We start from the raw sequence: 202,370 nt of genomic DNA, 5'->3' as shown, positions 1-202,370 counted from the left end.
TGACTGGATACGGCAGCCTTTTCGAACGCCTGGGTGGCGACGCGGACAAACGCGTCGGCTGGAGCCGCGAGGTTTCCGCCATGGCGTCCGTGGCTGCCCATCTGGCCAAGATGCTCAGCACCCGTGCGGGCAGCGTGCAAACGCTGTCCGATTACGGGCTACCCGATCTCAATGACATGCGTCTGAGCCTGCACGACTCCCTGAGTCAGGCCCGTCTGGCCATCGAAAATTTCATCGAAGCCTACGAGCCACGCCTGAGCAATGTGCGTGTCATTTCCCTGCCGCGTGACCACGATCAGCTTCGCCTGTCCTTCAGCATCGAAGGGCTGCTGGAAGTTGATGGTTTCAAGCGTCAGGTCAGTTTCGCCGCGCGCCTGGATGGCAGCGGTCAAGTGAAGGTCAACTAAGGAGATTCGTATGTCCGGCAAACCCGCAGCACGTGTATCCGACCCCACCGCTTGCCCGCTCCCCGGCCACGGCACCAACCCGATCGCCGCCGGTTCCGGCGACGTGTTCTTCGACGGCCTCGCGGCCGCCCGCCAAGGCGATGCCTCGGCGTGTGGTGGTGCGATGTCGGGCGGGTTGGCGACGACGGTTTTGATTAACGGCAAACCGGCTGCGACGGTGGATTCCGTCGGGACTCATGGCAACAAGGTTACGGCCGGGTCCGGGACAGTGATTATCGGGAATTCGCATTCGGCGGTGCCGTTTGTTCCTCCGTTGCCGGTGGAAATTCAGTGGCCGTTTACCGAACACTTCGTTGTGACTGATCCCGAGACAGGCGCGCCGATAGCGGATCGCGGATACACAATCCGCACGGACTCAGGAAAAGAAATAACAGGCGTCACGGATAGTGAAGGAAAAACTTCGGTAATTGGCTCCTCAATTGCTGAAGGGGTTACGTTGCTTTTAGAACCTCAAAACTCTATTGCCATTTGCTGAGGTTTATTCCATGCCCGCGCCGATCAAAGCTCCTCTGACTCCAGCTCAGAATAAAGAAGGTCAAAGCGTTCAAGCTAAGGTTTTTCAGCTTTCTTCAATTCCTAAAGTTATGGATAAATTGGGTTGGACGGTGGCCGCTCGTGTCATGCGGAAGTGGTTCGCTGGTGAGCCCTATGAGTTGCCAAAATCTGTTAAGCAAGGTGACATAGCAGCGAGTACCTTGAGTGCGGATAAGCTTATAACTGATATATCGTTTGAGTGGTTGTTTACTGGGTCGAAGCGTGTAAAGCCAAAAGTTGATGAGTATATTGCTGAGCTATCATCAACATCAGAATTTAACGGAAGTGCCGGTAGAGTAAAAGGTTCGCTCGACGAGCTTTCTAAAGGGCTGATCGTATTGATGACGCGACTCCAGCGACTTGGCTTGCTGGATGCAAAGTCAAAGAAGCTAAAAAGCGCATACCTGGATTACAGTGATAAAACAGCTATTGAGTTGGAGGATATATCCCAATTTAATTTGATTAGGTTCGGGGCTAAAGATTGGGAAAAGGCTACGGATGCGTTGGATGATGTATACGGCGCTTTAGGGACTTTCGTCGTAAAAGTCGCGGCAACTAAATTTCGCACTATTCAAAACGATCATGGCTTTCCGGCAATAGAAATAGAGCAGGTTGGCCTTTACGTTCGGGATACTTACGACTTTCTCAATGCCGGGGACGATCAATTATTGGGCTATTGGGCGCCTGAAGGGGTAACCCGGCCCGGTCCGATTGACTATTTTGCCGAGCCTGCGTTGATTGAAAAAGCCGGAGTCGAATATCACAAAGTGACGAATGGGCACTTTAATAAATATCGGCAAGTGAACGGGAAGGGTGGAGATATGATGATTTATACGACGGTCAAGTTGTATGACGTGTCTTTTATAATTCATCTTGGTCCTATCGATTTTGAAGAGTACCTATCTCGCTCTGGGTCTAAGTGATTATGAAAAAAATGTCGTATTTGTTGGTGCTGATATTGCTTGTAGTAGGCGCGCCTGTTTCCGTTTGGCTATACATTAAGCATGGGGCTGCCGTTACGGCGGAAGTTTATTCCATGACTTGGAATGAAGCTAAAACTTGTTATATTAATTCGTATATACCGAAGTATTCTAATTTTGGCGTCGCTGGGAAATTTGTAAAGCTTTTCACTAGTGAAGCGTTTTTTCGAGTGTATAGCGTTGAAGGTGAGTTGCTGAAGTCGTCTGAGTGGCTGCTTTGGCAGAATGAATTCACGACAGATGAGCGCTCGCAATGGGTTAATGGTCATGCGATTTATCCAACTTCAACCGGGTACGAAGGGTGGAGTATTACAGCGTGCGCGCCGTTAGATGACGGAAAAGAATAAGCAAACTGTCGGATTGGAGGGGAAGTGTATTGAGCATATTTATCAGCAACACCCCACACAAGGTTCTGGAGATCTGATGTCCAGGCTCACTAGGGAGGGGGAGTTGTGCCAGTGCACGGATAAAAAGCGCCTGTCCATTACTTTGCTTATCGCTTTCCTGAGCTCCATTGGGCTGCTGGCGATTTTGGTTTTGTTTGCTGTGCTGTTGCGTATGGAACGGTCCGTCGCCCCGACTTTGATTGCTCATCCCAATGCGCTTTGGGTGGGTGGCGAAGATGGTGGGGTATTTATCGAAGTCTCCAAGGCCGAAGCACCAAATTACTACGTACAGGTTCGTCACGAGAATGGCGATATGTGGTCGCAAGGCTGGGTTCGATACAGCACGAAAGACGGTTTTCCTCTGAGCGCTGCCGGTATTACAGGGTTTGACGGCGAACAACTTTATCTACACACCAGCACGGCGATGACGCCTGAAAAAGCGAGAGACCGGTAATCATGGACGAGCAAAAAGAACAGCAAAAAGAGGTCGGGCCTCATCTCCATTTCTGCGCCCTGCAATCCGTCAAACGTGAACGTGATGGTTATCAGCGCAGCTGGACCCTCGAGGATGGAGCCTTTTGCCCATGATCGACGTATCGGACGAGATGCGCATGTATCTGATGTTCATCGCCGACAGCAATCTGTTCGGCGGCATCGCGATCTTGAGTTTTCTGCTGATTGTCACGGCGATCAGCAAGCGACTGCGTCAGTCATGGCTGCATCGCTCGCTGACGTTCATGGTCCTGATTTCATTGGTGGCCATCGAAATCGTGGGCAGCTGTTACTCCTCGGTGCGTCCCGCATGAACATGCTGGCCCGCATCGTCTGCTGCCTGTTGATCCACGGTGTTTTCTGTGTGGGTTACACGTTTCTGAATAACTTCGCGGCCGACTGGTACATCTCGACCTACGGCGGCTTGACCTCCCGTGGCGTGAACATTCGTCTTACCAGCAAATTCCTCTACGAGTTTTTCCTTGTCTTCAACGCGGTGCTGGCGCTGATTCCTGTGCTACGTGTGAAGTTGATCCTGTGGGCGATCTGGGTAGGACTAATTCTCCTGTGGATGCTGCCGCATCATCCGCTACGGGCGCTGCTCTATGGCATCGGCCAAGGAATATTCACCTTGACGGCGATCCTTCTCAGCACCGGGCTGGATGGCTGGTACAAGCGCAAAGTAGTTGGCGCAAAAGCCTCGAAGCTCGCGTCGGGGGCCGACCATGCTTAGCCGAGCGCAACTGAGTTTCTTCATGGTTGCCTTGTGGTGGCCATTGCTGGCGGTGCTGGCGATTTTTTCCTATGGCCTGTGGATTGGCGAGTACTCCACGTTCGACTCATCCGAGACCCATTGGGTGTACCTGTTGTGGTGGGGCATCCCCGGTCTGTTGATGTTTTCGCTGTGGACTTCTCGATCCGCCAAGAACCGTAGCGAGCAACAAGCGCTGCGGATGGTCTGGTTGGCGCCGTTGAAGTTCATTCCGTTCTACGCCGTGCCATGGATGCTTTATGGCTTGTTCAGTCTGGTCGCCGGGCAGCTCAGTGACTCTTACATGGCCTACGGCTGGATCCTGATCGTGCCGTACCTCCTGATCGCCGGCTACGTCTGTGCGGGTCTGACGGTAGCGCTCTACAGGACGTTTTATTCATGAGATTCAATACCAGGCAGGTACCCCGTGTCCTTTAACCACTACTACCAAAGCGAACTCACCGCACTGCGCCAGTTAGGCCGCCGTTTCGCCGAGCGTAGTCCCGCGTTGGCACCTTTCCTCGGCCAGGCTGGGCGGGATCCGGACGTGGAGCGGTTGCTGGAAGGTTTTGCGTTCCTGACCGGTCGCCTGCGTCAGAAGCTCGACGACGAATTGCCAGAGCTCAGCCATTCGCTGATGCAGCTGCTGTGGCCCAACTACATGCGCCCGCTGCCGGCGTTCAGCATTTTGCAGTTCGACCCGCTCAAGCGCTCCGGGCCTGCGTTGAAAGTCGAGCGCGATACGCCGATTGAAAGCGTGCCCATCGAAGACGTGCGCTGCCGTTTCCGCACGTGCTACCCGACCGAAGTCCAGGCGCTGGATCTGGCCGCGCTGACCTATTCGGTGAAAGGCGACGGTTCGCTGTTGAGCCTGCGTTTGGAGATGAGCGCTGACGGTCACCTCGGTGAATTAGAGCTAAGTCGCCTGCGTTTGCACTTCGCTGGCGAGCGTTACATCAGCCAGATGCTGTACCTCAGCCTGTTGCGCAACCTCGAAGGCATCGAACTGATCCCGCTGGATGGCGCAGGCAAACCCATCAACGGTGTCAGCGGTAAACCGATGGCGTTCAAGCTGCCCGGCGACCGTGTGCAGCCGGTGGGCTTTGCCGAAGAAGAGGCATTGATTCCGTATCCGCTGAACACCTTCCGTGGCTATCGCTACCTGCAAGAGTATTTCGCTTTTCAGGACAAGTTCCTGTTCGTCGACGTCAACGGTCTGGACCTGCTCAAGGCGCTGCCGGAAGACACGCTGAAGCAGATGCGCGGCCTGGAGTTGCGCTTCGATATTCGCAAGAGCGGCATCATGCGCATGCGTCCGACCCTGGACAACGTGAAGCTGTATTGCACGCCCATCGTCAATCTGTTCAAGCACGATGCGTTGCCGATCCGCCTCGACGGTAAGCAGGACGAATACCTGTTGCTACCCGCCGAATACGACCTGGAAAACTGCGGTGTGTTTTCCGTGGAAACCGTCACTGGCTGGAAGCCCGGCGGCCTCGGTTATCAGGAATACGTGCCGTTCGAATCCTTCGAGCACGACCCGAGTTTCGACGTGCCCACCAGCCGTCCGCATTACAGCATTCGTCAGCGTTCGTCCTTGCTGCACGACGGTCTCGACACTTACCTGAGCTTCGGCATCCGCCACACCGAAGCCCATGAAACCCTGTCGATCGAGCTGACGTGCACCAACCAGAACCTGCCGCGCAAGCTCAAGCTCGGCGACATTTGCGTGGCCTGCGAAGAGACGCCGGAGTTCCTGAGTTTCCGCAACATCACCCCGGCCACTTCCAGTTTCGCGCCGCCGCTGAACCGTGACTTCCTGTGGAAGCTGATCAGCAACATGTCGCTTAACTATCTGTCGCTGGCCGACGTCAATGCGTTGAAGGTGATTCTCGAAACCTACGACCTGCCGCGCTACTACGACCAACACGCGGAGAAGGTCAGCAAACGCCTGCTCGGCGGGCTCAAGTCGATCAAGCATCACCACGTCGACCGTTTGCATCGCGGCTTGCCGGTGCGCGGGTTGCGCACCGAGCTGACCATCGACCCGGAAGGCTATATCGGCGAAGGCGACCTGTTCGTGTTCGCTTCTGTTCTTAACGAGTTTTTCGCGCTTTACGCCAGTCTCAATTCGTTCCACGAGCTGCGGGTAAAAAGCACACAGGGAGAGGTGTACCAATGGACACCACGTATGGGCCTGCAGCCCCTGCTTTAAGCGGGCTGACCCGGGTAATACGCGAGTACTCGCTGTTTCAGGCCGTGCTGCTGGTGATCGACCGGCTGCGCGCGGCGCACCCGTACCTGAGCGAAGACGATCTGTACGACCAGCTGGAATTCCAGGCCAATCCGAGCCTGGGTTTCCCTGGCAGTGACGTCGATCGCGTGGAGTTTTTCGAAGAGCACGGGCAGATGCGCGCGCGCCTGCGGTTCAACCTGATCGGCCTGGTCGGTTCCGGTTCGCCGCTGCCGGCGTTCTATGGCGAACAGGCCTTGGGCGACAGCGAAGACGGCAACCCGACGCGCAACTTCCTCGACCTGTTTCACCATCGCCTGCAACGGCTGATGCTGCCGATCTGGCGCAAGTATCGTTACCGCGCGAGCTTCCAGAGCGGCGCGCTCGACCCGTTTTCCTCGCAGCTGTTTGCCTTGATCGGCCTGGGTGGCGAAGAGATCCGCAAGGCCCAGGAACTGAACTGGAAACGCCTGCTGCCGTACCTCGGCTTGCTCAGCTTGCGGGCACACTCGGCGGCGCTGATCGAAGCGGTGTTGCGTTACTACTTCAAGCACGAAGACCTGGTCATCGAGCAGTGCATCGAGCGTCGCGTGGAAATTCTCGACGAGCAGCGCAATCGTTTGGGCCGAGCCAACAGCCTGCTGGGCGAAGACCTGGTGCTGGGCGAGCACGTGCGCGACCGCAGCGGCAAATTCCGTATCCACATCACCCAACTCGACTGGCAGCGATTCCATGAATTCCTGCCGATCGGTTTCGGCTACCAGCCGTTGTGCGCGCTGGTGCGGTTCACCCTGCGTGACCCGCTCGACTACGACATTCGCCTGGTGTTGCGCCAGGAAGAAATCCCCGAACTGCGCATCGGTGAGCAGAACGCCTGTCGCCTGGGATGGACCAGTTGGCTGGGCCGCGAAAAAGCGGACGGCGTGGTGACCCTGGGCAGCAAAATTCATTAAGGACAGATGACCAATGATCAACGTAGACCTGCAACAACTTATCCAGGCGCTGGACGCCGAAACCCGTCGTGATCTGGAAAGTTCGGCCGAGCGTTGCGTCGCTCGTGGCGGCAGCAAAATCCTCGTCGAAGACTTGCTGCTGGGCCTGCTGGAGCGCCCGCAAGGCTTGCTCGCACGCGCGCTGCAAGATGCCGAAGTGGACGCCGGTGAGCTGAACGCCGCGTTGCAGTCGCGGGTCGAGCACAGCGCCTCGCGCAATCCGGTGTTCGCCCCGGAACTGGTGCAGTGGCTGCAAGATGCGTTGCTGGTGGCCAACCTCGAACTGGGCCAGACCCAGGTCGAACAAGCTGCCCTGATTCTCGCGCTGCTGCGCAACCCGATGCGCTACGCCGGCAGCCGCTACCAGCCGTTGCTGGCCAAGCTGAACATTGAGCGTCTGAAAGAATTCGCCCTGTCGCAGAAAGAACAACCGGCCACCGGAAAACCCGCCGTGCCGGGTGAGTCGTTGCTGGAGCGCTTCACCCACAACCTGACTCAACAGGCCCGCGACGGCAAACTCGACCCGGTGCTGTGCCGCGATGGCGCGATCCGCCAGATGGTCGACATCCTCGCCCGCCGGCGCAAGAACAACCCGATTGTGGTCGGTGAGGCTGGTGTGGGTAAAACCGCCATCGTCGAAGGCCTGGCCTCGCGCATCGCCGCCGGTGAAGTACCGCAAGTGCTCAAAGGCGTTGAGTTGCTGTCGCTGGACATGGGCCTGTTGCAGGCGGGCGCCAGCGTCAAAGGTGAATTCGAGCGTCGCCTCAAAGGCGTGATCGACGAAGTCAAAGCCTCGCCGAAACCGATCATCCTGTTCATCGACGAAGCCCACACGCTGATCGGCGCGGGCGGTAATGCCGGCGGTTCCGACGCGGCCAACCTGCTGAAACCGGCGCTGGCTCGTGGCGAACTGCGCACCATCGCCGCCACCACGTGGGCCGAGTACAAAAAATACTTCGAGAAAGACCCGGCGCTGGCCCGTCGTTTCCAACCGGTGCAACTGCACGAACCGACCGTCAGCGAAGCGGTGACCATCCTGCGTGGCCTGGCTCAGGTGTACGAGAAGAGCCACGGCATCTACCTGCGCGATGACGCGGTGGTCTCCGCTGCCGAACTGTCCGCCCGTTACCTGGCGGGTCGTCAACTGCCGGACAAAGCCGTCGACGTACTCGACACCGCCTGCGCCCGCGTTCGCATCAGCCTCGCCGCCGCCCCGGAAAGCCTTGAACGCCTGCGTGGCGAACTGGCCGAAGGCGGCCGTCAGCGTCAGGCCCTGCGCCGTGATGCCGAAGCCGGTTTGCTGATCGATCACGAAGCGCTGGACGCGTTGGAAGATCGCCTCGACGAAGCCGAGAGCGAAATGATCGCGCTGGAAACCCTGTGGACTGAACAGAAAGAATTGGCCGAGCGCCTGCTGGATCTGCGTCAGCAACTGGCCAAGGCCCGTGAAGCCGCCGCCGTCGAGCCGACCGTGACGGTTGAAGAAGACGCCGAAGGCACCGTGATCGAAACCCTGCCGGTGGACGAGGCGCAAAGCGTCGCGTCTCTGGAATCCGCACTCAACGACACGCACAAAGCCCTGACCGAACTGCAAGTCAAAGAACGACTGGTGAGCTTCGAAGTCTGCCCGCGTCTGGTCGCCGAAGTGATCAGTGCCTGGACCGGTGTGCCCTTGGCGCAACTGGCCCGTGAGCACAACGCCAAGGTCGCCAGTTTCGCCACCGACCTGCGCACGCGCATCCGGGGTCAGGAGCAAGCCGTTCACGCACTGGACCGCTCGATGCGCGCCACGGCAGCGGGCCTGAACAAACCGGACGCGCCGGTCGGCGTGTTCCTGCTGGTCGGCCCGAGCGGTGTCGGCAAGACCGAAACCGCATTGGCCCTCGCCGATTTGCTGTACGGCGGTGATCGTTTCATCACCACCATCAACATGTCCGAGTTCCAGGAGAAGCACACCGTCTCGCGCCTGATCGGTGCGCCACCGGGCTACGTCGGTTACGGCGAGGGCGGCATGCTCACCGAAGCCGTGCGTCAGAAGCCGTACTCCGTCGTCTTGCTCGATGAAGTCGAAAAGGCTGACCCGGACGTGCTCAATCTGTTCTATCAAATCTTCGACAAAGGCGTGGCCAACGACGGCGAAGGGCGCGAGATCGATTTCCGCAACACGCTGATCCTGATGACCTCGAACCTGGGCAGCGACCGCATCAGCGAGCTCTGCGAAAACGGCGCGCGGCCGACCGCCGAAGTGCTTGAAGAAACCATTCGCCCGGTCCTCAGCAAACACTTCAAGCCGGCGCTGCTGGCGCGCATGCGTGTGGTGCCTTACTACCCGGTGGGCGGCCCGGTGCTGCGCGAGTTGATCGAAATCAAACTCGGCCGTCTGGGCGAACGCCTGAACCGTCGTCAGCTGGATTTCACGTACTGCCAGAACCTCGTCGATCACCTGGCCGAGCGCTGCACGCAAAGCGACAGTGGCGCACGCCTGATCGACCATTTGCTCGACCTGCACGTGCTGCCGCTGGTGGCCGACCGCTTGCTCGATGCGATGGCCACCGGTGAAAGCCTCAAGCGTGTGCATGCCACGCTCGACGGTGACGCCAGCGTGATCTGCGAGTTCGCCTGAGGTGGGTGTGATGTTCACTCAAGTGCCGCAACCGCTGGTCTATGCCGAAGCCTTGCTGGCGCAGTTCGCCAGCCTGTCGCGGGCGGCGGACGGTGCTGCGCTGCTGGGTGACTTCGTGCGTGGGGTGGCCGAGCTCAGCGGTTGCGAACTGACGCAGCTGTACTTGCTGGACGCGACCCACACCTGCCTGGGGATGAACGCCGAGTGCCTGAACGGCATTCTGCAACCCCGGGAAGCGGCGAGCCTGCCGGCGGATTACAACGGTGAACAACTGCTGCAATTTGCCTTGTGCCAGAACCGCGTGGTGAGCCTCGGCGAGTTGAGTGGCAGCCTGCACGAAACCAGTTTCCTGCCGCCGCAGGCCACGCCTTGGCAGTCGCTGTTGTGCGTGCCACTGGTCAATCAACAGAAAGCGGTTGAAGGCTTGCTGCTGTGCGCCAGTCGCCAGCACATCGACCTGCAAGGGTTCGCCGATTCGCTCGGGCAGTTGGGCTCTTTCGTGCTCGGTCAGTTGCATTTGCTGCAACGCTTGCTTCGTCCAGCGGGTGACTCAAAACCAGCGCCAGTCAGTGTGCCGAGCGCCAGCGGTTACGGCTTGATCGGCAAGAGTTCGGCCATGCGCCAGACCTATTCGCTGATCAGCAAAGTCCTGCACAGCCCTTACACCGTGCTGTTGCGCGGCGAGACCGGCACCGGCAAGGAAGTGGTCGCGCGGGCGATTCACGATTGCGGCCCGCGCCGTTCCCAGGCGTTCATCGTGCAGAACTGCGCGGCGTTCCCCGAGAACCTGTTGGAAAGCGAGCTGTTCGGCTACCGCAAAGGCGCCTTCACCGGCGCTGACCGCGACCGCGCCGGGCTGTTCGACGCAGCCAACGGCGGCACTTTGTTGCTCGATGAAATCGGCGACATGCCGTTGTCGCTGCAAGCCAAGTTGCTGCGCGTGTTGCAGGAAGGCGAGATCCGCCCGCTCGGTTCCAACGACACCCACAAGATCGACGTGCGCATCATTGCCGCGACGCACCGGGATTTGTCGGTGCTGGTGAGCGAAGGCAAATTCCGCGAGGACTTGTACTACCGCCTCGCGCAATTCCCGATCGAGTTGCCGGCCCTGCGCCAGCGTGAAGGCGACATCCTCGACCTGGCCCGGCACTTTGCTGAAAAGGCCTGCTCGTTCTTGCAGCGCGACGCGGTGCGCTGGTCCGATGCCGCGCTGGATCACCTGTCCGGTTATGCCTTCCCCGGCAACGTGCGCGAACTCAAAGGCCTTGTCGAACGTGCGGTGTTGCTGTGCGAGGGCGGCGAGTTGCTGGCCGAGCATTTCTCCCTGCGCATGGAAGCCATGCCGGAGGACAACAGCCTGAACCTGCGCGAACGCCTGGAGCAGGTCGAACGCAGTTTGTTGCTCGATTGCCTGCGCAAAAACGACGGCAACCAGACCCTCGCCGCCCGCGAACTCGGCCTGCCACGCCGCACGCTGCTTTACCGCCTCGGGCGCCTGAATATCAATTTGGGTGACTTCGATGGGTAGGCAAAAGACCTTCGATTCCACCTCATTTGCTTTTAACAGCGCCGCCCAAACGGGTCGGCGCTTTGTGCTTTGTCTACCCCTGGAGACCCTCTGATGCCTGTTCGTCACTGGCAAGCCGTCCTGCTGACCCTCGTCGTTCTATGCGGCCTCGGCGGCTGTAGCGGCAATTACAAATACAACGACAACACCTATCGCCCATTGGGTGATCCGCAGGCGGTCAATCGCGGCAAGTGACCGCAAGGAGTATCACCATGGAACTGGTTTTCGAAATGCTGAACACCAAGCAGTTCGTGCCCACCGATTTATGCCAGAAGACCTTCAAACAGGCCGGTGGCGTGATTGGACGTGGCGAGGATTGCGACTGGATCATCCCGGACCGCAAGCGGCACCTGTCCAATCACCACGTGAACATCAGCTACCGCGAAGGTACGTTTTTCCTCACCGACACCAGCAGCAACGGTGTCCAGGACGGCGAAAGCGGTGCACGCCTGCGCAAAGGCGAAGCGGTGCGCATCGAACACGGCAGTACCTACGTGTTGGGTGACTTCGAGATTCGTGCGCGGCTGGTGCGTGACCCGGCGACGTTCGACGGCGAAGTCGGGCGTCCGCGTGCGGCAGGCAGCATTATTCCGGACGATGCCTTCCTTGATCTGGACCCGCTGAACGCCCTCGAACAGCAGGAGCGTGTGTACTCCGAAATCGAGGAACTGATTTCCCCAAGCACCACGATCGAGGACACCCGTCAGCGCGCCGACTACGCGCGCATCGACATGGAAAGCCTGATGGTCCCGGAGCTGATCAATGCCCCGGCCGAACCCGCGCCGGCCCCTGCGCCGAAACCGGTCGAACGTCAGAGCGAAGGCTTCTGGGAGCATTTCGGTGCTGCGCTGGGCGTGGACCTCAAAGGCCTCGACCACGACGCCCGCGAAGCCTTGGCGCTGAACGCGGCACGTCTGCTCAAGCAAAGCGTCGGCGGTTTGCAGCAGAGCCTGCGCACCCGCAGCGAACTGAAAAACGAACTGCGTCTGGCCCAGACCACCGTGCAAGGCTCTCAAAAGAACCCGCTGAAATTCGCCGTCGATGCCGGGGAAGCACTGGGCATTTTGTTGCAGCCGAACAAGCCGGGCCAATTGCCGGCCGAGCAAGCCATCTCCCGCGCGTTCCGCGATTTGCAGGCCCATCAAGTGGCCTTGCTGACCGCCAGCCGCGCCGCCGTTCGCGGCACGCTGGAGCACTTCTCGCCGCAGCAATTGACCCTGCGTTTCGAGCGCGACAACAAGCCGCTGCTGGCCACGTCCGGCAGTCGCTGGAGAGCCTACGGCCGTTATCACCAGGCCCTGCGTCAGGACGATGACTGGAGCGAACGCCTGCTGGCCCGCGACTTTGCCCAGGCCTACGAAGAACAGATCCGTCTGATTTCCACCCTACACACCGACCACCAAGGATGATGCGCATGTCTCGCTGCTCGACCGCTTTTTTCAAGACGCTGACAACGGTCGTGGCCCTGGTGCTACTGGCCGGTTGCTCGTCGCTGTCGCCGTATTCGAAAGTGACCAAGCTCAACCTGAAACTGACCGCCAGCGATCAGTTGAACCCGGACCTCAACGGTCGTCCGTCGCCGATTGTTGTGCGTCTGTTCGAGCTCAAGCACCCGGTGACCTTCGAAAACGCCGACTTCTTCAGCTTGTATGAACGCGCCAAGGAATCCCTGGCCCCAGACCTGGTGGCCAGCGAAGAACTCGAGCTGCGTCCGGGCGAAACCGTCGAGCTGAAACTCAGCGTGGAGGAGGGCAGCCGCTACGTCGGCGTACTCGCCGCGTACCGCGACCTGCCGGAAACCAAATGGCGCTACACCGTGCAGATCACCCCGGTGGAAGTCACCGACGCTGACCTGACGCTGGACTCGGCCGGTATCCGCAACAGCCACGAAGCGCTCGCCAAGGTAGATGACTGATCATGAATACCCATAAAGTCATTTGGCAGGAAGGCATGCTGCTGCGTCCGCAGCACTTCCAGCACAACGATCGCTACTACGACCACCAGATGAAAACCCGCACCCAATTGCTGGGCGGTTACACCTGGGGCTTCCTCAACCTGGACATCGATTTGCAGTTCCTCAACATGGGCAAACTGGTGATCAGCCAGGCCTCGGGGATTCTGCCGGATGGCAGCCTGTTTGAACTCGGCGGCAACACCGAACCGCTGGCGCTGGACGTGCCGCCCAACACCGGCAACACGCCGATCTACCTGGCGCTGCCGCTGGTCACCGGTAACCACATCGAGTCGCGCCGCCCGGAGCAATCCGACGTGCTGGCGCGCTACACCGCGTACGAAGCCGAAGTCGCCGATTCCAACGCCGGCGACGATTCCGCCAGCCAGGTGCGCTGCGGTCGCCCGGATTTCAAACTGTTGCTCGGCGAGCAGCAGAGCGATCAGGCCTACGTGAAGCTGAAAATCTGCGACGTGCTCGACACCACGCCCGACGGCGTGATCAGCCTCGATCCGGATTTCGTGCCGACCTACATTCAGGCACATTCGTCCGGCTACCTGCTGTCGTGCCTGAAGGAAGTGATCAGCATGCTCGGTCACCGCGGCGACACCATCGCTGACCGGATTCGCTCCAACGGCAAGGTCGGCGGCGCGGAAGTCGGCGACTTCATGATGCTGCAACTGATCAACCGCACCGAACTGCTGCTGCGTCACTACCTGGGACTTGAGCAGGTGCATCCGGAAGAGTTGTACCGCACGCTGCTGACCATGCTCGGCGATTTGGCGACGTTTTCCAGCGAGAGCAAACGCCCGCGCCTGGACAGCCGTTACCAGCACAGCGATCAGGGCGCGAGCTTTCGCAAACTGATGGAAGCGATCCGTCAGGTGCTGTCGATGGTGCTGGAACAGCACGCCATCGAACTGATCCTGCAAGAGCGTCAGTACGGGATCATCGTTTCGCCGTTGCACGACCACAAGTTGCTGGGCTCGGCCTCGTTCGTGCTGGCGGCCAGTGCCAACTGCGACTCCGAAGAACTGCGCCACCGCTTGCCGGCGCACCTCAAGGTCGGCCCGGTGGAGCGCATCCGCCAACTGGTCAACCTGGCCCTGCCGGGTATCAAGGTCAAACCGTTGCCGGTGGCCCCGCGGCAGATCGCGTTCCACTCCAACAAAACCTATTTCATCCTCGAACTCAGTTCCGAAGACCTGGCACAACTGGAGCGCTCCGGCGGCTTCGCGTTCCATGTGTCTGGCGAATTTGCCGAGCTTGAGCTGAAATTCTGGGCCATCAGGAACTGACAGACATGATCAAGGACATGGAACACCATCAGGACGATAAAACCGTCTTGCTCGACCGCCAGGGCCACGGCCCGGCGCAAAGTCCGCTGACCGACTTCGCCGCGCCACCGCGCTTCGAACAACTGGAAGAACGCATGATCTACGCCGCGCGCCTGCGCCCGGCCGAAGCGTTCAACATCAGCCTCAATTCGCTGGTGGCCGCCGCTTCCGAGCTGTTGTCGGAAGTGGTGCGGCTCAAGCACAGCGACACCCGCGAAGACCTGTACGCGCTCAACGAGCGGCTGACCGCCGGGCTCAAGCTGTTTGAAGTGCGCGCACTGCACAACGGCGCCGAAAGCAGTCAGGTAATGGCTGCGCGTTACGTGCTGTGCACCGTGGTCGACGAAGCCGTCGTGACCACGCCGTGGGGCAACGAAAGCGAGTGGTCGCAGATGAGCCTGCTCAGCAGCTTCCACAACGAAACCTTCGGCGGCGAGAAGTTCTTCCAGCTGCTGGATCGCCTGTCGAAAAACCCGGTCAAGCACCTGCCGATGCTGGAACTGATGTACCTGTGCCTGTCCCTCGGTTTCGAAGGCAAGTACCGCGTGCAAGCACGCGGCATGCTCGAACTCGAAGGCATCCGCGACGCCTTGTACCGGCAGATCCGTCAACTGCGTGGCGACGTGCCGCGTGAGCTGTCGCCGCACTGGGAAGGCCTGAACGACCAGCGCCGCAGCCTGGTGCGCATCGTGCCGGCGTGGATGGTGGTGCTGTTCACCTTCGTCTGCCTGGTGGTGATGTATTCCGGTTTCGCCTGGGTACTCGGCGAGCAGCGCGACACCGTTCTGCAACCTTTCCAGCCGCTAGATCCGGCCGCGGTCCAGCCGCAGTCGCAGCCGTAAACAGGGACGTGTCATGAAAAAGTTTTTCAAGAAAGTCGGCGCATTCTTGCGCAAGACCTGGGTCTGGACCTTGCTGGTGGTGCTGTTTGTCGCGCTGCTGGTGTGGTTCGTCGGACCGCTGCTGGCGGTGGATGACTACAAGTTCTGGGAAGGTTCGACCTCGCGCTTGCTGACCATCAGCGTGCTGTTCCTGATCTGGGGCCTGACCATGGTCTTCGTCAGCTGGCGCGCCGGTGTGCGTAAAAAAGCCGTCGAAGACACCGAAGACGGCCAGGATCGCATCCGCCGCGAAGAGCTGATCGACGAAGAAGAGAAGGAGTTGAAGGTGCGTTTCAAGGACGCCCTGAAAACCCTCAAGACGTCGAGCCTGTATCGCGGCCGCAGCGAACGCTGGCGCAGTGATTTGCCGTGGTACTTGCTGATCGGCCCACAGGGCAGCGGCAAGACCAGCCTGCTGGACTTCTCGGGCCTTGAGTTTCCGATCAACAAGATCGACCGCAAACTCACCCGCGACACCCAAGGCACCCGTCATTGCGACTGGTACTTTGCCGACCACGGTGTGCTGATCGACACCGCTGGCCGCTACCTGACCCAGGCGGACGGCGAAGTCGACGGCAGCGCCTGGAGTACCTTGCTCGACCTGCTGCGCAAGCGTCGCCGCAACCGTCCGTTGAACGGTGTGCTGGTGACCATTCCGGTGGAAACCCTGCTGTGCCCGGACGAGAAAGACCTCGAGACCCTGGCCCGCCAGGTGCGTGCGCGCTTGCAGGACGTGCATCAAAAACTCCACGTCGACGTGCCGGTTTACCTGGTACTGAGCAAGGCCGACAAGCTGCTCGGTTTCGACGAGTTCTTCGATCAACTGACCCGCGAAGAAAGCGATCAGGTGCTCGGCACGAGCTTCCGCAAAGAGCAGAGCGGCACCGATGTGACCGTGCTGCGCACCGAGTTCGAAGAGCTGCTGCGTCGCCTCAACAGCCAAGTGATCATGCGCATGCACCAGGAGCGTGACACCCAGCGCCGTGGCCGCATCCTCGATTTCCCGCATCAACTGGGGCAAATCGGCGAGCGCCTGTGCCTGTTCGTCGACATGGCGTTCACCGGCAACCGCTACCAGCGTGTCAGCCAGTTGCGTGGTTTCTACCTGACCAGCGCACCGCACTTGACTCAAGAAATGGACCAGACCACCGCCGGCATCGGCGCGAGCCTGGGCATGAACGCCGGTATGCTGCCGACCTTGCGCAGCGGCCGCTCGCGCTTCATTCACCATTTGCTCAGCCGGGTGATTTTCCCCGAGGCCGACCTGGCCGGGCTGGACAAGCGCGAACGCAGCCGCATCCATTGGGGCCAACGAGCGCTGTATGTGGGCGCGCTGGCGGCCTTGGCGTTGTTCGGCATGCTGTGGGCGGGTGGTTTCTCGGCCAACTACGAGCGCCTGGAAAACCTGCGCAACCTCGCCACTAATTGGACACAACAACGCGCGGCCCTGACCGCGCGCGATGATTCCATGGCGGTGCTCAAGCCGCTCGACACGGCCTACGCGGCGACTCAGGTCTTCCCGAAAAAAGGTGACGTGGGTTACCACGAGCGCGGCGGTCTGTACCAAGGCGAAGACGTCAACCCAGTGGTCAAGAGCGCCTACGAGCGTGAGCTCGAAGCGCAACTGCTGCCGAAAGTCGCGACCCTGCTGGAAGGGCAGATCCGCGCCAACATGCGCGACCGCGAGCGTCTGCTCAACAGCCTGCGCGCGTACCTGATGCTGAACATGAAAGACCGTCGCGACGGTCCGTGGCTCAAGGATTGGGTCGCTACCGAATGGTCCCAGCGTTATGCCGGCAACACCGCCGTGCAGAACGGTCTTAACACGCACTTCGAACGTTTGCTGCAGCAGCCGTTTATCTACCCGTTGAACGATCAACTGGTGGCTCAGGCACGTCAGGTCCTGCGCAGCGAATCGCTGGCCAACGTGGTTTACCGGATGCTGCGCGAGCAGGCCCGCAACCTGCCGGAGTACCGTCTCAGCCAACACCTCGGCCCGCAAGGTTCGCTGTTTGTCGGCACCGATTACGTGATCCCGGGCTTCTACACCCAGCAGGGTTATCAGCAGTATTTCTCGGTCCAGGGTTCTGCGCTGGTCACCGACATCCTGCGTGACAACTGGGTGCTGGGCGAAGGTTCGGGCATCAGCGGCATGGACTTGCGTCGCCTGATGGTCGAACTGGAGCAACTGTACTTCCGCGACTACGCCAATTTCTGGAGTGAAGCGGTGGGCCAGGTGGCACTGCCCGCAATCAGCGACTTCAGTGAAGGCGCCGAGCAACTGGCGGGCCTGACCTCGGCCAACTCGCCGGTGCTGCAACTGCTGGTGGAAGTGCGCGAGAACACCCGTTTTCCAGTGATCGCCGAGAGCGCCGATGACGCTGCTGCGGCGGCCGAAAAACTCGCGGAGAAGGGCGGCAAGCTCGGCAAACTGGCCTCGGCTGCGGCGGACAAAGCCGCGGACATGGCGAAGAACCTGCCGGACACCGCGAAGAAATCCCTGCAACGTCGCTTCGAACCGCTGCACCGTCTGCTGGATGACAACAACGGCCCGGCCGCTGATTTGACCCCTGCATTGGCGGCGCTCAACGACCTGCAACTGCAACTGGCAAGCCTGGCCCGTGCCAGCGCGCCGGAGCAAGCCGCATTCGAAATGGCCAAGACCCGCATGAGCGGCCAGCGCGATGCGTTGAGTGCGTTGCGCAATGCCTCCAACCGCTTGCCGCGTCCGGTCAGCGTGTGGTTCAACGTGCTGGCCGAAGACACCTGGCGCCTGGTGCTCAACGATTCCTACCAGTACCTGAACCAGCGCTATCAGAGCGAGCTGTACAGCTTCTATGGCAAGGCGATCAACAAGCGATATCCGTTCAGCGCCCACAGCACCAGCGACGTGGCGATCAGCGACTTCCGCGAGTTCTTCAAGGCCCAGGGCATCAACGATCGCTTCTTCGAGACGTACATGCGCCCGTTCGTGAGCGGTGATCCGGGCAACTTCCGTCTGCGCGTCATCGACGGTCACAGCCTGCCGATCTCCAAGGTCTACCTCGACCAGATGGCCGCGGCACAAGTGATCCGCCAGAGCTTCTTCTCGATCAACCCGGCCGAGCCGCAAGTGCAGTTCAAACTGGAGCCGTACACCCTCGACCCGGCCGTCAGCCGCTCCGAGTTCAAGTTTGGCGACAAGACCATCGAATACCGCCACGGCCCGATCGTGCCGGTGTCGTTCAAATGGCCGACCGACGCTGAAGACGGTCGCACCAGCCTGGTCCTCGACAAAATGGCTGGCCGCCCGATCGGTATCGAAAAGAACACCGGCCCATGGTCGCTGTTCCGTCTGTTCGACCTGATGCAGACCGAGTACCTGAGTGGTCGCGACGTGCTGGTATTGAAAGCCGACGTGGGTGGCCTGCGCGCCAACTACTTGCTGACCAGCCAACGCACGCCGAACCCGTTCGACATGGGCGTGCTGCGTACTTTCCGTATGCCGGTGCAGCTCTGATGCTGGTGGCCATCCCCTGGCGCAGCGCTGCGCGTACCGACGCCGGCAAGGTTCGGGCGCGCAACGAAGATGCTTTCCTCGACTGTCCACAGCAGGGGCTGTGGGTGGTCGCGGACGGCATGGGCGGTCATCAGGGTGGCGACATCGCCAGCCAGTTGATCGTCGCCAGCCTGGCGGAATTGCCGGTGCAGGATGATTTCGACGAACGCCTCAAAGGCATCCGCCAGTGCCTGCACTGGTTGAACCGCCGCTTGGGTCAGGAGTTGACCGTCACCGCCGGGCGCCACGACAGCATCATGGGCAGCACCGTGGTGGCGCTGCTGGTGGGCGGCAATCGCGCGGCCTGCATCTGGGCCGGCGACAGCCGTTGCTACCTGTGGCGCGGCCAGCGTTTGTATCAACTGTCCAAGGACCACTCGCTGCAACAGCAACTCATCGACGAGCAAAACATGAGCATCGAAGACGCCAAGGCTCACCCTGCCGCCCATGCCCTGACCCGTGCGGTCGGGGCGGCCGAGCAGTTGACCCTGGACGTGCTCGAACTCGAGGTTTATCCCGGCGATGCGTTTCTGTTGTGCAGCGATGGTTTGTACAACGGGCTGAGCAGCGATGCCTTGGGCAACGCCCTGAGCCTGACCGCGCCGCACGTTGCGCTGGAGCGTCTGTTCGATGGCGCTCTGCGTGGCTCGGCGCGGGACAACCTGACTGCCGTGGTGATCCGCCAATGACCCAACTCATGCCGCCGCTCGACGACCTGCTGGTGAGCGACGAAGAAGTCAGCAACCTGACTTATTTCGCGTTCGCCAAGCCGAATAAAGCTGAGCCCGCGCTGGCGCCGACCAAGCCCAGCCTCGGCGAAATGCCGGACGTACTCGCAGGTCGTTACCGCATCGAGCGCCTGCTCGGTGCCGGCGGTATGGGCGCGGTTTACCGCGCACGGGATTTACTGAGCGAACAGTTCGGCGATCCCGACCCTTACATCGCGCTGAAAATCCTCAGCGAAGAATTTGCCGAATCGCCGGACGCCAGCGCCTTGCTCTACAGCGAGTTCGCCCTGACCCGGCGCCTGCGCCACGACAACGTGCTGCGTTTACACAGCTTTGACGTGGACACCGACTGCCAGCGCGCCTTCATCACCATGGAACTCATGCGTGGGCTGACCCTGGACAAATTACTCTGCGAGCGGCCCCTGGGCCTGCCGTGGAAAGAACTGCGCGACATCGCGCTGCCGCTGCTCGACGCGCTGGCCTACGCCCACTCGCGCGGCGTGCTGCACGGCGACATGAAACCGAGCAACGTGATGCTCAGCGAAGAAGGCGTGCGCTTGTTTGACTTCGGCCTCGGCCAAGCCGTGGAAGGCATCCTGCCCGGCCTGCCACACCTGAGTCGTGAGCGCTTCAACGCCTGGACCCCCGGCTACGCCGCCCCGGAACTGCTCGAAGGCCAGCCGCTGAGCTCGAGCGCCGATGTGTACGGCGTCGCCTGCGTGCTCTACGAGCTGGCCGGCGGCAAACACCCGTTCCGCCGCTTGCCCTCGACCGAGGCCCGCGACGGCGAGCTCGAACGCGAGCTGCACCCGCCGCGCAACCTGCCCAAACACTGCTGGCCAGCCCTGCGAACGGCGCTGGCTTTCGATGCGGCCAAGCGCACCATCACCGCAGCCCAATTGCGTGACGCCCTGGGCGCCACTTCGTCTTTGCTGCAACGCCTGCGATTTGGGGCGTAACGGATGACCACCGAACAGGGAGCAAGCAATGTTCAACCCGTCTAACGAAACGCATTTCAGCCTGACCGTTGAAGACTACGTCGGCGCCGTGCATTCGGGCGACCTGCAAGTGCTGTCGTTCACCGGCACCGAAGGCATCAGCCAGCCGTATCGCTTCGACCTCGAACTGGTCAGCGAAAACCCTGATCTGGACCTGGAACAGCTGCTGCACAAGCAGGCTTTTTTGGCGTTCGACCCGCAGGGCTCCGGCATCCACGGCCAGATCTACCGCGTCGCCCAAGGTGATGCCGGCAAACGCCTGACCCGCTACAAAATCTCCCTGGTGCCGCACCTGCAATACCTGCATCACCGCACCAACCAGCGCATCTACCAGCAGATGTCCGCGCCGAAAATCATCGCGCTGATCCTCGAAGAGCACGGCATCAAAGGCAACGCCTACCGCTTCCAGCTCAGCCAACCGTGCCCGGACCGCGACTACTGCGTGCAGTACGACGAAACCGACCTGCACTTCGTCCAGCGCTTGTGCGAAGAGGAAGGCATTCACTACCACTTCCAGCACAGTGCCAAAGGTCATCTGCTGGTATTCGGCGACGACCAGACCGTGTTCCCGAAACTCGGGCAGCCAACGGCTTATGTGCAAGGCAGCGGCATGGTCGCTGACGAACCGGTGATCAAAGGCTTCAAACTGCGCCTGGAAACCCGTACCAGCCGCACCACCCGCCGCGACTACGACTTCGAAAAACCACGCCTGCAACTCGAAGCGGCGTACAAACCCGACGGCGAAAGCACCGAACCGGATCTGGAAGACTACGACTACCCTGGCCGCTTCCTCGACCGCGCGCGCGGCAAATTCCTCAGCCAACGCGCCCTCGAACGCCACCGCGCCGACTACCAGCAAGCCGAAGGCCACGGCGACCAGACCCGGCTCATCAGCGGCCACTTCCTGGAAATGTCCGACCACCCGCGCACCGAGTGGAACGACCTCTGGCTGCTCACGGAAATCGTCCACGAAGGCAAACAACCGCAAGTCCTCGAAGAGTCGGTCACCAGCGACACCACCGACAACAAAGACGACTTTCACCAGGGCTACCGCAACCGCTTCCTCGCCACCCCGTGGAACGTCTTCTACCGCCCCGCGCTGGAACACCCAAAACCCCGCGTACTCGGCAGCCAGACCGCCATGGTCACCGGCCCCAAAGGCGAAGAAATTCACTGCGACCAATACGGCCGCATCAAAGTGCAATTCCACTGGGACCGCGAAGGCCTGGCCGACGACAAAACCAGCTGCTGGATGCGCGTTTCATCGAGCTGGGCCGGCGACCGCTACGGCGCCATCGTCATCCCGCGCATCGGCATGGAAGTCCTGGTGACGTTCCTTGAAGGCGATCCCGACCAACCGTTGGTGACGGGGTGCCTGTACCACAAGGAAAACCAGGTTCCCTACGAGTTGCCGGCCAATAAAACCCGCACCGTGTTCAAAACCCTCAGCTCTCCGGGGGGCGGTGGGTTTAATGAATTGCGGATTGAAGACAAGAAAGGTGCCGAGCAGATCTTCATCCATGCCCAGCGGGATTGGGATGAAAACATTGAGCATGATCAGAAGATTCGCGTCGGCAACGAACGCCACGACACCGTGGTGAAGAACACCTACACCGAGCTGAAGGCGGAAGAGCATCGCACCACGATTGCGGATCGCAAGGTTGAAACGCGGCTGGATGATCACCTGACGATTGGGCAGAACCAGCATGTGAAGTTGGGGACTGCGCAGCTGACCAGCGTGGGGAAAGAGATTCATGTGAAGGCTGGGGCGAAGATTGTTATTGAGGCTGGCAGCGAACTCACCATTTTGGGGGGAGGGAGCTTTATCAAGCTGGATGCCGGTGGGGTGACGGTTGTTGGGCCGGTGGTGAAGATTAATGCGGGTGGTTCGGCCGGGAGCGGGACCGGGATCGGGATTAAACCGCCGGTGCTGCCGGGGGCGGCGGATAAGGATAAGGCGGGGAGTTTGATGGATCAGGCGTTGGGGAATGCGGTGCCTGAGAAGGTTAAGCCGAAGGCTTTTTTTGTGTTTTCTGAGTGATGAGATTCGTGATGACAACAAACAAACACGTAAGGCTGGTGAAGTGGTCTTCCATCGCACTGCTGACCTTAGGTATGCACACCGGTGCCTTTGCCTCGTCGTCCGTTGATGCTCAATGTCCGAGCGACGACTTTGCAGAGTTCGTTAAAGTTTTCGCCTCCCAGCCTGAGATACAGAAGGTCTTTATCGCCTCTCCCGTTCAAGAGATTCGAGTAGTTTTCGATGGTGATAAGCCGAAGGTAGTCAAACGTAAACTCAAAGCGCTGGACGCTGCTGCATTGAGCGTACTTGTGCCAGAAAATGCCGCTGAGTCGAATCTGACCATAAATATCGATTTACCGAACAAAGTGATTGTCCGTGACCAGGTGGGCGGATTTCTGAAAGTTTTCGTCTTCAAACATGACGACTGCTGGGTTCTGAACCGTGTCGAAGATTGGTCGCTTGAAAATGTATTAGATGGTGTGGCTCGAACGGAAAAACTATTGCCCGGTGAGAGAGAGCTGAAAAAAGGTGTGTGGTTTGACCGATTGGCTAATCATGCTTCGCCCGAATCCGGTGTTTATTTGTACGCCGCAGCGCTGGATAGCTATTTAGCCGGAGCGCAACAAGGTTCGCCGCAGGCTGCATTGTCTGCTGCAGGAATTAGTCTTTCTGGACAAGCTCCACGCTTGGATAACGCCAAAATTCTGGATCTTTTGGTTGCTGCTTCAAAAAGCATTCCCAATGCAGGCGTAACACTTGCAAATTTTTACTGCGATGAGGGTGAATACGATGACAAGCACGTCTGTATCAACCCACAACAGTCAATGGATGCGTTGGAAAATGCCGCGAGCCGTGGCTCAGTAGATGCACTGAGCCAACTGGGTGAGGTGTATGAAGCCGGCACCGTTGTCCCTGCTGATCTGCCCCGAGCAATGGCGTGTTACCAGCAGGTTCAGAAAACGGATCCTGAGTCCGGTACGCGAGGTGTTGACCACTTGGCGGCCCAAGGCGTCGTCGCTGATAACTCAATTCAATGTGTTAAAGCAGGGAGCTTCCGATGAGTACCGGACTACTCGAACAGCGGGCTAACTACCCGCATACCCAATATGAATACGGTCCAGCGAAAGGTTACGCCGATGCCGACGGCGACGGTCGAAAGGAAATCGACTGTTCAGGTCTGTTGTACCGGATGCTGAAGGATGCTGGATATTCAATTCCATACCTGACAACGGGACAGCTGAATGTTGACGTAACCCATTTTGACGTCGTTTCGCTCGCGAATGTTCAGCCTGGTGATATTGCCCTGTGGATCAATTTTCATGGGCATACGGGGGTAGTCGAGGACATCAACTCAGTACGTAACGCGGGGAATTTTTTCGGCTCGCAATCTTCTTCTGGGCCGAAATCCGCTAAGTACGGGAACCATAGCGGTTACTGGCCGATGCCAGAAAAGTTTTTGCGTCCGAAAGCTATATACAGAACGGGTGCGCAACCGGCGCCAGCGGCGGCTCCTACCCCAGCAACTGCTCCGGTGGGACCTGCCCCCCTGATGAATTTTCAATACCCCTTCCGAAAGGCTGACGGGAAGCAGTTCACTGACGCAGAGGAAGTTTACAAAGCTCTCGAAAATGAGAATTCAGGTCATTACCTGTTGGGTAGCAACAAATTTTGGCATGGCGGCATCCACATCAGCGATGCAAGTGCTCCGCAATGTGTACTCAATGAGCCGGTTCGCTGTATGGCCGATGGTGAGGTCGTTACTTATCGTCTTAACGAAGATTATCTAGAGTCAACTTTCGGCGACAACGAGAAAAAACTGAAGTACTCCAACTCCTTCTGCCTGGTGCGTCACGAATACAAATCGGCGCCGAACGCGGAAGAAGGACCGAACAAGGGCAAGCAAAACAAGCTGAATTTCTACAGCCTCTACATGCACTTATTGCCTCATGCTCGTTACCCGCTAGCTCCTGAAGAAACGCCCGCCAAGAAAGTCACCATGAGAGTCGGTGACTTCAATGCCTATCCGACGGTGCCCACGCCCGGTGTCGTCTCGCAGGCCGACGGAAAACTGGTTAATGGCACTCAACTGGAAATTCTTGAAACGGCCGACAGCGGCGAGCTGACTTATGCCAAAGGCAAAATTCTTTCCGGAAGCGTGAAAAAAGGCTCGGCAAAAACCCGTGGCGTTGGAGATGCGGTCTGGTTCGCTTACCTGAAAAATGGAGAGCCCTACAAAAACACCGCAAATACTCAAATCTGGAAGGAACAGTTGCTGCCTGAGCGACTTCGGCCGAACTATTGGCAAGGAAAGGTTAAAGCGAAGTTGGTGAAGCGCTTGCCGCTATACGACGCGCCTACAGACCCCACTAATGGACAGCCCGCCGGTAGTCCGAAAGGGACGTTGCAGCTGAACGTTGGCAGCGTCATCGAGTTCGACAGCAAAGCGGTGTTGAACCTTGCCGTCGGCAATCAAACGCTGCGCATGGCCGCTTGCACATTAGTGAGTGGTGCGCTTTGGGGGAATGGTGTTGTGCCGCCGACGTTCTGGGCCTGTGTGGAGAACGTACTGCCGAATAAATACGTGAGTTGGGAGACCGTCACGCCCAGCGAATTCGATAGTGTTGTTGCCACCAGCACCGGCATCAAGGCGGGTGACCCGATCGGCTACTTGGGGCAGACGGAAAATCTCACTAGCGAGCAAGGCGGGTCGGACAGTAAATTTCAGGTTCACGTCGAAATATTCACCGCCGAAGCGGAAGTGAAAGATTTCCTCAAAAACCTCGCTGGCCTTAAAACAGGTAAGCAGTACCTGCAATTGCCGACCGGAACGGAGCTTAAGAAAGTAGCCCCAGCAACCGGCACGACACCACTCAAACTTGACCACGCAGTCGATCTCGGCAAGGCCACGGTGATCAAGGTCGGCACGGAAGACTGGTACAACGTTAGCGTCACCGACGACGGTCAACCGGTCAGCGGACTGGTAAAAAAAGCAGGCGCGAAAATTATCACCCAGCACGACTGGGAAAAACTGGGGTTCCAGATTGTTGAAGAAACAAACGCTACGGCGGATGGTTTCCTTGACCCCGAAGACATGCCGCAGTTCTTCAAAGACTTGTTCTCCAAAATTGATACAGACGACGACGGCCAAGTCGATTCAGCTGAGCTCGCGAATGCGGTAAAAAACGCTGAAACACGTTCACGGTGGTCGAAGCTGATCGCTCATCATCCGACTGAGTGGAAGGACAAAGCGGACTCTGCAAAGTGGAGTAAGTTAGATCAGTTGTTGGAGACCTCCCCGAAGACGTTGAAGCATGAAAAAGAGCGTATTAGCAAATATGTTTTTTGGGATGAACTCGCGGGAAAGGGGGCTATCAGCTCTAGCTTGATTTGGCATTTTCATCCGATAGCGTTGCTTGATAATTTCATGAGTCAGTCCGTATACATAGATGTAGAACGATTCGTTGCTATGTATGCCGAACAGCATGCATCTTTCCAAGCTGAATCTCCCGTACTGTCAGCCAAATCGAAGGAAAACCTCAGAGAGATTGTAAAAAACATAAATATATATGTTGATAAAAATAGAGAAATGCTAACGATATATGAGTTGTCATATATGTTCGCAACGGCTAGGCATGAGGCATATAATTACACTATTGCCGAATATTTTAGTGCTGCCCCGGAGATCGGGTCGGTTAGTTATTTCGACAAGTATGATCCCGTTCTTGCAGCTAGTGCTGCGCATAGAGAGAGAGCGATAGGTAACGGAAACACCGTCCAAGGTGACGGTTTTAAATACCGCGGGCGTGGTTTGGTGCACTTGACATGGAAAAACAACTATCAGAAAGCCAAAGATTATTTCGGGATAGATTTTGTTGGAAGTCCTGAAGAGGCCGCTGGATTTAAAAATTCAGTTCCCATTATGATTTGGGGTATGAAAGAGGGTATTTTTACCAATCAAAAATTGGGCACCTATGTAAATAACACCACCAAGGATTATCAAGGCGCTCGTAAAGTTATCAACGGTTCTGATCAGAAGGTTCTGATCGCGAGTTATGCCACTAAATTTGAAGCTATTTTGAGAGCTACATCCGTAGCACCGGAGACTCGATAAGAATGAAAAAGAAAAATCTGTTTGCGTTGTTGTTCATTGGCCTCTCGTTTACCGTATCTGCTGCTGAAAAAGCAACAGTCTCTGCGGGCGACGTTTATGAAGTAGATGAAGCGACTCAGAGCCTTAAAGTTAGCTGGTCGGGCGGAAGCAAAATTGTTGACGGTGTCATTGGCGATAAAGGAGAAGTTACGAGAGACTTCGTTGACTTCAATGGCACTAAAGCTTTGCACTATGAAAACCTGGCATCGAGCACTCCGTTTGAAGCGTACTTTACGCTGAGTAGGCAAGGAGATAATGTCGTCGTTGATTGCATATATGCAAATATTCGTAATGACAGAAACGGTATTCTCATCAACAAAGCTGTTTGTGATCTTAATAGACCGCTAGCCGAGGATTATGAGGAATCGATCTATGAGTTTTCTGACGAGTGGAAGAACGCTACGGGAAAAGTTTCAATAGAGTCTTTGGGCAAGACTCCAGCGGTAGCTTTGAATGTGGATGAGGCTCAGTACAAGGACATTCATTTGGTGAGAACCTATAAATCTAAGGGCGATTTGGTTTCCAAATCTCCGTCAGTTGCTGTTACGCAAGGCAGCATCCGGCATCAGTTTAGCTCTGGCACGATATTTTCTGTCTATAAGGTTAGTGATTTGAAGTCTCCTCGGTATTTAGAGGTGGCAGCAAAAGGTATTGAGGAATCTTTTACACGCTATGATTATGAAGCTTTAAAAGCGTTGTTAAAGTAACCTTGATATTAGATGGAAAAGGGGACAATACGTCCCCTTTCCTTTGGCGCCTACGGCATGTAATCCAGCGGCGCCTTGCGCCAATCGAATTGTTCGGCATACCAGCGTTGAATCGGGCCTGGCAAACGTCCTTTCCAGCCCTGCACGTTAGTGTAGTAGCGCACACGGTAGTTCTGCTTCTGATCGCTGACCAGCACCGCGACCCAAAGTTGAGCGTCGCGCCCACGCATGAGTAGTGCGGCGTTGGGAGGCGGAAGCCCCAATACTCGAATTTTGGCGACTTGAGCCCCCAGGTTGTCTGCGGCTGACTCGTCTACGTAGTAAAACGAGTCACTGGCATCCAGAATGGTTTGATAGTCATCCTTAAGCAATTGCCGAGCTGCGTCGTCTTCTTCTTGCGTGCGGACTAGCCCTAGGGACAGCAGGTCATAGTTCATATTAAGTGGCTGTTCGGATGCGACATAACGTCCACCGAAGGATGCGTCAGTTCCTCGGCATTCACCCACTTGGATGACGTAAAGGAGGCCGGTGCTTGGTGTCATCAGTAACGTGCAATCTTCGCTGCGATAAATACCTTGGGAGCCTTCCAGGTTGAACGTATCAGTCAACGTTCCTGAGCTCATTTTATTAGCCGCTTTTACTGTGAAATCGAATTGTGGCGCGCGCCCGCTTATCTTCCATTCGGCGCTGTCGAATCGCCCATCAGGGATACGTCGCCAAGTCCCTTTCCAGTTGAAAGGTTTACCTGCGTGTTGGAGCGCTACAATCCGCATCAAATAACTGCGTCGCAAGCAATGAAAGTCGGTAGCGCAGTGGTCGCGGTGTTTAATCCACTCGCGTTGATCAGCCTTCAGTGTCACCGTGTCCTTCACTGTCGCCTTTGCCGTTTTCCATACCTGCCCCAATTTACTATCCAGTCCAAGCGTGTATGGGTCAGTACAGATTGCTTTTTCTGTAGGTGTAGCGGCATTGGCGCAGTCGAAACTGTTGGCGGCAGCAACTGTGGTAAAGGCCATACTGGACAGCATCATGGCGTGGATAAGGGTAGAGCGCGGTAAGGCAAAGGGCATCTGGAGAGTCCATTCTGGAAGTGCGGCACTAGTATGCGTAGATGCATGGTGATTTTAAGTATTTTTTGTACCTTTGGAAGTGATCGGTAGTATCAACACTTCATCTCGGAGTACAAATATTACTGATGCATTTGAATGAAGAAGGGGACGTAAAGTCCCCTTCATATTTTTGCTACACCTTCCCTCGATGCACCGCCGGATTCGACGAATCAATATGATCCAGCGCTCGCTCCACCAACAACCGAACCCCATCCGACATTCTGCTGATCGCCAGTGCTACGGAGCGCAGCGTGCCTTCCACATCGTCGGCCAGGTTGGCGGCGATGGCGCTGATGGATAGCAGGTCTTCCGAGGCGTTGGCCAGGAGGGCTTCGGTGTCGATGTCGGGGGAGACGGTGAAGAGGTTGCCTTTGCGAGGCTTGGGCTTCTCGGGCGGTGGGGCGAAATGGTGGTTGAGGGCGCGTTCGGCGGCTTCGTGGAGTTTCTTCGAATCGAGGGATTCGTAGGGGGATGTGTCTTCGTGTTCTGGTGGATTCGGTGTTGGCTTGATCAAAGGTATAAATCCCGTAATTAAGGAGCCGACACCGTTTCGCTTGCACTTCGAAAGAGGTGGCAGCTGTGCATAGGTGTGCAAGACCGGCGGGATTCCCGGCAGACCCGAAGGTCTCCCATACACAACTGCCATAACGGTTCGCGAGCATAGAAAAATGCTCGATGAATTGCCATAACCATTGTGTATCCCGCCGGACTTGCACGTCCGTATCACCGATTTTGCGGCGACCAACAAAGACTATCGGCCGAGCGCAACGCTGCCTAGTTCACGAACAACCCCACGAGTTGAAGGAAACTTCCGATAGCGTCGAGCGTAGAAACACCAAATCTTCCACGCTTTTAAACACAGACGTTTCGTCAATGACTTGGTAGTCATCGGCGTCAAAAAGCGCGTCATCTTCTTCTAACGCATCGCGATGCTGTCGTTATCGTCCGAAGCCGCTACACTGCGCCGGCCGTTCATTTTTCTCTTGAGGCTGTGCGCATGAAATTTCGTTTTCTTCTGTGGATGCTGGGTTTGTTGATGGGTAAGGCCAGCCGGACTAATCCTGCGTTTCAGCAGCAGTTGGGTGACAAGGAATTGGTGTTCCAGTTGCAGACCCTGGACGGGAAGGTGTCGCGGCATTTCTTTGTGAAGGACCAGCGCATTACCAGCAAGTCGGGCGTGTATGCCGAGCCGGCGTTTGCGATTGCGTTTAAAGATGCGGCGTATGGTTTTGCCACGATGCAGGCTAAGAACAAACAGTTGGCGTTTATGCAGGGGATTCAGGACAAGTCGATTCAGATCAAAGGGAATCCGGCGTTGGTGATGTGGTTTCAGGGGTTGACCAAGTATTTGAAGCCTAGGAAGGCTAAAGCCAAGGCGAAGGCTTGAGTGTTGGGTTGGGGCTGTGACGCAGTGCGTCACGGGATGCGTTACCACGCAGAGCGTGGGAACGATCAAGAGTTGAGTGTTTGACCCTGTGGTGATTCAGTTGGATCGGCGGGGGATTCATCGCGGGCAAGCCCGCTCCCACAGGGATCACCTCAATCCTGTGGGAGCGGGCTTGCCCGCGATGCTTTTAGGCCTGGCTGAATTGCGAAGCCAGTTCGCGCAACAGCACTTCAGCCTCAAGCACTTTAGTGACCACGTCGTTGGCTTTTTCGCGGCTCAGGCCGACGCGTTCGAGCAGGGCGTCGGGGATGTCTTCATCCGGGCCGGAGCCGATGCCGCGGCCGCGTAGCAGGCGCACGGACAGGCAGACGAGGTTCGGGTATTCGGCATAGTCGCCGTCGTAGTGCGGGTCGTGCTGGAAGCGCAGGGCGGCGGCGAGTTCGTCGGGCATGTCCCAGTAGCGCATCAGCCACGCGCCGATCTGTTCACGGCTGATGCCCAGCAGGTGTTGCTCGACGTAGCTGTGGCACAGGTGCTGGTTGACTTCCAGATGGCGGCAGATCAGCGAGAAGTGCGGCGGGAAGACGTGGGCCAGCAGCAGGTAGCCGAAGTTGTGCAGCAGGCCGGCGAGGTAGGTCAGGCCGGCTTCCGGGCGCTGGGCGCGCGGCATGGCGCGGGTCAGGCCTTCGATGACGGCGGCGGTGTAGATCGACTGCTGCCAGTACGGCGTGGCGTGTTGCGGGTGGTCTTTGGGCAGGCTCAGGGTTTTGCCCAGGGCCAGGCCCAGCGCGAGGTTGATCACCAGGTCGAAACCCAGGACCCGCACGATCGCATCTTCCACCGAACGAATCTTGCCCGGCGAGGCGTAGTACGGCGACGCGGCCCAGCTGACGACTTGTGCCGCCAGCGCCGGGTCGGTTTCGACGACGCCGGTGATGTCGTCGATGGTGGCGTTGGGGTCGACGCGCAGTTTGATGATTTTCTGCGCGGTCTCGGCCAGCGGCGGAATTTCGATGGTCTCTTCCAGGCGTTGCTGGATGCGTCGCGCGGTGAACGCCTGGACGGCCTGAGTGATTTCCTCGCGGTCATCGTCGGGGCGGTCGAGGTTCGGGCGGATGCGGGTCAGGTTCTCGCCGAAGTTGGCGGCGCTGGCCTTGGTCAGCATGGTCTTGAAATCTTCGCTGGTGATTTCCAGCAGCAAGCCCGGCTCGCCCGAGTTGATCAGCAACTTCGGTTCGCGCAGCAGGCTTTCTTCGTACAGGCACGGCGAACTGGTCAGCGCCGGCAGACCGGGCAGCAGGCTGAGGCTGTGTTTGCCGAGCATCTTCACCAGGCGTTCGGTGGGCACGGCAGTGAGGCGGCGGCCGGTCAGTTCGGCGAGGCGATTGAGGTCCAGCAATTGGCTTTGCGGGAACAGCACCATCAGCGCGCCAACGGCGTCATCCAGCAACACGGCTTGTACTTTGCGCGAGGCGTTCAGGCCGTGGTGGTCCAGCACTTCTTGGTAGGCAATGCCCAATTTGCCCAGCAGCAACCGAATAACAGACGGAGCGTGCAGGGGTTCTGGGGCGAGGGCAGCTTCAGTCATGGTCTGTATCCGTATTCAAACAATCGCAGGAGTATAACCAGCTTGTTTAAAAGCATCGTCCACAAACTGCGACGGTGCTCACACTTGGCCGTATTGCTGCCCATGGCGCAGCCAGCGGTCGAGCAACGGGCTGACGTGGGTCGGCCAACGCTCCAGCAATGCCTGGGCGGCGTCGCGCACGGCGGGCAACAGATCGGCGTCGCGCATCAGGTCGGCGACCTTGAATTGCAGCAGGCCGGTCTGGCGGGTGCCGAGCATTTCGCCGGGGCCGCGCAGTTCGAGATCTTTTTCGGCGATGACAAAACCGTCGTTGGTTTCACGCATGATACCGAGGCGCTGACGGCCGATCTGTGACAGCGGCGGATGGTAGAGCAGCACGCAATGGCTGGCGGCGCTGCCCCGACCGACACGGCCACGCAACTGGTGCAGTTGCGCGAGGCCAAGGCGCTCGGGGTTTTCAATAATCATCAGGCTGGCGTTGGGCACGTCGACGCCAACTTCAATCACGGTAGTGGCGACCAGCAGTTGCAGGTTGCCGGCCTTGAATTCGGCCATCACGGCGGCTTTTTCCACAGGCTTCATGCGACCGTGGATCAGCCCGACCTTCAACTCGCCGAGGGCGGCGGTGAGGTCTTCGTAAGTGGTTTCGGCGGCCTGACAGGTCAGCTCTTCCGATTCTTCAATCAGCGTGCACACCCAATAGGCCTGGCGCCCTTCCGCGCAGGCGCCGCGTACCCGTTCGATGACTTCGACGCGCCGGGTATCGGTGATCAGCACGGTGTTGACCGGCGTTCGACCGGGCGGCAGTTCGTCGAGGATCGAGGTGTCGAGGTCGGCGTAGGCGCTCATGGCCAGCGTACGGGGGATCGGTGTGGCGGTCATGATCAACTGATGCGGGCACATCCGCCCGCCGACGCCTTTCTGCCGCAACGCCAGGCGCTGCTGCACGCCGAAGCGGTGTTGTTCGTCGATGATCACCAGCGCGAGGTTCTTGAACTGCACTTCGTCCTGGAACAGCGCGTGGGTGCCGACCACCATCGGTGTGCCGCCAGCGATTTGTTCCAGCGCAGCGACGCGGTTCTTGCCCTTGAGCTTGCCGGCCAGCCACGCGACTTCAATGCCCAGCGGTTCGAGCCAGCGCTTGAAGGTGATGAAGTGCTGTTCGGCGAGGATTTCGGTGGGCGCCATCAGCGCCACCTGATAACCGGCCTCCAACGCTTGCAGCGCGGCGAGGGCGGCGACCACGGTTTTACCGGCGCCAACGTCGCCCTGAATCAGGCGCAGCATCGGTTCGTGCTGGCTCAGGTCGTAAGCGATTTCGTTGCCGACTCGTTGCTGTGCGCCGGTGGGTGCGAAGCCGAGATTGGCCAGGTACTTGGCCGGAAGCGTTGTGGCTTTGCGCATGGCCGGTGCGCGCAGGGAGCGCATGCTCTCGCGCAGCCGCTGCTGGGACAGTTGATGGGTCAGCAGTTCTTCGAAGGCCAGGCGGTGCTGCGCCCAGTGATGACCGAGGGCGAGTTCGTCGACGTCGGCATCGGCGGGCGGGTGATGCAGGTAGCGGATTGCGTCGGCCAGCGGCGCGAGTTGATAGTCCCGCGCCAGTTCGGTTGGCAGCCAGTCGGGCAGGCTGGTCGGGCCGAGCATTGTCAGGGTTTGCATGCACAACTGGCGCAAACGCTGTTGGGTCAGGCCTTCGGTGAGCGGGTACACCGGGGTCAGGGTTTCATCCACCGGCGGCGGTTCGTCGCCGGTAATGGCGCGGTATTCCGGGTGGTAGATTTCCAGCCCCGAGGCACCGGGCCGGGCTTCGCCGTAGCAGCGAATCCGCGTGCCGCGTTTGAGGCCTTCTTTCTGTGCGTTGCTGAAATGGTAGAAGCGCAGGCTGAGCCCGCCGGTGCCGTCCTGCAGGCGTACAACGAGACTGCGGCGACGGCCCATGACCACGTCGGCGCCGCTGACGGTGCCTTCGATCACGGCGTCTTGCCCCGGTCGCAAATGGCCGATCGGGACCACACGGGTGCGGTCCTGATAGCGCAGGGGCAGGTGAAACAGCACGTCCTGAAGATTCTCCAGGCCGACCTTGGCCAGCTTCTCGGCCATGGCCTCGCCGACACCCTTGAGTGCCGTCACCGACACTTGCGACAACTCGGTCATGACAGCAACTTACGCCGCCACCACCGGCACGGACGGCTTGGCCACCGAGCACAGGCGAATGGAGTCAGCGAGGATTTCAATCGCCTTCGGGCGCGGGAAGCTGGCGCGCCAGGCGATGGCCACGGTGCGGAACGGCACCGGCGGCGTCAGTGGACGCACTTCGATCACGCCGGGGGCGTAGTGATGGCTATCGACGGCCGACAGCGGCAGGATCGAGATGCCGAGGCCGGACGCGACCATGTGGCGGATGGTTTCCAGGGAGCTGGATTCCACCGTGGTGTGCTTGGCGCCGTCGTTGCCTTTGGTCAGGGTCGGGCAGGCTTCCAGTACCTGATCGCGGAAGCAGTGGCCTTCGCCGAGCAGCAGCAGGCTCTTGTCGTTGAGCAGGCTGGCGTCGATGGAGTCTTTTTGTGTCCACGGGTGCTGGGCCGGCATCAGGACGTAGAACGGTTCGTCGTAGAGCGGCAGGGTCAGCACGTCGGCTTCGTTGAACGGCAGGGCGATGATGATCGCGTCGAGCTCGCCGTTGCGCAGTTTGTCGCGCAGCACGTGGGTGAAGTTTTCTTCGATGTACAACGGCATCTGCGGGGCGACCCGGTGCAGTTGCGGAATCAGGTGCGGGAACAGGTACGGGCCGACGGTGTAGATGGCGCCGACTTTCAGCGGGGCGGTCAGCTGGTTTTTGCCGGCCTGGGCCAGTTCGCGGATGCCTTGGGCTTGTTCCAGGACTTTCTGCGCCTGGGCCACGATGCCTTCGCCGACCGGGGTCAGGCGCACGGCACTCTTGCTGCGCTCGAAAATCAGCACACCGAGTTCGTCTTCAAGCTTTTTCACGCCCACCGACAGGGTCGGCTGGCTGACGTGGCAACGCTCGGCCGCGTGGCCGAAGTGCTGCTCTTGGGCGAGGGTAACGATGTAGCGTAATTCTGTGAGAGTCATAGCAAGCGTCCATGAAGTTGCGCGCCAAGCATAACGGCTGCAATCGATAGACGCACGTTATCAGAGTGAGTGTGTTGAGTGACACCGGGTAATGCAGGTTTGCCGCTGGCAGATACGCAAAAGGCACCTTTCGGGTGCCTTTGCTGGCTGTTGCATAACCGTGTAGGAGCCGAGCTTGCTCGCGATGAGGCGATAACATTCAGCATCATCGTTGACAGCTATACCGCTATCGCGAGCAAGCTCGGCTCCTACAAGGAATTTGCGTTTGGCTTAACGGCGGCGTTTTTCCAGCGAGTACAGGAACGGTGCCGTGATTTCGATGGTGCCGTTGGTGAGCATGTCGGCCGGTGGCTTGGGCAGCGGTTGGGCGCGGCGGATCATTTCCAGGGTCGCCCGGTCCAGATCGGCAGTGCCGGAGCGGCCCACCAGCTCGAACGACAACACGTTGCCTTCACCATCCACGACGAAGCGCAGACGGTTGGTGCCTTCCTTGCCCCGCTGCTGCGCACTGGCCGGGTACTTTTTGTACTTGCCCAGGTGAGCAAGCAAAGTGCCTTCCCAGCTGGCTTTGGCAGCCTGCTGTGCGGGCGATGGACCCGGTGCCGGTTGTGCGGATTTCTCGGTCGGTGCCTGGGTCGGCTGCGCGTCGCTCGGTTTTTCCTCGGACGGTTTTTCCTTCGGCGGCTCCGGCTTTTTCTCCACAGGCTTGGGCGGTTGCGGCTTGGGCTTGGGTTTGACCGGCTTGGGCACGGCAATCTCGGCCTTCGGCGCTTCAGCGAGCTTCGGGATCGGCAGTTCTTCCACCGGGGCCGGTGGCTGTGGCGGTGTGACGACCTTGGGCGGTGCAGGCGGTGGCGGTGCCGGGACCGGTGCCAACTCGACCAGCATTGCCTGCGGTGGCAATTGGATCGGCGGGCGCGACGTCCAGTTCAGCGCCAGCGCGATGGCCAGTGCGTGAACGCCCAGCACCACGGCCAGGCTACCGCTGTAACGCGTCAGCTTATGGCGCGTCGTGGTCATTTCTTGACTGCCGACTCAAGCCCGACCAGACCGACCTTCAGGTAACCGGCTGAACGCAGGTTGTCCATCACGCTCATCAGGTCGCCGTAATCCACGCCTTTATCGGCCTGGAAGAAGATCGTCGTGTCTTTCTTGCCCTTGGTCTTGGCGTCGAGTGTGGCGCCGAGTGCCTCGGCCTTCACTTCGTCTTCGCCGAGGAACAGGCGCTGGTCAGCCTTGACGCTCAGGAATACCGGCTTCTCCGGCCGTGGCGCCGGCTTGGCGGTGGAGGCGGGCAGGTCAACCTTGATGTCCACGGTGGCCAGCGGCGCTGCCACCATGAAGATGATCAACAGCACCAGCATCACGTCGATAAACGGCGTGACGTTGATTTCGTGGTTCTCGGCCAGATCGTCGTCTGCGCCTTCTTTCAAATGCAAGCCCATGGCTGATTACCCTACTTTGACCATGTGCGGTTGCGTGGAACGCTCGGTGGTCGGCAGGTGATCGAGGTCACGGCTGACCAGCAGCAGGACTTCAGCCGAGGCATCGGACACTTGGGCCTTGTAACCGGCGATGGAGCGGGCGAAGACGTTGTAGATGACAACGGCCGGGATCGCGGCAACCAGGCCCAGCGCGGTCGCCAGCAGGGCTTCGGCGATGCCGGGAGCCACAACAGCGAGGTTGGTGGTCTGGGTTTTGGCGATGCCGATGAAGCTGTTCATGATGCCCCATACGGTGCCGAACAGACCCACGAACGGCGCGGTGGAACCGATGGTGGCGAGGACGCCGGTGCCGCTGCTCATGTTGCGACCACAGGCGGCCACCAGGCGCTCAAGACGGAAGGCAACACGTTCCTTGATGCCTTCTTTCTCGCGGCTGTTGACCGACAGGCGCATTTCTTCCAGGGCGTCGTGGACCAGCAGGTTGGCGAGGGTGCCTTCCTTGGTCGCCGAAGCGCTGGCTTCTCTGAGCGTGGTGGCTTTTTTCAGGTGGACGATTTCGGTGCGCAGACGACGCTTGGCGCCTATCAGCTCCAGACCCTTGGCGATCCAGATCGTCCAGGTGATGATCGAGGCAATGGCCAGGCCGATCATCACGATTTTCACGATGATGTCGGCGTTCTGGTACATGCCCCATGGCGACAGGTCGTGGGCCATGCCCAGGGTGTTGTCGGCTTCGAGCACTTCAGGAACGTCTGCAGCGTCAACAGCCTGAACCGGATCGGTCGCGGCAGGAGCGGCGGCCGGGGCTGCGTGATCGGCTGGCGCGGGTGCTACGGCGGCGGCCGGAGTGGCTGGCACTTGTGCATCAGCGAAGGCGGCGGTCGGCGCCAGCATCACGCTCAGCAACAGAGCGGCCACTGCACTCCAGGCGCGAGGGCGTTTGGTTGGCGAAGCGGGGAATTGATTGCGTGTCATGCTGGCCGGACCTGAGAGAATAAAGACGGTGAGTGTTCTTCCAGGCCTCGAGGGGCCGAGAACAAAAGTGGCGTGCATTATTGCAAGTAATTCTTGTTAACAAAAGTAATAGAGTCTCTTTTTTTCCTGCATTGCTAGCCGCTCGTCCTGTACCGGCGGTAGTCTGTGGCTTTCCGATGGGAGTTTTCTGATGTCCGCACCCTCTGTTCTGATCGCCGGTTGCGGTGATGTCGGCAGCCGCTTGGCCACCCAACTGCTGGTTTCGGGGTGGGAGGTTCACGGCTTGCGGCGTGATGTCTCGCGCTTGCCCGAGGGTGTGATTGGCGTGGCCGGCGACTTGTTCAACAAGGATTGCCCCGCGACCTGGCCAATCGGTGCGGTGGATTACCTGGTGTATTGCGCGGCTGCGACCGATCACGATGAAGCCGGTTACCGCGCCGCTTATGTCCAGGGTTTGAAGCATGTTCTGGAGTGGCTGGACGACTATGGGCAGGCACCTAAACGCCTGTTGTTCGTATCCAGCAGCAGTGTGTACGGCCAGCAGCAAGGTGAATGGATCGATGAGACTTCGCCAGCCGCGGCGGTCGGCTATTCCGGGCAGGTGATGCTTGAAGCCGAGCAAGTGGCCCTGAACAGTGGCATCCCGGCCAGTATCGTGCGCTTGACCGGCATCTACGGCCCGGGCCGTGAATGGTTGCTGACTCAGGTTCGCCGCGGTTATCGCGTGGTGACCGAGCCGCCGTTGTACGCCAATCGCATCCATGCCGACGATGCGGCAGGGCTGCTGGCGTGTCTGCTTGAAGCGGACCACCGCGGCGTGGTGCTGGATGACGTGTACATCGGCGTCGACGATGCGCCGGCAGCGCTGGCGGATGTGGTGGGCTGGTTGCGCGAATATCTGGGCGTTACCGAATGGGCAGAAGACGCCAGCGTGCGCCGCACCGGCAGCAAGCGTTGCAGCAACGCCCGGGCGAAGGCGTTGGGCTGGACGCCGAAGTATCCGAGTTATCGCGAGGGTTATGCCGCGATCCTTGAGGGCCAGGGCTAACGCCACATACAACTGTGGGAGCGGGCTTGCCCGCGATGGCGGCGTAACAGTCAACCTGGATGTTGAATGTTATGACCTCATCGCGGGCAAGCCCGCTCCCACAGGGTTATCTTTTGGCTTCAGATCCGGGTTACTGCTTTTCCAGCACCCACTTGCGATCACCCGGCGTGAACGAAGGCATCTCGTCCGCCTGTGCCGCGTTCATCGTCTGGAAAATCTCCAGTTCGTCACCCTTGCGGGCGAAGATCCAGGTATTGCCCTGACCGTTCAGCTGCAACCAGATGTTGTCGTTGCCGCCGCTCATCGACGCGCAATCACCGGCCAGGCACAGGGCATAGCGGTCTGCGCCGGGCAGGCCGGCAACCTGGCCGTCCGCCTGGAATTGCACGGTATTGCCTTCGCCGGGGCCGCTGACGATTTTCCAGCTGCCGCCCATGTAGGCCGAGTACAGCGAACGTTCGAAGCTCGCGCCAATCGGTGCGCCCTCCGGAACCTGAATCTGCGCGCGGTCGAAGACTTGCGCAGGCTCATTGTCACTGGCGATCTGGCTCAGTCGCTTGCCGTCACGCTTCAGCTCGCTGGCGGAGCTGCCATAAAAGTCGACTTTCCAGGCGCCGGACTGTTCGCCCAGCAGCTTGCCTTCGACATTTTCAAATCCGTTGGTGTAGCGGGCCTGTCCGGCCTTGGTGTTGATGTCCCATTCCAGGTTCGGACCATAGGCCTGGAGCGCTTCACGCAGGGGGCCGCCTTTGGCTGCAGCGTCGATCGCCACCTGATTGATCCAGGTGCCGCTGACGTCACGGTCGGCAGGGTTGCTGGCACAACCGCCCAAGAGTAGGGCGACCAGCGAGAGAGCTAGCGCTTGGCGCATGGTGGAATCCTTTCAAAACAAGATCGGCGCAGCCTTTTGGGGCTGCGCCGTGCGTATTACTCGATGACCAGAATGGCGTCCATCTCAACCTGCGAACCCTTTGGCAGGGCAGCTACGCCGATGGCGGCGCGAGCAGGGTAAGGCTGGTCAAAGTACTTGCCCATGATCTCGTTGACCTTGGCGAAGTGGCTCAGGTCGGTGAGGAAGATGTTCAGTTTGACGATGTCCTTGAACGAACCGCCAGCCGCTTCGGCCACGGCCTTGAGGTTCTCGAACACCTGGACGGTCTGGGCTTCGAAGCCTTCAACCAGTTCCATGGTTTTTGGGTCCAGAGGAATTTGACCCGACATGTAAACAGTGTTGCCAGCCTTGATCGCCTGGGAGTATGTACCGATAGCGGCCGGGGCCTTGTCGCTGGTGATAACAGTTTTGGTCATGAATGACTCCTTGTAATAGTGGGCTTTACGCACGCATGCGGGTGATGCGGATCACCCCGGTCAAGGCACGCAGTTTCTTGATCACGCGGGCCAGATGCACGCGGTCGTGCACGCTGACTACCAGTTGGACCACGCTGATACGACCGTCGCGTTCGTCCATGCTGATTTTTTCTATGTTGCCGTCGGCCGCATTGACGCTGCTGGCCAGCAGCGCGATCAGGCCGCGCTGGTGTTCCAGTTCGACGCGCAACTCGACGTTGAATTCGCCGGTGACATCCTTGGCCCACGAGAGCTGGATGCATTTTTCCGGGTTGTGGCGGATTTCGCTGATGTTGCGGCAGTTGTCCAGGTGCACGACCATGCCTTTGCCCGCTGACAGGTGACCGACAATCGGGTCTCCCGGGATCGGTGTGCAGCACTTGGCGTAGCTGAGTACCAGACCTTCGGTGCCGCGAATCGCCAGCGGGCCTTCCGGGCTTGGCAGCTGCTCGCCTTCGCCAAGCAGGCGGCGGGCGACCACATAAGCCATGCGATTGCCCAGGCCGATGTCTTCGAGCAGGTCTTCGATCAGTTCGAGGCGGTACTCGGTGAGCATCGCCTTGACGCGCTCGGCCGCAACTTTTTCCAGCGAGCTGTCGAAGCCGTTCAAGACTTTGTTCAGCAGGCGTTCGCCCAGGCTGATGGATTCGGAGCGGCGTTGCAGTTTCAGCGCATGGCGGATGTGCGTGCGCGCCTTGCCGGTGACTACAAAGTTGAGCCATGCCGGGTTCGGACGTGCGCCGGGGGCGCTGACGATCTCGACCGTGGAGCCGCTTTGCAGCGGTTCGGACAGCGGTGCGAGACGACGATTGATCCGACAGGCGATGCAGCTGTTGCCCACGTCGGTATGCACCGCGTAAGCGAAGTCGACCGCCGTGGAGCCTTTGGGCAGCTCCATGATCCGGCCTTTGGGCGTGAACACGTAGACCTCGTCCGGGAACAGGTCGATCTTCACGCTTTCGATGAATTCCAGCGAGTTGCCGGCGCGTTGCTGCATTTCGAGCACGCCTTTGACCCACTGGCGGGCGCGGGCATGCGTGCCTTTTGGCTGTTCGTCGCCGCTGGATTTGTACAGCCAATGGGCGGCGATGCCGTTGTTGGCCATCTCTTCCATTTCACGGGTGCGGATCTGGATCTCGATCGGTACACCGTGCATGCCGAACAGCGTGGTGTGCAGCGACTGGTAGCCGTTGGCCTTGGGGATTGCGATGTAATCCTTGAAGCGCCCCGGCAACGGTTTGTACAAATTATGCACAGCACCCAACACGCGGTAGCAGGTGTCGACCTTGTCGACGATGATCCGGAACGCGTAGACGTCCATGATCTCGTTGAAGGCCCGACGCTTGCCGCGCATTTTCTTGTAGATGCCGTAGAGGTGTTTCTGGCGACCGCTGACCTCGCCCTGAATGCCGTCGATGGCCAGGCAGTGGCTGAGGGACTCTTCGATCTTGTTGACGATTTCCTTGCGGTTGCCCCGGGCGCGTTTGACCGCCTGGTTGATCCGCGCGGAACGCATCGGGTGCATGGCCTTGAAGCCGAGGTCTTCGAATTCTATGCGGATGGCGTGCATGCCCAGCCGGTTGGCGATGGGCGCATAGATTTCCAGGGTTTCCTTGGCGATCCGTCGGCGTTTTTCGCCGGACAGCACTTCCAGGGTCCGCATGTTGTGCAGGCGGTCGGCCAGTTTGACCAGGATCACGCGAATATCGCGCGCCATGGCCATCGCCATTTTCTGGAAGTTTTCGGCCTGGGCTTCGGCTTTGGTCTCGAAGTTCATCTGGGTCAGTTTGCTGACCCCGTCGACCAGTTCGGCCACGGTTTCGCCGAACTGCGCTTGCAGCGCTTCCTTGGCAATACCGGTGTCTTCGATCACGTCATGCAGCATGGCCGCCATCAAGCTCTGATGGTCCATGTGCATGTCGGCAAGAATATTCGCCACTGCAAGAGGATGCGTGACGTACGCCTCACCGCTACGGCGGCGTTGACCGTCGTGGGCCTGTTCGGCGTAGAAGTACGCTCGGCGGACCAGGTTGACCTGGTCCTTGCCGAGATAGGTCGATAAGCGATCGGCGAGGGCGTCTATGCTCGGCATGATAATTCCTGCCGTTCGCTGTGACCCCGCGCCGTGCTACGTCGACCAGGCATGGCTTAGACGGCCTCGTTGGACTCGTCCTCGAACGCTGCGAACAGCGGTTCGTCTTCGACGATTTCAGCGTTGGCGATGAACTCGTAGCTCATCAGGCCTTCCGCGATTTCGCGCAGGGCTACAACGGTAGGCTTGTCGTTTTCCCACTGAACCAGGGGCTCTTTGCCGCCGGTGGCCAGTTGACGGGCACGCTTGGTAGAGAGCATGACCAGCTCAAAGCGGTTTTCCACGTGTTCTAGGCAGTCTTCAACGGTTACGCGGGCCATGGTATTCCTCGGAGCGAATGCAATATGCGCGCTGCCCGGTTGGGCGAGCGGACTCAACAGTTTAAAAAATCACCAGCGATTAGGGAAGCGCTGATTTTTTGACCAGACCCTTCAACGCGCTGCAAGTGCCAATGTAAAGCCCTTGCAGCGGTTTTGGGAAGAGCTGATTAGCCGAGCAATTCGGCCAAAAGTTTTCCGTTACGCTGCTGCTGACGCTTCTGATGCAGCTGATTGGCACGGAAAATCGCCTTCAGATCATGCAGTGCGTGAGCGAAATCGTCGTTGATGATCAGGTAGTCGTAGTCGACATAGTGGCTCATCTCGCTGACGGCTTCGCGCATCCGGCCGTCGATGATCTCGTCACTGTCCTGGCCACGGTTGGTCAGCCGCTGGTGCAAGGCTTGAAGCGACGGCGGCAGAATGAAGATCGAGCGCGCCTGAGGCATCAGCTTGCGCACCTGCTCGGCACCTTGCCAGTCGATTTCCAGAATCAGGTCGTGGCCTGCGTCCAGGGTCTGTTGCAGGTGGCTTTGCGAGGTGCCATAGAGGTTGCCGAACACTTCGGCGCGCTCCAGGAAGTCCCCGTGCTCGATCATCTTCACGAACTCTTCGCGCGTGACGAAGTTGTAGTTCACGCCATTCACTTCACCGGGACGCATGGCGCGGGTGGTGTGGGAGACCGAGACGCGGATCTCTTGATCATCGTCGGTCAGGGCCTTGACCAGACTGCTCTTGCCCGCGCCCGAAGGCGCGGAAATGATGTACAGGGTGCCGGTGCTGTGGGTCATGTCGGGGTTGCCTTACTCAATATTCTGCACTTGTTCACGCATCTGCTCGATCAACACTTTGAGGTTGACCGCAGCCTGGGTGCTGCGCGGGTCGAAGGCTTTGGAGCCCAGTGTGTTGGCTTCGCGGTTGAGTTCCTGCATCAGGAAGTCCAGGCGCCGTCCAGCAGCGCCACCGGATTTGAGGACCCGGCGAACTTCGATGATGTGAGTGCTCAGGCGATCCAGTTCTTCGGCCACATCGCTCTTTTGCGCGAGCAGGACCATTTCCTGCTCCAGTCGCTGCGGGTCCAGATCGGCCTTCATGTCGGCGAAGCGGTCGAGGACTTTCTGGCGCTGTGTGGCAAGCATCTGCGGGACCAGTTCGCGCAGGGTGACGACGTCTTCTTCAATGGCGGTCAGGCGATCGTTGATCAGCCGTGCCAACTCCGCGCCTTCGCGTTCGCGACCGGCCTTGAGTTCTTTCAGGCCTTCGTTGAACAGCGCCAGCGCTTCGGCATTCAGGGCTTGCGGGTCGGCGGCGTCGCCTACCAGCACGCCTGGCCAGGCCAGCACTTCCAGCGGGTTGAGCGGCGCAGGATTTTTGATCAGGCTGGCAATCGTCTCGGCGGCGGCGACCAGTTGTGCGGCGCGCTCGCGGTCCACTTGCAGGGGTTTGTCGGTGTTTTCTTCGGTGAAGCGCAGGGTGCATTCAAGCTTGCCCCGGGAGATTCCCTGGCGCAGGGCTTCGCGGACCGCACCTTCGAGGTCGCGAAACGATTCCGGCAGGCGCAAGTGCGGCTCCAGGTAGCGGCTGTTGACCGAGCGCAGTTCCCAGCTCAGGGTGCCTTGGGTGCCGGCTTTTTCAACGCGGGCGAAGGCGGTCATGCTGTGCACCATGGAGGTACCTCGCAAGTCGGGTCGATGCATTACCAAAGGTGTCGCAGACCCGATATCTGTGAATTAAAGCCGACAGGCAGCAAAGGCGCAGGATTGTAGCGCAGTGGGGCGGATGCGCCCAAACACACGCTGTGACAAAAGGCGGCAGGCCGTCGGTAAAGCGCTGTTCAGGGCCTTCGGTCGTCGGCCAGATTTTTTAGAAGTGCCCAGTCGTGGCCGACGGCTCTATAATGCTCCGCAGTTTTCCGTCCCCGTACAGGTATTCCCTATGAAACGTCCAAGTGGTCGCGTTGCCGATCAGCTCCGCTCGATCCGCATTACCCGCAACTACACCAAACACGCCGAGGGTTCTGTACTGGTCGAGTTCGGTGACACCAAAGTCATCTGCACCGTCAGCGTCGAAAACGGCGTGCCGCGTTTCCTCAAAGGTCAGGGCCAAGGCTGGTTGACCGCCGAGTACGGCATGCTGCCGCGCGCCACCGGCGAGCGTAACCAGCGTGAAGCGAGCCGTGGCAAGCAAGGCGGCCGTACCCTGGAAATCCAGCGTTTGATCGGTCGTTCCCTGCGCGCGGCGCTGGACATGTCCAAGCTGGGCGACGTGACCCTGTATGTCGACTGCGACGTGATCCAGGCTGACGGCGGCACCCGTACCGCGTCCATCACCGGTGCCATGGTTGCGCTGGTCGATGCCTTGAAAGTGATCAAGAAGCGCGGCGGCCTGAAAGGCGGCGACCCGCTCAAGCAAATGATCGCTGCCGTTTCGGTGGGTATGTATCAGGGCGAACCAGTGCTCGACCTCGACTACCTGGAAGACTCGGCTGCCGAGACCGACCTCAACGTGGTGATGACCAGTACTGGCGGTTTCATCGAAGTTCAGGGCACTGCCGAAGGCGCACCGTTCCAGCCTGAAGAGCTGAACGCTATGCTGGAACTGGCGAAGAAAGGCATGAACGAGATCTTCGAACTGCAGAAGGCTGCACTGGCCGACTGATTGGACCCGCACCAGACAAGGAGGACGGTATGAGTGACGAGCAACAGCTGCTTCCCACGCCGAGCAAAGAAGTTCGGCAGTGGGCAATGTTTTGTCACTTGTCCGCCTTGCTGGGGATCTGGATTCCGTTCGGCACGCTGATCGGCCCGCTGATTCTCTGGCAGATGAAACGTGAGATGGACCCCTTCGTCGATGCGCAGGGCAAGGAGGCGCTGAACTTTCAGATCACCGTCGCCATTGCGTCCACTGTCTGTTTCCTGTTGATGGTGGTGATCGTAGGGTTCTTCCTGTTCGGTCTGGTGGCGATTGGCGCGTTGGTGCTGACGATTATTGCGGGTGTGAAGGCTAACGAAGGGTTTCCCTATCGTTACCCATTTACCTGGCGGTTGATCAAGTAAGCCATCGCACAAATCGTTGCCCACAAAAAAGCCGACAGTGATGTCGGCTTTTTTGCATCTGCGAATCGACGCTTAGATAGTCAGCGTCCAGTCGTAGTCCACGATCAGCGGTGCATGCTGCGAGAACCGTGGCTGACGTGGCAGGCGTGCGCTGCGAACAAAGCGGCGCAGGCCCGGGGTCAGCAACTGGTAGTCGAAACGCCAGCCCAGGTTGAGCATCTCAGCCTGCTCGTTATCTGGCCACCAGCTGTACTGGTCACCTTCACGGCTGACTTCGCGCAGGGCATCGACATAACCCATATTGCCGACAATCTCGTCCATCCAGGCACGCTCAGGTGCCAGGAAGCCCGGGGATTGCTGGCTGTCGCGCCAGTTCTTGATATCCAGCTTTTGTTGCGCCACGTACAGCGAGCCACAGTAAATGTACTCGCGACGTTTGCGTCGCTGTTTATCCAGATAACGGGCGAAATCGTCCATTAGCTTGAACTTCTGGTTCAAGTCTTCATCGCCGTTCTGCCCCGAAGGGAGCAGCAAGGTCGCGATGCTGACCTTGTCGAAATCGGCTTGCAGGTAACGCCCGTAGCGGTCGGCTGTCTCGAAGCCCAGGCCGCTGATGACTGCCTTCGGTTGCAACCGCGAATACAAAGCCACGCCACCTTGGGCGGGGACTTCGGCATCGCAGGCATAAAGGAAGTAGCCATCCAGTTGGAAGGCTGGATCGTCCAGTTCAAAGGCGGAGGCGCGGGTGTCCTGCAGGCAGATGACGTCGGCATTCTGTGCTTGCAGCCAACTGAGCAAACCACGCTCGACTGCAGCCTGAATACCATTGACGTTCACACTGATGATCCGCATAAATGGCCCCAAAAATCGCGTGCGTGTATGATACACGGCGTCAACCTAATTAGCTAAATCCGTGGTATTTGGGGTTTTTTGCATGCAAGCGTATCAGCGCGATTTCATTCGTTTTGCCATCGATCGCGGCGTTTTGCGCTTCGGTGAGTTCACCCTGAAGTCCGGGCGTACCAGTCCTTACTTCTTCAATGCCGGCCTGTTCAACTCGGGTTCGGCACTTGCACAGCTGGGTCGCTTCTACGCGGCAGCCATCGTCGAGAGCGGCATTTCGTTCGACGTGCTGTTTGGCCCTGCCTACAAAGGCATCCCGTTGGCGGCGACCACTGCGGTGGCCCTGGCTGAGCATCATGACCGTGATCTGCCATGGTGCTTCAATCGCAAAGAAGCCAAGGCCCACGGCGAAGGCGGTAGCCTGGTCGGCGCACCGCTGACCGGCGATGTGTTGATCATCGATGACGTGATCACTGCAGGGACCGCGATTCGTGAGGTGATGCAGATCATCGCTTCCCAGGACGGCGCCAAGGCCAAGGGCGTGCTGATCGCCCTGAACCGTCAGGAGCGTGGCAACGGCGAGTTGTCGGCAATCCAGGAAGTCGAGCGTGACTTCGGTATCCCGGTCATCAGCATTGTGTCGCTGAACCAGGTGCTGGAATTCCTGGCAGACGATCCGCAGCTCAAGCAGCACCTGCCAGCCGTAGAAGCCTACCGCGCCCAATTCGGCGTCTGAGACGCCGATCTGTAGGAGCATGGCTTGCCCACGATTGATACGCCGTGGTGTCTCTGATGCACCGCGTTATCGTTCATCGCGGGCAAGCCTTGTTCCTACAGGTATTGGTGGATAAAAAAAGACCCCGCTCAGCCAGGCTGAGCGGGGTCTTTTTGTATTCGCAATCGCTTAAGGGCGCTTGCGATTGCTGATCAAGGTGCCCACGCCGGTATCGGTGAAGATTTCCAGCAGGATCGCGTTAGGCACGCGACCATCGATGATCAGCGAGCTGCCCACGCCGCCTTGTACCGCTTCCAGCGCGCAACGGATTTTCGGCAGCATGCCGCCGTAGATGGTGCCGTCGGCGATCAGATCGTCGACCTGTTGGGTGGTCAGGCCGGTCAGGACCGTCCCGGATTTGTCCATCAGGCCAGCGATGTTGGTCAGCAGCATCAGCTTTTCAGCTTTCAGTGCTTCGGCCACTTTACCGGCCACCAGGTCAGCGTTGATGTTGTACGACTCACCGTTGGCGCCGACGCCAATCGGCGCGATCACCGGGATGAAGTCACCTTTAACCAGCAGGTTCAGCAGGTCAGTGTTGATGCCGACCACTTCGCCGACGTGGCCGATGTCGATGATTTCCGGCTGGGTCATCTCTGGGGTCTGGCGGGTGACGGTGAGCTTCTTCGCACGAATCAGCTCGGCGTCTTTACCGGTCAGGCCGATGGCGCTGCCGCCGTGACGGTTGATCAGGTTGACGATGTCCTTGTTGACCTGGCCGCCCAACACCATTTCCACCACGTCCATGGTCGCGGCGTCGGTGACGCGCATGCCATCGACAAAGTGGCTCTCGATCGACAGGCGCTTGAGCAGGTCGCCGATTTGCGGGCCGCCACCGTGAACCACCACCGGGTTGATACCCACAGCTTTCATCAACACGATGTCGCGGGCGAAGCCGGTTTTCAGCTCCTCGCTTTCCATCGCGTTACCGCCGTATTTGATCACCAGTGTCTTGCCGACATAGCGGCGAATATAAGGCAGCGCTTCGGACAGGACCTTGGCGGTGTTGGCGGCGGCTTCGCGTTCGAGGGTCATTCAGGGCTCCGGGTGAATCAGAACGGTAGTTGGAGATCAGGTGCAACACGCTTCAACTGGACATGGAACACGTCCTTGATGCGCTGCAATTCAGCCTCGTCATCGGCCTCGAAGCGCAGCACCAGCACCGGTGTGGTGTTGGATGCGCGCACCAGGCCCCAGCCTTTGGCGTAGTCGACTCGCACGCCGTCGATGGTGGTCAGGTCAGCGCCTTCGCCCCACGTCGCATCGTGCAATGCATCAATGATGCTGAATTTGCTCTCTTCGGTCACATGGATATTGATTTCCGGCGTAGAAATATCGTTCGGGAAGGTCGCAAACAGCTCTTCGGCCGATGATTTTTCCTTGCTGAGGATCTCCAGCAACCGCGCGGCGCTGTAAATGCCGTCGTCGAAACCGAACCAGCGCTCCTTGAAGAAGATGTGCCCGCTCATTTCGCCGGCCAGCAGTGCGCCGGATTGTTTCATTTTCTTTTTGATCAGCGAGTGACCGGTCTTCCACATTAGCGGCCGACCACCGTATTCCTTGATCAGCGGAACCAGGCGGCGGGTGCATTTGACGTCGAAGATGATTTCCGCATCCGGGTTGCGCGCTACAACGTCGCGGGCGAACAGCATCAGCAGGCGGTCCGGGTAGACGATGCTGCCGGTGTTGGTCACCACGCCAACGCGGTCGCCATCGCCGTCGAAGGCCAGGCCCAGGTCGGCATTGGTTTCCTTGACCTTGGCGATCAGGTCCACGAGGTTTTCAGGCTTGCCCGGGTCCGGGTGGTGGTTGGGGAAGTTGCCGTCGACTTCGCAGAACAGCGGGATGACTTCGCAGTTCAGCGCTTCGATCAGTTGCGGGGCGATCACGCCGGCCGCGCCGTTGCCGCAGTCCACGACGACTTTCAGGCGGCGGGCCAGTTTGATGTCCTGGACGATTTCGGTGTTATAGCGGTCGAGAATGTCGACCTTGGTGACGCTGCCTTTGCCGCTGCTCAGGTTGTTGGTCTTGAGGCGGTCGTGCAGGGCCTGGATCTGTTCGTTGGCCAGCGTATCGCCGGCGATGACGATCTTGAAGCCGTTGTAGTTCGACGGGTTGTGGCTGCCGGTCAACATCACGCCGGACTTGCCCGCCAGCACGTTGGCGGCGTAATACAGCGCCGGCGTTGGTACCAGGCCAACGTCGCTGACCTGGCAGCCGGCGTCGACCAGCCCCTTGATCAGTTGCTCGACCAGTTCCGGGCCAGACAGGCGGCCGTCACGGCCAACCGAAACATTGGGTTCGTCCTGAGCCAGGCTTTGGGCGCCGATGGCACGGCCGAGCCAGTAGGCCGTTTCAGCATTCAGAAATTCCGGGACAGTGCCGCGGATATCGTAGGCGCGGAAAATGCTGTCGGGGAACTTGGGGGCGATGTGGGCTGGGCTGTTCATCTGTGGAAATGCTCCATCTCGAAAGTGGCTGGACAGACCGGCGAATCATTCGTCGGCAGGCTCAAACTGAAGGGTATGACGGTGTTTTCCACAGAGAGTTCGTGGTGCGAAAAGGCCATGCCAGTGACGTCAGCGGTGATTTGGCCGGCCAATGCCTTGATTTTCAGCGGTAAACCTTCCAGATGAATGTTCAACTTTCAGAGCAAATGGGGCGAGGGAGCAAGCCCCTCACCACACTGTTGCCTGTTTTTTGATCAGTGGCTACCGGAGTGACCGAAACCGCCCGTGCCGCGCTGGGTTTCGACGAATTCTTCGACCATCTCGAAATGCGCTTGCACCACAGGCACCAGAACCAGCTGGGCCAGACGCTCGCCAATGACCATGGTGAAATCGGTCTGGCCACGGTTCCAGCAGGACACCATCAATGGGCCCTGGTAATCGGAGTCGATCAAGCCGACCAGGTTACCCAGCACGATCCCGTGCTTATGGCCCAGGCCCGAGCGCGGCAGGATCAGCGCGGCCAGGCCCGGGTCGCCGATGTAAACCGACAGGCCGGTGGGGATCAGCACGGTTTCACCCGGTTTTATCACGATGTCTTTTTCCAGCATGGCGCGCAGGTCGAGGCCAGCGGAGCCGGGCGTGGCGTATTGCGGCAGCGGGAATTCAGTACCGATGCGAGGGTCGAGGATCTTGGCTTGCAAAGCGTGCATGTAAATTAAACCTGGTTCAGACGTTCGGCGATAAAAGTGATCAGCTGGCGAGCAATTTTGCTCTTGCTGGTCTGGGCGAAAAGTGTGGCGTGAAGCTCACGGTCGATCACGCTGCAGGCGTTTTCTTCGCTGTTGAAGCCAATGCTCGGGTTGGCGACGTCGTTGGCGACGATCAAATCGAGGTTTTTGTCTTTCAACTTGCGGGCAGCGTAATCGAGCAGGTGTTCGGTCTCGGCGGCAAAACCGACACTGAACGGGCGGTCGGGGCGTGTGGCGATGGTGGCCAGGATGTCCGGGTTGCGCACCATTTGTAGCAACAAGCCGTCGCCGTTCGTAGGGTCTTTCTTGAGTTTCTGTGGGGCGACCACTTCCGGACGGTAGTCCGCGACCGCTGCCGAGGCGATGAACAGGTCGCAAGGGATCGCGGCTTCGCACGCGGCGAGCATGTCGCGGGCACTGACTACGTCAATACGCGTAACGCGATCCGGCGTTGGCAGGTGCACCGGGCCGGTGATCAAGGTCACGCGGGCGCCGGCTTCCACCGCGGCTTCGGCCAGGGCAAAGCCCATTTTCCCGGAGCTGTGGTTGGTGATGTAGCGCACCGGGTCGATGTTTTCCTGGGTCGGACCGGCGGTGATCAGCACGTGTTTGCCAGTCAGCGCCTGGCGCTGGAAACAGTCCGCCGCGCACTGGGCAAGGTCGGTGGCTTCGAGCATACGGCCCAGGCCAACGTCGCCACAGGCCTGGCTGCCGGAGGCCGGGCCGAAGGTTTTGATGTCGCGGCTTTCGAGGATTTGCAGGTTGGCCTGGGTCGCCGGATCGCGCCACATGGCCTGGTTCATCGCCGGGGCAACGGCGACCACGGCGTCGGTGGCCAGCACCAGCGTGGTCAACAGGTCGTTGGCGATGCCTTGGGCCAGGCGCGCGATCAGGTCGGCGGTCGCCGGGGCGATCAGCACCAGGTCTGCCCATTTGGCCAGCTCGATGTGGCCCATCGCCGCTTCGGCTGCCGGGTCCAGCAGGTCCAGGTGCACAGGGTGCCCGGACAGGGCCTGCATGGTCAGCGGGGTGATGAACTCGGCACCGCCACGGGTCATGACCACGCGCACTTCGGCGCCCTGGTCCATCAGGCGGCGAACCAGGTCGGCGCTCTTGTAGGCAGCGATGCCGCCGCCGACGCCCAGAACGATGCGTTTCCGATACAGCCGCTGCATAGGTCTGCCTTTCATTTCGTTGATGACAGCAGGGCGATACCCCCTCCCCAGGAGTGAAATCGCCCGCAAAAAAGATGGGCTACGATATCACAGCGACCGCAATGGAACAGCGGCGCCCACAGACAGGGAAGGTGCTATGAGTATTCGTGATTGGCCGGCGGCGGAGCGGCCGCGGGAGAGGTTGTTGGAGTTGGGCTCGGCAAGTCTTTCGGACGCAGAGTTGCTGGCGATTTTTTTACGCACTGGCGTTTCAGGTAAAAGCGCGGTGGATCTGGCGCGACACCTGCTGAATCAGTTTGGCAGCCTGCGCTCATTGCTTGAGGCCGATCAGGTCGCCTTCAGCAGGCAATTGGGGCTCGGGCCAGCGAAATTCGCTCAGTTGCAAGCAGCGCAGGAGATGGGCCGGAGGCATTTGGCCGAGCGCGCACGTCAAAAGTCAGCGTTGGAGAACCCGCAGGCCGTTCGGGATTACCTGAAATCGATGCTGCGCCACGAGCCTCATGAGGTATTTGGCTGTCTGTTTCTGGATTCCAAGCATCAAGTGCTGACCTTTGAGGTGCTGTTTCGCGGCTCCATCGACAGCACCAGCGTCTACCCGAGGCAAGTGGTTAAGCGCGCGTTGGCCCACAACGCCGCAGCGTTGATCCTGTGCCACAACCATCCGTCGGGCAATCCTGATCCGAGTCAGGCAGATCGGCTGCTGACCAAACGCCTGCAAGAGGCATTGGATTTGATTGACGTGCGGGTGCTCGACCATTTCATCATCGGTGACGGCGAGCCGCTGTCGATGGCTGAGTACGGGTGGATGTAAGCGAGGGGGTCGAAGTTAAGTGAGTCCCTGTGGGAGCGGGCTTGCCCGCGATGACGTCGGCAAATTCAACATGGTTGTCGCCTGAAAGTCCGCTATCGCGGGCAAGCCCGCTCCCACAGGTTTTGTGTTGTCGCTTATGGTTTGAGGACTACCTTCGAATAATCCTGGCGGCCAAACGGACTAACGGAGTAACCCTCGACATCCTTACGCGTCAGCGCAAACGCCGTCGGGTGTGCCAGCGGCAACCACAGCGCCTGTTGCTGAATCTGAGCCTGCGCCTGTTCGTAGAGCTTGGTGCGCACGCCTTGCTCGCCGGTGGTCTTGCCGGCGCTGATCAGCTTGTCCAGATCCTGATTGCAGTACCGTGCGAAGTTGGTCCCGGACTTGACCGCCGCGCAGGAAAACTGCGGCGTAAGGAAGTTATCCGGGTCGCCGTTGTCGCCAGCCCAGCCCATGAACAGCAGGTCGTGCTCGCCGGCCTTGGCGCGGCGGATCAGTTCGCCCCATTCGATCACGCGGATTTCGGCCTGAATGCCGATTTCCGCCAGATCGGATTGCAGCAATTGCGCGCCGAGGCTGGGATTGGGGTTCAGCAAGCTGCCGGAAGGACGGGTCCAGATGGTGGTCTGGAAGCCGTCCTTGAGCCCGGCCTTGGCCATCAACGCCTTGGCCTTTGCAACGTCGTGCGGGTAACCCGGCAGGCCTTTGGCGTAGCTCCAGGTGTTCGGCGGGTAGGGGCCGTTGGCGGGCTCGGCGGTGTCCTCGAACACGGCTTTGATGTAGTTGGCCTTATCGAAGGCGAGGTTGATCGCCTGGCGCACTTCCGGCTTGTCCAGCGGTGGATGCTGGCTGTTGATGCCAACGAACGCGGTCATGAAGGCGTCAGTCTTTTCGACTTTAAGCGTCGGCTCTTTCAGCGCGGCCTGTACGTCCAGAGGTTTGGGTGACAGGGCGATCTGGCATTCGTTGCGCCGCAATTTCTGCAGGCGCACGTTGGCGTCCGGGGTGATTGCGAAGACCAGAGGGTCCACCGAAGGCTTGCCGCGGAAGTAATCCGGGTTGGCCTTGTAGCGAATCGAGGCGTCTTTCTGGAAACGCGTGAACACGAATGGGCCGGTGCCGATAGGCTGGCTGTTGAGCTTCTCGGCAGCGCCGGCCTTCATCAGCTTGTCGGCATACTCGGCGGAATAGATCGAGGCGAACCCCATGCTCAATGTGGCGAGGAACGTCGAATCCGGGTGGTCGAGGGTGAAACGCACGGTCAGCGGGTCCAGCGCGTCGATTTTCTTGATCAGTGCCGGCAACTGCATCGATTGCGCGTGGGGGAAGCCACTCTGGGCCACTTGGTGCCAAGGGTTGGCCGGGTCGAGCATGCGCTCGAAGCTGAAGATTACGTCTTCAGCGGTCAGTTCGCGCGTCGGGCTGAAGTATTCAGTAGTGTGGAATTTCACGTCCGGACGCAGTTTGAACACATACGTCAGGCCGTCGGGTGTGACCTCCCAGCTGTCCGCCAAGCTGTGGACCACTTTGCCGCTGGCCGTGTCGAAATCCACCAGGCGGTTCATCAGCACGTCGGCCGAGGCGTTGGTGGTGGTCAGCGAGTTGTATTGCACCACGTCGAACCCTTCGGGGCTGGCCTCGGTGCAGACGCTAAGCGCCGCGGCATGGGCCAGTGGGCTCAGCAGGAGAGGGGCGAGCAACAACGGTAGGGCAGCGAGGCGCATGGTCGGATTCCTTTACAGATCGAAGGCCCATCTGCAAGTGCAGTCTGGAAAAGGCTTACCCTAGTGGGCTCTTTTGCAAATGACTATCCCCTTTTTCATTTTAAGGGGAGTATGTGCGATTGATTTCAGTGCGCACCGGCTGAGAAAAATCCTGAATGGGCGGTTTGACCGATTCTCTGCGACGAGCGGTCTTTAGCCACGATAGCCTTTATCCAAGGCGCTCGTGGCCCGAAAAACGGGGTTTTTATCAGGTCTGTGCACACGGAATGTTGTTGCTCTTCAGTCTTTCTGGTATAAAGCAGCGCTCTTTTCTAGGGGCCCGGTTCCTTCACTGTAGGTGTAGCCGGTAAGACCTCTAAAGAAACGCGGCGCCTGGCGCCAAATGACTGAGAGATTAAGCGGCCAACCCATGCCGGGTTGGGCATGTGGTTTTAGAGGGCTGAGGCATGTCGAGAGTATGTCAAGTTACCGGTAAGGGTCCGGTGACTGGGAATAACATTTCCCACGCAAACAACAAAACCCGTCGTCGTTTCCTGCCGAACCTGCAGCATCACCGCTTCTGGGTTGAAGAAGAGAAACGTTTCGTGCGTCTGCGCGTATCTGCCAAAGGCATGCGTATCATCGACAAGCGTGGCATCACTGTCGTGCTGGCCGAAATCCGCAAAGCCGGCAAGATCTAAGGGAGCTAATCATGCGTGAATTGATTCGTTTGATTTCGAGCGCCGGTACTGGTCACTTCTACACTACCGACAAGAACAAGCGTACTACCCCGGACAAAATCGAGATCAAGAAATTTGATCCGGTTGTTCGCAAGCACGTGATCTACAAAGAAGGCAAAATCAAGTAATTGATTTTTCTCTCTTACGAAAAAGGCCCGTATCGCGAGATACGGGCCTTTTTTGTGTCCTGAGTTTTGTGGGGCCTGTCAGGGCCTCATCGCGGGCAAGCCATGCTCCTACAGAAATCTGTGTCGATTACAAAACCTGTGGGACCGAGCCTGCTCGCGAAAGCGTCGGCCCAGACAATCTAAATCCTCAAGCTTTCTGTTCAAACGCCACATAAATCTTGCGGCACGGCTCCAGCACTTCCCAAGTGCCGCGGAACCCGGCAGGAATCACGAAGCGGTCACCCGCGCGCAGGGTTTTGCTGTTGCCATCGTTATCGCGCAGCACCGAAACCCCTTGAACGATTTCGCAGTACTCGTGTTCGGTGAAGTTCACCGTCCATTGCCCGACGTCGCCTTCCCAAACGCCAGCATTCAACTGCCCGCACGGGCTGTTGTAGTGGTTGTACACCGCTTGTTCCGGGTCGCCCTTGAGGATTTTCACCGGGTCCGGTCGATAGCGCTCGGGCGCTGTCGTGGCTTGGCTGAAGTCGACGACATCCTGGATATTCATTGTTGTAATTTCCCGTGATTGCCTGAAAAGCCCAAAGTCTATGTTTATTAAAATGAACATCGCAAGGCCGTTTGACGGCCTTATGTCAAATATATTGAAACTTCACCTGCCGCTGGTTTAGGGTGGGGGTTGCCTTGGGCCGAAAAGCAGGCTGGCCGGGCAGAATTCCTGACAGCGCCCGCGAAGACCGCGCAGCGTTCGTATTCAATAAGAGGAGGACACTCGAATGACCACCCTGACTCGTGCCGATTGGGAACAACGGGCTCGCGATCTGAAGATCGAAGGCCGCGCTTACATCAATGGTGAATACACCGACGCTGTCTCCGCCGAGACCTTCGAGTGCATCAGCCCGGTCGATGGCCGTCTGCTGGGCAAGATTGCCAGCTGTGACGCCGCCGACGCCCAGCGCGCGGTTGAAAACGCCCGCGCCACCTTCAATTCCGGTGTCTGGTCGCGCCTGGCGCCGACCAAACGCAAAGCCACCATGATTCGTTTCGCCGGCCTGTTGAAGCAGAATGCTGAAGAGCTGGCGCTGCTGGAAACCCTGGACATGGGCAAGCCAATCAGCGATTCCCTGTACATCGACGTTCCCGGCGCGGCGCAAGCCCTGAGCTGGAGCGGCGAAGCCATCGACAAGATTTACGACGAAGTCGCCGCCACCCCGCACGATCAGCTCGGCCTGGTGACGCGCGAGCCGGTTGGCGTTGTCGGCGCCATCGTGCCGTGGAACTTCCCGCTGATGATGGCGTGCTGGAAACTCGGCCCGGCGCTGTCGACCGGTAACTCGGTGATCCTAAAACCGTCGGAAAAATCGCCGCTGACCGCCATTCGTATCGCTGCGCTGGCCGTTGAAGCCGGTATCCCGAAAGGCGTGCTGAACGTGCTGCCAGGTTACGGTCACACCGTCGGCAAGGCCCTGGCCCTGCATAACGATGTCGACACACTGGTGTTCACCGGTTCGACCAAAATCGCCAAGCAACTGCTGATCTACTCAGGCGAGTCGAATATGAAGCGCGTCTGGCTCGAAGCCGGCGGCAAGAGCCCGAACATCGTGTTCGCCGATGCACCAAACCTGCAGGAAGCGGCCGAAGCCGCTGCCGGCGCCATCGCCTTCAACCAGGGTGAAGTCTGCACCGCCGGTTCGCGCCTGCTGGTGGAGCGTTCGATCAAGGATAAATTCCTGCCACTGGTGATCGAGGCCCTGAAAACCTGGAAGCCAGGCAACCCGCTGGACCCGGCGACCAACGTCGGCGCGCTGGTCGATACCCAGCAGATGAACACTGTGCTGTCCTATATTGAGTCGGGTCATGCCGACGGCGCCAAACTGGTGGCCGGTGGCAAGCGCACGCTCCAGGAAACCGGTGGCACTTACGTTGAGCCAACGATTTTCGACGGTGTGAGCAACGCGATGAAAATCGCCCAGGAAGAAATCTTTGGCCCGGTGTTGTCGGTCATTGCTTTCGACACTGCCGAAGAAGCCGTTGCGATTGCCAACGACACGCCATACGGCCTCGCCGCTGCGGTGTGGACCAAGGACATCTCCAAGGCTCACCTGACCGCCCGCGCACTGCGCGCCGGCAGTGTTTGGGTTAACCAGTACGACGGCGGCGACATGACCGCTCCGTTCGGTGGCTTCAAGCAGTCGGGTAACGGCCGCGACAAGTCGCTGCACGCGTTCGACAAGTACACCGAGCTGAAGGCGACCTGGATCAAGTTGTAATCAGTAGCGGGCCCCGAGACCGGGGCCCGGCACAACGAAGATCCCCTGTGGGAGCGAGCTTGCTCGCGATAGCGGTCTGACAGTCGACGTCATTGTTGAATGTGAAACCGTTATCGCGAGCAAGCTCGCTCCCACAGTGTTTTGTGTTGTACATGAAAATATCCACAGGAGCGTGGAACATGCGTTGGGCGACTTATTTCGCCGTGTTGGCGTCTGTCTTGAGTGTCGGCCTGGCCTTGGGCGTCAGCATGCCGCTGGTGTCGTTTCGCCTGGAAAGCTGGGGCTACGACTCATTCGCCATCGGCGTGATGGCGGCGATGCCGGCCATTGGCGTGTTGCTGGGGGCGAAAGTCTCCAGTCATCTGGCCGCGCGTCTGGGCACGGCCAATCTGATGCGTCTGTGCCTGTGGGCCGGGGCGTTGTCCATCGGCTTGCTCGCGCTGTTGCCGAGCTATCCGATCTGGCTGGTGTTGCGGCTGATGATCGGAGTCATTCTGACGCTGGTCTTTATTCTCGGTGAAAGCTGGATCAACCAACTCGTGGTGGAAGAGTGGCGCGGGCGGCTGGTTGCGCTGTATGGCTGCAGCTATGCCCTGAGCCAGCTTGCCGGGCCTGTGCTGCTGGGTGTTCTGGGCACTGAACACGATTACGGATTCTGGGTCGGTGTTGGCTTGCTGACGGCGGCACCGTTCCTGTTGTTGGGTCGCAGCGGCGCGCCCAGCAGCGAAGCGAGTGGCGTGACGTTCGGCGACTTGTGGGTTTTCTGTCGTGGCCTGCCGGCGATTGCCTGGGCGGTGTCGTTGTTCGCCGCGTTCGAGGCGATGATCCTGACGTTGTTGCCGGTGTACTGCCTGCGTCAAGGTTTCACCACGGAGATTGCCCTGGCGATGGTCAGTACCGTGGTGGTCGGTGATGCGTTGTTGCAGCTGCCGATTGGTGCGCTGGCGGATCGATTGTCCCGACGCACGCTGTTCACGGGCTGCGCCGTGGTCTTGCTGTTGTCGAGCCTGGCGATTCCATTGCTGATCGACACGCTGCTGATCTGGCCGTTGTGGGTGTTGTTCGGCGCCAGTGCGGGCGGCTTGTTCACCTTGTCACTGATCCTGATCGGCGAGCGTTATCGCGACGATGCGCTGGTGCGCGCCAATGCCCATATCGCGCAGCTGTGGGGGATCGGTTGCCTGGTCGGGCCATTGGCGGCGGGTGCCGGCAGCCAGTGGATCAGTGGGCATGCGTTGCCGTTGCTGATGGCGGCCGGGGCATTCGGCTTGGTGATTCTGCTGATGCGCCAGGGTGCGTTTGGCACGGTTGCCGAACCTGCCTGACTCCTACAGAGATTTTTATCGCCCGCTAGAGCATCCGCTCCAGGCCGACGGTGGTGCTCATCCATGCGTTGAACCGCCGCCACCAGCTCCCCGGTTCTTTGGTCAGGGTGTGCAACTGGCCGTCATCTTCGGTGACCCAGACCACCCGGTCATCCTCCAGTTTCGCCTCATAGCTCAACGGTGGCGCCATGCCCTGCATTGCCAAATCGCGCACATGGGTGGCCAGCTCGGGACTGTCCACCAACACGCCGACTTCGGTGTTCCACAGCACTGAGCGCGGATCGAAATTGAACGAGCCGACGAAGGACTTCTGTTGGTCGAAGACAATGGCCTTGCTGTGCAGGCTGGAGTCGGAGCCCGAGTAAGTCGGGCGTCCGAAAAAGTGTGGCCCACTGCCGCTGCCTCCGCCCGCACCCGGCTGGCGGCGCAGCTCGAACAACTTCACGCCGTGTTCCAGTAATGCCTTGCGATAGGGCGCATACCCGCCATGCACGGCCGGCACGTCCGTGGCTTCCAGTGAGTTGGTCAGCAAGCTCACGGACACACCGGCATCGGCGCGACCGGTCAGGTACACCAGGCCTGGCTGGCCGGGCACGAAGTAAGCCGAGAGCATGACCAGCTCTTTGCTGACGCCCTTCATTTCAGGTGCCAGTTGTGTCGTCAGCAATAGTTGCGGATCTGGCTCTCCATCGGCCAACACCTTGCTCGGTGCGTCCCATAACGCCTGATTCCAGGCCCAGATCAGTTCTCGGCGCCAGATGTCCAGGCGCGGGTGCGTCTTGAAGGTCATCAATTGCTGATACAGCGCATGGTTCTGCTTGCGCGATTCATCCAGCGACTCCTCCAGGCGGGTCCGGGTGTTTTGCAGGTCCTTGGCCGTCGGTTTGCTGGACAGGAATTGCTCGATCGGCTTGCTCAGCGCGCTGTTCCAGTACTGATCGAAACTGTGTCCCAGCTGTTCGGCCACCGGGCCGACGCTGAGCATGTCGATGTCGGTGAAATTCATGTTGGGCTCGGCGTCGAAGTACTCGTCGCCCAGATTGCGCCCACCCACGATCGCCATGCTGTTGTCCGCCAGCCACAGTTTGTTGTGCATGCGCCGATGTTGCAGCGACAGGTTGAACAGGCGGCCCACGGTTCGCGTCACGCCGGAGCTGCGCCCCAAATGCAACGGGTTGAACACGCGGATCTGGATTTTCGGGTGCGCCGCGAGGGTCGCGATGATTTGATCCTGGCCGTCGCTGGTGGTGTCATCGAGCAGAATGCGCACCCGCACGCCACGGTCGGCAGCCTTGAGCAGTTCTTCTACCAGCATCCGCGTGCTGATGCCGTCATGCACGATGTAGTACTGCAAATCGAGGCTGCTTTGTGCGTTGCGGATCAGTTCGGCGCGGGCGGTGAAGGCCTCGGTGCTGTCGGACAGCAGGCGGAAGCCCGAGCGACCCTGATAAGGCGCGGCCTGCGCCTGGACCGAGCGACCGAACGCCGAGTCGCTGGCCGGCAGCGCCTGGCTCGGATGGCGCTGAACGTCAACGCTGGCGCAGCCGCTGAGGAACGAGGCGAATAGCAGAAGAGCGAGCAGGGACTGTCTGACTCTCACGTAGGATCGTTCCGATTGGCGGCAGGTGTCGGCATATGGACGCTGGGTTTCCGAGAAAAGTCAGTCAGAGATGCTGTCAGTTTCCGCTAACAGTGTGATCGCCAGGGCGCCGACCTTGCGCACCGCTTCTTCGATCTGCGGTGTTGGCTTGGCAGCGTAGTTCATGCGCAGACAGTTGCGGTACTTGCCCGACGCGGAAAAGATGCTGCCGACGGCAATCTGTACGCCTTGATCATGCAGGGCGCGATTCAGTTTCAGGGTGTCGAAGCTTTCCGGCAGCTCAACCCACAGCATGAAGCTGCCTTGTGGGCGACTGGCGCGGGTGCCGGCCGGGAAGTAGCGCGTGACCCAGTCGATCATCACGTCGCGATTGCGCTGGTATTGCGTGCGCATCCGCCGCAAATGCGGTTCGAAGTGCCCCGCCTTGAGAAACTCGGCAATCGCAATCTGCGGTTGTGGCGCGGTGGAGCCAGTGCTGATGTATTTCATGTGCAGCACCCGTTCCAGGTAACGGCCGGGGGCTACCCAACCGATGCGCAATCCGGGGGCCAGGGTTTTGGAAAACGAACTGCACAGCAGGACGCGACCGTCCTCGTCGAAGGATTTGATCGTGCGTGGCCGAGGGTAGGTGTAGGCCAGTTCGCCATACACATCGTCCTCGATAATCGCCACATCGAAACGCTGTGCCAGCGTCAACAACGCACGTTTGCGCGACTCCGGCATGATGTAGCCCAGTGGGTTGTTGCAGTTGGGGGTCAACTGTATGACTTTGATCGGCCACTGTTCCAGGGCCAGTTCCAGCGCATCGAGGCTGATGCCGGTGAGTGGGTCGGTGGGAATCTCCAGGGCTTTCATGCCCAGCCCCTTCAGGGTCTGCATGGCGCCGTGAAAGCTCGGCGAGTCCACCGCCACAATGTCCCCCGGCTCGCAGATGGCCCGAATGCTGGTGGAGAGCGCTTCATGGCAGCCTGTCGTGACCACCAGATCGCTGGCGCTCAACTGGCAACCGGAGTCGAGCATCAGGCGTGCAATCTGTTCGCGCAGTTCGAGGGTGCCGTGAATGTTGTCGTAATACAGACCGGGCATGTCTTGTCGGCGGCTGATACGCGCGAGGTTGCGCAGCAGCGGTTTCATGGTCGGGGTGGTGATGTCCGGCATGCCGCGACCCAGTTGCACCACATCTTTGCGTGGCACCGCGCGGATCAGCTCCAGCACCTGGTCCCATTGCGAAATATCCACCGGTCGCTGGGCCGGGCGCCCGATGGCCGGCAGCTCCGGCAGTTCACGACCCACCGGCACGAAGTAGCCCGACTTGGGTTTCGGCGTCGCCAGGCCACTGTCTTCCAGGACGCGATAAGCCTGCTGAACAGTGCTCAGGCTGACGCCATGTTCGACACTCAACGCCCGCACCGAGGGCAGCCGGTCACCGGGGCGATAGAAGCCCTGTTCGATACGCGTGCCGAGCAACTCGGCGAGGTTGACGTAAAGGGTCATGGTGCAGTCTCGGTGTGGGTGATTCGGTTAACCAATACAGATCGGGCAAAAAACTGGGATTCAGACGCTGAATCGTAAAATCTGTATGGAATTAATACTTGTGTGTTGAATCTGTAATGCTTTTCGTCGTCCACGCATCATGAAAGCTCTGGCTACCCAAGTAAACAGGAGCAATCAAAATGAACGGCTTGAGCGATGTGCGGCTGACGTTACACAGTCAGGAACTGGCGAGAGGGCAGGAAAACGGTACACGTGAGGCGCTGATGCGCAATGCGCCGTCCGGCCTGAGTCGCTGGGGTCTGTTCTGGCATCGTCTGCACACGCGCAAGGCGTTGCTGGCGCTGACGCCGGAGCAGCTCAGGGATGTGGGGCTGTCTCCGGAGCAGGCGCGGGAGGAGGGGCTCAAGCCTTTCTGGCGGATCTGATCTGTGGTGTTCTTTCGGGCCTCATCGCGGGCAAGCCCGGCTCCTACAGTTTTGTGTCGTGCGCAGATTAACTAGGAGCCGGGCTTGCCCGCGATGGCGTCTGTGCTGGCACCGAAGACCCCTCAGGCCAACTCTTTAAGCCGATGCCAAAGCATCCCCAACGCCAACAACGGTGAACGCAAATGTTTGCCGCCAGGGAAGGTGATGTGCGGCACCTTGGCAAACAGATCGAACCCGCCGCTGTGCTGGCCACTGATCGCCTCGGCCAGCAACTGGCCGGCCAGATGCGTGGCATTTACCCCATGACCGGAATAGGCCTGGGCGTAATACACGTTGGGCTGGTCTTTAAGTCGGCCGATCTGCGGCAGCCGGTTGGCGCCGATGCCGATCATCCCGCCCCATTGATAGTCGATTTTCACCGCGCCCAGTTGCGGGAAGACGTCCAGCATCTTCGGTCGCATGTACGCCGCGATGTCTTTCGGATCACGGCCTGAATAGTGACAGGCGCCCCCAAACAGCAGGCGCCGGTCTGCCGAGAGGCGATAGTAATCGAGCGCCACCCGCTGATCGCAGACCGCCATGTTCTGCGGCAGCAGGGCGTGCGCCTGTTCTTTGCTCAAGGGTTCGGTGGCAATGATGTAGCTGCCGGCCGGCAGGACCTTGCCGCTGAGTTCAGGGTTGAGTTGGTTGAGGTAGGCGTTGCAGCCCAGTACCAGAGTCTTGGCGCGGACCGAGCCCTGGGCCGTGTGGACTTTGATTTCGGGGCCGTAATCGATGCGGGAGACCGCCGACTGTTCAAACAACAGCGCCCCCAATTGCTGGGCGGCGGCCGCTTCGCCCAGTGCCAGGTTCAGTGGGTGCAAATGCCCTGAGCCCATGTCGATCAGGCCGCCAACGTAACGGTCGGAGCCCACCACCGTGTGCATTTCATTGGCTTGCAGCAGGCGGGTTTCATAGCGGTAACCGAGGCCGCGCAGCTCTTCGGCGTCTTCGGCGAAGCCTTCGAGGTCGCGTGGCTTGTTGGCCAGGTCGCAGTAACCCCAGGTCAGGTCGCAAGGGATCTGAAAGCGTTCGACACGCTGGCGGACGATTTCCACCGCCTCAAGGCCCATGAGTTTCATCTGACGCACGCCGTCCGCACCGATCACGTTGGCGAACTGGTCCAGGCCATGGCCGACACCGCGAATCAACTGCCCGCCATTGCGTCCGCTGGCACCCCAGCCAATCTTGTGGGCTTCAAGCAGGATGACACTCAAGCCACGCTCCGCCAGTTCAAGCGCCGTGTTCAGCCCGGAAAACCCGCCGCCGACCACGCACACATCCGCTACCAGGTCACCGTTGAGCGCCGGATAGTCAGGCTGCGGCAGGCTGCTGGCGGCGTAATAAGAGGCGGTGTGCTGGTGGCCTGGGGCGGATTGCTGAGCACCGGCATTCATGGGCGTATTCCCGATTCTGGCGTTTGGAAAATTTGACGGAGCATAAGCCGGACCTTCGGATGCGGGCAACATTGGTCGGCTGCTGCTGTATGGATCGGCGCCTTTGCTTCAGAATCGCGCTCTATTTCGCTTTTGGTCACCGCTTCAATGAGCTGCAACAGTCAGAAAATACGCACACTGCGCCAGCAGATTCCGTCGTTCGAGTGTGTGCCCGGCTGCCATGACTGCTGTGGGCCGGTGACGACCTCGCCGGAAGAAATGTCCCGCCTGCCGCGCAAGACCCGCGCCGAGCAGGATGCGGCGATGGATGAACTCAATTGCGTTCACCTGGGGCCCAACGGCTGCACGGTCTATGACGAGCGACCGCTGATCTGCCGGTTGTTCGGCACCACCAAGACGCTGCCATGCCCGAATGGGCGGGCGCCAGTGGAACTGATTCATCCACGGGTGGAGAAGCAGATTCATGAGTACATGGCCAGTACCCGCCAAGTTCTCGTTTGATCGTTCCCACGCTCTGCGTGGGAATGCCTCTTCGGACGCTCTGCGTTCGGCTTTGGATGGGACGCAGAGCATCCCGGGCTGCATTCCCACGCGGAGCATGGGAACGATCAGTGGAGGGTCAATCCGGAATCGGCAGGCTCAAGCTCTCTTTCACCTCTTCCATCACGATGTAGCTCTTGGATTCGCGCACATGCGGCAACTTGAGCAGGATATCGCCCAGCAGTTTGCGGTACGAGGCCATCTCGGAAATCCGCGCCTTCACCAGATAGTCGAAATCCCCTGACACCAGGTGGCATTCCAGTACATGGGGCAATTTCAGCACTGCACGTCGGAACTCTTCGAAAGTATCGCCGGATTTGTAGTCGAGACTGATCTCGACGAACACCAGGAGACTACCCTTCAGGTGTTGCGGATTGAGCCGGGCGTTGTAGCCCATGATGATCCCTTCGCGCTCCAGACGCCGGACCCGCTCCGTACAGGGCGTGGTCGAGAGCCCGACCTTTTCCCCCAGTTCCGTGAAGGAGATACGTCCGTCCGCTTGCAGGATCCGCAAGATGTTGCGATCGATCTTGTCCAGCTCCCGTTTGGTCTGGGTGTTGGTACGCATAGGGGATGCGCCTCCGTGAAAAGGGTTTTTGCCGAGAATTGTCGCCAAATATAGCCGCTTATATAGTGAAAATCACTGGCAAATCTTTTTTACACTGCGCTCATCACTGTTTGAATACAACACACGTCAGCGGTCAGCCGCGATGAGGGATATGAAAATGCGCGTTATGGTCTTGGGTAGCGGCGTCATCGGTACCGCCAGTGCTTATTATCTGGCTCGGGCCGGGTTTGAAGTGGTGGTGGTGGACCGTCAGCCGGCCGCTGCCATGGAGACCAGTTTCGCCAACGCCGGCCAGGTTTCGCCGGGTTATGCCTCGCCGTGGGCGGCGCCGGGTGTGCCGCTCAAAGCCATCAAATGGCTGTTGCAGCGCCACGCACCGCTGGCGATCAAGGCCACTGCCGATATCGATCAGTACCTGTGGATGGCGCAGATGCTGCGCAACTGCACCGCCAGCCGTTACGCGGTGAACAAGGAGCGCATGGTCCGCCTGTCCGAGTACAGCCGTGACTGCCTCGACGAACTCCGCGCTGAAACCGGCATTGCCTATGAAGGCCGTAGCCTGGGCACGACGCAACTGTTCCGCACCCAAGCTCAACTGGATGGCGCCGCCAAAGACATCGCGGTGCTGAAAGAGTCCGGCGTACCGTTCGAACTGCTCGACCGCGCCGGCATTGCCCGCGTTGAGCCGGCGCTGGCCAGCGTCACCGACATCCTCGCCGGCGCCCTGCGCCTGCCGAACGACCAGACCGGCGACTGCCAGATCTTCACCACCCGCTTGGCCGAAATGGCGGTGAAACTGGGTGTGGAATTCCGCTTCGGCCAGGACATTCAGAAGCTCGACTACGCCGGTGATCGCATCAACGGCGTGTGGATCGACGGCAAGTTGGAAACCGCTGACCGCTACGTGCTGGCGCTCGGCAGCTACTCGCCGCAATTGCTCAAGCCGCTGGGGATCAAGGCGCCGGTGTACCCGCTCAAGGGTTACTCGCTGACCGTGCCGATCACCAACCCGGCCATGGCCCCGACCTCGACCATTCTCGACGAGACCTACAAGGTCGCGATCACCCGTTTCGACAACCGCATCCGCGTCGGCGGCATGGCGGAGATCGCCGGTTTTGACCTGTCGCTGAACCCGCGTCGGCGCGAAACCCTGGAGATGATCGTCAACGACCTTTATCCTCAGGGCGGCGATCTGGCCCAGGCCAGTTTCTGGACCGGTCTGCGTCCGACCACCCCGGACGGCACGCCGATCGTTGGCGCGACACCGTTCAAGAACCTGTTCCTGAACACCGGTCACGGCACACTCGGCTGGACCATGGCTTGTGGCTCCGGTCGCTTGCTGGCTGACCTGATGGCGAAAAGAACGCCGCAGATCAGCGCCGAAGGCCTCGATATTTCCCGTTATGGCAATAAGACCCAGGAGTCCGCAAAGCATGTCAGTCCAGCGCCAGCTCACCAATGAGCGCATGAGTCAGATCGTCAGCCACAACGGCACCGTGTATCTGGCCGGGCAAGTCGGCGATGACTTGAGCGCCGGGATTGAACAGCAGACCCGTGAGACCCTTGCCAACATCGAGCGTTTGCTCGATCTGGCCGGTACTGACAAGAACCACCTGTTGTCGGTCACGATTTACCTGAAAGACATTGATGCACACTTCGAAGGCATGAACGCGGTATGGGACCAGTGGCTGCCAAAAGGCGTCGCACCCGCGCGTGCCACGGTTGAATCGAAACTGTGTGAACCGGAGATCCTGGTTGAGCTGTCGGTTGTAGCCGCTCTGCCATAATTGATCTGAAACCAGTAGCTCAGAAAGATCCCTCTCCCGGTGCTGTTGGCGGTTGATGCTGTCAGCCAGCGCCGGTTTTTCTTCCCCAATGACCCGACCAGAAGTCTGCCGCCATGCGTCCTGCCCGTGCCCTGATCGACCTTCAAGCCCTGCGTCACAACTACCGAATCGCCCGTGAAATCACCGGGGCCAAGGCCCTCGCGGTGATCAAGGCCGATGCCTACGGCCATGGCGCAGTGCGTTGCGCCCAGGCGCTGGAAGTCGAGGCAGACGGTTTTGCCGTGGCCTGCATCGAGGAAGCGCTGGAGCTGCGTTCCGCGGGCATTCGTGCGCCGGTCCTGCTGCTGGAAGGGTTCTTCGAAGCTGACGAGTTGTCGCTGATTGTCGAGCATGATTTCTGGTGTGTGGTGCATTCGCTCTGGCAGCTTGAAGCCATCGAGAAAGCTTCGCTGAGCAAGCCGATCACCGTCTGGCTGAAGCTGGATTCGGGCATGCATCGGGTGGGCTTGCATCCAAAGGATTATCAGGCGGCCTATCAACGGCTGCTGGCCAGCGGCAAGGTGGCAAAGGTTGTATTGATGAGCCACTTCGCCCGGGCCGATGAACTGCACGAGCAGTCCAGCGCCGAGCAGGTCGCGGTATTTGAAGCCGCGCGCCAGGGTTTGTCGGCAGAGATCAGCCTGCGCAATTCGCCGGCGGTGCTGGGTTGGCCGCAGATTCCGAGCGATTGGGTGCGTCCGGGCATCATGCTGTATGGCGCGACGCCATTTGAAGAAGCCAACGCAGTCGCCTCACGCCTGCAACCGGTGATGACGCTGGAATCGAAAGTGATCAGTGTGCGTGAACTGCCGGCCGGTGAACCGATTGGTTACGGTGCGAAATTCATTACACCCAAGCCGATGCGTGTGGGGGTGGTGGCCATGGGGTATGCCGACGGCTATCCGCGTCAGGCGCCCACCGGTACGCCGGTGCTGGTGGCCGGGCAGCGCAGCCAGTTGATCGGCCGCGTGTCGATGGACATGCTCTGCATCGACCTGACCGATGTACCGCAAGCCGGTCTCGGTTCGACCGTCGAGTTGTGGGGTAAAAACATCCTCGCCAGCGACGTGGCGGCGGCCGCGGACACGATTCCTTATCAGATCTTCTGCAACCTGCGCCGGGTGCCACTGCTCTATTCCGAGGGCTGACACCCAGCGGTCCACACCGGAAGTCGCCTCGTCCCACAGGATTCAGGTCCAAGTGTTGTAAATACTGAACGCTGTCGCCATGATAACGCTCAATATTCCTACAACCTGAATCCCTGGAGGCGCAAGCATTGGACGTCGGTGAACGACTGCAATCCATCCGTAAGCTCAAAGGCCTTTCGCAGCGTGAGCTCGCCAAGCGCGCGGGTGTCACCAACAGCACGATTTCGATGATCGAGAAGAACAGCGTCAGCCCCTCGATCAGTTCGCTGCGCAAAGTACTGGGCGGGATTCCCATGTCCATGGTCGAGTTCTTTTCTGAAGAAATCCTGCAGGAAAAACCGACGCAGATCGTCTACAAAGCCAACGAACTGATCGATATTTCCGATGGCGCAGTGACCATGAAACTGGTCGGCCGTGCTCATCCGAGCCGGGCCATCGCCTTTCTGAATGAAATCTACCCGCCAGGCGCCGATACCGGTGACGAGATGCTCACCCATGAGGGCGAGGAGACCGGCATTTTGGTGGAGGGTCGGCTGGAACTGGTGGTCGGGCTTGAAACTTTTGTGCTCGAAGCCGGCGATAGCTACTACTTTGAGAGTACCAAGCCGCATCGTTTCCGTAATCCGTTCGATGCGCCGGCGCGACTAATCAGCGCAGCGACACCGGCGAATTTCTAAGTAAAGAAGGCGCCCTGCCAGTCAGGCCGAGGCACCCAGGCAGTTTTTCCGCTGCAGCATAAGACCCCTTCGACTTTGGGGTTGTTTCAGTGTGGCGGGCTTACCGCTATACTTGCGCCCGCCTGCGAACCGTGGCCGTAGGCGTGACTAGCCACCATTGAGGGTGAACGCGTGAATCTAATTATGAAAATGCTGGCTGTACCAGCAACCGTATTGGCCCTTTGGGCTGTCAGCGCTCAAGCTGCGACGAACGACGATATTGCCAAACGCCTTGAGCCAGTCGGCCAGGTTTGCGTTCAGGGCAAAGAGTGCAAGGGGATGGAAGTTGCTGCCTCTGCTGGCGGTGGTGGCGGTGCCAAAACCCCTGACGAGGTGATTGCAAAACATTGCAACGCTTGCCACGGCACTGGCCTGTTGGGCGCACCGAAAATCGGTGACGCCGCAGCGTGGGGCGAGCGTGCCAAGAAGGAAGGCGGTGTTGACGGCCTGCTCGCAAAGGCGATCTCCGGCCTCAACGCAATGCCGCCAAAAGGCACCTGCGCCGATTGCGCGGACGCCGAGCTCAAAGGCGCCATCCAGAAGATGTCCGGCCTGAAATAAGCCCACATCTTCAGCAAAAAAACCGCTTTCGAGCGGTTTTTTTGTGCCTGCGATTTGTGCCTGAGACTGTTCATTGCAGCAAAGACCCGGCAAGCTCGGTCCAACCCGAATCACGGAATGTAAGGGAGGATCAGATGGTTCAGCTGTGTTCAATCGAACAGGCCGTGGATGATGTGTTGGCACGGTTGCCGGCGCACATTCACATGGGCTTGCCCCTTGGCCTGGGTAAACCCAACCACTTCGTCAACGCGCTGTACCAGCGCATTGCGCAACTGCCGCAGCGGCGACTGACGATCTACACCGCGCTGTGCCTGGGCCGTCCGGCATTGGGCGATGGTTTGCAGAAGCGCTTCCTCGAACCCTTCATCGAACAGGTATTCGGCGACTATCCGGAGCTGGATTTTCTGCAGGGTCTGCACAAAGACAACCTGCCGCCGAACATCCACATCCAGCAGTTCTTCATGCAGCCCGGCAGCCTGCTGCACAGCGCGTCAGCCCAGCAGGACTACGTCAGCAGCAACTACAGCCACGCCGCACGGGACATCAACGCTGCCGGTTTGAACCTGGTCGCGCAATTGGTGGCGAGCCACAGCGATCATCCCGATCGCCTGAGCCTGAGTTGCAACCCGGACATCACCCTCGACCTGTTGCCCATGATTGCCAAACGCCGGGCGGCGGGGGAGACGATCCTGCTGGTGGGCCAGGTGCACAACGACTTGCCCTATATGCCAGGCGACGCGGAGGTGGGCATCGACACCTTTGATCTGCTGATCGACAAGAAAGACAGCACCACGCTGTTTTCCACGCCGAACATGCCGGTGGGCTTTCAGGATCACTTCATCGGCCTGCACGCCAGCACTCTGGTGCGCGACGGCGGCACGCTGCAGATCGGTATCGGCGCCATGGGCGATGCGCTGACGGCGGCGTTGCTGGCGCGTCAGGCCGACAATGACGGTTACAAGGCTTTGCTGGCAGACGTGAATCTGAGCCAGTGGGCGCAGTTGATCGAGCGCGAAGGCGGCCTCGAACCTTTCGCCAGAGGCCTGTACGGTTGCAGCGAAATGTTCGTCAACGGCTTGCTGGTGCTCGCGGATGCCGGGATTGTGCGGCGCAAGGTCTATCCCGACGTCCTCACCCAGCAGCAGGCGAATGCCGGCACTCTGGACGAGGCCGCGCAAACCGACGGCATTTCGATTCACGGCGGGTTTTTCCTGGGATCACGCAGTTTCTATGAGCGCTTGCGGGAATTGCCGCAGAGCAAGCGCGTTGAATTCAACATGACCCGCATCAGCTACATCAATGAGCTTTACGGTCAGGAAGAACTCAAGCGCCTGCAGCGCCTGGATGCGCGCTTCATCAACACGGTGTTCACCATGACCCTGCTCGGCGCCGGTGTGGCCGATCAGTTGCAAGACGGGCGAGTGCTCAGCGGTGTGGGCGGGCAGTACAACTTCGTCGCCCAGGGGCATGCACTGGAAGGCGCACGTTCGGTGCTGCTGCTGCGCAGTTGGCGTGAGGCGGGCGGTGAGGTCAGTTCGAACATCGTCTGGGAGTACGGCCACTGCACGATCCCCCGGCACCTGCGCGACATCGTGGTCACCGAGTACGGTATCGCCGACTTGCGCGGCAAGACGGATGCGGCCGTGATCGAGTCCTTGCTGAATATCAGCGACTCACGGTTCCAGTCGGGGCTGATCGAGCAGGCGCAGAGCGTTGGCAAGTTGCCCAAGGACTTCCGTCTCGACCCACGTTTCGCCGATAACAGTCCGCAGCGATTACAGACGATTCAGGGGCGGCATCCGAACCTGTTTCCGGAGTATCCGCTGGGCAGTGATTTCACCGCGGTGGAGCGCGACGTGTTGCGGGCCCTGAACTGGCTGAAGAGCAAGTTCAAGCTGACGGAGATTCTGGAATTGGGCAGGGCGGCACTGGATGCGCCAGAGGCTTCGGCGTTTCCAGAGCATCTTGAACGGATGCAACTGACCCACCCGGATGGGCTGAAGGAAGACCTGTTTCAGCGATTGCTGCTGGCCGGTCTGAAAGCCACCGCGCAATAACAACCACCACAAAACCCTGTAGGAGCCGAGCTTGCTCGCGTTGAGGCCATAACATTCAACATCAATGTCGAATGTCCGGCCGCCATCGCGAGCAAGCTCGGCTCCTACAGGTTTTGCAGTGTTGCGGCTTACTCGATGAAGGTCACAACACCACCGGCCAGCGACTGCACGCGGGCCAGCGATTCAACGCGATAACCCTGCGCATCCAGTTCCGCACGGCCACCCTGGAACGACTTCTCGATCACGATGCCCAAACCGGCCACGGTCGCGCCCGCCTGTTTGATGATCGAAATCAGTGCCTGCGATGCCTTACCGTTGGCCAAAAAGTCATCGATGATCAGCACGCGGTCGCTGCTGGTCAGGTGGCGCGGGGAAATCGCCACGGTGCTTTCGGTCTTCTTGGTGAACGAGTAAACGGTCGCCGACAGCAGGTTTTCAGTCAGGGTCAGGGACTGCTGCTTGCGGGCGAAGATCACCGGCACGCCGAGGTTCAAACCGGTCATGATCGCCGGGGCGATGCCCGAGGCTTCGATGGTGACGATCTTGGTGATGCCCGAGTCCTTGAACAGCGCGGCGAATTCGTCGCCGATCAGCTTCATCAGGGCCGGGTCGATCTGGTGGTTCAAAAAGGCGTCTACCTTCAGGACCTGATCGGAAAGCACGATGCCTTGTTCGCGAATTTTCTGGTGCAGTGCTTCCATGAAGCGTTCCTCTACTGGCGCCATGTGCGCCGAGCTTGTCAAAAAGTGTTCGGTTAAAAATGCTTTGATTAAAAAGTGCTCAATTCTAGCGCTTTAACATCGCGCGTATATCCGCCAATGCGGTATTTCCGCGAACGGCTTTGACTTCAACCGGTGTGTCGTCGTTGCCTTCCCACGCCAGATCGTCCGGCGGCAGCTCATCAAGGAAGCGGCTCGGCGCGCAGTCGATGATTTCGCCGTACTGCTTGCGCTTGGCGGCGAAGGTAAAGGCCAGGGTCTGGCGCGCGCGGGTAATCCCGACGTAGGCCAGGCGGCGTTCTTCTTCGATGGTGTCGGCTTCGATGCTGGAGCGGTGCGGGAGGATTTCCTCTTCCATGCCCATGATGAACACGTAAGGGAATTCCAGGCCTTTGGACGCGTGCAAGGTCATCATTTGCACACCTTCGGCGCCGTCTTCCTCTTCCTGCTGGCGTTCGAGCATGTCGCGCAGGACGAGTTTGCCGATGGCGTCTTCGACGGTCATCTCGCCTTCTTCGTCTTTCTCCAAGGTGTTTTTCAACGCCTCGATCAGGAACCAGACGTTGCCCATGCGGTAATCGGCGGCCTTGTCACTGGAGCTGTTGGTGCGCAGCCAGTTCTCGTAGTCGATGTCCATGACCATGCTGCGCAATGCCGAGATCGGGTCTTCGCCGGCGCACTGCTCGCGCACCTTGTCCATGAAGCGCTTGAAGCGCGACAGGCGATCGGTGAAGCGCGTGTCCAGATGCTCACCCAGACCGATCTCATCGGTGGCGGCGTACATCGAGATTTTGCGTTCGGTGGCGTAGTTGCCGAGCTTTTCCAGGGTGGTCGAACCGATCTCCCGGCGTGGGACGTTGATCACCCGCAGGAAGGCGTTGTCGTCGTCCGGGTTCACGATCAGGCGGAAGTAGGCCATCAGGTCTTTCACTTCCTGACGCCCGAAAAAGCTGTTGCCGCCGGAGAGGCGATACGGAATCTGGTGGTGTTGCAGCTTCAGCTCGATCAGCTTGGCCTGGTAGTTGCCGCGATACAGGATCGCGAAATCGCTGTACGGGCGGTCCGTGCGCAAATGCAGCGTCAGCAGTTCCACCGCCACGCGCTCGGCTTCGGCGTCTTCGTTGCGGCAGCGGATCACGCGGATTTCGTCGCCGTGGCCCATCTCGCTCCACAGCTGTTTTTCGAACTCGTGCGGATTGTTCGAGATCAGCACGTTGGCGCAACGCAGGATGCGGCTGGTGGAGCGGTAGTTTTGCTCCAGCATCACCACTTTCAGGGACGGATAGTCGTCCTTGAGCAGCATCAGGTTTTCCGGACGGGCGCCGCGCCAAGCGTAAATCGACTGGTCGTCGTCGCCGACCACGGTGAACTGGTTGCGCGTGCCGATCAGCAATTTCACCAGCAAATACTGGCTGGCGTTGGTGTCCTGGTATTCGTCGACCAGCAGGTAGCGGACTTTGTTCTGCCACTTTTCGAGGATGTCGGCGTGTTCCTGGAACAGCTTTACCGGCAGCAGGATCAGGTCGTCGAAGTCCACCGCGTTGAACGCCTTGAGCGTGCGCTGATAGTGGGTGTAGACGATGGCGGCGGTCTGCTCCTTGGGGTTGCGCGCGTTTTCCAGGGCTTCGGCGGGCAGGATCAGGTCGTTTTTCCACGAGCCGATCATGTTCTTGATCTCGTCGACGCCGTCGTCGCCCGCGTATTCCTTCTGCATGATGTCGGTCATCAAGGCTTTGACGTCAGTTTCGTCAAAGATCGAGAAGCCCGGTTTGTAACCCAGGCGCACGTGTTCCTTGCGGATGATGTTCAGGCCCAGATTGTGGAAGGTGCACACGGTCAGGCCACGGCCTTCGCCACCCTTGAGCAATGTGCCGACCCGTTCCTTCATCTCGCGCGCGGCCTTGTTGGTAAAGGTCATGGCGACGATGTACTGGGCGCGGATGCCGCAGTTCTGGATCAGGTGCGCAATTTTGCGGGTGATCACGCTGGTCTTGCCGGAGCCTGCACCGGCGAGCACCAAAAGAGGGCCGCCGACGTAGCTCACGGCTTCTTGCTGCCGGGGATTGAGTCGGGACATACAGAATTCAGGGAGTCGTTTGTGAAATGGGCCGGCATTTTAACAGGCTCAGCGAATTGTGCTGCTCTGTCCGACTTGTGACGTAACACGCTTTCTCTAATTGCCGGTTTTGTTACTTTCAAGCAGGATGCGCGGTGAATGTGCGGCTAATGTTCTTATTCCGGGCGCAAAACGCGTTTGATAACCGATGTCATTTGGTCATTGGTTACCCGCGCGGCATAATGCCCGCCGCCTACATCTTTGCAGAGTCTAGGGAGCTAGCTTGTCTACGCCTGTCGAACCCTTGCGTTTGCTGTTACTGGCCGAAGAGCCAGCGTGGGCAGCGTTGTTGCGCGAGTGTCTGGCTCCGATGGGGAGCTCGGCCGTGCTCATCAGCGCGCCGAGCTGGGAGTCGGTCAGCAGTTTGTTCGATGACAACCGTAACGCGGTGTTGTTGACTGTTCCTGCACTTCAGCCGCTACCGGGTCGTTGCAGCTTGCCGACGGTGTTGTTGCTCGAGCACGAGCCAGTGACGACGCCCGACAGCGTGAGTGACTGGCTGGTGCGTGACCTGCTCGATGCCGGCATGCTGCGCCGTTGCCTGCGGCATGTGCGCGAGCGTGGCTTGCTGGAAAACACCTTGCAGCGTCTGGCCGAGCAAGACCCGTTGACCGGCATCGCCAATCGCCAGGGTTTTCAGACCCTGCTGGCAGCGCGCCTCGCAGAAAACGACGGCCGGGGCCTGGCCCTCGGTCACCTGGACCTCGACAACTTCCGTCACGCCAACGATGCCCTCGGCCACCAGGCCGGCGACCGATTGATTCTGCAAGTGGTCGCTCGGCTCAAAAGCCAACTTGAGGCCGGCGACCAACTGGCGCGCCTGGGCAGTGACGAATTCGCCCTGCTGATCGACACCCGCCGTGCGCCTCAGCGCGCCGAATGGATGGCCGAGCGCATCACCGAAGCACTGGCAGAACCTTACTGGGTCGACGGCGAAAGCCTGTTGATCGGGTCCAGCCTGGGCATTGCCCACGCCCGGGTCCAGGCCGGCGCCGACCCGCTGATGTGGCACGCGCACATCGCCATGCAGCAAGCCAAGAGCACGCAAGGCTGCACCTTTCACATCTTCAACGAACGCATCAACCGCAACGCCCGCAGCATGGCCGATCTCGAAAGCGAGTTGCGCCGGGCTTTGCGGCGTGACGAACTGGAACTGCACTACCAACCCCGCCTGAACCTGGATGACGGCCAGATCGTCGGCCTTGAAGCCCTGGTGCGCTGGCGGCACGCCGAGCGCGGTTTGTTGCCACCGAGCGAATTCGTACCGCTGGCCGAGCAAAGCGGTTTGATCGTGCCGCTCGGTTACTGGGTGATTTCCCGGGCCCTGCGCGACATGCAGGCCTTGCGTGAGCAGGGGCTGCCGGCGTTGCACATGGCGATCAACCTGTCGTTCCGGCAGTTTCAGGACAGCCAATTGCTGTCCACGTTGAGCCGGTTGATTGCCGAGCGTGGTGTCGAAGCGCAGTGGCTTGAATTCGAACTGACGGAAACCGCGGTGATGCGTCGCAGCGATCTGGTCAAGCAAACCATGGACGCCCTCGGGCGGCTGGGCGTGCGCTTCTCGCTGGATGACTTCGGCACCGGGTTCTCGTCCTTCGTGCACCTCAACAGCCTGCCGATCGCGTTGCTGAAGGTCGACAAGAGCTTTGTCGGCGGCATGGAAGAACGTGAGGAGAATCGCAAACTGGTCCACGCGATGATCAACCTGGCGCACAACCTCAATCTCGAGGTGGTTGCCGAAGGGGTGGAAACACCGGAACAGCTGGATCTGTTGCGCGGTTTTGGCTGCGATCAGGTGCAGGGCTACCTGATCAGCAAGCCGCTGCCGTTGGCGGAGCTGGTTGAGTATTTGACGTCAGCCAGCGATCAGCAGCCAGTGCTGGAAGTCGTGAACTAGCGAGGATCCTGTAGGAGCAAGGCTTGCCCGCGATGCAGGCGACACGGTCTTGCAGGCACACCGCGTTATCGTTCATCGCGGGCAAGCCATGCTCCTACAGGGATCTCAGTCTGGCTGAGGGATTTCGAAACGCTGGTGTGACGACGGCTCCTGCCGAATCATCCGCTTCATCTTCCACTCGAACGCCAGCGTCAGGCTGACCGCCGCAAACGCCAGCCCCAGCGCCAGCCCCCACCAGACGCCCGTCGGCCCCCAGTGCACATGGAAGGCCATCCACCACGCGGCGGGTGCGCCAATCAGCCAGTAACAGCCCAACCCGACCAGGAATGTGGTCTTGGCGTCCTTGAGCCCGCGTATGCAGCCCATGGCGATGGTCTGTGTGCCGTCGAACAGCTCAAACCAGGCCGCCACCGCCAGCAGGCTCACAGCCAGGTTGATAACGTCGCGAAAGGCCGGGTCGTTCTGGTCCAGGAACAGGCCGACCAACTGGTTCGGCAGGAACCAGAAGACCATGGCGAAACCGAGCATCGCAGCCGCGCCGAAAGCAATCCCGACCCGGCCCGCCAGCCGCGCATCCAGTAACTGCCCGGCGCCGTAGTGTTGGCCGATGCGCATGGTGATCGCGTAGGAAATCCCGGCCGGAATCATGAACGCGACCGAAACGATCTGCAGGGCGATCTGGTGCGCCGCCAACTGCGTGCTGCCCATGGTGCCCATGCACAGCGCGGCGAACGCAAACAGCCCGACCTCCACCGCATATGTGCCGCCAATCGGCAGGCCGAGGCGCCACAGCTCCTTCAAATACCGACGGTTAGGTCGCGACAGGCCCTGGCGCAAGGGGTAGGCGTCATACGCCGGGTGCCGGCGGATGTGCACCGCCAGCGCCACGGCCATCAGGTTGGCAACAATCGCTGTCACCAGCCCGATACCCATCAGCCCGAGTTTCGGCAGGCCGAACATGCCGGTGATCAAGGCGTAGTTGAGCAGGAAGTTCGCCACCGTGCCGCCGAGGCTGATCACCATGACCGGCGTCGCCCGGCCAATGGCGCTGGTGAAACCGCGCAGGGCCATGAAGCTCAGGTAACCGGGCAGGGCGAACGGCAGGATCAGCAGAAACTGCCCGGCCGCGTGGACGTTGGACTCGGTCTGGCCAAACAGCAACAGCACAGGTTTGAGATTCCACAGCAGCAGCCCGGCCACCAGTGCCATCAACCACGCCAGCCACATTCCGGCCTGGGTCAGCCGCGCAGCGCCGATGATGTCGCCTGCGCCCTGACGAATCGCCACCAGGGTGCCGACGGCGGCAATCACGCCGATGCAGAAAATCGACACGAACGAATAGCTCGCTGCCCCCAGACTGCCACCGGCCAATGCCTCGGGACTCAGGCGCGCCATCATCAAGGTGTCGGTGAGGACCATCAGCATGTGCGCCAACTGCGAGGCAATCAGCGGCCCCGCCAGCCGCAGGATGGCCCCGAGTTCAATACGCGCTGGATGCTTCATGGTCATCACGCTCGATTATCAAAGTGAACTGGAAAGGGTCGATTCTCGGCGCTTCAAGGGGTTTGCACAAAGGGATAAAAAGGATGGGTAGCATGAGTCAAACTCATGCAATGGAGATTCTGCTAGGGTAAGCGGATTGCGCTATAGGAGCTTTCCGCATGTCTCGTCGTCTTCCTCCCTTATATGCCTTGCGCGCATTTGAAGCGGCGGCTCGGCATAGCTCGTTTACTCGCGCCGCCGAAGAATTGTCGATCACCCAGAGTGCCGTCAGCCGACACATTCGTACACTCGAAGAGCATTTTGCCTGTCGGCTGTTTCACCGTAGTGGACGCAACCTGCAGTTGACCGAGTCGGCGCGCCTGATTTTGCCGGGCATTCGTGACGGTTTCTCCGCCCTGGAACGCGCTTGCAATACCTTGCGCGCCGAAGACGACATCCTGCGCATGAAAGCCCCTTCGACATTGACCATGCGCTGGCTGCTGGCGCGGCTCAGCCGCTTTCGGCACCTGCAGCCGGGCAATGAAGTGCAACTGACCAGTGCCTGGATGGACATCGACTCGGTGGACTTCAATCAGGAACCGTTCGACTGTGCCGTGATCCTCAGCAACGGGCATTTCCCGCCGGACTGGGAAGCGACGCTGCTGTTCCCGGAGGAGCTGATTCCGGTGGGCGCGCCGAATCTTCTGAACGATCAGCCGTGGGACGTTGCACGCCTGGCCAGCACCGAACTGCTGCACCCGACGCCGGATCGTCGCGACTGGCGCAGTTGGCTGGACCGCATGGGCCTGACCGATCAGGTCTCGCTCAAGGGCGGGCAGGTGTTCGACACATTGGAGCTGGGCATGATTGCCGCCGCGCGGGGCTACGGCGTGTCCATGGGGGATTTGCTGATGGTGGCGGAGGATGTCGCGCAGGGGCGTCTGAGTTTGCCGTGGCCGACCGCCGTTGCCAGTGGTGAGAATTATTACCTTGTCTGGCCGAAAACCCGCCCCGGAGGTGATCGTTTGCGCCGGCTCAGCGATTTTCTGTTGGGTGAAGTCCGGGCGATGGAATTACCGGATGTGCAGCGTTTGAGCTGAATCGATAGAGCTGGCGTGATAGAGGCCTTGCGCCATATCCCGGCTATTTACTCAAGTATTCAGAATCGCCGCCGAAATTCTGCAAATGGAACCTTCGTGCAGGTCCAGCGCTGTTCCCATTATTAGAAAAATTTTGCTGAGTGTGCAGCCCGATCAAACACGGGGGCAGGTCGCTCGGCCAGGAGTTGTCATGTCTCAACCCCGTGCCCGGATTGCCTCACAGCTTGGCCTTGCGCTTGCCGTGATACTGGCGATTGTCATCACTGGCAGTACCGTGTTCGCCCTGCGTTCGCTGGACACTGCCAACCTCGCCACCCGCGAAGAGCACCTGGCCAGTGAAGCCCGGTTACTGGCCGATCAGTTGAGTACCTTCCACGGTACTTTGCGCGAAAGCACCCAGCGTCTGAGCGGCCTGTTCGAGAAGCGCTTCAGCTCCGGCCTGAGCCTGCACCCGGATGAGCCGGTGACGGTGGCCGGTGTGCAGACCCCGGGGCTGCACCTGGGCAGCGAAGTGTTGAACAACAACTTCAAGGAAGTCGACGAGTTCAAGCAAATGACCGCCGGTGTGGCCACGTTGTTCGTGCGCAGTGGCGAAGACTTCATTCGGGTCAGCACCTCCCTGACCAAACAGGACGGCAACCGCGCCATCGGCACGCTGCTTGACCACGCCCACCCGGCTTATGCGCGTTTGATGGCGGGGCAGAGCTATGTGGGTCGCGCGCTGCTCTTCGAGCGTTCCTACATGACGCAATACACCCCCGTACGCGACAGCAGCGGCAAGGTGATTGCCGTGCTGTTCGTAGGGTTCGATTACACCGACGCGCAGAACGCCCAGTTCGCCAACCTCAAGCGCTTCCGTATCGGCCAGACCGGTTCGCTGGCGCTGCTGGATGAACAAAACAAATGGCTGGTGCCGCCGGCGGGCGTGCAGGCACCGGATCAAGCCATTACGGCCATCGTCGACCTGGCGAAAACACCGGGCAAGGGTGATTTCTGGAGCGACAAGTCGGAAGACTTCTACAGCGTGGCGGTGCCGTTCGACGGCGGGCCATGGTCGGTGGTGGCGAACATGCCAAAAGCCGAAATCAGTGCGGTGACCTGGAGTGTCGGCATTCAATTGGCCATCGGCAGTCTGCTGTCGATGTTGATCGCGGTCGGTTCAGCCGTCTGGCTGTTACGCAGCAAACTCGCGCCGCTGAGCGATCTGGTGCGCCAGGCCGAAGCCTTGGGCGCCGGTGATTTGAGCGTGCGGCTGAACGTGTCGAGCAACGATGAGATCGGTCAACTGGCCCGCGCGTTCAACCAGATGAGCCAGGCCCTGTCGACCATGGTCGAGCACATCCGCAAAGCCTCGCAGGAGGTCAATAGCCGTGCCCAGGCATTGTCCGGCCTGTCCGGTGGCGCTTATGAAGGGATGGAGCAACAGTCCGGCGAAATCACCAGCATGGCCGGCGCCGTGGAAGAGTTCAGCGCCACGTCCCTGAACATTGCCGACAACATGGGCAACACTCAGCGTCTGGCCCAGGAAAACGCACAACAAACTCAGATCGGTCGGACGTCGATGGACGAAGCGTCCTCGTCGCTGGAGCAAATCGCCAGCGCGCTGAACAGCACCGCGACGGTGATCAACACCCTCGGTCAGCGCTCTCAGGAAATCGGCGGCATCGTCGGGGTGATCACCTCGATTGCCGAACAGACCAACCTGCTGGCACTGAACGCCGCCATCGAAGCGGCCCGCGCCGGTGAACAGGGCCGTGGTTTTGCGGTGGTTGCCGATGAGGTGCGTAACCTGGCGTCGCGCACTCGTCAGGCCACTGACGAAATTTCCGGGATGATCAGCAGCATCCAGCAGGAAACCGGCAACGCCATCAGCACCATGGAGCAGGGCAATGTGTTGATGCAGGAAGGTTTGTCGCGTAACGCCAACGTGGCTTCGGCCTTGGCGCGAATCGACGAGCAGAGCCGTTCGGCCGGTCAGCAGTTTGCGGCGATTACCACCGCGACCCAGGAGCAAAGCAGCACCGCAACGTTGCTCAGCAGCAACCTGCAAAGCATTGCGCTGGCCAACAGTGAGCAGCGCGAAGTGGTGTCCAACCTGGCGGTGACGGCCAAGGAGCTGGAGAAGCTCGCGGCGGACTTGCGCCAAGAGGTTGACCGGTTTCGTTGAGGCGCCTCTGAAATAGCTTTCGCGAGCAGGCTCGCTCCTACAGGGTTATGTGTCGATCACATATCCAGTGTGGGAGCGAGCTTGCTCGCGATGGGGTCACCTCAATTCAGGATCTATCCCCGGCTAGTCGCACTTGGCATTGCTAGATACTTCCTTGCTTGCCTGTTTCAACTGATTGGCCAATTCAGACGCATTGGTGCTGTTGTAAACCCGGCCACCAGTGTTTTCGGCGATGCAGCGCGACGGGCCACCGGCGCCGATTTTCACCACGTTGACCCGCAGTCGCGGTTGTTCCTTGGCGATTCGGCGCGACACGGCGCAGGCGTCTTTCTGGCAGCCGTCTTCACCGTCGACGAACATCACGATCACGGCATCGTTATTGCGCCCGTCAACGGTGCTGGCCGCGTAGGCCAGGCTGTCAGCCAGCGGTGTACCGTCGTTGGGAACCAAGCCTCGAATCCCATTGATCAGCCGCGGGCGATCGCCAAATCTGAACACGCCCTGGTCCGGTGTTCTTTCACAACCGGCGAAGGTGATCAGGCGCGTGTCGATCTTCGGGTCCAGCCCGTTGATCATGCCGGCCAACGAGTCCTTGGCGACGTCCATGCGGCTCGGCTTGGCGAAGATCTGTTGGGTGCGGTTCACGTCCAGGTACTTGTTCAGCTCATTGCCGAAGAACCAGTCTTCGTCGGCTTTCACGGACTTGATGTTCAAATCCATCGAGCCTGAGGTGTCGAGCACCACCACGAATTGCGGGATCTTGGCGTCAGGCGCTTTTTTGCGACAGGCGAAGTTATCCAGCGTCGGGGCCGGAGGTGGCGGCGGTGGTGGCGGCGGCGCGGCCACTACCGGTTTTGGTGGTGGGACCGGCTTGGGTGGTGGCACTGGTTTTGGCGCGGGTTCTGGTTCTGGAGCAGGCTCCGGTTCCACAACAGGCTCGGGAACAGGCTCGACCGGTTTTTCCACCGGCGTTACCACTGGCGCAACAGGCGCTACCGGCGGAGCCACGACGACCGGTTCACGGTGCAGGAACCACCAGAGCCACAGCGCCAGAAGCAGCAACAGCAGCGCGAGCAGGGCTGCCGCAATCCACCAGCCACGCCGTGACGGCGGTACGATCGGCGCCACCGGAACAACCGGCGGTACGATCGGTTTTGGCGGACGCTGGTTCCAGCGCACCACCAACGGCTCACCGTTGAGGCTGTAGAGTTTGTCCAGCTCAGGCGTGCCGAGCAGGCTGCGCAGGTCATCCGCTACCGTGGGCTGACCGCGTTTTTGCAGTTCGTCCGCCAGCTGTCCCAGGGACGTCTGACGCACTTCATAGGTTTCCAGCAAACGTCGTTGCGCGTCCTCGTTGAGGTCGGCGTAGGGCGTGGGTTGCCCACCCAGTTCGGTCCACCATTCCAGCACGTCACCACTGCCCATTCGCGGGATGGCGAAGAGACTGGCGACGGTCGGCGGAAAGTGTTTCTGGATGAGGGCGACTTTGGCTTGCAGCGCACTCATCCCCTCCGGTGTGGCTTGCGCATCCCTGATGACCCGCTGCATGACGACGATTCCTGAAAAAGTGCAGGCATCCAGGAGATGCCTGCGGGGTGAACATTACTCTTCGTAACCGAGGCTGAATTGCAGCTGATTGACCTTCTTCTGCAACGCCTTCAGTTGTTCCTGCTTGGCCGCCAGCGATGCTGGAGTGGCTTTGGTCGTTGGCGCCGCTTGCGAGGCCTTGAGTTGCTGCTCGATGCTGGCAATCTGCTTCTGCACACTGCTTTCGTTGCCACGCCGAGCCTTGAGCGAGCTTAGCAACTGACTCAAAGACTGATTCAACGCTGCCTGGGATTTCTGCTGGCTCGCCAGATCGGCTTTAGTGCTCAGTTGCTGCGCCTGAATGTCCGCGTACACCTGATGGAACATTGCGTTTTGCTGGCGGGACTCGCTCAGGGCCAGTTCCTTCTGCTTGACCTGATCACTGTAACCACCGGAGTAGTCGCAGTTCATCTTGGTCAGCATGCTGCTGTCGCGATTGGTCGAATCGCATTCGCCGGGCTTCGTCGCGCAACCGCTCAGGGCCAGGACGGCGGTAAGGACCGCCAGCTGTCGTAGTGTCATGTGCTTAGCCCAGGGTGATCGCGGAGCGTTGGCTGTACAGACCGTCGACTTCCTTCTGCAGGGCCGTGACTTTCTGGTTCATTTTCGCAATGTTCATGTCCACTTGCTTGATCTCGGCACCTTGTGCGCCTTGTGCGCGTTCGGCATCGGCTACTTTGGTGTACTCGGTGACTTTGGTGCGCATGTTGCCGAGGTCTTTACGCAGGCGGGCGATGTTCGAATCGATTTCGGCGATTTGCGTCTGGGCCTTGGTCTTGTCGACTTTCTTGTTGGCGATGTCTTTTTTGATCTGGGCGATGCGCGCCTCGTCATCGTTGATCACTTGCTGAGCGGTCGCAGTACGGGCGATCACGTTCTGGGTGTCTTGTTCGACGTCGCTGTTCATCTTCGCCAGGCGGGTGGTGGTGTCGGCGTATTCGCTGCGACGCTGATCCAGATAGTAGTTCGCGCCCATGGCCACGCCACACGCGGTAATGCCGGCAGCGATGGCGCACACGGCTTTGTTGCTGCTGTTGGACAGCGCGCAGGTGAGGATGCCGACACCGGCGCCGACGGCGCAGGCCTGGTAACCGGACTTGCTGAAGAACTCTGCATCATTGCCCTGAGTCAGGCGCGGGTCGGTGCCGCCGCCGCTTTCGCCGAGCATGGAGCTGCCGGTGTTGGCGCAACCGGTCAGCAGCAGGCTGCCGGCCAGTACGAAAGCGATCTGTAGCTTGAAGCGAGTCCAAAGGCTGCGCGACATGGTGAAACTCCTAGATGACGGTGTTGACGTGTTGTTATTGAGTGACGGTTTTGCAGCTGGTCAGCCAGGCCTCAGTGTCGATCTTCTGCTTTTGCAGGAACGCCTTCTGATTGGCCCAGTGGGTGCGCAAGTACGGTTTGAGGTCTTGCAGCTGTTTGTTGCGGGTGATGATTTCTTCCATCACCGGAACCTGTTTTTCAAGCAGTGGCTGGCCGTACAAGGTCGCCGATTCCACCAGGCTGCTGGCGTAGTAACGGCTGAGTTTGTGCAGGCGATCCTTCTGCTCCTCGAGCTTGCCTTTGCGCATGTCGCAGCTCGCGTCCTTTTCCGCAGCTTCGCAATTGAGCTTGTAGTTCTTTTGCAGGAAGTCCACGTACTGGCCGTCGTCGAGCATCTTGGTGCACAGGAACGCGCCCAGGTTCAGGCTGGCGCGGATCGCCTGGTCGCGGGTTTCTTCCTGTTGCTGGTTGCTGGCGCGCAACTGGTTTTCCAGGGCCTGGAGCTTTTCCTTGAGGGCTTTGTCTTCGACGCCCGAGGCCAGGCTGTTCAAGGATTGAACGGTGCCTTTGTCGGCAGACTCGGTTTCTTTGCTGCCGGTGCCAAGTTTCTTCCAGCTGTTTTCAATGCTGGCGACGCGCTCGCGGGAGGTCAGGGTCGGCGAGACCAGTACCAGTCGCAGGCCGGTGGTTTTGTTTTTCACCTGGCCATCGGCATTGTAATACGGCTCCTCCTTGCGCAACGCAGTACGCAGGTCGGCTTGCGCGGTCAGGTAGTTGCCGCCACGGACCACGTAGCCGCCTGCCTGACCGTGCTGGCGGTCGAGTTTGTTCAGGCGAAACGGTTCGAACATCATTTCGTCGACGTTGCCGAGCATGTCATGCAGGCCCAGCGGATTGGGCTTTTGCAGGCCAGACAATTGCAGCTTGCCGTTGGACGATTGCGCCCCGGCGAACCACTCGTAGGCGTTGATCCCTTCGGGCATCGGGTAGTGCGTGTCGCGGAATTCAGCGGCGCCGACTTCCAGCCCGCCGCGTGCGGCGAACTCCCACTCGACTTCAGTCGGCAGGCGCAAGAAGCCCAGCGCGCCGTCTTCCTTGGGCAACTTGTCGGCGGCGTTCTTGCGCAGCCACAGGTTGTATTTGTCGGCGGCTTCGATGGCTTGCACCCAGCTCACCGCCACTTGCGGCAAGCGCATCTTGGTCGCAGCCGTCGGGCAGGTTTCTTCGGTCAGTGCGGCGTATTGCAACTGACTCATCTCGTACTTGGCCATCAGGTAGTAGCGGGACTTGTCGTTCTTGGCGCCGGTAAAACTGCCGGCGATGAACGTCGGCCGCGTCTGTTCGACGTAGCCATATTCCGCGCCGTCCTGACCGATGTTGATCGGGTAGTCATCGAGCGGCCCTGCCACCGGAATGAACACCTTGCGAAAGACCATCGAGCCTTCGCAGGGCATCGGCAGCACCACGTCGGCGGCGTCCGGCATCGGGTTGTAATACTTCTCTTCCCAGCCCGCAGCCGAGGCGTCGAGCAGATAGCCAAGGCTCAGGGGCAATAGCAAGCCAAAACGTTTATAGCTCACGCAGACTCTCCGCAGGTTGGATGTTGATGGCTCGCAGGGCGCCGATCACGGCCACCAGCGCAGCGACCAGAAAGGTCAGGAGCAGGGCGCCAAGGCCATGCCAGACCGTAATGTGGCACACGAAAGTGCCGGTGGCCTGGCTGCTGCCGAGCAAATAGTCGAACAAATGACTGCCAACGGCATAGAAGCCCAACCCGCCCACGTAACCGGCCAGGCTCAGCAACAACGCTTGCACGACCACGAAACCACCGACGGCCCTGCGTTTGAAACCCAGCAGGCGCAGCACCGCGAGGCTTTTGCGCTTGCGGTCGATGTTGGCCAGGAACGCGCCGACCATCGACGCCACACAGCCAATCAGCGCCGCCATGGCGATAACCCCGAAAATCAGCCCCAGCACATGGTTGATGGCTTTGACGTTGTCGATGTCGGCCAGTCGGCTCGACGTTTCGATGTGTTGTTCGTTGAGCCAGCGCTCCAGTGGCGCCACTTGATCGATGTCGCGCGCATACACCCGGGCACGGGCATACAGCGGTTGCAGGTTGCCCAGAGGCTTGCCGGTGGCAACGCCGAACGCACTGACCTCATAGCCATCGCGAAAGCGCTCCAGGTTCAACAGCAACGGCGGGGCGACAAACCCGGCGGCGCGACCGAAACGTGCACCGTCGAGCACGGCGAGCACCGTCAGTGTTATCTCGCCGCGTTCATTGACACCTTCCAGGCGGCGCAGCGCCCGCAGTTGCACACTGTCGCCGACCTTGGCCTGCAAGCGTTGCGCGGCGCTGGCGCTGAGGATCACTTGATTGCCGACCGGGTTGAGCGACGCGAGGTTCAGTTGCGGGTCGCCCGGTTCGGTGGCAATGATTTCCGCACCTTCGACAAAGCGTTGCATGCCCATCAGCAAATCAGCCTGGGTATTGAGCGAGCGCGTCTGGCCGAGGGCAAAGCCGGTCTCGGGGAGCTGGCGCAAACGCTCGATCCAGGCGCTGTCGTAGTTGCCGTTGCTGAGCATCTTCACTTCAAGGTTGCGCGGGTCGCGCAGCAGTTCGTCCTGCAACTGGCTGACCACCCCGTGCTTGAGACCAAACAGCAGCAACAGCGGCGCGATCACCGCCACCAGGGAGGCGGCGATGCACAGCGAGACCTTGCGGTCGTGCCAGAGGTCTTGCAGCGCCAATGAGCCCAACAGGCGCACTTGATTAATCCATGGGTTCAAACAGTGTCTCTCCCTGACGGCTGACAGCACCCAGTCGCGGCAAGCCGAAAGACTTCAGCAAGGCCCAATCATGGGACACCACCAGTGCACTCAAGCCCATGTTCGACACCAGGCTCAGCAGCAACTCGAACAAACGCCGGGCGCTGTGGGGGTCGAGCGCGGCGGTCGGTTCGTCGGCCAGCAGCAGCACCGGTTCATGGGCAATGGCCCGAACGCAGGCAACGCGCTGGCGTTCGCCGATCGACAATGCCTGCGGTTGTTTATCCAGCAACCCGCTCAGGCGCAACACGTCAACAGCGTGGTCGATGTGCTCGCTCTTCGCCGACATCCCGAGCAAACGGCGCGGCAGGCTGATGTTGTCACGCACGCTGAGGAACGGCAGCAAGCCGCCGCTCTGCAAAATGAATCCCAAATGCCGTGAACGCACCGCCGCCAGGGCGGGCTGGTCGTCGCTGGCGAGCAGTTGAGCGATGTCTTGAGCCGGTGCCGCTGACGTCGGGCCCAGACGAAAGCGCTCGAGTTCGACAGGCGCGAGCAACAGGCCGATGGCTTCGAGCAATGTACTTTTGCCGCTGCCACTCTCGCCGGTGATGGCGAGGATTTCTCCGGCGCCAACCTGCAAGTGCGGCAGGCGCACGTGGTGGGCCAGCGCGCCGTCACCACGACGCACCAGCAGGTTCTTGATATCGAGCATGGGTGTCTCGTTAAGGCATCATTTCCAGTGGCACCGGGTACACGTTGTCCCGCGCGTCGCTGTCCTTGGCTAGAGCTACCCAGCGGTCAACATCCGCGTTGTAACGCTGGTAATGCCGCAGTTTGGTATTGAGCGTGCGGATGAATTTCTCCTGGGCCAGACCGTCCCAGCTCTTCCAGGTTTCTTCATCCAGGTTCAACACTTCACTCTGATAGGGCAGGTCTTCGAGGTACTCGCCGAGCACACCCATGTCCGCCAGTTTGGCTTTGCTGTTCTGCTTGAGCTGATTGGGATCGGCGCCCATGGTCGCCGCCACCGAGCGCAGGCGCTCGAACATTTCCGTCGGCGAAATCAGGCCTTCGTTGGCCGCATCGAGGATCTGCTTCATCACGTCGCTCAAGTCGCTGAGCTGAGACTTGGTCAGCAGCACCCGCACATCGGTGGTCGGGATGTTCTGCTTGATCAGGTCGCGGTCAGTGATCCACGCCTTGAACACCGGCGGGGCCTTGCTGTTGGTCTTCTCGCCGAGATAGGCCAGTTGCATGGCATGGCCGATCAGCGCCGCGTCTTCGAGCATTTTCTTCTCGGCCGGGTCCTGTTTGGCGTTCGCCGCGCTGCCGATGGCGTCTTCGCCCATGTAGGCGGCTTTCACCTGCGTCGTGATCGCGGCGGCCAGTGCGTCAACCTTGCGACCGAACTCCTGCACATCGCCGGCATTTACCGGGTAGTACAGCGAGGTGTTGGTGCCAGGGTAAGTCGACAGGTCCCGGTACTGCGCTTCGGCCTTGGCGTGGTCCTTGGCCCCGGCCGGGGTTTTCAAGTGCAGCGTATAGATAGCTACACCCGGATTGGCGGCCTCGATACGCACCTGCGCTGCGCTCAACCCGGTCTTCGACAGTTTGTCGTCGCCCTCGATGGCGCCCGCATCGGTGATCAACACCACGTAGCGCGCGCCGAACTGGCTCCAGTCGACCTTGTCGATGCTCTCCATGACGCCGGCAAATGAGTCTTCATCGAAGCTGCTGCTCGATACGTTGGCCTGTTTGAGGTCGGCGATCTTGGCGAAAAAGTCGGCGCTGTCTTTCACCTTGGTAGGGTCGGCGTACATTTTGGTGGTGTATTCCAGCCCCGGCACCGCTTGGGTGTTGGAACGGAAAGCCACCATGCCGAACTTGACCTGCTTGCCGAGGTTCTGCGCTTCGATCTTCTGATAAACCTTGCGGATCGCCTCGCGGGTGCGGTCGATGTACGGGTCCATCGAGATCGTCGAGTCGATGACAAACACCACCGCCGCACTGAATTCCTTCAACTGGCTGGCCGTTTTGTCTTCGGCTTCCTTGCCGCCGGCAGCGCTGTTTGCCGCACCGCCCTTGGCCGTCTTGTCATCCGGTTTGCTGACCGACGCGACGTTGAGCAGGCGCGTGCGGAAACCGCTTTCGGTCATGACTTCTTCGCCACTGAGCACCGGCAGCAGGTAAAACTGCTTTTGCAGGTCGACGAAGTATTCAGGTTCTTCGGCCAGCACGCCGGGTGCTTGCTGGCCTTTTTTCAGCGTGGCCCGCAGCGGCGCGACTTTGCTGACCGGGTCTGGCGCATCCAGGATGCCTTCGACAGTGGCGCGGTCCTTGAAAAACAGCAGCCGGTCGCGGTTAGCCGGGTTGGTGAACGCCAGCGTCAGCTGCATTTTCCAATCGGTGGTGCAGCCGGCAGGTAGCCAGCCAATGGTTTTGCCGTAACTGTCGGGGCCGACTTTCAGCCATTCGGCGTTGTTCACTTGCGCGCGCTCGTACACATAAAAGCGGCTGAAGACCGGTTGCTCGTCGCCTGCCGCGCCGCCCGCCGTCGGGCTGATCTTGCAGCCCGGCGTGGTCAGTACGCGTTGGAACAGGGTCTTTTTACCGGCCTGGATCAGCGGTTTGTCATCGGCCTGGGACAGCGGGCTGATGCACAGTGCCAACAAGGCGGCACTGCTCAGCAGGAATCGACTCACGGGCGAACGCATCACTTCTGCAACTCCTCGAAGCGCTGCTTGGCTTCGGCGTTGTTCGGGTCCTGCGTGAGGATGGTTTCGTACCAGTAGGCGGCGGTGGCGTTGTCCGCGACCGGGAAGCACTCGCTGGCCTTCAGGTATTTCGGGTCGTATTCGCGGGCATAGGCGTTGGCGATCAACGCGTCACCGGCCTGGGCACGGTTGGCGTACAGACGCTGCGCGATGCCACAGTGCTTGCCGGCCTTGGCTTGGTTGATGATCTCCAGCAACTTGGCACTGTCGGGCGCAGCCTTGATGCAGGTCTGGACGAAGGTCAATTCGGGCAGGCTGTTCATGCTCTCGAGGGTGCAGGCCTGTGCGTCGGCGCCGGCCGGCGCGGCAGCAGGGGCTGCGGCCACCGGAGCGGGTGCGGGAGTGCGTTTGTAGAACCAGAATCCAGCGCCTGCTGCCAACAGCAACACCACGACCATCAACAGGCCGATCAGGCCTTTGTTGCTTTTCTTCGCCGGTGGCGGCGGCGGTGTCTCGACGGGGTCGGCGAATACCGGCTCCGGTTCCGGTTCCACTTCTGCCTCGGCGGGCGGCAGGACCAGTTCCGGCAGGTCAGGGATCTCCGGTGCCGGTGCTACCGGTGTCGTCAGTTCGGCGCCGCCGTACGTCGAGCGCGTCTGGCCGCCAGCCGTGGAAGCCAGCAGGTTGTTGGCCGGAAGTATCACGCCTGCGTCGGCATGGCCCAGGCTCTGTTCGCGAAGTTCGATGCGAAATTGCGAGTTGCCGCTGCCTTCCAGTAATGGGTCAACCACGTCCGGGCCAACCTGAGTTACCAGGAATTCGCCGTTGGCGGTGAAGCGCGAGACTTTGAACCAGAACGGATTGTTGCTCCAGGCCTTCTGGCCCTGAAGGTAAAAACCGTCCTGGTTACGCTGAATGGAAAACTCCAGCTGTTCCTCGCCACCCTGCCATTTCTTTACGGTGAGGCGGGCCTGGCCAGGCACATTGGGCTCTAAGGCGAGCAGGTCGACACGAATTGGCATTGCTTATCTCGCTGCGAAGGCTGTGAGCACTTTGCCCAGCCGTTCGTTCTGTTCAGGGGTGATTTCGCGCCCGGCGCCATGGCCGGCATTGTCCTGGGTGATGTAGGCAAGGCCCGAGAGCCAGTCGCCGAGATACCGCTGCGCCTGGTTCGCCGGTTGCGGCGGCAGCACCGGCACTTGTCCCGGATTGATGTCGGTATAGAACGAGAACAAAGGCAACTTGGCACCGGCCCGGCTGTTCGGACGCTCGCTTACCGGTTTCTGGATGTAGCCGAACCAGGAGACGAAATCGCGCAGCACACGTTGCACTTCCAGTACCTGACGCTCGACCAGTTGATCGCGGCGCGCGCCACTTTGTGCACGCTTGAGGACCGCACGGCTCAGTTGCCCCGGCAAGTCCTGGCGGTAAGCGGCGGTGATCAGTTCGTCGACCACCGCTTCGAGCAACGCCTTTTCCAGCCCGAGGAGGTTGAGCAGGCTTTGCCGGGTGGTCAGTTCACGCAGGTGCGCGATCCAGGCCTTGAACGCGGCTTTGGCGAAGCGGTGCTCGTTGCTTTGCAGCTCTGGCGCCGGGGTATTGGCTTTGCTGCTGACCGGTGTGCTGTCGTGACTCAGGTCGTCGCCGAAATCGAAATCAAAACCGGCGTCGTTGCCGTACAGGCTCTGGCTCGGTGTCGGCGCGACCGGTTCGTCGGTCACGGTAGGCTCGTCATCGGTTTCGTACACGCCGCTGAGGTACAGGTCGCGCACCTCTTCGCTCGGCATGTCGAGTTGATCGATGAGCTCGCCGAGTACCGCCGGACGACGGCCAAGGCCCGTGAGTATCATCTGCGCTTGCGCTTTTTTCGCCGCTGCGGCGCCGTCACCGTCGGCGTAATACCAGGTGCTCAGGCCATGCGTAGTCAGGCCTTCGAGGCATTCGCTCAATTGCTCGCGGATGCGCTGCAATTTGAATTCGAGGTTGGCAACGCCAGTGAAACTGCCGCTGAAGTGGCTGATGCCACCGTCATCGTTGCGCAGCATTTCGGCCCAGGCGTTGGCCGGGTTCTTGATGTGTTTGCACACCAGGTCGTTGCTGGCGAAGCTTTCGCCCAGCGCTTTGACGCGATCTTCATAGCCGCCATTGAGGCCGGTTTCGGCACCGTTCGCGTCTTGCCCGATGAACGCCGCGTCCATGCGCGGCTTGCGCACCAGGAAGGTGTTCTGGAACGGTGTCCCGGCCCAGTCGTTCATCCAGCTCAGGCTGCCGAAGCGCTCCAGCATGGTCAGCTTGACCATGCCGTTCCAGCTCTCGTCGTACTGATCAGGTGTCAGGCTCAGGGAGTTGCTGATGCGCAGGTCGAGCATAGTCAGCGCCCAGATCAGACCAGTATCGCGTTTCGCGCGAGCGGCCGAGTCGGCGCCCTGGGTCTTTTCGATCCAGCGTGTCAGCACCGGGCCAACGTCGTTGACGTCGCTTTGTTTGGTCGAACCGGTGCAAACCACCAGCGCGTTCATTTCCTGGTTGTCGGTGTAACGTTCGAACAGGTAGGCGACCTTGCCCCGCAGAATCAGTTGCGAGACGGAGTTGTCCTTGGTGGCGGATTCGGGATCGTTGGAATCGGCGATTTCGTGCAGCTTTTTGCGCCCGCGATAACCGGGGAAATCCAGCAGGTCGACCTGATTGACGATTTCGTCGACCGGCGCTTCGATCAGGCGGAAGGTCATTTCAGCGGTCAGTGCCGCCAGTTGCGCGACCGGGATGCCCTGACTGTTTTGCAGACGGCCACCCACCCATGGTCGAACATCGATCGGCAAATCCAGCGGGCTACCGAAGCGTTCGAGGATGTCGACGTTCATGATGCTGTCGCGCTGGCTGTAGGTGTCGTTTTCGAAACTCACCAAGGCCTTCAGGGGCGCGAACACGGTTTCGGGCAAACCCAGCTTGTGCAGCGCGCCGGCCAGTTGCTGATAAACGCGCGTCAGTTCGCTTTGCTCGCCCCAGAGGATCGAAAACAGCTCGGCCCGTTCCTGGAAATTCAGGCGCGGCGCCAGTTGCAACGCCTTGGGCCAGTACAGGTGCTCCAGCTTCTTCACTGAGTTGCGGAAGTTGTCGCGCAGGTAATCCCACAGCGACACCAGATCGTCGGCGTTGACGCCCGTTTGCATCGGCCCGGTTTCGCGACCTTCGAACGGTTTGAGCACGCGCTGGATGCGTTCTTCGTCGATCTCGTAGGAAATGCGTTCAAGGTCGAAATCCTTGAACCAGGAGTTGGCGAGAATCTTCGCCAGCTCGATTTCCTTGAACAGCGTGAGTTCGACCGGGAAATCATTATCCTGGCTCGGCGTGGCGCGGCGGCTGAAGCGCGTCACCAGGCCGGTGGCTTCCTTGCCGCCACCCACCGGGTTGATGTGCTTGATGAAGTCCAGGCGCTGGCCACCGAAGTCGGTCTCCAGTTTGCCGTTCTGACCAGCAGCGAGAGCCGAAATCAGGTAGGACTTGCCGGCCTGCGACAAACCGAAAAAGCCAATGGTCATCGGCGTGCAGGCCACGCGACCCAGGCTGTGAGCCAGGTTGCGGGCACGGTGCAGGCGGATGTTCAGGTTGTCGGCTTCGCTGTCCAGGCGTGGCGCATTGGCGCGCGTCTGGCCAATCCAATCCAGCGCCTGACCGGCACCTTCATAAACAGCGGCCCAACTGTTTGAGAGCTGATGTTGTTCGGGGGTCAGGTCGTTCATTTGCGTTTCACACTTCCACTGTCGAGCCAGTACTTGGAATCGTTCAGGCCGGCGTCGAGCATGGTGTTGAGCTCCAGCACGAGGTCGCTGCGCGGGTTGAAGTTGACATTATTGCAGTTGGATTCGATGTCGCGAACCGAGAGGAGATCGCTGACCAGATCCTGCTTGCGCGTGTATTTGTCCGCCGGCTTGACCTCGAATCGCACCTTGAGCAGCGGCGCGCTGCCGTTATCACCGATGGCACGGGAAAACTTCTCCCGACCGACTTTGGTGAAGCGCAAGGTGTACAGCGGCGACGCGGCCCAGCGATCGGCAGCCAACTGGCGGAAACCGAGGCGCAGGTCGCCGCGCATTTCCAGTTGCGGCGTGTCGGCGGTATCGCCCACGCCGATCACCGGCAGCTTGATCTTGTAGTCTTCGGACTGGATGTCGCGGTACAGCACGTCGGCATCCTTGATCACGTTGTTCAGGTCGATGACGCCGATGTGCTTGACCGTCGAATACGGCTTGAGTGCCGAAGCACGGAAGTAGAAATTCGGCACACTGTGGTTGGCGCACAGCAGGCAAAGCATGGCGCCCACCGAGGCGGTGCTTTTCGGGTCGTCGATCCGGCCATTTTTATGGAACGGATACCAGCCGCCCGTGCGGTAGTTTTGCAGCGCCAGAATGCGCCCTGGCGGCAGTGGCAACACCTTGCGAATGAACGCCTGGATGCCGGGCAGGCGCGAAGGACGGCCAGTCAGCAGCAGCACGTCGCACGGGTAATGCGCGACCACTTCACACAGCGCACCAAGAATTTTGGTGATGTTGATCTGGTCGTTGAGAAATGCGGCATGGAGCTTTTGCAGGTCGAAACTGATGGGTGCCTCATACACGTCGAAACCGCTCTGACTGCCGACATCGCGGCGTACGGCGGCATTGACGTAGTCGAGCACGGTCTTGCTGATCGCGTTGTCGCCCAGCAATTGGCGGTAGCTTTGCGGGGTGACTTCCTGCGGGACCTGCGGATCGTAATGCTCGTAAGCCTTGAGCAGCGCCAGGCCCAGCGGTGCGAACACCTGCAGGTTCAACTGCTGGCGCAGGATCATGTCCTGGGCGCTGACCGACTCATCGCCGCACAGCCGTGACATCAACGAATCCGGGGCTTTTACGCCGGCGCTCTGCAACGCTTTCTCGAAGCTCGGCAGGATGAAGTCCTGAATCACGTCCAGCAGGATGTCGTCGCCGGCCACTTTGAATCCGTCGCGGAAACGCTGCTCGGGCACGATGTGCACGTTACTGCCGCTGCCGGTGTTGCCGGCGCGGTCGAGGCGATAGTCGGTGATGACCAGGTCCGTGGTGCCGCCGCCGATGTCGATGGTCGCCAAGGTAATACGCTCGCGGTCGGTCTTGTCGGGCCGGGCGATGGTGTCGAAAAACTCTTCCGGGTGACCGGCGAAGTTCTCGTTGACCTCGGTGTACAGGTACACCAATTGGCCGCAGGAAGCTTCGTCCCATTCCACGCGGATGCTCGGGATCGGCGTGCGCGGGCTCAGGGCCTGATCCTGATGCGGGTCTTCCTCGCCGGCGTGCCAGCCGAGGCTCTTCCAGACCAGGCCTATGGCTTGCAGCATGCGTTCGTTGAGGATGCTGCGCTCGGCTTGTGGCATGCCTGGCGGCACGGTCAGGGTGATGCTGTTGAGCTGGCGCGGTACGCGGGTGTGCCCCTGGCGCGAGCGCTGGGCCGGGCTGTTGATTTGCGACAGCGCCTGGGCCAGCACTTCGGCGAGCATGAAGGTCATCAGCGAGCTGCGCGAATAACGCGGCATGAACACCGGCAGGCGATCGTCTTCTTCGAGGCTGTAAAGGGCTTCACCGGTTTCATTGATCAGGTGTGAGAACGGCGCGGCGGTAGCGTAGGGCTCGTTATCGGTCTTGATGTACGAGCAGTTGAACCGCCAGCCGTGGCCGTAGGCGTTTTCGTCCCACAGATAACGTTTCGGGCTGGACAGGCCCGTGGAGCCTTCGGTGCCGCGACGACGGCTGGCCAGACGGCTGGCCTCGTTGCCGACACGGGCAATCGTCGCCCACTGGAAGGCATCATGACGGCCGCTCTTGACCGAGCAGTGGTCCTTGCCGAAATACGCCTGGGCAAATTCCACGCGACTTTCGAACGGCAGGTTGTAGGTGTGCTCGGGGGTGATCAGGTCGCGCAGTTCCAGCACGTAGTTCTGCTTGAGCCCGGAGCCGGCCTGACCATGGTTCTCGATCAGGATGCCGCAGGTACGCGAGTTGCCGACGTCCAGCACCAGGTCCACCGGAATCGGTTTGACCAGGCCGTTGCTGTCGTTGGCGACCACTTTCAGCTCGGGGATCTCGACTTTCGGGCGAGCCGTCGACTGCTGTGCGGCAGACGGCTTGCTCAACAGGCTGAGCAAATTCAGGTAATGCGCCAGGTGATAGTTGGCGCGGATATCGATGTCCAGCTCTTCGCGCGAACGGTGGGTATTGCCTTCGTTGAACACTTCCAGCAGCCATTCATTGACCCACGGCTGGGCCAGGAACCAGCGGGTTTCGCTGGCCTTGGTCGCCAGTTTGAAAGACACGCCGGAGCTGATGTCTTCTTCGTTCGGCGCCAGGTAGGCGGTGCCGTCACGCTTGGGCATCACGCGGCTGTCGAAGGCCATCGTCAGGCGGTGGGTGTTGCCGTCGATGTCTGGCGTGGCCAGTTTCACCAGGCGCATGCGCGACCAGTTGGTCGGGCCTTCGTCGAAGCGATGCGGGGGCATGAAGCGGAAAAACGGGGTCGGCAGCCAGACACCGTCGAGCAATTCGAGGCTGCTTTTCATGTCGACACTGAACACGGGCTTGGCCTTTTCGACCTTTTCCGGTTCGGGTTCGTAGAAAAAGAAGTCTTTCTCTTCGTTGTACGCCAGACGGCAGATCAGCCCGCTGATCATTGGTGCGAACTCGCCCGCCGGTTCCTTGCGAGGATCCAGGCGCAGCGCGAAATCCATGAACTGGATGCCGGTGTCGCTGACCAGCGTGACGGTGTCTTCGAATTGGGTGACTTCAGGCAACATGTCTGGTTATTCCGTTTTTATTCGGCCACGTGCCGCATGGACATGGGGAATTGTTCTTTGCCGTAACCGCCGGTGCAGTCTGCGACTGTGGTCGCCCCTTTGCGGCAGTTGACCTTGGGCATGTCGTAAGTGCTGCCATCGGCACATACGGCCTGACCCTGGCTGTCGATGGCCAGGCTGCCACCCTTCATGGTAGCGCTCACCGGCCCGCTGCATTTGGTGCCGTCGGCCTGGTGCACGGTGACTTCGCCCTTGCCGTCCTTGAGTTGGTACTCCAGGCGCAGCGGTTTGCCGGTGCGACGATCCTGAATGCCAGCACCGGCGCGGAACTGACCGTCGAGGAACTTGGCGGCACCGTCAGCGGCGTCTGGCGGAATGCTCAGGGGAGGGCCAGGTTTTGCGGCGGCGGATTTTTCTGCCTCGGATGGTGAGACAGCAGGCGGAGCGGTTTTGTTTTCAGGTGCCGTGGCCGGCGATTCGGCTGCCGGGTCTTTACCCTGATCTTTGCCTGGATCTATGCCTGGATTTTTGCCCAAGTCGGCGCTCGCGGCATCAGCCTCGTTACCCTCGACGGCTGGCGCTTCGACACCATGAGTCCCCGTCACGGCGGTGCCGGTGGTGGTCCCTGTGACAGTGCCTGTCACGGGGACGCCATTCAATGTCGTGGCATTGCCGGTCAATGGTGGCTCTTCCAGTTGTCTTTCAACGGGCACGACGCCCTCTGGAAGCAGATCAACCGCCACCCGTGGAATCGGCACGCAACCGCGTAAACCCAAGAGTAGCCACAACAACAGCAGCAAGAAAGGCAGCAGCAACAGCCACCACCAGCGTCGCCACCACGGGCGAGCCACCACTGGCACGATCGGCGCGACAACGGGCGCTGCTTCGACCACGGGTGGCAGGGTGAACACGGGCGCAGCCTGAGTCAGGCAGTGCAGGGGATCGCGATTGCGGTCGGTGCCCGCGTGCTCGAAACCCCAAAAGGTCAGTACCGGTTTGCCTTGCACCAGGTAGACGAAGTTTTCGTCAGGGAAATGAATGACGCGCTTTAGCAACTTGCCGAACACCGCTTTGTCGCCTTGCTGCTGTTCGGCCGGATCAGTGCCCAGGTAGCGCTGGCTCAATTCGTCGAGCGCTGTCTTCAAGGATTCAAGTTGGAGGCGGGCGGGGACGCGTTCTTCTTCGGTCGCGCTGCTCCACGGGATGACATCGCCCTCGAGGCCGCTGTACCAGTCGATCTGGTTGCCGAGTTCATCGCTTTGAGGGATGGCCAGATGATCGACCATTTCGGGATTCTTGCGACGAATGGCTTCGCGCAATTGCAGGGCCGCCCGGTAGACCGGTTGACCTGTTTCGCCCAGGGCAGTGAATGACCCGCTCTTACCGCTGCGTAATAGTGCCCCGCGCATTCAAACTCCATATGTATCGTTGCGCAAATAATGACAGACAAAGGTGTCTGTTCTTGCTCCTGCAATTAGCTGGCGACCTTAATGTCATAATGATGTCGCCGTCAATTAGCGGAGGTCCAAAACCGTATGAGACTAGCGTAAGTGTGCATAGGTTGCATGAGGTCATTTTGGACTTTATGAAATCCCTCAATTTGCACTCGGCCGGTACTGCAATGCCTCGGCCAGGTGCTCGCGCTTTATCTCATCGGTTTGCTCAAGATCCGCCAGCGTTCGGGCTACTTTAAGCAGCCGATGTGCGGCTCTCAGCGACAGCGTCAATCTTTCACAAGCGGATTCCAGCCAGTTTTCGTCGGCTGTGGATAACGTGCAATGTTTGCGCAAACCCGGCAGATCGAGGAACGCATTGGCGCAGCCCTGGCGCTTGTGTTGCCGTTCTCGTGCGTCAGCCACTAGTACCGCTGCGGTGGCGGTGTCGTCACCGGGTTTAAGCGCCGGATTGAGCGCCGTGGCTTCCCGGGCAACAGTCAGATGCAGGTCGATTCGGTCCAGCAATGGGCCTGACAGTTTGTTGCGGTAGCGCTGGACCATGTCCGGCGTACAACTGCATTTGCCGCTCGGTTCGCCAAGATATCCACAGGGGCACTGGAAACGTAGGGGGGTATGGACATCCTAGAAATGCCCAGTAATGAGCGCGCTGTGGGTCTACATACAAGTGTCCACACGCTTAAGTGATGATCATGGACAAATAATTCAGTGTTGTCCATATCCGTATTCCTAATGCGAAATTGCACACCCCTTGACCACTGATTAAGTCTCTACTGACCACTCGATTGAATTGCATTCCCCAATGCCGAGATTTAGAGCAGGCAAGACAGGGGAGCTACTTTTTCAACAGAGTTGGCCGAGTACTACCTGTCGCCGCCGTCAGTTTTGGATCGACCTCATCGACTCGTAATATTAGAAACCAAATGGCTATGCGGCCCATCGCGCGCAGGTCAATGTGTCGCTTTACTTCTCTACTCGGTACTTAAATGTCGGCTCTAAAGGAAAGGAATCTTTCCTCTAGGCGCATAAAGCACTAGCAAGGACAAAAAATCCTTACTTTAGTCTAAGGCCCTACGCACACCGTAAGTTGCAAAAAAAGCGGTTTGTTGCCAGTTGTTCGTTTATTTTTGACTTTGGCTCAGTACGAGCATCGCCTGGGTCTGATGGTTACGAACTCGCAGGAGTTAAGGCTGCCCTCATCCACTCTGGCATCTGGCACGTCTGGAGCGCTTTGAATTCGACATCACTAAGCTCTTTTTGAATATGTGACACTACCTCGAAGGACAAAGCTTCTTTACCAATGTAGTGAAGAGCCGTGAGAGCTAGTCCGATCTTGGTGTCTGCGTACTGAAAACGATCTTTTGAAGCGTGTCGTAAGCGTACGGTGGTATTCCCAACGTGGATTTGGCGTGTAGCCCCACTTGTGTAGAAGGTGGCCAATACCTGCATCTGTGTACTTAGCCCGATCAAGCGAGCGGCTTCTGCGCCGTGTATCTGAAGCGACTCCCCGTTTGCCTTGGCCATCAATTTAATCACCGCCACAGGGCTGGCGCGCACTTGGCCAGCGTATTTGCTTGCCTTGGGCCGCATATAGACTCCGCGAACTACACGCTCCAGAACGCCGACCTTAACAAGTCTTGAGAGCGCTTTGTTGACTGTTGCACGGTTGTCACATTGCCAGAGAAGGCTACTGAGAAACAGTCGGCCCTTAGGCATTTTTTGGATTCGTTTGCTGATGGACTTGGTGAGCGACATATTAAGGGGGGCCGAGCCATGAGGTCTGGGATTTTCCCGGAAAAGGTAATACCTATAAGCCTTTAAGGTAAAGTTTTCATCTCGGCAGATAATTTTTCCGTGTTTATATTCGGGCAAATGGTGCCGTTTAGGTGTCGCTGGCGCATTCGGTCGCAAGGTTGGCGCAAGCTGACGATACTCTCAGGCTTAGAGCCTTTATCCTCGATCAGTGTCGACAAGCGGAGCTATTTTTACAATCTCTCTAGTTATCAAAAACAAATTTTTGATTGCTTTTCACTGGCTCACATCCCTGCGGCGCCTGATGATTACTTGGTTGTGCGGGCCTCGTCATGGACCAATTGTTAACCGGTGTTGGTACTTTTGAAATGAGCCGCGCTCGCGTAAGCGCACGTTATGTTTTCGGGAAAATTCCCGCGTATTTTTCAGACAAGTCCTACATCTATTCATCTGGCCAGCCCTAACACTCGCTGCTTTTGAAAAGTCTCGGCTTAGTCAATAACAGCGTGTTCTTAACCACTAATTTGGCCCGATCGAGCCAAGCTTACACATCAGGGATGGAGTTGGTATGCGGGCAGTTCACCTCCCAAAGATGTTGTTTTCGTGGGCGCTATTGAGTGGCTTGAGTGCACTCGGTTCAGCCCAAGCCGCGCCCGAACCGAATCCCGGTGATCAGGGCTTGATTCGCGAACGACAGGAGCGCTTGCTCGAACAGCAGCAGCGCCGGCTCGAAGAGCTCAAAACCCTGCCGGGAAAAGCAGTTCAGCCCACCCCGCCCGCGACACCGGCCGACACCCGCTGCTTCCCGATCAAAGACATCGAACTCAAAGGTGCTGGCAGCCTGTCCGCTGCTGAGCGCGAGCGCCTGCTCAAGCCCTACATCGGCCAATGCTTGGGCGTCACCCAGCTCAACGAACTGCTAAAAGTCATCACCGATCACTACATCGACAAAGGCCTGGTCACCAGTCGGGCCTACTTGCCACAGCAGGACTTGTCCACCGGGCACCTGCAAGTACTGGTGGTCGAGGGCAAGCTTGAAGGCTTGAAAGGCGCCGACGGCAGCCAACTGTCGGAGCGCGAACTGGCCATGGCGTTTCCCGGTAAAACCGGCGACTTGGTCAACCTGCGTGAAATCGAGCAACTGGTCGATCAACTCAACCGCTTGCCGTCGAATCAGGCGCAGATGGAATTGGCCCCCGGCAAGGACGTCGGTGGCAGTGAGGTGCTGGTCAAGAACACCCCACAAAAGCCCTGGCGCGTCGGATTGTCCCGCAGCAATGACGGGCAGAAAAGCACCGGCCAGCAGCAGTGGGGCACGACCTTCGATTGGGATAGTCCACTGGGCTTGGCCGATCAAATACTGCTGCGTGGCGGCCATGATGCGGTGAGCGATCACCAGCACACTTCCCACAACGTTTTTTTGAATTACAACCTGCCGTGGGGCTGGTGGAACTTCAATTACAGCTACAGCCAGAGCGAGTACCGCTCACTGGCCGAGGCCAACGGTTTTGATTTCAAACAAACCGGCGACAGCCAGACGCATGCGCTGCGCGCCGAGCGGGTGATCCATCGCGATGCGCTGAGCAAGACTTCGCTCAACGCCGGGGTGTCGACCTTACGCAGCAACAACTTCATCGAAGACAGCAAGCTGGCCCTGAGCAGCAACCGCATCAGTGAAGCGCAGTTTGGCCTCAACCACGGTCGGCGCATCGGCAGTGCCTTCGTCAACCTGGACGTGGGGATGCAGGAGGGCATCGGCGCCTTCGATGCGCAAGCCAACAATCATCCCGGCCCAGGCGAGCCCGACGCCCGTTACCGTAAATACACCGCCACCGTGAGCTACCTGCAACCGTTCAAGCTGTGGGACGAGTCGTTCAGCTTCAGCAGCCTGATGACCGGTCAGCACAGTGAAGACGTGTTGTTCAGTCCGCAGCGTACCAGCCTCGGCGGCCTGTCCTCGATTCGCGGTTATCAGGACCAATCCTTGTCGGGTGACAGCGGCGGCTACTGGCGCAACGACCTGCGTTGGAGCCGCCCGGTGACGCTGGAATGGCTGTACCCGGTGTTCGCCGAATACGGCACCAGTCTGGGGTATGACCAAGGCGTGATCAGCCATGGCCCTTACAACGGCGAGCAGCACGGGCGCCTGTCCAGCAACTCATGGGAGCTGTTTGCCCGTGGTCAGTACCTGTCTGCCAGTGTGACCTTTGCCCACTCCCTGGAACGCCCTGATGCGCTGGCCGAGCGCGAAGCACCGATCTATTTCAGTCTGGGCCTTGCCCTCTAATTTTTGCCTGCCCCGAGATTCTGATATGGACATCCGTCACCTGACTTCGTGTGCCGACCAGCCAGTTAAGGCAGCACAATCTCCTGAGCAATTCTGGGGACTGCCCAAGCGTGGGGTGGCGTTTCTGTTGGCCAACGTCATGTTCTGGCAGCCAGTGTGGGCCCAGGCCGACGGGATTGTGGTCAGTGCACCGGGCACCAGCCTTGGGGTGGCAGGTAACGGGGTGCCTATTGTCCAGATCGCCGCGCCCAATGCCGCAGGCCTTTCACACAACCAGTTCCAGGACTACAACGTCGGCGCCAATGGAGTGATCCTCAACAACGCCACGCTGCGCACACAGTCGACACAGCTGGGCGGGATCATCCTTGGCAACCCGAACCTCAACGGGACCGCCGCGCAAATTATTCTGAATGAGGTCAATGGCGGTCGGCCGAGCCAACTCAACGGCTATACGGAAGTCGCGGGACAATCGGCAAGAGTGATTGTCGCAAATCCGTATGGGATTTCGTGCTCGGGTTGCGGATTCATCAACACCCCTAGGGTCACCCTGACCACCGGCAAGCCAGTGTTGAACGGTGCCGGCGGCCTCGACCACTACCAAGTAGATGGCGGCAGCATCTCGATTGACGGCGCAGGCCTGAACGCCGATAACGTCGACAGCTTCGAAATCATCACCCGCTCGGCCAAGATCAACGCCGATATTCAAGCCAACAACCTGAGCATCATTGCCGGGCGCAACGACGTCAACGCGCAGACCCTGAACGCCACGCCTCGCACCGATGACGGCAGCCTCAAACCACAGTTGGCCATCGACTCGGCAGCCTTGGGCGGGATGTACGCCAACACCATTCGCCTGGTCGGTACAGAGGCCGGGGTCGGCGTGCGCCTGGCCGGCAATCTGGCGGCCAGTGGTGGCGATATCCAGATCAGTGCCAACGGCCAATTGAGCCTGGCGCAGACCGCTGCCACCGGAGCGATCAACGTCAATGCGGCCAGCCTGGAGACGCAAGGTCCGGTGTATGCCGGCACCGCGCTCAACATCCAGACCCAAGGCGGCCTGACCAACCAGCAAAGCCTCGCTGCACGCGACAGTATCAATCTGAGCAGCGGTGGCCTCCTGACGAACAACGGCATTATCGAGTCGGGTATTAATGCCGACAACAGCCGCAACAGCAGCGGTGACGTCAATCTCTCCGCGCAGAGCATTAGCAACACCGGCCACAGCATGATCGCCAGTCGTAACTTGGCGGTCAGCGCGGCGCAAAATTTGAATAATCAAGGCGGCACCTTGAGTGCGCGTAACAGCGCCAATCTCACGACAGGAAGCCTGGATAACCGCAGCCACGGGCAAGTGCTCAGCAGCGGCAACCTGTCGCTGAACACCCAACAGTTGCTCAACAGCCAGGGTCTGATCAGTGCCGCCGGTGGCCTGGGCTTGAGTGTACTCGGCGACTTCGCCAACCAGGGCGGCACCCTGATCGCTGACAGCGATCTGTGGCTGAACGCAGGCAGCGTCGACAACACAGCCGGCCAGATCGCCAGCAAAGGCAATCTGGGGGCGCAGGTCGGAGCGCTAAGCAACCTGAATGGCCAACTGATTGCCCAAGGCGCGCTCAGCCTCGGCGGTTCCACACTGGACAACCGGCAGAACGGGCTGGTTGCCGCCACCCATGGGATTCAGGTCAGTGTCGCGACCATAGATAACCGTGGCGGCGAACTGTCGAGTGCGGCCGGCGTCACCGTGACCGGGCAGCAACTGGACAACAGCCAGGGCGGTCGTGTGCTCGCTGGTGCCGGGCTGAACCTCGGCATCCAACACATCAGCAACAGTGCCCAAGGCCTGCTCTCGGGTACCACCGGGGTGAGCCTGTCGGGTAGTAGCCTGGACAACAGTGCGGGCAGCCTGCGAAGCCAGCGCGACCTTAGCGTCACGCTCAGTGGCGACCTGACCAACAGCGGCGGCCTGCTCAGCAGCGAAGGCCTGCTCACGGTCAGTGCCGCCAGCGTGGCCAACCGTCTCGGCAGCCTGTCCAGTGCTGGCCAGTTGAGTCTTTTTAGCGCTGGGTCGATCGACAACCAAGGCGGGCAACTGGTCACCGATGGCGGCCTCAACCTATCCAGCGGCAACCTGGATAACAGCCAAGGCGGGAGCATCAGCGGTAAAGGCGCGCTTAACCTGTCCACCGGCACCTTCAACAACAACACCAGTAACCTCAGCAGTGGCAGTACCCTGACGCTCAGCGCCGGCCAAGTCAGCAACCAGAGCGCGGGCCGAATCGCCAGCGCAGGCGCTTTGAGTGCCAGCGTCACCGGACTGGACCAGCAAGGCGGGCAATTGTTCAGCAATACCAGCCTGACCTTGGACCTGAACCATGGCCAGTTGAACAACGCCAACGGGCTGATCACCGCGCCACTCCTGATGCTGAACAACCTTCAGGATGTGGGCAACCAGAACGGCGAAATTTCCAGCGCGCAGGCCTTCACCCTCACGGCCAATAGCCTGGACAATAGCAACGGCAACCTGCTCAGCAGTCAGGCGCTAACCTTGCGCATCAATCAAGCTCTGATCAACGTCAAAGGGCTGATCGCTGCTGCGGCCCTCGACGTCCACGCCGTCACTCTGGACAACAGCGGCGGTACGTTAACCAGCCGCGCTGATCTGAATCTGAGCGTCGACGGTCAATTGACGAACCAAAACCAGGGTCTAATCAACGCCACCACCGCGCTCACCATCAGCAGTGCCGGCCTGAACAACCAGAACGGCTCGTTGCTCGGCAGCGCCATTGCCCTTGACTTTGGTACCGCTACGGGCGACCTGAACAACATGGCCGGGTTGATCACCAGCGATGGTCAACTGTCGATCCAACACCTGCGTGATTTGAGCAACCAGGGCGGTGAGATCTCCAGTCAGCAAAGTTTCTCCTTGGCTGGTCGTAACCTCGATAACCGTTCCGGCAAGCTGATCAGCAGCCAGCTACTGAGCGTCGATGCGGCCAAGGTGAACAACCAGGACGGCCTGATCTCGGGCTGGAACAGCCTTCAGGTGAGTGCGGCTGACCTGGACAATCGCAACAACGGCACGCTCTCCAGCCGTAACGGTGACCTGCTGCTGGACGTGAGCGGCAGCGTGCTCAATAACGGTGGCGGTGCCGTGGTCACCCAGAAGCAGTTGACCATCAACGCTTCCGACCTAGACAACAGCCAGGGCGGTATTCTGTCCAGTGGCGGTGGCCAGACCCTGACCGTCGCGGGTCTGCTCAACAACAGCCAAGGCGGCTTGATTGATAGTGGCGCCGGCCTAAGCGTGCACGCCTTGACTCTCGGCAACGCGGCGGGCGTGATCAACGCCCAGCAGGACCTGATTATCAGCGGCACCTCGCTGGATAACAGCTCCGGCCGACTTGCTGGCAATGGTGCGGTCACCCTCAACCTGCTAGGGGTGTTGACCAACACCAACGGCCAACTGGCCAGTGCTGGCCCCTTGTTAATTCAGCACACCAGCCAGATCGACAACCAGGGCGGGCAGATCGCCAGCCAGAGCCTGCTTACCCTGCTTACCGGCGGCCTGGATAACCGCAATCGCGGCACCGTGGCCGCCAGCGGCTCACTGCTGCTGACCGCAAGCGGTGCGGTACAGAACGATAGCGACGGCCTGATCTACAGCCAGCACGCTGACCTACAACTACACGCGGCCAGCCTTACCAACAGCCATGGTGCACTGCAAAGCCAGGACACTTTGGGGCTCGACGTTACAGGAGATATCGATAACCACAGCGGGCGGATAATCGCCCAGGATGGCGACCTGACGCTCAACGCAGGCAATGTCGACAGCCGTGGCGGGGTCTTGGCCAGCTTGCAAGGCGCCTTGACCGCACTGCTCTCTGGTCTGTTGAACAATGGCGTTGACCTGGATAACAACAGTCAGGGCGGGATTACACAGGCCCAGCGCCTGGATCTCAGTGCATTAGGTGGCATCGACAATAGTGGTGGGCGACTCTCGGCGCAAACCGGCGACATCGTGATTCACACCGCCGGCTTCGACAACCGCAACGGCGGCCTGTATGCCGCCGGCCGAATCAATGTCACCGGCAGCGACTTCGACAACAGCAGCGGCGGCCAGGTCGCCGCCCGTCAAATCGACCTGAGCCTGAGCGGAGCGCTCAACAACCGCCAAGGCGTCCTCGAAAGCGACAGCACCTTGGCGATCAGCGCCGCCAGTCTTGATAACCAGACCGGCCAGTTGCGGGCCTTGGGCACCAGCGGCACCACCAACTTTCAGATTGGCGGCCTGTTCGACAACCAAAACGGCACCCTGGAAACCGCCAACACCGACCTCACCCTGAATGCCGCTAGCTTCCTCAATACCGGTGGCAGCCTGTTGCACGTCGGCACCGGCACCTTCGACATTTCCACCGCCAATGTGATCGGGGCAGGGGGTACCTTGGTGACCCGTGGTGGCCTGACCCTCACCGCCGACAGCTGGAACAACAGCAACGTAATTCAGGCCGGGCGCCTGACGGTCAACGTCAACAATTTCAGTCAGACCGGCAGCGGCCAGTTACTGGCTTCCGACAGCTTCATCGGAACGGGCGGCACTTGGTACAACGATGGGCTAATCGCTAGCGATGGCACCTTGGATCTTAACTTGGGTGGGACGTACTGGGGTAATGGGCGTCTGAGCAGCCTGGGCGCTCTGGATGTGAGAGCGGCGCAAATCGGCCTGAGCACTACGGCGAGCATTGTGGGAGGCAGCGACACCACACTCACCGTCGGTGGCGCCCTCAATAACTACGGTCGCCTGACCTCGACAGCCAACTTGGCCATCGTCACTGGGAGCCTCAGCAACTACGGTACCCTGGCCAGCGGCCAAGATCTCACCGTCAGCACTGGCTCGCTGCTCAACGATCACGGACTGATTTCCAGCGGCGGCGATATGCAACTGTTCGCCAGCAGTTTCACCAACAGCTATGCGCAAGTGTACGGCTTTGGCAACGTGCTGATTGCCGGAAATGTGCAGGGTGGCATGGCCGACTTGTTGGACAACCGTTCCGGCAACATCGAGAGCGTGCTGAACCTGACCATCAACGCCATGACCGTCAACAACGTCATGGATGTTCTGCAATACGGTCACGTCAAAAGCAAGGCGACCATTACCCAACTGCCCTGCGAGCTGATTCCTGGGCCAGGTTGCGATGAACGCGGCTGGGGCGGAATCAATGGTCTGTGGCAGATCGACGAAACCGACACCCTGCAAGTGACCAACAGCTCGGCGGCCTCCGGCCTCACCAGTGGCGCGGACCTGTTGATCAATGCCCAGACGCTGAACAACCTCAGCAGCACGATCGCCGCCAGCGGTAACCTGACCGCCAATGCCACGACCATCAACAACACCGGCTTGCAGACCCAGGACATTACGACTACCCGGACCTACTGGAACTACGTCACGCAGATCGGCCAGGCCATCGCAGCAGCCGCCAATTTTAATGCCAAGAACAGCCCCACGCCCTCCGCCACGGTAGAAGCGGACTTGAGCGCGTTTCTCAGTTGGATGGGCGGTGGCCTGCTCACGCATAACAGCACGGTATCGAATACCGGCGACTCATCCTACGCCGCGATTATTCAGGCCGGCGGCAGTGTCAACCTCAACGCCACGCAGACCATTAACAACAGCGTGGTGCGTCCTTACTACGCCTATGTCACCGCCGGCCATACCAACACTGACACCGGTGCCGGCAGTGCCTATGCCACCCATGTGACTATCAACGCGCAGCTACCGCCCAATCTGGCCCAGCAACAGGTCAACCCGACGACGTTGCCCGGTTTCAGCTTACCGACCGGGCAAAACGGTCTGTTCCGCTTGAGCGGGCAAGACACCAGCACCGCCAGCAGCGGTCCGCAAAACTGGAGCGTGGGCGGTGCCGTCATCAGTAACGCGCAGCGTCAGCAGAGCCTACCAGGTGGCCAGCCGAGCACCATCGATCCGAGAACGAGCGGCTCCGGCGCCTCCAGCTTCGCCCGCGTGCAAGGTGTGCCCAGCAATACGGGACATTCCAATCCGCAGAAATACCTGATCGAAACCAATCCCGCTCTCACCGACCTCAAACAGTTCATGAGCTCGGACTATCTGCTGGGTAATCTGGGTTACAACCCGGATGACAGTGCCAAGCGTCTGGGGGATGGTTTTTACGAACAGCAACTGATTCAGCGAGCCATTGTTGCCGGTACCGGCCAACGCTTCATCGACGGCATGACGTCCGATGAGGCGCAGTTCAAATACCTGATGGACAACGCCCTCGCCAGCAAGAATCAACTGAATTTGTCGCTGGGCGTGAGCCTTACCGCCGAACAAGTCGCGGCGCTGACCCATGACATTGTCTGGATGGAAAGTGAAGTCGTCGACGGTCAGACCGTGCTGGTCCCGGTGTTGTACCTGGCCAATGCCAACAACCGCTTGGCCCCTAACGGCGCGCTGATCCAGGGCAGTGACGTGACCCTGATCGCCGGCGAGGATCTGAACAACGTTGGTACCCTCAAAGCCACCCATAACCTGCAAGCCGCCGCCAGCAACAACCTGGTCAACAGCGGTCTGATTGAGGCCGGCAATCGCCTCGATCTGCTGGCGGGTAACGACCTGACCAACAAAGCCGGCGGCATCATCGCCGGGCGCGATGTCAGCCTCACCACCATCAGCGGCGACGTAATCAACGAGCGTACCGTCACCTCGCACAACGCCAGCGGCAATGGCGTCAGCCAGCAACGGGACTTCGTCGACAGCGCGGGACGCATCGAAGCGGCCAACAACCTGAACATCAGCGCCGGGCGCGATGTCAACAACGTCGGTGGGGTATTGCAAAGCGGCCGTGACACCACGATCAGTGCCGGACGCGACGTCAACTTCACCTCGGCTCAGCAAACCGTCAGCAACGACTACGGTACCCATCGCTACGATCAAAGCATCACCCAGTACGGTTCTAGCGTGAGCGTCGGGCAGGATCTGAGCATCCAGGCCGGACGGGATGTGACGGCCATTGCCAGTCAGATCGATGCCCAGCGCGACGTCAGTTTGTCTGCGGGCCGTGATGTCACCCTAGCCTCGGCGGCCAACGAACAGCACAGCTACAACAAGACCGATAAAGACACCAGCCAGGAAGACCATGTTCACCAGGTCGGGAGCGGCATCAATGCCGGTGGCAACGTCACCCTAAGTGCCGGTCAGGACCTGACGCTGATCTCTAGCAAGGTCAACGCCGGGGACGAAGCCTACCTCTCCGCCGGCAATCAGCTGTCAATGCTGGCCGCGCAAGACAGCGACTACTCACTGTACGACATGCATAAGAAAGGTAGCTGGGGCAGCAAGAAGACCCAGCGTGATGAAGTCACCGACGTCGAAAACGTCGGCAGCGAAATCAAGACGGGTGGCAACCTGACCTTGGTTAGCGGTGGCGATCAGCTGTACCAGGCGGCCAAACTGGACAGTGGCAAGGACATCACCCTCGACAGCGGTGGCAGCATCACCTTCGAAGCGGTGAAGGACTTACATGATGAGAGCCATACCAAGAGCGACAGCAACCTGGCATGGCAGTCCTCCGAGGGTAAGGGCAACACCGACGAGACCCTACGTCAGAGCCAACTGGTTGCTCAGGGGCAACTGACGATCAAGGCAGTAGACGGTCTGCATGTCGACATCAAACAGATCGACCAGAAGACCGTAAGCCAGGCCATCGACGTGATGGTGCAGGCTGACCCGAGTCTTGTCTGGTTGAAGGACGCGGAAGCGCGTGGGGATGTGGATTGGCGGCAGGTACAGGAGGTGCATGACTCCTTCAAGTACGACAATTCCGGGCTTGGTCCAGCAGCGCAACTGGCTATTGCGATTCTTGTTACCTACCTGACCTGGGGCGCCGGCAGTACTTTGGTTGGGGCGGCTGCGGACAGTGCCGGCGGCATTGCAGCCAACTCGGTCGCCGCAGCAGTGGCTACCAAGGCGGCCACCAGCACGGTCAACAATCGTGGCAATTTGGGGGCTGTAGCTAAAGATGTCACTTCCAGCGACAGCCTCAAAGGTTATGTCATCGCCGGGGTGAGTGGTGGTATCGGCAATGCCGATATTGCCCTGCAATTGGCGGTCAACTCCGCGCTGAAAACCGTTCTTCAAGGCGGGAAATTCAAGGACAACCTAGCTCAGGCCGCGGTGATGATGGCCGCTGATGCGCTCAGTGGCTACCTCTACCAGAACGTAGGCAATGCGTTGAACGGCAGTGGTTTGGCGACGAAGGTAGCAGTGCACGCCCTCGTTGGGGGATTGATCGGCGAAGCTGCGGGGGGCGACTTCCGCACGGCGGCGTTGGCAGCGGGTGCTAACGAGGCGCTGCTTGAAATGGTCGGCAACCAGATCTTCCCTGGAGATGCCCATGCTCGTGTAGTCGCGATGACGTCCCAGTTGGTTGGGATGACCGTGGCTGCGGCGGCCGGTGGGAGCGCCAAGGATCAGGAGAAAGCAGGCTGGGTGGCGCAACAGGCGGCTGTTAATAATTATTTGCAGCATGACGAAGTGGATAAGCTGGCCCAAGAGTTGGTGGGTTGCCGTGCCAATCCCGATCCAGTGGCGTGCCGTGGCCAGGTGCAGGATAAATATCAAGCCCTGAACGACAGCAAAACCGGTGCGGGACTGAATGACTGCAAAAAAGGGGGGGAAGGTGCGTGTTACGATCAATACGCGGCTGTTGAAGACGGCTCTGCTAAACTCGATTCGTTGCTCAATTCTTTCACGTTGAATGATGCTGAGAAAGACGTTCTTGAGCACTTTCAGAGCATCAACCACGACGAAGAGCGTGTGGCTCACGATGCATGGTTGCAGCCATTCTTGGGAGAATCGGGCGTCATCGGCGGTGCCCTCATTGGCGGTGCGGCGGCACTTGCAGCGGCGGAGAGGGCGGCAGCGACAAAAGCTGCTGGCGCAGCAGGAGCAGTAGACCAGGCCACAACAGGGATTGCGTGGGGTAAGGGTATCCAAAGTCAAGGATTGCCTTGGGAGGATTACTTGGGAACGCAACTGCCAGCAGGATCTCGACTACCACCGAACTTCAAGACGTTTGATTTTTTTGACGAGACCACTGGAATAGCAACCAGTGCCAAAACACTTGATACGACGACTGCTGCCAAAATTGCTAATCCGAGCCAAGTATATTCGTCGCTCAAAGGGAATATTGATGCTGCTGCTAACTTTGTTGAGTCTGGCTTGAAGGGGGTGACAGTTAACTCAAGCCAAATTACTGCTCGGGAATTACAAGTTGCCATTCCTAAAGCCACGACTAACGCTCAATGGGTTCAAATCAATAAAGCGATTGAATATGGTCAAAGCAAAGGCATTACGGTAAAAATCACCAAGGTGAATTAAGATGAATAATGTCGAGAAAACAGCCTGGGCGGATGCAGGAGTCAACAAGGAGTTTATTTACGTTAAAACTTATTCCGGCTATCGGAGTAGCCGAGCGGATCCAAAAGGTGTTGAACACTACGCCAGCCCTGAAATCACTGATCAAGAGTTAGGTGCTGCGATATTGGATGCGTTGGCCCATAGCCGATTTGTGCTTCCCGAGCCGCGTAAGGATGTTTGGATTCATCCTGAAGCTACGTTTGATATGGATTTATACGACTACGAGTTAACCAATCAACGATATGATAAATGGGTTGACAGTACTCTGGAACGATATGGCTACAAGACTAAGCGTGCGTTATTTAAAGACATGAGAAAGTGCAGTATCGAATGCCAAAGTGGTCAGATAACTATTCGCCCCAGTCATCACGAAAAGCTAGAGGCGTGGAGTGGAAAGGGGATAACTGAAAAAGACTATGTCGTTATCTCTTCTAACAGTTCCCCGCGTGAAATTGGTGCAGCGCTTCGTTTGGCTTTTAGTCGCTGCACATAAACGTAGTTTTTGCTTGTTCTGACACCGGCCTCGTGCCGGTGTTGTGCTACCTCCTGAACTCTTAATAACAAACAACCATAACTCTGCAAGGACCGTTTACATGATCAAAGCTCTCTGCAAGGCCATTGTAGCTCTCTCTCTAGGATTGCTGTATGGCTGTGCATCGGCCCCTTCGATGGAAAAAATGCAAGCCGAAGTGGCGCAGTACTCACTACCCAAGCCTCCAATTGCTGATAAAGGGTTGGTGTACGTTGTCCGCCCCAGTAATGCTGGGATGATGGTGCGTTTTAATGTCTTCCTTGATGACAAAGAGGCTGATTCGGAAATGGGTTACAATCGAGGTAACCAATATATCTACTTCTATGTGTCGCCTGGGCAACATGTTATCAGTTCCAAAGCTGAAAACTGGGCAGACATGACCGTCACGGTGAAGGCCGGCGAAGTCATCTACCTCAAACAAGAGGTAGAAGTGGGTGTGGTGATGGCTCGCAATAGTCTGAAAGTGTTGAGTGATGTAGAAGGCCGTTATCTAGTAAAGGACGCCGCGCTCGGTACCGTCGCTAAAGAGAGTAAATGAGTCACGAACTGTAGGCAGTGTAATTTCCTCTACTTCCTGAAATGGTGGGGGGCAACGCCTGCCGATTTACGCCCCCCTTTTCATGGTAGTGGACGCCTCTAATGGGACTCTTTGAATACCCGAGAGCTTGTTATTAAGCGCTGAGTTCATGGCATAGCTACAACGCTTGAAACAAAAGGAAGGGAGCCCGCCACTGGTAGAGTCCTGACTCAGATACAAAAGGATTCAAGCGCCGTTGATTCAGGACTAACGTTACACAATCGTCGAGAGGGCTACCGAAACGCTATGGACGTCCGACAGGCGGGGTCAGCTGTGAATCGTGTTTCGCTCACGAAGCAACAATGGTTCCCCGACTTGCAATAAAAGGGGGCACTCAATACCTATCAACCCTCCTCAAGATCATGGCCGAACACGTTCCTAGAACCATCGAAAGCATGCAGCAACTGGCCATCTCACGCGGAGGATGGTGCCTGTCCGATACCTACCGTAAGCCACTGTCCTGGCGCTGTGCGCACGGTCATGAGTGGCTGGCCACCGCTCCCGACACTATTAAGGGCCGCTGGTGTTCCGTCTGTGCGCGATTTCAGCGACGCAACTTGCGCCTGGAGGAAGCGCAACGTCTGGCGAGTGAGCGAGAGGGGCACTGTCTTTCGACCCACTTTGAATCACTTCATGCCCCCATGGAGTGGCAGTGCGCGCAGAGGCACCGCTGGCAGGCGTCATTGGGGAATATCAAAAGCAATGGGACTTGGTGCCCGACATGTGGTCACTTAAATCAGCGCAGTACGCTGGAAGCCATGCAGCAGCTTGCAAGCCAACGCGGCGGTCGTTGTTTGTCCAAGGTCTATGTCGATCGTAAAAGCGCCTTGATCTGGGAGTGTGCCAAAGGGCATCGCTGGGAGGTGGCTCCTCGCATAATCCTGCGCGGGCATTGGTGCGCAATCTGTGCCCAAGATCCTCATCGCTACACCCTGGAGCAGATGCAGGCCGTTGCCCGAGCGCGTGGTGGCGAGTGTTTGTCCTCAAGCTACGTCAACATCCTCACGCAGCTCACCTGGCGTTGCGAGCAGGGCCATACCTGGAATTCTGCACCGACTAACATAATAAGTGGCTGCTGGTGTCCCCAGTGTGATCGCGACAGCAAACGCAGCAATATTGAAGCCATGCAGGCCCTCGCTCAGCTGCGTGGGGGGGGCTGCTTGTCTCCAGCCTATAACGGCCTCCGGGGGCGACTCACCATGCGCTGTGCACTAGGCCATATATGGGACGCCACTGCCGCTAATATCCGATTAGGCCACTGGTGTCGTCAGTGTGTTAGCGGCCATCGGCGCGGCACCATTGAAGCGATGCAAGCCATGGCTCAGGATCGTGGAGGTCGATGCCTGTCGGAGCGTTATGTTAATTCACAAAGCAAATTGAAGTGGTTGTGCAGTATGGGGCACTCCTGGCTAGCGGCCCCTGCCTACGTTACGCAAGGCACTTGGTGTCCACAATGCGCGCGCCTGAACAGCTGCCGTAAAAATAGCTCTCGCCGCAAGTATCTTCCGGCGAGATAGCGGCCTTCGACCGTGGCCAGCTTCTGTTCTATGCTCGACCGGAGGCTGTAGTTTTTAACGATGCATCTATGGACAGAGTGATGCATTTTCCAATATTAAATACGTTCCCACATGGACATATCAAACTCTCCTAATCGGCCTCAACTTCAATGGCTTGCGATGTCCGCAGGCATACACCTTACCCTTACGAATATAAGGGATAGGCAAACGGTTATATTTATGACTAATAGCACGATAAGAGTGGGGAGTTAATGAGATGGTCACCCCCGACACCCTGCGAGGGATACGTTTTCGCAGGGTGTTTTTATTTCGGAGGCCATCATAATGAGCAAGTTAGCAATGGTCGGTATCGACCTCGGCAAACATATTTTTTTGCCTTCACGGTCAAGATAAGCCGGGCCGTAAGTGGTACCCGCCTTCGAGGGCGAACAAGGTTCGGTGCTTGGGCGTCTATTAGTAGTCAGGTTGTCTCACCTCTTTGTCGTACCGACCTCGCAGCGTTTCCAAAAGCAATTCTTTGCGCAACTCGACTTCGATTTTCGTCAGTGACATCGGCGGATAGCCGCTGAGGTGGGCGTGACAGCCCGGACGCTGCGCAGGACTTCTTCCCGTCCCCACCATAAGCTTCAGGTCGTTCTCTATCGGTCATCACTACGGCGATTGATAAGTCAAACCAAAATACAAAAGGGTGTCCAAGGCCATGCAATTATGCACCTGACACACGGTTGTTAGTTTACCCCCGCTCGAAAGGGGCTTACGTTACTGGGAGGCCTGCCTGCCTGAAGCCGGGCGTTCTCTTGAAGCAATTCCAGTATCAGTGCGTCAGCACTCGCTAATAGGCTCAGAGCGTTATCGCGCTGTGCTTTAATTGCGAGAAATCTCTCTTGCAGATTACGACGGTTACTGCGCTGTGATTGCCCTGCTTGCGCGGGCCGCGCGCTTTCTTCAACCCAATCTTGGATCTGCGCAATCAGGGAAGGAAAACGTGATTTCTTTAATGCGGAAGGGTCAAGACCTGCCTCTCTGGATACATTATTCTGAGTTACCGGGGAACCTTTCGGAAGAAGTTTAGGCACATTAAGCTTTAGCCTCTCGAAGGCCGCAGTAAATGCAGCCTCTGCTCGGCCGATTTTTGGTGTGTCAGGAGATCGTAATGACATTAATTGCATTCTCCACTGCAAGTATTTGTTGTTTTAATGAAGTATCTAATGGGGTCCCTGGTTCAGCGCAAGCTATACGAGCATCAATATGCGTCCTCAATGCCATGATTCTTGGAAGCATTTGTTTATCATAGAGCGCCGATTCGCATGCTGATCCACCGCCTCCTCCACAGCGTGCCACATGTTCAAAGCCTCCGTATTCACAAGGGCCATCATTCATGCAAGCACCCAAAAACATTGGCCTATAGTTAATCAAGCCTTTCTTCGCGTCCCGGGCTAAAGCGATGTGGTCTTTCTCTGAGATAAAAGAAGTCAACTGCTCTTTTCGCTTATCCCCATGGGGGCTAATAAAACGAGGAGAGGTCACCAGTAACAGTTCCTTAGCCATCATCTCGTAGACTGTTTTAATATATTCATTTGTCGATGAGCCATTCAGTCCGAATTTCAAATGGTAGTATCCGCTACCATAATATCGTGACATGGCGCGAGTAGCATGTTTTAGTTGATATTGAAGAGAGCTGTCGCTAACCAGGCCCGATCCAGTCATGTTAACTGCACCTGTCCTTCGTAGCTGATGCCACCCCAATGGCCATACTTTACCTATAGCGAAATCAGTCGGGTCAAGTGTCGGGGTTACAAGTAAGGCGATTTGTAGGTCTTTGGCTGTTACCTTCATTTTCTCAGGGTCAAAAAGCTTGGTGTTTGTCTGAAGCGTCGCAACATAAGATGAAATTTTTGGACGGATGTCTTGGGTATATTCAAGCCCCTTAGATTTCCTTCTCCAAGGTTCAGAAGGTCGTTGGAATAGATAAGGCTCCTCGGTGTAATTTTTATTGCAAGGCGTCTCAGGATTGGCGATCAGTGCTTTGATTCGAAGGTTTGCAATTATCGAAAGGGCAACTATCGCTGTTTTCACAGATGGAGCGGTGATCCACCTTGCATCATCATCTTTTACGGTTTTTGTTGTCACGCCAGTTAACATATATATATCTTCGCCAATATCTTCATCACGTTCTATCGTGAGTGAACTGGCCTTCAAAGAAAAAACCTCTTCAAAACGCATCAAAGAAAAATTGATAATGTAAGCATTTCCCACGAGGCTGACCAAGTTGAAATAGCTTGAGAATGCCGCCGCACCGCCTTTCTCAAGGTTGGGGATCCACCGATCGAGTAAGCTGTAGATTCCAAATTTTTTGGCAGTTTCTATGAATGGTCCGTGGAATATCGCATGAGGATATCTATCCTCATGCCGTAGATTGTTTATGCTAAATGGCCTTAACTGAGCGGAAAAATTTTGGGAGCATGCTTTTGCTAGAGAGCCCGCATTATGCACGTAGGCGTCAATACAAAATTCGTAACATTTAATAATTTGCTCGGAATGCTGATTGAAGTCATCGAGACAAGCCTTGAGTCTTGAGACTTGATAACTCCATATTCTTGGTGGGATATAGGCTGTCTGCCCTTTAGGTGTATTAACGATGTTCTTAGAGAGATTTTGTAAATCAGTAGGGGAGAGCACATGAAAACCGAGATTTTCTCGGCTTTCCCAAATTTGATGGCATAAAAGTATAAAATCCTTCGCGGAATTGGATGAAATATGTTTCGCTAGTTCTTCTAATACTAGCGGGTAGCGGGATAGGTCGGTTACGTTAATATTCTGTTTAGAACAGAACACAAACACCGGCCGAATCGATGTGAATACATCAATCAAGCGCCTTGGTGTCCGTGTTTTACCCCTGCGGTAAAGCCACCAAATTACTATTAATTTTAGTGTTAGGCTATTTGTTGGAGTATTTCCAAAATCATCTTTTCGTCGGCGTCCATCTCCAAAATTCAAGTTGAAGATGTAGCCGATCCAGATCGTGACATTCCATATGGAATCTTCAAATCTACTAATAACCTCGCCGTTCGTATCGACTACCACAGGAAAACTCCGGCTCGGCGGCCACTCAGGCGGCCCGAAGTTTGCGGCCTCAGGATTTACCATTACATGGTCTAAAGCTAGGTTTCCAAACTCTGGGCCACTATGCAAAGGATATCTCCATTAGTTCGATAATTCCGGCAAACATAGGATGGAATCGTTCCTCTCGTATTCTGATCTCGGCTTCATGTTTCCAATCCTTGCGAGTAGCGCTGCCCAAAGAGAAACGCTCAAGTCTTTCTGTAATCCTGTCAATTAAAAGTTTGGTCGGATGCTCTCCTATATTGCTCCTCGCTCCGCGAAACCTTTCAATTTCGCGAACTTTTAGTGCTCTGTATGTCATCAATGACCATGCATAGTCAAAGCTATCTACATCCCGATGAAATGAACAGAATAAACAGCCCGCCGCATTGATGCAGTCCGCTTGAGGGGAGTCTTTGTGCGCATCCGAAACTTGGAGGAACTCAAGGCTGAGGCTTGCACATGCTCCGGGACTGGGAGGAGTGGTTAACGACTCAACCGACCGATGAAAGTTTGAAATTTCCGCTGCGGCGGATTGATGATGGGGTTTTTCATATACATGAATAAGGGTCTTGGCCGTATGTTGGCTCATCTCCGCTGTCAGGTTAGGATCTCGGCTTCTTCTTAAAATCCAATTTGCGCGTGTGTTTCGCAACGCGGATGGCGGGAAATATTTTACGCCCAATTGTTTACATCTAAAAATTATCGCGTGAAAGCTAGGCGTGAAGTGAATAGAGGGAATTTGATATTTCGGGAAAAATGGAAAAAGCCTTTCGTCTTCTTCGGAGAGAATTTTATCAAGCCACTCTAGATAACGCTCGAAAATTATCCTGTACTCTTTATATATTCTGAATTCAACCTCGCCCTGCTTGCGACCTTTAAATACCCTGAACACATCAAGCTCATGATTTACGGTTTGGTATCTGAAGGTTCCGCGTTTCATTTTACAAGCCTGAGTAAGGTTCAATCCTGTTTGCGATATAAAAATTAAGATCTCAATTTCTACGCGAAGATTAACAAGCGGCAACCTTGTTTTAAGGCTTAGGTCAGCATCAGTTCTTTTACTCCTGTGCCTATACCGATATTTTGTCCCTTCTTTGCTCGTTCCTGGTCTGGGACCAATGGGCTTAGGGTAACCCGACCATTCCTCCAATACTTGGCCACTAGTTAAGTGTATAAATAGAGGCAGTGGTTGGGTTATCGATTCATAGCTTAACTTGTCAGATAGTTCTAAGAGTAAATGGCCATAATCAAATGATTGCTGGAGATTCTGCTTATCTGCCTGTGTGCCCAAGACGCGTTTTTTTTGACTTTCGGCAGAAAGCCTTGTCTTGTGTAAAGGACCTACTCTAGTATTCTGAATTCGTGCAATATAAAGATCTAAAACCTTAGCGTATCGGTACGCAGTCATGTGCTTCAAATCTTTTACTACCTTGACTCTATGCAGCAGTTCCTCAGTCCAGGCACTGAATATAGTATCGACATTATCATAGGTAATATCTTCGGCCTTGGAATCTGCCCAAGCATAGAAGATTAAAATGGCACGGATTCGTGAGAAAATCGTCGGTTGCCGAAGTCCCCTAGCCAGGTCGCTAAGAATACTCTCATGAAGCAGTTTGACAAAAGGGAGGCGCCGGAGAGTTCGGGTTTGATCGCTTTCCCTGTGCATAATCTGCGGATACAGGTTCCTTGGTGTGATCGCGCCACCTAGCCGAGTTAAGACGATGAAGTCATATGGCCATTCATGAGTGCCGTACGCCATAGATGGAAAATCGAGTTTGAGGTATTTATTCTCCATAGTTTTGCTCATCGATCCTCATGATACCTAGAAATTTTCGGGTGAACTCGTTCGCTAAAGCACTCATTTCAGCGTGGGACTCTATGAATTTGATGTATCCTAAGGTTGTTTTTTCATCCTTGTGCAACAACGCTCCCTTTACTAGGGTTATGGCGTCGCTTACAGTAAGATGCTTTAGTGCGGCGCGCGCTAATTCAGTAGCAAATGTGCATCTAGTGCGGTGGAAATGAAAGCCACTGAAAGCATAGATGCCTTCACTCAATCCTTTACTTCTGAGCCTCCCCAGTTCAACGTTTATCGATTTTGCTCCGTCGATTGTTGCATATGGGGCTCCAAATCTAGAGAGAAACACTAGGTTTGAATTTTCCTTCCTAGCCAGAGCTACTCTTTTTAGTCGGCGGCCGCTGTAAATATAAGATTTAAGTTTTTCGAGATCCCCTTTGTTTATTAGAACCTGACCTGTTACCCCGAACTTTGTCGCAACGGGTGGGTGCGCACCTGGGCCTACTGCCAAGCAATAGAACCCCTCTAAAGTTGGCGAGGGTGTTGCGCGACTGATCGTTGCAACCCTAAGGTCTATAAGTGTGCCGATGCGCATTCCTGTTCCAAACCCTAACTGTATTAATAGAGAGAGTTCTTCGCTCGCCCATTCCTCAGCGGCTGTGATGATGTTTGGGACTTCTGCGGCAGGAACAGGAATTAGACCATCTTCGAGCTTTGTAAATGAAGACTTCTTGTTTGGAATACTCAAGTTGGTACTTTCAACGGACATTGTTCGCTCTAGCCCAAATTTGTCGACTAGCCTTACTCCCACAGCCTTATCGGTCCACATGGGCCAATCTGAGGCGATCAGGCCTGAGATTACAGCCCATCTGTAGAACCTAATGACTCTTGCCATGCGCTGTTGCGCGGTTGATGGAGCTAACTCACCCCTATCGACCAAAGCAACTAAAAAGCCCCTAAAGCGAATCAGGCAGCGGTCTTGTTCTCGGGCAGGGAAATGGAACCACGCGATCTGTTCACTTTCGAGCCACTTAGCGTATGCGTGTAGATGCGTCATCGTTGAGATGATGGTTTTCCTCGTGATGGTTCGCAATTCACAGCGCTGTGTGGCCCATAGATTTGGCTCTCTCCAGGGCGAACCATCAGCCCAGCAAATTTGGGGTAGGGGTATGCCTTCTTTGTCATCTGCGTTCGCCCATACCACCTCGCTCTCTCTGAGGTCCGCGCGCTTTCTCTGATAGTTAATCGTTTCTAAGGTTGCCATCCAATATCCCGTCACCGTTTGTGATGTCCATGCAAATGCATGTAGCGCCTGTCTCTAAGCCCCGCCATGTTACCTGTGCAACAACAAGGATTCATCGCCGCGACCAATTGAAAGCGGGCGGGGAATCTCACACGGTCCTTGGCCCGGGAAATCACGATATGGCCGGATTCCAGCGGCTCCCTTAACACCTCCAATACCTTGCGATCGAATTCCGGGAGTTCGTCGAGGAACAGTACGCCGTGGTGGGCGAGGGTGATTTCGCCAGGTTGCGGTTTCGAACCGCCGCCAACCAATGCCGGCCCGGAGGCTGAGTGATGAGGTTGGCGGAACGGTCGTTGTGGCCAATGGCTCAAGGGCACGCAACTGGAAACTGACTGGATTGCCGCGACCTCCAGTGCCTCATTTTCAGCCAGTGGCGGTAACAATCCCGGAAGACGGCTGGCCAACAACGTTTTCCCAGTCCCCGGCGGCCCGCTGAACAACAGGTTATGTGCCCCTGCCGCGGCAATCAGCAAGGCGCGTTTGGCCGAGAGTTGTCCCTGCACTTCATTGAGGTCGGGATAGGGTTTGCTGGCGTAGAGCAAACCATTGGAAACGTAAGGCTCGACCGGTGTGTGCCCATTAAAATGCGCGACCGCTTCCAGCAAATGATCCACCGCGATCACCTTAAGCCCTGAGGCAAGGCATGCCTCTTCGGCATTTGCCCGCGGCACCATTAGCGACCGCCCGGCCTTACGCGCCGCCAATGCCGCCGGCAATACCCCACGCACGGCTCGTACAGCGCCCGAGAGCGCGAGCTCTCCCAGGCATTCCACATCATCCAGCGTCAACGTCGGCACCTGCACACTGGCGGACAGAATCCCCAAGGCAATCGCCAGATCAAACCGGCCACCGTCCTTGGGCAAATCCGCCGGGGCGAGATTCAACGTGATGCGCCGCGCCGGGAATTGCAGTCCGGAATTGATGATCGCGCTGCGTACGCGGTCCTTGCTTTCCTTCACCGCCGCCTCCGGCAAACCGACCATGGTCAGGGATGGCAAACCGTTGGCCAGGTGGACTTCAACGGTAACGGCAGGCGCATCCACGCCGATTTGGGCGCGGCTGTGGACGATGGAGAGGGACATGGTCGTTCCTTGAGTGGTACGGGGGCCGCTTCCTGCGGGTTTTTGAAGGGTAGTCGTGGAGTCTGGCTGGAGAGGTGGGAAATCTTCGCAAGATATTGCAGGTTCGCATGATCTGTAGCAGCTGGCGCAGCCTGCGTTCGGCTGCGCAGCAGTCGTAAATTCGACAGGCAAAGTTTACCTGACACACCGTGTACTTTGATTACGACTGCTGCGCAGCCGAACGCAGGCTGCGCCAGCTGCTACAAAGGTTGCGTCGGGGCTGGTACTGGGTGCAATCCGCTGCATGGACGTTGGTTTTGTAGGACTGTGCCGAGATACATGAGGGACGTCGGCCAAAGCGCACGGGCGCTCTTGTGCGCTCGAGGGAGCTGCTTATGATCACAGCAGATCAAACCCTCAGGAGGGGAAATGAACACAAATGGAATGCGGCCGATTCATCCCGGCGAAATCCTTGAGAAGGAGTTTCTTGAGCCGTGGGGTATTTCGGTGGCTGATCTTCAGGGCCGGGTGCGGATGTCCCCGTTTTAATTGCGTGAGTTGATGGCGCAGAACATCCGTGTCGGCCCTGAACTAGCCAAGAAGCTTTCCATTCACCTGAACACCACAATCGAATTCTGGCTGAATCTGCAATCGACCCACGATGTGCGGATCGCCGAAATTGGCCGTGGTTGAGCTTCGGAAGCTCAAAACGATTGGAGTACTCGCGAAGCACGCTTCCACCATGGTTCGTTCACTGCGCGGTGTGATCGTTCTTGGTCCGGTAGTACGTGTGGCACATCCTGCAACCGAATCCACGGCTGGTTATTCCAGTGCAGCAAACTCAACGACATCTGCGGCCAGTTCAGCAGGCTCAGGATCGGGCGTTCGGTTGAGGTGGATTGTTGAGCGTCTCTTAGGGTTGGAACTACTTCGTGAGTCAGCCATTCGCGCAGACCGCGGTGTTCGGGGCAGTAGTGGTAGATCAGTAATGCGTAGACGCCGGATTCGCTGATCAGCAGGGTGTTTTCGATGACGCCGTGGATGAGCATTCGTGCGGTTTGACGCTGGTCGGGGGCGAGCTTTCGGACGGTGCGATCATCGAAAACGATCGGGATCCGACATCAAGAGAGCGGTAGCCTTTTTTAGGATATCGGCTTCCATCTCCATGCGCTTGATCTTGGCTTTTAGTTCCTGGATCTGGCGCTGATCTTCGGTGATTGCCTTGGTGCCTTTGACTGGCTGCCCTTCACGTTCCTTACGAACCTGATCGACCCAGCGCCGTAAAGCGGTGGGCCCGATATCCAGCGATGCACAAACATCTGAAACCGGGCAGTTATCATCAAGCACCATGCTGGCAGCATGAAGCTTGAACTCGCGCGTATAGACCTTTCTTTCGTTCATGGAGCCTCCAAGTTGGCGAAATCATATCGCCCTTAAGAGGTGTCCGAAATTATTAGGCCAGTTCAAGCCCGCTCCCACAGGGGATCGCATTGCACAGGGGGGGGCTTGGGGCGTTACTCAGCCGGCGGATTCAGCTTCGCTTCCAGCTCCGCCACTTTCGCCTCAAGACTTTCCAGCCGTGCACGGGTGCGAGCCAGCACAACCATCTGACTATCAAATTCTTCCCGGCTGACCAGGTCGAGCTTGCTGAAACCGCTCTGCAACAACGCCTTGAACTGGCTTTCGATTTCGCTTTTCGGCAGCGGGGTTTCGCCGCTGAAGAGGCGGGAGGCGGTGCCTGTCAGGGCGTCGAGGAAGTCTTTGGGCGCGAGCATGATGAGTGTCCTGGAAACAATGGCGGGCAGTGTATCACGCAGTGTCTATAGTCAATTTCGACTGGCAACCAGCGCACGCTTTTCGCGCATGCGGACGGACGGTGACGCACTGTTGTTGTGCGTTAGTTCCGGAGTAATTAAGGGCGGTGGCTTGCAGTATTGGCCAAGGGATTGAATTCAGTAGGTTTTGGCGAGATGGCAAGGTTTCTGCTTAGTGACTGTTAACCCATGCACTGATGCAGTCGCTGTGACGAATGCAGTGCGCCAGGCGAAACGGGGGAAGTGTTTCGTACGGGGTGGTTAGCTGGGGTCGGACGGGCATCCAAGGCCGACGATGCGTTACAAAGCCAGGCACTGCGCTTAGACTTGAGTCGGGTTTGTTTTCCTGGGGCAAGTCCACCAATTCGGGAGAGAGTTTTCATGAAGCTAGTCACTGCCATCATCAAGCCGTTCAAACTGGACGACGTACGCGAGTCGCTGTCCGAGATCGGCGTGCAGGGCATTACCGTTACTGAAGTCAAAGGCTTCGGTCGGCAGAAGGGTCACACCGAGCTGTATCGCGGCGCGGAGTACGTGGTCGATTTTCTGCCCAAGGTGAAGATCGATGTCGCCATTGATGACAAGGATCTGGACCGGGTTATCGAGGCGATAACCAAGGCCGCCAACACCGGCAAGATCGGTGACGGCAAGATCTTTGTGGTGAATCTGGAACAGGCGATTCGCATCCGTACCGGCGAAACCGATACCGACGCGATTTAAGCCGCCACAAACCCAACGCCCCAGGAGAAAACAATATGACTCTGCGTAAATTCGCAGGGCTTGGAGCCCTGTTGTCCATCGTAATGCCCGGCCTGGCTTTGGCGGCAGATCCGGTGGCACCTCCAGTCCTGAACTCCGGCGACACCGCCTGGATGCTGACCTCGACAGCCCTCGTGCTGTTCATGACCATTCCCGGCCTCGCGCTGTTCTACGGTGGCATGGTCCGGTCCAAAAACATTCTTTCCGTGATGATGCAGTGCTTCGCCATCACCGGTCTGGTCACTATCCTGTGGTTCCTTTATGGCTACAGCATGGCGTTTGACACGACAGGTATGGAAGCAGGCGTCGTCAACTACAACTCCTTTGTCGGCAGTCTCGCCAAGGCTTTCCTCGCCGGTATCACACCGTCGAGCATTACCGGGCCTGCAGCGCTGTTCCCTGAGGCGGTTTTCGTCACCTATCAGATGACCTTTGCGATCATCACCCCGGCGCTGATCGTCGGTGCGTTCGCTGAGAGGATGAAGTTCTCCGCGATGCTGGTCTTCATGGGCCTGTGGTTCACCGTGGTTTATGCGCCAATCGCGCACATGGTCTGGAGCGGTCCGGGTTCGCTGTTGGGCGATTGGGGCGTGCTGGACTTCGCCGGTGGCACCGTGGTGCACATCAACGCCGGTATTGCAGGGCTTGTAGCGTGCCTGGTACTGGGCAAGCGTAAAGGCTTCCCGAGCACTCCGATGGCTCCGCACAACCTCGGTTACACCCTGATGGGCGCGGCCATGTTGTGGGTCGGCTGGTTCGGCTTCAACGCCGGTTCCGCGGCTGCCGCCAACGGCACTGCCGGTATGGCGATGCTGGTTACCCAAATCGCAACCGCTGCCGCTGCACTGGGCTGGATGTTCGCCGAGTGGGTCACCCACGGCAAACCAAGCGCGCTGGGTATCGCCTCGGGTGTGGTCGCCGGTCTGGTGGCAATTACTCCGGCTGCCGGCACCGTCGGCCCGATGGGTTCGCTGATCATCGGTCTGGCAGCAGGCGTGGTGTGCTTCTTCTGCGCCACGACCCTGAAACGCAAACTCGGCTATGACGACTCCCTGGACGCCTTCGGTGTACACGGTATCGGCGGTATCCTCGGCGCGATCCTGACCGGTGTGTTCGCTGCACCGTCCCTGGGTGGCTTCGGCACCGTGACCGACATCGCCGCACAAGTGTGGATTCAGTGCAAAGGCGTAGGCTTCACCGTGATTTACACCGCCATCGCCACGTTCGTCATCCTCAAGGTAGTGGATGCGGTGATGGGCCTGCGGATCAACGAAGAAGAAGAAGCGGTGGGCATCGACCTGGCACTTCACAACGAACGCGGCTACAACGTGTAAGTACGCGTCTAAAAAACTTGCCCGGCTTGCCGGGCATTTTTTTGTCCGGAATTTGTCAGTGGAGGAGCTGCTGAAAGGTTTTTTCGTACACGTTCAGGTTTGTTTACGACGGGCGTTTTTCTGCGGCCAATGGCTTACATGATTGAAGGAATATTAGGGCCTTTGTTTTTTCCCAGAGCGCGCTAGAATGCGCCCCGAACGTGCGGAGAACTGTATGTGGCAACAGACTCTGATTACTCTGCGGGCAAGGCCCCGGGGCTTTCATCTGGTAACGGACGAGTTACTCGCCGGCCTGCCTGAACTCAAGGCGTGTCGGGTCGGTCTGTTGCATTTGTGGCTACAGCATACCTCGGCGTCGTTGACCATCAACGAGAACGCCGATCCGGCGGTACGTCGCGACTTCGAACGGTTTTTCAATCGTCTGATCCCACAAGGAACAGACGGCTATGAGCATAACGACGAAGGCCTGGACGACCTCCCGGCGCACTTCAAGGCCAGCGTGCTTGGCTGTCAGCTCAGTTTGCCGATCTCGGCAGGCCGACTGGCGTTGGGTACCTGGCAAGGCGTTTATCTGGGCGAGCACCGTGATTTTGGCGGTGCCCGTAAAGTCCTTGCCACCGTGCACGGTGAAGAGGCATGAACCGCTGGTCACCAGCGGTTATTGAATTTTTCCGGCGACTGTCGACAGACGGTAAAGCTGGGCTATAACTAATCTGCTTTTCGCAAGAGTCATGAGGTAGAACATGAGCGACGATGATCTGGAAAACGACGACCTCGAAGTAGGCGACGACGACGAAACCGAAGAAGGTCTGGAAGCAGCGGCCGAAGACGTCGCTGAAGACGATGGCGGTGATGCGCCCGTTCCGACTGCAAAAGGCAAAGCCAAGGCTGCGGTATCGGTCGATGAGCTGCCGAGCGTTGAAGCCAAAAACAAGGAGCGCGATGCTCTCGCGCGGGCCATGGAAGAGTTTTTGGCCAAGGGCGGCAAGGTGCAGGAAGTGGAGGCCAACGTGGTCGCCGATCCTCCCAAGAAGCCTGATAACAAGTACGGCAGCCGGCCTATCTAAGCGCCTGCCACTTGCTTGCTGAAAAAGCCCGCCGTCGCTGCGGGCTTTTTCATGGGTGGTACAAGTATCTTGGGCTGGTGTGATTTCCGGGTTAGTGTCGGGAGTTCCACAGGGCCAACAACGCCGGCAATTCAGTCAGGCTGCGAATCTGCGCATCCGGTGCCGTATCGGCTTCCCAGGCTTTTCCGGTCGGGTTGAACCAGATCGCTCGCATCCCCGCCTGCTGCGCGCCAGCAATGTCATCACCCGGATGATCGCCGATATGCACCGCCGTCTCGGGTGTGGCCCCTCCGCGTTGCAGTGCTTCATGAAACAGGCGTGCATCGGGTTTGGCGATGCCGATGTCTTCGGCGCACAAGGCAAACTTGAAGTAATCCGCCAGCCCTAATCGGCGCACATCGGCATTGCCATTAGTGACCACGCCCAAGGCGTAATGTTTGGCCAGCATCTGCAGCGTCGGCTCGACTTCAGGGAACACGTTGATCTGATGTCGCGCATGCAAAAACACTTCGAAGCTTTTATCGGCAAGATCGTTTGCCTGGTCATGGTCGTAACCGGCCTCTTCCAGTGCATGGAACAACACGCGGCGACGCAACGCGCTGATGCGGTGCTTGAGGCCTGGCTCATTGCCCAGGATTCGCTCGCGGATCGCCCACAAATGCTCCACCGGCACCGCTCCAAGGCTCGGCGCATGCTCGGTCAGCCATTCACGCAATACGGCTTCGGCGCTGAGGATCACCGGGGCGGTGTCCCACAAGGTGTCGTCGAGGTCGAAGGTGATCAATTGCAGGGTCATGAGTCGTCGCCTTTCATGCGTTTGGCCCGTGGATGGGCGCTGTCGTAAACCGTGGCCAGGTGCTGGAAGTCCAGGTGGGTGTAGATCTGGGTGGTCTTGATGTCCGAGTGGCCAAGTAATTCCTGCACCGCGCGCAGATCCTGCGAGGACTCGAGCAAGTGGCTGGCAAAGGAGTGTCGCAGCATGTGCGGGTGCAGGTTTTGCCCCAGCTCGCGCTCGCCGGCAGCTTTGACCCGCACCTGAATGGCCCGGGGGCCGAGGCGCCGGCCTTGCTGGCTGACAAACACCGCGTCGTCCGCAGGGTTGGTCATGGCCCGCAACGGCAGCCACTGTTCCAGCGCTTCGCGAGCCTTTTTACCCACAGGCAGCAAGCGGGTCTTGCTGCCCTTGCCGAGCACTTGAACCATGCCATCGGCCAGATCCAGCTGATCCAGATTGAGCCCGGTCAGTTCGGAAAGGCGCAATCCCGAGGAATAGAACAGCTCCAGAATGGCCTGGTCCCGTCGCGCCAGGAAATCATCCTCGACGGCGCCTTCCAGCAATTGCAGCGCGCGGTCGGTGTCGAGGGTTTTCGGCAGGCGACGCTCACCCTTGGGCGGCGCCAGACCGTTGGCCGGGTCGTGGTCGCAAAGGCCTTCGCGATTCAGATAGTGATACAGCCCGCGCACCGCCGATAACAGTCGCGCCAGGCTACGCGATGACTGGCCTTGTGCATGCAGGCGGGCGATCAGGCTACGCAGGCGCTGGATGTCCAGCGCGGCCCAGCTGTCGATGTTCTGTTTAGCGCACCAGCCCAGCACTTTGTCGAGGTCGCGGCGGTAGGCGTACAGCGTGTGAGGCGACACCTGTCGCTCACTGCGCAGGTGTTCGCAGTAAGCGTCCAGTTGCCTTTCCATGATCAGCGGACCGAGCGCAGGGAGCTGTTGACCCGTGGCAGCACGCGGCCCATGACTTCGGCGATGTAGCTCAGGAACAAGGTGCCCACCGAGCTTTTGTAGTGCTGCGGGTCGCGGCTGGCGATGGCCAGGATGCCGTGGATGCCTTGATAGCTGATCGCGACGACGGCGGTCGAGCCGATCTGCTTGCGCTGTTCCTCACCAAACAGGAAGTCCAGTTCGTGTTCACGCAGGCTGCCGCTGACGCTTTTGTCTTCCGAGAGCAAGCCACCGATGGCCGTTTGCGCCTCGGCGTGAGTCACCCAGCGGCCCACCGGCATCGGATTGTCACCCAGCAAAATCAGGCTGACGAAAGGCACCTGGAAGTCCTGGCGCAGGCTGTCTTCGACGCTGATCACCACGTCTTCCAGGCTGCTGGCGTCCATCAGCGCGAGAATCAGGCGGCGGGTCTTGTCGAAGAGGCGGTCGTTGTCGCGGGCGACGTCCATCAAGTGCGAAAGGCGATGGCGCAACTCGATGTTGCGATCGCGCAGGATGGTCATCTGGCGTTCGACCAGCGAGATGGTATCGCCACGTCGGTGCGGAATGCGCATGGCCGGGAGCAATTCTTCGTGTTCGACGAAGAAATCCGGATGAGCCTCCAGGTACGCGGCAATCGCCGCCGCCTCAAGGCTTTCGCTAGGGGCTTCGTCGGACTGCAGGGCGGGAACCTGGGGCTTGTCGGTCATGGGTTTAGCTCACTCAAAGACGCACTTGTCCTTCGTATACGCGTACTGCCGGGCCGGTCATCATGACCGGTTGGCCAGGGCCTGCCCATTCAATGGACAAGCGCCCGCCAGGCAGATCGATCAATAGCGGCGAATCCATCCACCCCTGGCTGATCGCGGCCACTGCGGCTGCGCAGGCACCGGTTCCACAGGCCTGGGTTTCCCCGGCACCGCGTTCCCAGACGCGCAACTGCGCGCGGCTGCGGTCGATGACCTGGAGAAAACCGACATTGACCCGCGCCGGAAAGCGCGGGTGATGTTCGATTTTCGGCCCCAGTTCATGCACCGGTGCATTGTTGACGTCGCTGACCCGCAGCACGGCATGGGGGTTGCCCATGGACACGGCGGCCAGTTCGACTGCACTGCCATCGACGTCGACCTGGTAGTTCAGCGCCTGTTCCGGGGCGACAAACGGGATGTCGGCCGGCACCAGGCGTGGTGCGCCCATGTTGACGCTGATCTGGCCGTCGCTGCGCACATCGAGCTCGATGATGCCGCTTTTGGTTTCGACGCGAATCAGCCGTTTTGCAGTCAGGCGCTTGTCGAGCACGAAGCGGGCGAAACAGCGCGCACCGTTGCCGCACTGTTCCACTTCAGAGCCATCGGAGTTGAAGATCCGATAACGGAAATCCACATCCGGGTTGCTCGGCGCTTCGACGATCAGCAGCTGGTCAAAACCGATGCCGGTGTGCCGATCGCCCCAAAGCTTGGCGTGCTTGGGCAGAATATGCGCGTGCTGGCTGACCAGGTCGAGGACCATGAAGTCGTTGCCCAGGCCGTGCATCTTGGTAAAACGCAGCAGCATGGGGTTACTCCGGCAGCAGGCTTTCGCCAGCAAACAACTCGGCTACCGTCTCACGGCGACGCACTTCAACTGCCTGATCACCGTCCACCAACACTTCAGCGGCACGGCCGCGGGTGTTGTAGTTGGAACTCATGACAAACCCATAGGCGCCGGCCGAATGCACAGCCAGCAGGTCGCCTTCTTCCAGGGCCAACTGACGATCCTTGGCCAGGAAGTCGCCGGTTTCGCAAATCGGGCCGACGATGTCGTAGGCACGAGGCGCAGTATCGCGAGGGCGCACGGCGGTCACGTCCATCCAGGCCTGGTACAGCGCCGGGCGGATCAAGTCGTTCATGGCGGCATCGACGATAGCGAAGTCTTTGTGTTCGGTGTGCTTGAGGTACTCGACCTGTGTCAGCAGCACGCCGGCGTTGGCCACGATGAAGCGACCAGGCTCGAACACCAGGGCCAGATCACGACCGTCGAGGCGCTCGCGCACGGCTTTGATGTAGTCGCCGGCCAATGGCGGTTCTTCGTCGCGATAACGCACGCCCAAACCACCACCGAGATCGATGTGGCGCAGGTAGATGCCGCAATCGCCGAGGCGATCGACCAGGCCCAGCAGGCGGTCGAGGGCATCGATGAACGGTGGCAGGGTGGTCAGTTGCGAACCAATGTGGCAATCGACACCGACGATTTCCAGGTTCGGCAACTGAGCGGCGCGGATGTACACGTCTTCGGCGTCAGCAATGGCGATGCCGAACTTGTTCTCTTTGAGACCGGTGGAAATATACGGGTGGGTGCCCGCATCGACGTCCGGGTTCACCCGCAGCGAGATCGGTGCGCGAACGCCCAGTTCGGCGGCGACCACTTGCAGACGCTCCAGCTCATCGGTGGATTCGACGTTGAAGCAGTGCACGCCGACTTCCAGGGCGCGACGCATGTCGTCACGGGTCTTGCCGACACCGGAGAACACGATCTTGTCGGCACTGCCGCCAGCGGCCAGAACACGTTCCAGTTCACCACGGGAGACGATGTCGAAACCGGCGCCCAAACGCGCCAGGACATTCAGCACGCCCAGGTTGGAGTTGGCCTTGACCGCAAAGCAGACCAGGTGCGGCATGCCCGCCAGCGCATCGGCGTAAGCCAGATATTGAGCTTCGATGTGCGCGCGAGAGTAGACGTAGGTCGGTGTGCCGAAACGTTCGGCGATGGCAGACAGCGCCACACCTTCCGCGAACAGCTCTCCGCCACGGTAATTAAAAGCGTCCATGGCGTTCCCTTATTGGTAGACGTCGTGCTTGTGTGCTTTGGAGGCAGGCTGCTGTTGCGAGGACTTGGCCTGTTCGACAGGGTCCTGGTCTTCGTCTGGCAGATACAGCGGGCCTTTTTGACCACAGGCCGACACAAGGCAGGCAACCGCGACGAGCGCAGCAAGGGAAGAGATCAGGCGCTTCATGGCGAAATCCTTGAAAATGCGTTAATTGCGCCGGAGTATACCGGCCACCCGGCAGCTTGCCTATGCGATGGGGCTCCCGTCCGGCGGGGCTTGGCTGATGCCGGCGGGCCAGGTGCAATCCTTGTGGGAGCAGGCTTGCCCGCGAAAGCGGTGGTCCGGTCAACAAAGATTTTGAATGGGCCGGCCCCTTCGCGGGCAAGCCCGCTCCCACAGGTACAGCGTTTGATGTACCTATGTCGGCCCTTGATCGTTATCCTTTGCAATCACCGGGGCTCGCCCGTATCTTGCGGCGCTTGAGCGTGAACAGACACTTTTTGAGGTTGCCGCAATGAGTTTGACTGAAGCCCGTTTCCACGATCTGGTCGATGCCACCCAGCAGACGCTGGAAGATATTTTCGACGAGAGTGGCCTGGATATTGATCTGGAAAGCTCGGCCGGTGTGCTGACCGTGAAGTTCGAAAACGGCAGCCAGTTGATCTTCAGCCGTCAGGAGCCCCTGCGTCAGCTGTGGCTGGCGGCGGTCTCCGGTGGTTTCCACTTCGACTACGACGAAGAGAGCGAGCGCTGGATGTGCGACAAGAGCGAAGAACAGTTGGGCGAAATGCTCGAGCGCATCGTCAAGCAGCAAGCTGACGTCGAACTCGATTTCGAAGGCCTGTGAAATCGTGACCCAGCCTGCGCCCGTTCGTCCGCCCAAACCGCTCTACAGCAATGTCAGCCCGGCGGTGCCTTCGCCGTGCAGCGGTGTGTGTCGGCTGGATGAGCAGAAGGTCTGCCTTGGGTGTTTTCGCCATGTCGAAGACATCCGCGAGTGGCGCTCGGCGGATGATGAACGTCGACGGGTTATCTGCGCCCAAGCCTCACAGCGCAAGACCGCCACCTGAAGCCTTCAAGCGACCTGTAGCAGCTGGCGAAGCCTGCGTTCGGCTGCGTAGCCGTCGTAAAACCTGAATGCTCGTTACTCCTGATACACCCTATCGCCTGATTCCACGACTGCTACGCAGCCGAACGCAGGCTTCGCCAGCGGCTACAAAGTGCTTGGTCGCACCTGACTTGTATATTTATTGAGCTGTGATAGTGTCCAGAAACGCCTCAACCCATCGAGGCTCGTGAAAACCCCGCCTTTTTCTGGCGGGGTTTTGCTTTTTCTGTGCAGAAGAAAGGAGTCTGCCTTAATCATGACCGCACCTTCCATCACCCTTACCCGTCTGGACGTCCAACGTCTGGAGCGCCTGATCGACAGCCTGGATGACACGCTGCCAGGCGTCATCGCGCTGCAAACCGAACTGGATCGCGCCGATACCCTGGTTGGTCACGATGAAGTGCCCGCCGATGTCGTGACCATGAATTCCCGTGTGCACTGCCGTGAAGAAAGCAGTGGCAAGGACTATCACCTGACCCTGGTTTACCCCAAGGATGCCAATGCCGACGAAGGCCGGATTTCCATTCTGGCGCCGGTGGGCAGTGCTTTGCTCGGTCTGAAAGTCGGTCAGCACATCGACTGGCCAGCGCCGGGCGGCAAGACCCTCAAACTGACGTTGCTGGAAGTTGAATCCCAGCCTGCCAATGGCGGCGACTTCCCGGAATAACGCCCCTCAGACCTGTTCGAGTGCCTCGTTCAACGAGCGCTCCAGGTCAGCCTTGTAGCGCAGGTACAAATTGCTTGAACTCTGTTCGTCACCGGGCAGGCCCGAAAGGTCCAGGTCGGTGATGTAGCAGCGATAGCGTTCGGTTTCGCGACGCTGCTCGACGATTTCTTGTGCGACCACGCTGAACAGTTGGTCGCCATGTTCCAGTTCTGAAAACTCTCGTTGATTGCAATACAACGTCACCTGCACCTTTCCCGGTGCGGCTTTGCCGATGATCGCCTGGACGTCGTAGAACGGTTTGTTGGCCGGCGTTTGCGGCGCGGGCCGCGCTTCGACCCGACGCGCTCGTCCGGGGCCGGAAGGCAGCAGTTGGTAATACAAGGTGTCGAGGCTCAAGGGCTGGGCCGCGTCCATCGGCAACAAGGCATCGCGTCGGTACTGAATCGATTGCAGGAAGCGTTGCAGTGGCACCAGCAGGCTTTGTTCATCGTGATAAGGCAAGCGTTGTTGCCACAGCGCATTGAATTCATCGAGGACATACAAGTCGGCCTGGTCTTCGTTGATTCGGTAGAACACTTGGATGCACTCGGGTTGCCCCATCGGCAGAAGCAGTGCCAGGTCGTGGTCTTCCAGTGCCATCGGGTCCAGGTGCAGCGGGCTGTACGCTGTCAGTTCCTCGCCCAGGTAATCGATCAGTGCCGGCAAGGTGGCGAGGGCAACGTGATTGACCTGGCCGGGCACCAGCTCAAGCACGTGGTAGTGCTGCTGGACCTGAATCAGGTAACGGTGATTGAGATTGCTCAATAACAGGTTTTGCGCTGTATCGAGGACCTCTTCGACGCGTCGCGCAATGAACTGCGCGCGGTTGTGACAGAAACAGCGAACCCGCAATCGAGGCTGCGCCAACCCGCTTGGAAGGTTGTTGAGGTAAGCGCGCAGGCAGTCGAGCAGGGCATGAGGGCCGTCGTAGCGGCTGACCAGCACTTCGTTCCAGCTGTTGAGCGTGACCTGGTCCAGCGTCAGCACCAGGTTTTCGCGCACCCCGGCGTAGCTCAACGAGTCGGTGCGCTCGGTGGTCATCAGGATGTTCAGATCGCGATGATGCTTGAGCGGGTCGACGCCAACGTTCACCAGAATCAACACCTCGCTCGGTACGCTGGCGCGCAGCAACGTCTCTTCTGCAACGGTGGCCAGGGGGAGCGCAATGCTCTGTTGCAGGCTACCGAGCAGGTTGAACAGTTCGAACTCGCTCAAGTCGCTGGCGCCAGGGTGCAGGGCGAGCCGCGTGCTGCTGTCGATCACGCCATTGCGGTGGCACCAGGTGAGTAATTCAAGCAATTGGCGGCTGCGCTTTATCGGCGCGAAATGCTCCCACTCTTGAGCGGTCAGGCTGCCGTTGTACAAACCCCACTGGGTTTGCCCCGGCTCTTTCTTGTTGGGCGCCTGCACCAGTGTCAGGGTGTCTTCGGCCAAGTCCGGGGCGATGCCCGGGTTGATGAACTCGACCTTGTCGGCCTTGCGCTCGAAGGCCGCGTATAGCCGTCGACCCAGCACGTTGAGGTCGCGCTTGTTGATCAGGCTGACAGTTTGTTCGCTGCGGGCGAACTGAGTCAGGAAGCGGTAGCTGTAGTTCAGCTCGTTGACCAGGGCACGGCGTTCAGCGCTGACCTGGCGGACTTTCCACTGGCTGCGGCTATCAAGCAGCGCCAGTTGCCGTTGATCCCAGCCCCATTCTTGAGCCAGCCGCTCCAGCAGTGAACGCTGCCAGCTCTGAGCGCGGCTGCTGCCGGTGAGTTTGCGATTGACCTTCAGGTACAGGGCGCGCCGCACCAATTCCAGCCGTTCCGGTTCGCCCCGGGCCGTGAGGTATTCCTCGATGCGCCGGTAGACCACGATATAAGGGTCCAGCTCGTCGAGGTCCAGTTGATTGGCGAACACGGCTTGTTTGAAACGCAGGCTCAGGCAATGAACCTCGGGGTGTTCGCTGGCGTAGACCTCGGTCAGTAGCAGCTTGAGCACGGACTTGTAGGGGGACTCGATGCCCTTGAACAACTGCCAGAGGCCGGCGCCAATGAATTCACCGGGCGGAATGTAGGCCAAATGCCCGAGGTCCAGGCTTTCGTCGGCGCGGATGAAGCGTTTGGACAGGAGCGTGTGGGTGTACCGGTCGTAGGCGGATTCGTCGTAGACCGGCACCAGCCACCAGATTGGCGTACGACCTGCCAGCCAGATCGCAGTGCGGTAGAACTCGTCCAGCAGCAAGTAATGCTGGGTGGTGCCGCAGTCTTCGGAGCTCAACTGGGTATCGCGCTCGCCGAGCACGAAGCGCGTCGGGTCGATCAGGAAGAAATGCGCCTCGGCGCCCAGGCTCGTGGCCCAGACCTCCAGCAGTTGGCACTTTTTACGCAGCTCCGCGAGTTCGCTTTCGCTGAGGTCCGGTGCATGGCACACCCAGACGTCCATGTCGCTCTGATCGGCTTGAGCCAGCGTACCAAGGCTGCCCATCAGGAACAGGCCGTGGATTGGTCGCGGCGGGTTGCTGCCATGGCGCGGCTTGTAAGAAAACGAGCGGGTCAGGCGTTGGGCTTCAGCGAGGGCATTGGCGTCGGGCTCGAAGTTCGACAGTCCGGCCGGCGTGCTGCCGGACACATACCCTGGCAACAACGGATGATTCACGTGGAAAAACAGCGGCAGCAGCGTCAGTACTGTTTGCTGGCGGGTCGACAACCCCTCCATGGCACGGGCCATGCGGCCTTCATTGAGTTTTAGAAAGCGGGCGCGCAGTTGGCTGAGAACCTTGCGGTCGATTCCCTCGTCCAGATCGGGGCGGATTTCATGGTTGCGGGTCATGTCAGCTCAAACCGGCTCGCGAGGCTCGGACGTGGGGTCGGCGGATGAGGGGCAGTTTAGCGCCTCGGGCCTGGCACTTTTAAGCTGATTTTGGATTTTGACGTCAGATTTATATCGCGGGTTGATGGCGGCTCAGCAAGTTTGCCCGCGGAAATCCCGTCGCAGGGGTTTCCGTGGGCGATGCGGTGATCTTCAGGCTGTTTCTGCGACACTCAGAATGGTCAGTACTGTTTGCACATTTTGTGCAGCATCACGCCCCAGGCTGGTCAGGTAACCGCCATCGGGCTGGTCGATCAGTTCCTTTTCATGCAGGCGTTTGGCGGCGGCGATGTGTTTCGGGGCAGCGGTCTGATGAATTTTCAAACCTTCCTGGGAACTGTCCAGGTTGAAGAGTGCGAGGACTTCCAGTTCGGCAACCAACTCAGGGGTAAGCGACATAAGGACTCCAGACTTTCTAGGAATTGGACGACAGCGCCCCTAAGGTGAGCCCACTTGTGCGGCATGTCCAGTGCTCGCGACAGGGATTTTTCGCCTCGGGAAGCATTCCCCGGCAGGAGGTGCGGCAGCGGGGTGCTGTAGGAGCAAGGCTTGCCCGCGATTGCCGCGCCGCGACCTGTCAGACGGATCGTGCCATCGTTCATCGCGGGCAAGCCTTGCTCCTACCGGTTTCTGACTTACTTCTTTTCCGGCGGCAGTTCTGGTAGCGCGCGCAGTGCCGCTTCGTACCATTCTGTGTTGAACGCGCGGTCTTCTTCGAGGATCGCGTCGATTTCTACCGCTAAAACGTGGGCCATCAGGTTGAGAATTTCTTCCCGCTCGTAACCCACCAGGGTCAACTTGTTGAACGTTGCCTTGGCTGCAGGCGGGTTATCGCTTTCGATCTGGTTTTCGATGGCTTCGATCAGGGTGTTTTCGGTGAACTCTTCTTCGTCGTTATCGATGTCTGTCGGCTCGCTCATGGCAGGCTCCTCAAGTTAAGGCGGCCAGTTTACCTGCATTCAGCGCTGTGATGCTGCTGGCAAGAATCGCTGCGACGTTCTATAAAACAGGACTGCCAACCCCGCACGGCCTGGAGGCTTTGTGATGCTCAAGCTTTATGGATTTTCCGTCAGCAACTACTACAACATGGTCAAACTGGCGCTGCTCGAGAAGGGACTGCCGTTCGAAGAAGTGGCGTTTTATGGCGGCACTACCCCGCAAGCACTGGCCATCAGCCCGCGCGGTAAAGTGCCGGTGCTGCACACCGAGCACGGTTTTATCAATGAAACCGCGGTGATTCTCGAATACATCGAGCAGAGCCAGCAAGGCACGCCGCTGCTCCCAAGCGATCCTTTCGAGCGTGCGCAAACCCTGGCGCTGGCCAAGGAAATCGAGCTGTACATCGAGTTGCCGGCGCGCATGTGCTACGGCGAGGCGTTTTTTGGCGTGCAGATACCAGAGGCGATCAAGGAGCGGAGCAAAGCCGAGCTGTTGCTGGGTTTTGCCTCGTTGGCCCGGCACGGCAAATTCGCCCCGTATGTGGCGGGCGACAGCTTGAGCGTGGCGGATTTGTATTTCCTTTATAGCGTGCCGCTGGCCAGTGCCGTGGGGCAGAAGCTGTTTGGTATCGATCTGTTGGCAGAAATGCCGGAGGCAAAAGCGCTGTTGCAGCGGCTTGAGCAGAATCCGCATGTGCAGAAGATTGCAGCGGACAAGGAAGCGGCAATGCCGGCGTTTTTGGCGATGGTCGCGGCCAAGAAGTGAGTTTTTAGTGCTCTGAAGTCAGTCGTCGCGAGCAGGCTTACTCCTACAATGGAATGCGTTCCCCTGTAGGAGTGAGCCTGCTTGCGATGCTTTTAGCGGCTAGCCAAAAGTGCCTGACCGCGCGCAACAGCGGCCTTTACCTGCGTCGGTGCAGTGCCGCCGATATGGTTGCGAGCGTTCACCGAACCTTCCAGCGTCAACACCGCAAATACGTCCTGATCGATCTGGTCGCTGAATTTACGCAGCTCTTCCAGGCTCATTTCCGCCAGATCCTTACCGCTTTCCACGCCATACTTCACGGCGTGGCCAACGATTTCGTGGCAGTCGCGGAACGGCAGGCCACGGCGTACCAGGTAGTCAGCCAGGTCGGTGGCGGTGGAGAAACCGCGCAACGCTGCTTCGCGCATCATTGCGTGCTTGGGTTTGATGGCCGGGATCATGTCGGCAAAGGCGCGCAACGAATCGCGCAGGGTATCGGCGGCATCGAACAGCGGCTCTTTGTCTTCCTGGTTGTCCTTGTTGTAGGCCAGCGGCTGGCCCTTCATCAAGGTCAGCAGGCCCATCAGAGCGCCGAAGACGCGGCCGGACTTGCCACGAACCAGTTCCGGTACGTCAGGGTTTTTCTTTTGCGGCATGATCGAACTGCCAGTGCAGAAGCGGTCCGGCAGATCAATGAACTGGAACTGCGCGCTGGTCCACAGCACCAGCTCTTCGGAGAAACGCGACAAGTGCATCATCGCGATGCTTGCCGCCGAGCAGAACTCGATGGCGAAGTCACGATCGGACACGTTGTCCAGCGAGTTGCCGCCAACGGCGTCGAAGCCCAGCAGCTGCGCGGTGTATTCGCGGTCGATCGGGTAGGTGGTGCCGGCCAACGCGGCGCTGCCCAATGGCATGCGGTTGGTGCGTTTGCGGCAGTCGACCAGGCGCTCGTAGTCGCGGCTGAGCATTTCGAACCAGGCCAGCATGTGGTGCCCGAAGGTCACTGGCTGCGCGGTTTGCAGGTGAGTGAAGCCCGGCATGATGCTGCCTGCCTCGCGCTCGGCCTGTTCCAGCAAGCCTTTTTGCAGGCGGGTGATTTCGGCGAGGATCAGATCGATCTCGTCACGCAGCCACAGGCGGATGTCGGTGGCAACCTGGTCGTTACGACTACGGCCGGTGTGCAGTTTCTTGCCGGTGACGCCGATGCGGTCGGTCAGGCGTGCCTCGATGTTCATGTGCACGTCTTCGAGGTCGATGCGCCAGTCGAACTGGCCGGCCTCGATTTCGCCCTGAATGGTGTTCAGGCCATCGATGATGCTGTCGCGCTCGGCATCGGTCAGCACGCCGACCTTGGCCAGCATGGTGGCGTGGGCGATCGAGCCCATGATGTCGTGGCGATACAGGCGCTGGTCGAAAGTGACGGAGGCGGTGAAGCGGGCGACGAAGGCGTCGACGGGTTCACTGAAGCGGCCGCCCCAGGACTGATTGGTCTTGTCAGTGCTCATGAATTCGCTCGTATCGGCTGGAGAAAAGTGACGTTGAAAGCTGTCGCGGATAATAACAGGGTTGCCAATCCTGTCGCTGACACTGGTCGATACGTTTTTTCTTATACCTCGGTCCATACTCAAGGTGAGAGTTTGGAAAATTGCGCAACGATATTTTTCAATTGAGCAATAACGTCCCGGCAACCGTCTACAGTTGGACAGTAGGAACTGCGCACTTCTCGGTGCGGCCACTGACTATAAGAAGAGGGGGTGTTCATATTGTGTATCGGAAAACCCACGGCGATATCTCGCCAACGCGGGCCAGAGCCTCCAGTCACGCGGCAGTTGAAAATTTAGCCGCCGATCTCGCGGCACTTTTTGGCCCTCGCGCTAGTCTTAGCGTGGATCGCGGTGACGGACGTCACTTCACCTGTCTACGCTATCCTTGTGCGAGACTCACGCAGGAATCCAGCGCAATATGAATGTCCTGATCGTTGATGACGAACCCCTGGCCCGCGAGCGCCTGAGCCGAATGGTCGGTGAACTCGAGGGATACAGTGTCCTGGAGCCTAGCGCCACGAACGGCGAAGAGGCGTTGGCACTGATCGACAGCCACAAACCGGATATCGTGTTGCTCGATATCCGCATGCCAGGCCTTGATGGCCTGCAAGTGGCTGCGCGGTTGTGCGAACGCGAAACTCCGCCCGCTGTGGTGTTTTGTGCAGGACCCGATGAATTTGCCGTGGAAGCCTTACAGGCCAGCGCCGTAGGCTATGTGGTGAAACCCGTGCGTACTGAACATCTTCACGAAGCATTAAAGAAAGCCGAGCGCCCCAATCGCCTCCAGCTCGCCGCCCTGACTCGCCCCGCCGCCGAAAGTGGCAGCGGTCCCCGCAGTCATATCAGCGCGCGAACCCGCAAAGGCATCGAGCTGATCCCGTTGGATCAGGTGGTCTACTTCATTGCCGATCACAAATACGTGACCCTGCGCCACGAAGGTGGCGAGGTGTTGCTGGATGAACCGCTCAAGGCCCTTGAGGATGAGTTCGGCGACCGATTCGTGCGTATTCACCGCAACGCTCTGGTCGCCCGCGAACGTATCGAGCGGCTGCAACGCACGCCTCTGGGGCATTTCCAGCTGTTTCTCAAAGGCCTGAACGGTGATGCATTGATCGTCAGTCGGCGCCATGTGGCCGGCGTGCGCAAAATGATGCAGCAGCTTTAACTCGCCGTTCGCAGGCGGGTTGCATCGCTGATTGCGGACAATCCCGGGCCAGGGAGGCCACGCAGTATCTGATACAAGTCAAAGTGGATTTGGCTGAGCTGTTATTATCCGCCGTATCTATTTCAGTACGGATTGATCCATGTCCTCTCGCGAAATCCGCATCGCCACCCGCAAAAGCGCCCTGGCCCTATGGCAGGCCGAATACGTCAAAGCCCGTCTGGAAGAGGCCCATCCTGGCCTGCTCGTGACGTTGGTGCCCATGGTCAGTCGCGGCGACAAGTTGCTGGACTCTCCGCTGTCGAAAATCGGCGGCAAGGGTTTGTTCGTCAAAGAGCTGGAAACCGCGCTGCTGGAAAATGAAGCCGACATCGCTGTGCACTCCATGAAAGACGTGCCGATGGACTTCCCCGAAGGGCTCGGCCTGTTTTGCATCTGTGAGCGCGAAGACCCTCGCGATGCTTTCGTCTCAAACACGTACGCCAGCCTGGATGAATTGCCCCCGGGCAGTATCGTCGGCACGTCCAGCCTGCGCCGTCAGGCCCAGTTGCTCACCCGTCGTCCGGACCTGGAAATCCGTTTCCTGCGTGGCAACGTCAATACGCGCCTGGCCAAGCTCGATGCCGGTGAATACGACGCCATCATCCTTGCCGCGGCGGGCTTGATTCGCCTGGGCTTCGAAGACCGTATTACGTCGGCGATCAGCGTCGACGACAGCTTGCCTGCTGGTGGACAAGGCGCAGTCGGTATCGAATGCCGCACAGCCGACAGCGAAATTCACACCTTGCTGGCACCGTTGCACCATCAGGACACCGCCACTCGCGTGACGGCCGAACGTGCCCTCAACAAACACTTGAACGGCGGCTGCCAGGTCCCCATCGCCTGCTATGCCGTGCTTGAAGGTGAGCAGGTCTGGTTGCGTGGCCTGGTCGGAGATCCGAACGGTGGCCTGTTGCTCAGCGCCGAGGGCCGTGCGCCACGTGCAGATGCCGAAACCCTGGGTGTGAAAGTCGCCGAGGATCTTCTGAGTCAGGGCGCCAACGACATTCTGAAAGCGGTCTACGGCGAGGCAGGTCACGAGTGACAGGTTGGCGCCTGCTGCTGACGCGCCCTGCGGATGAGTCAGCGGCGCTGAGCCATGCGTTGGCCGAAGCGGGGATTTTCAGCAGCTGCTTGCCGCTTTTGGAAATCGGTCCGATTGCTGTCTCTGACACCATGCGCGAGGTGATCCGGAAACTGGATCGCTTCAGCGCGGTAATTGTCGTCAGCAAACCGGCTGCCAGAATCGGCGTCGACCTGCTCGGCCAATTCTGGCCTCGGCCACCGTCACTGAAGTGGTTCAGCGTAGGCGCAGCCACCGCACAGATCCTCGATGAAAGTGGTCTGGATGTGAGCTTCCCGGCGGAGGGTGACGACAGTGAAGCCTTGCTTGAACTTGCTACTTTGCGCGAGGCTATTGCCGGGCCTGAACCGCGGGTGCTGATCATGCGCGGGGAGGGTGGTCGCGAGCTACTGGCTGAGCGTTTGCGCGAGCTTGGTGCTAGTGTCGAGTATCTGGAGTTGTACCGTCGCAGATTGCCTGAATACCCGGCTGCGGAGCTGGTCGAGCGGGTCCGGGCGGAACGCTTGAACGGGCTGGTGGTCAGCAGTGGGCAAGGTTTTGAGCACCTGCATCAACTGGCCGGCGATGCCTGGCCACAGTTGGCGCGGTTGCCGTTGTTTGTTCCAAGCCCCAGGGTCGCCGAGCTGGCACGCGCTGCCGGGGCCCAAACAGTTGTGGATTGTCGCGGCGCCAGTGCCGCGGCTTTGCTGGCGGCGTTGCGGGAGCATCCCGAACCCGTTCTCTAATGCAAAGGATGGATACGTGAGCGAAACTGCCTTGCCTAAAGATGACGACCAGCCAGTGCGTGATGCACAGGTTGAAACTCCGGTTGAAACGGCGCCACCTGCTGACGTGCAGCGCCGAGGCAATGGGCTGGCAATCGTCGCACTGCTGCTGGGTGCTGCCGGGGTCGCCGTGGGCGGTTGGGGTGTCTGGCAGGTGCGTCACCTGCAAGCCAATAACCAGCAACAACTGGCTCAGGTGCAGGCGCTGAACGATCAGGCGCAAAGCCTCAAGCTCAACGAGCAGCGCATTACTGCACGGCTGGAGCAGTTGCCTGCCGTCGATGAGCTGCAAGCGCGCAGCCGCCTGGTGACGCAGTTGCAGGGTGATCAACAACGCCTGAACCAGCGACTTGAAACCATCCTCGGTGCCAGCCGCAAAGATTGGCGCCTGGCCGAGGCCGAGCATTTGCTGCGTCTGGCCAGCCTGCGACTCTCGGCATTGCAAGACATCAGCAGCGCCCAGGCGTTGGTGCAGGGTGCCGACGATATTCTTCGTGAACAGAACGATCCGGGCTCTTTTGCCGCTCGCGAGCAAGTGGCCAAAACCCTGGTGGCGTTGCGCAGCACCGAGCAACCGGATCGCACCGGGTTGTTCCTGAGACTGGGCGCTTTGCGTGATCAGGTGATTGACCTCACCGAACTGGCGCCCGAGTACAAGGACCGGGGTGAATCACTGCTGGGCCTGACCGCCGATGGTGACGGTGCCAGTCGCTGGGCGCAGTGGTGGGATCAGATCTCCCGCTACATCCGCATCGACTTCAATGCTGACAAAAATGTGCGTCCATTGTTGGCCGGGCAGAGCCTGAGCCAGGTGCGCCTGGCCCTGAGCCTGGCGCTGGAGCAGGCGCAATGGGCCGCGCTCAATGGTCAGGCTGCGGTTTACACCCAGGCGCTGGCGGAAGCGCGGGATGTGTTGACCGGCAACTTCAATCCGGACAACCCCCAGAGCAAAGTGATGCTTGAGCAGGTTGGCGAGTTGAGCAAACAACGGGTCACCGTGGTGACGCCGGACCTGACCGGCACGCTGAGCGCGGTTCAGGGGTATCTGGAGCGGCGTAACGTCAACGCCGAGGACTCGATCAAGCCGATGGCTAAACCTGCCGCAGGTACCGCTCAGGAAGCAACGCCATGAAACGTCTCTATGTGATCGTGTTCCTGGTGATCGCCGCGGCCGCCGCGCTAGGGTTGGCGATTGCCGAACATGCCGGTTACGTGCTGATTGCCTACAAAAGTTTTCGTTATGAATCGAGCCTGTGGGCGACGCTGGCGTTGGTCGCGGTCCTGTGGCTGCTGTTTTGGGGCATCAAGGTGCTGGTTGAGCTGGTGATGACGTCCAGTGGCGTGGTCAATCCCTGGTCGAACCGAAATCGCAGCCGCCGCGTGCAAGTGGCGATAGAACACGGTCAGCTGGATTTGGCGGAAGGTCGCTGGGCAAGTGCGCAGCGTCATTTGCAACGGGCTGCGGAGGCCGAACGCCAACCGCTGCTTTACTACCTCGGCGCGGCTCGCGCCGCGAACGAACAAGGTCACTACGAAGAAAGCGACAATCTGCTGGAGCGTGCACTGGAGCGCCAGCCGCAGGCCGAACTGGCGATCGCCTTGAACCATGCACAATTGCAGACTGACCGGGGCGATACCGACGGTGCGCTGGCGGCCCTTCAAGCCATGCATGAGCGTCATCCGCACAACGCGCAGATGCTGCGACAGCTACAGCGTCTGCTTCAGCAGCGTGGCGACTGGTCGGCGGTGATTCGCCTGTTGCCCGAGCTGCGCAAGGATAAAGTCCTGCCGCCCGCTGAACTGGCTGAACTGGAGCGTCGTGCGTGGGGTGAAAACCTGTCCCTGGCGGCGCATCGGGAAGACGATGGCAAGGTTGGTCTGCAATCGCTCAGCCGCGCCTGGCAGCAGCTCACTTCGGCTCAGCGTCAGGAACCTCAGCTGGTGCTGGCGTATGCCGAGCAATTGCGGCAGCTGGGCGCGCAGGTCGAAGCGGAAGAGGTTTTGCGCACGACCCTCAAACGTAAATACGACAGTCATCTGGCGCGTCTTTACGGACTGGTTCGCGGCAGCGATCCGGCTCGGCAGTTGCAAACGGCTGAGGGCTGGCTCAAGGATCATCCGGCCGACCCAAGCCTGTTGCTGACACTGGGTCGCTTGTGTCTGCAAAACAGCCTTTGGGGCAAGGCGCGTGATTACCTGGAAAGCAGCCTGCGGGTTCAGCGTAACCCGGAAGCCTGCGCGGAACTGGCGCGGCTACTGGCACAGCTCGGTGACACGCAACGCAGTAATCAGCTGTTTCAGGAAGGCCTGGGCATGCTCGATGAGCGCCTGCTGGCAGCACCGCTGCCGACGTTGGCTCACGCTTGAAGTCTTGGGCAAGGGGCGCTCGAAAGGGCGATCCGCATGCTCAAAATTCTTCTGGTGTTTGGCTTTGTAGTCTTTGATCGGCCTTGTCCTACATGGGACTACACCAATTCCTCTCGACGCCGTCGGGAATTCCCTACGCTTCTGGTGAAGTGTCCGTGCAGACCTGCCTTGAAAGGCCGGCGCGCTTTCCTCTACCGTAACCACCTGTCTCTATTGGTACGGAAATGCCATGTCTTTGGCCTGCTCACGCTCCTTGTTTTTCATGGTTTTCATTACAGGCTCCCTGGCCTTGGGCGTTTCCTATTACCTGGAATATGCGGTCGGACTCAAACCCTGCGGCTTGTGCCTTTTGCAACGGCTTTGCCTGGCGTTGCTAACGGGTATCAGCCTGGCAGCCTCGGTGCTGGGGCCTGGGCGCTTTGGATCGTTCCTGTATTGGTTGTCCGGATTTTTCTGCAGCCTCGTGGGCACGGCTACGGCGTGGCGGCAGATTCTGCGGCAAAGTGATCCGGCGCATCAGCTAACCATGTGCTCGTCCAGCCTGGAATCCTTGCACCAGAACATGCCCTGGGTATGCCGGGTCACGCAGATGTTTAAAGGGGAGGGCGATTGTGACGAGATTTCCTGGACGTTGTTCGATCTGAGCATTCCGGAATGGAGCCTGCTGCTCTTTGTCGCGATGACGATTCTGGGGAGCTATCAGTTGCTTCGCATCGTCTGGCTTGCGTGTGAACGACCGCTCAGCGGCAAGTCGTCGCACCGGGTGCGGATGGGCGATTAAACACTTGTATGAACTTTATCGCCTGCGTACCTTGAAGCCACAGTCGCGCGGGCATAATCTGGCCCGCACGTGTCATTGGAATTATGTTGCTCGATGACGCTCTGCCTGACCGCCCACTGACGTAACAAGAGGCGAGCAGGCATAGAGCAGCTGACCCACAAGGGAAGAGAGATCACCATGCTCGAAAGTTGTCAGAATGCTCAGGAACGCTGGGGCGGAGTGCACCTGCTGATCGACCGCTGGTTGCAGGAGCGCAAAGATCTGATCGATGCATACGACAAGCTCGGTGCAAAGCCTGAAACGCTGAGCGAAGACCGAAAGCCCTTGCAGGAATTCTGCGGCGTGCTGGTCGATTACGTGTCTGCCGGGCACTTCGAGATCTACGAACAGTTGACGGGGGAGGCCAAGGCCTTCAACGACAAGCGTGGTCTGGAGCTGGCCGAGACCCTTTACCCACGCATCGACGTTATCACCGAGAAGCTGCTGGCGTTCAACGACCTGTGTGATGCGGGCAAGTGCGTCGCGGAGAAATTCAAGGAGCTGGGTGGCCTGTTGCACGAACGCTTCGAGCTGGAAGATTGCTTGATCGAAGTGCTGCATACCGCTCACAAGGAAGAGGATTCGGTTCAGGCCTGAACCTATTCCCGCAGGCTAAAAACGGTGCGCTATGCGCGCCGTTTTTTGTGCCTGCCATTCAGCTGGTGGCGCCGCGCAATTCGACTTCAAATACCAGCGGTGTGAACGGTGCGATCAGGTCGCCGGCACCGTCCGCGCCGTAAGCCTGGGACGATGGAATCACCAGGCGCCATTTCGCACCGACGGGCATGTTTTGCAGTGCACTGCGCCAACCGCTGATGACGCTGTCGAGACTGAACCACTGTGGCGAACTGTTCTGATCGAACACGGTGCCATCAGGCAGGCGTCCGATATACAAAACCTGCACCTTGCCGTTAGGGCCAGCCTTGGCTCCCGTGCCGGGAGTCAGCTCCGTCAGCAACACGCCATCAGCTAATTCCCGAACACCCGGCTTGGCTTTTTCTTCGGTGAGAAAGCGCTGCTCTTTTTCGAGTGCGGCCTCGCTTTGCGGGAGGGCGGGTTGCTCGGCGAGTTGGGCCTCATGCTCGGCCAGGATCTGGTCGATCTGTTCGTCTTTCAATGCCAGCGGCTTGCCTTGATACGCTTGTTGCAGACCTTCCAGCAGTGCCTGAAGTTGCAAATCCGGAACCTCCTGGCGAAGGCGTTCGCCCAGGCTCGCGCCGAGGCTGTAAGCAAGATCGTGAGCGTTTTTTGCGGCGGTTTTTTCGTCAGCTTGAGCCACCGAAAAAATCACGCACAGCGATAAAAAAAGGTAGCGCGACATGGGCACTCTCCGACCTGGGATGCGGTGGATTATGCCAGTGTGATTGCGCAGAAAGGTGAACTGGTTTTGCGCAAGCGCAGAAGATTTTCGATTCGTTGCAACGCAGCGCTTTGGATACTGTCAACATGCCCTAGCGGCGGTAGCAGCAGAGGTCTAGTATGAGCCGCACCCACGTCAGCCAGGAGGTAAACCATGTCGGCCACCAAGAAGCCTGTAAATACCCCGTTGCACTTACTCCAACAACTCTCGGGCAGCCTGCTCGAGCATCTGGAAAACGCTTGTTCCCAAGCCTTGGCTGATGCTGAAAAACTGCTCGCCAAACTGGAAAAGCAGCGCGGAAAAGCGCAAGAGAAACTGCACAAATCCCGTACCAAATTGCAGGACGCTGCGTCGGCCGGCAAGGCCAAGGCACAAGCCAAAGCCAAGGACGCAGTGAAAGAGCTTGAGGAGTTGCTCGATGCCCTCAAGGGTCGTCAGTCGGAAACTCGCGGCTACATTCTGCAACTCAAGCGTGATGCTCAGGAAAGCCTGAAATTGGCCCAGGGCGTCGGTCGCGTTCAAGAGGCTGTCAGCAAGGCGTTGTCCCTGCGTGCAGCCAAACCTGCTGCGGCACCTGCCAAGAAAGCCGCTGCCAAACCCGCTGCTGCAAAAGCACCGGCCAAGCCTGCTGCCAAACCCGCCGCCAAAGCGCCGGTGAAAGCCGCAGCCAAACCTGCCGCCAAACCGGCGGTGAAAAAACCAGTCGCTGCCAGCGCTGCGAAGCCTGCCGCAAAACCAGCGGCGAGAACTGCAGCCGCCAAACCAGCCGCCGCGAGAACCGCCGCTGCCAAACCGGCTGCCAAAGCGCCTGCCGCCAAACCTGCTGTGGCAAGAACTGCAGTAGCCAAGCCAGCAGCCAAGCCAGCCGCTAAACCGGCTGTTAAAACTGCTGCTGCGAAACCGGCCGCTAAACCTGCCGTGGCCAAAACCGCTGCCGCGAAACCAGCCGCAAAACCGGCAGTAAAAACCGCAGCAAAACCTGCCGTTAAAATTGCGGCCAAACCTGCTGCCGCCAAGCCAGCCGCTGCCGCGAAACCAGCAGCCAAGCCAGCCGCCGCCAAACCAGCTGTTGCCAAGCCTGTTGCAAAACCAGCGGCCAAGCCTGCTGCAGTCAAGCCAGCCGCAAAACCCGTCGCTGCCAAACCAGTCGCCGCTGCCAAACCGACCCCTGCGCCCGCTGCCAAGCCAGTGACGCCAGCGCCAGTTGCATCGACTGCACCCGCCGCAACCACCTCGACAACCACGCCTGCGCCAACGCCAGCCGCACTGTCGAACTCCAGCACCAACCCAACCAGCGCTTCCTAAGTGCCGGTTACCGCGACGCGCAGCTCAAGCAGCGCGTCGCGGTCCAGGTTGGCGGCGCCTGCCGCCATACCTTCCAGCCAGGCCGTTAGATCGGTCGCCTCATTCTGCGGCCAGCTCTGCGCCGATCGCTCCAGTCGCAACAACAGATGTCGCTCGGCTTCCAGTTCCAGTGCCTGCACTTGCTCGCGCAATTTTTTCAGCTCGGAGTCCTTCGTTGCGACGGCTTTCCAGCGCATGCGCAATGCGCGCAACGGTTGCACGACATCCCCATCCCAAGGTTCCGCCACCGCGCGCAGCCTCTTGATTCGATGCTCGTTGCAGGCGACGCCACGCTCCCCCAGCCACAATCCACAGAGCAGCAAACACACATTCACGCCGGCCGACTGCAGTTGCAGGCACGCGTGTTCAACGCCGGGACGGGCGTAAGTCGTCAGGGAAAAGCTCCACAGGTCAGAGGACATAGTGCTACTCGCGCCAGTTGCGAGCGAAGCTGGTAGACTCCGCCGCCATTATGATTCGACTTCAGAACCTGACTTTACAGCGTGGCCCTCAACGTCTGCTAGAAGACGCCGAGCTGACCCTGCACGCCGGCCACAAAGCCGGCCTCATCGGTGCCAACGGCGCCGGCAAATCGAGCCTGTTCGCCTTGCTTCGGGGCGAACTGCACCCGGACTCGGGTGATTGCTTCCTGCCGGCCGACTGGCGCATCGCCCACATGCGCCAGGAAGTCGATACGCTCGAACGCCTGGCGGTCGACTACGTGCTCGATGGCGACCTGCGCCTGCGCCAGGTGCAACGCGACCTCGCCGCAGCCGAAGCGGCGCATGACGGTGCCGCTCAGGCCCGCCTGCACGCGGAACTCGACAGCGCCGACGGTTACACCGCCGATGCCCGGGCCCGCAAGTTGCTGGCCGGCCTTGGATTCACCAACGAGCAGATGGATCGTCAGGTAGGAGATTTCTCTGGTGGTTGGAGGATGCGTCTGAACCTGGCGCAAGCTTTGATGTGCCCCTCGGACTTGTTGCTACTCGACGAACCGACCAACCACTTGGACCTCGACGCCATCATCTGGCTCGAAGAGTGGCTCAAAAGCTACCCCGGCACTTTGATGCTGATTTCCCACGACCGGGACTTCCTCGATGCCGTGGTCGATCACGTGGCTCACGTCGATCAACGCAAGATCACCCTGTACCGCGGTGGTTATAGCGCCTTCGAACGCGCCCGCGCCGAACGTCTGGCCCAGCAGCAGCAGGCCTACGAGAAGCAGCAGGCGCAACGTGCGCACATGGAAAGCTACATCGCCCGCTTCAAGGCCCAGGCCACCAAGGCCCGTCAGGCCCAGAGCCGGATCAAGGCGCTGGAACGGATGGAAGAACTGTCCGCCGCCCATGTCGATTCACCGTTCGATTTCGTTTTCCGCGAATCACAGAAAATCTCCAGCCCGCTGATCGATCTGTCCGATGCCCGGCTGGGTTATGGCGACAAAGCCGTGCTGGAGAAGGTCAAGCTGCAACTGACCCCCGGTGCGCGGATCGGTTTGCTTGGCCCGAACGGTGCCGGTAAATCGACCCTGATCAAAAACCTGGCCGGTGAACTCGAGCCGTTGTCCGGCCGACTGACCCGTGGCGAGAACACCGTCGTCGGCTACTTCGCCCAGCATCAGCTGGACTCACTCGACTCCAAGGCCAGCCCGTTGCTGCACTTGCAGCGCCTGGCTCCGACCGAGCGCGAGCAGACCCTGCGCGACTTCCTTGGCGGTTTCGACTTCCGTGGTGCACGCATCGATGAGCCGGTGCTGAACTTCTCCGGTGGCGAGAAGGCCCGCCTGGCACTGGCGTTGATCGCCTGGGGCCGACCGAACCTGTTGCTGCTCGATGAGCCAACCAACCACCTGGACCTGGAAATGCGCCTGGCGCTGACCATGGCCCTGCAGGAATTCAGTGGCGCGGTACTGGTGGTCTCCCACGATCGCCATTTGCTCAAAAGCACCACGGACAATTTCTACCTGGTGGCGGACGGCAAGGTCGAGGAGTTCGACGGCGACCTGGAAGACTACACCCGTTGGCTGGTGGACTATCGCCAGCGCAATGCGCCGGTCAGCAACACACCGGTCAACCCGGACAAAACCGACAAGAAGGCCCAGCGTCAGGCCGCTGCTGCGTTGCGTCAGCAACTGGCGCCGCACAAGCGTGAGGCCGACAAGCTGGAAGCCGAGCTTGGCAAACTGCACGAGAAACTGGCGAAGATTGACGCCAGCCTGGGTGACAGCGACATCTACGAGCCGGCGCGCAAGAACGACTTGCGCGATCTGCTGGCCGAACAGGCCAGGTTGAAGGTGCGCGAAGCCGAACTGGAAGAAGCCTGGATGGAAGCGCTTGAACTGCTGGAAAGCATGCAGGCCGAGCTGGAGGCGCTGTCTTGATGGAGGCGTTCAAGCTGCCGTTGCCGGCAGACTGGATCGAACCCCTCTGGCTGGTCGTGCAAATCCTGCTGATTCTGCTGGCTGGCTATTTCACCCAGCGCTTCGTTGCCAAAGGCCTGACCCGACTGGGCGAGCGCTATCCGTTTCCGCCGCAGTTGCTGATGCCGCTACGCGGTGGATTGCGCTGGCTGATTATGGGCAGTGCGCTGATTTTCGTGCTGGAGCGCCTCGGGGTGTCGGCCACGGTTCTGTGGACCGCGCTGTCGGGCTTCGTTGCGGTGGCGGCGGTGGCGTTTTTCGCCATGTGGAGTGTGCTCTCCAACCTGCTGTGCGCGATCCTGATTTTCACCGTCGGCCCGTTTCGCCTCGGCGACGTGGTCGAGTTGGTGGACACCACCGACAAGCCCGGCGTCAAAGGCCGGGTAGTGGCGATCAATCTGCTTTACACCACGCTGATCGAAGCGGAAGAACTTGGCACCGGCAGTGCCATGGTTCAAGTGCCCAACAGCCTGTTCTTCCAGCGCTCGGTTCGACGCTGGCGCGGTACGGATGTATTCCCCTCGAGCGGTTTCGAAAAATAGCCGGGATGCCGACCACGCTGGTCGGCAGCCGCAATATCCTGCAAAAAATTGATGGTCATCAGCCCAAAGCCGCATTAGCTTAGACGTCTGTCACGAGTCTGAGTCGAGGTGTGCAATGGAGCTTCAAACATGGCTGGCGTTTTTTGCAGCCTGCTGGGTGATCAGTCTGTCACCCGGTGCCGGCGCCATTGCGTCGATGTCCAGCGGTCTGCAATACGGTTTCTGGCGCGGTTACTGGAACGCACTGGGCCTGCAATTAGGCCTGGCGGTGCAGATCGCGATTGTCGGCGCCGGTGTGGGCGCGATCCTCACCGCTTCAGCCTCGGCCTTCTATGCGATCAAATGGTTCGGCGTGGCGTACCTGGTTTACCTCGCCATCAAGCAATGGCGCGCGCTACCCAGCGACATGAGCGACGATGCCGCAGTGCGTCAGATTGGCAAGCCGATGGCGCTGGTGTTCCGCGGTTTCCTGGTCAACATCAGCAACCCCAAGGCGCTGGTGTTCATGCTGGCGGTGTTGCCGCAGTTCATTGATCCGCATGCACCGCTGCTGATCCAGTACCTGATCATTGGCGTGACCATGATCTGTGTTGATCTGATCGTCATGGCCGGTTACACCGGGTTGGCGTCCAAGGTGCTGCGCCTGTTGCGCACCCCCAAGCAGCAAAAACGCATGAACCGTACCTTTGCCGGGCTGTTCATCGGCGCGGCGGCGTTCATGGCGACGTTGCGTAAAGCCGCGGTGTAAAACCCGCGGACATAAAAAAGGCGACCTCTTCAGGTCGCCTTTTTCATTTCCGTTATCGTTCCCGCGCAGAGCGTGGGAGCGTGGGAGCGATCAGGCGGGCGCTCAACGCAGAATCACCGGCGCGGTATCCGGTGGCAGGTCGTTGTGTGGCTCCGCCTGCCCCGATGGCTGATCGCTGCCGTCCCCGAGCTGTTCGCTCAATTGCCGCGCCACATCCTCGCCCAAAGACCTCGATACTTCGCGCACCACCCGAGGCCGGTTCAGTGAAACGTGGATGTCCCGATCATTCACCAGCTTGGTGTCCTGAGCCTCACCCATGGCGGTGAAGGCCGAGGTGATCTCGTAGGTCCTGGTATTGATCAGGCTGAAGTCCGCCACCAGAGTCAGCGCCAACACCGCCGAATAGCTGTCGGTATTGGCCAGTTCGTTCATGTCCTGGGTGAAGTCGATGTCTGACAGCGTGCCAAACAATACGTAGTCGGCCCCCTTGAAATGGCCGGCCTTGATGCGTTCGATCACGTCATACACATCGGTTTTGGTGCTGACGGTGTAGGGCGTCCCCTGAATCAGCTGGAACATCCCGGTCTTGAGCATCTGACCTTTGATGTCCCCGCTGAATCGGCGGATTTCGGTCTGTTCCAGGTAGCTGTTCTGCGTCGTGTACTCGTCATAACGGGACGAGCCGCTGGCGCCGTAATAGTCCTGCTGATGATCGTCCCGGGCCGAAATCACGTGGACGTATTGATCCACGCTGGCCTCATAGGCAATGTCAGTGACCGCGATTTTCGGGGCCGCCTGAACGCCCAGGGCGCCGGTCAGGGCCATGATGCCAATCCATGCACGCATTGCTCAGCGCTCCGTGGTCTTGCGGATTTCTTTTTCGTCCATCCAGTCGGCCAGCCCGCTTTCGACGTCGATCAATTGCAGGCTGAACGTGTAGAAGACGTCCTTGTAATCGTTGCTGCGCTTGACGATTGAGCTGATCGACCCTTCCAGGCGATAGCGAGCGGCGATCATGTTGCCGGTTTTGGCCACGGTACTTTTCTTGTACAGGCCGCTCTGGTTTTGCAGTTTGAGGTGATCGACCTGGCTCTGCATGTCGGTGTTATCGCTGGCAAAGCGTGCAGTGCCGGAGCGCATCAGTTGGGTCTTGATTGACGTGGTGATGTCGCGAGTGTCGATGTACTCGCTGGTCTTGTTTCGCACGTCGTACACCTGGACCACCGGACGGCCTTTCAAGACCCCAGACTGGGCGAGTGAGCGGGTCATGCTTTCAGCGATCATTTGCAAATCGGTGGAACCGAATTCGTTGGTCACCAGCTCCACGGCTTTCGGATCACCGTAACTGATGTTGCCGCTGCCCAGCACCGGCGAGTGATTGGCCGCGCAGCCGCCGATCAGCAGGAGGCTGAGGGCGAGGGACGAAACACGTACAAGCATGGGCGTGGTCTCAAGTGGACGGTTCATGGCGTGTTGATTTCCAGGCGAAAGTCCACGGCTTGTGGTACCGGGGCGATGGCCGGCAGGAAGCTCGTCTGCTCGGCGTACAGGGTCAGGCTTTTCCAGGACTCGGCTTCGACCACTGGAAAACCTTCGGGGCCGAGCCATAGATAGCGGTAGTAGAGCGTCCGGTTATCGGTATCGGTGTTGCTCAGCTGCGTATTGACCGTCAGGAACCCGTTTTCCCGAGCCATGCGCATGGGACCGATAGCCAGGCTCTCAATCGGGCCGGTGGCCATGACTTTACTGGCTGCAGTGGGCGGCGCGGTGGCGCAGCCGGCCAACAGGGCTAGCGCGATAACGACGAAGCATTTCAATCCCATGAGGCGCTCCATTCAGGGTTGAGCACGGCTGGTGACAGCCTGCGGTGTTGGAGGGGGGGCGAGATCCAGGGCGACATCTGCGGCGAAAACCCGGTTATTCACCGCGCGCAGGCTGAAGGCCTGATAGGTCTGGCCGATCTTGAACCTGACCGGTGGGCGTTCCGGCGCATTGGGCAGGGTCAGTTGATGCTCGCCTTTCTTGAGGCGCAGGCGAGCGACGTATGTTTTGTCCGGCAGCGTGCGCCAGCCTCGTGTGTCGGCATCCTCTCGCTGGGTTTGCTGCAAGAGGGTTTCTTCAAGTTTCTCGGGCCTGTGTTTTTTCAAATAGGCCAGGTACTCGACGTTGGACCGGGCGCGATGAAGCGTGCGCTCAATGATGCCCGGCATGTCGTCACGCAAGGTGCGCCGCGACATGTCGCCATAACTGTTGAGCAACGTCAGTTTCTGTTTTTTTCCATCCACCGTGATGAAGTCCACGGGCGGTGTGGACGTGTCAGGGACGAGGATCGGGAACGACATGTTGGTGATGTAGGTTTCGCCCTCGACGTCCACCGAAATCGGCACACGCACGGAGTTGCGTGCAGGGGCGAGGCCGGTTTGCACGATCAGCAAGACATCACTTTCACCGGCCTTGAGCGGCGATTTGTCCAGGTTGCGCAGCGCCTGTTCAAGCAGCGGCGTGTTGGGGCGCAACTCCACGGCTTTGCGATAACCCGGTGCGGCGAGGTCTTTTTCACCCAGCGTTTCATAGACGAAACCTGCCAGGTAATGACTGAACGCACTTTGGTAGCTGTTTTTCAGCGCAATGACTTCGGGGGCATCAAGGGTTGCAACCGGGTAGCCCTGAAGGTCCTGGTATTTCAGGGGCACGCCTTGCTCTTGGGCCTGGTTTTCAAGTGCCAGGTATTGCAAGTCGCGCTTTTCGGCAATGGTTGCCTCGCGCTCGTGGGTTTTCTTGATCATCACCCGAGCGAGGTCGGGTTGGGCGCTGGACAGGCACGTCAGAGCCATTTGCGTGGTCAGGGCGACCTTCTCGAAGTCGTAGCCATCGTACAAACGCACTTTGTCATTGGCGCCGTAACTATTGAACTCGGTGAAAGCTTTGAAGGCGCCGAATCGTGGCGAGTTTTCCCACCCCTCAATCAGCCGGTCGGCGTAATCCCAACTGGCGTAACTACCGGTCATATCGCCAGTGAGCCGCAGCAGTTCGCCCTTCTCAAAGTTATAGAGCAGGTCGCCCGGGGCAATGGGATTGTTTCGATCCAGTACAGCAACGGCGGAGTCGATCTGGCCGGCTTTGAAATAGTCGAGGGTCTCGCTCAGCTCCGCGTTGTAGTCCCGCATGGTAGGGCAACCGCTCAGTAGCAAGCATGCACCGAGCACAAACATGAAGCGCAGGCGAGTAGCCATTTGCAGTGTGTCTTCCTTGAAGAAAAGCCGCCAAGAGGCGGCACACTGTAGAGCGCAATGATGGCACTTTGTTCCGCGGCTGCTGGCCTCAGTTGCAGACAAAGCTTGAGTGAAAGTGATTGGGAGGGAACAATGTGTTACTTCGTATTACCAATTGAGATTCATTCATGACTGCCCCGTCCCGTTTTCTGGCCTGGCTGGTGTTTCCACTGTTTGCCTTGTGCAGTTTCAATCTGCTGGCCGACACCGTGGAAGGTGCGCCGCAAGCGTTGCACCTGCTCGATTACATCAGCGCGGACTACCCGCAAACCGTGCAAGCGGGCAAGGTGATTGATGAGTCCGAGTACCGCAGGCAGCTGGAATCCATCAAGACGTTGCAGGGCCTGATTGCGGCGATGCCGGCCAAGCAGGAGAAGGCGGGGTTGGAGCAGGGCGTGAGCTCGCTGCGCAGTGCCGTCACTGCCCGTCAGGAAGGTGCGGACGTGGCCCGTCAGGCGCGGCAACTCGGTGCGAAACTGGCCGTGACTTATGAAGTCAGTCAGGCACCGATCATTACGCCGGACCCGACCCGTGGTGCGCCGCTGTATGCCCAGCATTGCTCGGTTTGCCACGGTGATGCGGGCGCTGGCGACGGCCCGGCGGGTGTCGGGCTGATGCCACCACCGTCCAATCTGCGAGATACGACGCGCCTGGATCATCTGAGCCTCTACGCGCTCTACAGCACCGTGGGCCTGGGTATTGAAGGCACCGACATGCCGGCTTTTGCCGATCAACTTGATGATCGTCAGCGCTGGGACCTGGCCACCTACATCGCCAGCTTCAGCGCCGACCCGGCGGCTGCAAAATCCGAAAAGACCTACAACATCGCCGACCTGGGGCGTCAGACGCCGGCAGAAGTGCAGGCCGCCGACGGTCCACAAGCCGCTGCGACATTCCGTGCGCAGCGGGCGCAACCGCCGCAGGTCAAGCGTGGCCCGGCGCAGTTGCTCGACTACACCGCTGCCACCCTCGACAAAAGCATCGCGGCCTACCGCGCCGGCGATCACGATCAGGCCTATGACCTGTCTGTCGCCGCGTATCTGGAAGGTTTCGAACTGGTCGAAAGCTCCCTGGACAACGTCAATGCCGTCGTGCGCAAAGACACTGAAAAATCGCTGATGGCCTACCGTCAGTCGTTGCAGGACGGGTTGCCGGTGGCAGAAGCCGAGCAGCGCCTGAACACGGCCAAGGCCAAGTTGAAGGAATCCGCTGACCTGTTGGGCAGCGATGGTTTGAGTTGGTCGCTGAGCTTCATTTCCGGTTTGCTGATTTTGTTGCGCGAAGGTCTGGAAGCGATTCTGGTGTTGGCTGCGATCCTGGCGTTCCTGCGCAACACTGGCCAGCAATCGGCCGTGCGCAGTGTCAATGTCGGCTGGGGACTGGCGCTGTTGGCCGGTCTGGGGACGTGGGCGCTGGCTGCATATGTGATCGATGTCAGCGGTTCGCAGCGCGAATTGCTGGAAGGCGCGACGGCGCTGTTTGCCTCGGTCATGGTGCTCTGGCTTGGCGTGTGGATGCACGACCGTCGTCACGCTGCGGCGTGGCAGGATTACATCAAGAGCAGCCTGGTGGGCGGCGGCGGCCGTTTCGGCTTTGCGATCCTGGCGTTCTTCTCGGTGTATCGCGAGTTGTTTGAAGTGATTCTGTTCTACGAAACCCTGTGGTTGCAGGCCGGACCTGCAGGGCACAACGCGGTGCTGGCCGGCGGCGGGACGGCGCTGGTGTTGCTGGTGGTTTTGGCGTGGGTCATCTTGCGTGGTTCGGCGAAGCTGCCGCTGGCGTTGTTCTTCAGCATCAACGCCGGCCTGTTGTGCGCGTTGTCGGTAGTGTTCGCCGGGCATGGCGTGAAGGCGTTGCAGGAAGCGGGGATCTTTGGTACCCGGCCGGTGCCGTTCTTTGATTTTGACTGGCTGGGGATTCACGCGGATGCCTATTCGCTGGGCGCTCAGGCGGTGGCGATCATTGCGATCTTCGTGTTGTACGGTCGCAGTTGGGTGGCCGAGAAGCGTCGGGTGCAGGTTTCCTAAACAACATTCGCTGCGCTCACAATCGCGGGCAAGCCATGTTCCCACGGGTTTAGGGTTAACCTTGTGGGGGCGAGGCGGCTCGCGATTTTTTTTGAAAGAGGAAAACACAATGCGTGTCTGGATCGACGCCGACGCCTGCCCACGGGCGGCCAAGGATCTGGTGGTGAAGTTCGCCCTCAAGCGCCAATACGAAGTGGTGCTGGTGGCGGGGCAGCCGCAGATCAAGCCGGGGCTGGCACTGGTGAAGTTGATCGTGGTGCCGAGTGGCCCGGACGCCGCCGATGATTACCTGGTGGAGCACGCGGTGCCGGGTGAACTGGTGATTTGCAGCGACGTGCCGCTGGCGGATCGTCTGGTCAAGAAGGGGGTGGCGGCACTGGACCCGCGTGGCAAGGAGTTCGATGCGCAGAACATGGGCGACCGGCTCGCGGTGCGCAACCTGTTCACCGACTTGCGTGAACAGGGGCAGATGGGCGGCGGGCCGGCACCGTTTGGCGAACGCGAGAAGCAGGCGTTCGCCAATGCACTGGACCGGATACTGACGCGGCTTACCCGCAAGCCCTGAGCCGTACCGAGAACCTGTGGGCGTGTGTCAGGCGTCGTTTTCGTGGGTCAGTTCGAGCACGCGGTCGACCATTTTGTTGATGCCGGACGCCGCTTCGCTGATGCTTTGCGCCAGCATGTAGGCCGGTGTACACACCAGCTTGCGCGCCTTGTCTTCGACGATTTCAGTCACGGCGCAATCGGTGTGGGTGGCGCCCATTTTGTTCATGACCGCAGCGGTCTCGGCATCATTGCCGATGGTGCAGTTCACCCCTGGCCCATAGATCTTCGCCGCCAGCGCTGGCGAAATACACATCAAGCCCACTGGTTTTCCAGCCTCGGCAAAGGCTTCGGTCAGCGCCAGGACATCCGGTTGCACGGTGCAACCGGCGCCTTCGATGGCGAAGTTCGACAGGTTCTTCGCCGAGCCGAATCCCCCAGGAACGATCAACGCATCGAAGTCGTCGACGTCGGCCTCGCGAATGTCCTTGATGTGGCCGCGAGCAATCCGTGCCGACTCCACCAACACGTTGCGTGACTCGGGCATCTCTTCGCCGGTCAGGTGATTGATCACATGCAATTGCGCGATGTTCGGGGCAAAGCACTGCACCTGAGCACCACGCTGGTCCAGTCTCAGCAGGGTAATCACGCTTTCGTGGATTTCGGCGCCGTCGTACACGCCACAGCCGGAAAGGATCACTGCAATTTTTTTGCTCATGGGCTTTTCTCCAGATTCATGGCGTTAAATGTCCACTAATTTGTCGCTCGTTGCCATAGGGTTAATTCGCGGCTACACCTAGCATCTGTCCTCGGATTCCGATCAGGGCGCGTCATGGACTTCATTCTGTATGCAGTGCCGTTTTTCTTTGCGCTGATCGCTGTCGAGCTGCTGGCCGACCGTTGGCGCGGGGTCAGCCATTATCGCGTGGCGGATGCGATCAACAGCTTGAGCACTGGCGTGCTGTCGACCACTACGGGCCTGTTGACCAAGGGTGTCGGGCTGGTCACCTATGCCTTTGCCCTTGAGCATGTGGCGCTGTTCCAGTTGTCGGCCGAGAGTATCTGGGTCTGGGTGTTTGCCTTCGTCCTCTACGACTTCTGCTACTACTGGCTGCATCGTATGGGGCACGAGCGCAATATCCTCTGGGCGGCGCACTCGGTGCATCACCAGAGCGAGGAGTACAACCTGTCCACGGCGTTGCGCCAGACCAGCACCGGCTTCTTGCTGAGCTGGATTTTCTACCTGCCGATGGCCGTGCTCGGTGTTCCGCTGCTGGTGTTCGTCAGCGTGGCGGTGCTGAATCTGCTGTATCAGTTCTGGGTGCACACCCGGCACATTCCCAAGCTCGGCTGGTTCGAATGGTTCTTCGTGTCGCCGTCCAATCATCGGGCTCACCATGCACAGAACGCTCTCTACATGGATCGCAACTACGGTGGGGTGTTCATTATTTGGGACCGCCTGTTTGGCTCGTTCCAGGAAGAAGACGACAACGAACCGGTGATTTTTGGCGTGACGACGCCGTTGGCGAGCTGGAACCCTCTGTGGGCAAACCTGCAGTTTTATGTGCAGTTGTGGGATGACGCGCGGCGCGCCGAGAGCACGTGGGACAAGCTGCGGATCTGGTTTATGCGCACCGGTTGGCGGCCGGCGGATGTGGCGGCCAGCTACCCGATGAACAAGCCTGAGTTGAGCCAGTTCCGCAAGTTCGAGGTGCCGCTGGACGGTCGTCAGCAACTGTATGTGGCGTTGCAGTTTTGCGCCTACATCGCGTTGGGCAGCTATTTGATGAACCTGGAACGGAGCCTGCCGACCGCCGCCTTGGTGCTCGGCTGGAGTGCGGTGGCGCTGGGGTTGTTTGCCTTGGGCGTGGCCCTGGAGAATCGCCCGTGGGCGTTGACGCTGGAGCTGCTGCGGCTGGCATCGAACGTGCCGCTGGTGTGGCTGGCGCCGGTGGTCGGGTTGTGGCCGGCCAGCACGGTGGGCTGGATCGGCCTGCTCAGTTACAGCGTGTTGAGCGCTATCGGTCTCTACTGTTGCACAAACCGCTTCACTCGCTTGGCGTCTTAGTCGCTTCGACGGTAGCCTGTCTGGCTTTCAAGGCTTGCTCCTCGGCGTATATCTTCTTCGCCAGACGCGCATTTTTGAACCGTCGGCGCAGCCACAGGCCAAGTCCCAGCACCAGCAAGGCGCCGAGTACCCACAATTCATATTTCTTGACGCTGCCGAGCATGCCTTCCAGTACGGCGCCAAAGTGGTAGGCCGCCGCCGCCAGGGCCGCCGCCCAGATCGCGGCCCCAATCCCGTTGAGCAGCAGGTAACGTCCCGGTGGATAGCCTGACAGGCCGATGGCCACTGGCATCACCGTGCGCAAACCGTAGACAAAGCGGAAGCTCAGCACCCAGATGTCCGGGTGCTTGCGGATGTGCTCCAGCGCCCGGTCGCCCATCATTTGCCAGCGCGGCTTGCGTGCCAGCAGTTTTCGCCCGTGCTTGCGCCCCAGGAAGTACCACAGCTGATCGCCGGCATAACTGCCGAAGAACGCCACGACCACCACCAGGTTGATGTCCATGTATCCGCGGAACGCGAGGAAGCCTGCGAGCACAAGAATGGTTTCGCCTTCGAAGAACGTGCCGAGGAACAAGGCAAAGTAGCCAAAGTCATGCAGAAATTGTTGGAGCATTGTCTGGGTGCTGGCGAAATGAACGCGCAGCCTAACCCTTCGTGCACATTCATGAAAGTGTCCAAATGTGTCTCGACGTGAACATTTCCTACAATGACAATGGAATGCGGCTACCTGTCACAGGGGTGCACATAACTGTCATGCGTTGGTCATAATGGTCGCTTATAACTGTCACGCTCGCCCGTAAGCGCGGGCTCAGGAGTCTGCCGTGAGCTTTACCCCCGCCAACCGTCTGTTCCCCGCAACCCGCCTGCGCCGCAACCGTCGTGATGATTTTTCGCGTCGACTGGTCCGTGAAAACGTTCTGACCGTTGATGACCTGATCTTGCCGGTGTTTGTGCTGGACGGTGAAAACCGTCGTGAAGCGGTGACTTCGATGCCGGGCGTCGAACGCCTGACCATCGACCTGTTGCTGGAAGAGGCGGCCAAATGGGTCGAACTGGGGATTCCTGCGCTGGCACTGTTCCCGGTGACACCGCCTGAGCTCAAATCGCTGGACGCCGCCGAAGCCTGGAACCCCGAAGGCATTGCCCAGCGCGCCACTCGCGCGCTGCGGGCGCGGTTCCCGGAGCTGGGTGTGATCACCGATGTTGCCCTCGATCCGTTTACCACCCACGGTCAGGACGGCATCCTCGACGAAGAAGGCTACGTGCAGAACGACATTACCGTCGACGCACTGGTCAAGCAGGCCCTGTCGCACGCTGAAGCCGGTGCACAGGTGGTGGCTCCGTCCGACATGATGGACGGTCGCATCCAGGCAATCCGTGAAGCCCTTGAGGTGGCCGAGCACGTCAATGTGCGCATCATGGCCTACTCGGCGAAGTACGCCAGCGCCTATTATGGTCCGTTCCGTGATGCGGTCGGTTCGGCGCTGAACCTGGGCAAGGCCAACAAGGCCAGCTATCAGATGGACCCGGCCAACAGCAACGAAGCCCTGCACGAAGTGGCGGCGGACTTGTCAGAAGGTGCGGACATGGTCATGGTCAAGCCAGGCATGCCCTACCTGGACATCCTTTACCGGGTCAAAGAAGAATTCAAAGTGCCAACGTTTGTTTACCAAGTCAGCGGCGAATACGCCATGCACATGGCGGCAATCCAGAATGGCTGGTTGAGCGAGGGGGTTATTCTCGAATCCCTGACCGCTTTTAAACGTGCAGGCGCCGATGGCATCCTGACTTACTTCGCCGTCCGTGCCGCTCAATTGTTACGAGAGCAAAAATAGCCCTCCCAGGAACATTTCATGAATACCGAAGGACTCACTGAAGTTGCTGTAAAAGAGGCTCAACCCGTGGTCGAGCAAATCGCCGAAACCCCACCGGAGCTGGAGCCCGCTCCGCCCGTGGTGGTGGCCGAAGCCGCCGCAGCGGCGCCAGCGATTGCCATTCCCGGACTGGATGACAGCAGCCTGTACATCCATCGCGAGCTCTCGCAACTGCAATTCAACATCCGCGTGCTTGAGCAGGCGCTGGATGAGTCCTATCCATTGCTTGAGCGGCTGAAGTTTCTGCTGATCTTCTCCAGCAACCTGGACGAGTTCTTCGAAATTCGTGTGGCAGGTCTTAAAAAGCAGATCACCTTCGCCCGTGAACAAGCCGGCGCCGATGGTCTGCAACCGCATCAGGCCCTGGCCCGCATCAGCGAACTGGTACACGGTCACGTTGACCGCCAGTACGCGATCCTCAACGACATTCTGTTGCCGGAACTGGAAAAACATCAGGTCCGCTTCATCCGTCGCCGCTACTGGACGGCCAAGCTCAAGACTTGGGTTCGCCGTTACTTCCGCGACGAAATTGCCCCGATCATTACGCCGATCGGTCTCGACCCGACGCACCCGTTCCCGTTGTTGGTGAACAAGAGCCTGAACTTCATCGTCGAGCTCGAAGGCGTCGACGCCTTTGGTCGCGATTCCGGTCTGGCGATCATCCCGGCGCCGCGTTTGCTGCCGCGGATCATCAAGGTGCCGGAAGAAGTCGGCGGCGCCGGCGACAACTATGTGTTCCTGTCGTCGATGATCCACGCCCACGCCGATGATCTGTTCCAGGGCATGAAGGTCAAGGGCTGCTACCAGTTCCGCCTGACCCGAAACGCCGACCTGGCGCTGGACTCCGAGGATGTCGAAGACCTGGCGCGCGCATTGCGCGGCGAGCTGTTCTCCCGTCGTTATGGCGATGCGGTGCGTCTGGAAGTGGCCGACACTTGCCCGAAACACCTGTCCGATTATTTGCTCAAACAGTTCAACCTGGGCGAGACCGAGCTGTATCAAGTCAACGGTCCGGTGAACCTGACGCGCCTGTTCAGCATCACCGGCCTGGACAGCCAGCGCGAACTGCAATACCTGCCGTTCACCCCGCAGATCCCGAAACTGCTGCAAAACAGCGAAAACATCTTCAGCGTGATCAGCAAGCAGGACATCCTGTTGCTGCACCCGTTCGAATCGTTTACCCCGGTGGTCGACCTGCTGCGTCAGGCCGCCAAAGACCCGCACGTGTTGGCTGTGCGTCAGACCCTGTACCGCTCCGGCGCCAACTCGGAAATCGTCGATGCGCTGGTGGATGCGGCGCGTAACGGTAAAGAGGTCACGGCGGTCATCGAGTTGCGTGCGCGATTCGACGAAGAGTCCAACCTGCAACTGGCCAGCCGTCTGCAAGCGGCCGGTGCGGTAGTGATCTACGGTGTGGTCGGCTTCAAGACCCACGCCAAGATGATGCTGATCCTGCGTCGCGAGGCGGGCGAAATCGTCCGTTACGCACACTTGGGCACGGGCAACTACCACGCTGGCAACGCCCGTCTGTATACCGACTACAGCCTGCTGACCTCCGACGACGCCTTGTGCGAAGACGTCGGCAAACTGTTCAGTCAGTTGATCGGCATGGGTAAGACCCTGCGCATGAAGAAGTTGCTGCACGCGCCGTTCACCCTGAAGAAGGGCATGCTCGACATGATTGCCCGAGAGACGCAGTTCGCCCTCGACGGCAAACCGGCGCACATCATCGCCAAGTTCAACTCGCTGACCGATCCGAAGATCATCCGCGCGCTGTACAAGGCCAGTCAGTCCGGGGTGCGTATCGACCTGATCGTGCGCGGCATGTGCTGCCTGCGTCCAGGCATCGCCGGGGTTTCGCACAACATCCACGTACGTTCGATCATCGGCCGCTTCCTGGAACACACCCGGGTCTTCTACTTCCTCAACGGCGGTGACGAGCAGATGTTCCTGTCCAGTGCCGACTGGATGGAGCGCAACCTCGACAAGCGGGTCGAGACCTGCTTCCCGGTGGAAGGTCGCAAGCTGATTGTGCGGGTCAAGAAAGAGCTGGAGCTGTACCTCACCGATAACACCCACAGCTGGAGCCTGCAGTCGGACGGTCGATACATTCGTAACACACCGACCGGCAACCAAAACCCGCGCAGCGCCCAGGCGACGTTGCTGGAACGTTTGGGCAGTCCGATCCTGACCGTGCGTTAACGCGAACCCGGTGGGCAAAAAAAGGGCGATCCATGTGGATCGCCCTTTTTTTCACCTGCCTCCCTGTAGGAGCACAGCTTGCTGGCGATGACGTCCATTAGATCGCCATCGCCAGCAAGCTGAGCTCCTACCGAAGGGTGTTTTAGCGTGCGTTCAGAACGATATCGACGCGGGTGAGCCATTCCGCTTCAATGGCGAAGTCGGCCTGGGTCAGCTGGTTGTCGTCCAGCCATTTGTCCGGGAATACCACTTCCAGGCTGTTGCCATTGGCTTTCAATTCCACCTGAGGCATTTGCTGGGTGCCGCGGATGTGATGGAACAGGATCGCAAAGCGCAGCAGCACGCACAGACGGATCAGCTTGGTGCCGTCATCGCCGATCTCGGCGAATTTGTCCTTGGGAATATTGCGTCGGTGACCGCGCACCAGCAGCGCCAGCATTTGCTGGTCTTCGCGAGAGAACCCGGCCAGGTCCGAGTGCTCGATCAGGTAGGCGCCATGCTTGTGGTACTGATAGTGGGCGATGTCCAGGCCTACTTCATGGACCTTGGCAGCCCAGCCGAGCAGTTCACGCCAGACACCATCGTCCAGGTCCCAATCCTCGGCCACTTGATCGAAGGCGTGCAGCGCCTTGCGCTCGACCCGCGCCGCTTGTTCCAGGTCGACGTGATAACGCTCCATCAGCGAACTGAGTGTGCGTTCACGGACGTCTTCGTGATGATGACGGCCCAACAGATCGTAGAGCACGCCTTCACGCAGGGCGCCTTCGCAGTGGTCCATGCGTTGCAGTTCGAGCGAGTCGAAAATCGCTTCGAGAATCGCCAGGCCTGCCGGGAAAATGGCCCGGCGGTCGGGCTTGATGCCGTCGAAGTCGATTTTCTCGACGTCGCCGAGCTTGATCAGCTTGCGTTTGAGCCAGGCCAGGCCTTCGGCATTCACTTCGCCTGTGCCGTGGCCGCCGGCCTTCAGTGCCAGGCCGATGGCGCGAATGGTGCCCGAGGAGCCAATGGCTTCATCCCAGGTCAGGCGATGCAGGGCATGCTCGATGCTCATGATCTCCAGCCGCGCGGCGGTGTACGCCTGGGCGTAACGGGCCGGGGTGATCTTGCCATCCTTGAAATAGCGCTGGGTGTAGCTGACGCAACCCATTTGCAGGCTTTCGCGCAGCAGCGGTTCGAAGCGCTGGCCGATGATGAATTCGGTACTGCCGCCGCCGATGTCGGCCACCAGGCGCTTGCCCGGGGTGTCTGCGAGGGTGTGGGAGACGCCAAGGTAGATCAGGCGCGCTTCTTCACGACCGGAGATGACTTCCACCGGGTGGCCGAGAATTTCTTCGGCGCGGCGGATGAATTCGGCGCGGTTGCGCGCTTCACGCAGGGCGTTGGTGCCGACGATGCGGACGGCGCCCGGGGGCATACCGTTGATCAGTTGGGCAAAACGCTTCAGGCAGTCGAGCCCGCGCTGCATGGATTCTTCGTTGAGGTGGCGTTCTTCGTCGATGCCCGCGGCCAGTTGAACCTTCTCCCCGAGACGCTCGAGAATACGGATTTCGCCGTTCTGGGCCTTGGCCACGACCATGTGAAAGCTGTTGGAGCCCAGGTCTATTGCGGCGATCAGGGACAGATTCTTGGCTTGGGATTGCGGCATGGTCAGGGGGTCTCGGTCGATAACCTCGACATCGTGCCACGATCAAAGGCTGGCGCCAACGCGCAGTGTTCAAAGCCTTGATCCAGCACAACCCTGTGGCGAGGGGCTCGCCCCGTTGAGCGGCGAAGCAGCCCCCCTCGCCACGAATTCTCGCCAGGCAGGGATATGAGCTATACCCAAACTCATGCAGCACCATAGCGAGACTCAATCATCTGCACCTTCCTGAACAAGGGAAGGGCAGCTATGATGGGCCACGTTTTTTTGCTTACAACCTGGAGACTTCCATGAGCAGCGATCTTATCAAACACGTTAGCGACGCTAGCTTCGAGGCCGACGTACTCAAGGCCGAAGGCGCTGTACTGGTCGACTACTGGGCTGAATGGTGCGGCCCTTGCAAAATGATCGCTCCTGTTCTGGACGAAATTGCTGAAACCTACAAAGGCAAGCTGACCGTTGCCAAATTGAACATCGACGAAAACCAGGAAACCCCGGCCAAGCATGGCGTGCGTGGTATCCCGACGCTGATGCTGTTCAAGAACGGCAACGTTGAAGCGACCAAGGTCGGCGCGCTGTCGAAGTCGCAACTGGCTGCCTTCCTCGACGCCAACATCTAAGCGTTGATCAAAGCGTCATCAAAAAGGCCCCGCATATTGCGGGGCCTTTTCGTTATTGAGGGCTAGACGCTCCGAAACTCAGGTGGTACATTCGGCCCCGCACTGGTTTCTCCATTGCCCCCTGCTAGCCGTCGCCGACGCACTCCTTTTCGAATAAGTACGCGATCCTGTCGCCTTCTCCGCGGCGCGGCCTCATTAAGCCAAAAGCTTAATTTCCCCCCTCCATAAATGATTACGTCATTCCTATATGAATCTGACTGAACTCAAGCAAAAGCCGATTACCGAACTGCTCGAATTGGCCGAACAGATGGGCATAGAAAATATGGCCCGTTCGCGCAAGCAGGACGTGATTTTCTCCCTGCTCAAAAAGCACGCTAAAAGCGGCGAGGAAATCTCCGGTGATGGCGTGCTGGAGATTCTCCAGGACGGCTTCGGCTTCCTGCGCTCCGCTGACGCTTCCTATCTCGCAGGTCCAGACGATATCTACGTCTCGCCGAGCCAGATCCGCCGCTTCAACTTGCGCACCGGTGACACCATCGTTGGCAAGATCCGTCCTCCAAAGGAAGGCGAGCGTTATTTCGCGCTGCTCAAGGTTGATACGATCAACTACGATCGTCCCGAGAACGCGAAAAACAAGATTCTCTTCGAGAACCTGACCCCGCTGTTCCCGACTGTGCGCATGAAGATGGAAGCCGGCAACGGTTCCACCGAAGACTTGACCGGTCGTGTCATCGACCTGTGCGCCCCGATCGGCAAAGGCCAGCGCGGTCTGATCGTTGCACCGCCGAAAGCCGGTAAAACCATCATGCTGCAGAACATTGCGGCAAACATCGCCCGTAACAACCCGGAAGTTCATCTGATCGTGCTGCTGATCGACGAACGTCCGGAAGAAGTGACCGAAATGCAGCGCACCGTGCGCGGCGAAGTGGTTGCCTCGACGTTCGACGAGCCGCCAACCCGTCACGTGCAGGTTGCCGAGATGGTGATCGAGAAGGCCAAGCGCCTGGTCGAACACAAGAAAGACGTGGTGATCCTGCTCGACTCCATCACCCGTCTGGCCCGTGCCTACAACACCGTGATCCCGAGCTCCGGCAAAGTGCTCACCGGTGGTGTCGATGCCCACGCCCTGGAGAAACCGAAACGTTTCTTCGGCGCCGCGCGGAACATCGAAGAAGGCGGTTCGCTGACCATCATCGCCACCGCGCTGGTTGAAACCGGCTCGAAGATGGACGAAGTGATCTACGAAGAATTCAAAGGCACCGGCAACATGGAACTGCCTCTGGATCGCCGTATCGCTGAAAAACGCGTCTTCCCGGCCATCAACATCAACCGTTCCGGTACCCGCCGCGAAGAGTTGCTGACGGCCGACGACGAGTTGCAGCGCATGTGGATCCTGCGCAAGCTGCTGCACCCGATGGACGAAATCGCTGCCATCGAGTTCCTGGTCGACAAGCTGAAAACGACCAAGACCAACGACGAGTTCTTCTTGTCGATGAAGCGCAAGTAAGACGGTTTACAAGCCGCTAAAAATGGCGTCCTTCGGGACGCCATTTTTTTTGCAAAAAAAAAGGGAGGTTTGTGGTGACGGTTGGTCAGTACAAAAGCGAATTGGGCGTGCGACCCCAATAATTTCAACTGATTGGCTTTCTTGCTTATGACCACGCTTGCTTATCGAAGAGACATCGACGGCTTACGCGCAATCGCCGTGATTGCGGTGGTGTTGTTCCATTTCGGTGTTCCTGGCTTCACCGGCGGTTTCGTCGGTGTAGACATCTTTTTTGTGATTTCCGGCTACCTGATCACCTCGATTATCTGGAATCAGCGACAGACCGGGCACTTCAGCTTTGTCGATTTCTGGGCCCGTCGCGCGCGGCGAATCCTGCCCGCGCTGTTCGTGATGATCGCTGCCGTGCTTGCAGTCGGCTGGTTCCTGCTGGCGCCCAAGGATTACGAAGAGCTGGGCCGCTCGGTGCGCTACCAGGTGATGTTCGTCTCCAACCTCTTGTTCATGCGTCAGGATGGTTACTTTGATGTGGCTTCCGACCTCAAGCCGTTGCTGCATACGTGGTCGCTGGCGGTTGAGGAGCAGTTCTACATTGTTTTTCCGTTACTGCTGATCCTGCTGTCGAGTCGCCTGAACCATTGGCGACTGGCGCTGTTCGCCGTGTTGCTGGTGTCGTTCGGGCTCAGTGTGTGGGCCGTTGCGCATCACCCTGAAAAAGCATTTTTCCTGTTGCCGATGCGTGCCTGGGAGCTGTTGGCCGGTGGCATGCTGGCCGTTGCGCCCAGAAGCCAATGGCGTCTGACAACGATGGGGGCACAAGCGATCAGCCTGGCTGGCTTGGCGCTGATTCTGTTGGCGGTGTTGTGCTACGACAAAAGCACGCCATTTCCCGGTGCTGCGGCATTGCTGCCGACACTCGGTGTGGTCGCGCTGATCCGGGCCAACGGGCATCAGCCGACATTTGTCGGCAGACTGCTGGCCAGTCGTGTGCTGGTCGGTCTCGGACTGATTTCCTATTCCTGGTACTTGTGGCACTGGCCGGTGTTTGTTTTTGCCAACTACGCCAGTCTTGATGAGCTTGGCCCCTTCGATATCACAGGATTGATCTTGCTCAGCCTGGTGTTGGGTTATCTGTCGTGGCGATTTGTCGAGACGCCGTTTCGCGAGCGGCGGTTGTGGGCGGGGCGCCGGCAGATCCTGCTTGCCGCCGCGTGCGGTGTGCTGGTGCTCGGCCTGGCCGGTCAGGCATTGCGCTGGACCGATGGATTACCCACGCGCTTATCTGAACAGGCCCTTCAATACGCCAAAGCGAAGGAGTGGCGGCCGGAACTGATGCGCTGCCTGGCCGACGACAAAACCCCGGACGACCAACTCTTTTGTCACTATGGCACGCCAACGCCGACCGTATCAACGGCGCTGGTCTGGGGTGACAGTCATGCCACCGCACTGATCCCGGTGTTCGATGAGGGGGCGCACCAGCACGGTGTCAGTGTGATGCTCGCCAGCTCCCCCGGCTGCATCCCGGTTGAAGGGCTGGAGCATGAAGCGCAGTGTGCCCGGTTCAATCGCCGGGTCGAACAAGCCTTGACCCGGCAATCGGTCGGCGATGTGGTGCTGGTCGCGCACTGGAGTCTGTATCTGTATGGCGATGTGAAAGGCGATCTTGGTCATGTCCTGACGGACGCCCGTGGCCGTTATGACCGCGCCATCGCCGAGCAACGATTGGCCGAAGGATTACAGGCGACCGTGCGGCAGCTACGAGAGGGTGGGCATCGCGTCTGGCTGGTAAAGGAAGCGCCGCTGCAAACCTTCAGTCCGCCTTATCGTCTCAGCCGCCTGGCGATGCTGCATCGCCCGACCGACGACGTGGGGCTGGCGGTGACTGAACACCTCAAGCGCCAAGCGTTCATCAGTCAACTGTTCACGCAACTGGCGCAAGCCAACCCGGGCGTGACGGTGGTGGATCCGGCGCCGGTGCTGTGTGATGAAGCGGGACTTTGCCGCGCCGAACTCGGTGGTCAGTCGTTGTACACCGACACCAATCACCTGTCCGAGGCCGGCGCGCGGTTCATCGCCCCGGTCCTTGAGCCGTTGTTCAAGCACTTGCGAGCACGGGCAGCACTGGGCAATGGCAACGCGAATGCAGCCAACTGAACAGCGATAAGCTGCCAGCGGACGGCAGAGCAGGTAGGATGTACGCCTATTTTAGGGGTGCCATCGTCAATGAAATTCAAGGACCTTCGGGATTTCGTGCAGCAGCTTGAGCAGCGCGGAGAGTTGAAACGCATCCAGATCCCCGTCTCTCCAGTGCTGGAGATGACCGAAGTCTGTGATCGCACGCTGCGGGCCAAGGGGCCGGCGCTGCTGTTCGAAAACCCTACCGGCTACGACATTCCGGTGCTCGGCAACCTGTTTGGCACCCCCGAGCGGGTCGCCATGGGCATGGGCGCCGAGTCGGTCAGCGAGCTGCGCGAGATCGGCAAGCTGCTGGCCTTCCTCAAAGAGCCCGAGCCGCCGAAGGGCTTGAAAGACGCCTGGTCGAAGTTGCCGATCTTCCGCAAGATCATTGCCATGGCGCCGAAAGTCGTCAAAGACGCGGTGTGCCAGGAAGTGGTCATCGAAGGCGACGACGTCGACCTGGCGATGCTCCCCGTGCAAACCTGCTGGCCGGGCGATGTCGGCCCGTTGATCACCTGGGGCCTGACGGTCACAAAGGGGCCGAACAAGGACCGCCAGAACCTCGGCATCTACCGTCAGCAAGTGATTGGCCGCAACAAGGTCATCATGCGCTGGTTGAGCCATCGAGGTGGCGCGCTGGACTACCGCGAGTGGTGCGAGAAGCACCCGGGCCAGCCGTTCCCGGTGTCCGTGGCGTTGGGTGCTGACCCGGCGACCATCCTTGGTGCCGTGACGCCGGTACCGGACAGCCTTTCCGAATACGCTTTCGCCGGTCTGCTGCGCGGCAATCGCACCGAGCTGGTGAAGTGCCGGGGCAACGACCTGCAAGTCCCTGCGACTGCCGAGATCATTCTCGAAGGCGTGATCCATCCCGGCGAAATGGCCGATGAAGGTCCGTATGGCGACCACACCGGTTACTACAACGAAGTCGACAGCTTCCCGGTGTTCACCGTCGAGCGCATCACGCATCGGATCAAACCGATTTACCACAGCACTTACACCGGCCGTCCGCCGGATGAGCCGGCGATTCTCGGTGTGGCGCTGAACGAAGTGTTCGTGCCGATCCTGCAGAAGCAGTTCCCGGAAATCACCGACTTCTATCTGCCGCCCGAAGGCTGCTCGTACCGCATGGCCATCGTGACCATGAAGAAGTCGTATCCGGGGCACGCCAAGCGGGTAATGCTGGGTGTCTGGTCGTTTTTGCGACAGTTCATGTACACCAAGTTCGTTATCGTCACTGACGACGATATCAACGCCCGGGACTGGAACGACGTGATCTGGGCCATTACCACGCGCATGGACCCCAAGCGCGACACGGTGATGATCGACAACACGCCGATCGACTACCTCGACTTCGCCTCGCCGGTCTCAGGCCTGGGGTCGAAAATGGGGCTCGATGCCACGCATAAATGGCCGGGCGAAACCACTCGCGAGTGGGGCCGGGTGATCGTCAAGGACGACGCCGTGACCCAACGGATCGATGCCATCTGGAATCAGTTAGGAATAGATTGATGCGTGTAACCTTGCAGCCCTCCGGAGCAGTGCTAGAGATTCTGCCCGGCGAGCGGATTCTCGATGGTGCGCGGCGCCTGGGCTACGAATGCCCGCAAAGCTGCCGCAATGGCAATTGCCACGTATGTGGCGCGTTGCTGGTGGAAGGTCGGGTCGAGCAGGCAGGCCATGTGCGTGACCATGGCGAGTTCTACACTTGCATAGCAGAGCCGCTGGAAGACTGCATCGTGCTGTGGGATGGCGTGCTCGCGCTGGGAGAACTGCCGGTGCGCAGCGTGTCGTGTCAGGTCATTGAATGCAGGGACGTCGGCGGCGACACCTGGCGTGTGCGCCTGCGCGCGCCGGCCGGTAAGCCACCGCGTTATCACGCTGGCCAGTATTTGATGATCGAACGTGAGAATGGCGAGAAATCCGCGTTCTCGCTGGCCTCGGCACCCCATGGCGGACGAGATCTGGAGATCCATGTGCTGGCGCGCGAAAACAGTGCGCTGAGCCTGATCGCACAGTTGCAACGCAACCCGATAGTGCGGGTCGAGCTGCCATTCGGCGATACCCACCTTGCAGAGTTGCCGGACGGTCCGCTGGTGCTGATCGGCGCGGGCACCGGCATGGGCCAGATTCACAGCCTGATCGAACACTGCCGCGCCGCAGGCTTCAAGCATCCAGTGCACCTGTATTGGGGCGTGCGCCGTCCTGAAGACTTTTACCAGATTGAGCATTGGGATGAGTGGCTGAAACTGCCCAACCTGTTCCTGCACAAAGTCGTCAGTGATCAGTGCGGTTGGCAAGGGCGTTGCGGGATGTTGCACGAGATAGTGTGTGAGGATTTCCCGGATCTTAAATCCTTGCATGTCTACGCCAGCGGATCTCCGGCGATGGTCTATGGCACGCTGGATGCCTTGGTCGAAGCCGGGATGGACGCTCATCAAATGCGCGCGGATGTGTTTGCGTACGCGCCGCGATCTTGATCCGCGATCTTGATCCGTGATCTTGATCCTCAATCTTGATCCAAGCCTTTAGAACCGCACCCCGGTCGTAACCATGGCTGCGTTGGCGCCGAGAAAAACCAGCTCGGCGGCCAACGGTCCATAGTGAGTGCCGACCGACGGAATGATCACCGGCGCAACGCCGTAGCGGTTCAATGGAATCTTATCCTTGTAGTCACCGCTATAACCCTGCAACAGGCCGCCAGTCACTTTCAGGTACACCGGATAATTGGCGCTGTCATAGCGTTTACCGGCGTAGGCGTAGTTAGAGCGCTGCCTGAACGAGTTACGAAAAGTCGCCCCGCCAAATACCCAGCCCGATGCCTGATTGCGCTCAATACCAATCAAATCCTGATTGTTATTGTGTTCTGGGTCCGGTGAGTAATGTTTGGTATAGACACTGGTCTGTGCGTACCAAAAACCTTTGCCCTGTGAGTCCTCCAGCGCCATTGCCTGGTCGAACGGAATCAATAGGAAGAGGGTGAAAAGCCCTGGAATTTTCATCATGCAGCCTCGGTTAAACGGGGTGGCTTGCGCCAGAGGAAGGCCGTTATACGTAGGCGTTCAGTGACAGAGAAGTCAGAAAGTCCGATATTTTAGTAGGAAGTTTCCTGCATCTTCTTGAACCGAACCTGAACGAGTGGAAGGCTTATGCATATTTCATTCAGGTATTTAAGATATTCCTGCGATGGTATTAGGCTATATAAAACTCGATAGCGAGGCTGATAATCCCGATTTAGCGCTATTGCGAGTGTCATACATCCTTTAGCACTTTTCGTTTTACGGTTACTGCTATATGTTCTATGAAGCGAGTTTTGCTTACATCTTGTAATACTTGTGGGGCCGAACACTTTCATCATGACCGCCATTGAATCTGCTTTTGTGAATCCGGCTTACCCTCCGCGTCTCGATCTGGGGCCGCAGCTGACGCACGAACAACTTCTCGTCTCGATGCAATCGACCATGGCGCGTCACAAGGGCGGGCCGGTGTGGTTGTTCGCTTACGGTTCGCTGATCTGGCGACCAGAGTGTTCGGCAGTAGAGCGCGTTCGCGGCCGAGTGCATGGTTACCATCGCGGTTTGTACCTGTGGTCCCACGAACATCGCGGCACGCCGGAAATGCCTGGTCTGGTGTTCGGCCTGGACCGCGGCGGCTCCTGCAGTGGTTTCGCCTATCGCCTGCCCGAAGAACAACTTGAAGCTTCGCTTTACGCACTGTGGCAACGCGAAATGCCCGTCCCGTCCTATCGCCCGCACTGGCTCAACTGCCGTCTCGAAGACGGAAGCCAGGTGCAGGCGTTGGGATTTGTTCTGGAGCGGCACCTGCCCAGCTATGCCGGCAACTTGCCGGATCATGTGCTGAGCCAGGTGTTCGAAAGCGCTTGCGGGCGGTACGGCACCACTCGCGATTATGTCGAGCAGACCGCTCATGCCCTGCGTAGCCACGCCATGCCAGACCGGAATCTGGAGGCGCGGCTCAAGCGCTGCAAATCAAAAGCCGATCAGGCAATCGCTTCGCGGGTCTGACTGACGACGTTCCTTTACGAACCTGTCGCTCAGCTGTAAGAACGGGGTGTTTTCACCACCTGTGGACATGGGGGGGCTTAGACTCGCGGACAGTCCAGCCGATTGATCAACAGAGATAAGAGATGCCCCTGACGGTTCGCATGTTGGTGCCGAGATTATTGGTGGCGGCCGCTCTCACTGTTGGGTTGCTGGCATTGGTGATTGCCGACCATCCCGTCCAGTCCGGTCTGCGCAACACTACCGTGATGATCATTCGTCATGCGGAAAAACCCAGCGTGGGCACGGAGCTCAATGCCCGAGGCGAACAACGGGCAGCCGCCTATGTCGACTATTTCAATCCGCTGAAGCTGGAGGGGCAGACACTGACCCCTCAACGGCTGATTGCTGCCGGCGACAGTCCGGAGAGTTCGCGCTCGCGCTTGACCCTGACTCCGCTGGCGCAACATTTGAACTTGCCGATCGAGCAGCCTTACATCAACGTTGATGTTCATAAATTGGTCAAACTGTTGCGCCAGAGCAATCAGGCGCAAACGGTGTTGATCGCCTGGCACCACGGGCGCATCAACAAATTGATTGCAGCTTTCGGCGGCAACAGCATGGCACTGATGGGGCAGGAGAAATGGCCGGACGGCGTCTATGACTGGGTGATCGTTTTACGCTTCGATGAGAATGGGCGACTGATCCCGTCGCGCAGCGAGAAGGTTCAGCCGCATCTGTTGCCGGGCGATGGAGCGGTCCCGCCCGGCAATTGACGGCAACTTTGCGGCTGTCAGCGAACCTGCACCACAACCTTGCCCACAGCCTTGCGCTGCCCAAGATCATTGATCGCCTGTGCCGCATTGCTCAGCGGATACACCTGTGACACCAGCGGCTTCAACTTGCCCTCGGCAAACCAGCCGAACAACTGCTGGAAATTCGCTGCATTGTCCTGCGGCTGGCGTTGAGCAAACGAGCCCCAGAACACGCCGACCACGGCGGCCCCTTTGAGCAGTGCCAGGTTGACCGGGAATTCCGGAATGCGTCCGCTGGCGAAACCGACCACCAGCAGTCGGCCGTTCCAGGCGATGGCGCGCACAGCCTGATCAAACAGGTCGCCGCCGACCGGGTCGTAGATCACGTCGGCGCCTTGGCCGTCGGTGAGGCGTTTGATTTCGTCCTTGAGGCTGGTTTCGCTGTAGTTGATCAGCTCATCGGCGCCAGCGGCCTTGGCCACGGCAAGCTTTTCGGCACTGCTGGCAGCGGCGATCACGCGGGCGCCCATGGCTTTGCCGATTTCCACCGCCGCCAGGCCAACACCGCCGGAAGCACCCAGCACCAGCAGCGTTTCGCCGGGTTGCAGGTTGCCGCGTTGCTTGAGGGCGTGCATCGAGGTGCCATAGGTCATGCTGAAGGCGGCGGCCGTGTTGAAGTCCATCGAGGGCGGGATCGGTAATACGTTGTAGCCTGGTACTGCGATTTGCTCGGCAAAACTGCCCCAGCCGGTCAGGGCCATGACCCGGTCGCCGACCTTGAGATGACTGACCTTTTCGCCCACTGCGCTGATCACGCCGGCGGCTTCACCTCCCGGGGAGAAAGGGAAGGGCGGCTTGAATTGATATTTGCCCTCGATGATCAGCGTGTCCGGGAAGTTGACCCCGGCGGCGTGCACGTCCAGCAGGATTTCATTCTTCTTGGCGACAGGACTGGCGACGTCTTCCAGTACCAGCGATTCGGCAGGGCCGAAGGCTTTGCACAGCACGGCTTTCATCAGGGCTATTCCTTTGGGAGTGATGGCCGATAAGTGTAGGTGTGTGAGTCGATGGGTCAACGAGCATGCCCGACCCTGATAGTCAGCCATAAGCTTGTGCTTGAGCGGCGGGTCGTTATGCTAGGCCGCAAACCGGATAAGGAGCGAATTGTGAAAGCGTGGATCATGTTGTTGCTGGCCCTGTCTCTGCCTGTGGCAGCGATGGCCGAAGAAGCCAAAGAAGGTGAAGCTCCGAAGGTCAATTACATCACCCTGAGTCCGCCGTTCGTGGGCAACTATGGGCTGGACGGTACGCCGAAGCTCAAGGTCTACAAGGCAGATGTGGCATTGCGCGTGACCGGTGAGGACGCCACCAAGGCCGTGAAGGCCAATGAACCGCTGATCCGCAATCAGCTGGTGGCGTTGTTTGCCCAGCAAACCACCGAGACGATGAACAACGTCGAAGCCAAGGAAAAACTGCGCCAGGAAGCCTTGAAGCAGACCCAGCAGGTGATGAACGACGAAACCGGCAAGCCGGTGGTTGAGGATTTGTTGTTCAACAACCTGATCATTCAATAAGACTTCTGTTGTCTGATCCGGCCTCATCGCGGGCAAGCCCGCTCCCACAATATTCTCCAGTGTATGCAGGTTTTGCATCCACCCCAGATCTCTGTGGGAGCGGGCTTGCCCGCGATGGCATTCTCAGACGCGCAGGCGTTTCTACGGTTTGAGCGCGATGACTGCCGCCCACTGTTCAGCCGTGACAGGCATCACCGACAACCGCGAGCCCTTCTGCACCAATGGCATCTCGGCCAGCGCGGTCTGCTGCTTCAGATAGTCGAGCTTCAACACCCTGGCAAACGTCTCGACATGTGCGACATCGATCGCGCTCCAGGCGTTTTTTTCTGCCGTGGCCTTCGGATCGTAATAATGACTCTCCGGCTCCAATGCCGTGGGGTCCGGATAGGCCGCTTCGACAATTTTCCCTATCCCGGCAATTCCCGGCTCCGGGCAACTGGAGTGGTAGAAGAAAAACTCGTCACCGACCGCCATCGACCGCAAAAAATTACGCGCCTGATAGTTGCGAACCCCGTCCCAGCGCGCTTGGCCGAGCTTCTCCAGGCCCTTGATCGAGAGTTCGTCCGGCTCGGATTTCATCAGCCAATAGGCCATGGATTTTGCTCCTTGCGAGGTGAGTGGACAGGTTGTCCGGCAATTTTATGACAAACCGACAGTCGGTTGACGCCAGCGTTTGCGTGTCAGTTCACGTTGTCGCAAAATGCCGGCCTTCTAAGCTTGACGCTGCTGCACGGCCTACACCTACAACGGAAACCGCTGCTGTCATCGTGTTGATGTGCCTTTGGGGGGCAATCGATGAAACGCAAACCGGATTTACTATGGATTTTGGTTATTTTGTTCGGCCTCGGCGTCGTAACCACCGGTTATGCCCAAAGCCTGTGGAATAACAAGACTGACGCGCCGATCGAAATCGCGCAGCAACAGCAACCGTCGGCCTTCAAGCGCTAAACCTGTCTTTTGGACGCCGCTCTTGGCAGTGGCGTCTAGCGTGCGAAGTACCACGCCTTGTCTGTCACCGTTCCCTGCAGCGGTACATCCCAGCTCGCCTGAGCCAATCGTTCGACTTTCTGACATTCATGGGCCAGCCCCAGCAGCGTCGGCTTGCGCCAGGATTTGCGGCGCGCCAGATAGGCCAGGCTTCGATCGTAGAAACCACCGCCCATGCCCAGGCGCCCGCCGACATCGTCAAACCCCACCAACGGCAACAGGATCAGATCCAGCGCCCAGACTTTGCGTTGTCGGGCGAGGTTGTGCCGGGGTTCGAGAATACGAAAGCGGTTGGGTATGAGTTTTTCGCCGGGGCGAATGCGCTGGAAGACCATTTTGGTTCGCGGCCAGGCACTGAGCACCGGCAGATACGTCGCCTTGCCCCGACATTGGGCGGCACGCAGCAATACGCGCGGGTCAATTTCACCGTCGGTCGGCAGGTACAGGGAGATGTGTCTGGCGCGGCGAAACAACGGCTGTTGGGCCAATTGCTTGTACAGCCCGCGAGCAGCCTGGCGCTGTTGACTGGGAGTCAGTGCGCGGCGGGCCTTGCGCAGCATGCGTCGAAGTTGCGGGCGGGGCAGCAGCGCAGGTTCGGTCATGAATTCAGGCTTCGACAGGACGAATACGTAAAGCGTACCCGTAAAAAAGCCGATGCCGGTAATTAAACCGGCATCGGACTGGAATCAGGCTCCCCGGATGAACCGCTGCTGACTTAGCCCTTGAACCCGAAAGTTCAAGGTGGAAGATGCAGTAGGCTTTAAGGCTTTCCGTCTAGCGGACATGCACACCAGCCCAACGTGCAGCCTCCAGGGTAGTGCGAATCGGCTCAGGGACGTGGTCAACTGGCAAGCACCCCAGGGAGTGTTGCGAGTATAACCCAAGCGGTTCGACGAATCAGCCTTTGGTGACGTCCGGATCGGTGGCGAGCACCAGATCGACGCGATCCAGCAAGTCGCGCACTTGTTCGCGAGTCGAGCCGCTGGCCTGTACATCCGGGCGTTCTTCCTTGTGCAGCAGGTCGTGCGTAATGTTCAGCGCGGCCATGACGGCAATGCGGTCGGCGCCGATGACTTTGCCGCTGCTGCGGATTTCACGCATCTTGCCGTCCAGGTAGCGGGCGGCGCTCACCAGGTTGCTGCGTTCTTCCTGGGGGCAAATGATCGAATATTCTTTGTCGAGGATCTGCACGGTAACGCTATTGCTTGAACTCATGAGTCTTGCTCCAGGGCCTTGAGGCGCGAAATCATCGATTCGACCTTACGCCGGGCGATTTCGTTTTTTTCAATGAGGTGCGCGCGTTCCTCGCGCCAGGTCTTTTCCTGAGCTAGTAAGAGTCCATTTTGACTCTTAAGTTGCTCGACTCGATTAATCAGCAGTTCGAGTCTGGCCATCAGCGCTTGCAGGTCGGTGTCTTCCATTGTGTCCACTGATATTGTGCTTGATGGGTGGTAGCTGGCGGACAGCCTTTAATAGTCTTGGCGAGTCTGTCGATGTAGGATACAAGGCCTTCATTCTAGACATAGCGCCGTCTGGCGCCTAGCTGCCCATGACCAATCAGAATTCCCCGTACCAAGCCTTTGCCACCCTGCTGACTTCCAGCGGCCATAACGTTTCGCCTGCCGAACTGCATGGCCTGTTGCTCGGCCGCAGTTGCGCCGGTGCCGGCTTCGAAGCCGAAGAGTGGTTGATCGATGCCGCCGAACTGCTGGAAAGCGAACCGCAGGACAACGTCCGCAACGCCTTGATCGGCTTGCAGGAGATGGTCAAGGGTGAGCTCACCGGCGACGACGTGACCGTCGTTCTGCTGCTGCCGACCGATGACGCACCGCTGGCTGATCGTGCCGTCGCACTGGGCCAATGGTGTCAGGGTTTCCTCAGCGGTTTCGGCTTGAACTGCCGCGACAGCAGCATGCTCAGCACCGAGGCCACCGAAGTGTTGCAGGACCTGGCGGCGATTTCCCAGGTGCAAGACGCCCTGGAAGAGTCCGAAGATGGCGAAAGCGATTACATGGAAGTCATGGAATACCTGCGCGTAGCGCCGCTGCTGCTGTTCTCCGAGACCAAAAAAGACGTGCCGGCCGCTGCCAAACCGTCTTTGCATTAATCGTAAAAGGGAAAACCATCTGCCCATGATTCATATCCCGAAATCGGAATACAGCCGTCGCCGCAAGGCCTTGATGGCGCAGATGGAACCCAACAGCATCGCCATCCTGCCCGCCGCCGCGGTGGCCATCCGCAACCGCGACGTCGAGCACGTCTATCGTCAGGACAGCGATTTCCAGTACCTCAGCGGTTTTCCCGAGCCTCAGGCGGTCTTTGTCTTGATGCCGGGGCGTGCGCATGGCGAATACATCCTGTTCTGCCGTGAGCGCAACGCCGAGCGCGAGTTGTGGGACGGCTTGCGCGCCGGTCAGGAGGGCGCGATCCGCGACTTCGGTGCCGACGATGCCTTCCCCATCACTGACATCGACGACATCCTGCCGGGCCTGATCGAAGGCCGTGACCGGGTGTATTCGGCCATGGGCAGTAACCCCGAATTCGATCGGCACCTGATGGACTGGATCAACGTGATCCGCTCCAAAGCGCACCTCGGTGCCCAGCCGCCGAACGAATTTGTTGCCCTGGATCATCTGCTTCACGACATGCGCCTGTATAAATCGGCGGCAGAAGTGAAGGTGATGCGTGAAGCCGCACGGATTTCTGCCCAGGCGCATATCCGGGCGATGCAGGCCAGCCGCGCCGGGCTCCACGAGTTCAGCCTCGAAGCCGAGCTTGATTACGAGTTCCGCAAGGGCGGGGCGAAGATGCCGGCCTACGGTTCGATCGTCGCGGCGGGGCGCAACAGTTGCATCCTGCATTACCAGCAGAATGACGCCGTGCTCAAGGACGGTGACCTGGTGCTGATCGACGCCGGTTGCGAGATCGACTGCTACGCCAGCGACATCACCCGCACCTGGCCGGTCAACGGCAAGTATTCACCGGAGCAGAAGGCGATCTACGAGTTGGTGCTGGCGTCGCAAGAAGCCGCGTTTGCCGAAATCGCCCCGAACAAGCACTGGAATCAGGCGCACGAAGCCACGGTTAAAGTGATTACTGCCGGCCTGGTGAAGCTTGGCCTGTTGCAGGGTGACGTCGACGAGTTGATCGCCAGCGAAGCCTACAAGGCGTTTTACATGCACCGCGCCGGTCACTGGCTGGGGATGGATGTGCATGACGTCGGCGAATACAAGGTCGGTGGCGAATGGCGTGTGCTGGAAGTCGGCATGGCGCTCACCGTGGAGCCGGGAATCTACATTTCCCCGGACAACCAGAACGTGGCGAAGAAATGGCGCGGTATCGGCGTGCGCATCGAGGACGACGTGGTGGTGACCAAGACCGGTTGTGAAATATTGACCAAAGGCGTACCGAAAACGGTTGCCGAGATCGAGGCCCTGATGGCGCAAGCGCGGACACAAGCAGCATGAGCCGGGTCAATCTGGCAATCATCGGTGGCGGCCTGGTGGGCGCCAGCCTGGCGTTGGCGTTGCAGGCCGGGGCCAAGTCTCGCGGCTGGAAAATCGTCCTGATCGAGCCATTCGCCCCGGGTGATACGTACCAGCCGAGCTACGATGCTCGCTCCTCGGCGCTGTCCTATGGTGCCAAACAGATTTATCAACGGTTGGGCGTCTGGCAGGAAATTTCCCGCCGCGCCGAGCCGATCAAGCAGATTCATGTGTCCGACCGTGGACGTTTTTCCACCGCGCGTTTATCGGCAATGGAAGAGGGCGTTCCGGCACTGGGTTATGTGGTGGAAAACGCCTGGCTGGGCCAATGCCTCTGGCAAGGCCTGGACAAGGACGTGGTCACTTGGCGCTGCCCGGCGGAAGTCACCCGCATGGAACCGCTGACTGACGGTTACCGCCTGACCCTCAATGACGAAACCACCCTGGAGTGCGACTTGGCGGTGCTCGCCGATGGCGGCCGTTCAGGCCTGCGCGAGCAACTGGGGATCGGCATCAAGAAACGCCCGTATAACCAAAGTGCCCTGATCGCCAACATCACCCCGAGCGAAGCGCACAACGGCATGGCGTTCGAGCGATTCACCGACGACGGCCCGATGGCATTGCTGCCGCTGCCGGAGAACCGTTGTGCGTTGGTCTGGACCCGTCTGGGCATGGACGCGCAACGGCTGGCGGCACTGGATGACCGTAGCTTCCTCAGCGAGTTGCAAGGTGTGTTCGGATATCGCCTCGGCACGTTGAAGCAGGTCGGCGCGCGACATCTTTACCCGCTGACACTGATCGAAGCCGAAGAGCAGGTGCGCCCGCATCTGGCGATTCTCGGTAACGCGGCGCACAGCCTGCATCCGATTGCGGGGCAAGGTTTCAACCTGTCGCTGCGTGATGCTCAGGCCTTGGCCGATGCGTTATTGGCGAGCGAGGCATCGCTGGGCGATTTCGCCACATTGCAGGCTTACCGTGAGCGCCAACGCCTGGATCAGAACCTGACGGTAGGTTTTTCCGATCAGGTCACCCGTTTGTTCGGCAGCACTCAGCCGCTGGTTTCGCTGGGCCGCAACCTCGGCTTGCTCGGTCTCGACCTGCTGCCGCCGGCCAAGCGCTGGTTCGCCCGGCAGGCCATGGGCCTGGGTACGCGTCCCGATGCTTAAGTGGTTGACGAACACATTCGGCAAAGCGCGATTGATGCGTTGCTTCATGTCGTTTTACCCGCCGTACATGGGTGCCGGGGTTCGGGTGCGGCACATCAGCGATGACTTTCGCGACATCACGGTGTCCATGGGCCTGAGCTGGTACAACCGCAATTACGTAGGCACCCAGTTTGGCGGCAGCCTGTATTCGATGGTTGATCCGTTCTACATGTTGATGCTGATGGAAAACCTCGGGCGCCATTACATCGTCTGGGATAAGGCGGCGGACATCGATTTCATTTCGCCGGGCAAAGGCCCGGTGTTCGCCAATTTCCGGATCGATGAGACGTTGCTCGACGAGATCCGTCGGCAAACGGCCGGTGGCGAGAAATACCTGCCGCAATTGCAGGTCGATATTCACGACGGCGCCGGCACCTTGGTGGCGCGAGTCGAAAAAACCCTTTACGTGCGGCTCAAGCCGCCAGCGAGACAGGCTTAAAGCATGGACATGCGCGCAGATGTGCTGATTGTCGGGGCCGGAATGGTCGGCAGCGCCCTGGCGCTGGCGTTGCAGGACAGCGGGCTGGAAGTCCTGCTGCTGGACGGCAGCCCCTTGAGCGTCAAACCCTTCGATGACCAGGCACCGTTCGAACCGCGGGTGAGCGCCTTGTCGGCGGCCAGCCAACGAATTCTCGAGCGCTTGGGCGTGTGGGACGGCATCGCCAAGCGGCGCAGCAGTCCTTACACCGATATGCACGTCTGGGATGGCAGCGGCACCGGGCAGGTCCATTTCTCGGCCACCAGCGTGCATGCCGACGTACTGGGGCATATCGTCGAGAACCGCGTGGTTCAGGACGCCTTGCTCGATCGCCTGCACGACTGCGACCTCGGGATGCTGGCCAATGCGCGCCTGGAACAGATGCGCCGCTCGGGCGACGACTGGCTGCTGACCCTGGCCGACGGCCGCACGTTGCGTGCGCCGTTGGTGATCGCGGCCGATGGCGCCAACTCGGCTGTTCGGCGTCTGACCGGCGTGGCGACACGCGAGTGGGACTATATGCACCACGCGATTGTCACCAGTGTACGCAGCTCCAAATCCCATCAGATGACAGCCTGGCAGCGCTTCACCGACAACGGTCCGTTGGCGTTTTTGCCGCTGGAACGCGACGGCCAGCAGGACTGGTGTTCAATCGTCTGGTCGACCACGCCGAGTGAAGCCGAACGCCTGATGGCGCTGGACGACGATGGTTTCTGCAAGGCACTCGAGCGGGCCTTCGAGGGCCAACTCGGTACGGTGCTTGGCGCTGATCCGCGTCTGTGCGTGCCCCTGCGTCAGCGCCATGCCAAGCGTTATGTAGCCGAAGGCCTGGCGCTGATCGGCGACGCGGCGCACACCATTCACCCGCTGGCGGGGCAGGGGGTGAACCTCGGCTTTCTCGATGCCGCCGTGCTGGCGGAAGTGCTGTTGCAAGCGTCCGCTCGTGGTGAACGCTTGGCGGACGTGAAAGTGCTCAGCCGCTATGAACGTCGACGCATGCCCCACAACCTGGCGCTGATGGCGGCGATGGAAGGGTTTGAGCGATTGTTTCAGGCTGACCCGCTGCCGGTGCGCTGGTTGCGCAATGCCGGGTTGAAGATGGTCGACCAGATGCCCGAGGCCAAGGCGTTGTTTGTGCGGGAGGCCCTTGGACTCACCGGGGATTTGCCGGCTCTCGCCAAGGCCTGACATATTCGCAGCGGCTGATGGCCCCTTCGCGAGCAAGCCCGCTCCCACATTAGACCGCGATCAAATGTGGGAGCGGGCTTGCTCGCGAAGGCGGCCTCTCAATCACCGCAACTCTTGGACGATGCAACATCTGGTAACTCCTCCGCGAACGGATCGATTGAGAAGCTAAATGTGAGTCCTTATCATTTGGCCTCAATTTTTCAATCGAGAGATCGCTCCCATGCTACCGAAGCGTCTACTGACTGCACTCGCCCTGACCCTGATTGGCAGTACCGCCGCCCAGGCCGCTGACGAGGTGGTGGTTTACTCATCGCGTATCGACGAGCTGATCAAGCCGGTCTTCGACGCCTACACCGCCAAGACGGGCGTCAAGGTGAAGTTCATCACCGACAAGGAAGCGCCGCTGATGCAGCGGATCAAGGCCGAGGGCGAAAACGCCACCGCCGACCTGCTGTTGACGGTCGATGCCGGTAACCTCTGGCAGGCCGAGCAGATGGGCATCCTGCAACCGTTCACCTCCAAGGTGATCGACGCCAATATCCCGCTGCAATACCGCGCCTCCTCCCATGCCTGGACCGGCCTGAGCCTGCGGGCGCGGACCATCGCTTACTCGACTGATCGAGTGAAGCCGGGCGAGCTGACCACCTACGAAGCGCTGGCCGACAAAAACTGGGAAGGGCGCCTGTGCCTGCGCACGGCGAAGAAGGTCTACAACCAGTCCCTGACGGCCACCATGATCGAAATCCACGGCGCCGAAAAAACCGAGAAGATCCTCAAGGGCTGGGTGAACAACCTGTCCACCGACGTGTTCTCGGATGACGTTGCGGTGTTGGAAGCGATCAACGCGGGTCAATGCGATGTGGGCATCGTCAACACCTACTACTACGGTCGTTTGCACAAGCAGAAGCCGAACCTGCCAGTGAAACTGTTCTGGCCGAACCAGGCCGACCGCGGTGTACACGTCAATCTCTCCGGCGTTGGCCTGACCAGGCACGCCCCGCACCCGGAAGCCGCCAAGGCCCTGGTGGAGTGGATGACCACGCCGGAAGCACAGAAGATCTTCGCTGATGTGAATCAGGAGTTCCCGGCCAACCCGACGGTAGCGCCTTCTGAAGAAGTCGCGGCCTGGGGCAAGTTCGTTGCCGATACCCTGCCCGTGGAAGTGGCCGGCAAGCGCCAGGCTGAAGCGATTCGCATGATGGATCGGGCAGGCTGGAACTGACACCACTGATCGTTCCCACGCTCTGCTGATCGTTCCCATGCTCTGCGTGGGAATGCATCCCCCGACGCTCCGCGTCGAGCGTGACAAGATATGTGCCCACGCAGAGCGTGGGCACAATCATTTAACTTTCTAGAGAACCTCCTTGGCCCACCCCGCCCAACGCCGCTGGTATCCCCTGGTCTTCGCCATCGCTGCGCTGGTCCTGTTGCCTCTCAGTGTTTTACTGCTGTCCTGGCAAACCATCGATCAACAGATCTGGTCCCACCTCTGGGACACCCAGATGCCGCGCCTTTTGGGCAACACCCTGACGTTGATACTCGGTGTCGGTGTCGGCGTCACCCTGCTGGGCGTGAGCCTCGCCTGGCTCACCAGTCTCTGTGAGTTTCCCGGTCGACGCTGGCTCGACTGGGCACTGATGTTGCCGTTTGCGATTCCTGCCTACGTGCTGGCATTTGTCTTCGTCGGCCTGCTGGACTTTGCCGGCCCCGTGCAAACCCTGTTACGCGAATGGTTTGGCACGGGCCTGAGGTTGCCGCGCGTGCGCTCCACCGGCGGTGTCATCCTGGTGCTGGTGCTGGTTTTCTATCCTTACGTTTACCTCTTGGCTCGCACGGCATTCCTTGCTCAGGGCAAAGGCCTGATGGAAGCCGCCCGGGTTCTCGGACAATCCCCGTGGCAGGCGTTCTGGCGAGTGGCCTTGCCGATGGCTCGCCCGGCCATTGGCGCGGGGGTGGCGTTGGCGTTGATGGAAACCCTGGCGGATTTCGGTGCGGTGTCGGTGTTCAATTTCGACACGTTCACCACTGCGATCTATAAGACCTGGTACGGGTTTTTCAGCCTGGGCACTGCTACGCAACTGGCCAGCCTGTTGCTGTTGGTAGTGATGGTCGTGTTATACGGCGAGCGTCGTGCTCGCGGGGCCAACCGGACGAGTAACGAACGACCACGGGTCAAGGCGCTGTACCACTTGCGAGGCTTAAAGGCGCTGGCGGCGATGAGCTGGTGTGGCCTGGTGTTCGCCTGTGCGTTTGTCATTCCAATGCTGCAACTGGTGGCCTGGTTCTGGCAACGCGGGCGCTTTGATCTGGACGAGCGCTACACCGGGCTGATCCTCCATACCTTGTACCTGGGTGGCATGGCCGCATTGATTACGGTCAGTGTTGCCCTGGTGTTGGCGTTCGCGCGACGCTTGGCACCGACCCGAGCCATCCGCTCCGGCGTCAGCCTGGCCAACCTCGGCTACGCCTTGCCGGGTTCTGTGTTGGCGGTGTCGATCATGCTGGCGTTCAGTTACCTGGATCGCGAACTGGTGATCCCGCTGTCGGGCTGGCTCGGTGTTGCGGGCAAGCCGTTGCTGCTGGGCAGTCTGTCGGCGTTACTGCTGGCCTATCTGGTGCGTTTCATCGCAGTGGCTTACGGCCCACTGGAAAGCAGTCTGGCGCGTATACGGCCATCTTTGCCCGAAGCGGCACGTAGCCTTGGCGTCAGTGGGCCACGACTGTTTTTCAAGGTGTATCTGCCATTGCTGTTGCCCGGCACCTTGAGCGCGGGGTTGCTGGTGTTTGTCGATGTGCTCAAGGAAATGCCCGCGACCCTGCTAATGCGCCCGTTTGGCTGGGATACGCTGGCCGTTCGGATCTTTGAAATGACCAGCGAAGGTGAGTGGGCGAGGGCCTCTTTGCCGGCGCTGACTCTGGTCCTGGTCGGGCTGTTACCGGTCATCGGATTGATTCGACGTTCGGCGCATCGAAACAGCTAGGTGTCAGTCCTACACCTTGCGGCTACAATGCGCGGCATTCGGTGCGGTCCGTCTGACAGACCCGGTAGCTGAAATCGGCTGGAAACCTTCTATTTCAAGGTTTTCACCCCGGTGCAGCACCTGTCCGCACCTTCGCCACGCCCGGAAGGAGAAACCCATGGGACAGCGTACGCCTCTGTATGACCTTCATCTCGCCCTCGGCGCGAAGATGGTCGATTTTGGCGGTTGGGATATGCCTCTGCATTACGGCTCGCAGGTCGAGGAACACCATCAGGTGCGCCGCGATTGCGGGGTTTTCGATGTATCCCACATGACCGTGATCGATGTCAGCGGCCCCCAGGCCAAGGCCTGGCTCCAGCATTTGCTGGCCAATGACGTCGAACGCCTGCACAGCCCCGGCCGTGCCTTGTACAGCACCATGCTCAACGAGCGTGGCGGTATCGTCGACGACATGATTGTCTATCGTCTCGACGACGGTTATCGCCTGGTGGTCAACGCTTCCACCCGCAATCAGGACCTCGCCTGGATGCAGGCTCACCTCGATGGTTTCGATGTGCAGCTCAACGAGCGTGCCGAGCTGGCGATGCTGGCCATTCAAGGCCCTCAGGCCCGGCAAAAAGTCTGCGAACTGGTGTCCCAGGCCCGCAGTAACCTGATTCAGCTACTCAAGCCTTTCGAAGGCCAGCCCGAAGGGGACTGGTTCATCGCTCGCACCGGTTACACCGGGGAAGATGGATTGGAAATCGTGTTGCCGGCCAGTCAGGCGCCGGGTTTTTTCAACGATCTGGTCGGTGCGGGCATTTCTCCTATCGGCCTGGGTGCGCGGGATACCTTGCGCGTCGAAGCTGGCATGAACCTGTACGGCCAAGACATCCACCAGGATGTCTCACCGCTGGCCTCCAACATGGCCTGGAGCATTGCCTGGGAACCGGCCTCGCGCCAGTTCATCGGGCGCACGGCCCTGGAAGGCGAACGGGCCGGTGGCGTACAGCACAAACTGGTGGGGCTGGTCCTTGAGGAGCGAGGGGTTTTGCGCGCTCATCAAGTGGTCCGCATCGCCAATGTTGGCGAAGGGGAGATCACCAGTGGTAGTTTCTCTCCTACGCTTAGCAAGTCGATAGCACTGGCGCGCGTGCCGATGGCAACTGCCGACCGCGCCGAAGTGGAAATCCGTGGCAAGTGGTACCCGGTCCGAGTGGTCAAACCGACCTTCGTACGCCATGGCAAAACCTTGATCTAACCTTTTCTGGCGGACTACAGCCGCCGACACTTTTTTGAGGACACAGAACATGAGCGATATTCCTGCCGACCTGCGTTTTGCCGAAAGTCACGAATGGGCCCGCCTGGAAGCCGACGGCACCGTCACCGTGGGCATTAGCGATCACGCGCAGGAAGCGCTGGGTGATGTGGTGTTCGTGGAGCTGACTGAAGTCGGCAAAGCCTTCGCCGCCGGTGATCAATCCGGTGTGGTGGAATCGGTTAAAGCTGCTTCCGACATCTACTCCCCGATTGCCGGTGAAGTGATCGCGATCAACGAAGAACTGAGTGGATCGCCAGAGCTGCTCAACTCAGACCCGTACGGCGCGTGGATCTTCAAGCTCAAGCCAAGCAACGCTGCCGATCTGGAGAAGCTGCTCGACGCCGCCGGCTACAAGGCTGCCATCGGCGAATAACGTTGCTCTTGCAGGAGCATGGCTTGCCTGCGATGGCGTTTTCGAAAACGCCATCGCGGGCAAGCCATGCGCCTACAAGGAACGGTTCAAGGCTTTAGAACAGCTTTGACCGCCGCCACCGAACGCTCGACGTCCGCTTTGCTCATGGCCGTGAACATCGGCAGCGAGACAATCAGGCGTCCGACCCGTTCGGCGACCGGGAACATGCCCTCCTTGAAACCGCGCTCGCGGTAAAGACTCAACAAATGAATCGGCGGGTAGTGATAGCCGATGCCGACCCCCAGCGCCTGCATCTGCTCCATGAAGGTAGCCCGCGCCGGCTTGCCATCCCCGCGCTCCGGCAATACCAGCTGGAACAAGTGCCAGTTACTGTTCTCGAAATCCGCCGGGGGCAATTGAGCCCCGTACACCGACTCGAAATCCTCGCCAAAGCAGGCGAAATAGTGCCTGGCCAGTTCACGGCGATGGGCGGTGATGGCTTCAATGTGAGCAAATTGCCCAAGGCCGATGGCCGCTGCGACGTCGGTCATGTTGAATTTTCCGCCCAGCACATCGACATCCAGGCCATCGAAACCACTGCGGGTGACGCCCTGCAAGCGGTACTTCTGCGCCAGTCGAACTTCCTCATCGTTGTTCAGCACCAGGCAACCGCCCTCTGACGAGGTCACGTTTTTGTTCGCCTGGAAACTGAACGACACCAAATCCCCGGTCGAGCCAATGCGCTGGCCGTTCCAACTGGAGCCCAACGCCTGGGCCGCGTCTTCCAGCACCCGAAGGTTGTACTTTTTCGCCAGTGCGTACAGGTGCGTCATGTCCACCGGCAGGCCGGCGAGATACACCGGAAGGATGGCTTTGGTACGTGGGGTGATGGCGGCTTCGAGCTGAGCCAGGTCGATGTTGCGGGTGATCGGGTCAATGTCGGCAAACACCGGGGTGGCGCCGACTTCCAGAATCACGTTGGCGGTGGCCACCCAGGAAATCGGCGTGGTGATCACTTCATCACCTGGCCCGACACCGGCAATGCGCAAGGCGATTTCCATGGTGCAGGTGCCAGAGTTGAAGGTGAGTACCGGGCGCCCACCGAAATACTCCGAGAGTTGTTGCTCAAAGGCCTGGACCTTCGGGCCGCTGGTAATCCAGCCCGAGCGCAACACGTCGCCGACCGCGGCAATCGTCGCTTCATCGATGGTGGGTTTGGAAAACGGCAGGAACGGCAGTTGGTTCATGAATACAGGCACCTGATCAGCAGTCATTAGGCAGATGGCGTGCATGATGATCCGCAATGGTCGCGGCGCCAAGCCATCCGCCCGGATATCCGCTGCTATGCTGGTTTGACCGTGTTGCATCGACGCTGAGCGCCAGTCAAGAGAGAGCCCGTCATGTCCCAGTTGCCGTCCTTGAGCCAGTTACGCGACCCCAATGCCTTTCTGCGCCGCCACCTCGGGCCCGATGCCGCCGAGCAGCAGGCGATGCTCGACAGCCTCGGCCTCGGCAGCCGGGTCGAGCTGATTGAGCAGACGGTGCCGCCGGGCATCCGTCTGAACCGGGCGCTGGACCTGCCGCCCGCCCTGGACGAGCAAGCCGCACTGGCCAAGCTGCGTGGCTATGCCGAGCAGAACCAGGTCTGGACCAGCCTGATCGGCATGGGCTACCACGGCACCCTCACGCCGACGGTTATTTTACGCAACGTCCTGGAAAACCCCGGTTGGTACACCGCCTACACGCCTTATCAGCCAGAGATCGCCCAAGGACGACTCGAAGCGCTGCTGAATTTCCAGCAACTGACCATCGATCTGACTGGCCTGGAGCTGGCCAACGCTTCGTTGCTGGATGAAGCAACGGCAGCGGCGGAAGCCATGGCGCTGGCCAAGCGTGTCGCCAAGTCCAAAAGCAATCTGTTCTTCGTCGACCAGAACTGCCATCCGCAGACCATTTCGGTGGTGCAGACCCGCGCCGAAGGCTTTGGCTTCGAACTGATCATCGACGCTGTGGATAGCTTGAAACAACACCAGGTGTTCGGTGCCCTGCTGCAATACCCCGACACCCACGGCGAGATCCGCGATCTTCGGCCGCTGATCGATCACCTGCACGCACAGCAAGCCCTGGCGTGTGTCGCCACTGATCTGCTGAGCCTGTTGTTACTGACACCGCCGGGGGAGTTGGGCGCCGACGTGGTGTTCGGCTCATCCCAGCGTTTTGGCGTGCCGATGGGTTACGGCGGGCCACACGCGGCGTTCTTTGCCAGCCGCGATGAGTACAAACGGGCGATTCCCGGGCGGATCATCGGCGTGTCCAAAGATGCCCGCGGCAACGTGGCCCTGCGCATGGCCCTGCAAACTCGCGAGCAACATATTCGCCGGGAGAAGGCCAACTCGAATATTTGCACCGCTCAAGTATTGCTGGCCAACATCGCCAGTTTCTACGCGGTCTATCACGGTCCAGAGGGGCTCAAGCGCATTGCCCAGCGCGTGCACCGCTTGACGTGCATCCTCGCCGCCGGCCTCGAACGCCGTGGCATCAGCCGCCTCAACACACACTTCTTCGATACCCTGACCCTGGACGTCGGTGGGACCCAGACGGCGATCATCGAAAGCGCTCAAGCGGCGCAGATCAATTTACGCATCCTGGGGCGAGGGCAGTTGGGGTTGAGCCTTGACGAAACCTCTGACGAAACCACCGTCGCGCAGTTGTTCGCGGTGTTCCTGGGGGCCGATCATGGCCTGAGTGTCGACGATCTGGACGCTGAAACGCTGCCATCGGGCATACCCGACGGGCTGCAGCGCACTTCACCTTATCTGCGCCACCCCGTGTTCAATGCACACCACAGCGAAACCGAGATGCTGCGTTACCTCAAGCAACTGGAGAACAAAGACCTCGCCCTCAACCAGTCGATGATTCCGTTGGGCTCCTGCACCATGAAGCTCAACGCTACCAGCGAAATGATCCCCATCACCTGGCCGCAGTTCGCCAACCTGCACCCGTTCGTGCCCAAAGAGCAGGCTGCGGGGTATTCGCTGATGATCGAAGAGCTGGAGCGCTGGCTCTGCGCAATCACCGGTTTCGATGCGATTTGCATGCAACCCAACTCCGGCGCCCAGGGCGAGTACGCCGGGTTGCTGGCGATCCGCAAATACCACGAGAGTCGTCATCAAGGGGCGCGGGATCTCTGCCTGATTCCGTCCTCGGCCCACGGCACCAACCCGGCGTCGGCGCAGATGGCCGGGATGCGCGTGGTCATTGTCGAGTGCGACGAAGCCGGCAACGTCGATCTGGATGACCTCAAGGCAAAAGCGGCGGAGGCAGGGGACAAACTCGCGTGCCTGATGGCGACGTATCCCTCGACCCACGGCGTCTACGAGGAAGGCATCAGCGAGATCTGTGAAGTTATCCACAGCCACGGTGGTCAGGTGTACATGGACGGCGCCAACCTCAACGCCCAGGTCGGCCTGGCACGCCCGGCGGACATTGGCGCCGATGTGTCGCACATGAATTTGCACAAGACGTTCTGCATTCCCCATGGTGGCGGCGGCCCGGGCATGGGGCCGATTGGTGTGCGGGCGCACCTGGCGCCGTTCGTGGCCAATCACCCGGTGGTGCCCATCGACGGACCTTTACCGCAGAACGGCGCGGTGAGCGCCGCGCCTTGGGGCAGCGCGAGCATCCTGCCGATCAGCTGGATGTACATTGCGATGATGGGGCCACAGCTGGCGGACGCCAGTGAAGTGGCGATCCTTGCCGCAAACTACCTGGCCCAGCACTTATCCGGTGCGTTCCCGGTGCTCTACACCGGCCGCAATGGCCGGGTGGCTCACGAATGCATCCTCGATCTGCGACCGCTGAAGACGCTGACCGGCATCAGTGAAGAGGACGTTGCCAAGCGCCTGATGGATTATGGGTTCCATGCGCCAACGATGTCGTTTCCGGTGCCAGGGACACTGATGGTCGAGCCGACCGAAAGTGAATCGAAGGCCGAGCTGGACCGGTTTATCGGAGCGATGCTGAGCATCCGCGCAGAAATCAGCGAGGTGGAACAAGGCAACTGGCCGGCGGAGGACAACCCGCTGAAACGTTCACCGCACACGCTGGCCGACATCACTGGTGTCTGGGAGCGGCCCTACAGCATCGAGCAAGCCGTGACGCCAGATGCGCACACCAAGGCGCATAAGTATTGGCCGGTGGTGAACCGGGTCGATAACGTCTATGGCGACCGGAATCTGTTCTGCGCGTGTGTGCCGGTGGATGATTACCGCTGAGATCTCGCGGTACACCTGACCCCTGTAGGAGCACGGCTTGCCGGCGATGGCGATCTTAAGGACGCCATCGCCGGCAAGCCGTGCTCCTACAGGGGATTTGTGTCGGGCAAAAAAACGCCGCTCAGCTGAGCGGCATTTTTGTACCTGTGGACTTACTGCGCAGCGACCGCGTTCTTCGCCAGGATCGCATTCGCCAGTTCCATGTCCGTGGCCTGCAAGCCCGGGTTGTCGGCGCGGACTTTCTGCAGCGCCGCTTCCAGGTAAGGGCCACGAATGCCGCCGTCACTGGCGACGAAGCTGCCAGCATCGTCCTGGGCGGCGACGACCATTTTGCGGTCTCTGGACGTCAGGTAGGACGTGCCGGTAGTTGCGCCGGACGTGAGGACATTTTGCCAAAAGCTATCGTCGGCCATCGCGCTACCGACGGGAAGAGACAGCAGCGCGACGGTGGCGACAGCAAGTTTGAAACGCATGATGGGTGACTCCACTGGGTTAACTGCGGCCTTGGATAGCCAACCCCCCATCGAGTTCCGTGGCGGCGCGTTTACTTTTGTTCGCTCTGTGGCGTCACTCGTAATACCTCTTCGAGCGTGGTCAAGCCCGCTGCGACCTTCTGCGCCCCCGATAGCCGCAAGCTGCGCATGCCTTCCTTGAATGCCTGACGCCGGATCGCCAGCAAGTCGGTGTCGGGATTGATCAACGCTTTGACGCCGTCCGTCAGTTGCATGATTTCGTACACCCCGGCGCGGCCGCGATAACCGGTGTCGCGGCATTCGAGACAGCCGATGGCACGTTGGGCGTTGGTGGGCAGAGGGGCTTGCCAAGGTTTGGTCAGGGTTTGCCAATCCTCTTCTTCCAACGTCAGCGGCGCCTTGCAATGGGAGCACAAGGTGCGCACCAGGCGCTGGGCCATGACGCCCAGCACGGTGGCTTTGATCAGGTAGTGCGGCACGCCGAGTTCCAGCAGGCGACTGATCGCACTCGGTGCGTCGTTGGTGTGCAACGTCGACAGCACCAAGTGGCCGGTGAGCGCCGCCTGAATCGCCATTTCGGCGGTTTCGAGGTCGCGTATCTCGCCGATCATGATGATGTCCGGGTCTTGCCGCATCAGCGCGCGCACGCCGGCCGCGAAGGTCAGGTCGATGTTGTGCTGGACCTGCATCTGGTTGAACGCGGGCTCGACCATTTCAATCGGGTCTTCGATGGTGCAGAGGTTGACCTCTGGCGTCGCCAGTTTCTTGAGCGTGGTGTACAGCGTGGTGGTCTTGCCCGAACCCGTGGGCCCGGTGACCAGGATGATGCCGTTGGGCTGTCGGGTCATGTCCTGCCAGCGGCGCAGGTCCTCGGTGGAAAAACCCAGCTGGTCGAAATCCTTGAGCAGCACTTCCGGGTCGAAGATTCGCATGACCATTTTTTCGCCGAACGCGGTCGGCAATGTCGAGAGCCGCAATTCGACTTCACCGCCGTCCGGGGTCTTGGTTTTCACCCGGCCGTCCTGGGGTTTGCGTTTTTCCGCGACGTTCATCCGCCCCAGGCTTTTCAGGCGACTGACGATGGCCATGGTCACCTGTGGCGGGAATTGATAGACGTTGTGCAACACACCGTCGATGCGAAAACGCACCGTGCCTTGCTCGCGCCGGGGTTCGATGTGGATATCACTGGCGCGTTGCTGGAAGGCGTACTGGAACAGCCAGTCGACGATGTTGACGATGTGCGCGTCGTTGGCATCAGGCTCCTGGTCGCTGGCGCCGAGGTTCAGCAGTTGTTCGAAGTTGCCCAGGGTCGAGGTTTGCTGTTCGGCGTTGCTCGCACCGCTGACCGATTTGGCCAGGCGAAAAAACTCCACGCTGAAGCGCTGGATGTCGACCGGGTTGGCCACGACCCGTTTGATCGGCAGCTTCAACACGTGGGTCAGGTCGGCTTCCCAGCCGCTGACGTAAGGCTGGGCGCTGGCCACGGTCACCGCGTCGCGGTCGATGGACACCGCGAGAATCTTGTGGCGCTGGGCAAAGGCGTAGGACATCAGCGGCGTGATGGCCGCGACGTTGATCTTCAGCGGATCGATACGCAAGTAAGGCTGGCCGGCCTGTTGTGCCAGCCACAACGTCAGGCTTTCCAGGTCCAGGTGCTTGCCGGGACGGCTGAGATCGTCGAGGTGTTGGCCGGCAATGAATTCCAGCGGGTGTATCTGGCCATTGGCGGCGTGGCGGCGTCGGGCGTTTAGCGCGTTCTCGGCCGAGTCCTGACTGATAAAGCCTTGGGCGACCAGTTCGCGCAGCAAATCATTGAGATCCAGCCAGCGGTCCTGAAAGGCAAGTTGAACGGACATGCGGGCTCCTCATGAACAACAGTCCGCCAAGGATAGTCGTGGACCCGTCGACCGTTGGGCCACTACCGGACAAAGCCGTGTCGAGGTTTTTCAGCCCATCGCCTGGGACGGCTCATCCCACGTCGCATCCGCCGGCTGCACGTCGACCGAGCAGACGCTGATCAGGTTACGCAGTTTGTGCGCGATCACTTGGGCGCGGTGCCAACTCAGACCGTCCATGACGAGGTCGATCGCCAGCACATCGTCCTGGCGCTGTACGTTGACCTGCTGCGGCGTCAGAAACTGCAACGCGAACAGATTGAGCGCCCGGCACAGCACATCCGGTTCGGCTTCGGCCAGCAGTTGATAATGAACACGGCAGTGGGCGTTGCTGGCGTTCCAGACATCGGTACGGGTGGGCGGGGTATGAACGGCTTCTAGATGCGGCATGGTCGGACTCCAAAATCACTGGAGGAATTTTTACATTCGGTGCCGGACATTTCTTATCTATGATTGGGGTTATTGGCGATTTATCGAATCGTGTAATTCATAAAAATAGAGATATAAGGTTTTTCTATGCAAAGCGAGTTGGATGGCTACGACCGCAAGATTCTCGCGTTGCTGCAAGAGGACGCTTCGCTTTCCAGTGCACAGATCGCCGAACAGGTGGGGCTCTCGCAGTCGCCGTGCTGGCGACGGATTCAGCGGATGAAAGAGGAGGGGATCATTCGTGGGCAGGTGACCTTGCTTGATCGCAAGAAGATCGGCCTGAACACGCAGATCTTCGCTGAAATCAAACTCAACGCGCACGGACGCTCGAACTTCACCGAATTCACCGAGGCGATTCGCGGCTTTCCCGAAGTGTTGGAGTGTTACGTACTGATGGGGTCGGTGGATTTTTTGCTGCGCATTGTCACGGCGGACATTGAGGCGTACGAGCGATTTTTCTTTGAAAAACTGTCGATGGTGCCGGGGATACAGGAGGTCAACTCGATCGTGGCGTTATCTGAAATCAAATCCACGACGAGTTTGCCGGTCTGAGGTTTTGAGGTGAACCGGCGGGCCTAGTCGCAGGCAAGCCTTGCTCCTACAGAATTCGAGTCGGTCTCCCAATTGGGTTTGACACAAAACCTGTAGGAGCGAGGCTTGCCCGCGATGGCGGTATTACATACGCAGCAGCATTTTCCAGGCACGATTCTGATAAACCGCAATCGCCTGCTGCTTGCGCGCATCCAGCGATTCATCGGTGATCGGCTCGTTAGCTAGCAGGGCAAGCTGCTTCAATTCACCGTACAGGCGATCCATTTCCGGGATGTCCAGCACGTGACGGGCATGGTGCAACCAGGACTGGATACGCTCGATGCGCGGCAATTGCTCGGCCAGATCTTCCGGCTGTTGCTGGTAACGCTGCAATTGCAGGGAGGTCGCTTCTTCACCCAGCAGGCGTGGCAACCAACTGCCCAGTTGCGCGGCGCCCTGGCGATTGCCACGCACGTTGCGATCGGCTGCCCAGGTACGGGCCAGCAACCAGCGCGAGGTGTTCAGCGAGAACAGGCCCCAGCGTGGGTCTTCGAGTTCTTCGAGGAACTGCTCCGGTGCCGCTTTGCGCACGTCTTCGTCGTCCAGACCGGCTTGTACCAGCGGACGCCAGTCTTCCAGCAACGCATCCAGCGCAAGGCGCAGATCGTGGGTCGATTGACGTGGCGCGGCCTGGCCCAGGCTGCTGAGCAATGCGCGCAGTTCGGCGAGGTTTTCAACCCAGTCCTGCAACAGACGCCAGTGGCCGTTGAAGCGATATTGCTCGGCCAGACGCTGGCTGCTGCCCAGCAAATGCCAGCTCAATGCGGCGAAGGCATCGTCCAGCAGGGTTTCGGCGGTGATCTGCGGCGCCGGCAAGCTCAACGAATAGCTGTTGGCGTCGTACAGGCGATAGCCGCGTTCGGCCTTGCTGATGTCGCACGGCATCAGCGCCAGTTTCTCGGCCAGTTCGGCGGCCAGTTCCAGCAGCGCGGCCGGCTCGCCTTCACGCAGTTCGAGTTCCAGCTCGCAGATTTCTTCTTTCTGCTTGCCGACGATCACATGGCCAAAGTCCAGCGCGGCTTCGATGACCACTTTGGTCTTGCCACGGCCCCAGGCGATTTCAGCGCGTTCGCGAACGAAATCGGTAGTGAAGATCGGCTTGAGGGTTTTCTTGTCCAGCTCGGCCAGTTCCTCGGGCCAGCATTCGCCGTCGAGTTTCTTCAGGTCGAGCTTGGCTTTGGGCAGGTTCCAGTCGTATTCATTGCGCTCGGACAGACCGGCGACGCTCTGGCCACGGGTCTTGAGCGTCTGGATCACTTCCTCGCCGTCGCGGCGCAGGCGCAGGGCAACCTTGGCGCGGGCCAGGTCGCGTTCTGGCGTGTCGAAGTACTGGTTCATCAACTCACGGCGTTCCCAGCCACTTTTGTTGCGTTTTTTCAGGAGCGGGTGCTCGCGCAGGGCAGCGAGGGTTTCGCGGCTGACGCGGAGTTTGATTTCGGTTTCTTTCTGCATGGCCGGAAAATCCAGGATCGGGAGCGCAGCCGGGGGAATGTGTGGCTGCCAAGGTCGTGCAGTGTACAGGACTCGCAGCGGGTACGCGCCGCGACGGTTTATTCCTGTCACCGGATGGTTCTATGATGGACTTCACTTCGGGAGTTGGGAGTCAGCGATGCCTTTGCCGTCCATGAAAGATCAGTTCGCTGCGCTGATCGCTGCACCCTCCGTCAGCTGCACCCAACCGAGCCTGGATCAAACCAACCGTCCGGTGATCGATTTGCTGGCGACGTGGCTGGGTGATTTGGGTTTTGCCTGTGACATCCAGCAGGTCAGCCCCGGCAAGTTCAATCTGCTGGCCAGTTATGGTTCCGGCCCCGGTGGCCTGGTGCTGGCCGGTCACAGCGACACCGTGCCGTTCGATGGTGCGTTGTGGCAAACCGACCCGTTGAAACTGACCGAAGTGGACGGCCGTTGGGTGGGCCTGGGCAGCTGCGACATGAAAGGCTTTTTTGCCCTGGCCATCGAAGCCGTTCTGCCATTGCTCGACCAGCCGTTCAAACAACCGCTGATGATCCTCGCCACCTGCGACGAAGAAAGCTCGATGTCCGGTGCTCGCGCCCTGGCCCAGGCCGGTCGCCCGTTGGGCCGGGCTGCGGTCATCGGCGAGCCGACCGGCCTGAAGCCGATCCGCATGCACAAAGGCATCATGATGGAACGCATCGACATCCTCGGTCAGAGCGGCCATTCCTCTGATCCACGCCTGGGCCACAGCGCCCTTGAAGCGATGCACGATGCGATTGGCGAACTGCGGGGATTGCGCCTGTTATGGCAACGAGAGTTTCGTAACCCGCAGTTCGGCGTACCGACGCCGACACTGAATTTCGGCTGTATTCATGGCGGCGACAACCCCAACCGCATTTGCGGGCAATGTTCATTGGAGTTCGATCTGCGGCCATTGCCGGGCATGGACCCCAAGGCGCTGCGCGCGGAGATTTTGCAGCGCCTCCAACCGGTTGCCGAACGCCATCAGGTGAAGATCGATTACGCGCCGCTGTTCCCCGAGGTGCCGCCCTTCGAACAAGCCGAAGACTCGGAACTGGTGCGCGTCGCTGAAAAGCTCACCGGTCATGTTGCCGAAGCAGTGGCGTTCGGCACCGAAGCGCCTTATCTTCAGCGCCTTGGCTGCGAAACACTGGTGCTCGGCCCGGGTGATATCGCCTGCGCGCACCAGCCGGGGGAATACCTTGAAATGTCACGTTTGCAGCCTACGGTGCATCTATTACGTCAGTTGATTCAACATTACTGCCTGACAGCCCCAATGCCAGCCGGTTGAGCGCTCCCACAGGTTCTGTGTTTTGACGTATAAATTGCCAGTGTCCCAACCCGTATTCATGAGGAGAGCGCGCGTGTCGCCAAGCCTGTTCCGACGATAACCATCAGCCCGTTGTGCATTTTTTGTTTCGCCCTTTTTTTGGCTGCTATTTATTACAGGCCCAGGTTCATGCCCGACTACGTTAATTGGCTTCGTCACGCTTCGCCTTACATCAATGCCCACCGCGATTGCACGTTCGTCGTCATGCTCCCAGGCGATGGGGTGGAGCATCCGAACTTCGGCAATATCGTCCACGACCTGGTGCTGTTGCACAGCCTGGGGGTGCGACTGGTGCTGGTTCATGGTTCCCGTCCGCAAATTGAAACCCGCCTCGCCGCGCGTGGGCTGACCCCGCATTACCACCACGGCATGCGCATCACCGATGCCGCGACGCTGGAGTGCGTGATCGATGCGGTCGGCCAGTTGCGTATCGCCATTGAAGCGCGCCTGTCCATGGACATGGCCTCGTCGCCGATGCAGGGCTCGCGCCTGCGGGTGGCCAGCGGCAACCTGGTCACCGCGCGGCCGATTGGTGTGCTGGAAGGCGTTGATTATCACCACACCGGCGAAGTGCGCCGGGTCGACCGCAAAGGTATCAACCGCCTGCTGGACGAGCGCTCCATCGTGCTGCTGTCTCCTTTGGGCTACTCGCCGACCGGTGAAATCTTCAACCTCGCCTGCGAGGACGTCGCTACGCGCGCGGCCATCGACCTGGGCGCGGACAAGCTGCTGCTGTTCGGCGCGGACCTGGGTTTGATCGATGAAAACGGTCGACTGGTGCGCGAATTGCGTCCGCAACAAGTGCCGGCGCATCTACAGCGATTGGGCAGCAACTATCAGGCCGAGCTGTTGGATGCGGCCGCTGAAGCGTGCCGGGGCGGCGTCGCGCGCAGCCACATCGTCAGCTACGCCGAAGACGGTGCGTTGCTGACCGAGCTGTTCACCCGCGACGGTGGCGGTACGCTGGTGGCGCAGGAGCAATTCGAGGTGGTGCGTGAAGCCGCGATCGAAGACGTCGGCGGTTTGCTGGATCTGATCAGCCCGCTGGAAGAGCAGGGGATTCTGGTGCGTCGTTCCCGTGAGGTGCTGGAGCGTGAGATCGAGCAATTCAGCGTGGTTGAACGCGAAGGGATGATCATCGCCTGTGCGGCGCTGTACCAGATTGCTGATTCGGACGCCGGGGAGCTGGCGTGTCTGGCAGTGAACCCGGAATATCGCCATGGCGGTCGCGGGGATGAACTGCTGGAGCGCATTGAAACCCGCGCACGGGCTCAGGGCTTGAAAACGTTGTTCGTGCTCACCACCCGGACTGCTCACTGGTTCCGCGAGCGCGGGTTTGTGCCGAGCAGCGTCGAGCGCCTGCCATCGGCGCGGGCGTCGCTGTACAACTATCAGCGTAATTCGAAGATCTTCGAAAAGACCCTGTAATTCATGAACGTTCCCACGCAGAGCGTGGGAACGATCCGTTACTGCGCCACAAACTTCGCACTGACATACGCCGAATAATCCGGCAGCACCGTTTCAACCTTCCCTTGCTCCTTCAAGAACTTTGCCGTTTCGCCAATCGCCTTGGCCGTACCTCCCTCCAGTAGCGCGGTGGTCTGCTGGGCCTTGGCATCCGGGAATGCAGAGCCGGCCAGCAACTCCGGTACATCGGCAGCGTTGGCACCGGTCAGTTTGGCGATTTTCTGCACGGGCACCGAGTCAGCTGTCCAGCTGTCTTTATGTGCGGCGTAATCGGCGAACGAATCTAGGGTGACTTTGGCAAATTTGGCCACTACCTCAGGGTGTTTCTCGGCGTAATCCTTACGCGCGACCCAGACCTCAAAGGTCGGCGCCCCCCACTGACCGACCTGCGCGGCATCGGTCAGCGTCTTGCCAGTCTTGCGAATTTCCCCCAGCGCCGGGGACCAGACAAACGCACCATCAATATCACCACGCTTCCACGCCGCCGCGATTTCCGCTGGCTGCAAATTGACCACTTTGACTTTCGAGGCGTCCAGGCCCCAGTGCTTGAGTGCGCCAAGCAAGCTGTAGTGAGAGGTTGAAACGAACGGTGTGGCGATGGTCTTGCCGATCAGATCTTGTGGTTTCTCGATGCCGCTGCCGTTGCGCACCACGAGGGCTTCAGCCGCATTGATCTGGGCGGACACGATGAACGCCACAATCGGCAGGTTGCGCGAGGCGGCTGCGGCCAATGGGCTGGAGCCGAGGTTGCCGATCTGCACGTCACCGGAGGCGATGGCGGTCACCACTTCGGGGCCGCTGTTGAATCGGCGCCAGTCGATTTTCTGGCCGATGGCTTGCTCGTACAGACCATCGGCCTGGGGGACTTTGCTGGGGTCGATACCGGTTTGATACCCAACAGTCAGGTTGGCCGCCTGAGTGGAAAGAGAAAACAGCAGCGATACACAAACTGTAACAATTGAGCCGGATAGTGCGCGTTTGGTCGTCATGGCGTCGCCTTTCGGTGGGGGTTTGTTTCCGAATTGCTTCAAACGCTAAACGATCTAAAAAACGGCTAATAAATACCATTTAGGAATTAGCTTATGAGTGGGTGGCTCTATTCCGGGATTTATCAGTCATTTAGAGCTTAATTCCTAAACGGTATGAGAAAAGGCTCAGGTAGTTCTTTTCAGGTTTATGACGAACTCATGACCTGCATGGACCAAAAAACGGGGGATTAGACCATGGTCGTAGACACATATAGTTACGATTGACTTGTGGGTCACGGTCTGGCGCTAATCGCGCATCTTAGGATCCCGGGCAAAGAACCGGGGCCAGGAACACAAGAATTAGAAACGAGAGGAGTTTAACAATGAACAAGTCCACCTTGGCCCTGGCCGTGGCCGTAGGGGTTTTGGCGCAGCAGGCAGGCGCCGCCGGTTTCCTGGAAGACAGCAAGGCTTCCGTCAGTTCCCGGACCATGTATTACGACGCCGATGTGCGTTCAAGTCTGAACGCTCCTGCTAAAAATGCTGCTGCTAACCGTCAGCGAGAAACCGCTGAAGGTCTCAAGTTCGATTACCTGTCCGGTTTTACCCAAGGTACTGTCGGCTTCGGTATCGATGCCCAGGCACTCGTTGGCATCCACCTGGACGGTGGCAAAGGGCATCACCCGACGGGTAACGCTAACTCGTTCTTCCCTAGCGACGGCGATCATGCGGCTGACGAGTGGAGCCGTCTGGATGGCAACGTCAAGGCGCGCTTCTCGAAGACCGAAGCCCATTTGGGTGGCGCTCTGGCACCCAACCTGCCGATCCTGATCGCGAACGACAGCCGTTTGCTGCCACAAACCTTTGAAGGTGGCACGATCTCCTCGAAGGAAATCGACAACGTAACCATCAACCTGGGTCAGCTGGAGCACGCGTCGGGCCGCGCCTCCTCCAACAGCACCGGCATGGCAGTGGCGGGCGGTACTCAGGACAGCAACCAGTTCCGTTACGCCGGTGCTGACTGGAAAGTAACCAAAGACCTGACCCTGCAGTACTACCATGCGAATCTGCAGGATTACTACAAACAGGACTTCCTGGGCTTGGTGCACGTCTGGACGATCGATGCCAAGCAGTCGTTCAAGTCGGATTTCCGCTACTTCGACAGCAGCTCTGATGGCAAGAACGGCGACGTCGGCTACCGCTTCAACAACAACAACGGATTCGCCAAGACTCCGGGCGAGGTCGATAACAAGACCTGGAGCGGTATGTTCACCTACACCCTGGGTGGCAACGCATTCCTGCTGGGTCACCAGCGCGTCAACGATGACGGCGGCTTTGTTTTCCTGAACCAAGGCAACCTTATCGATGACAAAGGTCGTCAAGAAGGTGCTGGCGGCGCCAGCTTCTACTCGTTTACCGATGCCACAGTGGGCAGCTTCATCCGTGCCGGTGAAAACACCACGTTCGGTCAGTACTCCTATGACTTCGCCTCCCTGGGCGTCCCAGGTTTGAAAGCTTCGATTTCTTACTTGAATGGCCAGGACATCAAGGCAACCAACGGTACTGGTAAAGACCTGAGTGAGCACGAGACCGACGCACGTGTGGACTACGTGATTCAAACGGGTGCACTGAAAGGGTTTGGTACGACGCTGCGTCACGGTACCTACCGTGGCAACACCAGCACCCTTGATCAAGACCAGACCCGTCTGATCTTCAACTACACCTACAGCTTCTTGTAACAGGCCATCCGGTTTCCTGAAGCAGGTGTAAACCTCATTTAGGACCAGACAGGCAAACAAAAAAGCCTCGCCCTTACCGGCGAGGCTTTTTTTGCTTTCTCATATTCCAAAATGACCTCAGTCAATTATTTTTTATTCTTTTTAGTTTTTACTGTGCTCACCTAAAGTAGGCCCGTCCGGCACTCGTCACGAGTTTCGGAGCGAGCAATGTTCCCCCGTTAATCAAACAGGTTAAGGATTCGGCTTTTTAGCCGATACCTCGACTCTGTGCTGTCCAGGCATATTCCATGAGGCTATGAAAAATAAAGATGAAATTCTTTTTGGCTTTATGACGTTGTATCCTGCGCGGCCAAAACGACCGGGCTAGAAGCTTCGGCACAAAATTGCGCTTTCTGGACCCAGGGCGATCGACTCAGGGCCAGGAACACAAGAATTAAAAAATGAGAGGAGCGAAACAATGAACAAGTCCACCTTGGCCATGGCTGTGGCCGTTGGGGTTTTGGCGCAGCAGGCAGGCGCCGCCGGTTTCATCGAAGACAGCAAGGCCACCCTGGGGCTGCGTAACTTCTACATCAACACCGACTACCGTGACGGTACCGGTCCGAACAAAAACGAAGAATGGGGCCAGGGTTTTGATCTGCGCTTCATCTCCGGTTACACCCAGGGCACTGTCGGCTTCGGTATCGACGCGATCGGCCTGCTGGGCGTCAAGCTGGATTCGGGCGGCGGCACCAACGGCGCCACGGCGACCTCCTACGGCGGCACGGTGTTCCCAAGCAAGTCCAATGGCGAAGCGGTTGATGACTTCTCCAGCCTGGGCCTGACTGCCAAGGCCAAGGTCTCTCAGACCGAACTGAAGCTGGGTACTTTGCAGCCAAAACTGCCGGTCATCGTGACCAACGATGGTCGTCTGCTGCCACAAACCTGGCAGGGTGGCCAGATCTCTTCCGGTGACATCAAAGACCTGACGCTGATCGGTGGTCAGATCGAAGCCGTTAAAGGTCGTAACTCCAGCAACAACGAACAGATGTCGATTTCGGGCGCGAACACGCGTGGTACCAAATTCCGCGACAGCAACAAGTTCTACTATGCCGGTGGTGACTACAAAATCACCAAGGACCTGACGGCCCAGTACTACTACGGCAACCTGGAAGAGTTCTACCAGCAACACTTCGTGGGTCTGTTGCACAACTGGGCAATCGGCCCGGGTGTGTTGAAGTCGGACTTCCGTTACTTCAACAGCTCTGATGACGGCGCAAACGGCCACGACCCGCTGTACTACAGCACTGGCAATTACAACGCGCCAAACGGTAAAGGCAAGATCGACAACAACCTGTACAGCGGCCTGTTCCTGTACTCCGTTGCCGGTCACACCTTTGGTGGCGGTTACCAGGTCAGCAACGGCAGCAGCGACTTCCCTTGGCTGAACCAGGGCGACGGTTCGTCGGCCTACATCATCACCGACTCGCAAATCCAGAAATTCGCCCGTGCTGGCGAGAAAACCTGGCAAGCACGCTACTCGTTCGACTTCGCCAAGGTCGGCGTACCTGGCCTGACGGCAGGCATGGTTTACCTGCACGGCGATGACATCGACACCGTTAACGCTAAAGGTGGCGTGGCCGCTAACGGCGCTTCCGAGTGGGAACGCGATCTGAACGTTGCCTATGTGGTCCAGGAAGGCCCGCTGAAAAACCTTGGCCTGGCCTGGAAAAACGCTATGTGGCGTACCGACCTGCCGAGCACTCGCACTCAGGATGAAAACCGCCTGATCGTCAGCTACTCGATCCCGCTGTTGTAATAGCGCTCGCGTAACCGAGACAAAAAAAGCCCCGCCCGGCATCTCGCCCGGCGGGGCTTTTGCGTTTCAAGGCGGA

General features: G+C 59.2%; 175 protein-coding genes, 1 other RNA gene and 5 pseudogenes. 101 read left to right on the top strand and 80 right to left on the bottom strand.

The window, feature by feature from the left end; translation table 11 throughout:
* The 24 genes from tssE to C7534_RS10965 form a co-directional block, all read left to right on the top strand.
* On the top strand, nucleotides 1-407 hold a 407-nt coding region (gene tssE, locus C7534_RS11080; RefSeq protein WP_256594762.1), incomplete at its 5' end, for a type VI secretion system baseplate subunit TssE.
* Between the two features lie 10 nt (nucleotides 408-417).
* Nucleotides 418-942 carry a PAAR domain-containing protein gene (locus C7534_RS11075; protein ID WP_046030733.1) on the top strand — a complete coding sequence of 175 codons (525 nt, stop codon included), beginning with the start codon at nucleotides 418-420 and terminating at the stop codon, nucleotides 940-942.
* A gap of 10 nt (nucleotides 943-952) precedes the next feature.
* Nucleotides 953-1,924 carry a DUF6402 family protein gene (locus C7534_RS11070; protein WP_109785764.1) on the top strand — a complete coding sequence of 324 codons (972 nt, stop codon included), beginning with the start codon at nucleotides 953-955 and terminating at the stop codon, nucleotides 1,922-1,924.
* Nucleotides 1,925-1,935: 11 nt separating this feature from the next.
* Nucleotides 1,936-2,328, top strand: coding sequence for a hypothetical protein (locus C7534_RS11065; protein ID WP_256594761.1), 393 nt, complete (start codon nucleotides 1,936-1,938; stop codon nucleotides 2,326-2,328).
* Nucleotides 2,329-2,404: 76 nt separating this feature from the next.
* Nucleotides 2,405-2,821, top strand: coding sequence for a hypothetical protein (locus tag C7534_RS11060; RefSeq protein WP_223523068.1), 417 nt, complete (start codon nucleotides 2,405-2,407; stop codon nucleotides 2,819-2,821).
* Between the two features lie 130 nt (nucleotides 2,822-2,951).
* Nucleotides 2,952-3,173 carry a hypothetical protein gene (locus C7534_RS11055; RefSeq protein ID WP_046030729.1) on the top strand — a complete coding sequence of 74 codons (222 nt, stop codon included), beginning with the start codon at nucleotides 2,952-2,954 and terminating at the stop codon, nucleotides 3,171-3,173.
* A complete protein-coding gene (locus tag C7534_RS11050; RefSeq protein ID WP_146206167.1) occupies nucleotides 3,170-3,592 on the top strand; it encodes a hypothetical protein in 423 nt (140 codons plus the stop codon). The genes C7534_RS11055 and C7534_RS11050 overlap by 4 nt, the downstream gene beginning before the upstream one ends.
* A complete protein-coding gene (locus tag C7534_RS11045) occupies nucleotides 3,585-4,013 on the top strand; it encodes a hypothetical protein (RefSeq protein WP_109785761.1) in 429 nt (142 codons plus the stop codon). The genes C7534_RS11050 and C7534_RS11045 overlap by 8 nt, the downstream gene beginning before the upstream one ends.
* Before the next feature lie 24 nt (nucleotides 4,014-4,037).
* Nucleotides 4,038-5,825 (top strand): type VI secretion system baseplate subunit TssF, encoded by a 1,788-nt coding sequence (gene tssF, locus C7534_RS11040; RefSeq protein WP_109785760.1) that lies wholly within the window; start codon nucleotides 4,038-4,040, stop codon nucleotides 5,823-5,825.
* Nucleotides 5,789-6,796: a type VI secretion system baseplate subunit TssG gene (gene tssG, locus C7534_RS11035; protein ID WP_046030724.1), complete on the top strand. Its 1,008-nt coding sequence runs from the start codon at nucleotides 5,789-5,791 to the stop codon at nucleotides 6,794-6,796. Before tssF ends, tssG begins: the two co-directional genes overlap by 37 nt.
* A gap of 13 nt (nucleotides 6,797-6,809) precedes the next feature.
* A complete protein-coding gene (gene tssH / locus C7534_RS11030; protein WP_109785759.1) occupies nucleotides 6,810-9,458 on the top strand; it encodes a type VI secretion system ATPase TssH in 2,649 nt (882 codons plus the stop codon).
* Nucleotides 9,459-9,468: 10 nt separating this feature from the next.
* Nucleotides 9,469-10,986 (top strand): sigma-54 interaction domain-containing protein, encoded by a 1,518-nt coding sequence (locus tag C7534_RS11025; RefSeq protein WP_109785758.1) that lies wholly within the window; start codon nucleotides 9,469-9,471, stop codon nucleotides 10,984-10,986.
* A 93-nt stretch (nucleotides 10,987-11,079) separates the two neighbouring features.
* Nucleotides 11,080-11,220 carry a hypothetical protein gene (locus C7534_RS11020; protein WP_007894589.1) on the top strand — a complete coding sequence of 47 codons (141 nt, stop codon included), beginning with the start codon at nucleotides 11,080-11,082 and terminating at the stop codon, nucleotides 11,218-11,220.
* Between the two features lie 17 nt (nucleotides 11,221-11,237).
* Nucleotides 11,238-12,434 carry a type VI secretion system-associated FHA domain protein TagH gene (gene tagH, locus C7534_RS11015; RefSeq protein ID WP_109785757.1) on the top strand — a complete coding sequence of 399 codons (1,197 nt, stop codon included), beginning with the start codon at nucleotides 11,238-11,240 and terminating at the stop codon, nucleotides 12,432-12,434.
* 5 nt (nucleotides 12,435-12,439) lie between these two features.
* Entirely contained in the window at nucleotides 12,440-12,940 is a 501-nt protein-coding gene (tssJ, locus tag C7534_RS11010) for a type VI secretion system lipoprotein TssJ (RefSeq protein ID WP_109785756.1), read from the top strand.
* A gap of 2 nt (nucleotides 12,941-12,942) precedes the next feature.
* Nucleotides 12,943-14,274 (top strand): type VI secretion system baseplate subunit TssK, encoded by a 1,332-nt coding sequence (gene tssK / locus C7534_RS11005; RefSeq protein ID WP_046030714.1) that lies wholly within the window; start codon nucleotides 12,943-12,945, stop codon nucleotides 14,272-14,274.
* A gap of 5 nt (nucleotides 14,275-14,279) precedes the next feature.
* On the top strand, nucleotides 14,280-15,155 hold the full coding sequence (icmH, locus tag C7534_RS11000) for a type IVB secretion system protein IcmH/DotU (protein WP_109785755.1): 876 nt from the start codon (nucleotides 14,280-14,282) through the stop codon (nucleotides 15,153-15,155).
* 13 nt (nucleotides 15,156-15,168) lie between these two features.
* Complete coding sequence (tssM, locus tag C7534_RS10995; RefSeq protein ID WP_109785754.1) at nucleotides 15,169-18,693, top strand: type VI secretion system membrane subunit TssM; 3,525 nt, start codon at nucleotides 15,169-15,171, stop codon at nucleotides 18,691-18,693.
* Nucleotides 18,693-19,421, top strand: coding sequence for a PP2C family protein-serine/threonine phosphatase (locus tag C7534_RS10990; protein ID WP_109785753.1), 729 nt, complete (start codon nucleotides 18,693-18,695; stop codon nucleotides 19,419-19,421). The genes tssM and C7534_RS10990 overlap by 1 nt, the downstream gene beginning before the upstream one ends.
* Complete coding sequence (locus tag C7534_RS10985; protein ID WP_177412228.1) at nucleotides 19,418-20,419, top strand: serine/threonine-protein kinase; 1,002 nt, start codon at nucleotides 19,418-19,420, stop codon at nucleotides 20,417-20,419. The genes C7534_RS10990 and C7534_RS10985 overlap by 4 nt, the downstream gene beginning before the upstream one ends.
* Before the next feature lie 28 nt (nucleotides 20,420-20,447).
* Entirely contained in the window at nucleotides 20,448-22,499 is a 2,052-nt protein-coding gene (locus C7534_RS10980; protein ID WP_109785752.1) for a type VI secretion system Vgr family protein, read from the top strand.
* Nucleotides 22,500-22,510: 11 nt separating this feature from the next.
* Nucleotides 22,511-23,542 carry a tetratricopeptide repeat protein gene (locus C7534_RS10975; protein WP_109785751.1) on the top strand — a complete coding sequence of 344 codons (1,032 nt, stop codon included), beginning with the start codon at nucleotides 22,511-22,513 and terminating at the stop codon, nucleotides 23,540-23,542.
* A complete protein-coding gene (locus C7534_RS10970) occupies nucleotides 23,539-26,592 on the top strand; it encodes a hypothetical protein (RefSeq protein WP_109785750.1) in 3,054 nt (1,017 codons plus the stop codon). The genes C7534_RS10975 and C7534_RS10970 overlap by 4 nt, the downstream gene beginning before the upstream one ends.
* Nucleotides 26,593-26,594: 2 nt before the next feature.
* Nucleotides 26,595-27,338: a hypothetical protein gene (locus C7534_RS10965; protein ID WP_109785749.1), complete on the top strand. Its 744-nt coding sequence runs from the start codon at nucleotides 26,595-26,597 to the stop codon at nucleotides 27,336-27,338.
* Between the two features lie 50 nt (nucleotides 27,339-27,388).
* Here the strand turns inward: C7534_RS10965 and C7534_RS10960 are convergent, their stop codons facing one another.
* Nucleotides 27,389-28,408, bottom strand: coding sequence for a lysozyme inhibitor LprI family protein (locus tag C7534_RS10960; protein WP_109785748.1), 1,020 nt, complete (start codon nucleotides 28,406-28,408; stop codon nucleotides 27,389-27,391).
* 172 nt (nucleotides 28,409-28,580) lie between these two features.
* Nucleotides 28,581-28,961: a DUF6124 family protein gene (locus C7534_RS10955; RefSeq protein WP_109785771.1), complete on the bottom strand. Its 381-nt coding sequence runs from the start codon at nucleotides 28,959-28,961 to the stop codon at nucleotides 28,581-28,583.
* Between the two features lie 483 nt (nucleotides 28,962-29,444).
* On the opposite strand from C7534_RS10955, the gene C7534_RS10950 reads away from it, so the two are divergent.
* Nucleotides 29,445-29,834 carry an SCP2 sterol-binding domain-containing protein gene (locus C7534_RS10950; RefSeq protein WP_046030699.1) on the top strand — a complete coding sequence of 130 codons (390 nt, stop codon included), beginning with the start codon at nucleotides 29,445-29,447 and terminating at the stop codon, nucleotides 29,832-29,834.
* Nucleotides 29,835-30,021: 187 nt separating this feature from the next.
* On the opposite strand, the gene C7534_RS10945 is transcribed toward C7534_RS10950, so the two are convergent.
* The 6 genes from C7534_RS10945 to exbB form a co-directional block, all read right to left on the bottom strand.
* The gene (locus C7534_RS10945) at nucleotides 30,022-31,422 is read right to left on the bottom strand and encodes an aminoacyl-tRNA deacylase and HDOD domain-containing protein (protein WP_109785747.1); all 1,401 of its coding nucleotides are present in this window, start codon (nucleotides 31,420-31,422) and stop codon (nucleotides 30,022-30,024) included.
* A 78-nt stretch (nucleotides 31,423-31,500) separates the two neighbouring features.
* Entirely contained in the window at nucleotides 31,501-33,576 is a 2,076-nt protein-coding gene (gene recG / locus C7534_RS10940) for an ATP-dependent DNA helicase RecG (RefSeq protein ID WP_109785746.1), read from the bottom strand.
* A gap of 9 nt (nucleotides 33,577-33,585) precedes the next feature.
* Nucleotides 33,586-34,515: a hydrogen peroxide-inducible genes activator gene (locus tag C7534_RS10935; RefSeq protein ID WP_077431029.1), complete on the bottom strand. Its 930-nt coding sequence runs from the start codon at nucleotides 34,513-34,515 to the stop codon at nucleotides 33,586-33,588.
* A gap of 270 nt (nucleotides 34,516-34,785) precedes the next feature.
* The gene (locus C7534_RS10930) at nucleotides 34,786-35,535 is read right to left on the bottom strand and encodes an energy transducer TonB family protein (protein WP_077431030.1); all 750 of its coding nucleotides are present in this window, start codon (nucleotides 35,533-35,535) and stop codon (nucleotides 34,786-34,788) included.
* The gene (gene exbD / locus C7534_RS10925) at nucleotides 35,532-35,960 is read right to left on the bottom strand and encodes a TonB system transport protein ExbD (protein ID WP_046030695.1); all 429 of its coding nucleotides are present in this window, start codon (nucleotides 35,958-35,960) and stop codon (nucleotides 35,532-35,534) included. The genes C7534_RS10930 and exbD overlap by 4 nt, the downstream gene beginning before the upstream one ends.
* A 6-nt stretch (nucleotides 35,961-35,966) precedes the next feature.
* On the bottom strand, nucleotides 35,967-36,935 hold the full coding sequence (exbB, locus tag C7534_RS10920; protein WP_109785745.1) for a tonB-system energizer ExbB: 969 nt from the start codon (nucleotides 36,933-36,935) through the stop codon (nucleotides 35,967-35,969).
* Between the two features lie 190 nt (nucleotides 36,936-37,125).
* On the opposite strand from exbB, the gene C7534_RS10915 reads away from it, so the two are divergent.
* Nucleotides 37,126-37,983 (top strand): SDR family oxidoreductase, encoded by an 858-nt coding sequence (locus C7534_RS10915; protein WP_109785744.1) that lies wholly within the window; start codon nucleotides 37,126-37,128, stop codon nucleotides 37,981-37,983.
* Nucleotides 37,984-38,113: 130 nt separating this feature from the next.
* Here the strand turns inward: C7534_RS10915 and C7534_RS10905 are convergent, their stop codons facing one another.
* The 6 genes from C7534_RS10905 to C7534_RS10880 all read right to left on the bottom strand — a co-directional run bounded on the left by C7534_RS10905 (nucleotide 38,114) and on the right by C7534_RS10880 (nucleotide 43,406).
* Nucleotides 38,114-38,854: a hypothetical protein gene (locus C7534_RS10905; protein ID WP_046030692.1), complete on the bottom strand. Its 741-nt coding sequence runs from the start codon at nucleotides 38,852-38,854 to the stop codon at nucleotides 38,114-38,116.
* 56 nt (nucleotides 38,855-38,910) lie between these two features.
* Nucleotides 38,911-39,291: a RidA family protein gene (locus C7534_RS10900; RefSeq protein WP_003229509.1), complete on the bottom strand. Its 381-nt coding sequence runs from the start codon at nucleotides 39,289-39,291 to the stop codon at nucleotides 38,911-38,913.
* A gap of 25 nt (nucleotides 39,292-39,316) precedes the next feature.
* Nucleotides 39,317-41,422: a bifunctional GTP diphosphokinase/guanosine-3',5'-bis pyrophosphate 3'-pyrophosphohydrolase gene (spoT, locus tag C7534_RS10895; RefSeq protein ID WP_017341489.1), complete on the bottom strand. Its 2,106-nt coding sequence runs from the start codon at nucleotides 41,420-41,422 to the stop codon at nucleotides 39,317-39,319.
* A 56-nt stretch (nucleotides 41,423-41,478) separates the two neighbouring features.
* Nucleotides 41,479-41,742 carry a DNA-directed RNA polymerase subunit omega gene (gene rpoZ, locus C7534_RS10890; RefSeq protein WP_003177259.1) on the bottom strand — a complete coding sequence of 88 codons (264 nt, stop codon included), beginning with the start codon at nucleotides 41,740-41,742 and terminating at the stop codon, nucleotides 41,479-41,481.
* Between the two features lie 167 nt (nucleotides 41,743-41,909).
* Complete coding sequence (gene gmk, locus C7534_RS10885; protein ID WP_046030688.1) at nucleotides 41,910-42,530, bottom strand: guanylate kinase; 621 nt, start codon at nucleotides 42,528-42,530, stop codon at nucleotides 41,910-41,912.
* 12 nt (nucleotides 42,531-42,542) lie between these two features.
* A complete protein-coding gene (locus C7534_RS10880) occupies nucleotides 42,543-43,406 on the bottom strand; it encodes a YicC/YloC family endoribonuclease (RefSeq protein ID WP_109785743.1) in 864 nt (287 codons plus the stop codon).
* A 268-nt stretch (nucleotides 43,407-43,674) separates the two neighbouring features.
* Here C7534_RS10880 and rph point away from each other — a divergent pair, with 268 nt between their 5' ends.
* Both rph and C7534_RS10870 read left to right on the top strand, forming a co-directional pair.
* The gene (rph, locus tag C7534_RS10875; RefSeq protein WP_046030686.1) at nucleotides 43,675-44,397 is read left to right on the top strand and encodes a ribonuclease PH; all 723 of its coding nucleotides are present in this window, start codon (nucleotides 43,675-43,677) and stop codon (nucleotides 44,395-44,397) included.
* A 29-nt stretch (nucleotides 44,398-44,426) separates the two neighbouring features.
* Nucleotides 44,427-44,795, top strand: coding sequence for a DUF4870 domain-containing protein (locus C7534_RS10870; RefSeq protein WP_109785742.1), 369 nt, complete (start codon nucleotides 44,427-44,429; stop codon nucleotides 44,793-44,795).
* Between the two features lie 72 nt (nucleotides 44,796-44,867).
* Here the strand turns inward: C7534_RS10870 and C7534_RS10865 are convergent, their stop codons facing one another.
* The gene (locus tag C7534_RS10865) at nucleotides 44,868-45,647 is read right to left on the bottom strand and encodes an exodeoxyribonuclease III (RefSeq protein ID WP_003176915.1); all 780 of its coding nucleotides are present in this window, start codon (nucleotides 45,645-45,647) and stop codon (nucleotides 44,868-44,870) included.
* An 82-nt stretch (nucleotides 45,648-45,729) separates the two neighbouring features.
* Here C7534_RS10865 and pyrE point away from each other — a divergent pair, with 82 nt between their 5' ends.
* Entirely contained in the window at nucleotides 45,730-46,374 is a 645-nt protein-coding gene (pyrE, locus tag C7534_RS10860) for an orotate phosphoribosyltransferase (RefSeq protein WP_046030683.1), read from the top strand.
* 168 nt (nucleotides 46,375-46,542) lie between these two features.
* Here the strand turns inward: pyrE and argB are convergent, their stop codons facing one another.
* From argB to coaBC, 4 genes and pseudogenes are all read right to left on the bottom strand, one after another.
* Nucleotides 46,543-47,448, bottom strand: coding sequence for an acetylglutamate kinase (gene argB / locus C7534_RS10855; RefSeq protein ID WP_046030681.1), 906 nt, complete (start codon nucleotides 47,446-47,448; stop codon nucleotides 46,543-46,545).
* Nucleotides 47,449-47,465: 17 nt separating this feature from the next.
* Nucleotides 47,466-48,842 (bottom strand): annotated as a pseudogene (locus C7534_RS10850) (phosphomannomutase/phosphoglucomutase); the annotation flags it as partial.
* Between the two features lie 275 nt (nucleotides 48,843-49,117).
* Nucleotides 49,118-49,573 carry a dUTP diphosphatase gene (gene dut / locus C7534_RS10840; RefSeq protein ID WP_046030675.1) on the bottom strand — a complete coding sequence of 152 codons (456 nt, stop codon included), beginning with the start codon at nucleotides 49,571-49,573 and terminating at the stop codon, nucleotides 49,118-49,120.
* A gap of 5 nt (nucleotides 49,574-49,578) precedes the next feature.
* Nucleotides 49,579-50,787: a bifunctional phosphopantothenoylcysteine decarboxylase/phosphopantothenate--cysteine ligase CoaBC gene (gene coaBC, locus C7534_RS10835; protein WP_077431033.1), complete on the bottom strand. Its 1,209-nt coding sequence runs from the start codon at nucleotides 50,785-50,787 to the stop codon at nucleotides 49,579-49,581.
* 136 nt (nucleotides 50,788-50,923) lie between these two features.
* Here coaBC and radC point away from each other — a divergent pair, with 136 nt between their 5' ends.
* A complete protein-coding gene (gene radC / locus C7534_RS10830; RefSeq protein ID WP_046030672.1) occupies nucleotides 50,924-51,598 on the top strand; it encodes a RadC family protein in 675 nt (224 codons plus the stop codon).
* 134 nt (nucleotides 51,599-51,732) lie between these two features.
* Here the strand turns inward: radC and C7534_RS10820 are convergent, their stop codons facing one another.
* Entirely contained in the window at nucleotides 51,733-53,322 is a 1,590-nt protein-coding gene (locus C7534_RS10820) for an ABC transporter substrate-binding protein (protein ID WP_109785740.1), read from the bottom strand.
* A 446-nt stretch (nucleotides 53,323-53,768) separates the two neighbouring features.
* On the opposite strand from C7534_RS10820, the gene rpmB reads away from it, so the two are divergent.
* Both rpmB and rpmG read left to right on the top strand, forming a co-directional pair.
* Nucleotides 53,769-54,002, top strand: coding sequence for a 50S ribosomal protein L28 (rpmB, locus tag C7534_RS10815; protein WP_007894701.1), 234 nt, complete (start codon nucleotides 53,769-53,771; stop codon nucleotides 54,000-54,002).
* 11 nt (nucleotides 54,003-54,013) lie between these two features.
* On the top strand, nucleotides 54,014-54,169 hold the full coding sequence (gene rpmG, locus C7534_RS10810) for a 50S ribosomal protein L33 (RefSeq protein WP_007894709.1): 156 nt from the start codon (nucleotides 54,014-54,016) through the stop codon (nucleotides 54,167-54,169).
* Between the two features lie 187 nt (nucleotides 54,170-54,356).
* Here the strand turns inward: rpmG and C7534_RS10805 are convergent, their stop codons facing one another.
* The gene (locus C7534_RS10805; RefSeq protein WP_109785739.1) at nucleotides 54,357-54,719 is read right to left on the bottom strand and encodes a cupin domain-containing protein; all 363 of its coding nucleotides are present in this window, start codon (nucleotides 54,717-54,719) and stop codon (nucleotides 54,357-54,359) included.
* A 226-nt stretch (nucleotides 54,720-54,945) separates the two neighbouring features.
* Here C7534_RS10805 and C7534_RS10800 point away from each other — a divergent pair, with 226 nt between their 5' ends.
* Nucleotides 54,946-56,439, top strand: coding sequence for an aldehyde dehydrogenase (locus tag C7534_RS10800; protein WP_109785738.1), 1,494 nt, complete (start codon nucleotides 54,946-54,948; stop codon nucleotides 56,437-56,439).
* Nucleotides 56,440-56,618: 179 nt separating this feature from the next.
* Complete coding sequence (locus tag C7534_RS10790; protein ID WP_046030660.1) at nucleotides 56,619-57,764, top strand: MFS transporter; 1,146 nt, start codon at nucleotides 56,619-56,621, stop codon at nucleotides 57,762-57,764.
* Between the two features lie 25 nt (nucleotides 57,765-57,789).
* On the opposite strand, the gene C7534_RS10785 is transcribed toward C7534_RS10790, so the two are convergent.
* A complete protein-coding gene (locus C7534_RS10785; protein WP_109785736.1) occupies nucleotides 57,790-59,364 on the bottom strand; it encodes a phospholipase D family protein in 1,575 nt (524 codons plus the stop codon).
* A 60-nt stretch (nucleotides 59,365-59,424) separates the two neighbouring features.
* Nucleotides 59,425-60,858, bottom strand: a complete 1,434-nt coding sequence (locus C7534_RS10780; protein ID WP_109785735.1) for an aminotransferase-like domain-containing protein — start codon at nucleotides 60,856-60,858, stop codon at nucleotides 59,425-59,427.
* 179 nt (nucleotides 60,859-61,037) lie between these two features.
* On the opposite strand from C7534_RS10780, the gene C7534_RS10775 reads away from it, so the two are divergent.
* Nucleotides 61,038-61,283 carry a DUF1127 domain-containing protein gene (locus C7534_RS10775; protein WP_109785734.1) on the top strand — a complete coding sequence of 82 codons (246 nt, stop codon included), beginning with the start codon at nucleotides 61,038-61,040 and terminating at the stop codon, nucleotides 61,281-61,283.
* Between the two features lie 122 nt (nucleotides 61,284-61,405).
* Here C7534_RS10775 and C7534_RS10770 read toward each other — a convergent pair whose 3' ends face one another.
* Nucleotides 61,406-62,719, bottom strand: a complete 1,314-nt coding sequence (locus C7534_RS10770; protein WP_109785733.1) for an NAD(P)/FAD-dependent oxidoreductase — start codon at nucleotides 62,717-62,719, stop codon at nucleotides 61,406-61,408.
* Between the two features lie 147 nt (nucleotides 62,720-62,866).
* Here C7534_RS10770 and C7534_RS10765 point away from each other — a divergent pair, with 147 nt between their 5' ends.
* Nucleotides 62,867-63,220, top strand: coding sequence for a YkgJ family cysteine cluster protein (locus tag C7534_RS10765; RefSeq protein WP_109785732.1), 354 nt, complete (start codon nucleotides 62,867-62,869; stop codon nucleotides 63,218-63,220).
* A 118-nt stretch (nucleotides 63,221-63,338) separates the two neighbouring features.
* Here C7534_RS10765 and C7534_RS10760 read toward each other — a convergent pair whose 3' ends face one another.
* Entirely contained in the window at nucleotides 63,339-63,827 is a 489-nt protein-coding gene (locus C7534_RS10760) for an Lrp/AsnC ligand binding domain-containing protein (RefSeq protein WP_003177284.1), read from the bottom strand.
* A 157-nt stretch (nucleotides 63,828-63,984) separates the two neighbouring features.
* On the opposite strand from C7534_RS10760, the gene dadA reads away from it, so the two are divergent.
* From dadA to C7534_RS10730, 6 genes are all read left to right on the top strand, one after another.
* Entirely contained in the window at nucleotides 63,985-65,289 is a 1,305-nt protein-coding gene (dadA, locus tag C7534_RS10755) for a D-amino acid dehydrogenase (RefSeq protein ID WP_109785770.1), read from the top strand.
* Nucleotides 65,261-65,614 carry a RidA family protein gene (locus tag C7534_RS10750; RefSeq protein WP_109785731.1) on the top strand — a complete coding sequence of 118 codons (354 nt, stop codon included), beginning with the start codon at nucleotides 65,261-65,263 and terminating at the stop codon, nucleotides 65,612-65,614. The genes dadA and C7534_RS10750 overlap by 29 nt, the downstream gene beginning before the upstream one ends.
* A gap of 113 nt (nucleotides 65,615-65,727) precedes the next feature.
* Nucleotides 65,728-66,801 carry an alanine racemase gene (gene alr, locus C7534_RS10745; RefSeq protein ID WP_109785730.1) on the top strand — a complete coding sequence of 358 codons (1,074 nt, stop codon included), beginning with the start codon at nucleotides 65,728-65,730 and terminating at the stop codon, nucleotides 66,799-66,801.
* 128 nt (nucleotides 66,802-66,929) lie between these two features.
* Nucleotides 66,930-67,478, top strand: coding sequence for a cupin domain-containing protein (locus tag C7534_RS10740; RefSeq protein WP_007947433.1), 549 nt, complete (start codon nucleotides 66,930-66,932; stop codon nucleotides 67,476-67,478).
* Nucleotides 67,479-67,661: 183 nt separating this feature from the next.
* On the top strand, nucleotides 67,662-68,078 hold the full coding sequence (locus C7534_RS10735) for a c-type cytochrome (RefSeq protein WP_033053381.1): 417 nt from the start codon (nucleotides 67,662-67,664) through the stop codon (nucleotides 68,076-68,078).
* 134 nt (nucleotides 68,079-68,212) lie between these two features.
* Entirely contained in the window at nucleotides 68,213-70,135 is a 1,923-nt protein-coding gene (locus tag C7534_RS10730) for an acetyl-CoA hydrolase/transferase C-terminal domain-containing protein (RefSeq protein ID WP_109785729.1), read from the top strand.
* 128 nt (nucleotides 70,136-70,263) lie between these two features.
* On the opposite strand, the gene C7534_RS10725 is transcribed toward C7534_RS10730, so the two are convergent.
* Nucleotides 70,264-70,836 (bottom strand): xanthine phosphoribosyltransferase, encoded by a 573-nt coding sequence (locus tag C7534_RS10725; RefSeq protein ID WP_027926370.1) that lies wholly within the window; start codon nucleotides 70,834-70,836, stop codon nucleotides 70,264-70,266.
* A gap of 85 nt (nucleotides 70,837-70,921) precedes the next feature.
* Nucleotides 70,922-72,931, bottom strand: coding sequence for a DNA helicase Rep (gene rep / locus C7534_RS10720; RefSeq protein WP_046030650.1), 2,010 nt, complete (start codon nucleotides 72,929-72,931; stop codon nucleotides 70,922-70,924).
* A 262-nt stretch (nucleotides 72,932-73,193) separates the two neighbouring features.
* Between rep and C7534_RS10715 the strand changes: the two genes are divergently transcribed.
* A complete protein-coding gene (locus C7534_RS10715; RefSeq protein ID WP_046030649.1) occupies nucleotides 73,194-74,867 on the top strand; it encodes a putative bifunctional diguanylate cyclase/phosphodiesterase in 1,674 nt (557 codons plus the stop codon).
* Between the two features lie 105 nt (nucleotides 74,868-74,972).
* Here C7534_RS10715 and C7534_RS10710 read toward each other — a convergent pair whose 3' ends face one another.
* Complete coding sequence (locus C7534_RS10710; RefSeq protein ID WP_046031106.1) at nucleotides 74,973-76,370, bottom strand: NorM family multidrug efflux MATE transporter; 1,398 nt, start codon at nucleotides 76,368-76,370, stop codon at nucleotides 74,973-74,975.
* Between the two features lie 158 nt (nucleotides 76,371-76,528).
* Here C7534_RS10710 and C7534_RS10705 point away from each other — a divergent pair, with 158 nt between their 5' ends.
* Together C7534_RS10705 and C7534_RS10695 are read left to right on the top strand one after the other, a co-directional pair.
* Nucleotides 76,529-77,449, top strand: coding sequence for a LysR substrate-binding domain-containing protein (locus C7534_RS10705; RefSeq protein ID WP_046030648.1), 921 nt, complete (start codon nucleotides 76,529-76,531; stop codon nucleotides 77,447-77,449).
* Nucleotides 77,450-77,639: 190 nt separating this feature from the next.
* Nucleotides 77,640-79,616: a methyl-accepting chemotaxis protein gene (locus tag C7534_RS10695; RefSeq protein WP_109785728.1), complete on the top strand. Its 1,977-nt coding sequence runs from the start codon at nucleotides 77,640-77,642 to the stop codon at nucleotides 79,614-79,616.
* 123 nt (nucleotides 79,617-79,739) lie between these two features.
* On the opposite strand, the gene C7534_RS10690 is transcribed toward C7534_RS10695, so the two are convergent.
* From C7534_RS10690 to C7534_RS10630, 13 genes and pseudogenes are all read right to left on the bottom strand, one after another.
* The gene (locus tag C7534_RS10690; protein ID WP_109785727.1) at nucleotides 79,740-81,164 is read right to left on the bottom strand and encodes a vWA domain-containing protein; all 1,425 of its coding nucleotides are present in this window, start codon (nucleotides 81,162-81,164) and stop codon (nucleotides 79,740-79,742) included.
* A gap of 54 nt (nucleotides 81,165-81,218) precedes the next feature.
* Nucleotides 81,219-81,725 (bottom strand): hypothetical protein, encoded by a 507-nt coding sequence (locus C7534_RS10685; protein ID WP_046030645.1) that lies wholly within the window; start codon nucleotides 81,723-81,725, stop codon nucleotides 81,219-81,221.
* A gap of 4 nt (nucleotides 81,726-81,729) precedes the next feature.
* Complete coding sequence (locus tag C7534_RS10680; RefSeq protein WP_109785726.1) at nucleotides 81,730-82,467, bottom strand: hypothetical protein; 738 nt, start codon at nucleotides 82,465-82,467, stop codon at nucleotides 81,730-81,732.
* Nucleotides 82,468-82,501: 34 nt separating this feature from the next.
* Nucleotides 82,502-84,046, bottom strand: coding sequence for an SUMF1/EgtB/PvdO family nonheme iron enzyme (locus tag C7534_RS10675; RefSeq protein WP_109785725.1), 1,545 nt, complete (start codon nucleotides 84,044-84,046; stop codon nucleotides 82,502-82,504).
* Nucleotides 84,036-85,259 carry an ABC transporter permease gene (locus tag C7534_RS10670; protein ID WP_109785724.1) on the bottom strand — a complete coding sequence of 408 codons (1,224 nt, stop codon included), beginning with the start codon at nucleotides 85,257-85,259 and terminating at the stop codon, nucleotides 84,036-84,038. The genes C7534_RS10675 and C7534_RS10670 overlap by 11 nt, the downstream gene beginning before the upstream one ends.
* The gene (locus tag C7534_RS10665) at nucleotides 85,243-85,953 is read right to left on the bottom strand and encodes an ABC transporter ATP-binding protein (RefSeq protein WP_046030639.1); all 711 of its coding nucleotides are present in this window, start codon (nucleotides 85,951-85,953) and stop codon (nucleotides 85,243-85,245) included. Before C7534_RS10665 ends, C7534_RS10670 begins: the two co-directional genes overlap by 17 nt.
* A 10-nt stretch (nucleotides 85,954-85,963) precedes the next feature.
* On the bottom strand, nucleotides 85,964-87,955 hold the full coding sequence (locus C7534_RS10660; protein ID WP_177412236.1) for a vWA domain-containing protein: 1,992 nt from the start codon (nucleotides 87,953-87,955) through the stop codon (nucleotides 85,964-85,966).
* The gene (locus tag C7534_RS10655; protein ID WP_109785723.1) at nucleotides 87,955-88,977 is read right to left on the bottom strand and encodes a hypothetical protein; all 1,023 of its coding nucleotides are present in this window, start codon (nucleotides 88,975-88,977) and stop codon (nucleotides 87,955-87,957) included. The genes C7534_RS10660 and C7534_RS10655 overlap by 1 nt, the downstream gene beginning before the upstream one ends.
* A 3-nt stretch (nucleotides 88,978-88,980) precedes the next feature.
* Nucleotides 88,981-91,695 (bottom strand): putative virulence factor, encoded by a 2,715-nt coding sequence (locus C7534_RS10650; protein WP_109785722.1) that lies wholly within the window; start codon nucleotides 91,693-91,695, stop codon nucleotides 88,981-88,983.
* On the bottom strand, nucleotides 91,692-94,757 hold the full coding sequence (locus tag C7534_RS10645; protein ID WP_109785721.1) for a virulence factor SrfB: 3,066 nt from the start codon (nucleotides 94,755-94,757) through the stop codon (nucleotides 91,692-91,694). The genes C7534_RS10650 and C7534_RS10645 overlap by 4 nt, the downstream gene beginning before the upstream one ends.
* 17 nt (nucleotides 94,758-94,774) lie before the next feature.
* Nucleotides 94,775-96,166 carry an SrfA family protein gene (locus C7534_RS10640; protein WP_109785720.1) on the bottom strand — a complete coding sequence of 464 codons (1,392 nt, stop codon included), beginning with the start codon at nucleotides 96,164-96,166 and terminating at the stop codon, nucleotides 94,775-94,777.
* Nucleotides 96,167-96,352: 186 nt separating this feature from the next.
* Nucleotides 96,353-96,832, bottom strand: a pseudogene (locus C7534_RS10635) (ATP-binding protein); the annotation flags it as partial.
* A 546-nt stretch (nucleotides 96,833-97,378) separates the two neighbouring features.
* A complete protein-coding gene (locus C7534_RS10630; RefSeq protein ID WP_177412235.1) occupies nucleotides 97,379-97,966 on the bottom strand; it encodes a DUF6088 family protein in 588 nt (195 codons plus the stop codon).
* Between the two features lie 565 nt (nucleotides 97,967-98,531).
* On the opposite strand from C7534_RS10630, the gene C7534_RS10625 reads away from it, so the two are divergent.
* The 5 genes from C7534_RS10625 (at nucleotide 98,532) to C7534_RS33285 (ending at nucleotide 112,312) form a co-directional block, all read left to right on the top strand.
* The gene (locus C7534_RS10625) at nucleotides 98,532-100,250 is read left to right on the top strand and encodes a ShlB/FhaC/HecB family hemolysin secretion/activation protein (protein ID WP_442963203.1); all 1,719 of its coding nucleotides are present in this window, start codon (nucleotides 98,532-98,534) and stop codon (nucleotides 100,248-100,250) included.
* A gap of 25 nt (nucleotides 100,251-100,275) precedes the next feature.
* Nucleotides 100,276-109,647, top strand: a complete 9,372-nt coding sequence (locus C7534_RS10620; RefSeq protein WP_109785718.1) for a two-partner secretion domain-containing protein — start codon at nucleotides 100,276-100,278, stop codon at nucleotides 109,645-109,647.
* A gap of 1 nt (nucleotide 109,648) precedes the next feature.
* Nucleotides 109,649-110,179 (top strand): contact-dependent growth inhibition system immunity protein, encoded by a 531-nt coding sequence (locus tag C7534_RS10615; protein ID WP_109785717.1) that lies wholly within the window; start codon nucleotides 109,649-109,651, stop codon nucleotides 110,177-110,179.
* Nucleotides 110,180-110,363: 184 nt separating this feature from the next.
* On the top strand, nucleotides 110,364-110,756 hold the full coding sequence (locus tag C7534_RS10610; RefSeq protein ID WP_177412234.1) for a DUF2846 domain-containing protein: 393 nt from the start codon (nucleotides 110,364-110,366) through the stop codon (nucleotides 110,754-110,756).
* 341 nt (nucleotides 110,757-111,097) lie between these two features.
* Nucleotides 111,098-112,312, top strand: a complete 1,215-nt coding sequence (locus tag C7534_RS33285) for a zinc-ribbon domain-containing protein (RefSeq protein WP_442963202.1) — start codon at nucleotides 111,098-111,100, stop codon at nucleotides 112,310-112,312.
* A 1,140-nt stretch (nucleotides 112,313-113,452) separates the two neighbouring features.
* On the opposite strand, the gene C7534_RS32305 is transcribed toward C7534_RS33285, so the two are convergent.
* From C7534_RS32305 to C7534_RS10590, 4 genes are all read right to left on the bottom strand, one after another.
* On the bottom strand, nucleotides 113,453-115,396 hold the full coding sequence (locus C7534_RS32305; RefSeq protein ID WP_146206166.1) for a hypothetical protein: 1,944 nt from the start codon (nucleotides 115,394-115,396) through the stop codon (nucleotides 113,453-113,455).
* A gap of 100 nt (nucleotides 115,397-115,496) precedes the next feature.
* Nucleotides 115,497-117,224 (bottom strand): hypothetical protein, encoded by a 1,728-nt coding sequence (locus tag C7534_RS10600; protein ID WP_146206165.1) that lies wholly within the window; start codon nucleotides 117,222-117,224, stop codon nucleotides 115,497-115,499.
* Nucleotides 117,202-118,479, bottom strand: a complete 1,278-nt coding sequence (locus C7534_RS10595; protein WP_109785713.1) for a site-specific integrase — start codon at nucleotides 118,477-118,479, stop codon at nucleotides 117,202-117,204. The genes C7534_RS10600 and C7534_RS10595 overlap by 23 nt, the downstream gene beginning before the upstream one ends.
* Before the next feature lie 11 nt (nucleotides 118,480-118,490).
* Entirely contained in the window at nucleotides 118,491-119,603 is a 1,113-nt protein-coding gene (locus C7534_RS10590) for a YifB family Mg chelatase-like AAA ATPase (protein ID WP_442963201.1), read from the bottom strand.
* 408 nt (nucleotides 119,604-120,011) lie between these two features.
* Between C7534_RS10590 and C7534_RS33280 the strand changes: the two genes are divergently transcribed.
* Nucleotides 120,012-120,131, top strand: a complete 120-nt coding sequence (locus C7534_RS33280; protein WP_442963200.1) for a helix-turn-helix transcriptional regulator — start codon at nucleotides 120,012-120,014, stop codon at nucleotides 120,129-120,131.
* A 36-nt stretch (nucleotides 120,132-120,167) separates the two neighbouring features.
* A pseudogene (locus C7534_RS33150) lies at nucleotides 120,168-120,275 on the top strand (HigA family addiction module antitoxin); the annotation flags it as partial.
* An 11-nt stretch (nucleotides 120,276-120,286) separates the two neighbouring features.
* Here the strand turns inward: C7534_RS33150 and C7534_RS10580 are convergent.
* The 3 genes and pseudogenes from C7534_RS10580 to C7534_RS10570 form a co-directional block, all read right to left on the bottom strand.
* Nucleotides 120,287-120,676 (bottom strand): annotated as a pseudogene (locus C7534_RS10580) (BRO-N domain-containing protein); the annotation flags it as partial.
* A gap of 1 nt (nucleotide 120,677) precedes the next feature.
* The gene (locus C7534_RS10575; protein WP_046033372.1) at nucleotides 120,678-120,983 is read right to left on the bottom strand and encodes an IS3 family transposase; all 306 of its coding nucleotides are present in this window, start codon (nucleotides 120,981-120,983) and stop codon (nucleotides 120,678-120,680) included.
* A 113-nt stretch (nucleotides 120,984-121,096) separates the two neighbouring features.
* Entirely contained in the window at nucleotides 121,097-121,357 is a 261-nt protein-coding gene (locus C7534_RS10570) for an accessory factor UbiK family protein (RefSeq protein WP_046032213.1), read from the bottom strand.
* A gap of 420 nt (nucleotides 121,358-121,777) precedes the next feature.
* Here C7534_RS10570 and glnK point away from each other — a divergent pair, with 420 nt between their 5' ends.
* The 4 genes from glnK (at nucleotide 121,778) to sutA (ending at nucleotide 124,556) form a co-directional block, all read left to right on the top strand.
* Nucleotides 121,778-122,116 carry a P-II family nitrogen regulator gene (glnK, locus tag C7534_RS10565; protein ID WP_002555808.1) on the top strand — a complete coding sequence of 113 codons (339 nt, stop codon included), beginning with the start codon at nucleotides 121,778-121,780 and terminating at the stop codon, nucleotides 122,114-122,116.
* Between the two features lie 35 nt (nucleotides 122,117-122,151).
* Nucleotides 122,152-123,489, top strand: a complete 1,338-nt coding sequence (locus C7534_RS10560; RefSeq protein WP_109785711.1) for an ammonium transporter — start codon at nucleotides 122,152-122,154, stop codon at nucleotides 123,487-123,489.
* A gap of 214 nt (nucleotides 123,490-123,703) precedes the next feature.
* Nucleotides 123,704-124,129 (top strand): secondary thiamine-phosphate synthase enzyme YjbQ, encoded by a 426-nt coding sequence (locus C7534_RS10555; RefSeq protein ID WP_008030499.1) that lies wholly within the window; start codon nucleotides 123,704-123,706, stop codon nucleotides 124,127-124,129.
* A 103-nt stretch (nucleotides 124,130-124,232) separates the two neighbouring features.
* The gene (sutA, locus tag C7534_RS10550) at nucleotides 124,233-124,556 is read left to right on the top strand and encodes a transcriptional regulator SutA (protein WP_008050867.1); all 324 of its coding nucleotides are present in this window, start codon (nucleotides 124,233-124,235) and stop codon (nucleotides 124,554-124,556) included.
* A gap of 91 nt (nucleotides 124,557-124,647) precedes the next feature.
* Here the strand turns inward: sutA and C7534_RS10545 are convergent, their stop codons facing one another.
* The 6 genes from C7534_RS10545 to lptM are packed head-to-tail and all read right to left on the bottom strand — an operon-like array spanning nucleotide 124,648 to nucleotide 129,258.
* Nucleotides 124,648-125,352, bottom strand: coding sequence for an HAD family hydrolase (locus C7534_RS10545; protein WP_109785710.1), 705 nt, complete (start codon nucleotides 125,350-125,352; stop codon nucleotides 124,648-124,650).
* Nucleotides 125,349-126,248 carry a tyrosine recombinase XerC gene (gene xerC / locus C7534_RS10540; protein ID WP_046032216.1) on the bottom strand — a complete coding sequence of 300 codons (900 nt, stop codon included), beginning with the start codon at nucleotides 126,246-126,248 and terminating at the stop codon, nucleotides 125,349-125,351. Before xerC ends, C7534_RS10545 begins: the two co-directional genes overlap by 4 nt.
* A 2-nt stretch (nucleotides 126,249-126,250) precedes the next feature.
* Nucleotides 126,251-126,976, bottom strand: coding sequence for a DUF484 family protein (locus C7534_RS10535; protein ID WP_109785709.1), 726 nt, complete (start codon nucleotides 126,974-126,976; stop codon nucleotides 126,251-126,253).
* 13 nt (nucleotides 126,977-126,989) lie between these two features.
* Nucleotides 126,990-127,820, bottom strand: coding sequence for a diaminopimelate epimerase (dapF, locus tag C7534_RS10530; protein WP_046032218.1), 831 nt, complete (start codon nucleotides 127,818-127,820; stop codon nucleotides 126,990-126,992).
* Nucleotides 127,821-127,824: 4 nt separating this feature from the next.
* Nucleotides 127,825-129,072, bottom strand: a complete 1,248-nt coding sequence (gene lysA, locus C7534_RS10525; RefSeq protein WP_046032219.1) for a diaminopimelate decarboxylase — start codon at nucleotides 129,070-129,072, stop codon at nucleotides 127,825-127,827.
* 9 nt (nucleotides 129,073-129,081) lie between these two features.
* The gene (lptM, locus tag C7534_RS10520) at nucleotides 129,082-129,258 is read right to left on the bottom strand and encodes an LPS translocon maturation chaperone LptM (protein ID WP_046032220.1); all 177 of its coding nucleotides are present in this window, start codon (nucleotides 129,256-129,258) and stop codon (nucleotides 129,082-129,084) included.
* 328 nt (nucleotides 129,259-129,586) lie between these two features.
* On the opposite strand from lptM, the gene cyaY reads away from it, so the two are divergent.
* The 3 genes from cyaY to rnk all read left to right on the top strand — a co-directional run bounded on the left by cyaY (nucleotide 129,587) and on the right by rnk (nucleotide 130,847).
* Nucleotides 129,587-129,919 (top strand): iron donor protein CyaY, encoded by a 333-nt coding sequence (gene cyaY, locus C7534_RS10510; protein ID WP_046032221.1) that lies wholly within the window; start codon nucleotides 129,587-129,589, stop codon nucleotides 129,917-129,919.
* Nucleotides 129,920-129,923: 4 nt separating this feature from the next.
* Entirely contained in the window at nucleotides 129,924-130,142 is a 219-nt protein-coding gene (locus C7534_RS10505; RefSeq protein ID WP_077431049.1) for a DUF1289 domain-containing protein, read from the top strand.
* A gap of 294 nt (nucleotides 130,143-130,436) precedes the next feature.
* Entirely contained in the window at nucleotides 130,437-130,847 is a 411-nt protein-coding gene (gene rnk, locus C7534_RS10500; RefSeq protein ID WP_046032222.1) for a nucleoside diphosphate kinase regulator, read from the top strand.
* A 6-nt stretch (nucleotides 130,848-130,853) separates the two neighbouring features.
* Here rnk and C7534_RS10495 read toward each other — a convergent pair whose 3' ends face one another.
* The 3 genes from C7534_RS10495 to C7534_RS10480 form a co-directional block, all read right to left on the bottom strand.
* Complete coding sequence (locus C7534_RS10495) at nucleotides 130,854-133,697, bottom strand: class I adenylate cyclase (RefSeq protein ID WP_109785707.1); 2,844 nt, start codon at nucleotides 133,695-133,697, stop codon at nucleotides 130,854-130,856.
* A gap of 192 nt (nucleotides 133,698-133,889) precedes the next feature.
* Complete coding sequence (locus tag C7534_RS10490) at nucleotides 133,890-134,135, bottom strand: TIGR02647 family protein (RefSeq protein WP_077431052.1); 246 nt, start codon at nucleotides 134,133-134,135, stop codon at nucleotides 133,890-133,892.
* Between the two features lie 236 nt (nucleotides 134,136-134,371).
* Nucleotides 134,372-134,656 carry a hypothetical protein gene (locus tag C7534_RS10480; RefSeq protein WP_109785705.1) on the bottom strand — a complete coding sequence of 95 codons (285 nt, stop codon included), beginning with the start codon at nucleotides 134,654-134,656 and terminating at the stop codon, nucleotides 134,372-134,374.
* A 124-nt stretch (nucleotides 134,657-134,780) separates the two neighbouring features.
* On the opposite strand from C7534_RS10480, the gene C7534_RS10475 reads away from it, so the two are divergent.
* A complete protein-coding gene (locus tag C7534_RS10475; protein ID WP_109785704.1) occupies nucleotides 134,781-135,440 on the top strand; it encodes a glutathione S-transferase family protein in 660 nt (219 codons plus the stop codon).
* A gap of 92 nt (nucleotides 135,441-135,532) precedes the next feature.
* Here C7534_RS10475 and argH read toward each other — a convergent pair whose 3' ends face one another.
* Nucleotides 135,533-136,927: an argininosuccinate lyase gene (argH, locus tag C7534_RS10470; RefSeq protein ID WP_109785703.1), complete on the bottom strand. Its 1,395-nt coding sequence runs from the start codon at nucleotides 136,925-136,927 to the stop codon at nucleotides 135,533-135,535.
* Between the two features lie 335 nt (nucleotides 136,928-137,262).
* Here argH and C7534_RS33275 point away from each other — a divergent pair.
* The 8 genes and pseudogenes from C7534_RS33275 to rsd all read left to right on the top strand — a co-directional run.
* Nucleotides 137,263-137,388: pseudogene (locus tag C7534_RS33275) on the top strand (sensor histidine kinase); the annotation flags it as partial.
* Nucleotides 137,385-138,131: a LytR/AlgR family response regulator transcription factor gene (locus C7534_RS10460; protein ID WP_046032227.1), complete on the top strand. Its 747-nt coding sequence runs from the start codon at nucleotides 137,385-137,387 to the stop codon at nucleotides 138,129-138,131. The pseudogene C7534_RS33275 and the gene C7534_RS10460, both read left to right, overlap by 4 nt.
* Before the next feature lie 139 nt (nucleotides 138,132-138,270).
* Entirely contained in the window at nucleotides 138,271-139,212 is a 942-nt protein-coding gene (gene hemC / locus C7534_RS10455; RefSeq protein ID WP_046032228.1) for a hydroxymethylbilane synthase, read from the top strand.
* Nucleotides 139,209-139,976 (top strand): uroporphyrinogen-III synthase, encoded by a 768-nt coding sequence (locus C7534_RS10450; protein ID WP_109785702.1) that lies wholly within the window; start codon nucleotides 139,209-139,211, stop codon nucleotides 139,974-139,976. Before hemC ends, C7534_RS10450 begins: the two co-directional genes overlap by 4 nt.
* A gap of 16 nt (nucleotides 139,977-139,992) precedes the next feature.
* A complete protein-coding gene (locus C7534_RS10445; protein WP_109785701.1) occupies nucleotides 139,993-141,147 on the top strand; it encodes a uroporphyrinogen-III C-methyltransferase in 1,155 nt (384 codons plus the stop codon).
* On the top strand, nucleotides 141,144-142,382 hold the full coding sequence (locus C7534_RS10440) for a heme biosynthesis protein HemY (RefSeq protein WP_109785700.1): 1,239 nt from the start codon (nucleotides 141,144-141,146) through the stop codon (nucleotides 142,380-142,382). Before C7534_RS10445 ends, C7534_RS10440 begins: the two co-directional genes overlap by 4 nt.
* 229 nt (nucleotides 142,383-142,611) lie before the next feature.
* Nucleotides 142,612-143,163, top strand: coding sequence for a disulfide bond formation protein B (locus C7534_RS10435; RefSeq protein WP_109785699.1), 552 nt, complete (start codon nucleotides 142,612-142,614; stop codon nucleotides 143,161-143,163).
* A gap of 177 nt (nucleotides 143,164-143,340) precedes the next feature.
* Nucleotides 143,341-143,799, top strand: coding sequence for a sigma D regulator (gene rsd / locus C7534_RS10430; protein ID WP_109785698.1), 459 nt, complete (start codon nucleotides 143,341-143,343; stop codon nucleotides 143,797-143,799).
* A gap of 58 nt (nucleotides 143,800-143,857) precedes the next feature.
* On the opposite strand, the gene C7534_RS10425 is transcribed toward rsd, so the two are convergent.
* Nucleotides 143,858-144,523, bottom strand: a complete 666-nt coding sequence (locus C7534_RS10425; RefSeq protein WP_046032234.1) for an FKBP-type peptidyl-prolyl cis-trans isomerase — start codon at nucleotides 144,521-144,523, stop codon at nucleotides 143,858-143,860.
* A gap of 192 nt (nucleotides 144,524-144,715) precedes the next feature.
* On the opposite strand from C7534_RS10425, the gene C7534_RS10420 reads away from it, so the two are divergent.
* Complete coding sequence (locus tag C7534_RS10420) at nucleotides 144,716-145,867, top strand: AlgP family protein (RefSeq protein WP_109785697.1); 1,152 nt, start codon at nucleotides 144,716-144,718, stop codon at nucleotides 145,865-145,867.
* On the opposite strand, the gene C7534_RS10415 is transcribed toward C7534_RS10420, so the two are convergent.
* Nucleotides 145,864-146,328, bottom strand: coding sequence for a TIGR02444 family protein (locus C7534_RS10415; protein ID WP_046032236.1), 465 nt, complete (start codon nucleotides 146,326-146,328; stop codon nucleotides 145,864-145,866). The two genes, C7534_RS10420 and C7534_RS10415, sit on opposite strands and share 4 nt — an antisense overlap.
* Before the next feature lie 50 nt (nucleotides 146,329-146,378).
* On the opposite strand from C7534_RS10415, the gene C7534_RS10410 reads away from it, so the two are divergent.
* From C7534_RS10410 to rhtB, 3 genes are all read left to right on the top strand, one after another.
* Nucleotides 146,379-148,289, top strand: a complete 1,911-nt coding sequence (locus tag C7534_RS10410; RefSeq protein WP_077431056.1) for an ATP-binding cassette domain-containing protein — start codon at nucleotides 146,379-146,381, stop codon at nucleotides 148,287-148,289.
* Complete coding sequence (locus C7534_RS10405) at nucleotides 148,289-148,870, top strand: mechanosensitive ion channel family protein (RefSeq protein ID WP_109785696.1); 582 nt, start codon at nucleotides 148,289-148,291, stop codon at nucleotides 148,868-148,870. The genes C7534_RS10410 and C7534_RS10405 overlap by 1 nt, the downstream gene beginning before the upstream one ends.
* A gap of 115 nt (nucleotides 148,871-148,985) precedes the next feature.
* On the top strand, nucleotides 148,986-149,618 hold the full coding sequence (gene rhtB, locus C7534_RS10400; protein WP_046032239.1) for a homoserine/homoserine lactone efflux protein: 633 nt from the start codon (nucleotides 148,986-148,988) through the stop codon (nucleotides 149,616-149,618).
* A gap of 102 nt (nucleotides 149,619-149,720) precedes the next feature.
* Here the strand turns inward: rhtB and C7534_RS10395 are convergent, their stop codons facing one another.
* From C7534_RS10395 to C7534_RS10380, 4 genes are read right to left on the bottom strand one after another with little or no spacing between them, the layout of a single operon-like run.
* Nucleotides 149,721-150,464 carry a penicillin-binding protein activator LpoB gene (locus C7534_RS10395; protein WP_109785695.1) on the bottom strand — a complete coding sequence of 248 codons (744 nt, stop codon included), beginning with the start codon at nucleotides 150,462-150,464 and terminating at the stop codon, nucleotides 149,721-149,723.
* A gap of 3 nt (nucleotides 150,465-150,467) precedes the next feature.
* The gene (gene lpoB, locus C7534_RS10390; protein ID WP_046032340.1) at nucleotides 150,468-151,058 is read right to left on the bottom strand and encodes a penicillin-binding protein activator LpoB; all 591 of its coding nucleotides are present in this window, start codon (nucleotides 151,056-151,058) and stop codon (nucleotides 150,468-150,470) included.
* A gap of 23 nt (nucleotides 151,059-151,081) precedes the next feature.
* The gene (locus tag C7534_RS10385) at nucleotides 151,082-151,441 is read right to left on the bottom strand and encodes a YcfL family protein (RefSeq protein WP_077431060.1); all 360 of its coding nucleotides are present in this window, start codon (nucleotides 151,439-151,441) and stop codon (nucleotides 151,082-151,084) included.
* A 12-nt stretch (nucleotides 151,442-151,453) separates the two neighbouring features.
* Nucleotides 151,454-152,851 (bottom strand): COG3014 family protein, encoded by a 1,398-nt coding sequence (locus C7534_RS10380; protein WP_109785694.1) that lies wholly within the window; start codon nucleotides 152,849-152,851, stop codon nucleotides 151,454-151,456.
* A gap of 167 nt (nucleotides 152,852-153,018) precedes the next feature.
* Here C7534_RS10380 and C7534_RS10375 point away from each other — a divergent pair, with 167 nt between their 5' ends.
* Together C7534_RS10375 and C7534_RS10370 are read left to right on the top strand one after the other, a co-directional pair.
* Nucleotides 153,019-154,917 (top strand): cytochrome c/FTR1 family iron permease, encoded by a 1,899-nt coding sequence (locus tag C7534_RS10375; protein ID WP_109785693.1) that lies wholly within the window; start codon nucleotides 153,019-153,021, stop codon nucleotides 154,915-154,917.
* A 109-nt stretch (nucleotides 154,918-155,026) separates the two neighbouring features.
* The gene (locus C7534_RS10370) at nucleotides 155,027-155,482 is read left to right on the top strand and encodes a YaiI/YqxD family protein (RefSeq protein WP_027926433.1); all 456 of its coding nucleotides are present in this window, start codon (nucleotides 155,027-155,029) and stop codon (nucleotides 155,480-155,482) included.
* A 27-nt stretch (nucleotides 155,483-155,509) separates the two neighbouring features.
* Here the strand turns inward: C7534_RS10370 and elbB are convergent, their stop codons facing one another.
* Nucleotides 155,510-156,178, bottom strand: coding sequence for an isoprenoid biosynthesis glyoxalase ElbB (gene elbB, locus C7534_RS10365; protein WP_046032244.1), 669 nt, complete (start codon nucleotides 156,176-156,178; stop codon nucleotides 155,510-155,512).
* 114 nt (nucleotides 156,179-156,292) lie between these two features.
* Here elbB and C7534_RS10360 point away from each other — a divergent pair, with 114 nt between their 5' ends.
* Nucleotides 156,293-157,528, top strand: a complete 1,236-nt coding sequence (locus tag C7534_RS10360; protein ID WP_109785692.1) for a sterol desaturase family protein — start codon at nucleotides 156,293-156,295, stop codon at nucleotides 157,526-157,528.
* On the opposite strand, the gene C7534_RS10355 is transcribed toward C7534_RS10360, so the two are convergent.
* Complete coding sequence (locus tag C7534_RS10355; RefSeq protein WP_046032246.1) at nucleotides 157,509-158,141, bottom strand: DedA family protein; 633 nt, start codon at nucleotides 158,139-158,141, stop codon at nucleotides 157,509-157,511. The two genes, C7534_RS10360 and C7534_RS10355, sit on opposite strands and share 20 nt — an antisense overlap.
* A 208-nt stretch (nucleotides 158,142-158,349) precedes the next feature.
* Between C7534_RS10355 and hemB the strand changes: the two genes are divergently transcribed.
* Together hemB and ppk1 are read left to right on the top strand one after the other, a co-directional pair.
* Entirely contained in the window at nucleotides 158,350-159,363 is a 1,014-nt protein-coding gene (gene hemB / locus C7534_RS10350) for a porphobilinogen synthase (RefSeq protein WP_077431063.1), read from the top strand.
* A gap of 18 nt (nucleotides 159,364-159,381) precedes the next feature.
* On the top strand, nucleotides 159,382-161,604 hold the full coding sequence (ppk1, locus tag C7534_RS10345) for a polyphosphate kinase 1 (RefSeq protein WP_046032248.1): 2,223 nt from the start codon (nucleotides 159,382-159,384) through the stop codon (nucleotides 161,602-161,604).
* Nucleotides 161,605-161,746: 142 nt separating this feature from the next.
* Here the strand turns inward: ppk1 and ppx are convergent, their stop codons facing one another.
* Nucleotides 161,747-163,249, bottom strand: coding sequence for an exopolyphosphatase (gene ppx, locus C7534_RS10340; RefSeq protein WP_046032249.1), 1,503 nt, complete (start codon nucleotides 163,247-163,249; stop codon nucleotides 161,747-161,749).
* Between the two features lie 284 nt (nucleotides 163,250-163,533).
* Here ppx and trxA point away from each other — a divergent pair, with 284 nt between their 5' ends.
* From trxA to C7534_RS10315, 5 genes are all read left to right on the top strand, one after another.
* Nucleotides 163,534-163,863, top strand: coding sequence for a thioredoxin TrxA (trxA, locus tag C7534_RS10335; RefSeq protein WP_003206727.1), 330 nt, complete (start codon nucleotides 163,534-163,536; stop codon nucleotides 163,861-163,863).
* Between the two features lie 247 nt (nucleotides 163,864-164,110).
* Nucleotides 164,111-165,370: a transcription termination factor Rho gene (rho, locus tag C7534_RS10330; RefSeq protein WP_007942421.1), complete on the top strand. Its 1,260-nt coding sequence runs from the start codon at nucleotides 164,111-164,113 to the stop codon at nucleotides 165,368-165,370.
* A 147-nt stretch (nucleotides 165,371-165,517) separates the two neighbouring features.
* The gene (locus C7534_RS10325; RefSeq protein WP_109785691.1) at nucleotides 165,518-167,521 is read left to right on the top strand and encodes an acyltransferase family protein; all 2,004 of its coding nucleotides are present in this window, start codon (nucleotides 165,518-165,520) and stop codon (nucleotides 167,519-167,521) included.
* Nucleotides 167,522-167,590: 69 nt separating this feature from the next.
* On the top strand, nucleotides 167,591-169,057 hold the full coding sequence (gene ubiD / locus C7534_RS10320; protein ID WP_046032251.1) for a 4-hydroxy-3-polyprenylbenzoate decarboxylase: 1,467 nt from the start codon (nucleotides 167,591-167,593) through the stop codon (nucleotides 169,055-169,057).
* Nucleotides 169,057-170,025 (top strand): CDP-6-deoxy-delta-3,4-glucoseen reductase, encoded by a 969-nt coding sequence (locus C7534_RS10315; RefSeq protein ID WP_046032252.1) that lies wholly within the window; start codon nucleotides 169,057-169,059, stop codon nucleotides 170,023-170,025. Before ubiD ends, C7534_RS10315 begins: the two co-directional genes overlap by 1 nt.
* 48 nt (nucleotides 170,026-170,073) lie before the next feature.
* On the opposite strand, the gene C7534_RS10310 is transcribed toward C7534_RS10315, so the two are convergent.
* The gene (locus tag C7534_RS10310) at nucleotides 170,074-170,547 is read right to left on the bottom strand and encodes a hypothetical protein (RefSeq protein ID WP_046032253.1); all 474 of its coding nucleotides are present in this window, start codon (nucleotides 170,545-170,547) and stop codon (nucleotides 170,074-170,076) included.
* Nucleotides 170,548-170,901: 354 nt separating this feature from the next.
* Between C7534_RS10310 and C7534_RS10305 the strand changes: the two genes are divergently transcribed.
* Together C7534_RS10305 and C7534_RS10300 are read left to right on the top strand one after the other, a co-directional pair.
* Nucleotides 170,902-171,570, top strand: a complete 669-nt coding sequence (locus C7534_RS10305) for a gamma-glutamylcyclotransferase (protein WP_046032341.1) — start codon at nucleotides 170,902-170,904, stop codon at nucleotides 171,568-171,570.
* A 122-nt stretch (nucleotides 171,571-171,692) separates the two neighbouring features.
* The gene (locus C7534_RS10300; protein WP_109785690.1) at nucleotides 171,693-172,322 is read left to right on the top strand and encodes a flagellar basal body-associated protein FliL; all 630 of its coding nucleotides are present in this window, start codon (nucleotides 171,693-171,695) and stop codon (nucleotides 172,320-172,322) included.
* Nucleotides 172,323-172,339: 17 nt separating this feature from the next.
* Here the strand turns inward: C7534_RS10300 and C7534_RS10295 are convergent, their stop codons facing one another.
* Nucleotides 172,340-173,317, bottom strand: a complete 978-nt coding sequence (locus C7534_RS10295) for an NADPH:quinone oxidoreductase family protein (protein WP_109785689.1) — start codon at nucleotides 173,315-173,317, stop codon at nucleotides 172,340-172,342.
* Nucleotides 173,318-173,467: 150 nt separating this feature from the next.
* Here C7534_RS10295 and C7534_RS10290 point away from each other — a divergent pair, with 150 nt between their 5' ends.
* The gene (locus tag C7534_RS10290) at nucleotides 173,468-173,875 is read left to right on the top strand and encodes a flagellar basal body-associated protein FliL (protein WP_046032257.1); all 408 of its coding nucleotides are present in this window, start codon (nucleotides 173,468-173,470) and stop codon (nucleotides 173,873-173,875) included.
* A 141-nt stretch (nucleotides 173,876-174,016) separates the two neighbouring features.
* Here the strand turns inward: C7534_RS10290 and C7534_RS10285 are convergent, their stop codons facing one another.
* Nucleotides 174,017-174,469 (bottom strand): EVE domain-containing protein, encoded by a 453-nt coding sequence (locus C7534_RS10285; protein ID WP_109785688.1) that lies wholly within the window; start codon nucleotides 174,467-174,469, stop codon nucleotides 174,017-174,019.
* Nucleotides 174,470-174,670: 201 nt separating this feature from the next.
* Here C7534_RS10285 and C7534_RS10280 point away from each other — a divergent pair, with 201 nt between their 5' ends.
* Nucleotides 174,671-174,823, top strand: coding sequence for a hypothetical protein (locus C7534_RS10280; protein WP_007942433.1), 153 nt, complete (start codon nucleotides 174,671-174,673; stop codon nucleotides 174,821-174,823).
* A 35-nt stretch (nucleotides 174,824-174,858) separates the two neighbouring features.
* On the opposite strand, the gene C7534_RS10275 is transcribed toward C7534_RS10280, so the two are convergent.
* The 4 genes from C7534_RS10275 to C7534_RS10260 form a co-directional block, all read right to left on the bottom strand.
* Complete coding sequence (locus C7534_RS10275) at nucleotides 174,859-175,464, bottom strand: 5-formyltetrahydrofolate cyclo-ligase (protein ID WP_109785687.1); 606 nt, start codon at nucleotides 175,462-175,464, stop codon at nucleotides 174,859-174,861.
* An 86-nt stretch (nucleotides 175,465-175,550) separates the two neighbouring features.
* A non-coding RNA gene (gene ssrS / locus C7534_RS10270) (6S RNA) lies at nucleotides 175,551-175,729 on the bottom strand.
* A gap of 30 nt (nucleotides 175,730-175,759) precedes the next feature.
* The gene (locus C7534_RS10265) at nucleotides 175,760-176,077 is read right to left on the bottom strand and encodes a cell division protein ZapA (protein ID WP_007942435.1); all 318 of its coding nucleotides are present in this window, start codon (nucleotides 176,075-176,077) and stop codon (nucleotides 175,760-175,762) included.
* Nucleotides 176,074-176,283 carry a TIGR02449 family protein gene (locus C7534_RS10260; RefSeq protein ID WP_003213954.1) on the bottom strand — a complete coding sequence of 70 codons (210 nt, stop codon included), beginning with the start codon at nucleotides 176,281-176,283 and terminating at the stop codon, nucleotides 176,074-176,076. Before C7534_RS10260 ends, C7534_RS10265 begins: the two co-directional genes overlap by 4 nt.
* Before the next feature lie 128 nt (nucleotides 176,284-176,411).
* On the opposite strand from C7534_RS10260, the gene C7534_RS10255 reads away from it, so the two are divergent.
* From C7534_RS10255 to gcvH, 9 genes are all read left to right on the top strand, one after another.
* Entirely contained in the window at nucleotides 176,412-176,969 is a 558-nt protein-coding gene (locus C7534_RS10255; RefSeq protein WP_109785686.1) for a YecA/YgfB family protein, read from the top strand.
* Between the two features lie 25 nt (nucleotides 176,970-176,994).
* Nucleotides 176,995-178,329 (top strand): Xaa-Pro aminopeptidase, encoded by a 1,335-nt coding sequence (gene pepP / locus C7534_RS10250; RefSeq protein ID WP_109785685.1) that lies wholly within the window; start codon nucleotides 176,995-176,997, stop codon nucleotides 178,327-178,329.
* Nucleotides 178,326-179,513 carry a 2-octaprenyl-6-methoxyphenyl hydroxylase gene (ubiH, locus tag C7534_RS10245; RefSeq protein WP_077431067.1) on the top strand — a complete coding sequence of 396 codons (1,188 nt, stop codon included), beginning with the start codon at nucleotides 178,326-178,328 and terminating at the stop codon, nucleotides 179,511-179,513. Before pepP ends, ubiH begins: the two co-directional genes overlap by 4 nt.
* Nucleotides 179,506-179,991: a DUF4442 domain-containing protein gene (locus C7534_RS10240; RefSeq protein ID WP_077431068.1), complete on the top strand. Its 486-nt coding sequence runs from the start codon at nucleotides 179,506-179,508 to the stop codon at nucleotides 179,989-179,991. The genes ubiH and C7534_RS10240 overlap by 8 nt, the downstream gene beginning before the upstream one ends.
* Before the next feature lie 9 nt (nucleotides 179,992-180,000).
* Nucleotides 180,001-181,218, top strand: coding sequence for a 2-octaprenyl-3-methyl-6-methoxy-1,4-benzoquinol hydroxylase (locus C7534_RS10235; RefSeq protein ID WP_177412232.1), 1,218 nt, complete (start codon nucleotides 180,001-180,003; stop codon nucleotides 181,216-181,218).
* A gap of 220 nt (nucleotides 181,219-181,438) precedes the next feature.
* Complete coding sequence (locus C7534_RS10230; RefSeq protein ID WP_109785683.1) at nucleotides 181,439-182,440, top strand: extracellular solute-binding protein; 1,002 nt, start codon at nucleotides 181,439-181,441, stop codon at nucleotides 182,438-182,440.
* Nucleotides 182,441-182,582: 142 nt separating this feature from the next.
* Complete coding sequence (locus C7534_RS10225) at nucleotides 182,583-184,199, top strand: ABC transporter permease (RefSeq protein ID WP_109785682.1); 1,617 nt, start codon at nucleotides 182,583-182,585, stop codon at nucleotides 184,197-184,199.
* 157 nt (nucleotides 184,200-184,356) lie between these two features.
* Nucleotides 184,357-185,439 carry a glycine cleavage system aminomethyltransferase GcvT gene (gene gcvT, locus C7534_RS10220; protein ID WP_109785681.1) on the top strand — a complete coding sequence of 361 codons (1,083 nt, stop codon included), beginning with the start codon at nucleotides 184,357-184,359 and terminating at the stop codon, nucleotides 185,437-185,439.
* A gap of 49 nt (nucleotides 185,440-185,488) precedes the next feature.
* Nucleotides 185,489-185,872: a glycine cleavage system protein GcvH gene (gene gcvH / locus C7534_RS10215; RefSeq protein WP_109785680.1), complete on the top strand. Its 384-nt coding sequence runs from the start codon at nucleotides 185,489-185,491 to the stop codon at nucleotides 185,870-185,872.
* An 86-nt stretch (nucleotides 185,873-185,958) separates the two neighbouring features.
* On the opposite strand, the gene C7534_RS10210 is transcribed toward gcvH, so the two are convergent.
* Entirely contained in the window at nucleotides 185,959-187,098 is a 1,140-nt protein-coding gene (locus C7534_RS10210) for a DegT/DnrJ/EryC1/StrS family aminotransferase (protein WP_109785767.1), read from the bottom strand.
* A gap of 153 nt (nucleotides 187,099-187,251) precedes the next feature.
* Here C7534_RS10210 and gcvP point away from each other — a divergent pair, with 153 nt between their 5' ends.
* Entirely contained in the window at nucleotides 187,252-190,125 is a 2,874-nt protein-coding gene (gcvP, locus tag C7534_RS10205; protein WP_109785679.1) for an aminomethyl-transferring glycine dehydrogenase, read from the top strand.
* Nucleotides 190,126-190,277: 152 nt separating this feature from the next.
* Here the strand turns inward: gcvP and C7534_RS10200 are convergent, their stop codons facing one another.
* From C7534_RS10200 to C7534_RS10190, 3 genes are all read right to left on the bottom strand, one after another.
* A complete protein-coding gene (locus tag C7534_RS10200) occupies nucleotides 190,278-190,598 on the bottom strand; it encodes a DUF2388 domain-containing protein (RefSeq protein ID WP_046032270.1) in 321 nt (106 codons plus the stop codon).
* Between the two features lie 71 nt (nucleotides 190,599-190,669).
* Nucleotides 190,670-192,454: a GspE/PulE family protein gene (locus tag C7534_RS10195; RefSeq protein ID WP_077431074.1), complete on the bottom strand. Its 1,785-nt coding sequence runs from the start codon at nucleotides 192,452-192,454 to the stop codon at nucleotides 190,670-190,672.
* Nucleotides 192,455-192,544: 90 nt separating this feature from the next.
* A complete protein-coding gene (locus tag C7534_RS10190; RefSeq protein WP_077431075.1) occupies nucleotides 192,545-192,883 on the bottom strand; it encodes a hypothetical protein in 339 nt (112 codons plus the stop codon).
* 126 nt (nucleotides 192,884-193,009) lie between these two features.
* Here C7534_RS10190 and C7534_RS10185 point away from each other — a divergent pair, with 126 nt between their 5' ends.
* The gene (locus C7534_RS10185) at nucleotides 193,010-193,474 is read left to right on the top strand and encodes an Lrp/AsnC family transcriptional regulator (RefSeq protein WP_027926471.1); all 465 of its coding nucleotides are present in this window, start codon (nucleotides 193,010-193,012) and stop codon (nucleotides 193,472-193,474) included.
* Nucleotides 193,475-193,597: 123 nt separating this feature from the next.
* On the opposite strand, the gene C7534_RS10180 is transcribed toward C7534_RS10185, so the two are convergent.
* On the bottom strand, nucleotides 193,598-194,965 hold the full coding sequence (locus C7534_RS10180) for a CYTH domain-containing protein (protein ID WP_046032274.1): 1,368 nt from the start codon (nucleotides 194,963-194,965) through the stop codon (nucleotides 193,598-193,600).
* A 157-nt stretch (nucleotides 194,966-195,122) separates the two neighbouring features.
* On the opposite strand from C7534_RS10180, the gene argE reads away from it, so the two are divergent.
* Together argE and argA are read left to right on the top strand one after the other, a co-directional pair.
* On the top strand, nucleotides 195,123-196,283 hold the full coding sequence (argE, locus tag C7534_RS10175; RefSeq protein WP_046032275.1) for an acetylornithine deacetylase: 1,161 nt from the start codon (nucleotides 195,123-195,125) through the stop codon (nucleotides 196,281-196,283).
* 168 nt (nucleotides 196,284-196,451) lie between these two features.
* The gene (argA, locus tag C7534_RS10170; RefSeq protein WP_077431077.1) at nucleotides 196,452-197,750 is read left to right on the top strand and encodes an amino-acid N-acetyltransferase; all 1,299 of its coding nucleotides are present in this window, start codon (nucleotides 196,452-196,454) and stop codon (nucleotides 197,748-197,750) included.
* Nucleotides 197,751-197,788: 38 nt separating this feature from the next.
* Here argA and tauA read toward each other — a convergent pair whose 3' ends face one another.
* Complete coding sequence (gene tauA, locus C7534_RS10165; RefSeq protein WP_077431078.1) at nucleotides 197,789-198,778, bottom strand: taurine ABC transporter substrate-binding protein; 990 nt, start codon at nucleotides 198,776-198,778, stop codon at nucleotides 197,789-197,791.
* 362 nt (nucleotides 198,779-199,140) lie between these two features.
* Here tauA and C7534_RS10160 point away from each other — a divergent pair, with 362 nt between their 5' ends.
* Nucleotides 199,141-200,496 carry an OprD family outer membrane porin gene (locus C7534_RS10160; RefSeq protein WP_109785678.1) on the top strand — a complete coding sequence of 452 codons (1,356 nt, stop codon included), beginning with the start codon at nucleotides 199,141-199,143 and terminating at the stop codon, nucleotides 200,494-200,496.
* Nucleotides 200,497-200,953: 457 nt separating this feature from the next.
* Nucleotides 200,954-202,294, top strand: a complete 1,341-nt coding sequence (locus tag C7534_RS10155; RefSeq protein WP_046032279.1) for an OprD family porin — start codon at nucleotides 200,954-200,956, stop codon at nucleotides 202,292-202,294.
* The last annotated feature ends 76 nt before the right edge of the window (nucleotides 202,295-202,370 follow it).

It is taken from the genome of Pseudomonas sp. OV226 (genome assembly GCF_003148705.1).
GTDB lineage: Bacteria > Pseudomonadota > Gammaproteobacteria > Pseudomonadales > Pseudomonadaceae > Aquipseudomonas.
This window is presented reverse-complemented; position numbering and strand designations above follow the sequence as displayed.

What these genes read in the sequence shown, in the direction of transcription:
- glnK (WP_002555808.1), top strand. Translation starts at nt 121,778, where the DNA reads ATGAAGCTAGTCACTGCCATCATCAAGCCGTTCAAACTGGACGACGTA.
- C7534_RS10435 (WP_109785699.1), top strand. Translation starts at nt 142,612, where the DNA reads ATGTCTTTGGCCTGCTCACGCTCCTTGTTTTTCATGGTTTTCATTACA.
- trxA (WP_003206727.1), top strand. Translation starts at nt 163,534, where the DNA reads ATGAGCAGCGATCTTATCAAACACGTTAGCGACGCTAGCTTCGAGGCC.
- C7534_RS10935 (WP_077431029.1), bottom strand. Translation starts at nt 34,515, where the DNA reads ATGACTCTCACAGAATTACGCTACATCGTTACCCTCGCCCAAGAGCAG.
- C7534_RS10240 (WP_077431068.1), top strand. Translation starts at nt 179,506, where the DNA reads ATGCTTAAGTGGTTGACGAACACATTCGGCAAAGCGCGATTGATGCGT.
- rep (WP_046030650.1), bottom strand. Translation starts at nt 72,931, where the DNA reads ATGTCCCGACTCAATCCCCGGCAGCAAGAAGCCGTGAGCTACGTCGGC.
- C7534_RS10710 (WP_046031106.1), bottom strand. Translation starts at nt 76,370, where the DNA reads ATGAAGCATCCAGCGCGTATTGAACTCGGGGCCATCCTGCGGCTGGCG.
- ubiH (WP_077431067.1), top strand. Translation starts at nt 178,326, where the DNA reads ATGAGCCGGGTCAATCTGGCAATCATCGGTGGCGGCCTGGTGGGCGCC.
- cyaY (WP_046032221.1), top strand. Translation starts at nt 129,587, where the DNA reads ATGAGTTTGACTGAAGCCCGTTTCCACGATCTGGTCGATGCCACCCAG.
- C7534_RS10945 (WP_109785747.1), bottom strand. Translation starts at nt 31,422, where the DNA reads ATGACTGAAGCTGCCCTCGCCCCAGAACCCCTGCACGCTCCGTCTGTT.
- C7534_RS10310 (WP_046032253.1), bottom strand. Translation starts at nt 170,547, where the DNA reads ATGAAAATTCCAGGGCTTTTCACCCTCTTCCTATTGATTCCGTTCGAC.
- C7534_RS10595 (WP_109785713.1), bottom strand. Translation starts at nt 118,479, where the DNA reads ATGGCAACCTTAGAAACGATTAACTATCAGAGAAAGCGCGCGGACCTC.
- C7534_RS10360 (WP_109785692.1), top strand. Translation starts at nt 156,293, where the DNA reads ATGGACTTCATTCTGTATGCAGTGCCGTTTTTCTTTGCGCTGATCGCT.
- tssG (WP_046030724.1), top strand. Translation starts at nt 5,789, where the DNA reads ATGGACACCACGTATGGGCCTGCAGCCCCTGCTTTAAGCGGGCTGACC.
- C7534_RS11060 (WP_223523068.1), top strand. Translation starts at nt 2,405, where the DNA reads ATGTCCAGGCTCACTAGGGAGGGGGAGTTGTGCCAGTGCACGGATAAA.
- pyrE (WP_046030683.1), top strand. Translation starts at nt 45,730, where the DNA reads ATGCAAGCGTATCAGCGCGATTTCATTCGTTTTGCCATCGATCGCGGC.
- C7534_RS10160 (WP_109785678.1), top strand. Translation starts at nt 199,141, where the DNA reads ATGAACAAGTCCACCTTGGCCCTGGCCGTGGCCGTAGGGGTTTTGGCG.
- ppk1 (WP_046032248.1), top strand. Translation starts at nt 159,382, where the DNA reads ATGAATACCGAAGGACTCACTGAAGTTGCTGTAAAAGAGGCTCAACCC.
- C7534_RS10915 (WP_109785744.1), top strand. Translation starts at nt 37,126, where the DNA reads ATGTCCGCACCCTCTGTTCTGATCGCCGGTTGCGGTGATGTCGGCAGC.
- exbD (WP_046030695.1), bottom strand. Translation starts at nt 35,960, where the DNA reads ATGGGCTTGCATTTGAAAGAAGGCGCAGACGACGATCTGGCCGAGAAC.
- argE (WP_046032275.1), top strand. Translation starts at nt 195,123, where the DNA reads ATGCCTTTGCCGTCCATGAAAGATCAGTTCGCTGCGCTGATCGCTGCA.
- C7534_RS10680 (WP_109785726.1), bottom strand. Translation starts at nt 82,467, where the DNA reads ATGTCGCGCAGCCTTTGGACTCGCTTCAAGCTACAGATCGCTTTCGTA.
- radC (WP_046030672.1), top strand. Translation starts at nt 50,924, where the DNA reads ATGAGTATTCGTGATTGGCCGGCGGCGGAGCGGCCGCGGGAGAGGTTG.
- C7534_RS10260 (WP_003213954.1), bottom strand. Translation starts at nt 176,283, where the DNA reads ATGGAAGACACCGACCTGCAAGCGCTGATGGCCAGACTCGAACTGCTG.
- C7534_RS10985 (WP_177412228.1), top strand. Translation starts at nt 19,418, where the DNA reads ATGACCCAACTCATGCCGCCGCTCGACGACCTGCTGGTGAGCGACGAA.
- C7534_RS10950 (WP_046030699.1), top strand. Translation starts at nt 29,445, where the DNA reads ATGAAATTTCGTTTTCTTCTGTGGATGCTGGGTTTGTTGATGGGTAAG.
- C7534_RS10900 (WP_003229509.1), bottom strand. Translation starts at nt 39,291, where the DNA reads ATGACCAAAACTGTTATCACCAGCGACAAGGCCCCGGCCGCTATCGGT.
- C7534_RS10555 (WP_008030499.1), top strand. Translation starts at nt 123,704, where the DNA reads ATGTGGCAACAGACTCTGATTACTCTGCGGGCAAGGCCCCGGGGCTTT.
- C7534_RS10960 (WP_109785748.1), bottom strand. Translation starts at nt 28,408, where the DNA reads ATGCCCTTTGCCTTACCGCGCTCTACCCTTATCCACGCCATGATGCTG.
- coaBC (WP_077431033.1), bottom strand. Translation starts at nt 50,787, where the DNA reads ATGCAGCGGCTGTATCGGAAACGCATCGTTCTGGGCGTCGGCGGCGGC.
- C7534_RS10620 (WP_109785718.1), top strand. Translation starts at nt 100,276, where the DNA reads ATGGACATCCGTCACCTGACTTCGTGTGCCGACCAGCCAGTTAAGGCA.
- C7534_RS10905 (WP_046030692.1), bottom strand. Translation starts at nt 38,854, where the DNA reads ATGCGCCAAGCGCTAGCTCTCTCGCTGGTCGCCCTACTCTTGGGCGGT.
- C7534_RS10880 (WP_109785743.1), bottom strand. Translation starts at nt 43,406, where the DNA reads ATGGTGCACAGCATGACCGCCTTCGCCCGCGTTGAAAAAGCCGGCACC.
- C7534_RS10665 (WP_046030639.1), bottom strand. Translation starts at nt 85,953, where the DNA reads ATGCTCGATATCAAGAACCTGCTGGTGCGTCGTGGTGACGGCGCGCTG.
- C7534_RS10235 (WP_177412232.1), top strand. Translation starts at nt 180,001, where the DNA reads ATGCGCGCAGATGTGCTGATTGTCGGGGCCGGAATGGTCGGCAGCGCC.
- C7534_RS11065 (WP_256594761.1), top strand. Translation starts at nt 1,936, where the DNA reads ATGTCGTATTTGTTGGTGCTGATATTGCTTGTAGTAGGCGCGCCTGTT.
- C7534_RS11075 (WP_046030733.1), top strand. Translation starts at nt 418, where the DNA reads ATGTCCGGCAAACCCGCAGCACGTGTATCCGACCCCACCGCTTGCCCG.
- C7534_RS11025 (WP_109785758.1), top strand. Translation starts at nt 9,469, where the DNA reads ATGTTCACTCAAGTGCCGCAACCGCTGGTCTATGCCGAAGCCTTGCTG.
- tssH (WP_109785759.1), top strand. Translation starts at nt 6,810, where the DNA reads ATGATCAACGTAGACCTGCAACAACTTATCCAGGCGCTGGACGCCGAA.
- C7534_RS10190 (WP_077431075.1), bottom strand. Translation starts at nt 192,883, where the DNA reads ATGCCGCATCTAGAAGCCGTTCATACCCCGCCCACCCGTACCGATGTC.
- C7534_RS10730 (WP_109785729.1), top strand. Translation starts at nt 68,213, where the DNA reads ATGGTTCAGCTGTGTTCAATCGAACAGGCCGTGGATGATGTGTTGGCA.
- rpoZ (WP_003177259.1), bottom strand. Translation starts at nt 41,742, where the DNA reads ATGGCCCGCGTAACCGTTGAAGACTGCCTAGAACACGTGGAAAACCGC.
- C7534_RS10200 (WP_046032270.1), bottom strand. Translation starts at nt 190,598, where the DNA reads ATGCGTTTCAAACTTGCTGTCGCCACCGTCGCGCTGCTGTCTCTTCCC.
- icmH (WP_109785755.1), top strand. Translation starts at nt 14,280, where the DNA reads ATGATCAAGGACATGGAACACCATCAGGACGATAAAACCGTCTTGCTC.
- C7534_RS10970 (WP_109785750.1), top strand. Translation starts at nt 23,539, where the DNA reads ATGAGTACCGGACTACTCGAACAGCGGGCTAACTACCCGCATACCCAA.
- C7534_RS10805 (WP_109785739.1), bottom strand. Translation starts at nt 54,719, where the DNA reads ATGAATATCCAGGATGTCGTCGACTTCAGCCAAGCCACGACAGCGCCC.
- C7534_RS10820 (WP_109785740.1), bottom strand. Translation starts at nt 53,322, where the DNA reads ATGCGCCTCGCTGCCCTACCGTTGTTGCTCGCCCCTCTCCTGCTGAGC.
- C7534_RS10280 (WP_007942433.1), top strand. Translation starts at nt 174,671, where the DNA reads ATGAAACGCAAACCGGATTTACTATGGATTTTGGTTATTTTGTTCGGC.
- C7534_RS10185 (WP_027926471.1), top strand. Translation starts at nt 193,010, where the DNA reads ATGCAAAGCGAGTTGGATGGCTACGACCGCAAGATTCTCGCGTTGCTG.
- C7534_RS11020 (WP_007894589.1), top strand. Translation starts at nt 11,080, where the DNA reads ATGCCTGTTCGTCACTGGCAAGCCGTCCTGCTGACCCTCGTCGTTCTA.
- C7534_RS10725 (WP_027926370.1), bottom strand. Translation starts at nt 70,836, where the DNA reads ATGGAAGCACTGCACCAGAAAATTCGCGAACAAGGCATCGTGCTTTCC.
- rsd (WP_109785698.1), top strand. Translation starts at nt 143,341, where the DNA reads ATGCTCGAAAGTTGTCAGAATGCTCAGGAACGCTGGGGCGGAGTGCAC.
- C7534_RS10870 (WP_109785742.1), top strand. Translation starts at nt 44,427, where the DNA reads ATGAGTGACGAGCAACAGCTGCTTCCCACGCCGAGCAAAGAAGTTCGG.
- C7534_RS10800 (WP_109785738.1), top strand. Translation starts at nt 54,946, where the DNA reads ATGACCACCCTGACTCGTGCCGATTGGGAACAACGGGCTCGCGATCTG.
- C7534_RS10285 (WP_109785688.1), bottom strand. Translation starts at nt 174,469, where the DNA reads ATGGCCTATTGGCTGATGAAATCCGAGCCGGACGAACTCTCGATCAAG.
- C7534_RS10410 (WP_077431056.1), top strand. Translation starts at nt 146,379, where the DNA reads ATGATTCGACTTCAGAACCTGACTTTACAGCGTGGCCCTCAACGTCTG.
- C7534_RS10685 (WP_046030645.1), bottom strand. Translation starts at nt 81,725, where the DNA reads ATGACACTACGACAGCTGGCGGTCCTTACCGCCGTCCTGGCCCTGAGC.
- dadA (WP_109785770.1), top strand. Translation starts at nt 63,985, where the DNA reads ATGCGCGTTATGGTCTTGGGTAGCGGCGTCATCGGTACCGCCAGTGCT.
- C7534_RS11070 (WP_109785764.1), top strand. Translation starts at nt 953, where the DNA reads ATGCCCGCGCCGATCAAAGCTCCTCTGACTCCAGCTCAGAATAAAGAA.
- C7534_RS10415 (WP_046032236.1), bottom strand. Translation starts at nt 146,328, where the DNA reads ATGTCCTCTGACCTGTGGAGCTTTTCCCTGACGACTTACGCCCGTCCC.
- argH (WP_109785703.1), bottom strand. Translation starts at nt 136,927, where the DNA reads ATGAGCACTGACAAGACCAATCAGTCCTGGGGCGGCCGCTTCAGTGAA.
- C7534_RS10570 (WP_046032213.1), bottom strand. Translation starts at nt 121,357, where the DNA reads ATGCTCGCGCCCAAAGACTTCCTCGACGCCCTGACAGGCACCGCCTCC.
- argA (WP_077431077.1), top strand. Translation starts at nt 196,452, where the DNA reads ATGCCCGACTACGTTAATTGGCTTCGTCACGCTTCGCCTTACATCAAT.
- C7534_RS10790 (WP_046030660.1), top strand. Translation starts at nt 56,619, where the DNA reads ATGCGTTGGGCGACTTATTTCGCCGTGTTGGCGTCTGTCTTGAGTGTC.
- C7534_RS10210 (WP_109785767.1), bottom strand. Translation starts at nt 187,098, where the DNA reads ATGAACCAACTGCCGTTCCTGCCGTTTTCCAAACCCACCATCGATGAA.
- C7534_RS10295 (WP_109785689.1), bottom strand. Translation starts at nt 173,317, where the DNA reads ATGAAAGCCGTGCTGTGCAAAGCCTTCGGCCCTGCCGAATCGCTGGTA.
- sutA (WP_008050867.1), top strand. Translation starts at nt 124,233, where the DNA reads ATGAGCGACGATGATCTGGAAAACGACGACCTCGAAGTAGGCGACGAC.
- C7534_RS10780 (WP_109785735.1), bottom strand. Translation starts at nt 60,858, where the DNA reads ATGACCCTTTACGTCAACCTCGCCGAGTTGCTCGGCACGCGTATCGAA.
- C7534_RS10325 (WP_109785691.1), top strand. Translation starts at nt 165,518, where the DNA reads ATGACCACGCTTGCTTATCGAAGAGACATCGACGGCTTACGCGCAATC.
- C7534_RS10545 (WP_109785710.1), bottom strand. Translation starts at nt 125,352, where the DNA reads ATGACCCTGCAATTGATCACCTTCGACCTCGACGACACCTTGTGGGAC.
- C7534_RS10575 (WP_046033372.1), bottom strand. Translation starts at nt 120,983, where the DNA reads ATGAACGAAAGAAAGGTCTATACGCGCGAGTTCAAGCTTCATGCTGCC.
- C7534_RS10590 (WP_442963201.1), bottom strand. Translation starts at nt 119,603, where the DNA reads ATGTCCCTCTCCATCGTCCACAGCCGCGCCCAAATCGGCGTGGATGCG.
- C7534_RS11050 (WP_146206167.1), top strand. Translation starts at nt 3,170, where the DNA reads ATGAACATGCTGGCCCGCATCGTCTGCTGCCTGTTGATCCACGGTGTT.
- C7534_RS10440 (WP_109785700.1), top strand. Translation starts at nt 141,144, where the DNA reads ATGAAACGTCTCTATGTGATCGTGTTCCTGGTGATCGCCGCGGCCGCC.
- C7534_RS10760 (WP_003177284.1), bottom strand. Translation starts at nt 63,827, where the DNA reads ATGCGTACCAACACCCAGACCAAACGGGAGCTGGACAAGATCGATCGC.
- spoT (WP_017341489.1), bottom strand. Translation starts at nt 41,422, where the DNA reads ATGCCGAGCATAGACGCCCTCGCCGATCGCTTATCGACCTATCTCGGC.
- C7534_RS10610 (WP_177412234.1), top strand. Translation starts at nt 110,364, where the DNA reads ATGCAAGCCGAAGTGGCGCAGTACTCACTACCCAAGCCTCCAATTGCT.
- C7534_RS10690 (WP_109785727.1), bottom strand. Translation starts at nt 81,164, where the DNA reads ATGCAGCGGGTCATCAGGGATGCGCAAGCCACACCGGAGGGGATGAGT.
- C7534_RS10630 (WP_177412235.1), bottom strand. Translation starts at nt 97,966, where the DNA reads ATGTCGCTCACCAAGTCCATCAGCAAACGAATCCAAAAAATGCCTAAG.
- C7534_RS10195 (WP_077431074.1), bottom strand. Translation starts at nt 192,454, where the DNA reads ATGTCCGTTCAACTTGCCTTTCAGGACCGCTGGCTGGATCTCAATGAT.
- C7534_RS10395 (WP_109785695.1), bottom strand. Translation starts at nt 150,464, where the DNA reads ATGCGTGCATGGATTGGCATCATGGCCCTGACCGGCGCCCTGGGCGTT.
- C7534_RS10380 (WP_109785694.1), bottom strand. Translation starts at nt 152,851, where the DNA reads ATGGCTACTCGCCTGCGCTTCATGTTTGTGCTCGGTGCATGCTTGCTA.
- C7534_RS10265 (WP_007942435.1), bottom strand. Translation starts at nt 176,077, where the DNA reads ATGAGTTCAAGCAATAGCGTTACCGTGCAGATCCTCGACAAAGAATAT.
- dut (WP_046030675.1), bottom strand. Translation starts at nt 49,573, where the DNA reads ATGCACGCTTTGCAAGCCAAGATCCTCGACCCTCGCATCGGTACTGAA.
- xerC (WP_046032216.1), bottom strand. Translation starts at nt 126,248, where the DNA reads ATGGAAAGGCAACTGGACGCTTACTGCGAACACCTGCGCAGTGAGCGA.
- rpmG (WP_007894709.1), top strand. Translation starts at nt 54,014, where the DNA reads ATGCGTGAATTGATTCGTTTGATTTCGAGCGCCGGTACTGGTCACTTC.
- gcvH (WP_109785680.1), top strand. Translation starts at nt 185,489, where the DNA reads ATGAGCGATATTCCTGCCGACCTGCGTTTTGCCGAAAGTCACGAATGG.
- C7534_RS10625 (WP_442963203.1), top strand. Translation starts at nt 98,532, where the DNA reads ATGCGGGCAGTTCACCTCCCAAAGATGTTGTTTTCGTGGGCGCTATTG.
- C7534_RS10490 (WP_077431052.1), bottom strand. Translation starts at nt 134,135, where the DNA reads ATGTCGCTTACCCCTGAGTTGGTTGCCGAACTGGAAGTCCTCGCACTC.
- C7534_RS10405 (WP_109785696.1), top strand. Translation starts at nt 148,289, where the DNA reads ATGGAGGCGTTCAAGCTGCCGTTGCCGGCAGACTGGATCGAACCCCTC.
- tssK (WP_046030714.1), top strand. Translation starts at nt 12,943, where the DNA reads ATGAATACCCATAAAGTCATTTGGCAGGAAGGCATGCTGCTGCGTCCG.
- C7534_RS10460 (WP_046032227.1), top strand. Translation starts at nt 137,385, where the DNA reads ATGAATGTCCTGATCGTTGATGACGAACCCCTGGCCCGCGAGCGCCTG.
- C7534_RS10425 (WP_046032234.1), bottom strand. Translation starts at nt 144,523, where the DNA reads ATGTCGCGCTACCTTTTTTTATCGCTGTGCGTGATTTTTTCGGTGGCT.
- lptM (WP_046032220.1), bottom strand. Translation starts at nt 129,258, where the DNA reads ATGAAGCGCCTGATCTCTTCCCTTGCTGCGCTCGTCGCGGTTGCCTGC.
- tagH (WP_109785757.1), top strand. Translation starts at nt 11,238, where the DNA reads ATGGAACTGGTTTTCGAAATGCTGAACACCAAGCAGTTCGTGCCCACC.
- tssM (WP_109785754.1), top strand. Translation starts at nt 15,169, where the DNA reads ATGAAAAAGTTTTTCAAGAAAGTCGGCGCATTCTTGCGCAAGACCTGG.
- C7534_RS10640 (WP_109785720.1), bottom strand. Translation starts at nt 96,166, where the DNA reads ATGCGCGGGGCACTATTACGCAGCGGTAAGAGCGGGTCATTCACTGCC.
- gcvP (WP_109785679.1), top strand. Translation starts at nt 187,252, where the DNA reads ATGTCCCAGTTGCCGTCCTTGAGCCAGTTACGCGACCCCAATGCCTTT.
- C7534_RS10370 (WP_027926433.1), top strand. Translation starts at nt 155,027, where the DNA reads ATGCGTGTCTGGATCGACGCCGACGCCTGCCCACGGGCGGCCAAGGAT.
- C7534_RS10420 (WP_109785697.1), top strand. Translation starts at nt 144,716, where the DNA reads ATGTCGGCCACCAAGAAGCCTGTAAATACCCCGTTGCACTTACTCCAA.
- lysA (WP_046032219.1), bottom strand. Translation starts at nt 129,072, where the DNA reads ATGGACGCTTTTAATTACCGTGGCGGAGAGCTGTTCGCGGAAGGTGTG.
- rhtB (WP_046032239.1), top strand. Translation starts at nt 148,986, where the DNA reads ATGGAGCTTCAAACATGGCTGGCGTTTTTTGCAGCCTGCTGGGTGATC.
- alr (WP_109785730.1), top strand. Translation starts at nt 65,728, where the DNA reads ATGCGTCCTGCCCGTGCCCTGATCGACCTTCAAGCCCTGCGTCACAAC.
- gmk (WP_046030688.1), bottom strand. Translation starts at nt 42,530, where the DNA reads ATGACCCACAGCACCGGCACCCTGTACATCATTTCCGCGCCTTCGGGC.
- C7534_RS10300 (WP_109785690.1), top strand. Translation starts at nt 171,693, where the DNA reads ATGCCCCTGACGGTTCGCATGTTGGTGCCGAGATTATTGGTGGCGGCC.
- ubiD (WP_046032251.1), top strand. Translation starts at nt 167,591, where the DNA reads ATGAAATTCAAGGACCTTCGGGATTTCGTGCAGCAGCTTGAGCAGCGC.
- gcvT (WP_109785681.1), top strand. Translation starts at nt 184,357, where the DNA reads ATGGGACAGCGTACGCCTCTGTATGACCTTCATCTCGCCCTCGGCGCG.
- C7534_RS10315 (WP_046032252.1), top strand. Translation starts at nt 169,057, where the DNA reads ATGCGTGTAACCTTGCAGCCCTCCGGAGCAGTGCTAGAGATTCTGCCC.
- argB (WP_046030681.1), bottom strand. Translation starts at nt 47,448, where the DNA reads ATGACCCTCGAACGCGAAGCCGCCGCCAACACCGCCAAGGTCCTGTCC.
- C7534_RS11045 (WP_109785761.1), top strand. Translation starts at nt 3,585, where the DNA reads ATGCTTAGCCGAGCGCAACTGAGTTTCTTCATGGTTGCCTTGTGGTGG.
- C7534_RS10275 (WP_109785687.1), bottom strand. Translation starts at nt 175,464, where the DNA reads ATGACCGAACCTGCGCTGCTGCCCCGCCCGCAACTTCGACGCATGCTG.
- C7534_RS10990 (WP_109785753.1), top strand. Translation starts at nt 18,693, where the DNA reads ATGCTGGTGGCCATCCCCTGGCGCAGCGCTGCGCGTACCGACGCCGGC.
- C7534_RS10705 (WP_046030648.1), top strand. Translation starts at nt 76,529, where the DNA reads ATGTCTCGTCGTCTTCCTCCCTTATATGCCTTGCGCGCATTTGAAGCG.
- C7534_RS33280 (WP_442963200.1), top strand. Translation starts at nt 120,012, where the DNA reads ATGAACACAAATGGAATGCGGCCGATTCATCCCGGCGAAATCCTTGAG.
- tssJ (WP_109785756.1), top strand. Translation starts at nt 12,440, where the DNA reads ATGTCTCGCTGCTCGACCGCTTTTTTCAAGACGCTGACAACGGTCGTG.
- C7534_RS10180 (WP_046032274.1), bottom strand. Translation starts at nt 194,965, where the DNA reads ATGCAGAAAGAAACCGAAATCAAACTCCGCGTCAGCCGCGAAACCCTC.
- C7534_RS10600 (WP_146206165.1), bottom strand. Translation starts at nt 117,224, where the DNA reads ATGAGCAAAACTATGGAGAATAAATACCTCAAACTCGATTTTCCATCT.
- dapF (WP_046032218.1), bottom strand. Translation starts at nt 127,820, where the DNA reads ATGCTGCTGCGTTTTACCAAGATGCACGGCCTGGGCAACGACTTCATG.
- C7534_RS10775 (WP_109785734.1), top strand. Translation starts at nt 61,038, where the DNA reads ATGAACGGCTTGAGCGATGTGCGGCTGACGTTACACAGTCAGGAACTG.
- C7534_RS10535 (WP_109785709.1), bottom strand. Translation starts at nt 126,976, where the DNA reads ATGACCGACAAGCCCCAGGTTCCCGCCCTGCAGTCCGACGAAGCCCCT.
- ppx (WP_046032249.1), bottom strand. Translation starts at nt 163,249, where the DNA reads ATGCCGCAATCCCAAGCCAAGAATCTGTCCCTGATCGCCGCAATAGAC.
- C7534_RS10975 (WP_109785751.1), top strand. Translation starts at nt 22,511, where the DNA reads ATGACAACAAACAAACACGTAAGGCTGGTGAAGTGGTCTTCCATCGCA.
- rnk (WP_046032222.1), top strand. Translation starts at nt 130,437, where the DNA reads ATGACCGCACCTTCCATCACCCTTACCCGTCTGGACGTCCAACGTCTG.
- recG (WP_109785746.1), bottom strand. Translation starts at nt 33,576, where the DNA reads ATGACCGAGTTGTCGCAAGTGTCGGTGACGGCACTCAAGGGTGTCGGC.
- C7534_RS33285 (WP_442963202.1), top strand. Translation starts at nt 111,098, where the DNA reads ATGGTTCCCCGACTTGCAATAAAAGGGGGCACTCAATACCTATCAACC.
- C7534_RS10695 (WP_109785728.1), top strand. Translation starts at nt 77,640, where the DNA reads ATGTCTCAACCCCGTGCCCGGATTGCCTCACAGCTTGGCCTTGCGCTT.
- C7534_RS10255 (WP_109785686.1), top strand. Translation starts at nt 176,412, where the DNA reads ATGACCAATCAGAATTCCCCGTACCAAGCCTTTGCCACCCTGCTGACT.
- rph (WP_046030686.1), top strand. Translation starts at nt 43,675, where the DNA reads ATGAAACGTCCAAGTGGTCGCGTTGCCGATCAGCTCCGCTCGATCCGC.
- C7534_RS10305 (WP_046032341.1), top strand. Translation starts at nt 170,902, where the DNA reads ATGACCGCCATTGAATCTGCTTTTGTGAATCCGGCTTACCCTCCGCGT.
- lpoB (WP_046032340.1), bottom strand. Translation starts at nt 151,058, where the DNA reads ATGCTTGTACGTGTTTCGTCCCTCGCCCTCAGCCTCCTGCTGATCGGC.
- C7534_RS10230 (WP_109785683.1), top strand. Translation starts at nt 181,439, where the DNA reads ATGCTACCGAAGCGTCTACTGACTGCACTCGCCCTGACCCTGATTGGC.
- C7534_RS10475 (WP_109785704.1), top strand. Translation starts at nt 134,781, where the DNA reads ATGCTCAAGCTTTATGGATTTTCCGTCAGCAACTACTACAACATGGTC.
- C7534_RS10645 (WP_109785721.1), bottom strand. Translation starts at nt 94,757, where the DNA reads ATGTTGCCTGAAGTCACCCAATTCGAAGACACCGTCACGCTGGTCAGC.
- rho (WP_007942421.1), top strand. Translation starts at nt 164,111, where the DNA reads ATGAATCTGACTGAACTCAAGCAAAAGCCGATTACCGAACTGCTCGAA.
- hemC (WP_046032228.1), top strand. Translation starts at nt 138,271, where the DNA reads ATGTCCTCTCGCGAAATCCGCATCGCCACCCGCAAAAGCGCCCTGGCC.
- C7534_RS10655 (WP_109785723.1), bottom strand. Translation starts at nt 88,977, where the DNA reads ATGCCAATTCGTGTCGACCTGCTCGCCTTAGAGCCCAATGTGCCTGGC.
- C7534_RS10480 (WP_109785705.1), bottom strand. Translation starts at nt 134,656, where the DNA reads ATGAGCGAGCCGACAGACATCGATAACGACGAAGAAGAGTTCACCGAA.
- C7534_RS10650 (WP_109785722.1), bottom strand. Translation starts at nt 91,695, where the DNA reads ATGAACGACCTGACCCCCGAACAACATCAGCTCTCAAACAGTTGGGCC.
- C7534_RS10865 (WP_003176915.1), bottom strand. Translation starts at nt 45,647, where the DNA reads ATGCGGATCATCAGTGTGAACGTCAATGGTATTCAGGCTGCAGTCGAG.
- C7534_RS10750 (WP_109785731.1), top strand. Translation starts at nt 65,261, where the DNA reads ATGTCAGTCCAGCGCCAGCTCACCAATGAGCGCATGAGTCAGATCGTC.
- C7534_RS10615 (WP_109785717.1), top strand. Translation starts at nt 109,649, where the DNA reads ATGAATAATGTCGAGAAAACAGCCTGGGCGGATGCAGGAGTCAACAAG.
- C7534_RS10385 (WP_077431060.1), bottom strand. Translation starts at nt 151,441, where the DNA reads ATGGGATTGAAATGCTTCGTCGTTATCGCGCTAGCCCTGTTGGCCGGC.
- pepP (WP_109785685.1), top strand. Translation starts at nt 176,995, where the DNA reads ATGATTCATATCCCGAAATCGGAATACAGCCGTCGCCGCAAGGCCTTG.
- C7534_RS10495 (WP_109785707.1), bottom strand. Translation starts at nt 133,697, where the DNA reads ATGACCCGCAACCATGAAATCCGCCCCGATCTGGACGAGGGAATCGAC.
- rpmB (WP_007894701.1), top strand. Translation starts at nt 53,769, where the DNA reads ATGTCGAGAGTATGTCAAGTTACCGGTAAGGGTCCGGTGACTGGGAAT.
- C7534_RS10375 (WP_109785693.1), top strand. Translation starts at nt 153,019, where the DNA reads ATGACTGCCCCGTCCCGTTTTCTGGCCTGGCTGGTGTTTCCACTGTTT.
- C7534_RS11055 (WP_046030729.1), top strand. Translation starts at nt 2,952, where the DNA reads ATGATCGACGTATCGGACGAGATGCGCATGTATCTGATGTTCATCGCC.
- C7534_RS10660 (WP_177412236.1), bottom strand. Translation starts at nt 87,955, where the DNA reads ATGCGTTCGCCCGTGAGTCGATTCCTGCTGAGCAGTGCCGCCTTGTTG.
- C7534_RS10930 (WP_077431030.1), bottom strand. Translation starts at nt 35,535, where the DNA reads ATGACCACGACGCGCCATAAGCTGACGCGTTACAGCGGTAGCCTGGCC.
- elbB (WP_046032244.1), bottom strand. Translation starts at nt 156,178, where the DNA reads ATGAGCAAAAAAATTGCAGTGATCCTTTCCGGCTGTGGCGTGTACGAC.
- tauA (WP_077431078.1), bottom strand. Translation starts at nt 198,778, where the DNA reads ATGACGACCAAACGCGCACTATCCGGCTCAATTGTTACAGTTTGTGTA.
- C7534_RS10770 (WP_109785733.1), bottom strand. Translation starts at nt 62,719, where the DNA reads ATGAATGCCGGTGCTCAGCAATCCGCCCCAGGCCACCAGCACACCGCC.
- C7534_RS10355 (WP_046032246.1), bottom strand. Translation starts at nt 158,141, where the DNA reads ATGCTCCAACAATTTCTGCATGACTTTGGCTACTTTGCCTTGTTCCTC.
- C7534_RS10560 (WP_109785711.1), top strand. Translation starts at nt 122,152, where the DNA reads ATGACTCTGCGTAAATTCGCAGGGCTTGGAGCCCTGTTGTCCATCGTA.
- C7534_RS10155 (WP_046032279.1), top strand. Translation starts at nt 200,954, where the DNA reads ATGAACAAGTCCACCTTGGCCATGGCTGTGGCCGTTGGGGTTTTGGCG.
- C7534_RS10980 (WP_109785752.1), top strand. Translation starts at nt 20,448, where the DNA reads ATGTTCAACCCGTCTAACGAAACGCATTTCAGCCTGACCGTTGAAGAC.
- C7534_RS10735 (WP_033053381.1), top strand. Translation starts at nt 67,662, where the DNA reads ATGAAAATGCTGGCTGTACCAGCAACCGTATTGGCCCTTTGGGCTGTC.
- C7534_RS10965 (WP_109785749.1), top strand. Translation starts at nt 26,595, where the DNA reads ATGAAAAAGAAAAATCTGTTTGCGTTGTTGTTCATTGGCCTCTCGTTT.
- C7534_RS10765 (WP_109785732.1), top strand. Translation starts at nt 62,867, where the DNA reads ATGAGCTGCAACAGTCAGAAAATACGCACACTGCGCCAGCAGATTCCG.
- exbB (WP_109785745.1), bottom strand. Translation starts at nt 36,935, where the DNA reads ATGACACGCAATCAATTCCCCGCTTCGCCAACCAAACGCCCTCGCGCC.